At 44.7% G+C, this 230,686-nt stretch carries 197 protein-coding genes, 1 tRNA gene and 1 pseudogene (2 of these 199 running past the window's edge); 135 read left to right on the top strand and 64 right to left on the bottom strand.

Going from position 1 to position 230,686, the window contains the following annotated elements; genetic code table 11:
- From aroA to QH73_RS03565, 3 genes are all read right to left on the bottom strand, one after another.
- Positions 1-256: the start of a 3-phosphoshikimate 1-carboxyvinyltransferase gene (aroA, locus tag QH73_RS03555; protein WP_039715256.1), read on the bottom strand. It extends 1,091 nt beyond the left edge of the window; only the first 256 of its 1,347 coding nucleotides appear in the window; its start codon is at positions 254-256; the stop codon falls past the left edge of the window.
- Positions 257-381: 125 nt separating this feature from the next.
- Positions 382-4,620 carry a non-ribosomal peptide synthetase gene (locus tag QH73_RS03560; protein WP_039715257.1) on the bottom strand — a complete coding sequence of 1,413 codons (4,239 nt, stop codon included), beginning with the start codon at positions 4,618-4,620 and terminating at the stop codon, positions 382-384.
- A gap of 101 nt (positions 4,621-4,721) precedes the next feature.
- Positions 4,722-9,377: a MupA/Atu3671 family FMN-dependent luciferase-like monooxygenase gene (locus QH73_RS03565; protein WP_052289985.1), complete on the bottom strand. Its 4,656-nt coding sequence runs from the start codon at positions 9,375-9,377 to the stop codon at positions 4,722-4,724.
- 626 nt (positions 9,378-10,003) lie between these two features.
- Between QH73_RS03565 and QH73_RS03570 the strand changes: the two genes are divergently transcribed.
- From QH73_RS03570 to QH73_RS03610, 9 genes are all read left to right on the top strand, one after another.
- Complete coding sequence (locus QH73_RS03570) at positions 10,004-12,769, top strand: condensation domain-containing protein (RefSeq protein WP_039715258.1); 2,766 nt, start codon at positions 10,004-10,006, stop codon at positions 12,767-12,769.
- A 272-nt stretch (positions 12,770-13,041) separates the two neighbouring features.
- Positions 13,042-13,794: a cobalt transporter CbiM gene (gene cbiM, locus QH73_RS03575; protein ID WP_236146878.1), complete on the top strand. Its 753-nt coding sequence runs from the start codon at positions 13,042-13,044 to the stop codon at positions 13,792-13,794.
- A 173-nt stretch (positions 13,795-13,967) separates the two neighbouring features.
- Positions 13,968-14,318 carry a PDGLE domain-containing protein gene (locus QH73_RS03580; protein ID WP_039715260.1) on the top strand — a complete coding sequence of 117 codons (351 nt, stop codon included), beginning with the start codon at positions 13,968-13,970 and terminating at the stop codon, positions 14,316-14,318.
- A 127-nt stretch (positions 14,319-14,445) separates the two neighbouring features.
- Positions 14,446-15,228 (top strand): cobalt ECF transporter T component CbiQ, encoded by a 783-nt coding sequence (gene cbiQ, locus QH73_RS03585; protein ID WP_052289986.1) that lies wholly within the window; start codon positions 14,446-14,448, stop codon positions 15,226-15,228.
- 133 nt (positions 15,229-15,361) lie between these two features.
- A complete protein-coding gene (locus QH73_RS03590; protein ID WP_309476440.1) occupies positions 15,362-16,135 on the top strand; it encodes an energy-coupling factor ABC transporter ATP-binding protein in 774 nt (257 codons plus the stop codon).
- 218 nt (positions 16,136-16,353) lie between these two features.
- Positions 16,354-17,358, top strand: coding sequence for a multicopper oxidase domain-containing protein (locus tag QH73_RS03595; RefSeq protein ID WP_039715262.1), 1,005 nt, complete (start codon positions 16,354-16,356; stop codon positions 17,356-17,358).
- Between the two features lie 179 nt (positions 17,359-17,537).
- The gene (locus QH73_RS03600) at positions 17,538-18,536 is read left to right on the top strand and encodes a 4-helix bundle domain-containing protein (protein WP_039717370.1); all 999 of its coding nucleotides are present in this window, start codon (positions 17,538-17,540) and stop codon (positions 18,534-18,536) included.
- Positions 18,537-18,653: 117 nt separating this feature from the next.
- Positions 18,654-19,100, top strand: a complete 447-nt coding sequence (locus tag QH73_RS03605; RefSeq protein WP_039715263.1) for a ferritin-like domain-containing protein — start codon at positions 18,654-18,656, stop codon at positions 19,098-19,100.
- Between the two features lie 98 nt (positions 19,101-19,198).
- On the top strand, positions 19,199-20,137 hold the full coding sequence (locus QH73_RS03610; protein WP_039715264.1) for an FTR1 family iron permease: 939 nt from the start codon (positions 19,199-19,201) through the stop codon (positions 20,135-20,137).
- 43 nt (positions 20,138-20,180) lie between these two features.
- Here QH73_RS03610 and QH73_RS03615 read toward each other — a convergent pair whose 3' ends face one another.
- Positions 20,181-21,413 carry a glycosyltransferase gene (locus QH73_RS03615; RefSeq protein WP_309476441.1) on the bottom strand — a complete coding sequence of 411 codons (1,233 nt, stop codon included), beginning with the start codon at positions 21,411-21,413 and terminating at the stop codon, positions 20,181-20,183.
- A 469-nt stretch (positions 21,414-21,882) separates the two neighbouring features.
- On the opposite strand from QH73_RS03615, the gene QH73_RS03620 reads away from it, so the two are divergent.
- The gene (locus QH73_RS03620) at positions 21,883-22,797 is read left to right on the top strand and encodes an IS982 family transposase (RefSeq protein WP_039711688.1); all 915 of its coding nucleotides are present in this window, start codon (positions 21,883-21,885) and stop codon (positions 22,795-22,797) included.
- Between the two features lie 17 nt (positions 22,798-22,814).
- Here QH73_RS03620 and QH73_RS03625 read toward each other — a convergent pair whose 3' ends face one another.
- Positions 22,815-24,071: a glycoside hydrolase family 10-like protein gene (locus tag QH73_RS03625; protein WP_039715265.1), complete on the bottom strand. Its 1,257-nt coding sequence runs from the start codon at positions 24,069-24,071 to the stop codon at positions 22,815-22,817.
- Between the two features lie 93 nt (positions 24,072-24,164).
- Here QH73_RS03625 and QH73_RS03630 point away from each other — a divergent pair, with 93 nt between their 5' ends.
- The 3 genes from QH73_RS03630 (at position 24,165) to QH73_RS03640 (ending at position 26,227) form a co-directional block, all read left to right on the top strand.
- On the top strand, positions 24,165-25,109 hold the full coding sequence (locus QH73_RS03630; RefSeq protein ID WP_039715266.1) for a tetratricopeptide repeat protein: 945 nt from the start codon (positions 24,165-24,167) through the stop codon (positions 25,107-25,109).
- Between the two features lie 193 nt (positions 25,110-25,302).
- On the top strand, positions 25,303-25,689 hold the full coding sequence (gloA2, locus tag QH73_RS03635; protein ID WP_039715267.1) for an SMU1112c/YaeR family gloxylase I-like metalloprotein: 387 nt from the start codon (positions 25,303-25,305) through the stop codon (positions 25,687-25,689).
- Between the two features lie 103 nt (positions 25,690-25,792).
- Complete coding sequence (locus QH73_RS03640; RefSeq protein WP_039717372.1) at positions 25,793-26,227, top strand: DUF8738 domain-containing protein; 435 nt, start codon at positions 25,793-25,795, stop codon at positions 26,225-26,227.
- Positions 26,228-26,307: 80 nt separating this feature from the next.
- Here the strand turns inward: QH73_RS03640 and QH73_RS29090 are convergent, their stop codons facing one another.
- Positions 26,308-26,571 (bottom strand): helix-turn-helix domain-containing protein, encoded by a 264-nt coding sequence (locus QH73_RS29090; RefSeq protein ID WP_309476442.1) that lies wholly within the window; start codon positions 26,569-26,571, stop codon positions 26,308-26,310.
- Positions 26,572-26,612: 41 nt separating this feature from the next.
- Positions 26,613-26,954, bottom strand: coding sequence for a response regulator transcription factor (locus tag QH73_RS29095; protein WP_309476443.1), 342 nt, complete (start codon positions 26,952-26,954; stop codon positions 26,613-26,615).
- A 1,020-nt stretch (positions 26,955-27,974) separates the two neighbouring features.
- Between QH73_RS29095 and QH73_RS03650 the strand changes: the two genes are divergently transcribed.
- Together QH73_RS03650 and QH73_RS03655 are read left to right on the top strand one after the other, a co-directional pair.
- Positions 27,975-28,169 carry a hypothetical protein gene (locus QH73_RS03650; protein WP_052289991.1) on the top strand — a complete coding sequence of 65 codons (195 nt, stop codon included), beginning with the start codon at positions 27,975-27,977 and terminating at the stop codon, positions 28,167-28,169.
- A 73-nt stretch (positions 28,170-28,242) separates the two neighbouring features.
- Positions 28,243-28,695: a DUF4383 domain-containing protein gene (locus tag QH73_RS03655; protein WP_039715268.1), complete on the top strand. Its 453-nt coding sequence runs from the start codon at positions 28,243-28,245 to the stop codon at positions 28,693-28,695.
- On the opposite strand, the gene QH73_RS28005 is transcribed toward QH73_RS03655, so the two are convergent.
- On the bottom strand, positions 28,663-28,869 hold the full coding sequence (locus tag QH73_RS28005) for a hypothetical protein (protein WP_236146879.1): 207 nt from the start codon (positions 28,867-28,869) through the stop codon (positions 28,663-28,665). The two genes, QH73_RS03655 and QH73_RS28005, sit on opposite strands and share 33 nt — an antisense overlap.
- A gap of 135 nt (positions 28,870-29,004) precedes the next feature.
- Here QH73_RS28005 and QH73_RS03660 point away from each other — a divergent pair, with 135 nt between their 5' ends.
- From QH73_RS03660 to phaC, 3 genes are read left to right on the top strand one after another with little or no spacing between them, the layout of a single operon-like run.
- On the top strand, positions 29,005-30,018 hold the full coding sequence (locus tag QH73_RS03660; RefSeq protein WP_039715270.1) for an SDR family oxidoreductase: 1,014 nt from the start codon (positions 29,005-29,007) through the stop codon (positions 30,016-30,018).
- 1 nt (position 30,019) lies between these two features.
- On the top strand, positions 30,020-30,676 hold the full coding sequence (phaE, locus tag QH73_RS03665; RefSeq protein WP_052289992.1) for a class III poly(R)-hydroxyalkanoic acid synthase subunit PhaE: 657 nt from the start codon (positions 30,020-30,022) through the stop codon (positions 30,674-30,676).
- Positions 30,673-31,749: a class III poly(R)-hydroxyalkanoic acid synthase subunit PhaC gene (phaC, locus tag QH73_RS03670; RefSeq protein ID WP_039715271.1), complete on the top strand. Its 1,077-nt coding sequence runs from the start codon at positions 30,673-30,675 to the stop codon at positions 31,747-31,749. The genes phaE and phaC overlap by 4 nt, the downstream gene beginning before the upstream one ends.
- Before the next feature lie 189 nt (positions 31,750-31,938).
- Here the strand turns inward: phaC and QH73_RS03675 are convergent, their stop codons facing one another.
- Positions 31,939-32,223 carry a hypothetical protein gene (locus tag QH73_RS03675; protein WP_039715272.1) on the bottom strand — a complete coding sequence of 95 codons (285 nt, stop codon included), beginning with the start codon at positions 32,221-32,223 and terminating at the stop codon, positions 31,939-31,941.
- Between the two features lie 250 nt (positions 32,224-32,473).
- Here QH73_RS03675 and phaA point away from each other — a divergent pair, with 250 nt between their 5' ends.
- Complete coding sequence (gene phaA / locus QH73_RS03680) at positions 32,474-33,667, top strand: acetyl-CoA acetyltransferase PhaA (protein WP_039715273.1); 1,194 nt, start codon at positions 32,474-32,476, stop codon at positions 33,665-33,667.
- Entirely contained in the window at positions 33,664-34,428 is a 765-nt protein-coding gene (gene phaB / locus QH73_RS03685) for an acetoacetyl-CoA reductase PhaB (protein WP_052289993.1), read from the top strand. The genes phaA and phaB overlap by 4 nt, the downstream gene beginning before the upstream one ends.
- Before the next feature lie 7 nt (positions 34,429-34,435).
- Here phaB and QH73_RS03690 read toward each other — a convergent pair whose 3' ends face one another.
- The 8 genes from QH73_RS03690 to QH73_RS03735 all read right to left on the bottom strand — a co-directional run bounded on the left by QH73_RS03690 (position 34,436) and on the right by QH73_RS03735 (position 49,056).
- The gene (locus QH73_RS03690; RefSeq protein WP_039715274.1) at positions 34,436-35,290 is read right to left on the bottom strand and encodes an alpha/beta fold hydrolase; all 855 of its coding nucleotides are present in this window, start codon (positions 35,288-35,290) and stop codon (positions 34,436-34,438) included.
- Between the two features lie 370 nt (positions 35,291-35,660).
- Entirely contained in the window at positions 35,661-36,896 is a 1,236-nt protein-coding gene (locus tag QH73_RS03695; RefSeq protein ID WP_039715275.1) for a CheR family methyltransferase, read from the bottom strand.
- Between the two features lie 47 nt (positions 36,897-36,943).
- A complete protein-coding gene (locus QH73_RS03700) occupies positions 36,944-40,021 on the bottom strand; it encodes a hybrid sensor histidine kinase/response regulator (RefSeq protein WP_039715276.1) in 3,078 nt (1,025 codons plus the stop codon).
- Positions 40,022-40,376: 355 nt separating this feature from the next.
- Positions 40,377-45,854 (bottom strand): ATP-binding protein, encoded by a 5,478-nt coding sequence (locus QH73_RS27680; protein WP_052289994.1) that lies wholly within the window; start codon positions 45,852-45,854, stop codon positions 40,377-40,379.
- Positions 45,855-46,010: 156 nt separating this feature from the next.
- Positions 46,011-47,072 carry a response regulator gene (locus QH73_RS03720; RefSeq protein WP_039715277.1) on the bottom strand — a complete coding sequence of 354 codons (1,062 nt, stop codon included), beginning with the start codon at positions 47,070-47,072 and terminating at the stop codon, positions 46,011-46,013.
- A gap of 124 nt (positions 47,073-47,196) precedes the next feature.
- Positions 47,197-47,655, bottom strand: a complete 459-nt coding sequence (locus tag QH73_RS03725; RefSeq protein WP_052289995.1) for a chemotaxis protein CheB — start codon at positions 47,653-47,655, stop codon at positions 47,197-47,199.
- Between the two features lie 997 nt (positions 47,656-48,652).
- Complete coding sequence (locus QH73_RS03730) at positions 48,653-49,006, bottom strand: phage integrase SAM-like domain-containing protein (RefSeq protein ID WP_286194061.1); 354 nt, start codon at positions 49,004-49,006, stop codon at positions 48,653-48,655.
- A tRNA-Val gene (locus QH73_RS03735) sits at positions 48,983-49,056 on the bottom strand. Before QH73_RS03735 ends, QH73_RS03730 begins: the two co-directional genes overlap by 24 nt.
- A gap of 129 nt (positions 49,057-49,185) precedes the next feature.
- Between QH73_RS03735 and QH73_RS03740 the strand changes: the two genes are divergently transcribed.
- From QH73_RS03740 to QH73_RS03765, 6 genes are all read left to right on the top strand, one after another.
- Positions 49,186-50,247 (top strand): tyrosine-type recombinase/integrase, encoded by a 1,062-nt coding sequence (locus QH73_RS03740; protein ID WP_052289996.1) that lies wholly within the window; start codon positions 49,186-49,188, stop codon positions 50,245-50,247.
- Positions 50,248-50,362: 115 nt separating this feature from the next.
- On the top strand, positions 50,363-50,515 hold the full coding sequence (locus QH73_RS03745; protein ID WP_158631795.1) for a hypothetical protein: 153 nt from the start codon (positions 50,363-50,365) through the stop codon (positions 50,513-50,515).
- Between the two features lie 73 nt (positions 50,516-50,588).
- Complete coding sequence (locus QH73_RS03750) at positions 50,589-50,729, top strand: hypothetical protein (protein WP_165587614.1); 141 nt, start codon at positions 50,589-50,591, stop codon at positions 50,727-50,729.
- A gap of 86 nt (positions 50,730-50,815) precedes the next feature.
- A complete protein-coding gene (locus QH73_RS03755) occupies positions 50,816-53,401 on the top strand; it encodes an AAA family ATPase (RefSeq protein WP_039715280.1) in 2,586 nt (861 codons plus the stop codon).
- A gap of 7 nt (positions 53,402-53,408) precedes the next feature.
- Entirely contained in the window at positions 53,409-53,855 is a 447-nt protein-coding gene (locus QH73_RS03760; RefSeq protein ID WP_039715281.1) for a hypothetical protein, read from the top strand.
- A 155-nt stretch (positions 53,856-54,010) separates the two neighbouring features.
- Positions 54,011-54,196 (top strand): hypothetical protein, encoded by a 186-nt coding sequence (locus QH73_RS03765; protein WP_039715282.1) that lies wholly within the window; start codon positions 54,011-54,013, stop codon positions 54,194-54,196.
- Positions 54,197-54,448: 252 nt separating this feature from the next.
- Here the strand turns inward: QH73_RS03765 and QH73_RS03770 are convergent, their stop codons facing one another.
- The 3 genes from QH73_RS03770 to QH73_RS03780 form a co-directional block, all read right to left on the bottom strand.
- Positions 54,449-54,649 (bottom strand): hypothetical protein, encoded by a 201-nt coding sequence (locus tag QH73_RS03770; protein ID WP_039715283.1) that lies wholly within the window; start codon positions 54,647-54,649, stop codon positions 54,449-54,451.
- 601 nt (positions 54,650-55,250) lie between these two features.
- Positions 55,251-55,505 carry a hypothetical protein gene (locus QH73_RS03775; RefSeq protein WP_039715285.1) on the bottom strand — a complete coding sequence of 85 codons (255 nt, stop codon included), beginning with the start codon at positions 55,503-55,505 and terminating at the stop codon, positions 55,251-55,253.
- 224 nt (positions 55,506-55,729) lie between these two features.
- A complete protein-coding gene (locus QH73_RS03780) occupies positions 55,730-56,119 on the bottom strand; it encodes a response regulator (protein WP_309476444.1) in 390 nt (129 codons plus the stop codon).
- 682 nt (positions 56,120-56,801) lie between these two features.
- Here QH73_RS03780 and QH73_RS03785 point away from each other — a divergent pair.
- The 8 genes from QH73_RS03785 (at position 56,802) to QH73_RS03820 (ending at position 60,748) form a co-directional block, all read left to right on the top strand.
- Positions 56,802-57,077, top strand: a complete 276-nt coding sequence (locus tag QH73_RS03785) for a hypothetical protein (RefSeq protein ID WP_132866569.1) — start codon at positions 56,802-56,804, stop codon at positions 57,075-57,077.
- Between the two features lie 4 nt (positions 57,078-57,081).
- Complete coding sequence (locus QH73_RS03790) at positions 57,082-57,651, top strand: hypothetical protein (RefSeq protein ID WP_132866572.1); 570 nt, start codon at positions 57,082-57,084, stop codon at positions 57,649-57,651.
- Entirely contained in the window at positions 57,644-57,943 is a 300-nt protein-coding gene (locus tag QH73_RS03795) for a hypothetical protein (RefSeq protein ID WP_132866575.1), read from the top strand. Before QH73_RS03790 ends, QH73_RS03795 begins: the two co-directional genes overlap by 8 nt.
- A 29-nt stretch (positions 57,944-57,972) precedes the next feature.
- On the top strand, positions 57,973-58,674 hold the full coding sequence (locus QH73_RS03800; protein ID WP_039715290.1) for a hypothetical protein: 702 nt from the start codon (positions 57,973-57,975) through the stop codon (positions 58,672-58,674).
- Positions 58,671-59,792, top strand: a complete 1,122-nt coding sequence (locus QH73_RS03805) for a hypothetical protein (protein WP_039715291.1) — start codon at positions 58,671-58,673, stop codon at positions 59,790-59,792. Before QH73_RS03800 ends, QH73_RS03805 begins: the two co-directional genes overlap by 4 nt.
- 157 nt (positions 59,793-59,949) lie before the next feature.
- Complete coding sequence (locus QH73_RS03810; protein WP_039715292.1) at positions 59,950-60,207, top strand: hypothetical protein; 258 nt, start codon at positions 59,950-59,952, stop codon at positions 60,205-60,207.
- Positions 60,208-60,270: 63 nt separating this feature from the next.
- A complete protein-coding gene (locus tag QH73_RS03815) occupies positions 60,271-60,522 on the top strand; it encodes a hypothetical protein (protein ID WP_039715293.1) in 252 nt (83 codons plus the stop codon).
- Positions 60,523-60,559: 37 nt separating this feature from the next.
- The gene (locus tag QH73_RS03820; protein ID WP_039715294.1) at positions 60,560-60,748 is read left to right on the top strand and encodes a hypothetical protein; all 189 of its coding nucleotides are present in this window, start codon (positions 60,560-60,562) and stop codon (positions 60,746-60,748) included.
- On the opposite strand, the gene QH73_RS03825 is transcribed toward QH73_RS03820, so the two are convergent.
- The 3 genes from QH73_RS03825 to QH73_RS03835 form a co-directional block, all read right to left on the bottom strand.
- Complete coding sequence (locus QH73_RS03825) at positions 60,742-60,924, bottom strand: hypothetical protein (RefSeq protein WP_039715295.1); 183 nt, start codon at positions 60,922-60,924, stop codon at positions 60,742-60,744. The genes QH73_RS03820 and QH73_RS03825 overlap by 7 nt on opposite strands.
- 378 nt (positions 60,925-61,302) lie before the next feature.
- Positions 61,303-61,704 (bottom strand): GIY-YIG nuclease family protein, encoded by a 402-nt coding sequence (locus tag QH73_RS03830; RefSeq protein WP_039715296.1) that lies wholly within the window; start codon positions 61,702-61,704, stop codon positions 61,303-61,305.
- A complete protein-coding gene (locus QH73_RS03835) occupies positions 61,694-61,912 on the bottom strand; it encodes a helix-turn-helix domain-containing protein (protein WP_132866578.1) in 219 nt (72 codons plus the stop codon). The genes QH73_RS03830 and QH73_RS03835 overlap by 11 nt, the downstream gene beginning before the upstream one ends.
- 577 nt (positions 61,913-62,489) lie before the next feature.
- Between QH73_RS03835 and QH73_RS03840 the strand changes: the two genes are divergently transcribed.
- The 11 genes from QH73_RS03840 to QH73_RS03890 all read left to right on the top strand — a co-directional run bounded on the left by QH73_RS03840 (position 62,490) and on the right by QH73_RS03890 (position 73,535).
- Complete coding sequence (locus QH73_RS03840; protein ID WP_052289997.1) at positions 62,490-63,686, top strand: hypothetical protein; 1,197 nt, start codon at positions 62,490-62,492, stop codon at positions 63,684-63,686.
- Positions 63,664-64,509 carry a hypothetical protein gene (locus QH73_RS03845; RefSeq protein WP_039715297.1) on the top strand — a complete coding sequence of 282 codons (846 nt, stop codon included), beginning with the start codon at positions 63,664-63,666 and terminating at the stop codon, positions 64,507-64,509. Before QH73_RS03840 ends, QH73_RS03845 begins: the two co-directional genes overlap by 23 nt.
- Positions 64,510-64,631: 122 nt before the next feature.
- Positions 64,632-65,126, top strand: a complete 495-nt coding sequence (locus QH73_RS03850; RefSeq protein ID WP_132866580.1) for an HNH endonuclease — start codon at positions 64,632-64,634, stop codon at positions 65,124-65,126.
- 264 nt (positions 65,127-65,390) lie between these two features.
- Positions 65,391-65,537 (top strand): hypothetical protein, encoded by a 147-nt coding sequence (locus QH73_RS03855; RefSeq protein WP_165587585.1) that lies wholly within the window; start codon positions 65,391-65,393, stop codon positions 65,535-65,537.
- A 630-nt stretch (positions 65,538-66,167) separates the two neighbouring features.
- Positions 66,168-66,989, top strand: a complete 822-nt coding sequence (locus QH73_RS03860) for a phytanoyl-CoA dioxygenase family protein (protein ID WP_132866583.1) — start codon at positions 66,168-66,170, stop codon at positions 66,987-66,989.
- Between the two features lie 330 nt (positions 66,990-67,319).
- Positions 67,320-67,817: a DUF2231 domain-containing protein gene (locus QH73_RS03865; RefSeq protein ID WP_039715298.1), complete on the top strand. Its 498-nt coding sequence runs from the start codon at positions 67,320-67,322 to the stop codon at positions 67,815-67,817.
- Positions 67,814-68,410 carry a DUF2231 domain-containing protein gene (locus tag QH73_RS03870; protein ID WP_039715299.1) on the top strand — a complete coding sequence of 199 codons (597 nt, stop codon included), beginning with the start codon at positions 67,814-67,816 and terminating at the stop codon, positions 68,408-68,410. Before QH73_RS03865 ends, QH73_RS03870 begins: the two co-directional genes overlap by 4 nt.
- A 209-nt stretch (positions 68,411-68,619) precedes the next feature.
- The gene (locus tag QH73_RS03875; protein WP_201278007.1) at positions 68,620-69,603 is read left to right on the top strand and encodes a cytochrome c oxidase subunit II; all 984 of its coding nucleotides are present in this window, start codon (positions 68,620-68,622) and stop codon (positions 69,601-69,603) included.
- 105 nt (positions 69,604-69,708) lie between these two features.
- On the top strand, positions 69,709-71,418 hold the full coding sequence (gene ctaD, locus QH73_RS03880; RefSeq protein WP_039715301.1) for a cytochrome c oxidase subunit I: 1,710 nt from the start codon (positions 69,709-69,711) through the stop codon (positions 71,416-71,418).
- The gene (locus QH73_RS03885; protein ID WP_039715302.1) at positions 71,415-72,023 is read left to right on the top strand and encodes a cytochrome c oxidase subunit 3; all 609 of its coding nucleotides are present in this window, start codon (positions 71,415-71,417) and stop codon (positions 72,021-72,023) included. The genes ctaD and QH73_RS03885 overlap by 4 nt, the downstream gene beginning before the upstream one ends.
- Before the next feature lie 9 nt (positions 72,024-72,032).
- The gene (locus QH73_RS03890) at positions 72,033-73,535 is read left to right on the top strand and encodes a GMC oxidoreductase (protein ID WP_039715303.1); all 1,503 of its coding nucleotides are present in this window, start codon (positions 72,033-72,035) and stop codon (positions 73,533-73,535) included.
- 99 nt (positions 73,536-73,634) lie between these two features.
- On the opposite strand, the gene QH73_RS03895 is transcribed toward QH73_RS03890, so the two are convergent.
- Together QH73_RS03895 and QH73_RS03900 are read right to left on the bottom strand one after the other, a co-directional pair.
- Entirely contained in the window at positions 73,635-74,066 is a 432-nt protein-coding gene (locus tag QH73_RS03895; protein WP_039715304.1) for a universal stress protein, read from the bottom strand.
- 110 nt (positions 74,067-74,176) lie between these two features.
- Positions 74,177-75,691 carry an alanine/glycine:cation symporter family protein gene (locus tag QH73_RS03900; protein WP_039715305.1) on the bottom strand — a complete coding sequence of 505 codons (1,515 nt, stop codon included), beginning with the start codon at positions 75,689-75,691 and terminating at the stop codon, positions 74,177-74,179.
- Between the two features lie 428 nt (positions 75,692-76,119).
- Between QH73_RS03900 and QH73_RS03905 the strand changes: the two genes are divergently transcribed.
- Positions 76,120-76,899, top strand: a complete 780-nt coding sequence (locus QH73_RS03905) for an SDR family NAD(P)-dependent oxidoreductase (protein ID WP_039715306.1) — start codon at positions 76,120-76,122, stop codon at positions 76,897-76,899.
- A 60-nt stretch (positions 76,900-76,959) separates the two neighbouring features.
- Here the strand turns inward: QH73_RS03905 and QH73_RS03910 are convergent, their stop codons facing one another.
- Complete coding sequence (locus tag QH73_RS03910) at positions 76,960-77,739, bottom strand: photosystem II electron transport protein, Sll1252 family (protein ID WP_039715307.1); 780 nt, start codon at positions 77,737-77,739, stop codon at positions 76,960-76,962.
- Between the two features lie 616 nt (positions 77,740-78,355).
- Between QH73_RS03910 and QH73_RS03915 the strand changes: the two genes are divergently transcribed.
- On the top strand, positions 78,356-79,513 hold the full coding sequence (locus tag QH73_RS03915) for a glycosyltransferase family 4 protein (protein ID WP_039715308.1): 1,158 nt from the start codon (positions 78,356-78,358) through the stop codon (positions 79,511-79,513).
- A 272-nt stretch (positions 79,514-79,785) separates the two neighbouring features.
- Here the strand turns inward: QH73_RS03915 and QH73_RS03920 are convergent, their stop codons facing one another.
- Positions 79,786-80,298, bottom strand: a complete 513-nt coding sequence (locus QH73_RS03920) for a hypothetical protein (RefSeq protein WP_039715309.1) — start codon at positions 80,296-80,298, stop codon at positions 79,786-79,788.
- Positions 80,299-80,728: 430 nt separating this feature from the next.
- Between QH73_RS03920 and serA the strand changes: the two genes are divergently transcribed.
- Positions 80,729-82,309, top strand: coding sequence for a phosphoglycerate dehydrogenase (gene serA, locus QH73_RS03925; protein WP_039715310.1), 1,581 nt, complete (start codon positions 80,729-80,731; stop codon positions 82,307-82,309).
- 51 nt (positions 82,310-82,360) lie between these two features.
- Positions 82,361-83,272 (top strand): 50S ribosomal protein L11 methyltransferase, encoded by a 912-nt coding sequence (prmA, locus tag QH73_RS03930; protein WP_039715311.1) that lies wholly within the window; start codon positions 82,361-82,363, stop codon positions 83,270-83,272.
- On the opposite strand, the gene QH73_RS03935 is transcribed toward prmA, so the two are convergent.
- The 3 genes from QH73_RS03935 to QH73_RS03945 are packed head-to-tail and all read right to left on the bottom strand — an operon-like array spanning position 83,253 to position 86,352.
- Entirely contained in the window at positions 83,253-83,954 is a 702-nt protein-coding gene (locus QH73_RS03935) for a DevA family ABC transporter ATP-binding protein (RefSeq protein ID WP_039715312.1), read from the bottom strand. The two genes, prmA and QH73_RS03935, sit on opposite strands and share 20 nt — an antisense overlap.
- Positions 83,955-83,971: 17 nt before the next feature.
- Complete coding sequence (devC, locus tag QH73_RS03940) at positions 83,972-85,165, bottom strand: ABC transporter permease DevC (RefSeq protein ID WP_039715313.1); 1,194 nt, start codon at positions 85,163-85,165, stop codon at positions 83,972-83,974.
- The gene (locus QH73_RS03945) at positions 85,162-86,352 is read right to left on the bottom strand and encodes an ABC exporter membrane fusion protein (protein ID WP_039715314.1); all 1,191 of its coding nucleotides are present in this window, start codon (positions 86,350-86,352) and stop codon (positions 85,162-85,164) included. The genes devC and QH73_RS03945 overlap by 4 nt, the downstream gene beginning before the upstream one ends.
- Positions 86,353-86,568: 216 nt before the next feature.
- Between QH73_RS03945 and QH73_RS03950 the strand changes: the two genes are divergently transcribed.
- Complete coding sequence (locus QH73_RS03950; protein WP_039715315.1) at positions 86,569-87,204, top strand: TetR/AcrR family transcriptional regulator; 636 nt, start codon at positions 86,569-86,571, stop codon at positions 87,202-87,204.
- Positions 87,205-87,322: 118 nt separating this feature from the next.
- Positions 87,323-89,581, top strand: a complete 2,259-nt coding sequence (locus QH73_RS03955) for a fused MFS/spermidine synthase (RefSeq protein WP_052289999.1) — start codon at positions 87,323-87,325, stop codon at positions 89,579-89,581.
- A 98-nt stretch (positions 89,582-89,679) separates the two neighbouring features.
- Here the strand turns inward: QH73_RS03955 and QH73_RS03960 are convergent, their stop codons facing one another.
- Together QH73_RS03960 and QH73_RS03965 are read right to left on the bottom strand one after the other, a co-directional pair.
- A complete protein-coding gene (locus QH73_RS03960) occupies positions 89,680-90,219 on the bottom strand; it encodes a nuclear transport factor 2 family protein (protein WP_236146880.1) in 540 nt (179 codons plus the stop codon).
- Between the two features lie 51 nt (positions 90,220-90,270).
- The gene (locus QH73_RS03965) at positions 90,271-91,062 is read right to left on the bottom strand and encodes a winged helix-turn-helix transcriptional regulator (RefSeq protein WP_063777332.1); all 792 of its coding nucleotides are present in this window, start codon (positions 91,060-91,062) and stop codon (positions 90,271-90,273) included.
- A gap of 80 nt (positions 91,063-91,142) precedes the next feature.
- Here QH73_RS03965 and QH73_RS03970 point away from each other — a divergent pair, with 80 nt between their 5' ends.
- The 3 genes from QH73_RS03970 (at position 91,143) to ileS (ending at position 96,655) form a co-directional block, all read left to right on the top strand.
- A complete protein-coding gene (locus tag QH73_RS03970) occupies positions 91,143-92,294 on the top strand; it encodes an acyl-CoA dehydrogenase family protein (RefSeq protein ID WP_052290000.1) in 1,152 nt (383 codons plus the stop codon).
- 359 nt (positions 92,295-92,653) lie between these two features.
- Complete coding sequence (locus QH73_RS03975) at positions 92,654-93,493, top strand: Ycf66 family protein (protein ID WP_052290001.1); 840 nt, start codon at positions 92,654-92,656, stop codon at positions 93,491-93,493.
- A 243-nt stretch (positions 93,494-93,736) separates the two neighbouring features.
- Entirely contained in the window at positions 93,737-96,655 is a 2,919-nt protein-coding gene (ileS, locus tag QH73_RS03980) for an isoleucine--tRNA ligase (RefSeq protein ID WP_052290252.1), read from the top strand.
- 85 nt (positions 96,656-96,740) lie between these two features.
- Here ileS and QH73_RS03985 read toward each other — a convergent pair whose 3' ends face one another.
- The 3 genes from QH73_RS03985 to QH73_RS03995 form a co-directional block, all read right to left on the bottom strand.
- Positions 96,741-97,616 (bottom strand): WecB/TagA/CpsF family glycosyltransferase, encoded by an 876-nt coding sequence (locus QH73_RS03985; protein ID WP_039715317.1) that lies wholly within the window; start codon positions 97,614-97,616, stop codon positions 96,741-96,743.
- Between the two features lie 438 nt (positions 97,617-98,054).
- Positions 98,055-100,328 (bottom strand): GumC family protein, encoded by a 2,274-nt coding sequence (locus QH73_RS03990; protein ID WP_039715318.1) that lies wholly within the window; start codon positions 100,326-100,328, stop codon positions 98,055-98,057.
- Positions 100,329-101,271: 943 nt separating this feature from the next.
- The gene (locus QH73_RS03995; protein ID WP_132866586.1) at positions 101,272-101,451 is read right to left on the bottom strand and encodes a hypothetical protein; all 180 of its coding nucleotides are present in this window, start codon (positions 101,449-101,451) and stop codon (positions 101,272-101,274) included.
- 116 nt (positions 101,452-101,567) lie between these two features.
- On the opposite strand from QH73_RS03995, the gene QH73_RS04000 reads away from it, so the two are divergent.
- The 23 genes from QH73_RS04000 (at position 101,568) to QH73_RS04110 (ending at position 130,165) form a co-directional block, all read left to right on the top strand.
- Positions 101,568-102,104, top strand: a complete 537-nt coding sequence (locus QH73_RS04000) for an acyltransferase (RefSeq protein WP_039717385.1) — start codon at positions 101,568-101,570, stop codon at positions 102,102-102,104.
- 174 nt (positions 102,105-102,278) lie between these two features.
- Positions 102,279-103,406: a Gfo/Idh/MocA family protein gene (locus tag QH73_RS04005; RefSeq protein ID WP_201277940.1), complete on the top strand. Its 1,128-nt coding sequence runs from the start codon at positions 102,279-102,281 to the stop codon at positions 103,404-103,406.
- The gene (locus tag QH73_RS04010) at positions 103,403-104,524 is read left to right on the top strand and encodes a DegT/DnrJ/EryC1/StrS family aminotransferase (protein ID WP_039715319.1); all 1,122 of its coding nucleotides are present in this window, start codon (positions 103,403-103,405) and stop codon (positions 104,522-104,524) included. The genes QH73_RS04005 and QH73_RS04010 overlap by 4 nt, the downstream gene beginning before the upstream one ends.
- Positions 104,497-105,192: an acyltransferase gene (locus QH73_RS04015; protein ID WP_039715320.1), complete on the top strand. Its 696-nt coding sequence runs from the start codon at positions 104,497-104,499 to the stop codon at positions 105,190-105,192. The genes QH73_RS04010 and QH73_RS04015 overlap by 28 nt, the downstream gene beginning before the upstream one ends.
- Before the next feature lie 5 nt (positions 105,193-105,197).
- Positions 105,198-106,172: an SDR family NAD(P)-dependent oxidoreductase gene (locus QH73_RS04020; protein ID WP_132866589.1), complete on the top strand. Its 975-nt coding sequence runs from the start codon at positions 105,198-105,200 to the stop codon at positions 106,170-106,172.
- Positions 106,165-107,370: a DegT/DnrJ/EryC1/StrS family aminotransferase gene (locus QH73_RS04025; RefSeq protein WP_132866591.1), complete on the top strand. Its 1,206-nt coding sequence runs from the start codon at positions 106,165-106,167 to the stop codon at positions 107,368-107,370. The genes QH73_RS04020 and QH73_RS04025 overlap by 8 nt, the downstream gene beginning before the upstream one ends.
- Complete coding sequence (locus tag QH73_RS04030; RefSeq protein WP_052290002.1) at positions 107,367-109,397, top strand: N,N-dimethylformamidase beta subunit family domain-containing protein; 2,031 nt, start codon at positions 107,367-107,369, stop codon at positions 109,395-109,397. Before QH73_RS04025 ends, QH73_RS04030 begins: the two co-directional genes overlap by 4 nt.
- Positions 109,398-109,455: 58 nt before the next feature.
- Positions 109,456-110,235: an FkbM family methyltransferase gene (locus QH73_RS04035; protein WP_039715322.1), complete on the top strand. Its 780-nt coding sequence runs from the start codon at positions 109,456-109,458 to the stop codon at positions 110,233-110,235.
- A gap of 234 nt (positions 110,236-110,469) precedes the next feature.
- Complete coding sequence (locus tag QH73_RS04040; RefSeq protein WP_052290003.1) at positions 110,470-111,333, top strand: glycosyltransferase family 2 protein; 864 nt, start codon at positions 110,470-110,472, stop codon at positions 111,331-111,333.
- Between the two features lie 41 nt (positions 111,334-111,374).
- Positions 111,375-112,328, top strand: coding sequence for a class I SAM-dependent methyltransferase (locus QH73_RS04045; protein ID WP_132866594.1), 954 nt, complete (start codon positions 111,375-111,377; stop codon positions 112,326-112,328).
- A gap of 55 nt (positions 112,329-112,383) precedes the next feature.
- Positions 112,384-113,535 (top strand): acyltransferase family protein, encoded by a 1,152-nt coding sequence (locus QH73_RS04050; RefSeq protein ID WP_039715324.1) that lies wholly within the window; start codon positions 112,384-112,386, stop codon positions 113,533-113,535.
- 214 nt (positions 113,536-113,749) lie between these two features.
- On the top strand, positions 113,750-116,143 hold the full coding sequence (locus QH73_RS04055) for a glycosyltransferase (protein ID WP_052290004.1): 2,394 nt from the start codon (positions 113,750-113,752) through the stop codon (positions 116,141-116,143).
- 148 nt (positions 116,144-116,291) lie between these two features.
- The gene (locus QH73_RS04060; RefSeq protein WP_309476445.1) at positions 116,292-117,983 is read left to right on the top strand and encodes an ABC transporter ATP-binding protein; all 1,692 of its coding nucleotides are present in this window, start codon (positions 116,292-116,294) and stop codon (positions 117,981-117,983) included.
- 322 nt (positions 117,984-118,305) lie between these two features.
- On the top strand, positions 118,306-119,829 hold the full coding sequence (locus QH73_RS04065) for a lipopolysaccharide biosynthesis protein (RefSeq protein ID WP_039715326.1): 1,524 nt from the start codon (positions 118,306-118,308) through the stop codon (positions 119,827-119,829).
- A gap of 103 nt (positions 119,830-119,932) precedes the next feature.
- A complete protein-coding gene (locus QH73_RS04070; protein WP_039715327.1) occupies positions 119,933-121,096 on the top strand; it encodes a glycosyltransferase family 4 protein in 1,164 nt (387 codons plus the stop codon).
- Between the two features lie 48 nt (positions 121,097-121,144).
- Positions 121,145-122,224, top strand: a complete 1,080-nt coding sequence (locus QH73_RS04075) for a glycosyltransferase (protein WP_039715328.1) — start codon at positions 121,145-121,147, stop codon at positions 122,222-122,224.
- A 19-nt stretch (positions 122,225-122,243) separates the two neighbouring features.
- Positions 122,244-123,488, top strand: a complete 1,245-nt coding sequence (locus QH73_RS04080; protein WP_052290005.1) for a glycosyltransferase — start codon at positions 122,244-122,246, stop codon at positions 123,486-123,488.
- Positions 123,489-123,563: 75 nt separating this feature from the next.
- Complete coding sequence (locus tag QH73_RS04085) at positions 123,564-124,679, top strand: glycosyltransferase family 4 protein (RefSeq protein WP_039715329.1); 1,116 nt, start codon at positions 123,564-123,566, stop codon at positions 124,677-124,679.
- A gap of 2 nt (positions 124,680-124,681) precedes the next feature.
- Complete coding sequence (locus QH73_RS04090; protein WP_039715330.1) at positions 124,682-125,323, top strand: class I SAM-dependent methyltransferase; 642 nt, start codon at positions 124,682-124,684, stop codon at positions 125,321-125,323.
- 56 nt (positions 125,324-125,379) lie between these two features.
- On the top strand, positions 125,380-126,138 hold the full coding sequence (locus tag QH73_RS04095) for an FkbM family methyltransferase (protein WP_052290006.1): 759 nt from the start codon (positions 125,380-125,382) through the stop codon (positions 126,136-126,138).
- A gap of 40 nt (positions 126,139-126,178) precedes the next feature.
- Entirely contained in the window at positions 126,179-127,411 is a 1,233-nt protein-coding gene (locus QH73_RS04100; RefSeq protein ID WP_039715331.1) for a glycosyltransferase family 4 protein, read from the top strand.
- Positions 127,412-127,479: 68 nt separating this feature from the next.
- Positions 127,480-128,706 (top strand): glycosyltransferase family 4 protein, encoded by a 1,227-nt coding sequence (locus QH73_RS04105; RefSeq protein WP_039715332.1) that lies wholly within the window; start codon positions 127,480-127,482, stop codon positions 128,704-128,706.
- Positions 128,707-128,740: 34 nt separating this feature from the next.
- The gene (locus tag QH73_RS04110; protein ID WP_132866597.1) at positions 128,741-130,165 is read left to right on the top strand and encodes a hypothetical protein; all 1,425 of its coding nucleotides are present in this window, start codon (positions 128,741-128,743) and stop codon (positions 130,163-130,165) included.
- Positions 130,166-130,171: 6 nt separating this feature from the next.
- On the opposite strand, the gene QH73_RS04115 is transcribed toward QH73_RS04110, so the two are convergent.
- Together QH73_RS04115 and QH73_RS04120 are read right to left on the bottom strand one after the other, a co-directional pair.
- On the bottom strand, positions 130,172-132,244 hold the full coding sequence (locus QH73_RS04115) for a right-handed parallel beta-helix repeat-containing protein (RefSeq protein ID WP_132866600.1): 2,073 nt from the start codon (positions 132,242-132,244) through the stop codon (positions 130,172-130,174).
- Positions 132,245-132,271: 27 nt separating this feature from the next.
- A complete protein-coding gene (locus QH73_RS04120) occupies positions 132,272-133,048 on the bottom strand; it encodes a tectonin domain-containing protein (RefSeq protein WP_132866603.1) in 777 nt (258 codons plus the stop codon).
- Positions 133,049-133,386: 338 nt separating this feature from the next.
- Here QH73_RS04120 and QH73_RS04125 point away from each other — a divergent pair, with 338 nt between their 5' ends.
- The 4 genes from QH73_RS04125 to QH73_RS04140 all read left to right on the top strand — a co-directional run bounded on the left by QH73_RS04125 (position 133,387) and on the right by QH73_RS04140 (position 136,781).
- Complete coding sequence (locus QH73_RS04125; RefSeq protein WP_374189013.1) at positions 133,387-134,121, top strand: ABC transporter permease; 735 nt, start codon at positions 133,387-133,389, stop codon at positions 134,119-134,121.
- Between the two features lie 138 nt (positions 134,122-134,259).
- The gene (gene bcp, locus QH73_RS04130) at positions 134,260-134,736 is read left to right on the top strand and encodes a thioredoxin-dependent thiol peroxidase (RefSeq protein ID WP_039715335.1); all 477 of its coding nucleotides are present in this window, start codon (positions 134,260-134,262) and stop codon (positions 134,734-134,736) included.
- A gap of 72 nt (positions 134,737-134,808) precedes the next feature.
- Positions 134,809-135,459, top strand: a complete 651-nt coding sequence (locus QH73_RS04135) for an HAD family hydrolase (RefSeq protein WP_039717395.1) — start codon at positions 134,809-134,811, stop codon at positions 135,457-135,459.
- A gap of 278 nt (positions 135,460-135,737) precedes the next feature.
- The gene (locus QH73_RS04140) at positions 135,738-136,781 is read left to right on the top strand and encodes an ABC transporter substrate-binding protein (protein WP_039715336.1); all 1,044 of its coding nucleotides are present in this window, start codon (positions 135,738-135,740) and stop codon (positions 136,779-136,781) included.
- Here QH73_RS04140 and QH73_RS04145 read toward each other — a convergent pair.
- The 7 genes from QH73_RS04145 to QH73_RS04175 all read right to left on the bottom strand — a co-directional run bounded on the left by QH73_RS04145 (position 136,778) and on the right by QH73_RS04175 (position 144,814).
- Positions 136,778-138,484, bottom strand: a complete 1,707-nt coding sequence (locus tag QH73_RS04145; protein WP_132866606.1) for an OmpA family protein — start codon at positions 138,482-138,484, stop codon at positions 136,778-136,780. The two genes, QH73_RS04140 and QH73_RS04145, sit on opposite strands and share 4 nt — an antisense overlap.
- A gap of 236 nt (positions 138,485-138,720) precedes the next feature.
- The gene (locus tag QH73_RS04150) at positions 138,721-139,836 is read right to left on the bottom strand and encodes a S66 peptidase family protein (protein WP_039715338.1); all 1,116 of its coding nucleotides are present in this window, start codon (positions 139,834-139,836) and stop codon (positions 138,721-138,723) included.
- 5 nt (positions 139,837-139,841) lie between these two features.
- Positions 139,842-140,318 (bottom strand): acyl-CoA thioesterase, encoded by a 477-nt coding sequence (locus QH73_RS04155; RefSeq protein WP_039715339.1) that lies wholly within the window; start codon positions 140,316-140,318, stop codon positions 139,842-139,844.
- Between the two features lie 105 nt (positions 140,319-140,423).
- Positions 140,424-141,152 carry a DUF3891 family protein gene (locus QH73_RS04160; protein WP_039715340.1) on the bottom strand — a complete coding sequence of 243 codons (729 nt, stop codon included), beginning with the start codon at positions 141,150-141,152 and terminating at the stop codon, positions 140,424-140,426.
- Positions 141,153-141,273: 121 nt separating this feature from the next.
- Complete coding sequence (locus QH73_RS04165; RefSeq protein ID WP_052290008.1) at positions 141,274-142,692, bottom strand: ATP-grasp domain-containing protein; 1,419 nt, start codon at positions 142,690-142,692, stop codon at positions 141,274-141,276.
- Positions 142,693-142,745: 53 nt separating this feature from the next.
- Positions 142,746-143,582, bottom strand: a complete 837-nt coding sequence (locus QH73_RS04170; RefSeq protein ID WP_039715342.1) for an O-methyltransferase — start codon at positions 143,580-143,582, stop codon at positions 142,746-142,748.
- Between the two features lie 2 nt (positions 143,583-143,584).
- A complete protein-coding gene (locus QH73_RS04175) occupies positions 143,585-144,814 on the bottom strand; it encodes a sedoheptulose 7-phosphate cyclase (RefSeq protein ID WP_039715343.1) in 1,230 nt (409 codons plus the stop codon).
- 1,512 nt (positions 144,815-146,326) lie between these two features.
- Between QH73_RS04175 and psaC the strand changes: the two genes are divergently transcribed.
- A complete protein-coding gene (gene psaC / locus QH73_RS04180) occupies positions 146,327-146,572 on the top strand; it encodes a photosystem I iron-sulfur center protein PsaC (RefSeq protein WP_012411495.1) in 246 nt (81 codons plus the stop codon).
- A 455-nt stretch (positions 146,573-147,027) separates the two neighbouring features.
- Positions 147,028-148,929 carry a glutamine--fructose-6-phosphate transaminase (isomerizing) gene (glmS, locus tag QH73_RS04185; RefSeq protein WP_039715344.1) on the top strand — a complete coding sequence of 634 codons (1,902 nt, stop codon included), beginning with the start codon at positions 147,028-147,030 and terminating at the stop codon, positions 148,927-148,929.
- Between the two features lie 163 nt (positions 148,930-149,092).
- On the opposite strand, the gene QH73_RS04190 is transcribed toward glmS, so the two are convergent.
- Positions 149,093-149,443, bottom strand: coding sequence for a winged helix-turn-helix domain-containing protein (locus tag QH73_RS04190; RefSeq protein ID WP_039715345.1), 351 nt, complete (start codon positions 149,441-149,443; stop codon positions 149,093-149,095).
- Positions 149,444-149,959: 516 nt separating this feature from the next.
- On the opposite strand from QH73_RS04190, the gene QH73_RS04195 reads away from it, so the two are divergent.
- Complete coding sequence (locus QH73_RS04195) at positions 149,960-150,658, top strand: response regulator (protein WP_039715346.1); 699 nt, start codon at positions 149,960-149,962, stop codon at positions 150,656-150,658.
- A gap of 60 nt (positions 150,659-150,718) precedes the next feature.
- Here the strand turns inward: QH73_RS04195 and QH73_RS04200 are convergent, their stop codons facing one another.
- The 3 genes from QH73_RS04200 to QH73_RS04210 all read right to left on the bottom strand — a co-directional run bounded on the left by QH73_RS04200 (position 150,719) and on the right by QH73_RS04210 (position 153,395).
- Positions 150,719-151,231, bottom strand: coding sequence for a GNAT family N-acetyltransferase (locus QH73_RS04200; protein ID WP_039715347.1), 513 nt, complete (start codon positions 151,229-151,231; stop codon positions 150,719-150,721).
- A gap of 107 nt (positions 151,232-151,338) precedes the next feature.
- Entirely contained in the window at positions 151,339-153,246 is a 1,908-nt protein-coding gene (gene recN, locus QH73_RS04205) for a DNA repair protein RecN (RefSeq protein ID WP_132866608.1), read from the bottom strand.
- Complete coding sequence (locus QH73_RS04210; protein WP_165587615.1) at positions 153,240-153,395, bottom strand: hypothetical protein; 156 nt, start codon at positions 153,393-153,395, stop codon at positions 153,240-153,242. Before QH73_RS04210 ends, recN begins: the two co-directional genes overlap by 7 nt.
- A 162-nt stretch (positions 153,396-153,557) precedes the next feature.
- Here QH73_RS04210 and QH73_RS04215 point away from each other — a divergent pair, with 162 nt between their 5' ends.
- On the top strand, positions 153,558-155,120 hold the full coding sequence (locus QH73_RS04215) for a cation:proton antiporter (RefSeq protein ID WP_039715349.1): 1,563 nt from the start codon (positions 153,558-153,560) through the stop codon (positions 155,118-155,120).
- 78 nt (positions 155,121-155,198) lie between these two features.
- Here the strand turns inward: QH73_RS04215 and QH73_RS04220 are convergent, their stop codons facing one another.
- The 9 genes from QH73_RS04220 to QH73_RS04260 form a co-directional block, all read right to left on the bottom strand.
- Positions 155,199-155,729 (bottom strand): DUF3124 domain-containing protein, encoded by a 531-nt coding sequence (locus QH73_RS04220; protein ID WP_039715350.1) that lies wholly within the window; start codon positions 155,727-155,729, stop codon positions 155,199-155,201.
- A 9-nt stretch (positions 155,730-155,738) separates the two neighbouring features.
- On the bottom strand, positions 155,739-156,416 hold the full coding sequence (locus QH73_RS04225) for a potassium channel family protein (RefSeq protein ID WP_039715351.1): 678 nt from the start codon (positions 156,414-156,416) through the stop codon (positions 155,739-155,741).
- Between the two features lie 90 nt (positions 156,417-156,506).
- Positions 156,507-157,370, bottom strand: a complete 864-nt coding sequence (locus QH73_RS04230; RefSeq protein ID WP_201277942.1) for an ABC transporter ATP-binding protein — start codon at positions 157,368-157,370, stop codon at positions 156,507-156,509.
- Positions 157,319-157,933, bottom strand: coding sequence for an ABC transporter permease (locus tag QH73_RS27685; RefSeq protein WP_039715353.1), 615 nt, complete (start codon positions 157,931-157,933; stop codon positions 157,319-157,321). The genes QH73_RS04230 and QH73_RS27685 overlap by 52 nt, the downstream gene beginning before the upstream one ends.
- Positions 157,933-159,264 carry a proline-rich domain-containing protein gene (locus QH73_RS27690; protein WP_132866611.1) on the bottom strand — a complete coding sequence of 444 codons (1,332 nt, stop codon included), beginning with the start codon at positions 159,262-159,264 and terminating at the stop codon, positions 157,933-157,935. The genes QH73_RS27685 and QH73_RS27690 overlap by 1 nt, the downstream gene beginning before the upstream one ends.
- Before the next feature lie 3 nt (positions 159,265-159,267).
- Positions 159,268-160,770: an APC family permease gene (locus tag QH73_RS04245; protein ID WP_039715356.1), complete on the bottom strand. Its 1,503-nt coding sequence runs from the start codon at positions 160,768-160,770 to the stop codon at positions 159,268-159,270.
- Between the two features lie 106 nt (positions 160,771-160,876).
- Positions 160,877-162,226 (bottom strand): glutamine synthetase family protein, encoded by a 1,350-nt coding sequence (locus tag QH73_RS04250; RefSeq protein ID WP_039715357.1) that lies wholly within the window; start codon positions 162,224-162,226, stop codon positions 160,877-160,879.
- Positions 162,227-162,323: 97 nt separating this feature from the next.
- Positions 162,324-163,235 carry a phytanoyl-CoA dioxygenase family protein gene (locus tag QH73_RS04255; RefSeq protein ID WP_039715358.1) on the bottom strand — a complete coding sequence of 304 codons (912 nt, stop codon included), beginning with the start codon at positions 163,233-163,235 and terminating at the stop codon, positions 162,324-162,326.
- Between the two features lie 126 nt (positions 163,236-163,361).
- Positions 163,362-164,291 carry a phytanoyl-CoA dioxygenase family protein gene (locus QH73_RS04260; RefSeq protein ID WP_052290010.1) on the bottom strand — a complete coding sequence of 310 codons (930 nt, stop codon included), beginning with the start codon at positions 164,289-164,291 and terminating at the stop codon, positions 163,362-163,364.
- 327 nt (positions 164,292-164,618) lie between these two features.
- Between QH73_RS04260 and QH73_RS04265 the strand changes: the two genes are divergently transcribed.
- Both QH73_RS04265 and QH73_RS04270 read left to right on the top strand, forming a co-directional pair.
- On the top strand, positions 164,619-165,341 hold the full coding sequence (locus QH73_RS04265; RefSeq protein WP_052290011.1) for a type 1 glutamine amidotransferase: 723 nt from the start codon (positions 164,619-164,621) through the stop codon (positions 165,339-165,341).
- Between the two features lie 320 nt (positions 165,342-165,661).
- Positions 165,662-167,719 carry an ABC1 kinase family protein gene (locus QH73_RS04270; protein WP_039715359.1) on the top strand — a complete coding sequence of 686 codons (2,058 nt, stop codon included), beginning with the start codon at positions 165,662-165,664 and terminating at the stop codon, positions 167,717-167,719.
- 56 nt (positions 167,720-167,775) lie between these two features.
- Here QH73_RS04270 and QH73_RS04275 read toward each other — a convergent pair whose 3' ends face one another.
- The gene (locus QH73_RS04275) at positions 167,776-168,228 is read right to left on the bottom strand and encodes an HmpF-related protein (protein ID WP_039715360.1); all 453 of its coding nucleotides are present in this window, start codon (positions 168,226-168,228) and stop codon (positions 167,776-167,778) included.
- A gap of 86 nt (positions 168,229-168,314) precedes the next feature.
- On the bottom strand, positions 168,315-171,155 hold the full coding sequence (locus QH73_RS04280; RefSeq protein ID WP_039715361.1) for a valine--tRNA ligase: 2,841 nt from the start codon (positions 171,153-171,155) through the stop codon (positions 168,315-168,317).
- A 117-nt stretch (positions 171,156-171,272) separates the two neighbouring features.
- Between QH73_RS04280 and QH73_RS04285 the strand changes: the two genes are divergently transcribed.
- Positions 171,273-171,458 carry a hypothetical protein gene (locus QH73_RS04285; RefSeq protein ID WP_039715362.1) on the top strand — a complete coding sequence of 62 codons (186 nt, stop codon included), beginning with the start codon at positions 171,273-171,275 and terminating at the stop codon, positions 171,456-171,458.
- Positions 171,455-171,712 carry a hypothetical protein gene (locus QH73_RS04290; protein WP_052290012.1) on the top strand — a complete coding sequence of 86 codons (258 nt, stop codon included), beginning with the start codon at positions 171,455-171,457 and terminating at the stop codon, positions 171,710-171,712. Before QH73_RS04285 ends, QH73_RS04290 begins: the two co-directional genes overlap by 4 nt.
- Positions 171,713-171,800: 88 nt before the next feature.
- Here the strand turns inward: QH73_RS04290 and QH73_RS04295 are convergent, their stop codons facing one another.
- Positions 171,801-172,631 (bottom strand): hypothetical protein, encoded by an 831-nt coding sequence (locus tag QH73_RS04295; RefSeq protein ID WP_132866613.1) that lies wholly within the window; start codon positions 172,629-172,631, stop codon positions 171,801-171,803.
- Between the two features lie 96 nt (positions 172,632-172,727).
- On the opposite strand from QH73_RS04295, the pseudogene QH73_RS04300 reads away from it, so the two are divergent.
- The 9 genes and pseudogenes from QH73_RS04300 to QH73_RS04340 form a co-directional block, all read left to right on the top strand.
- Positions 172,728-173,000 (top strand): annotated as a pseudogene (locus QH73_RS04300) (FAD-dependent monooxygenase); the annotation flags it as partial.
- A 381-nt stretch (positions 173,001-173,381) separates the two neighbouring features.
- Positions 173,382-175,727 carry a ribonucleoside-triphosphate reductase, adenosylcobalamin-dependent gene (nrdJ, locus tag QH73_RS04305; protein ID WP_039715365.1) on the top strand — a complete coding sequence of 782 codons (2,346 nt, stop codon included), beginning with the start codon at positions 173,382-173,384 and terminating at the stop codon, positions 175,725-175,727.
- A gap of 202 nt (positions 175,728-175,929) precedes the next feature.
- Positions 175,930-176,148: a ssl0294 family protein gene (locus QH73_RS04310; protein ID WP_039715366.1), complete on the top strand. Its 219-nt coding sequence runs from the start codon at positions 175,930-175,932 to the stop codon at positions 176,146-176,148.
- A 339-nt stretch (positions 176,149-176,487) separates the two neighbouring features.
- The gene (rbp, locus tag QH73_RS04315; RefSeq protein WP_039715367.1) at positions 176,488-176,802 is read left to right on the top strand and encodes an RNA-binding regulator; all 315 of its coding nucleotides are present in this window, start codon (positions 176,488-176,490) and stop codon (positions 176,800-176,802) included.
- A gap of 446 nt (positions 176,803-177,248) precedes the next feature.
- Positions 177,249-178,331, top strand: a complete 1,083-nt coding sequence (gene fbp, locus QH73_RS04320) for a class 1 fructose-bisphosphatase (RefSeq protein ID WP_039715368.1) — start codon at positions 177,249-177,251, stop codon at positions 178,329-178,331.
- Positions 178,332-178,511: 180 nt separating this feature from the next.
- Positions 178,512-179,657 carry a transaldolase gene (gene tal, locus QH73_RS04325; RefSeq protein WP_039715369.1) on the top strand — a complete coding sequence of 382 codons (1,146 nt, stop codon included), beginning with the start codon at positions 178,512-178,514 and terminating at the stop codon, positions 179,655-179,657.
- A gap of 66 nt (positions 179,658-179,723) precedes the next feature.
- Positions 179,724-181,253 carry a glucose-6-phosphate dehydrogenase gene (gene zwf / locus QH73_RS04330; protein ID WP_039715370.1) on the top strand — a complete coding sequence of 510 codons (1,530 nt, stop codon included), beginning with the start codon at positions 179,724-179,726 and terminating at the stop codon, positions 181,251-181,253.
- 143 nt (positions 181,254-181,396) lie between these two features.
- Positions 181,397-182,761, top strand: a complete 1,365-nt coding sequence (gene opcA / locus QH73_RS04335) for a glucose-6-phosphate dehydrogenase assembly protein OpcA (RefSeq protein WP_039715371.1) — start codon at positions 181,397-181,399, stop codon at positions 182,759-182,761.
- A 51-nt stretch (positions 182,762-182,812) separates the two neighbouring features.
- Positions 182,813-184,408, top strand: coding sequence for a cobyrinic acid a,c-diamide synthase CobB (locus tag QH73_RS04340; protein WP_039715372.1), 1,596 nt, complete (start codon positions 182,813-182,815; stop codon positions 184,406-184,408).
- Positions 184,409-184,443: 35 nt separating this feature from the next.
- Here the strand turns inward: QH73_RS04340 and QH73_RS04345 are convergent, their stop codons facing one another.
- Both QH73_RS04345 and QH73_RS04350 read right to left on the bottom strand, forming a co-directional pair.
- Positions 184,444-185,139 (bottom strand): ATP-dependent Zn protease, encoded by a 696-nt coding sequence (locus QH73_RS04345; RefSeq protein WP_039715373.1) that lies wholly within the window; start codon positions 185,137-185,139, stop codon positions 184,444-184,446.
- 128 nt (positions 185,140-185,267) lie between these two features.
- Positions 185,268-186,053, bottom strand: a complete 786-nt coding sequence (locus QH73_RS04350) for a class I SAM-dependent methyltransferase (RefSeq protein ID WP_132866615.1) — start codon at positions 186,051-186,053, stop codon at positions 185,268-185,270.
- Between the two features lie 1,644 nt (positions 186,054-187,697).
- Here QH73_RS04350 and QH73_RS04355 point away from each other — a divergent pair.
- Together QH73_RS04355 and QH73_RS04360 are read left to right on the top strand one after the other, a co-directional pair.
- Positions 187,698-188,081, top strand: a complete 384-nt coding sequence (locus QH73_RS04355; RefSeq protein ID WP_132866618.1) for a response regulator — start codon at positions 187,698-187,700, stop codon at positions 188,079-188,081.
- Between the two features lie 172 nt (positions 188,082-188,253).
- Positions 188,254-188,667: a hypothetical protein gene (locus QH73_RS04360; RefSeq protein ID WP_132866620.1), complete on the top strand. Its 414-nt coding sequence runs from the start codon at positions 188,254-188,256 to the stop codon at positions 188,665-188,667.
- Between the two features lie 14 nt (positions 188,668-188,681).
- On the opposite strand, the gene QH73_RS04365 is transcribed toward QH73_RS04360, so the two are convergent.
- The gene (locus tag QH73_RS04365; RefSeq protein ID WP_039715377.1) at positions 188,682-189,605 is read right to left on the bottom strand and encodes a hypothetical protein; all 924 of its coding nucleotides are present in this window, start codon (positions 189,603-189,605) and stop codon (positions 188,682-188,684) included.
- 607 nt (positions 189,606-190,212) lie between these two features.
- Here QH73_RS04365 and QH73_RS04370 point away from each other — a divergent pair.
- The 9 genes from QH73_RS04370 (at position 190,213) to QH73_RS04410 (ending at position 199,403) form a co-directional block, all read left to right on the top strand.
- Positions 190,213-190,527 carry a hypothetical protein gene (locus QH73_RS04370; protein ID WP_201277943.1) on the top strand — a complete coding sequence of 105 codons (315 nt, stop codon included), beginning with the start codon at positions 190,213-190,215 and terminating at the stop codon, positions 190,525-190,527.
- Positions 190,528-190,684: 157 nt separating this feature from the next.
- Positions 190,685-190,891, top strand: coding sequence for a CopG family transcriptional regulator (locus tag QH73_RS04375; protein WP_132866623.1), 207 nt, complete (start codon positions 190,685-190,687; stop codon positions 190,889-190,891).
- Positions 190,892-191,332: 441 nt separating this feature from the next.
- Positions 191,333-193,402, top strand: a complete 2,070-nt coding sequence (locus tag QH73_RS04380) for a GumC family protein (protein ID WP_039715379.1) — start codon at positions 191,333-191,335, stop codon at positions 193,400-193,402.
- A 14-nt stretch (positions 193,403-193,416) separates the two neighbouring features.
- Positions 193,417-194,775, top strand: coding sequence for an O-antigen ligase family protein (locus QH73_RS04385; RefSeq protein ID WP_039715380.1), 1,359 nt, complete (start codon positions 193,417-193,419; stop codon positions 194,773-194,775).
- Positions 194,760-195,968: a glycosyltransferase family 4 protein gene (locus QH73_RS04390; RefSeq protein ID WP_039715381.1), complete on the top strand. Its 1,209-nt coding sequence runs from the start codon at positions 194,760-194,762 to the stop codon at positions 195,966-195,968. The genes QH73_RS04385 and QH73_RS04390 overlap by 16 nt, the downstream gene beginning before the upstream one ends.
- On the top strand, positions 195,965-196,999 hold the full coding sequence (locus tag QH73_RS04395; RefSeq protein ID WP_039715382.1) for a glycosyltransferase family 2 protein: 1,035 nt from the start codon (positions 195,965-195,967) through the stop codon (positions 196,997-196,999). The genes QH73_RS04390 and QH73_RS04395 overlap by 4 nt, the downstream gene beginning before the upstream one ends.
- Positions 197,000-197,010: 11 nt before the next feature.
- Positions 197,011-198,234 carry a glycosyltransferase family 4 protein gene (locus QH73_RS04400; RefSeq protein WP_039715383.1) on the top strand — a complete coding sequence of 408 codons (1,224 nt, stop codon included), beginning with the start codon at positions 197,011-197,013 and terminating at the stop codon, positions 198,232-198,234.
- Between the two features lie 197 nt (positions 198,235-198,431).
- Complete coding sequence (gene pssD / locus QH73_RS04405; RefSeq protein ID WP_039715384.1) at positions 198,432-198,881, top strand: PssD/Cps14F family polysaccharide biosynthesis glycosyltransferase; 450 nt, start codon at positions 198,432-198,434, stop codon at positions 198,879-198,881.
- A gap of 30 nt (positions 198,882-198,911) precedes the next feature.
- Entirely contained in the window at positions 198,912-199,403 is a 492-nt protein-coding gene (locus QH73_RS04410; RefSeq protein ID WP_039715385.1) for a glycosyltransferase, read from the top strand.
- Between the two features lie 13 nt (positions 199,404-199,416).
- Here the strand turns inward: QH73_RS04410 and QH73_RS04415 are convergent, their stop codons facing one another.
- The gene (locus QH73_RS04415) at positions 199,417-200,226 is read right to left on the bottom strand and encodes a polysaccharide lyase family 20 protein (RefSeq protein ID WP_039715386.1); all 810 of its coding nucleotides are present in this window, start codon (positions 200,224-200,226) and stop codon (positions 199,417-199,419) included.
- Between the two features lie 950 nt (positions 200,227-201,176).
- On the opposite strand from QH73_RS04415, the gene rfbF reads away from it, so the two are divergent.
- The 26 genes from rfbF to QH73_RS04540 all read left to right on the top strand — a co-directional run.
- Positions 201,177-201,950 carry a glucose-1-phosphate cytidylyltransferase gene (gene rfbF / locus QH73_RS04420; protein ID WP_039715387.1) on the top strand — a complete coding sequence of 258 codons (774 nt, stop codon included), beginning with the start codon at positions 201,177-201,179 and terminating at the stop codon, positions 201,948-201,950.
- Between the two features lie 121 nt (positions 201,951-202,071).
- A complete protein-coding gene (locus QH73_RS04425) occupies positions 202,072-202,782 on the top strand; it encodes a heparin lyase I family protein (RefSeq protein ID WP_309476446.1) in 711 nt (236 codons plus the stop codon).
- A 145-nt stretch (positions 202,783-202,927) separates the two neighbouring features.
- The gene (locus QH73_RS04430) at positions 202,928-204,166 is read left to right on the top strand and encodes a glycosyltransferase family 61 protein (RefSeq protein ID WP_039715388.1); all 1,239 of its coding nucleotides are present in this window, start codon (positions 202,928-202,930) and stop codon (positions 204,164-204,166) included.
- Between the two features lie 262 nt (positions 204,167-204,428).
- Positions 204,429-205,700, top strand: coding sequence for a glycosyltransferase family 61 protein (locus QH73_RS04435; protein WP_039715389.1), 1,272 nt, complete (start codon positions 204,429-204,431; stop codon positions 205,698-205,700).
- Positions 205,701-205,907: 207 nt separating this feature from the next.
- Positions 205,908-207,191, top strand: coding sequence for a glycosyltransferase family 61 protein (locus QH73_RS04440; protein WP_039715390.1), 1,284 nt, complete (start codon positions 205,908-205,910; stop codon positions 207,189-207,191).
- A 153-nt stretch (positions 207,192-207,344) separates the two neighbouring features.
- Positions 207,345-208,622 (top strand): glycosyltransferase family 61 protein, encoded by a 1,278-nt coding sequence (locus QH73_RS29100; protein ID WP_039715391.1) that lies wholly within the window; start codon positions 207,345-207,347, stop codon positions 208,620-208,622.
- A gap of 54 nt (positions 208,623-208,676) precedes the next feature.
- Positions 208,677-209,711, top strand: a complete 1,035-nt coding sequence (locus QH73_RS04450; protein WP_039715392.1) for an NAD-dependent epimerase/dehydratase family protein — start codon at positions 208,677-208,679, stop codon at positions 209,709-209,711.
- A gap of 166 nt (positions 209,712-209,877) precedes the next feature.
- Positions 209,878-211,536 (top strand): FAD-dependent oxidoreductase, encoded by a 1,659-nt coding sequence (locus QH73_RS04455; protein WP_039715393.1) that lies wholly within the window; start codon positions 209,878-209,880, stop codon positions 211,534-211,536.
- Between the two features lie 136 nt (positions 211,537-211,672).
- On the top strand, positions 211,673-212,653 hold the full coding sequence (locus QH73_RS04460; protein WP_039715394.1) for a glycosyltransferase family 2 protein: 981 nt from the start codon (positions 211,673-211,675) through the stop codon (positions 212,651-212,653).
- 132 nt (positions 212,654-212,785) lie between these two features.
- Complete coding sequence (locus tag QH73_RS04465) at positions 212,786-213,916, top strand: glycosyltransferase family 61 protein (RefSeq protein ID WP_039715395.1); 1,131 nt, start codon at positions 212,786-212,788, stop codon at positions 213,914-213,916.
- A 191-nt stretch (positions 213,917-214,107) separates the two neighbouring features.
- A complete protein-coding gene (locus QH73_RS04470) occupies positions 214,108-214,974 on the top strand; it encodes a 2OG-Fe(II) oxygenase family protein (RefSeq protein WP_039715396.1) in 867 nt (288 codons plus the stop codon).
- A 31-nt stretch (positions 214,975-215,005) separates the two neighbouring features.
- Positions 215,006-216,271, top strand: coding sequence for a glycosyltransferase family 4 protein (locus QH73_RS04475; RefSeq protein WP_039715397.1), 1,266 nt, complete (start codon positions 215,006-215,008; stop codon positions 216,269-216,271).
- 23 nt (positions 216,272-216,294) lie between these two features.
- Entirely contained in the window at positions 216,295-216,423 is a 129-nt protein-coding gene (locus QH73_RS28605) for a hypothetical protein (RefSeq protein ID WP_286194037.1), read from the top strand.
- 49 nt (positions 216,424-216,472) lie between these two features.
- Entirely contained in the window at positions 216,473-217,468 is a 996-nt protein-coding gene (locus tag QH73_RS04480; protein WP_039715398.1) for a KpsF/GutQ family sugar-phosphate isomerase, read from the top strand.
- 125 nt (positions 217,469-217,593) lie between these two features.
- Positions 217,594-218,361, top strand: coding sequence for a 3-deoxy-manno-octulosonate cytidylyltransferase (gene kdsB / locus QH73_RS04485; RefSeq protein ID WP_039715399.1), 768 nt, complete (start codon positions 217,594-217,596; stop codon positions 218,359-218,361).
- A gap of 80 nt (positions 218,362-218,441) precedes the next feature.
- Positions 218,442-219,842: a nucleotide sugar dehydrogenase gene (locus QH73_RS04490; RefSeq protein ID WP_039715400.1), complete on the top strand. Its 1,401-nt coding sequence runs from the start codon at positions 218,442-218,444 to the stop codon at positions 219,840-219,842.
- Positions 219,843-220,173: 331 nt separating this feature from the next.
- Positions 220,174-221,010, top strand: a complete 837-nt coding sequence (gene kdsA, locus QH73_RS04495) for a 3-deoxy-8-phosphooctulonate synthase (RefSeq protein ID WP_039715401.1) — start codon at positions 220,174-220,176, stop codon at positions 221,008-221,010.
- Between the two features lies 1 nt (position 221,011).
- Positions 221,012-221,578, top strand: a complete 567-nt coding sequence (locus tag QH73_RS04500) for a KdsC family phosphatase (RefSeq protein ID WP_132866626.1) — start codon at positions 221,012-221,014, stop codon at positions 221,576-221,578.
- Between the two features lie 23 nt (positions 221,579-221,601).
- Entirely contained in the window at positions 221,602-222,837 is a 1,236-nt protein-coding gene (locus QH73_RS04505) for a polysialyltransferase family glycosyltransferase (protein ID WP_039715402.1), read from the top strand.
- Positions 222,838-222,956: 119 nt separating this feature from the next.
- Entirely contained in the window at positions 222,957-223,799 is an 843-nt protein-coding gene (locus tag QH73_RS04510) for a polysaccharide lyase family 20 protein (protein ID WP_039715403.1), read from the top strand.
- A 466-nt stretch (positions 223,800-224,265) separates the two neighbouring features.
- The gene (locus tag QH73_RS04515) at positions 224,266-225,015 is read left to right on the top strand and encodes an alpha/beta hydrolase (protein ID WP_201277944.1); all 750 of its coding nucleotides are present in this window, start codon (positions 224,266-224,268) and stop codon (positions 225,013-225,015) included.
- A 99-nt stretch (positions 225,016-225,114) separates the two neighbouring features.
- Positions 225,115-225,315, top strand: a complete 201-nt coding sequence (locus tag QH73_RS04520; RefSeq protein WP_039715405.1) for a hypothetical protein — start codon at positions 225,115-225,117, stop codon at positions 225,313-225,315.
- A 512-nt stretch (positions 225,316-225,827) separates the two neighbouring features.
- Entirely contained in the window at positions 225,828-227,519 is a 1,692-nt protein-coding gene (locus QH73_RS04525; protein WP_039715406.1) for an HAL/PAL/TAL family ammonia-lyase, read from the top strand.
- Positions 227,520-227,649: 130 nt separating this feature from the next.
- Entirely contained in the window at positions 227,650-229,290 is a 1,641-nt protein-coding gene (locus QH73_RS04530) for a class I adenylate-forming enzyme family protein (protein WP_015152808.1), read from the top strand.
- A 93-nt stretch (positions 229,291-229,383) separates the two neighbouring features.
- Positions 229,384-230,550, top strand: coding sequence for a thioesterase domain-containing protein (locus QH73_RS04535; RefSeq protein WP_039715407.1), 1,167 nt, complete (start codon positions 229,384-229,386; stop codon positions 230,548-230,550).
- Positions 230,540-230,686, top strand: partial view of an FAD-dependent oxidoreductase gene (locus tag QH73_RS04540; protein WP_039715408.1) — the start only. It continues 1,548 nt past the right edge of the window; only the first 147 of its 1,695 coding nucleotides appear in the window; the start codon lies at positions 230,540-230,542; its stop codon lies beyond the right edge, outside the window. Before QH73_RS04535 ends, QH73_RS04540 begins: the two co-directional genes overlap by 11 nt.

Consider the following 230,686-nt stretch of genomic DNA (forward strand, 5'->3'; position numbering starts at 1 on the left):
CTGTATTGAGTTCTGAGATTTCCGCCCCCATTGCCCGGAAACAGCTAGCCGTACTCCTGGGATCTTCCCCCAATAACAGCCCTTGAATTTGGGTTTCCCCATTTGCCAGCGCCCCCAGCATCAAAGCCCGATGAGAAATTGATTTATCGCCAGGAACCCGAATGCGACCGCGCAAGCAAAACCCTGTCTGGGGTCTAGTGACAATCAGATTTTGCTGGCGATCGATAGTTTCAACTGCGAACGGAGAAGCCAACATGGGGATAAACTAACAGATTGAGTGCGCTTGTTAGTTTATCTTGTTTGCCGACTCTGCGATCGCCTAAGTGCAAATATAGAAAGAAAAATCATTCACCACTTGTAAGTATGGGAATTCCCTGCTCCCTACTCCCTGCTCCCTTCTAACTGTTGATAAGCCTCCAACAATCCCTTAACTTCACTGGGAGAAAGATGCTCGATCCGTTCCAACAATTCAACTGCCATTTTCTCCGGTGTTTGTCCCGAAGTATTGCTCAGATCGGGTCGGCTAGAGCGGCTGGAATCAACATAGCCTCCTAGCGTGGAGTGAATCAGGATATGGGTGTCCTTGAGCTTAAACCAGGAACGAATCCGTTCAAAAGCAATACTACCGACTTGACACATCCCAATTCCGTAACTTGGAGCCGAAACCTCTAGCTGATGTGCCATAATTCCCGATTCCAAGGTAACAAAGTGAATTCCTCGATCGCCATAGCCAGGTCCAATCGCATCTAAATCGGCAATGAAGAAGATGGAGAAGGCACATTCATCAAACATTGGTGCATTAATGGATGGAATATGGACTCCTCTGTCAATATCGACATTAGGTGTCAAAACAACGAGTTGATGTTCTTCTGGATGATAGTAGTAAACACCAGCTGGCACATTTTCAATGCGTCCGGGTTTGATATGCAAGTAAACTTGAGTTGGATTCAAACCGCCAGGGGAAGCGTAGAGAAACTTAGATTGACCGTCTAGGATAATTTGAGACAAACAGCTCAAAAACAAACTGAATTTCTCAAATGGGATCGATTTTAATAAAAACTTACGATAACTGCTGCGATCGCTATACTTTTTCCGTAAGCTCTCATCAATAACAGGTTGCTGTAATTGAATTGCAACCATTTCGCTCAGATCTCGCCGGATTCCTGGGCGCGATTTCTTAAATTTCTCCCGCTCTTCAGGATCGAGAATAATTTTATAGGAAGACAGCAGCGATTTATTTCCTAATAAACTGTCATCTGTATTGCTAGAAACAGATCGATCTTCTTGCCGCTCGTAATAATCAACTAGAGCTTGAATTGACTGCAAGCGGAACAATTCATCAATACGGGGACGGTTTTTGAATTCCTTCTCCAGTTGATTGCCAATTCTCACCATATCGAGAGAATTCGCACCTACACTCAGTAAGTTCGCATCCAAATCGACATTTTCCAGCTGCAATACTTCACGCACAATTCGACTGACTTTCGCCTGAATCCCTGAAGACTGCTTTTGAGATTTATTTTTGGTAGGAGTCGCGTCCGTTGCAAAAGGTGCAGGTAATGCCCGACGATCGACTTTACCATTACGAGTCAAAGGAAACTGCTTCAGCATTACGAAAGCAGCAGGAACCATGTGTTCTGGCAACTTAGAGCGTAAAAACAAGCGCAGTTCGTCAGTATTTAACTCTGGCTCTTTCGCCGGAATGACGTATGCTACTAAAAGTTTTTTGCCTTTCTGGTCGTAAGTCGTCGCGATCGCCGAGCTAACACCTGCGTGTTGTTGTAAAGTTGACTCAATTTCCCCCAGCTCGATCCGCTGACCGTTAATTTTAACTTGGAAATCGACTCGCCCCATAAACTCAATCGTCCCGTCGGGGCGGAAACGCCCCATATCCCCAGTTCGATAAATTCGTTCGCCAGTGCGGGGATGTTGAATAAATTTGGCGTTGGTTTTCTCGGTGTCATGCCAATAGCCTTTAGCAACTCCCACGCCAGCAACGCACATTTCCCCCGATACCCAGGCGGGACACTCGACTAAAGCCTCGTTGAGAATGTAGTAGCGAGTGTTAGGAATCGGTCGTCCGTAGGGTATGCTTTTCCAGTTCAGATCGAATGCCTCCACGGGATACCAAATATTCCACAGCGTTGTTTCCGTGGGACCACCAACACTAACTACCTTAGCTCCCTCTACCAGAGCCTCAAGACGCTTCGGAATCGTCAGCGGAATCCAATCCCCACCCAGGAACGCCAGCCGCAATGTCGATGGAATGACATCCGTGCGTTCGCCTGCATATTCCAAAAACATATCCATCATTGCCGGAACCGAATTCCAGAGCGTAATCTGATGCTTCATGCACAGATCCGACCAATGGGAGGGGTCGCGTCGTCCGCTTGCGTCAGGAATAATTAGACTTCCTCCAGCACCTAACACGCCAAATAGGTCGAAGATAGACATATCGTGATGCAGGGCTGTCAACCCTAAAACGCGATCGCCAGAATTAATCTCAAATTGCTTTTGAGTGCAGACAACTGCATTCACCAATCCGCGATGGCGAATCATTACGCCTTTCGGCAAGCCAGTAGAACCCGAGGTGTAGAGGACAAAGGCGAGATCGTCAGGTGTTTGAATCGGTTCTAAGGGGCGATCGTCAATATTTTCCAAGTTTTCGCGATCGACGCAGAGGCGCTGCACGCGATCGAACCACTCCAGGCGATCGTCTAACCAAGATTGAGTCAGGACAACTTCAACTCTGCCATTCTCCAGCAGGTAGTCAAGCCGTTCTTTCCCAACTGTGGCATCAATCGGGAGGTAAGCAGCACCAGCGTGTAATACGCCCAGAGCAGCTATCACTTGCTCCCAACCCTTTTCCATCACGATTGCGATCGGTTGGTTTGGTTGCGCTCCTAAATTCCGCAAATGCCGTCCCCAACGGTTTGCGAGGGAATACAATTCTTGATAGGTTAAGGTTTTTTGAGTTGTAATAACCGCAGGTTGGTCTGGGCGTTGAGGTACTTGAGCCGCAATCAGATCGTGAAGCAAGATTTCCGGCATTGGCTGCTCGTCTCCGGCAGCTACCAACTGCTGACCTGTCGCCACTATCACCCGCCGCATGACTTCCGACCAACTCTGCTGCCAGAGATTCTCATCAGTACCTAACAGATGGAGCAAATGGATAAAAGCATTTAAGAGATTTTGGGATAGCCCTTCAGGAAAAAGTTCTTCCACGGTATCCCAGTGGCAATAAAGCGCACCATTATGTTCAAAAACATGGTTATTCAGCCATACTTGGGAAGTTTGGTTAATGGCAAAGACAACCTCCCCCAGAGCTTCTGCTTGCTTCGTAGCGTAGGTACTTTGTCCGGTTTCATCTGCTGGAATTGCGGTAAATACAACTGGCATCAGCGAACCAGAAAGCCGATTTTGAGCAACAGCAAGTTCCCGCAGGACTTCGACCCCGTTAAAGAAACGATGCTCTATATCGCTCCAAAGTTGCGCCTGTAAACGTTGCGATCGCTCGGCAAAGGAAGCATCTCCCCTATTGTCAATTTCCAGCACCGTGAATGAGGCATATTCCCCAATCAAACGGTTCACCTGTGAATGCAGTGGTAGGCGATTGAAACTTGGTATGTTAATGCAGAAATGCCGCTCTTTATTCCACAACGTCAGAACTTCAGCGTAGGCTGCTGCCAAAATGCCTGGTGCAGTAATCCCCAATTGAGTCGCCTGCGATTTAAGGCGCTGCCAAATAGGAGCTTCTACCACCCTTTCTCGGCGCACAAACCTGCCACTGGTGAGAGCTGACGGCTGCTTAGCAAGGGGTAAATCTGGTCTTAAGGGTAAAGAATCGATTCGTTTGCGCCAGTAATCCTGCGATCGCCTGTACTCCTCGGAATTAGCCAACGATCGCTCTGCCAAGACATAATCGCGAAAGGTAATTTCTAAAGGCTCCAGTTGAGTTTCAGGATTGTGGTAAAGCGCCGCCCATTCCCTATAGGTAATTGCAATACTCCAACCATCAAAGATTAACTTATCTAAACTCACATGAATCCGCGTGCGTCCATCGTCCAGTAAAGTTGCTTGAATATCAAATAGGGGATACCGATCGCTAGGGAGGATTTGATGCGACATGCGATCGCGCACGTCTTTTAGCTGAGCTTTGACTGTTTCTACATCCCGTCCCCGCAAATCTAGCATCCGAAACTGATAGGGAGGCACATTTTCCAATACCTGTTGAGTTCCATCCGGCAGTACGACCGCTCGCATCATGTCATGACGATCTATTAATCGTTGCCAAGCTTGAGTCAAGCGTTCCAGATCGAAGTTGCCTTCCAATTCCACATAGCTGTGACTGGCAACCTGTCCCATTTCCACTTCACCACTGCGCCCAACCCAGTAAGCTTGTTGCAATCCAGTCAATGGAAAGGGGTGAAATCGTTCGTCAGGGGCAGCAGTAATCGTTGGTAGGTTAAATACTGCTCGCTGCGGTTGCCGCTCTTGTTTGACACCTACTTTTTTCTCGCGAATTAACTGAGCTAGCAAAGCTTTTCGTTCGGGTGAAAGAGATTGGAGCTTGTCAACGTGCGCTTGGGAATTTAACTTTTGGCTTATAATTTCAGTCATTGGCTTGATTTACACCAACAGAATAGATTTAGAAAAATTTATGCAGGGGTTTTAAGTGGCTAGTTGGCGATCTCCCTCTCAAAGAGCGATCGCCAGCATTGTTACTTCAGCAGCGCCATCACTTCTTCATCAGACAATTGCGCCAAATACTCGATCGTGTCTTCCATGTCATCTAGATTGACTTGCATAGCTTGAGCTTGTTCGATCTGTCGAGCCATACCCCCGACAGTCGGGAATTGAAATAAATGAATCAACGGTAAGTCAATACTAAATGTCGAGCGGATCGTTCCCATCAATGACACGGCGATCAAAGAGTTGCCTCCCAAACTAAAGAAGTTATCTCCCGTACCAATTTCAGACACCTGAAGTAAGTTTTGCCAAATCGCCATTAGGGTTTGCTCAACCTGATTTTGAGGTGCTGTCTGCTCGATCGCCCTATTCAACTGCACCGTCGTCGGCGCAGGCAGTGCCTTGCGATCGACCTTATTGTTTGGCGTGAGTGGAAAAGCCTCTAGCACGACAAAGTTGGAGGGAACCATGTACTCTGGTAATTGAGCGAGTAAGTATTCTCGCAACTGTGAGTTAGCAGGCTGCTGTCCTGGCTGTAGTAGTAAGTAGGCAACCAGGCGCTTATCACCCGGTACATCTTCGCGAACTACGATCGCTGCTTCTCGAACTGCCTCGTGGCGACTTAAAATTGTCTCAATTTCGCCTAGTTCGATGCGATATCCCCGCACCTTGACTTGAAAGTCGATGCGACCGAGGAATTCTACGTTCCCATCCCTGCGGTAACGTACCAAATCTCCCGTGCGGTAGAGACGGTCGGTCGGATTTTGACTCAAAGGATGGGGAATAAACCGCTCTTGAGTTAACTCCGGTCGGTTCAGATAACCGCGAGTCACACCTGCTCCCCCGATCAGGAGTTCGCCTGCGACTCCGATGGGAACGGGCTGCCCGTTCCGATCTAAGATATAAAGTTCGGTATTGGCGATTGGACGACCGATGGGAACAACTCCATCTACTTGGGTTAGTGTATGAGTCGCCGACCAGATGGCGGTTTCTGTAGGACCGTACATATTATGAACTTGTCCCGCCACAATTTGCTGGAGTTGAAGCGCCAAGGCTTCGGTCAAAGCTTCGCCGCCAACCATCATCTGACGTAACTGTTTCATGGCGGCGCGAGTAGCGGGATCGGCAATTAACAAACTCGCCATTGAGGGAGTGCATTGCAGGTGTGTCACTTGATGGCGCTCGATCAGTCCCGCCACAGAATGGTTCTGTGTTGCGGCTTCAGTCATAGGCAGATTGGACTGTTCCTTCACGCGATCGAGTAGCGGTAGTTGGGACAAGACCAGATCGGTGTCGATGCCATAGTCAATCAAACAGGCAATTTCATCCACGTCAATGCCTTTGATGCGATCGACTATCTGCAAACAAGTTTCTACAGTCCCGAACAAACCACTGGTTTCAAAGTATCGTTCAAAGGAGAAATCCAGCACCTCATCCAGATCTCGCTCGGATAAGTGAGATATCGCAAATTGTCCTTTGTCGTTCGTGGTTTTCTGCTTGAAAGTGGGAAAAGCCCATGCAGCTTGCTTGATTAAATCGAGAGAAGTGGCGAGATATTGCCGCATCGGTTGACGCACAATTTCGCGGACGGCATCATCGCTCTGACCTACAAAGGTATGGAGCATCAAGGTTACAGTCCCCTGACCGGAATGTCCGTTTTCTGCCCATGCTTGTCGGTAAAGGGCAATTTTTTCTGCTAATTCTTCTAGGCTCTGCCCCAATAAGTGAGTCAGAATATGAAAACCTTTAGCACCTGCCATGCGAAATGTTTCTGGATTGCCTGCGGCAGTAATCCAGACTGGAAGTTCGGGTTGAATCGGACGTGGCAGTGTTTGAACGGCTACAGCTTCACCTTTTCCATTCGGATAAGTTACAGATTCCCCGCGCCAGAGCGATCGCACCTCCTCAATCTGCTGGAACATAATGTCCTTACGATTCTCGAAGGTTTCCGGGCGCAGGACAAAATCATTTGGTTGCCAGCCAGGGGCGAAGGAAATCCCCACCCGACCACCTGACAAATTATCCACAATAGACCAATCTTCGGCAATTCGTACCGAGCTATGCAGTGGAGAAACACAGCTACCCGCCCGAATCTGGATCTGTTTGGTCGTTGCCGCGATCGCCGCACTGGTAACGGCAGGGTTGGGAAATAGCCCCCCGAAGGCATGGAAGTGCCGTTCTGGAGTCCAGACGGCTTTAAATCCGTTCGTATCGCCAAACTTAGCGCCTTCAGTCAATAGACGATATTTAGCGGCAGCATCTCCACCATTCTCATCACTAGAGAAATAGAACAAACTGAAATCGATCGCCTTGTTAGCATTCTGGAGCGATAACGGCTTAGCAGCGGTACGCTCTTTCTTGGCATTGTAGATGACGACCTTAAACCCCCGTGCTAGCGTCCAAAACAGCTCTAACACGGAAATATCAAAGGACAAACTCGTGACCGCTAACCAGACTCCAGGGGGGTTATGCTCGATAACCCCATCCATTCCCGTAAAGAAGTTGACTGCATTACGGTGTTCTACCATTACACCCTTCGGCTTGCCCGTAGAACCAGAGGTATAGATGACGTAGCTGAGATTTTCTGGCTTGACTCCACTATCGGGATTGGCGATCGCCTCTCGCTCGATCTCATCCCACATCGTATCGATGGGAATAAGATTAACACCAGGCTCGACCACTAAATTGCTAATTAACTTCTGCTGGGTGACGATAACCGCAGCTTGAGAGTCTTTCAGCATGAAGCCAATTCGGTCTGGGGGAAAATCTGGATCGAGAGGAACGTAAGCACCCCCTGCTTTGTGAATTCCTAACAACGCTACCATCATCTCCAGCGATCGCTCTACGTGCAACCCTACGAGAACATCGGGACCTACGCCTTGTCTTTGTAAATAACGAGCTAGTTGATTGGCTTTGGCATTCAACTCTCCGTAGGTTAACTGTTGCTGCTCAAAAGCAACGGCGATCGCATCGGGGTTAAGGGTGACTTGCTGCTCGAACAACTGATGGATGCAGCGATCGCTAGAGTATGGTTTGACTGTTTGGTTCCACTCCACCAAAATTTGGTGTAGTTCTGTAGCCGAGAGTAACGGGAGTTGGTGCAGTAATTGTTCGGGATGTTCGACGCAGGCGCTAATTAAATTCTGAAGTCGTTGAGCGATCGCTGCACTATTTACTTCATCAATCGAGCCAGCATGAACCAATTCCGGCAAACTACCATCTTCATAGGCAACAAGGGCAATCGTTGCACCCAAATGAGTCCAGTCTAGTTGCTCGGGGCTAGCTGCCAGGACAATCGCTACTTGAAAAGAATTCTGGGAAAGCTTTTGTAATTCTGGATGACGGGCAAAGATATCTAAAGTATAACTACCTAAACGAGACGCACGATCTAATCCTGCTGCCAAGCGTTTCTGAAAATCGGTAAAGGAATCCTCAGCAACAGACTGAACGCGAATCGGAACTTGTTGAGCAAAAATTTCTGGAGCAATACTGCGCTGTGCTGCGGTTTGCAGCCCCAAGTCAAACTCTGGCTCTGTTGCCAATCGCGTGCAATAAGCTGCGAACATGGTTAGTAGCGATCGCGGTTCTACCGGTTTGGGTGGCAGCAAGATGGGGTATCGGTGCAAACGCTCGGACGACGCATTCAGCGCTCCAACCTGTAAATAGGGATGTTGAAACGGAGTCAGTTGTGCCAGTTGCTTGACCCACGACCGTTCGTGGCGAGCGATCGCCGCATTACGCTGACCGATCGCATCTCTCAGTTCGGCATCCAGTTCGGGTAAAATAACGCCAATACGCACGCCGTAAGATTGCTGCAAGTTTTCTAACGTGAGGGGTTTTCCCTCAAGCGATGTCAGACGGCTGAGCCGTACCGCACCATCCTGAGTGGCAATGCAAATTCCATCTGCATCAAGTTCCAACACCTGCCTCGCGCTCCCGTATGAGGTTACTACTGCATCAGCAGCTCCCACAGCAACGACTCCACCTGGTAAACAGAGTTTTGGTAAGCCTAGTGGATTGCGGATTGGACCAAAATCTAATGCTCGCACTAAATTACAAAGCTCTTTACTGCTCGTGTCAAACGACAAAACGCAAGCTGCTGCTGGGCGATCGCTGGAACCAAAATAACTCTGTTGCGAGCGATCCTGTGCTAATGGTTCTAGCCGATCGGTTGCCAGTTCCTCGATTAATTCGTCAAAGGTAGCGATCGCCACATCCAAGCAGCGAGCATTTAGATCGAATGCTGTATCAGTGGGTTCAATAGGTACTATTTGCTGTTTGAGAATGCGTCCAGCGTCAATGTCAGAGACAACTTCATGCCAGGTGATGCCGTGTTGCCGTTCGCCATGCAGCAGCGCCCAAGATGTTGCATATAACCCCGCATACTTTGGTAAAAGTGAATCGTGAAAGTTAATTGTTGCTTTTCGTGCCTGGGCAATGACTTTTGGTGGTACGATCCACCAGACGTTGTTAATACTAAAAAGGTAGTCGTACTCAGTACTAAGTAGCCGATCTTGAAAAGCAGATAGAGAAGGAGCATGAGGAATATTACGTTCCTCTGCAAACTTAACTAGTGAGTTCTCTGCTGAAAAAACTCCAAGGACTTTGTGTTCTGCTGTTAATAAAATCTCTAAGCACTTTACGGCAAGGACACCATCACCTACAACAAAACAAGAGAAACTAGACATAATTATTTCCTATTGCACATGGTCAACTGAATCATCTAATTCACCGTACTAACAGGGGTATTACTCATAAGCACTGCAAAGCTGTATACCCTGTTTTAGTAAGAATATTGGGTAGTAATTGATAAGTAACTACATATTTTTTTGAAACGATATTTATATTTAGAATATAATTAAATTTAGTTTTGGCATTCATTCATACTTTACACTTTGAGAACGTAAATTGACTCAGTAAAACTTCTGTCAGCACATTCACTTAGAAATAAGTTTGAGAGATAATAAGAGATAAAGAATGAGGCTTGGTTGCAATAAAGTTGGTGGCTTGACCAAGAGCGATTGCTAAAGCTAATTCAATGTTTAGTTCTAACTTAACTTTCTATCAACCGAGACAAAATTTTTAAACTGTAAATCACAATCAATAAATAACCTATAAAAAGCTAATCTTTTATGAAGATAAAACAAAGGTTTAGAAGATGCGCGTTAAGATTTAGTGAAACTCTTTTGTCTTTATACTAGATTGAGCTATTTGCTAAGTATCATTTGCTTGCAAGAGGCTGAGTATTTAATAGGCGATCGCAGTTTGAATCGTTTGTTGATTCAGTATTTCTACTTCAAAGATATCTAGAGCAATGGCAACACTTACTACAGATCCCAATCTTTTTCAAAGTTTAGTTAGATTATCAACAGAACAACGTCAGTTATTTGAACTACTACTCAAAAAGCAAGGTGAGGATTTAGCTCAATTTGGTATTCCGAAGCGAACGATATCCGAGCTGATGCCGCTGTCATATTCTCAGGAAAAAATTTGGACGATTGCACAGTTAACTCCAGATTCATTCGTTGATAACGTACCTGTGGCTTTTCATGTTTCTGGAGAGCTGAATTTACCAGTCTTTGAAAAAAGTGTAAATCTTCTGATCGAGCGGAATGAAATTTTACGGACTACATGTAAAGTTCGCGATCGCCAGCCAATTCAAACTTTAATGCCTACCTTTAAACCTTGGGTAAAGACAATCGATCTCAGTAGTTTTACTCGGGAAGAAAGATTAGAACGTGCTGCAAATAGAGCGAAAGAAATTGCACAGATGCCATTCGATCTATCACAAGATGTGCTTTTTCGAGCTACAGTATTTTGCCTTGGGGAACAAGAGTTTCTCATGCTCCTGGTGACGCATCAGTTTGCCATTGATGGATTGTCTGTCAGATTTTTACTGCAAGAATTAGCAATTTTGTACAAAGCAATTTTAGTTGGCGATCGCCCATCTCTTCCAGAGCCAAATATCCAATATGCTGACTTCGCAGTTTGGCAGCGACAATGGTTTTCTGATGCAATCTTTGAACCGCAAATTACTTACTGGAAAAAACAGCTCAGCAGCGTGCCGTCACAGTTACAATTACCCATTTATCAAAGTCGTCAATTTGCCACGCTTGAAGCAGGATGTGAAAAATTTGAGTTTTCCCTAACTTTATCTGATAAATTAAGAGCGTTATGTCGCCAGCAAGGTGTCACATCCTTCATGGCATTTGTAGCTTTGTTTCAAATCATCCTACATCGCTGTACGTTAGAAAATGACATAAGTATCGGTACGATTATTTCAAATCGTAACCGTAGCGAAATCGAGAAAGTTGTAGGAAACTTCGCTAACAACCTTCTCCTCCGTACAACCTTTTCTAACGATTTGAACTTTGGTGATGTTTTAGCAAAAGTTCGAGAGACAATCCTTGATGCTTATACTTATCAAGATGTACCTTTTCAATGCTTAGCTGAATCTTTAAAAAGCCTGCCTCAATTTCAAGCCTTGCTGTTGGTAAGAGATAGTACCACGGCTCAAAATTTGGCTCTACCCGATCTTCAAGTGCAAGACTTTCCAGTCAATCTGGGTGTTACTCGAATGGAATTGAACTTGGACATCACCGATAGTGGCAAAGGTTCTATTTTTGGAAAGCTAGAGTACAAATCAGCATTATTTGAAGCGTCAACCATCAAACAAATTTTGAAGAATTTGCAAGCTCTGTTAGAAAGCGTGACTGAAAATCAAGATCGGAAAATCGCCGATATCGTACTGCCTGAAGCGATCGATTGTTCCCTATACAATGAGAATTTACAAGACAAATCAACTACGGCACAAATCTCTAGCAAACAAGTTGTAGCTCCTACAACAGAGATGGAAAAAGAACTTGTCGCAATATGGTCGGAAATTCTGGGTCATCCGCAAGTTGGCATCCACAATAACTTTTTTGAGTTAGGTGGTCATTCTCTATTAGCTGTGAAACTATTTGCTGAGATGGAGAAGCGGTTTGGGAAAAACTTACCGCTATCTACTCTATTTCAAGCACCAACTATTAACCAGCTAGCCGATATTGTCCAACGTACTGAAGAGACAGTTTCTTGGTCTCCTCTAGTGACTATTCAAGCTGGTGACTCCAAGAAACTCCCACTTTTCTGCGTACACGGTGCTGGATTTAACGTACTGATCTATCGTGATGTAGCACTCAATTTAGGCTCAGACCAACCTGTATATGGATTGCAAGCGAGGGGTTTAGATGGCAATAGACCCGTACACCTAGACTTTGAGAGTATTGCAGCTGACTACATTCGTGAAGTTCAGTCTGTTCAACCTGAAGGACCCTATATGATAGGAGGGTTATCAAATGGCGGTTGTATTGCATTTGAAATGGCGCAACAACTTCACGCTCAGGGACAAGAAGTGATTTTGCTAGCTTTGTTCGATACTTATACTCCAGATGCTATTGCGCTACTTCCTCCTTTGCCACGATTTCTATCCTCTGTTAATTATCTTCGGCAGCACATGCTTCCTCCTTACCTGCTAAAAGTGCGATCGCAGCCTCAGATTTTACTGAGCGAGTTGCAAGTAGCTTTGGGAGCAATTGGGAAAGTTTTGCGACAATCTAAAGCTGGAACACAGGCATTAGAGCGAGAAAAGAAGCGTGCCTTGTTCTCAAAAGTTCATACGCAAAAGTCAAGTTCTATGTTTGCAGATCCAGAGGATATTTCAGCCTCTAGTTTTTTGGAACAGAGATTAGCTCAAATCAGCCAATATATTCTCCAACGTTCTTCATGGTCATTTCTCACGCCGTCAACTCAGCTTGATGAAATGGATGATGTCATATCCACAAATCTGAAGAATTTAGAGGAGATTTATAGCAAAGGTCAAGAGACTTACAACCCTCAGCCATATTCAGGAAAAGTGACTGTCTTTAAAGCTGGAGAAACTCCTCCAGGTCATCAGGTAGATGCTAAATTGGGATGGAGTCGTATTGCTCAAGCTGGAGTCGAAGTGTATGAGATTCCTGGTAATCATACGTCTATCATGGCATCTCCACTTTTAGCGGAAAAATTGAGATTGTGTATTGAAAAGGCTGTCGGCAGCTGAATTTAAATTTTTATTCCTTGTCAACATCATAGAGATTTAATTGAGGCGATCGCATTTTTAATGTAATGCGATCGCTTCTCTATCTTTAGGTATAGAAATAGAGGATGCACACAATTAGCATTTAGCTGCTTAAATTTAGACATTTTTTCCATCTCATAAAAATAATCTAAAGCTTGATTTGTATGCCCCCCTATAGGATTGAAATTTTTATACAAAATCGTTTTGATTAAAAGGCTGATTAAGATTATGTTTGCTGAATAAAGCATAAAGCTATGCCAATCGTTCCATTGATGCAAGCTCTTTCTTCTGGTTGGTTGTATCATCCTATACAGCCATATTTAGCATTGCATATCCCAGATGGCTTTTTAAACCTACCCGTAATTGCTGTTACCTGGATACTAGCGATCGCCCTGATCGCTATATCTCTAAATCGCGTGCAGGCAGACTACCAGGAAAAGGCAGTGCCTCTAATGGGCGTTTGCGCTGCATTTATCTTCGCCGCACAGATGATCAACTTTCCCATTCCAGGTGGTACATCCGGTCATTTGCTGGGAGGTACTCTAGCAGGAGCGCTTTTAGGTCCTTGGGCGGGAACGCTAGTGATGACAGTCGTATTCATCGTGCAAGCAGTGGTGTTTCAAGATGGAGGCTTGACGGTATTAGGAGCCAACATCTTCAATATGGGTCTGATCGGCACGTTTGCCGGTTACTACCTTTACAAAGCAATTCGCTTTGCCATTGGTAGAAATAAATTATCAGGGATGGCTGTAGGAGCAGCAGTCGCGGCTTGGGCGAGTGTCATGATTGCCGCGATTATTTGTGCGATTCAACTTGCTGTCTCTGGAACCGTTCCTTTGGCAGTTGCAATCGGAGCAATGGCAACATGGCACGTCCTGATTGGGATTGGTGAAGCCGCAATTACAGTTGTAGCGCTTGTCTTCATCTGGCGGACTCGCCCCGATATGTTTTACGATCCACCCCGTCGGGCTGTATCGCCAAGAAACAGAATAGGAGTTGGGAGCTAGAGAAAAAGTCAAAAGTCATGCATTGGTAGGGGTGGGTTTTGACCCAAAATTTCCAGTTGTGGCTGTCCATCGATTTGCGCGCACCCGCCCGTACAAAAGTCAAAAGCAGACATTTATCTCGTGTCCCTCTCGATTTTGAAAAGCCTTGGAACTGATTTTAGCGAGACTACCGTATGAGTAATAATTTGACGCGATCGCGTAACCGTGCTTTTGCGATCGCTGGATTGGGAATTGCCCTAATCGTTGCCGTTTTCCTCTCTCCCTTTGCTAGCCAAGATCCCGATGGCTTAGACAGAGTTTCCCAAGACCTTAAATTTGAAGACAAAGCCGCAGAGGATGCCCCAGCTAGCAAGTTACCTTTTTACTCCATTTTCGATGAATATGCCCTTCGAGGAGTTCCTGAAGGGATAGCAACCCCCATAGCTGGGTTAGTCGGTACGCTGGCTACTTTCGGCTTAGCTTGGGGAATAGGGAAATTAGTTGTCCGTGGTGAGTCTAGCCCCTCCGACGAAAGCGATCGGTAAGCAGTTATCAGTTGTCAGTTAACAGTTATCAGTTGTCAGTGGTGCGTGGTGCGTGGTGCGTGAAATGACCAATGACCAATGACCAATGACCAATGACCAATGACCAATGACCAATGACCAATGACCAATGACACTATTACATATTGGGGCATTTCATCTAGATATTGATAGCCACAAAAATACTGTTTGGCACGCCCTTGCACCACGCACTCGCATTTTGTGTGTTTTACTGATGGTTTTTGCCATTGTCTTGACTCCCAACGGACGCTGGTGGACGTGGGGAATCTACGCCGTAGCCGTTATTAGCTTATTATTCCTCACTCGCATTACTTTACCCGTACTGCTCAAACGCATAGCCGTGGAATTGTCCTTTGTAGGTGTAGTTTTACTCGGGACTTTGTTTCGGGATGGAGGCGAGGTTATTTGGGCATGGGGATTTTTACGCATCACCACCACAGGATTAACCGTATTGGGTAGCGTCACGCTGAAGGCGTTGCTATCGCTCATGATGTTAAATTTACTGACTTTAACGACATCAGTGCCAGCTTTGTTAAATGGTTTATTAGAATTACGTATTCCACCTTTACTCGTTGCAACTATTGCTTCTATGTATCGCTATTTGGGTGTATTGATAGGTGAATTCAACGCGATGCGACGGGCAGCAGCCTGTCGTAATTTAATGACTAATAGGTACTGGCAGCGATTAGTTATTGGAAATACGATTGGTTCTCTATTCATTCGGACTTACGATCGCGGCGAACGAATTCATCATGCTATGTTATCGCGAGGTTATCGGGGAGCATTTCCAGTTGAAAAAATCCCCTCAGCAGGAAGACGCGACATTGTAGCTTTAGCGCTAACTTTAATTGCGATGCTAGCAGGACAAAGCGTTTATTTATTTATAAAGTGACAGTTATCAGTTGTCAGTTATCAGTTATCAGTTATCAGTTGTCAGTTAATTCCGACTTACGACTTACGACTTGGTAACTGCGTTGCGGCTCTCTCTTCTAGTCCTAGTTAAAATGCATCACAACCCGATCCTTGTGGAAAATCTCAGTTATGCCTACCCTGATGGTACGCAGGCACTTAGGAAAGTGAATTTGGCGATCGCTGCTGGCGAACGAGTTGCCTTAATTGGGGCGAATGGTTCGGGAAAATCGACATTACAGCTACACTTAAACGGAATTATTCTGCCTCAAGAAGGTAGGGTAATGGTAGGAAAGTGGACTGTGCAACCAGACAATTTACAATTAATTCGGAATTTTGTCGGGCTGGTATTTCAAAATCCTGACAATCAAATATTTATGCCCACAGTCTGGGAAGATATAGCTTTTGGTCCGATGAATTTGGGTTTGCGGGGAGAAGAATTGCATAAACGAGTTTTGCAAGCGATGGCACATGTAAACATCGATCCAGAATGGTACGGACATCGCAGCACGGAGAACCTCTCAGGAGGAGAGAAAAAAAGAATTGCGATCGCGGGTGTTTTGGCTATGCAACCCCAGATCTTAGTGCTTGACGAACCCTCAGCGCAACTCGATCCTCGTTCCCGCCGCCAATCGATTGAATTGCTCAAATCTCTTCCGATTACTCAACTCGTTGCCACCCACGACTTAGACTTAGCTTTAGATTTGTGCGATCGCACCGTGGTTTTGAGTCAGGGTCAAGTGGTTTACGACGGTACAACCGAACGAGTCATGGGTGATGCCAAATTCTTACTAGAACACGCCCTCGAACCACCACTTAGCTACAGTCGTCCCTACTGTAATTTGGCAGATGCACCTTGGAAGGGAGAAGTCGTAAGTCGTAAGTCGTAAGTCACAATTAAACCCTACTCCCTGCTCCCTGCTCCCTGCTCTCTTTCTTCACTAATGACTGACTTTTGTTACTCTACAAAAAGTCGGTACACCTCTATCTTAAGTATCAAAAATTATCACTGATTTATTGACAGTCATTTTCTCTAAAACTATACTGAAGGATCTAAAAATTATTTGGGAATATTTCTCAAAAAAATCCGCCAATAGACTGGCATATCATGCCGAACAAATTTTTTCTGAGCAAATCCAAAATTTGGAACCGCCGCCAATTGTTGCAATGGGGGTTAGCGGGTGTGGGAACTGCTGGTGCTGCTGCTGTAGGGCTACACTTTGCATCCCGAAGTCATTCCGCCGTGCGCGTGCCACCCATACCACCTAGCGATCCCTCAGACGATCGTGGTTTGCAACCCATGACCGTTCTCAGAAATTTCGATTACGGCACGCTGAAACGAGAAAACGGACGGAATATTCGCGAATTTCGGATTACAGCTCAAAATACGACGATTCAACTCAATCGCGCTGTTGTTTTTAATACCTGGAATTTTAACAATCGCATTCCAGGACCAACTTTACGCGCCAAACAAGGCGATTTCGTCCGCGTTGTCTTTCTCAATCAAGGCGGACATTCTCATTCAATGCACTTTCACGGCATTCATCCTACAGAAGAAGATGGCGTGCGTCCGATTCGGCACGGTGCGGCAACAGTTTACGAATTTGAGGCAAAGCCATATGGCATTCATCTCTACCACTGTCACGCCGAGCCTGTGACCCGTCACATCGGTAAGGGATTGTACGGTATGTTCATCATCGATCCGCCTCAAGGACGACCGCCAGCGGATGAAATGATTTTAGTTATGGGTGGCTTTGATGTGGATGAAGATAAGCACAACGAGCTGTATGCCTTTAATGGTTTGCCGGATTACTACCACATGCACCCAATACCTGTTTACCAAAATCAACTCATTCGGCTTTATTTGCTGAACATGATCGAGTTAGATCCGGCGGTGACATTTCACATTCACGCTAACTTCTTCAAGGTTTATCCCACGGGGATGACTCTCAACCCCAGCCACGAATCAGATGTCATCACAATGGGGACAGCCGAACGTCATATTTTAGAATTTGCCTACCCTTATACGGGCAAGTATATGTTTCATCCCCATCAAGACGCGATCGCCGAAGCAGGATGCATGGGCTATTTTGACGTGATTGGTCAAGCATAAATACTAGTTTTTGTCAAATCAGTTGACAATAATTTTCACCGAAACTCACTTTTCAATAAGGAAGGCTGAAAATGTTGCGGAAATTACCAAACGGGCGGAGAGTGGCACAAGACAAAGATTCCTGGTTTCTAAACTTCGATCGCAGACTGAGAGCGATCGCGCGGTTCTTGTTACTCAGTATGAGCGCTGCAATGTTGGCGATCGTTGTTAGTTGCACTCAACAAACACCAGATACCAGTAACAATCCCTCTCCAGCCCCTGCAACGAATACAAGCGCCTCTGCACCCAACCATCAACAACACGGTGGAAAAGAGCAAATTAACATCAACACTGCCATCCTTTCAGAATTAGATAAATTTGAAGCCATGTTGGGCGTACCTGCCTTGTCTAATAAAATTCAAGCCAGCCGCCCCTACGCTAACCCCGAAGAACTCGTCTCTAAAAATGTCGTCACCCAAGAGCAATTCGACAAAATTAAGGACATGGTAACGGTAGAAGATGTGGTGCTGACTGGGGAAGCTAAAGATGTAGACTACATGTCCAAACTCGGCTTGATGAAAGGACACTTAATCGTAGCAAAAGAGTTACTCGACAAGCAGCTACCGAAGCAAGCAGAACCCCACATCGGACACCCAGTAGAAGAAATCTACGTAGATGTGGAAGATCAGCTTAACGAACGCAACGTCAAAGAATTTAAGACAACTTTGATTGGCTTGCAAGATTTAATTAAAGCTCAACCCAAGTCCGATAAAGTGCAAGCCGACTTTTCAGCTTCTATGCAAGCAGTAGACGGCGCGATCGCGGCATTACCAGAAAAGGAGCGTTCCTCTGCCGCATTTAACCTGCAAGTCATCAACGAATTACTCGATGCTGCTAACTCCGAATATGGTGCGGCGATCGCTAATGGTAAAATTTCAGCTGCGATTGAGTACCAAGACTCCCGTGGTTTTGTCATCTATGCCAACAACCTTTATCAAAAGATCGCCGACCAAATGGCAAAGGAAAACCCCGAAGCACACAAGACAATAGAGACTAGTCTAAAAGACCTTGCCAAAGCTTGGCCCTCTCCCGTTCCACCAGCCAAACCTGTCAACACTCCCGAGGAAGTAACCCAGTTAGTCAAGGCGATCGAGCAAAACTCGCAGCAAGTTATTAGCAAATCTAATCCCTCTGCCTAAACCCAGATTTGTTAAAGTTAGAAATTGTCTATCGTCAGTAGGTAGTACATTATTATTATCTACTGACAACTGACAACTGATAACTGATAACTGATAACTGATAACTGATAACTGACAATGCGCGAACTCGACCAAAAACAGACAATCGAACTGCTAAACTCCATCATGGAGTTTGAACTGGCGGGGGTAGTACGCTACACCCATTACTCTTTGATGGTGACTGGTCCCAACCGGATTCCAATTGTCGAGTTTTTCAAACTGCAAGCTACCGAGTCTCTCACCCATGCCCAACAAGTAGGAGAAATTTTAACTGGTTTGGACGGACATCCCAGCCTGAGAATTGCTCCGATGGAGGAAACCTACAAGCATACGGTACGGGATATTTTGGAAGAAAGTCTTTCTCACGAACGGAAAGCGCTAGATTTATATAAAAAACTGCTCGATACTGTAGAAGATGCCAGCGTTTATCTAGAAGAATTTGCCCGTACCATGATTGGCACGGAAGAACTGCACAACATCGAAATTAAAAAGATGCTGCGCGACTTTAGTGGTAGTGCTGTGTAATGTCAAGAGTTGACAGTTGACAGTTGACAGTTGACAGTTTTCACGCAGTGTAGTGCCAGCGTCTACAGTTGACAGTCAACTAACATCATGAGAGAAAAATGAATTTTAGTGCCGCTCTACCTACTTTTGTCATTACTCTGCGGGAGGGAGTAGAAGCAGCCCTCGTCGTGGGGATCGTTTTGGCTCTGCTCAAGAAAGCCAAACAGAGCAAACTCAACTCCTGGGTTTATGCTGGTGTTGGAGTTGGAATTGCCGCGAGTGCGTTGGTGGGGTTGTTATTCAGTGCCATTATTCAAGCTCTAGGTTCAATAAATCCTGAATATACTCCAGTGGTAGAGCCACTGATGGAAGGAGCCTTCAGTGTTGTGGCGATCGCTATGCTTAGCTGGATGCTGATTTGGATGACTCGTCAAGCGCGGTTTTTGAAGGCGGAAGTGGAAGGGACGGTAACGGCGGCGCTCAAACAAGACAATGGTGCGGGTTGGGGCGTTTTTAGCTTAATTTTCATTGCCGTACTGCGAGAAGGCTTTGAAACCGTCTTATTCATTGCTGCCAATTTTCAACAAGGTTTTTTTCCAGCGATTGGGGCAATTGGTGGTTTAGTGACGGCGATCGCGATCGGAGTTTTGTTATTTAAGTGGGGCGTAAAAATCAATATTCGCCTCTTTTTCCAAATCATGGGCGTTCTGTTATTGCTGATTGTGGCAGGGTTAGTTGTTTCTGCACTAGCACATTTTGACACTGCTGTTGCTACTCTTGCCAAATTAGATCGACAGTCAGAAAGTCTGTGTTTTTATTACGAACGCTTCACCCGCAATCCTTCTTGTATTCTGGGACCAAGAGTATGGAACACCTCGAAAATTTTACCAGACGAGCAATTTCCTGGCGTAATTTTAAAAGCCTTATTTGGCTATCGAGACGACCTATTTTTAGTCCAAGTGATATCTTACATAGGGTTTTTAGTGACTGTAGGCGGGATTTATTTCCGCAGTTTAGGTATGGGTGCAAGTAAGCCAAAATCAGAGGCAGCGACTTAATTAGTAGGGTGCGTTAAATAATGCACCCAACAATTATGAAATGTTATACATGCTGAAAAATTACCTTGGCGTATTCCTCGGCAGTATTTTGCTCGGCAAACTGTTTCATGCTAATGCGATCGCCTAAAGTTGCAGCGTCAGTCAAAAATTGAGTTAATCCTTGAGCAATTTCACTTGGGATAGTCGAATCTACACCTAGTCCTAACTGATAGCGTTTTACCATCTCTCCCATTAAACCGTAGTTGGAACTGAGAACTGGTTTTTGAGCTGCGGCAGCCAATAGTAAAATACCACTCATACCAATATGACGCTGATATGGAGCTAAGATAACATCAGCAAGTTGAAAATATGCTTGTACGGTATCTTCAGAAATATATTCAAACTGCGTCAGAATTTGTACGGGTTGCGACTGTTGAACCCGCTTGATTTGAGATTGGATGGCTGCTTGCTCTGGCGGATATGCATTGCCGACAATTAAGAGACAGATTTGTCCGCTAAGATTTGATGGCAACTGCGATATCGCTTCCAGCGTTTGATACACTCCTTTACGTTCAGCTTCAAACGAACCAAACAGAAGAAATATTTGCCGATTAGCATCAATACTTAATTTTGTTTTGAGAAGTTCTGGCTGTATGATTTCAGAAACATGGCGATCGACTTGGACTGGATCTGGTAAATGTACGGCTGCTACATGAGAATTTAATCGAGCCAAATGTTTGATGACAAAGGGATCGAGACAGAAGAGAGTCTTCAATTGTGGATGTTTTAGCATCCGTGCTATGACAGTTTTCTCCCGATATTGTTGCAGAAAACTTTTTCTAGAAGGTACGTAGCTACTAAAGTCGCTATAGTGAAAAGTTGGCTTGAAGTATATTCCAGATACTTTGCAAGGTGACTTGAATCCTAGAGCTAGGGGAATTTGACAAGTATCTAAATACATAATCAGACACTCACTAGCATTTAAAAATTTAGCATATCGACAAAGTAGCTGCCATTCTTGAAAGTTGCGCCAAGTACGCTTCAACTTGGAATTTCGAGATTTGAGCGCAGCGTCTTCTGCAGCGGCGATCGCTACTACTTGAATATTATTTTGATTATATTCGTTAACGAGTTCGACAACATCAGCATGTTTTTCAAGAAACATTGGTGATACAACTACGTCGAGTCTATCTGCTAACTGGCGATCGCCCCAATATTGTATGAGGTATTTAATGTATGCTGCATGATGACCTAAAATAGAGAGGTCAAATAGCATCAAATTGCGTTTTTTTATCACAGTTTTGTGTACTTTCTTATAATTCATTACTATTTAAGTTTGCCCATTTTTAGTTTCCAGGTGAACTTGATAGAGGAATCCGGTTTGATGAGTAAAAAGTTGCGGGGCGCTCAAATTCCTATCCCCGCCGCAAGCGGACGGGGCATTACGGAATTTGCCCTTCGGGACGCACTCCCGCTGTGTTCATGAACGTGACAAGCCACGGGGAATCTACCCTTGATGAGATTGAAAAAATCTCAGCATGGGTAGGATGCGTTACGCCAAAGGCTAACGCATCCTACATAAATTTCGAAAATTAAAATTGCTCTATCTCTATAGCAAACATTTCACTCACTTGTCATTAGTGAAACTACTGAGCGATATAAAAACCAAGAGAAAATACTTTATGAAACGTGAGTTCGACGGTGGGAGATGAGCCAAAAAGAAAAAAGAGACCTATGCTCAAAATACACAGCGCTCGGCCTCAGTTATGAATAGCACCATTGTATCTCGCCTAGATGTGACGCAAATTTTTTGTGAGGTAGACGACTTCTATCAAACCTTTGAACGACATTGGCAGCAACAGATGCTATTGACGGCAAGTTGTGGAGAACGCTTGTGTCGCTCTCGTTTAAGTCTGAGTGAGGTGATGACGATAGTAATTGCTTTTCATGGCTCGGGATATCGTACTTTTAAAGAATTCTACACGCTACAAGTCCTACCAGGCTGGCGTCAAGCTTTTCCTCATCTAGTCAGCTATACTCGTTTTGTCGAATTGATGCCTTGGTCGTTGATGCTGTTATGCTGCTTTGTACAGACCCGTAAGGGAGAAGTCACTGGCATTTCATTCATTGATTCAACTCCGATTGAGGTGTGTCATCCAAAACGTTCTAGAAGCCATCGTGTGTTTGAAGGCATGGTGGGTTGGAGCAAAAATTCGGTCGGGTGGCACTATGGGTTTAAGCTGCACCTAATTATCAATGACCGAGGCGAGTTGCTAGCTTTTAAGCTGACCCCTGGCAATGTAGATGACCGCAAGCCTGTGCCGGACTTAACCCAAGACCTAATTGGTAAGCTATTTGGCGATCGTGGTTATATATCTCAGGAATTGTTTGAGCAACTCTATCAGCAAGGCTTGGAGTTAATTACACGGCGTAAGAAGAAGATGAAGCAACAGTTGGTCAAGTTGATCGACAAAATTCTCTTACGTAAGCGAGCCTTAATTGAAACAGTTTATGACCAACTGAAGAACATTTCTCAAATCGAGCATTCCCGACATAGAAGCATCTGGAATTTCCTGGTCAACTTGTTAGCTGGATTAACAGCTTATACTTATTTGCCCCGAAAACCTTCTCTCGATTTAGAACCCAAAGGCTTACCTGCTCTTCCTCCTGCTGTCTTTTAACCCCGTCGAACTCACGTTTATGAAGCGTTTCTAGAGAGATGATCTGGTTGCCAACCCAATAAAGTATTTGGTCGATTTACAGGAAGAGAAAATATTTTCTGAAATCCTAATTGGCGTTTTTGCGGGGATTCTTTGGCTAAATTCCATAAAGTTTCATAGAAAAAGAAAGAAACTCCTGCAAAGCTGTACCTGCGAGTTACTTGAACTTGATTTTGAATTTGTCCCCACGGAACGTATTTACCTTTTAACCCTGATAAAATTCCAATTCCTACTGGAATATGTTTTCGTGCTGCTTGCACTTCTGGGTATTGTAATTCGCTTAGAAATACTTTGAGGTCGTTGCGATAGACTTGCAAAACTAATTCTTCAATCAATCCTTGTTTGTCCCATTCTGCCCAATCTGCGAGAAAAAGATCGTAGGAAACTCTTTGAGGATTGGGAGCAATTGAAATTATGCAATTAGGTTTTTGTTGTTTGACGGTTTGAAATACCTGTTTCAAAAAAGCCGTAATTTTATCAGCACGCCAGCGCAGCCATTCGGAATCTTGGGGATCGCTAGGTGGCTTTTTTCCTTGATGTTCTTGCTGATATAAATTCACTGTAAATGGATCGTAACCAAATTCTGAAGGTAAACCGAAGTGATCGTCAAATTGAATTCCGTCTATATCGTATTTCGTAACAACTTCTAGAATTAAACTTTGAATAAACTGCTGTACTTCAGGATGAAAAGGATTGAGCCAGACTCGTTTGTGTTTACCTTCTAACCAAATTTCTTTGTTATTATATCTACGAGTTAGCCACTGAGGGTGACGTTTTGCTAATTCGGAATCAGCAGGAGCCATAAACCCAAATTCAAACCAGGGAATGACTCCCATGCGTTGTCGATCGCCCTGCAAAGTCATTTGTGGATGTCCTTGCTGGATAATTTCTTGTAAGATATCTCGTCCTTGTAATCCAGGCGTGGGATCGAGCGATCGCCCGATGGTTTGTGCGGCAATCGAGCTAGGATACAACGTGTATCCCCAGTTCCAAATCGTCGGATAGATAGTATTAAAATTCAGTTGATGTAGGGTTTGAATTGCTTGACTGAGGCGATCGCGTTTAAATAATACATCACTATCAATATTCGTCAGCCATACTCCCCTAATTTCGGCAGAGTTTGAATTGGGTTTGGGAGGAGTTGGCGCGGCTATGAGAGTTACAGAAGAAAAGCAGAGGATAACCGCTAGGCTGAACAGGGCGATCGCGAGGGGAGTAAAAAATTTCCGGCGCATCTTGATTAAGTGAACCTACTGACGGCAAATTCTACAGTATGGGGAAAGCTATCTGTCAGAACTCTTAAAAGAATTTTGCCAATCGATAAGTTTATGCAAGTTATAGTTCTGCTAGCCTTACTCCTGGGGATACTTGTAGCAACATTCGTATTTGGCATTGTGACGAAAAATTTTCTGCTATCCCTCGTTGCATTGCCATCGATCTATTTCTATGTAGCGGCTGTACTAAAAGAATGGCGATATATTCCTTTACGAGAGCGCAGCTTTTATCTATGTAAATTAAAACGCTATCAAGAAGCGATCGCGGCTTGCGATCGTTTTCTCGGACGTTTGCCGGGATACGGTTTTACTTGGTTTAACCGAGGTTTATTATTATTTGAGTTAAAACGCGATCGAGAGGCGATCTCGAGCTACGATAAAGCTTTAGATTGTGCTAAAGATTACTACAAAGGATTTCCCTATCGAGTCTGGTATCATCGAGGTTTGGCATTACATCGCTTAGGGCGTTATAAACAGGCGATCGCCAATTACGACGAATCACTCAAATATACAAAAACATATCATCGCAATTTACGCTATCAGGTTTGGTATCATCGAGGTCTGGCGTTGCAAGAATTGGGACTGTACAGAGAAGCAATTTCTAGCTACGACCGAGCAATGCAGTATATGCACCGATACAAACAGGGTTGGCAGCAAAAAGGAGAAAATGAGGTAGAGATTGCCGAGCCGCAAGACTTCTGGTATGCTCTGGATAATTTGTGGTGTGACTGTTTGGATAAGTTACAGTCCGTCCGCTTGCGCTACGAAAAGGCGATCGCCAGCCATAATCCAGACTCTAAGCACAAACCAGATTTTGGCGATGCTTTCTACAATCGCGCTTGCTGTTTTGCAGCCGCAGGAGATACGGATTTGGCTTTGGCAAATTTGCAACAAGCAATCTATCTCAATCCAAGCGAGTATAGGGAAAAAGCCAAGGCTGATGCGGGATGGGATGAATATCGGCGCGATCGACAGTTTCAACGGTTGGTTGTTGGTTGATCTCAACTCTTGCACAGGGGCGACTGTAAGTCGCAACTACACAGAAGCGGGCGATTGGGCAACGGGTTGCTCAACATTAGCCGCGTACAAAACCCGCCTGCGCGGGTTAAGAATAAGGTTGATAGTTGTTATTTGGTAACTTAGTATATGGGCGCATGGCTGTGCGCCTTGACAGTTATCTCCTTGGCGATCTATGCACGTTACAGGTGTCCATCACGTTGCAATTATTTGTTCTGACTACGAGCGATCGAAGAAATTTTATACAGAAGTTTTGGGATTTTCCATTATTGAAGAAACATTTAGGGCGGCGAGAAATTCCTATAAATTAGATTTAAGAGTCAGCGATACGGTTCAAATTGAATTATTTTCTTTTCCTACGCCGCCGTCAAGACCGAGTAAGCCTGAAGCTTGTGGATTGAGACATTTAGCTTTTGCTGTTGACGATCTCGATCGCGCTGTCACCGAGCTAAATTCTCAAGGAGTGCAAGTAGAAGATATTAGAATAGACGAAATTACAGGTAAACGTTTTACTTTTTTTCAAGACCCAGATAATTTACCACTGGAACTTTATGAAAATTAATATGTTTGTTCTTTTTAAAGAAGGTTTCACGAATATGGGGCAAATTAAATTCGCAGCGATACCAACAAAGTCCGCCTGCGCGGACTATAGAACAATTGGTTTTTTGAAATTTCGTCTAGCAACTCGCCTACCAACAAGGAGTTTTTTAACTCTGGTTTTGATTTGTAGTTTATTTTTGTGTTTTAGCGTTAATTTTATTTCTAGTGCTGTAGCTGCACCAAGTCAGATTGCTGAAAATGTAGACGCGAACAGTCAAACTGATCGCTTGCCTCCTAAAGTAGTTAAAGCTGTCATTGCCGATCTGACTAAGCAGCAAAACCTTCCTCCAGAAAAACTAGAAGTGACTCAATACAGTCGCGAAAGTTGGTCTGATGGTTGCTTGGGACTACCTCAACCGGAAGAAATTTGCTCGCAAGCGATCGTTGAGGGTTGGCGAGTTGTGGTGTCCGATGGTAGCCAAAAATGGGTTTATCGTACTGATAATAGTGGGAGAAACGTGCGATTAGAATCACCAAGGATTTCTAAAGTCAAAATTTAAAAGTCAAAAGTCAAACTTTAGTCAAAATCTTGAAGTTACGTCAGGATGTTGTACTGGCGTTTCAGCCATTATGCTTAGCTCTAGCTCGCAGCAACGCAGCAAAGATGTTCGTTTCTCCAAGCTTGAGGACTCGTACCGTAGAACTGGCGAAAATAGCGGCTGAAGTGGCAAATATCTTGATAACCAATGCTTTCAGCAATTTGTCCGATTGTTTGTTCGGTTTTTTGCAGCAAGTAAATTGCTTGTGCTATGTCACATAGGGTAATTGGTTGTCGGTAATTCTCTTCAATGAAGCGGAATACAGCCGCCATTTGAGAAGAGGTAGGAAAGATTGAGTGTACCATTTCTCAAGGGTATCTCTTTTTTCTAATTGGACGTGAATTGCTCAGAGCAATTCTTTCACAGTACAGGGTTTAGTCAGATAATCATCTGCCCCTAACTCCATGCCTTTACGGATGTCATCTCGACTTATTCTACTAGTGACAAATATAAAGGGAATCACTGCTGTGGTAGGATTTCTACGAACTGCACTCAGAACCCCAAAACCGTCGAATTCCCCGACTCTAGTAACGCCGCAAACGATTAGATCGGGTAGCTGTTTTTGTAGTTGTTGTATACCAACTGTACCATTTTCAGTGGCGATCGCGTGAAAACCTTTAGCTGTCAAACACTCTGAAAACAAGCTGCGAGTTTGTGCGTTCTCTTCAATGACCAAAATCTTTTTCACCACATCCTCCACGACTAATTATCGTTCACATGGGAAGGAGCGATCTGGATAAAACAGATTTTTCAAAAGCATTTTGTAATACTCTTGTCCTTCCAATGAATGCAAGAGTCGCTAAATCCTACAAGCAATAGTCTATTCGATTGAAGTCTCATAGCAGAGTCATTCAGGTACTACAGCACGTCCAATTCAATCAGCGAACGCTTACTGTATGGAATCTCACCTTAGAAAACACATGTTAAGTTGGTTGCTTAACACGGTAGGAATTGAGACAGCCTAACAAGTCACTCATTGGGAGCTTAACAGATATCTTGTCTGCTTGCGAAAGCTACTATGTATAGTTTATGTCTAACTTATGTCTAACTTACTTTTTTTGATGAGCCAGCAAATATTAATAAATAATTGTAATCAAACTGGTAATTCTGGTTTTTAAACGAACACTTGTTATGCAGCGATCGCAGATCGAGTTAACGCCTACACAATATTTTCTATAAATTTGAAATATTGTATTCGAGCGCACCAGTTGTATTTAATCTAAGCTGATGCTTTTGATAGACGCGCTGACAAGAATAGAGGAACTATTCTATTGCTTGTCGTTAATTCCCGTGCAATCCGATCTACAAGTTTTCAGCAGAGCTAGGTTAGCAGAAAATTGTTTCCAAAATCGCCTATTGCGTTTACTGTATCAAAATTCACTCAAATTCAGCCTAACAAAATCAAACTTTTACCTGTTGGTGTCACTACGAAAACCAAATTATATATCTTAGTTCAAAATCATTTTTAAGGGGACTTTGCATTGCTGTCAATTAGTCGCGGAGTGTCTGCAACAGCGACGATCTCGATCGCTTCACAAAGTAGGATTCCGATCGGACGGCGGTTGTATATATCCTCACAATTTGATGAAATACTAGCTCATCTCTTTTGGTGGAAGGGGAAGTTGAGCGCCTGGTGCTAGAACAAACGTATGTTGGGTGAAGCGATCGCCCATCCCATTTTGTTTATAGCTTCAGGGAGAAATGAGAAATGAATGATGCATCTGCGCCCGATCGAGCAACCAAGCCAGAGCCAGAAGTTGACGCAGCTGGGCAGGCTCAACTTCACGCACCTCCTGATGCAGGTGGAAGTGCTGTTCTAGATGCAAACATCGCCTTCGGAGCTAGCACAGATCCAGAGGGAGAAGCGATCGCCAATCCCATTGCTACCAATTTCTCAGCGTAGCAACCTTATTACTTGGGGCATCCCGTTTCTGGATTTACTAAATCAAATGTTTTAAATCGTAGGGAGTTCAATTATGAAAGCAGGACAATACTTTGCCTTAATTACTGGCATCATCTTTCTTCTTGTTGGTGTGATGGGATTTATACCAGGCTTTGTGCAAGCGCCTACGGGTACAGCTGATGCAGTTGGACTTGCGTTCACGTCTGGATACGGTGATTTGCTGGGATTATTCCCGATCAACGTCTTACACAATATCGTTCACCTGCTTGTAGGAATTCTGGGAATTGTTGCCTCTGTCTCGTTGGGTAGTAGCCGCCTCTATAGTGGAGGACTGGCAATCTTCTACGGACTGTTAACTATCATGGGGCTGATTCCCGCTACTCAAGCGACTTTGGGCTTGATTCCAATTTTCGGGAATAATGTCTGGCTTCATGCAGTTACTGCGGCGATCGCCACTTACTTTGGCTTTATCGCTACACCAGATTTATTAGAGCTACGCACAGGGAAGAGGGCATTCAACAAGTAGCAATGTTTCTATTGCGTGACGTAAGCAGCGACTGCGGCAAGAATCGGGATAGAGGCGATCGCACAAGAAAGTTCTAATTGGCGCTGGCAGTGGAGCCAAGATATTTATGATTCTCACTGGTCTGGTAGCTTCGATCGCCACTGAGAAGTGCGGCACAGCCGGCAGGATTGTCAACCTAGCGAGTGATGTATGCGAGCTGGCTCTGACGTATTTATTAACTATTAGAAGTGAATCTCGTGAGTTCAACCAAGTTGGCTGCGGATTCAAGCTGGATAAATTCGTCCTTCAGACTTTAAGGAGTAACATTAGATGCAACTGAAGCCAATAAATCAGCAGGTCGTTGCAGTAGTTGGGGCTTCTAGCGGCATCGGGCGCGAGGCAGCACTTCAGTTTGCAAAAAAAGGGGCGAAGGTAGTTGTCTCTGCTCGCAGTGAGTCGGGTTTGGCATCCCTGGTAAACGAGATTCAAAGCTTCGGTGGTGAGGCAACCGCTATAACCGCCGACGTAACGGTATTTGAGCAGGTTCAGGCGATCGCAGATAAAGCCGTCGAGGTGTACGGGCGACTCGATACATGGGTACATTGCCCTGCTAACAATGTCTTTGCCACTGTCGAAAACATAAAGCCAGAAGAGTTTCAGCGCGTGATTGATGTCAGTCTGATGGGGCAGGTATACGGTGCTATGGCAGCACTACCCCATCTCAAGCGTGAGGGACGAGGGGCGCTGATTCACATCTCTTCCATGTTAGGTAGGCGTAGTCTCCCGCTCCAAAGCGCCTACTGCACGGCAAAGCACGGCATCGAAGGTTTTCTCGAATCCCTGCGCGTCGAGCTACAACATGAGAAAATACCGATCGGCGTCACGAGCATCATGCCTGCCGCAGTCAATACACCCTTCTATAACAATGCTCTGACAAAGTTGGGAGTGAAGCCATCAGCACCACCGCCCTACTACCAACCCAGCTTGGTAGCTGACGCAATCCTCTACGTTGCCGAACACCCGACTCGCGATTTTCCTGTAGGGGATGCGGCTAGAGTCATAGATCTGCTACAGCGTCTCTCGCCATCATTGTTAGATTACTTATTTGCACGTGTTGCTTTCCCACTCCAGCATACTGACGAGCCGAAGTCTGAAGATGCGCCCAACAATCTTTATGAAGCCGTACCAGCCCATGACAAAGTTAAGGGAGACTTTGACAACCTGGCGATCCCAAGCGTTACTGACTGGCTGGATAAGAATCCACCGCTCAAGTGGGGTGCGATCGCTACCATAGGAATATTAGCCTTGCTGTCGGCACAAGCATTCAAAGGGGGACGAGTTTAGGATGGACTCGGCAACGCCCAAAAATCCGATAGAGTTATGGCAAGTCTACATACAGGGGCTGCAAAAGTTGGCTCAGCTATGGGCAGAGCTACTACAGCAGTCACTAGAGAGCGCCCGCAGGACGGCAAGCGGCGATTTCTTTATATCATTCGAGCCGATAAACTTCTACTGGAACATCTACGAACAAACCTTGGGTAGCTTTCTGCAAACCCCAAGTTTGGGTTACACCCGCGAGTTCAACCATAAACTACTTGCGGGCTTCGATAGTTGGATAAACTTTTATAAGGCGAGTTTTGACTATCAACTAGTGCTGCTCGGTGTCTGGGCAAGGGCTTTTGACGAGTTGATGCGCGAATTGGCAACTTCCGAGGAAAAGGACAAAGCGATTCAGAACTGGCGACAGTTTCTCCAAGTTTGGAGTAGTTTATTCGATCGAGTATTTGCCCAAACGTTTCATTCAGAGGATACCCTGAAGATCCGAGGCAAATTCTTGAGTGCAGCAATGACCTACAGGCTACAACAGCAACAGCTAATGGAAGTCTTTCTGAAGATGAATGACTTACCAACTCGGAGCGAAGTAGACGAAGTTCATCGCAGCATCTACGAGATGCGTAAGGAAATCAAAAGCCTGAAAAAAGCTGTGGCAGAAACACAATGAACAGAGCAGGGGAAGCAGGGGGAGAATGGGAGTTAAGCCAAAAGCTGTTTAAAGGTGTCGAGAGCTTCAGCCATCTGCGCGAGGAGGATATTCAAATTGGGGTCACTCCTAAAGAAGAGGTCTACCGCGAGGACAAGGTGGTACTTTACCACTTTAAGCCCAAGGTAGAGCATTCGCTGAATATTCCCATCCTCATCGTTTATGCCCTAGTCAATCGTCCTTATATAGTCGATTTACAGGAAAATCGGTCATTTGTTGCCAATTTACTCAATCTTGGTATCGATGTCTACCTGATCGACTGGGGTTATCCCAGCCGAGCCGATCGCTGGCTTACCCTTGACGACTATATTAATGGCTATATTAATAACTGCGTAGACGTGGTGCGCGATCGCCACAATCTCGATCGGATTAATCTGTTAGGAATTTGCCAGGGTGGAACCTTTAGCCTTTGCTACAGTTCCCTTTACCCTGAGAAGGTGAAAAACCTAATTGTTATGGTTACACCTGTTGATTTTCACATCAAGGAGGGACTTCTCAACGTTTGGGGTGGATGCACTCTGCGATCGCAAGCTCAGGATATAGATCTCATGGTCGATGCTTTAGGTAACATCCCTGGTGACTTCCTGAATTTAGAGTTTTTGATGCTAAAGCCCTTTCAACTGGGAGTGGAAAAGTATATCAATCTGCTCGATAGCATTGACCGAGAGGACAAGCTGATTGACTTTGTGCGGATGGAAAAATGGATTTTCGACAGTCCTGACCAAGCCGGAGAAGCCTACCGACAGTTTATGAAAGACTTTTACCAGGGAAACAAATTGATCGAAGGTATGCTCGAAATTGGCAACAAACGGGTGGATCTAGGGAATATCCGCATCCCAGTTTTAAACATTTACGCCGAGCAGGATCATCTGGTTCCGCCAGCATCCTCCTTGGCGCTTGAGAAATACATTGCTAGCGTTGACTATACAGTGCATTCCTTCCCAGTTGGGCATATTGGCATGTACGTCAGCGGCAAGGTGCAACAAAACCTGCCTCCAACTATTGTTGAATGGCTGAAGCTAAAAGCTGATTGAACTTGTATAGATGAACACAAAATTATTGAACTTCGATCCTTTCTCTGTGCAGAGGACAAGTCAGATAACAAAGATTATTTTTATAATGAAATATGACAAATGGCGAAAACAAACTAAGCCTCTAGTTATTTAATTTTGTTCTGTACTAGCGGCTTATATTATGATGCAAAATAAACGTAGTTCTATGAATCAATCAACTTTTTTTTCTGGCGTTTTCTTCAGCAGATTGAAATAACCCTCCCAAAATTGCTTCTGAGTTTCGATAGACATACGGGCTAACAGAGCTTGGAATTCTAAAGAACTCGTTACTACCTCTTCCTGAAATCTCAGAGTCTTATTGAAAGTTTCAGTAAAATTCAGTGGGTTATAACTGGATGTAGTAAATGGTACAGCAGCAGTCATGTTATTGATAAATTCTCGCTGCCAGTCACTGAACTGGTGCAAGAACCGTTCAAAATTGTTGTTCCAATCCATTGCTATTGCTCCTTTTACTTTATTTTGAAATAGCAATTGTCTTGCTTATCACTCTATCAAAAAATGATTGTTATTTGTCAATTATAACTTCACAATTCACAATTAAACACTACTCACAAATGACCAAAGACTAATGACAGCCGTAACGCCAATTCTTATAGATTGCTTAGGTTGCTATGTAAGCATCTGCCTTTAGTTAGTAGCACTTAAAAACATAACGGTTTAAAAGAAAAGAAATTAGTGAAGATGTATGCAAGAAGCCTATATTGTCTCGGCAGTACGCACGCCGCTTGGTAAGTTTGGAGGTGTCCTAGCATCCTTTTCGCCAGTAGATTTAGGCGCGATCGCCATGCAAGCAGCGTTGGAACGAGCCGGAGTATCGGGAGAAGCTTTAGACTTGTATATCTTTGGCAACGTACTCAAGGCAGGTCATGGGCAATCCTTGCCGCGTCAGGCAGCTTTCAAGGCTGGAATTCCAGAGACGGTGAACGGGTATGCAGTGGATATGGTCTGTTCTTCGGGCATGATGAGCGTGATGAATGCTGCTACTGCTATCCGCTCTGGTGAAGCTGAAATTGTACTTGCTGGTGGAATGGAATCCATGTCGCAGACGGGGTTTTTCCTCTCGCACCGAGCCAGGTGGGGGTATAAGTTCCTGCTAGGTGCGCCAGAGCAACTGACCGATATTCTGCTCTACGACGGTCTTACCGATCCGACTACTGCTGAAGCGATGGGAGCGCAAGCCGAGCGCCTGGCAGCAACTTATAATATTGGACGGACTGACTTGGATGAAATCGCTCTTTACTCACAGCAACGGGCAGCGATCGCCACCGAACAAGGCTGGTTTAAGCATGAGATTGTTCCGATTAAAATTGAGGGAAAGAAAGGTTTGCTCCTGGCGGACAAAGATGAAGGAATCCGCCCCGAAACCACATTAGAGAGCCTGACAAAACTCAAGCCTGCTTTTGGCGAAGATGGAGTATTTACAGCTGGCAACAGCAGCCAGATATCGGATGGAGCAGCAGCTTTGGTCTTGGCAAGCCGAGAGGCAGTGGAACGATACGAACTCAAGCCCCTAGCGCGGGTAATTGGAGGAGCTTGGGCAGGTGGAGAAGCTTGGCGCTTCCCCGAAGTGCCGATTTTGGCAGTGAAGAAGCTTTTAGACAAGCTGAAAATGAGAATTTACGATTTTGACTTGTTTGAGAACAACGAGGCTTTTGCTCTGAGCAACGTGCTGTTTCACCGGATGCTGGGGATTCCTTACGAGAAGCTCAATATCTATGGGGGCGCGATCGCCTTGGGGCATCCCATCGGAGCTTCGGGGGCAAGAATCGTAGTCACGCTGCTGAATGCCTTGCAAAAGCGAAATGGACAGCTAGGGCTAGCAGCTATTTGTCACGGTACTGGCGGTAGTACGGCGATCGCAGTGGAGCGACTAAGATGAAGGAATTGCTCAATATAGATGGGCTAGGAGAGCAGATTGGGATCTCTTTGGGGCTGGAAGATAAAGTTATTTTGGTAACAGGCGGTAATAGAGGCATTGGAGCGGCGATCGTCAGATTGCTAGAAAAGTTGGGAAGTAAGGTAGCTTACACCCACCGGAGCGATCGCAATACTCAGCATCAAGCTCTGGCAATTCAAGCCGACGTGACCGACAAAGCAGCGATGGAGGCAGTGGCAGAACAGATCGAACAAAAACTCGGCTCGATCTATGGGGTTGTCGCTAATGCTGGGATTACCCGTGACAACTTTTTTCCCAAACTGACCTCCGAAGACTGGGATGCCGCGATCGACACCAACTTAAAAGGAGTCTACAACACGTTGATGCCCGCGATCCCCAAGATGTACGATCGCAAAGAAGGCTCTGTGGTCTGCATCAGCTCAATTTCGGGCGAACGGGGAAATCTCGGTCAGACCAACTATGCAGCATCCAAAGCGGCGATCGTTGGTCTGACCAAATCCTTAGCCAGAGAAGCGGCGCGGTACGGGGTGCGAGTTAACGCTGTAGCACCAGGATTCATTGAGACTGACATGGTTAAGTCGATCCCCGACAAAGTGCAAGAACGCATTTTGTCCGAGATCCCTTTGAATCGCTTTGGCAAGCCGGAGGAAGTTGCCTGGGCAGTAGCGTTTTTGCTCTCCCCAATCGCCAGCAGCTACATCACGGGCGCAGTTCTCCGCGTCAATGGGGCGCAGCACACTTGAGAACTGTCTAAGAAGCAACTTTTGTCAGAAACTCGTTTAATGCATTCGTAAAAAGTTCGGGGCGCTCGACATGGGGTAGATGACCGCAATCTGGGATCAAGGCGAGGTGTCCTTGCTGTAGACGACTAACAGCAGCTTGAGCCTGCTCTTTTGGAAAAATCTTGTCGTCAGTTCCCCACACCACAAGAGTTGGCATATTTAACTGTGGTAGAGAGTCGAGCAACACTTCCCGCTGTCCGGTTACATTCAGTGAAGCCCGTAGCGAGGACAGGGTAGCCTCAAGATAGCCAGGAAGAAGCGCCATTCGCTCCTGATCCGTCAGCCACGCAGTAGGAGCTTTCATGGGTTGGGCGAAAAACAGCGCCGCCCGCGCCCACGAACGCTGCTTCGCGCCAAGCGGTGTTCTACACCAGGTAGTGGCAAGTTCTCCATATATGGGCAATGTCAGTTGAGACAGCAGCGGGGTGACTGAGGAACCAAGCCCAGCGCTGTCTACTAACACTAGACCTGGCACTTGTTCGGGATGTGACAGGGCAACACGCAGGGCAATTAGACCACCGAGCGAGTTGCCGACTAACACAGCTCGCTCGATCCCAAGCGCGTTGAGAAAATCGAGCGCAAACTGCGTCAAAAATTCTAGAGAATAGATAACGTTGGGTTTAGCACTATCGCCAAAACCTGGAAAGTCTGGGGCGTAGACGCGATGCGTAGCTGCCAGCGCGGGCAGTACCCATGACCAATCAAGCGCACTATCACTATCTCCATGTAGCAATACTAACGGTAGACCATCATTACCCGCTGTTAAGTAACGAGTGGTTAGACCGTTTATATTTATTCGCCGTTCTTTAACCGTCGTTTTCACAATTTACTCCATGACAATTACACTTTAACGGTAATTTGCAGAGCTACTACGCAGGTATTTTCTAAATTTTTTGCAACACAATTACTTTTTGGAATCTAGATGCAATATCTAACCAAGGTTAGGTGTACTATAACTGGATTGTTCTCAGATTGAGGAAGATATTTAAGTTTTTTCTGCTCGATCTAACTGAATCTAACTTTCCTTGTGTTATTTCTTATACTTAGTTAGAGCTAATTCATATAAAACAATCTCTATCAAAAGGTAATTGCGTTTGAAAAGATCGAGCTAGAGACAAGTGGAAAATTCATCAGTTTGCGCTTGCATCGGGTCAAAGGCAAAATTTCTATTTTTCCAGCTCTTAGGCTAGTTATTAACGATCGCTCACATCAATGAATGTCAAATTGACTCCCAGCAAATGTTGTTTTTGACTGAAAACAGGAACGATGGAAATATCAAAGTAACTTGTACCTTTTAAAGTGTTCCACTCAATATTTTTCAAAGTGATTCGACGACGATTGCGATAAAACGCTTTCATCGAAGTATGGGAACCCAATAGCTTTCCAGGTTCGAGTTCTTCAAAAGGACGGTGATAATTGTTTAGGGTTAATCCGAATAAGATATTTGCCTGCTCGTTGGTAGCGACTAAACGACCATTAACGTCTACTGCTAGTTGAGCCTCATGACTCGTTTCGTAAGCAGTTTGCCAGATGCGAACTTGGTACGTCATGGCATCAAGCGCTTGCTTTTTACTAGATTTGGGGTTGATTAATAGGTGATTGTCCAGTTCTAGATTTAGCCCTTTTGCATAAACGTGATGCTTTAAATTAATCGGCGTAAAAATTTGTCTGTGGTTGACTAATGTTTCTGACTTACCTAAGAAGAGAAAACCAGTGTTTTTCAGCGCAAAGTGGAAGCGAACAAAGATCGATGCTTGTGTCTCCCCGTTGAAATAAATCAGCACATTCCGACACGATAATAGATCGATTTTGGACATCGGCGCATTTTTAGCCAGGTTGTGACGACCGAAGACGATCTGGCGGCGCAGTTGTCGGTGAAACACATAACCATTAGGAGTTGGCTCAAAGTATTTCTCCAGCAGTTGGGGAGGAATTGATGTAACTTCTTTGGAGTTATAAGTGGCAAGACGCGCTTGTCCAATCGCGGCTTCATCCACATCTGTGGCATAAAATTGAACTCGCTGCAAACAAGCTTCGATCCCTAAAGCTTCGGCAAACAACATCAGTAGGGTATACACTTCATGTCCAGCAGCACAACCCGCACTCCAGACTCGAATTGATTCATCAGGTTGCTTGCTGGCAACGATTTTGGGAACGATCTCATGTGCTAGATAATCCCAAGCATCGCGATCGCGAAAGAAACTAGTAACATTAATCAGAACAGTATCTAAAAGTGCCATCCACTCCTGGTCATGGCTTTGCAAATACTGTAAGTAGTCCTGATAGCTACCAATGTTGATACTCTGCATTCGCACTCGTAATCGCCGCACCAAGCTAGAGCGTTTATACTCAGTCAAGTCACAACCCCGATTGTGCTTGAGATAATCTAATAACGCTTCAAATTCTGGCTCGGCTTGGGACAGATTCATGGAAGGGTTTGAGATTTATTCTCTAACTCCAGCTTATAATGAAGAATTCACCACTCTGGTAAAATTGGTAGCTTAACGGTAAAGGTTGCACCTTGCCCAACTCCTAAACTGGCGGCGTGGATCGTGCCGTTGTGGAGTTCGACTAGGTGACGGGCGATCGCTAATCCCAGTCCCAATCCCTTAGCCGAATTTGAACCTTCGGCTTGACTCAAGCGATCGAAAACATGGGGAAGAAATTCAGCAGCAATACCAATACCCGTATCCATAACACGAATTTGGGCGTAAGAGGCATGAGGATAATTGCCGTCCTCGTCGATCGCTGACAGTTCAACAGTGACGCTGCCTGAATCTGGGGTAAATTTAATTGCGTTGGTCAGGAGATTACAGATAACTTGCCCAAGTCGGTCGCCATCGCCCAAAACAATAATATGCGGCTCTCGAACGCTTGGTTTCCATTGTAAATGAATATCTTTAGCGATCGCCGCAGTCAAGACTGCGGCGATCGCATTCTCAATTACTAATTTTAGTTCGACAGGTTGAAGACTCAAACGCAGTTTACCTGCACTAATGCGGGACATATCCAGCAAGTCCTGAATTAGCTTGGCTTGCAGTGTGGCGTTACGCTCGATTGTGTCTAGCGACTTCATCAACATGGAGTGATTTGTCGGTGAGCTGCGTAGTAACCGCGTCCAACCGAGGATGGCAACTAAAGGAGTATTCAGTTCGTGGGAAACGGTTGACAGTAACTCATCCTTCCTGCGACCGATCTCTCTTTCCTGACTCAGTGCAATCCTTCGCAGTTGTGCCATCTGGAGATGAGCGTTGACGCGAGACACAAGTTCAGCAGCAGAGAAGGGCTTGATCAGGTAGTCATCCGCCCCTGCTTCTAGCCCCGACACTACCGACTCTTCGCCTGCACGGGCAGAAAGCAGGATGATGGGAATCTCTCTAGTTTGTGGGTCGGCACGTAATGCTTGGAGCAACCCAAAGCCGTCTAAGTGGGGCATCATCACATCACTCAGCACCAGGTCTGGGACTTGCGCCCTTGCCGCCACCAGCGCCGCTGCTCCATCCGCAACCGCTTCAACTTCAAGGTTTTGTTCGCTGAATATTCGCTTGAGATAATCGCGCATATCGGCATTATCATCGACCAGAAGAATGCGAGAAGGAGTGGGAGAGTAGGGCTGTGGGAGAGTGGGGGAGCAACCGTTCATTCCCCCCTCTCTCCCTCCCCCGATCTCCCCCTCTTCTTGGGGCAACCATCGCTCTGCCTCCTGAACATACGGGGCTGCACCGAGTGCTGTTGATGCTATGGTGCGTGTGGCTTGAATACGATCGCTTGGCAAGTGTGCTGTGCCTAATGGAATTGTGACAGTAAAACAGCTTCCTACTCTTGGAGTGCTGCTTACCTCTACAGTGCCACCATGCAGTTTAATTAATTCCTGTACCAAAGCTAGTCCGATTCCAGATCCTTCATGAGTCCTAGCTTTTGCTCCCCGCACTTGATAAAATCGCTCGAACAGATGGGGCAGTTCCTCCGGCTCAATCCCGATGCCTGTATCTTGTATCTGTAGCATCACGCGATGCCGAAGGCGGTTCGCTTCGCGACCATCGTCATCGATTTTGAGCAGCCTAACGGCGATTTCTCCTTCTAATGTAAACTTAAAGGCGTTTGAGAGCAAGTTAAGCACAATTTTCTCCCACATTTGGCGATCTACGTATACAGGATCGCCGATCGGCGTACAATCGACCACTAGCCGCAACCCAGAGCGTTCAATGGTGGAACGAAATACACTTGCTAACTCAGCTGTGAACATTGACAAGTCGGTTGGTTCATAAACTGCTTCCATCCGTCCGGCTTCGATGCGGGAGAAGTCGAGCAGGGTATTAACCAGTTTCATCAGACGCAAGCTATTGCGGTGAGCGAGTTCCAGGCGGACTCGATGAACAGGGTCGAGGGGGTAGGTGCGATCGCTTAAGGCATCTTGCAGGGGAGCAAGTAATAGCGTTAGTGGGGTGCGAAATTCATGGCTGACGTTGCTGAAAAAAGTGGTTTTGGCTCGGTCTAATTCTGCCAACGCTTCAACCCGTTTGCGTTCTTCTTCATAGGCACGGGCATTGGTGAGCGTCGTTATCACTGATTTACCTAGCAACGTATAAAACGTTTGGTAAGCCTCATCCAACGCTCGCCGAGGACTAACCCCTACAGCAAACACACCCCACGGATGCTCTAACCCTGGCAGGGCGATTGGCACGACAATGGCAGACTTGGGAGTTTCTGGGTAAGGGCTACACTTGAATGCGCCAAACCGTTGTTCCAATTCATCGATCTGTCGAGTTTGACCGGATGCTCCCTGAACAGTTGGAGACAATTGCGCCACTTCTGCAAGTGCCCAAAGTTCTGGCGATGCCTCTAAATCTACGGTCTTTGGGCAAAGCGCACTTTCTAGCTCCAGTCCAGTCACGCTCATTAAATCCGCCTGTTTGCCGTTCGCATTCAGCTGATAGAACAGCGTGAAGGGCAGATCGAGTTCATGAGCCGCAAGGGCTTGAGCGATCGAGCGACAAGCTTCTTCGATTGTCTTCGCATCGGCAGTATAATCTGTTACATCACGCAGCACCCTAAGCCGCCGTTCTGCTAGGATTTGCTGAGTCATCTCTGTGACTGGGTGAAACAGTCCACCTACACCGCCTGTTTCATCGCGAATGGGGCTAAGGGAGAACGTGAAGAAGGTTTCTTCCAAATAGCCGTTGCGATCTAGGAACATCCGTCGATTTTCCAGAAAGGCAGTTTCTCCGGCAGTAGCACGCTCATAAGGTTCCCCAATCGCATCCCAGGCAGAGAGCCAGCATTCTTTGTAGTCCTGTCCCATCGAGTGGGGGTGCTTGTCGCCACAGATGAGCCAATAGCCATCGTTATAAATCTGAACCCGCCCAGGTCCCCAAATGATGTTAATCGGGAAATTTGAGGCAAGACAGAGGCTGACCGTCGTTCGCAAACTTTGCGACCAAGATGCAATTGGACCCAAGGGCGTTTTTGACCAGTCCTTAGAACGAATGAGTTTCCCCATTTCACCACTGCTATTCAGCCAGTCTGTGGCTTGGGATTTTTCGTTCCCGTTCATACAATTTCTCGTGCCTTCAACTGAAAACCGACTCCAGGCAAAATTACAAGCCTACCAGATACATCATCCACTAGGTCTGGTGCTCGTATTACTGATACCCATTTTGTCTATTGCTGGCAAACACATCCAGAGCAAGAGCGGCTTTCTTGCCTTCGGTTAAGCTGTCTATGTTTCCCAAGGATGGACATTTATTAATGTTTCTCATTTTGCCATTAAGAAAATTCTAAACTATTGCTAAATTGATATACAATGTTGGCTTGTAAAAAACTGAGATTTTTTTCCCCTGCTCACTGATCAGATCGCCCAGCAAGAATAGCCACCATTGCAATTAACTCCTTGCATGGCACTTATCACTCTACCCTTGCACCGTATTGTTTAATACGTAGGTAGTCATCAACGGCAATTTGACTCTAAACGTTGCTCCGAGTCCAACTCCGTCACTGGTTGCTTCAATTATACCTTTATGCAGTTCGACCAGGAGACGAGAGATTGCCAGTCCAATCCCCACTCCTCCAGGTGAATGACGGCTGGGAACTTCAGCTTGAGTGAAGCGATCGAAGACATAGGGGAGAAAGTCAGGATTGATGCCGATGCCAGTGTCTTCGATTTGAATTTGGGCATAAGAAGAGTGGTGAGTGGTGAATCCTCCCCTGCTCCCTGCTCCCTGCTCCCTGCTCCCTGCTCTTGTGAGCGAAATCTCTACCCGCCCTCCTTCGGGAGTAAATTTAATCGCATTGGACAGCAAGTTAGTCATAATTTGTTTGAGGCGATCGCTTTGTCCTAAAACGAATATCCCCGCGTTAGGGGAAGGCAATGTCTCGATCAATTGAATTGTCTTTGCCTCTGCCGTTGGACGTAGCTTTGCCACAACTTCTTTTGTCAGAGGAATGAGATCGACTTGTTGAATCTGTAATTGCAACTTTCCAGACAGAAGACTAGAAACATCCAACAAATCTTTCACTAGTTTTGCTTCAACCGTGGCATTGCGTTCGATCGCCGCTAGCGCGTGAGCTGTTTTAGCTCGATCTAAGGTTTGTGTTTGCAATAAGCGCGCCCAACCTAGAATCACAGCCAGCGGGGCTTGCAGTTCGTGAGTCACGGTCATGAGAAACTCATCCTTAAAGCGATTGGCGGATTGCTCTTGGCGCAGCCGTGCTAGTTGTAGATGCGTTTCAACTCGTGCCATCAGTTCGCGAGCAGAAAAGGGTTTGATTAAGTAATCATCCGCTCCCGCTGCCAAGCCTTCGATCGTTGCCTCTTCTCCCGCTCGTGCTGATAGTAAAATTATCGGAATACTTTTGGTTTGAGGGTCAGCCCGGAGCGCTTGCAGCAATTGCAACCCATCCATTTCTGGCATTATCACATCGGTCAGCACCAAGTCTGGAGGCTGTTGCTGGATTTGGGCGAGAGAGATCGCCCCATTCGCGGCTGTCTCCACCTGCCATCGTTGACTCAATAGCCGCTTCAGGTAGCCACGCATATCCGCGTTATCATCCACTAGCAGAATACGAGCAGGTGTGCGGGTGTGTGGCTGTGCGGGCGTTGACTCGATCTTCTCACCTGCCCATCTGTCCATTTGCCCACCTGCTTCTTCGGGTAGCCATCCCAGTGCTTCTTCTACATAGGCAGTTACACCTGTTGTCGTTGAGTCCAAGGTTTGAGGTGAGCCAATCTGTCCAGGGGGAAGATGGACAAACCCAGTTGGAAGCAACAGCTTAAAGCAACTGCCTTCTCCTTCAACACTGCTGACAGTAATCGTACCGCCATGCAGTTTGACTAACTCCTGCACCAGAGACAAGCCAATCCCCGATCCTTCAAAGCTACGCCCGTTTGCCCTTTTCACCTGGTAGAACCGTTCAAACAAGCGCGGCAGTTCTGCGGCTGGAATACCAATGCCTGTGTCTTGTACGGTTAACTCAACCCAGTTACTAGCCGCTGTCAAGCGAACTGTAATCTCTCCTGCGAAGGTAAACTTAAACGCATTTGAGAGCAGATTGAGGACGATCTTTTCCCACATTGAGCGATCGATATACACTGGCTCCGGTAGAGGTGGGCAATCGATCGCCAGTTGCAAGCCTGCCTGCTCAATGGCTGACTCAAATGAACTCGCCAGTTCTGTCGTTAAGGTTGCGAGATCGGTCGGCTCATACACTGCTTGAATGCGACCCGCTTCGATGCGGGAAACGTCCAGCAGCGTATTGATGAGTTTGAGCAGCCTCATCGCGTTGCGCTGCGCCAGTTCTAGTTGCGATCGCTGTGCGGGACTGGGGGGATGTGTCAGATCGCTCAATGTCTCTTGAATCGAACTCAGCAACAGGGTCAGAGGAGTGCGAAACTCATGACTCACATTACTGAAAAATGCCTGCATCGCTTCTTGGGCGCGGTTGCGATCGTTTTCGGCTCGCTTCCGTTCCGTGATGTCGGTGAACAGCACCGCGACGCGGCGGCTTCCCAGATCGCCCAGCCGAAAGATGTTGAGGTCGAAGACCCGGTTTAGGGTTTCTTCTACCTCCTCGACGCGCACCGACTCGCCCGTCTCGGCTACCTGACCGTAGATCGCCGCCCATCGCGCGTTTGGCGTGCCGAGGATCTGGGTCGCCGTTCGATCGACTGGGTACTCCATCCCAGTGTGCTGCATGAAGGCAGGGTTCACCTCTAGGAAGAGAAAGTCGCTCCACCCACCCGCCTCGTCGGGGATGACTTCGACAACCGCGTAAGCCTCGTCCATCGAGTTGAACAGCGATCGGTATTTTTCTTCCGAGACGCGCAGGGCTGCTTCGGCACGGGCGCGTTCCAGGCGTATCCAGATGCGTGCCGTCAGTTCCCGCAGCAACTCGATTTCGTCGGCGCGCCAGTCACGCGGTTTGGAATCGAGCAGACTGAAATAGAAACGCCACTTGTCCTGACGGATGAGCGGCACGCCGACGAACGCGCCTACGCCCAGCGCGGCATAACGCTCTGCGTCAACCTGCTCGTCTTTCGCGGTATCGCGGACGACGGCGATTTCTCCGGCACGGTGGAGAAGTTCAAATTCCGGCGAGAAATAGTCTTTTGTCGCGTAAGAGCCTTTCAGGTCCGGCAAATCCGGCTGATACCATTCGTGGCTGACGCGACCCGTCTGTTGGTCTTCGCTGATTTCGGCGAAAATGACGCGGGCGACGTTGAAATGCCCGCCGATTTTCGCGCCGATCGCATCCATCGTTGCGTCAATGTTCGTCAGCCGCGCAAGATCTTGACTGACTTCGGCTAAAAAGGCGAGATTCGTTTCCGTGCGTTTGCGATCCGCTTCGCGGTGCTTTGCATCGGTGATGTCTTTGAAGACGACGGCGACGCGGCGGCTCTCCTGCCCGCCGACTTTGAAAGCATAAAAATCAAACCATCGATCGTGCGGTTTGGCATATCGTTCAGCACGCACGGACTCGCCAGTGAGCGCGACGTGCCCGTAGATTTCATACCAGTATTCTTCGTAATTTGGGTCAATCTCGCGCATTCGTTGCTCAGAGAAGTCCCGCCCAGCGAGACGCACTGCTGCCGAATTCGCTTCGAGGTAAAGAATGTCAATCGGTTCGCCATTCTCGTCGAAAATCACCTCGGACAAGAGGTAGCCTTCGTCCATCATTTCAAACAGCACTCGATATTTCGCTTCGGATTCGCGCAGGGCTGCTTCTGTGCGTTTTCGATCGGTGATGTCGATCGTAGAGAGTAAAAAACCGTCTTCTACTTGAGCGATGGTCTGCCAAAACCAGCCGTCGAATTGTTCGTAAGCGTAGTGGTGTTCGTGCGTGATGGGAACGCCGGACTCCGTAACCTGCTTGAACATATCAAACAACCCCGTTTCAACGACGGCGGGATTTTCCCTCAGCAAACGCTTGCCCGCCATCTCGCCCCATTGGTCGTTCCACTGCTTGTTGGTCAGCAGCCACTCGAAATCAGCGATGTCGCCGCGTTCGTCTCGCACGGCTTTGAACAGTTGGATGACTTGGAGCGAGTTGTCGAACGTCGCCTGCAAGAGTTGGTTTGTCTTGGTTAATTCCTGTTCTGATTGCTTGCGCTCGGTGATGTCGTTGAACAAAATGCCGACTTGCGCAAGAGCGGGTTCGCCAACGCGAAAGGCGTAAACGTCATACCAACGGTTAAGCTGTTCGGCACGATTCTCAAAGCGGATGGATTCACCCGTCGTTGCCACCTGCCCGTAAATTTCAAACCAATGCTCTTCGTGCTGCGGCGCAATTTCACGGATTCGTTTGCTGACGGCGTTCTCGATGCCCGTTTGTTTCTCGAACGACGGGTTGACATCCAAAAAGCGATAATCAACCGCTCTTTTAGTTTCGTCAAACAAAACTTCGATCGTGCAAAAGCCATCGTCGATCGATTCAAACAGCGATCGATATTTTGCTTCACTCTGGCGCAATTGGTCGATCGCGGCTTGTTCGGCTTCTGTGGCGCGGCGCATGTCTTCGACATCGGCGATCGTGCCAACCCAACCGCGCAAGGTTCCGTCAGCGTCCAATAAAGGTTCACCGCGCACGGCGACGCGCCGATAATCGCCAGCCACCGCGCGCAGCCGATATTCGGCGATCGCAGTCGTACGATTTTCAATCGCCGTTTGCCAGAGAAGCCTGGTTTGTTCCACGTCGTCAGGATGTAGGACAGCCAGCCAGCCAAAATTTTTGTATTCGTCAAAGGTTTGCCCAGTGAAACTTTCCCAACCTGGGACTTCGGCAATAATGTTGCCGTTTGGGTCTGCCGTCCAAACCATTTTTGCAGTGGCGGAAACTAACGTGCGATATTTTTCTTCCGATCTCTGCAAGGCTGCTTCTACCCGCTTGCGATCTGTGATGTCATACGAAACGGCAAGTGCTGCATAGATTTCGCCATTTGGATAACGCAACGGCGTTCCGCGTGAGATATAAGTGCGATCGTGTGCGTTGTGTTCGTACTCGAATGACTCGCCAGCCAACGCCTGACGGTACAGTGTCTCATAATTTGCCGCTAGAGCAGGTGGCAGCACGTCGAAAATCGTTCGTCCGACCAGATCTTCGCTTTTGAATCCAGCTGCGGACAAAGCTTCTCCTTCGGCAAGTAGGTAGCACAGATCGCGATCGACAACAAACGCGGCTCCCCCTGGTAGATGCTCGATCGTTTGGCGCGAACGTTCTTCCAATGCGCGTAAACTGACTTGTGTTCGCTGATGCTCGGCAATCTCCGCTTCTAAGGCAGCGTTAGCAGCTAGCAGCGCCTTGGCTTGTCGCTGCTCTCGGAGGAAGGCAGCAGTAAAATCTGCCAAGAGCGTCATCACGCGCACGTCTTCACAGTCAAAGTGTCGCTGCTCGTCGTGCGATATGACCCAGATCGTGCCGAGTGCATGGCTATCCGCAATCAAAGGCAACACCAAGGCTTCAACGATCGGCGTGTCGAACTCCTGCAAGTAGGTGAAATATCGTTCGGGATGGGAAAACAAGACGGGAGTGCCGCGTTCGGCTCCGCCGTGTCGTAGGCAATCGAGGCAAACTCCGGGGCGATCGCGCTTTGTCGTGCCACCGACATACTGTGACAATGTTCCGGCTAATACATTCCAGCAAAAGATTTCTTCTCCATCGCTCGTTGTCGAAAGCTCGCTCACCCCAACGGTTCCCGCACTGCATAGATCGAGTGCTATGTCAACTAGACTTTGGAGCATCTTTTGAGGCTGAGTCACCATCTGCTGTGCTAGGGTATGCAATGCTTGATTTTCTGAGAGCAGATCTGGGCGACGTGGCGAACGCCGAGATAAATCCTGGGTAATGGCAACGTCATCTAGCGTCACTGTCTGGGATCGTTGAGGTCGCTGCATTGTCTTTACTGCTCTCTCTGTTAGGCATTATCATTCAACTCGGCAGAAGCTAACAGCAGCAGTATGGTAAAAGTTTCGCTGCCTCTCGATCTTTCGCTAGCCTCAATTGTACTGTGGGGCAAATTGACTAGGTGACGGGCGGGGCGATCGCGCTAGCTATGTAGGTGCGCGTCTAGACAACTGAGTTACCATTTCAATTATCTGGGTGGGTTGAGCCAATTTGTGCAGATGCGACTCAAATCCGGCTGCTATTGCTTTTTCCCGATCCTCTGCTAAATAAGCAGTGAGTGCGGCTGCCGGAATAGACCATCCTTGCTGTGCCTCCAATTCTCGCACCTGGCGAATCAAGCTATAGCCGTCCCGATACGGCATCCGAATATCGCTAATCAAAACATCAGGATGGAATTGTTCCAGCGCCTCTAACGCTGCTGCTGCGGTGGCAACTGCCGTGACGTGAATTCCCTGCGACTCCAAAACAGCGGTAATAAATTCGCGGGCATCGGCTTCGTCATCAACCACGAGAACCTGTAAGCCGTCAAGAGCTTGTGGCAGTTGAGTCAGGGGAGTAGTTACTTGAGCTGGGATATCTTCAGGGTTAAGTGCAAGGGCAGGTTGAGTCACCACCTGCTTGTACTCATTAATGTCATGCACGCCAATTCGCAACGCCTGGATGAAACCAGAGTTATCGCGGGCAACAGCAACTTTCAAAAGAGCGGCAAACGGCTCGCTTTGTCTTGGGCATAAATTCATTTCCCAATTTTGCACGTCACTGACAACAGGAAGCTGGTTGATCAGAGTGCGAAAGCGGGTGCGATCCCTCTGTGTAATATAATTAGCGAGTGGTTTACCAGGCAGGTAACTTTGTGGCACATTTAGTAGTGTAGCGATCGCCCGATTAGCTTCCAAGATTAATCCATTGGCATCGGTTAATAAGTAAGCGTCTGGGCTGAATTGAAATAAATCGTAATAATACTGACGCTCTTGCATCGCTTGCTGATTGTGTTGGAAAAGCTCCTCCTCGACAACTGCGCATGCTTCTAAATTCGTCTGCATCTCCTCAGAGATTAGTTGGAGATTGCCCAAGGCAGCAGCAGTCTCCTCCAAAACCTCGCTCACCTGTTTTTGTAGCGCCGGAGATAGCTGAAGCATGTAACTGTGCAGAATCGCCATCTGCCGATTGATGATTTGAATTTGTTGCCTAAACAGCTCGTCACTCATGGATTGGATCTATGCTCCTGCCTCAGCGCTGACTTCCATGACTAAAATAGTTTCTAAATACTCTTATTCCAGGGTAGCAGTACAAAAGAACTTCAGCAGAGCGATAAAAATTTTTCCTGCCAGTCTATTGAGCGCACGTACTACCACTACCCCTAGCAGAGAGAACTACGGCGATCGCCCGCTGTTTAAAACTAGCTGCTACTGACTGCAATGGCAAGTCGGCAGAGGGGCGCGTCCAGTCTACAAATACAGCATTAGATAGGCAGAGAGTACCGTTTGGAGTCACGAACAGGTGCGAAGTCGCAGGAGCGATGTAAGCTCTACCCGATCGCAATTGCTCCCTTGCGTGTGCTGGCAATAATGGCAAGCTTGACGGGTGGTTGAGGAGATCTAGCATCAAGCTAGGCTGAGATCGAGTGTCGAGATACTGCACTACGATTATGGCTGCTGGAAAATCTATTGGTAAGGCAGCCAGGATGTGGCTCAAGGCATTCCGCCCACCATCTGATGCTGCCAGCACTACGACAATTATGTCGTGTCCGAGCATTTGTTTTTCCCGATCCAAGGGTGCGAAGTTATCCATCTAGTTGTGGAAATTGGGTAAATATTCCCATCTAAGTCGCTAAAAAACTAGCTAAGTATTTCTCTAGCTGGATTCAGACAATTCGAGCAGGGACTTGCGATCGCAGCGCATCGTCGTCCGAGCTAGATCGGACAAGTCTTGCTACTTTACTACTACTAACTGGCACTATTTCATCCATCTTCTAGCTAGAGAATGGACTTGGTGTTAAATCTCTGAGTGATTTTGACTACCAAAACTAAAAAATATCAATAATTGTTTTCAGAGGGTACATCGGTCAAATCATCGATTGCAGACACGAAATACTTGATTTTGTTGGTACAACGATGTTGAAAATCTTGGTATGCACTGTAAAAATATAAGTATATTAGTATACTCAAAAACTATAAGTTGAGAGGATGAGATGTATTTGAAGTAACAAGTTTGTGTTAAAAAAAGCTATCTCTGTAGGGATATATAAAATTACTTTCAGTATCTCAAAATTGAGATAGTAGTGAGACATACTTTTACTATTTTTCACTTTAAAGCTTTCTCCCTTTTTTGATAAACCTTCTCCTTTGTCCGCTCAAGAAACTTAAGAAAGTGTCAGAAAAATAATCGGATTTAGAGAAACTAGAAAATCATTATTTAGTAAAAAGGTGGTACGCGACTGTGTCTAATATCTCTCAAGAAGAGGAGCCTCGGAAAAAACTCGATCTGTCTGCTGTGCGCTTTCAAACCAAGGTAATGCGGCTTCGAGCTTGCAAAATGCGGATTGACGCTTTAATAATACGTATTAGAACAAGGGCACTCCGCGAACAAACTCAGAATTTAATCGCCATACATCGGGAGTGGTTTGTCAAGTAATCCCTTTGGAAGAGTTACCTATTTTATAAAGTCGATAACTTTATTTTGTTGCAAAGCACCTAGCTAGTAAAACAAACTCGGCGCTTTGCAGAAGTATTTGTCAGAATTTACAAGATGTTAGAAAATTCAAACGTTCTTAAGTACTTAATCAGAATTAATTACACAAACGATTGATTACATCTGCCCAAGGATTTTGACTGATAATTCCCTGTTTTTCTGCCCATTGCCACGCTGCTTTAAGTAGAGCTACACATTCCTTGAGAGTACGGCTGCTGATGTGCTGCTTCAAATATTCGATGAACTTATATGTATCCTCTATTAATATTGCCTCTGCTACTTTATTCCGAAAGTATTCGTCCACATGCTTGCTAGTAGCACTGTACTTCATTAGCGTTTTAGGATCGACCTGCTTTGACTTTGCCCTTAACTTTGTCCATCTGCCTTGTCTACCACTTGTAGCCGATGTAGAAAGGGTTTTGAGATATGGACGTAACTGGATTCGAACCAGTGACCTCTACGATGTCAACGTAGCGCTCTAACCAACTGAGCTATACGTCCGTGGATTAATCAAGATAGCACAGACAGAGGTAGAGATGCAATCACTCGACCGAAAGATACTGCCAATATCTGCTCTGCCGTACTCAAAAACATACTCAAATGGCAAGAGCAAAAAGAGGAACAGTATCAATGGAAATTATTCGTAATAGCATTAGGCTCAGATTTAGAGTCGATGGGAAGCAGAAAGCATACCACCTTGGTTTGCACGACAACGATGAAGGCAGAAAGAAAGCCAAGTTAATAGCCAAGCAAGTCGAGCTAGATTTACTAGCTGATAATTTCGACCAAACCTTTGAGCGGTATAGAGTTTACCCCGTCAATCGAGAACTCCCCAACAATAGGGCTGTGTCTCAGCTCTTTGCGGATTTCACAGCATGGAAGGAAGAATACGTTTACAAGCGCACCATTGAAAAATACAAAACACTCCCCAAATATTTAGAATCTAGCGGTATTGGAAACATAGCAGCTAAACGAATAAATGCTCAAGATGTCAGTCGCTTCGTAAATTATCTCAGAGGCAAGCTCGAACCTAAAACTTTGAAGGAAAGATTGCAGCTTTTGAGTGCGTGTTGGGACTGGGCGAAGTTGGAGAATAATCACTGGAAGACGGCTGTAAAAGCAATTAAAGTGCCACCCAAGCAACCGCCTAGACCATTCACTAAACAGGAGATTCAAGCGATTCTAGGCACATTTTCCGAGCTGTTTCCTGGCTATCTACCCTACGTGCAATTCCTCTTCAGTACTGGGGTAAGGACAAGTGAAGCAATTGGATTGCAGTGGAAGCACGTTGCTGATGACTGCTCGACGATTTGGGTCGGTGAATCGCTGGTTAAGGGAGTTAGAAAAGCTACCAAAACCAATAAGGCTAGAACCATTCCGCTCAACCCCAAAGTCAAGCAGATGTTGGTAGAGCTGGGAAGGGGAGATGCTGAGGATTTGGTATTTACCACGCCTGCTGGCTATCCGATAGACGATGATAATTTTGCTCGTAGGTATTGGCATTCCGCTCTCAAGAGAGCTGGAGTTGATTATCGCCGACCTTACAATACTCGTCACACTTTTGTTAGTCACGCGCTCCAATCTGGGTTGAGTCCAGTACAGGTTGCTAGCTTAACTGGGCATTCGGTAGAGATTCTCTTTACTCACTATGCCGGAGTAATCGAAAAGCCGAAATTACCAGATTTGTTCTGATGAAATTATTCTCTCGTGGTAGCAATCGAATAATTGCTGTCATTTGTTTACCCATAAAACGTGTTTTGTATATGGCATAATATATCGGTTCAAGCTGTTAGCAATGGTGATAAAAATGTCAGCTCGAAATGTTAGCTTGCCCGATGAACTCATTGCACTCGTCAATCAAAAAGCCATTAAACAAAAACGCTCTTTCTCTTCCGTAGTAGTTGAAGCATTGCAAAGACAATTCAAGCATCAACTAGCTAAATCAAAAACAGCAGCATAGCAAAAAGGGGCAAAGTTATCAGCTCTTGCCCCTGCATCGTAAAAAACTTCTTACTTAAGAGTTGATTCTAACAATGTTAAACGAAAATCGACCATCACTAGAAAAGCCTAAACCAGCTATCACTTGGGAACAAGCTTTTTGGGACGTAGTTCACGACAGAGATTTAAGGGCTGAGATAGAACAGCGTATTTACAAACGCTACGGCTTTACCTAAGCAGCTCCTAAAAATGGATAAACGCCCTGTGGCGCAAGGCGTTCGGAGATTCTAACAAAAATTTGTGACGGAAGTAGTTATTTATTATGATAGAACAGAATGATGTCTCAAACCCCGACTGCAAGGAAAGTTTACTAAAAGAACTTGAAGCTCTGCCCGACGACTGGAGATTTACGCCAGTCAACGGCAATAAACAACCATACTCGCTCAGGTGGAACAAGCGCCCAAAAAGACGAGAGCTTATTGAAAGACATATCAAAATTGGACGCTGCAAAGCTATCGGTGTACTGTGCGGTAGTAAATCTGAGGGACAGTTATTTGTAGATTTTGATGGAACAAGTTCGTGGGGATACTTCGAGCTGATGTTTGGCGTTAATCCTCATGACCTACCGATAACTCCGGCTGTAACTTCAGGCAAGAAAGGAAGGCAACAGCAAATATTTCACGTACCAGAAAAATACTGGAACGAAATCAAAACCACTAAGCTTGTGACTCTGTGCGGCATAGAAAAGCGAGAGGGCGTTGAATATTTAGAGTTAAGGTGGGACGGATGCCAATCTGTAGTAGCTGGAGTTCACCCAGAAACTGGTAGTTACAGATGGCTCCCTGGAAAATCCCATAGAGAGATTGCTGTGGCTGAAGCACCAATCTATCTAATCGAGGCGATGAAGCGTCCTGTAGCCCCTCCCAAATCCACCCACCTTTACACGCGCAATTACAACGGTGATGGTGATGTTGCACTAGCGAGAGAATGCTTGGCTGCTTTGAGTCCTTGGAGAGCAGGCAGTCACGATGAATGGATTCACGTTGGCATGGCACTGCATTCAGTTGGTGATGATTCATTGTTGGATGATTGGGACAGATGGAGTCAGCAGTCTGATAAATACGAATCGGGTGAATGTGAAAGGAGATGGCACAGCTTCAACCGCAGTGGATTAAATATCGGCTCTCTCTGCTATTGGGCGAAACAAGACGGATGGAAATCCAATAAAGAATTTGGCAAACAAGTTAACAAGGGTGTAAGGAAAAATATGTCCGAATCCGAAGCATTTAAAACTGCTCTCACAGAAATTTGTAAAGAAACAGACCCAGAGCTGGTAGCCCTAAAGAAAGCGACAGTTGCTACCACTTTCAAAGTAAGCGTACAGGAAATTAATAAATTACTGAAACAGAAAGAGCAGACAGAAGAGGCGCGGCACGTAGAAGATTATGTTTTCAACACCGATAGTCTTTTCAAGGAGGAGCTAGCAGAGGATTTCCTAGTTCCTGGTATGTTGCCTAGAGGCGGGAGCGTTATTCTTGCAGGTGATGCAAAAGCGGGAAAAACCTTACTAGCTTACGAGTTAGCGTATGCTGTAGCAACCGGAGGAGAATTCTTAGGGGAGCGAGTTCCACAGGGTAGGGTATTGTTATTTCAGATAGAGCGACCGAATAAAAACTTACGACGCTTAATTAAGCGGGGATTTTCGAGCGATTTGCTAAAGTCTTCCGTAAGAGTACTCACGAAGTACAGCCCAGAACTATTAGAGCAGGAGTTGGCAGCAGACAACTACACCCTCGTCATCATTGACTCGCTTACAGCAATCAACGTCGATTCTGGGGTGTCAGAGTGGAGCAAAGAGTATGCTGACCCAATCTATAAAATGCAGCCGCACATTGAAAAAGCTAACGCGACCTGCATCATCATCCACCATTTGAGTAAAAGTAATGAAGCGCAAGGAGTGCGGCAGCTAAGAGGTTCTTCCGCCATCCCTGGTGCTGTGTGGGGATGCTTGGTATTGAAGCACGTTCTAAAACAAGACCCCTATAACAAGAAGAAATTTGTCATCGACCCGAACGAGACGCATAGAACGTTGGAGCTGGTAGGGCTTCAAGATGCCGGAGGAGCGGCATTAGACATCGAACTTAATATTGAAAATAATTCCTGGGTCAACCACGGGGAGGTAGGAGTATCAAAGGAAGTTGTAGAAGCTCGGCGCACGATGAGGGAGCGAATATTAAACGTGATGCTGCATAACTACCCTCATCCATTGCCGGGGATGGAAATAAAGGAAATGCTGGAACTTACCACAAAGGAAGAACTCGACACCATGTGGAAGGCGTTAGGGCGAATGGCGGAACGTAAAGAAATAAACGCGAAACCTAACCCTAAGAAATTATCTTCCAGGTTGTATTACCTCCCCCATTCGTACTATTTAGAGTTGTCCAGTAATTTTAATCAAAGCTATACAGAGAAAGAAACACAGATTCTGGACAGTACAAATGATGTCCAGAAAGTGTCTAATGATACACAGAAAAACGCTGACATACTGTCCAGAAATGGAAACGTAGACCAGGTGAGCGTTTCAGTCAAATTACTGGACACTGTGGAGAATATGGAGGGGGGAGGTGTCCCTGTCCCGCAAAAAACTCCACTAGCGCCTCAAGGAACCAAGCCTAGATGTGGAGATTTAATTCAATACGTAGGGTCAGGCGACCTAGATGGTAAAGGAGAAGATTTACTCGTCAAAAGCTTTAGTGGCGTTAACGAAGGAGTAGATAACGATTACCGCAAACCACTCAAGTACATAATATGCCTAAGACCAAATGGAAACGAAGCCAAGTTCATCAGTGGCAATCCCTATATTCCAATCGAGGATACAATCATAGTCAAGCAGCAGGTAAGAACGTAAAAAACCTATGGAAGCATCCGCACCAGCCGTACCCTTAAAACACCTGAATGTAGTTGGACTAGCTAGAGTCTATGAGTTTCTGATGGCTCAAGGTAACTTTCACCTTATCTCTTTGCTTGGTGCTGCTACATACGCAGGGGGATTCCTGGTACGCGAGACAGAATCGGGAACGCATTTCATGATTCAGATGCCTAGCTCTAAATCAGCACAGGAAATGATAGGGCAAGCAGTAACGCTATTCTTCTGCCTGGAGGAAGCATTTCCTATCTCCCGATTGTTGATTAGCACGACTAAAGACCCATTCATGACAGTACCAGCAGACTACTGGATATCATTGGGCAGCTTCCAATTAAAGCCGAATCTGTATGTAGGTGTGGGTCAAGTCGAAGGACACCCAGACTGGTATGCAGTAGTCAAGCTGGACGAGGACGGCAAATTGGTCAGAGAAAAATAGAAGGTCTGTAGATTTCTCTTGAAGATTTATTTATATATGTGTTGAGAGATGCTGATACACGGTGTGAAGGCAAAAATAGTACAATAAGTAGTACGACACCTGACGCACTTAAACGCAGTCATAAATCATCCAGGTGCTAACTTCGGCATCACCTTATGAAGTCTTACATTGTCTGCGCTGAAGCTGACGGTATCGAACTCTATTGGACTGGCGGACGTAACGGTTACTGGACTAAGAGTTATGCCGATGCCTACCGTTACAAATTAATATCTAGTGCCTGGGAAGTTATGCAGCGGGAACACCCCAGTGGGATTACTGTCATGTGGATAGTGGAAATATAGTCGATGCCGGACAAGGACGGTCGCATTCAATCAATAAGCACCAAAAAAAATTCCTACCAACTAGCGCCGCAGTGGGAACGGGTGGTAGGAGAAGCTGATAGGGACAACACGGAAATCCTATGTTGTCTCAATCCGATTTTTCTATACGGAAACGCATTTTTCTTCTGCCAATAGGCTGAGTTATTTGTTACAAGCGTTTGTTGGTTAGAAAACATACTAATCCTTACCCAGATGTCAATCTAGGTGGCAATGCTAGAGATGCTTCCCGACTAGCTTGATTCTTTTTTGCATCATCTCAGCGAAAACGGTAATCGCTTGAATATATGCAGCTCTTGCTTCCAATTGTGTATGCGTAATCAGCATCATCAACTCTGGAGAATCATCTTTTTGTGCTTGCGCTACTTGGGTGTAAACAAGTGCTTCTTCTGCTTTTTGCTGAATAACTGACCGCATTCCTCAATCAGTTGACCGTGTGACAATGCTAGTTGGTCGCTACGTTCTTGCAATCTCTTACCCCATTGCTCCACTTTGAGTCCATGTTCTTGTAACCTCAAGGCGGGTTGTTCCAAAGTGTGGGTAGATGTTACAACTTCATGCATGGCGCGTCTTAGTTAGACATAAGTTGGACATAAGTTAGACATGTCCCAGTCTATCAAGTTTATCCTTCGTCCAATTCATCCAGAAGGATGATGTGTAATGCAGTATATTCATAACTGAAAAAGGATAGCAGGCTAATCCCGCTAGTTACTCCAGCTTTTCTGTTCTAGGGTCAGCATTCTGCGGGAACACAAACAAGTTTAACGACCCAGCTCTACGGGCAAGAAGAACAGCATTCCCCAAGTGGTAGTGAGTAATCAAAAGCCATCTGTCGTACAAGCTACCGCAGTACAAGTAAACATCAACCGGAAATTTCTCCGTGTCTTCATTCAGAAGCGGCACTTGCCAGCGTGATTCCCCACCCACATGAGATGCACCTTGTTAGCTACACTCCTATTCATTTCTCAAGACTACGAGTGATTCAACTACCCAAGGGCGGAAAAGGTCAATCAGTGACTCATGGTTTCTTAGAAATTTGATGTATCAATTCCTTTTGTTGCTGGACAGCTTCAGACATCTCGCGAGAGTTTCTTCTAATCGCTTTTATGGTGTAAAAGAAGGCGATGATGGCTTCATCGTTGACGCTACCATACATAGCCCTTACAGCCGCTGCAACAAGCTGCTCGGGAGATTTTCCGGTTTCTTTTGCCGCATTAGCTAGCAACTCTAGGTCTTCCGGTTCTAGCTCCAAGACTAAAGTTTTTTTGTGCATTGGCTATTAAAAGTTTGATTTTGTAATGGTTGAGCATGAGAAGCAGTCGGCTACCAAGTATAATTACTTACTCACGATAGGGCTGTTAAAATTGTTACAAGTCCCTAGCATCGCCTCTAAGCCTGATTGTGTAACAACCTTGGCTTGCCTTCAAAAATACCACCAACCCCCCTCTTACCCATCAACATGAAGGAGTTACGTAGCACTGATTTTAGTTGTGGTGCTTAGGAAAGATAACGTTTAATCACTGTTACCAGAAGGTCTAAATCGTAAGGTTTTGCAACGAAGTCAATGCATCCCGCTGATAAGTACTGTCCTTTTTCTTCTTCTGTGACCATACCAGTCACGGCAATAATGGGTATGTTTGCTGTCTGAGAATCTTGCTTGAGACGCTCAGCCACTTCTAAACCACTGATGTCAGGTAGCAACATATCTAACAGAATCAAGTCCGGTTGGTGTTGCTGTGCCATAGCTATAGCAGTCCGACCGTCAGTAGCGGCGATGAATGGAAAGCCTATTATCTCCAAAACTTCGATAATCAGTTCTAAGTTGTCCGCACTATCTTCAACTGCTAGAACTAATTCTCGTTTGAAATTGTCAACCTGACTCTCCACGCCGAACGACACCGACACCTCCTAACATTTGTAGCATCAAGCGTAAACATATCCAATCGCCTTTATTTTAAGCAATACTTCGTTAGGTATAAATACTGTTAATACTGCACTTATTTCTTAGCTCCAATGCAATACAGGAGTCCCAGATTCTCCATCCCCCCGTAGCCAGCCTGAATAATGTGAACGGGGTGCATGGCATGACAATCGCTAGCAATAGCCATACTGTATCTCCTGATACGTAATTCTTGAAATACCGATGATTGCGTGAGTGCTACTTCTAATAAGTGACACTCACTATTGCTATGACTGGGTATTGCTGACAGGCGTACTCAGTGCGTACTCGCAGGTCAAAGCTGGTTATCACTGGCGATTCCGCCAGTTAGATTATGCTTTGCACTTGTGGAGCATGGCGATAATCTCTCGCTACTAGTCAAATACTCAAGAATTTCAATAATCCATTCACCATCATCGTGCTAGATAGTTACCTGCCTAATCATGCAGCATTGTGAGTATCGCAGCAGATAATCCATAGATTGCTACTCAGCTAGATGTCCTACCGATAATGCGTTATACGTGTTATACAATGCAGGTATACCACTGATTGGATATTGGGTTAGATGTGACCAGACCATTCAAGAAGCAAGCCAGCAAGTATATGTACACATGGAATATTGACCCAACCATGAGGGCATTCCTGTTTCACTTGGCTGGAAATGTCGAGCATTGCTCGGTTGCGTCGTTGTTATATCGAGCAGTTACGCATTACTCTCTACGAGAACACAAAATCAGCTATCACGAGTTTGCTAAGGATTTGAAGGTGGAGAGTCCTGATGAGTTGAGAATGCAGCTCACGTTATCTGATGCCAAGAGGCGAAACCTTCAGCAAGATTTGTATGAAGCGAGATATGAGCTGCGGCAGGCACGAGAAAGGCTTAAATCATTAGGAGTTGAGGGGTAATAAAGTGGGTTATTCCAGAGAGCATATAGCAGCGATGGCAAAAGCTGGCTGGCAGTTGGATTCAGCAGGTCATTTCTATCGAGATTTACCAGCTACCACTGTTGACAAGAGTGGAAATGAGATAGAGGCAGCACCAGTAGCGGAAGCATATAAGCCAGCATTCCACGACAATCAGCAGATACGGCAGGAGCCTCGCCACGAACCAGTGGCTAGCCATCCTCGAAACATCTATTTGGAGTTGATGCAGCAGGAGCGGGATAAGCAGGCGGAGATTGCACGGCGAGAAGCAGCCAAGAATGAGATGAAATTCATGGGCAAGCAGGAGGCACGGCAATACGTCAACGATGAAGGACTCAACTCTCAGCTCACGTTAGAAGAACAGCATCAGCTTCGCAGGCAGATGCGGCTACATCACCAGAAGCGGGAAGAGGCACGGCAACAGCGACAGGCTGCTATCAGGACTTTTGGTGGTGCTAGGGCTACTCTGCTGAAAACCATTCATGAAATGTCTCCGGCTGAGAAAGCAGAACTCAAGTCTTTGTTGGGATTGGATGGAGGGGCTAGTGATGTCTAAGGCTAAGCAAGGTAGTGCTGAGGGTAATGTAGGCTGGGGCTACAGCCGTATCAAGCCAATGGGCAGGTCTGACACGTTGCAGTGGGAAGACATCAGACCGGAAGACCAGCACCTATACGTCCAGATTGGCAAGAGACTCTACCATAAAGGCGGACTCAGCCCCGAACAGTTGCGTAAGTTTGACACCCAATACGTTACTGCTGAAGGTTATGAGGCTTGTGTAATCCAGCGCCAGACCTTTGGTGGAAACGTCAAAATTCTCAGCGATAGAGTCCCCGCCTCAGAACCCTAGCATTAATTTTTTGGAGGATTTAAGTATATATGCCTAAAATCGTGCCACTCGACCAAAGAGCCATGATGCAACCCAAGCCGGAGCCACCACCTAAACCTATACCTTTTTCAAGGTTAGAAGATTTTGACTGGAATCAGACGATGTACCAGACTTACGTTTTACCCAAGCCTTTGTTTGAAAAGCTGGAGCAGATACCAGACAAGGAAAGATTCATCTGTCAGTGTCTCTTAGATTTGATTAACGACAGCCGTGGAGTAGAGCGACAAGAACCAACTAAGCCTAGAGAGGCGTGGTACAGCTACACCAAGAAGATTCCTACGCAGCGGCTATTCAAGTTTGAACACCACGATGATAAAGTTCGCCCTTACTATGAGGTGACAGCGGAGCATACTCGAAAGCGAATCCCAAATCTGCCTGGTGACGAGCAGGTGGTATTCTTCGAGCCTACTCAGCACGACCAGAGACAAGCCAGCAATTTTCAAGTGCCTCTTAGGTTGTGGAACGAGGCATATCGCATATCCGAATTCTTCCAAATGACTGTCTACGATATGTTCTTGCAAGCTGTGGAGCGTGGCTTGTTCAAGCACGAACAACAGAAACCGCAGCCCGTCAATCCCAATGCTGCCAGGTACAAACGTTTTTCAGACAGGGAACAGCAACGCGAGAATCGTCTAATCGAGACAGTCGCTAAGCGCATGGCAAAAAATAATCCATCGGGTGGTGAGGCATGACAGACATTCCGTATTCCCAAATCCAAGCAGTTCCAGTGCAGCAGCAAGTTAACCAATCCCTAAACTATGCAGCAACTAGAGCAAATCAACTCGGAATAGAACTCGGACCAGAACTAAGAGCGGAGTTGGCAGCTCCTACCACGTATTATCCAGGGGAGGAGCAGAATGCTAATCCTGGTTTCTACGAAAATACTACATGGGCAAATATTCAGCCACAGCAACGGCAAGCCAAGCCAGTAGACACACGCCCTCAGCCAGAAATTGCTTACGAGAACTATCTAGCCGAGAAGCACCAAGCCGAGCAGCCACAGGAGCAAGCCAAGCAAGTACAGGGGCAGAACGCCAAGCTAGTCGCCGCTAGTCTCGAATATGGCTGGGAGACACCATCTTTTCAGGCGTATCTCGATAGCGATGACGATGCATATTTGAGTATGCGATTATCTCCCCAGCAGATTCAGTTAGCTAATGAGGTGTGGGGCTTGGACGAAGACACGGCTAAGGCTTACATCTACCACCACAAGCTAACCGCCGAAGACCTCGCCCTAATCGAGACATCTTTCACGGGCAAAACATCATCACTTTCTGTGGCAGCACCTCCACCACCGAGACTGGAGCCGAAGAGTAAAACTGTTGATGACGATGACGGTTCAGATGATGACGATTCTAGCTACGCTCCTGATTCAAATACTGCTGGCAATACTGCTGGTGTTGGCGATTATGATTCTGTTGCAGCTCTCGACGATGTAAACCACATGCGGCGCACTTATTTCTCACAAGCCAATGACGCTGAGTGGTCGGCTATCCTGAACGATTGCATCGATGAATTCGAGTCTCTACCACAGCAGGAGAGAGAAGCATACGACAATCCAGCGGGAATCTGGGCATTGCATCAGCGTGTATCCTATCGGCGACAGCAGCAAGCCCAAGCTCAGCAGAAAAGACAACAGGGAGCGCTGAAGAAGCAGACACAATCTTTTAACAATACCGCTCTGACGAGAGATGGTCGCTTACGCCAAAGTTGGATTGATAGACTGTCACCGCAGCAGTACGAACAGCAGGCAGACCGTATCTACCAGTGGTATAGAGCTGGCAAGGTGGACAGGAATGCTTACTACTAGGAGCGGGGTATGGTGAACATCGATTGATTTCTCGAAATGCCCTTCAGAAGCTGACTCAAAAGAAATAATATTTAGACAAAAGTGTTCACCATACCCCGCTCTCATTAGTAACATTCATGACCCTGGGTATAGTCGCTGCACAAAATAGGGAGCCGCAATGAAACGAGGCATTAATTCACAAGGACTGCCGCACCACAAGCGGGTAGAGCGGCACGAGAGCTTTAACAAACCGTCTGATGAGGTACTGGTAGCAGCAGACAAGGCAATCCTAATCCAGAAGCTTAAGAACGCTCTCAAGAATGGCTCCAAGGTTCCAATGAGCCTGATTAATCGGCTGGGGAATGTGGACTATGCGGAGTATTCCCATCTAATCGACGGCTTGATGAGCAAGCAACTTATAGATTTCAACAAATAATGGAGGTGGGTTATCACTAGTAACGCTTTTAAGACAAACGAATCTTTCCGTGTAGTGGGAGCGATGACCAGGGTGGCGGTCAATACGGCTCAAACGATTACACTATCATCAACCGCTACTGGCATATTGATTAGCTTCGAGGGACAACCCGTGAGACTTACCCTTGACGGTAGCACCCCATCAGGCACTAACGGATTTCTGTTGCCAGTTAACACCCTCTTCAGGTTCGATATGCACCAAGGTGGTGTGGTGAGAGTGCTGGAGAGTGCTGCTTCTGCCTTCGCAAATTATCAGGTCATTGTGACGTTGGGTTGAGAGAAAATAGAGATATCAACATATAGGAGAAAAAACAATGTCTAGAGGTTCTAGCAACGGCGACACGCCAAAAAGATTTGAGGCACAGATTCCAGATTTCAAGCGCGACCAAAAAACGAATTGGAGTTGGGCTAACAGTAACGGTACTTCTAACCTTAACCTCAAATTTGAGAGCGATACAGGCAACTCTAAACCACAGGAAGGTAAGCCGAAGATAGATTATTGAATCTCTTCCAAGTCTTCCATTCGAGCGCCAGGGGGTAGCTGATTCACAATGAAGCCAGTCCCCTTAATTCTGTATCTCTTGACTGTCATTACTGGTGGTGTAGTGGGGTCTACAAACACATCTCCTTTTTCTGGAAATTGCTGGAGTTGGTGCGCTCTAATTTGAATTTCTGACATGATATTTACCAAGTCTGTAGATAAATTTATTATAATAGAGGTAAGCCTGAAAGCCCGTCCTAGCCTATATTTAGCTACTATATCTAACTTTATCTAAGAAGCGTTTACCTCCTCATTACTAGTTCTGGTTTTACCTTATAACACTGCCCCTTCACTTGCATAGAGGGGCATTTTCATAGCCTATTTCTAGTGGTCGCGGTCTAACATTATGGAAATATTTTATCGCGACCGCTCTAATAAGAAATACAGGTATATGTAGACTCTAAAACTAAATAGCTGAATAATTTTTCGGCTGTTGTTAAACTTGAAATGCTAAAGCAGTGAGATGCATAAAGCAGGCAAGCACCCCAGGTCTAATCGAGGGGTGCTTTGCTGTGTCTAGGTTAATCTCTTGCTCGGTCTTTTTCTGTCTGCCCATAGGAATTTCTTACCAGGATGCCATTCAATATTTAGAGCTGGAGAGTATAGCTGTATTAATACTGCCTCTAGGATTTTCTCATCGTCCATTTCGTCAAAACGCCTGCCCTGCTTCAGGCTTATCCAGCTAACCCTAGTGGCTCCTCTTTTACACAATTGTTCCAGCTTCATTGGTCTGGGATTGTTCCAACGAAAGTGCATATTTCCGGTCAAGCCGACGTATAAAACCACATCCTCTTTAGTCCACAGGTAGCAAGCAGAGGAGCGCGGCAACTCCTTCAGCTCGTCGATAGATACGCTCGGCAAGACATCAGGGAGTAGCGTTAGCAGGTCTTTTAGCAGGGCTGGGGTGTTAACTAGCATCGGTATCTCGGACGTGCTTAATTAAATCGTCAATAGAAGCATCTGGATACAGGTTTAGGATTTTGTCTATCAACTCCAAGCTGGGTAATTGTTCCGTATGCTTACCTAAGCGATAGAGATTGCTTGGCGATACTCCGATAGCAGTAGCCAGTTTAAATAAGGTTGTCCCTCTCTTCTCACAAAAGTCTCGTAACGTGTTACTCATCATGTTGTCAAGACATAACACCAGTAATACTTATATTGTAGTGTGACCTGTACACTAGTCTAAAATGTAAACTAGTATTAAAATATTTTACACTAGTATTTGTATTACACTAGTATATAAATAAGAGGACGGGGAAGAGATAAACACCTCACCTCCAAGGAACAAGAAATCGAAACCAACCGAATAGCCCTCAAGTGGGCGTGCGTAAAGGAAATAAGCAGCTTTTGAGGCTTATCTATACCCAGCTCAACCAGAGGCACGCAATCAAACGATATCGGCTGAGTGTAGTACGTAGAGATATGCTCTACAACTAGCGCAGATTTCCTAATTTTTCAATCTTTACCACTATATGTAAATCGCAGATATTCTATATCTATTCACCCAATTTAGGGGGTTCAATGAGACAGACAAATAGAATGATTCAAAAGACAGTTGGTATTCCTATCCACGTCTTGATTGAACTTGAGGAATATTCAGAGGTTAGCTCTATATCTGTGGCTGATGGTATCAGGATGGCGCTAATAGAGTTTCTAGCAAAACACACTCCAAGCAAGACAATTAACAACACTGAGAACTAGCAATGATTACTGAGGAATTGACAAAACCTAATGATAGTGAAGTTCAGAGCGGGACTAGAACACTATCTGGAACAAGAAGTTCACAATCAAGACGCAGAAAAGCACCAACACAGGAACAACTTACTAGTGAAGTAAAATCAGCCATAATCCAAGAAGCTGAAACACCTATTGAGCTTGACATCAACCTAATCAAAGTTAATGGCGGAACACAGGTAAGAAAGCAGATTAACGCTTCTAGGGTTGATTTACTAGCAGAAATAGTTGGTTCTGGTGATATCTCTAAGAGATTCAACGATGACCCTATAGTTTTCTATGACGGCGCTAACTACTGGTTGGCTGATGGGTTTCACAGACTAGCTGCTTACCAGAAGGTTGGGAGAAAAATCATTCATGTAATCTCCAGGCAGGGTACTCAAAGAGATGCACAACTCTATAGCTGTACTGTAGCTAATCGTGAACATGAAGGACTACCACTAACCAAAGAGGACATGAAACAAGCGGCTATCATGCTTCTTCAGGATAAAGAGTGGAATGAATGGTCTAGTAGAAAGATTGCTGAAGTAGTAGGACTTCATCATGAAACAGTTGAAGCTTTGAGAAAGAAGCTAACTGGCGATTCCGCCAGTGAGAAAACCAAAACTAGAACCTACACCAACAAGCATGGTAAGAAGGGTTCTATGGACACCTCTAAGATTGGTGGTAAGGGTGGTAAGAAACAATCAAAGCCTGAAATACAGCCTAAAGAAAGTGTAGAACTTCCTGAACTTGATACACCACCAGTGAAGATATCTGAGAAAAAACCTTTATCTCACGTGATAGGTAATGCGCCAATAGAGGATAACAATCTGGTTGCGAAGTTAGAAGAAGAGAATAGTAGATTAAAAGACGAGATACGCCTTTTCAGTCAATACAAATCACTCAATCTTTATAAAGATTGTCCAAAGCTTTTAAAGAGAGTACAGGAAAGATACTTTACTGACAAAGAGATTCGAGAGTATCAACTAAGCGAATATCTCAGCTATATGGAAAGAGAAATCATCAGGTTTGAGACTCTGAGAGAAAAGACAAACACAATGCTTGATTGGTTCTTGTCGGAAACCATGAAGGAAAAGGGTTTCACTACCTTCAAACAAGCTGAAGAGTATGTTTGTCGAGCTATAAAAAATCAGGAGGAACATGAAAGCACTCAAGCAGGTTGACATTGAATTATTAGCATCAGAATACGATTGGACTGACCCAGACTGCTTCACTAATCACTTTCAGAGACATGACAAGCCTGGTGAGGTGTGCCTATCTGTAGGTGAATTAAAGACAGCATATGAAAACTCCCAGTATGTATGCGACCAGTATGAAACTAAGTCATCTAAGGTTGCAGAGTTATCAGTAGGGATTTTCAAAGAAGATAGATGGCTAAAGACAGATTTAATTGTTGGCAAAAGCAAACAAGGTGACTACTTTCTTCTTGATGGCAGGCATAGGCTACTAGCAATCATTCAGGTCTTAGGACTAGTTGGTGATGGGTTAGGCATAGGGACTCAAATATTAGACCAGTTAGTAAGAATAGAGTTGTTTGAGGGTGTAGAAATAGAGGAAGTTCCAGAGTTAGTGATAGCCTACAACGAATCTAGAAATATCACTAAAGCAGAAGCCATACATATCAGACTTAGTAAGTTACAGGTTGGCGGTGACTCGAAAGATTTGGTTAGAAAAGTGCTGACAGGTGGCTACACAAACAAAGACATGATGGAATCTGTGGCTAACTATTTTGTACGTAAGCCTCAACAAGTAATAAAAAGTAACACCGTTCAGAAGATTGGAGAAGGTTTAGCCAAGTACATCCTGTTTGGTAAGAAAAAGCGAGTCAAAGATGGTGCGATATCTCAAATCACTGTTGATGAATTCTGTGCTATGGCTGATAAATTATGGGGCTATGTTGAGGAGTATGCAGCCCAAGAAGTAGAAAAAGCACGTCACTACAGCGATTTCATTAAGTATGCTATCTCACGTTTTGAAGCTAAATAAATGCAAATAGGAATCATTCATCCATCTTTCTACCAGCTAAGGGAAGTAGAAGTTGACTGGGCTTGCCAGGTTATGACCCCTGAAAAATCAATTGAGTGAGTTACAGAGTTAATGCATAAGAAATGAAAACTGTTGAATTGACGCAGGGGCAGATGGCTATTGTTGACGATGAGGTTTTTGAAGTAGTCAATCGCTGGAAGTGGCACTATAACAAAGGCTATGCCGTGAGCGATATAAGCTATGTGGACTACGGTGGTAAAAGAGGGATTCACAAAATCTGTATGCACCGCTGGGTATTAGAGAGTTTCTACAATATCCGCATTGGAGGCTTGCAGGTTGACCACATCAACGGTGTTAAAACTGATAACCGATTAGTCAATCTTAGAGTTGTTACCAGTCAGCAAAACCGCTTCAACACGAATCAGCCAAGGAATAATACCAGCGGATTTAAAGGAGTAAGTTTCGATAAGGCTGTGGGGAAGTACGGAGCCTGGATTAAGCACGATGGTAGAAAGCACTTTTTAGGTTACTACCGTGTTATCGAAGAAGCAGCGCTAGCGTATAATCGAGCAGCTTTGAAGTATCACGGCGAATACGCCAGGTTGAATGAAGTTTAATGACAAATTCTTGAGTAGATGCATACTTAAAACGCATACTCAAAGCTCAGCAGGTATTGGCAATTAACTCTTGAAAGTCTTGTGCTGCTTATGACAGTCAGCATGTCAACGTAGCGCTCTAACCAACTGAGCTATACGTCCGTGGATTAATCAAGATAGCACAGACAGAGGTAGAGATGCAATCACTCGACCGAAAGATACTGCCAATATCTGCTCTGACGATGCTTTCCCTCGATCGCGCTGGGTTACTACGAACCGCGAGAGGTGCTTTCATCTGATGATTACGGCTCCTTTGTACCGCAGTTCTGTGTCACGTTTGGGTTATTGTTAGGACTTGCCAGTATTGGCGTAGTGATTTATTTCATCTTTCGACATAACTCAGAACGACAGTTAACTCCTACACTTTCCTGAACTTTTTGGGATTGACAAAGCGTGAGATTACTTCTGAATTGACAAGTTTTTAGTATGAGTCGAGAATAAGCCGAAAGTAAAGGTGTAGAAGTCATACTCGCTCGCCTATATCTCTAATAGTAGTGATAGGAGTGCAAGTAGTTTAGCTATTATGGTTTGAGTTCTTTCTAGACTAGCCGCCTACGCAGATGAAGATAATTACCAAGACTTTTCCTCCCACTCATCGACCCGAATCGAGTTACCCTTACAGAAAATCCGAGAATATCTAAAGAATTTATGTAAATTTTATCCAGCTCTGTCAAGACGATCGGAGTAGTAAATTGCTGCTATGCTCAACTAGATTTTTCCATTATAATCGTTTGGCAATACTTTAATATGTGAATTGTAAAGAAAGAAACTAATGTTAGCTGATATTTGTGATATTTTGCGTTTGATTGCCTGAGTTTGACTTTCTGCCAAATACTAATTTTAGGTGTGAGCAAATTGCTGATGCGCGAGCAAAGTCTGCTACTAATAACTCGACTAAAAAGCTGTAGCTATTACTATATTGGCGTACTCAAAAAGTACTTTTCTAGAACCCCTCAATGGTTATTTATGTATGTATTTGGTCGCTTTAGATCGATCCAAATCATGATGCTAAATTACTATCAGCGCCAACGAATCGCTAAAATCTACGAGGAAAAGGACTCGGTGTTTAGTCACCTCAATACTGATGAAGTCGTTGAATCTTTAGTCGCTGACGGATTGTACTTGGGGATTCATCTACCAGATAGTTGGGTGAGAGAAATCCGCGAATTTGCAGAGCGTAATAATTGCTATGGAGACGGAGATTTACGCTTGAGTTTTGCTTATAAAGAAAGGCTAGCAGCACAGAGTGCATATGGTCAATCTTTTCGACTAGGGAAATATTACAATGCCAGCTTGCTATGTCCAGCAATTGAGAAACTGGCTCGCGACCCAAAGCTATTAAATATTGCTGCGAAATATTTAAAAGTAGAATCGGTTCATGCTGGTAGTTGGCTGTGGTGGAGTTTTCCCCCAACAGTAGCAATTTATGAATCTACTGCTGCGATTGGGCAAGTCTTTCATCACGACCTTGAGGATTACCGTTGTCTTAGATTTTACTTCTATTTAAGTGACACTAACTTAGCTAATGGACCGCATGTATGTATTCGTGGCAGTCATCGTCAGAAGAAACTTGCCTATCTTCTCAGCTTATGGCGGTTGCGTTCCGAGCAAGATGTGATTGATTACTACGGTACTTCTAGGATTGTGACAATTTGTGGTTCGGCGGGGTTTGGCTTTGTGGAAGATCCATTTTGCGTTCACAAAGGATTGCCACCAACGGAGGGAGATCGACTGATTTTAGCGATACATTTCTCTATCAACGACTACGGGGTGTTAGGCGATCGGGATGACTCTTTGTTGTTAAACTCTAGCCAGCTGACTTAAAAATAGTCTCTACTTTTATGCGGGTTATGTTGTTTCTGTTGACATTCTGCGATCGCTGCATTTCAGTAGACAAGTTAGTACGTCTAGGGACAAGGGGACTTTTTCCGGCTGCTCAATTATTTATCCGACTATCTAGATTAGAAAGGGATAAGTGACTGGAGTTGCAAAAGGAGATACTTTAGAAGTAAGTCAAAACTATTGCTCAAATTTTTGGAGTTACTGCCGACTCTGCTTCTACACAGTAGTTATTCTGTCTTCGATAATTTTTAGCGATACAATCTTTTCATTTCACTATAACTGCTCGCTGTCACTGTATTACTCTGAAAATCTGTGTTTAAGTATCTTCCTCCTCTCAACGAGCATAACCTTCCTTATCCCGATACCATTCACCCAATCGTGGTGCATTTCGTAATTGCGATGGTGCTGTTTGCAGTATTTTGCGATCTCCTGGGGTATTTCACAAAAAATCCCAAATTGTATGAAGTCAGTTGGTGGAATCTAGCCTTTGCAACGGTTTCGATCTTCATTGCAATTATTTTTGGACAAATTGAAGCAGGTCTGGCAGAACCTTATGCTGCATCTGTTTCAACGCTGAATGTCCATACAATTTTAGGCTGGTCGCTCTCAGGAATTCTGGCGCTCGTCACCGCATGGCGCTACGTGATTCGGTTACAGGAAAGACCGCAGTTACCGATTCCTTACCTCGCAGCGAGCGTGCTGCTAGCTGGGCTAGTTTGTATTCAATCATACCTGGGCAGCTTACTCGTGTGGGTCTATGGCTTACATACGATTCCTGTCGTCGATGCAATCAGAGGAGGTCTGTCATGAACCCAGACCTGCTGGAACAGTGGCGTAGTTTGGGAGTGAATGGGTTGCCATACCAAATTCCCATTCATCCCAATCTGGTGCATTTAACGCTAGGGTTGTTTATCGTGGCGATCGCCTTTGACATTGTAGGGGTGCTGTTTCCCGTCGAGAAAGCAGTTTTTAAGTTTCTGGCAATTCCCGTTACCCGCTCGGCACTGTTTGATGTCGGTTGGTATAACCTGTTAGCATCGGCGATTGTTACCTTTTTTACAGTCATGGCGGGTGTGTTTGAAGTTGCTTTAGCTGTACCACTGGCAGATGTCACTAGCGCCTGGGGGCTTCATGCTTTAGAAACGATGATTCTACACGGCGTAGGGGGTGTACTCATTTTGACATTAATTGTGGGAATGACCGTTTGGCGCGGCTTTCAACGCTATCAGTGGCGCAAAGACATGGCAAGACAGGTGCAGTGGAGTTATCTGGCGGCTGGTTTATTTGTTTTTGCTTTAATGTTCGTGCAGGGGACGCTAGGCGCACATCTGGGTGCTGAATTTGGCATTCACGTCACAGCGGATCAAATGCTGCGCTTAGGCGAAAATCCCAATCAACTCTAGGGAAGGCAAAAGGCAAAAGGCAAAAATCAAAACAGGAGTCAGGAATCAGAAGCTATAATTTGTCTCCCTTGTCTCCCTTGTCTCCCTTGTTCCCCCTGTCCTTTCAGCTCCCTCAGCTCCCTCAGCTCCCTCAGCTCCCCCTTGTCCTCCCTACTCCCTGCCTTCTCCTCTCAGTTCGCTGTTCTAACTATGGTGCGATCGCTGTCATGATGAAACTCCGTGCAATTCTAATAATGACGGTCTATGCCATCCTGGTCGCTATGACAAGCTTGTGGATGGCGAAGCAATCCTATTCTTGGTTTCCGCCAGAAGCAGCAGCAGAAGCGAAGTTGCTGGACGATCTATTCAGTCTCTTCACTGGGTTAGGCACATTCATTTACTTAGGTGTAATCGGACCCTTCCTCTACTCGTTGGTCTTTCATCGCGCCAGCAAGTATGACATGAGCGATGGTCCCCCGATTGAAGGCAACACCTGGCTGGAAATCGTCTGGACGGCAGTGCCATTAGTTTTGGTGTTAACGCTTTCCTTTGTGAGCTATCGGACTTACGAAAAAATGGCGGTGCGGGGTCCGATGGAACTGGTACATTTGCATATGCCTCAGATGATGCAGCCTGCTTACGCCGAACCCTTTGACAGCAAGCCTCAGCAGGAAATTCAGAATGCAGTAGAAACCGCTCCCATCGAGCAAATCGACGTGACCGCTAAGCAATGGGCATGGATTTTCCATTATCCAGAACGGGATATCACCAGCACTGAGTTACATTTACCAGTCGATCGCCGCGTGCGATTTACCTTGCGATCGCAGGATGTGTTGCACGGCTTTTACATTCCGGCATTTCGCCTGAAGCAAGATGTTGTTCCCAACCACGAAATCGATTTTGAACTGACTCCTGTGAAAACTGGAACCTATCGCCTGCGCGATTCCATGTTTAGTGGCACTTACTTTGCCGCAAATCAAGCAGATGTCGTCGTTCAGCCATTCAACGAGTATCAACAATGGCTTGCCGATGCTGCGGCTGGGTTGCCCACTCCTGCCTTTAATCAGGCTGCTTTTGAGTACAGCCGCGCCAACGAACGCGAAGGTGCAACGAAAGACAAAGTAGCCATTCGCGGCTGGGACACTATCCCACCAGCATCGCCACCTGTAGTAAATTATGCCCCGAAGCACGAACCAGATAGTCCGCCTGCCTGACGTGACCAAATAATTCGTAATTCGTAATTCGTAATTCGCGATCGTGAGTTTCGCAATTTTGACTTTTGACTTTTGACTTTTAACTTTTGACTTGCCTAGTAACTTATGACAAACATTTCGATCGAGGCTCCAGAAGCCGTGCGCGGACAGCCATACCCAGGCGCGCCTGACAACTGGAAGCGATTCTTCACCTTCAGCACCGATCACAAAGTCATTGGCATTCAATACATCGTCACATCTTTCTTCTTTTTCCTGATTGGTGGCACGTTATCGATGGTTATGCGGGGCGAACTGATTACCCCTGATGCCGATTTAGTCGATCGCACTGTTTATAACGCGCTGTTCACGATGCATGGCTCGATCATGCTGTTTATGTGGACGTTCCCTGTTTTAGTGGGATTGGGAAATTATCTCGTGCCGCTGATGATTGGAGCGCGAGATATGGCATTTCCCCGACTGAATGCGGTTTCTTTCTGGATGGTTCCTGTCGTAGGCATTCTGATGCTAGCCAGTTTCCTAGTACCGGGAGGTCCATCGCAGTCGGGATGGTGGGCATATCCGCCCGTAAGTTTGCAAAACCCAACGGGAAATCTGCTGAACGGACAGGTGTTATGGATTTTGGCAGTGGCAATTTCGGGCGTATCTTCTATCATGGGTGGGGTGAATTTTGTCACTACCATCTTCAAAATGCGATCGCCAGGAATGACCTGGTTTAGAACACCTGCCTTTGTTTGGTCGGTGCTGGCGGCACAGTTAATTCAACTGTATGGGCTGCCTGCCCTAACTGGGGGAGCAATCATGTTGTTGCTCGATCTCACGATTGGTACGAGCTTCTTTACACCAGAGCGGGGTGGCAATCCCATCTTATACCAACACTTTTTCTGGTTTTACTCCCATCCGGCAGTCTATGTGATGATTCTGCCAGCATTTGGGATGTTTTCCGAAATTCTGCCCGTTCATGCCCGCAAACCCCTATTTGGCTATCGGGTGATTGCCGCATCATCTATTTTGATTACGGTTGTCAGTGGTTTGGTGTGGGTGCATCACATGTTTGCCAGTGCCACCCCCAGTTGGATGCGGATACTTTTCATGGTGACATCGATGCTGGTTGCCATTCCTTCTGGCATTAAAGTCTTTGGCTGGGTGGCAACGATTTGGGGTGGCAAGATTCGCTTCACCACGCCGATGCTATTTGCGCTCGGCGGTATTAGTAATTGGTTGTTTGCTGGAATTACTGGAATTTTTCTGGCTTCTGTGCCAATCGATATTCACGTCAACAACACTTACTTTGTGGTCGGACATTTCCATTACGTGCTGTATGGCGCGATCGTCATGGGCATTTATGCCGGAATCTATCACTGGTTTCCTAAAATGACCGGACGCATGTATTACGAAGGATTGGGCAAACTGCACTTTGCCTTGACCTACCTGGGAACGGCGTTGACCTTCCTGCCCATGCACCCCCTTGGATTGATGGGAATGCCCCGCCGTGTTGCATCCTACGACCTGGAATTTGCCTACTGGAATGTCATAGCAAGTATTGGCGGTTTTCTGTTAGGGCTGTCTACGCTACCATTTATTCTCAACATGGTAAGTTCTTGGATTCGGGGCGAGAAAGTAGGCAACAATCCGTGGCGGGCATATGGCTTAGAATGGCTCACCTCTTCACCACCGACTGTGGAAAACTTTGAAGAAACACCGCTCGTAGTTTCGGGTCCCTACGGCTACGGTAGGAACCAACCATTGGTAGGGAACATTCCCAATCCAGGCTTGACTGAATTTCCTGAATCTCTAACGCAGCAGCAAACATCATGACAGCAGAAAGAGCCATCGCGCAAGACGTTGAAACTAACGTTCGACAGCACCAAGAGCATGACGCAGCAGGCAATAGTAAGTTTGGCTTTATCGTGTTTCTGCTGTCGGAAAGTGTCATTTTCCTGAGCTTCTTTACGGGTTACATTGTCTACAAAACCACTACCCTAGACTGGTATCCGCCAGGTGTGACTGGCTTGGAAACCAGAGAGCCATTCATTAATACAATCGTGCTGGTATCCAGCAGTTTTGTCATCTACGTGGCTGAGCGTTATTTACACGATAAAAAACTGTGGGGCTTTCGCCTATTTCTGTTAATTACTATGGCAATGGGTAGCTATTTCCTCTTTGGGCAAGCAGTGGAATGGCGCAGTTTACCATTTAGCTATCAGTCGGGTTTGTTCGGTGGCACGTTCTTTTTATTAACTGGATTTCATGGCTTGCACGTTCTCACCGGAATTCTACTGCAAACATTAATGCTGGGGCGATCGTTTATCCCTGGTAACTACGACAACGGTTATTTTGGTGTTGAAGCAACGTCTTTGTTCTGGCATTTTGTCGATGTCATTTGGATCGTGTTGTACACGCTCATTTACGTTTGGCAGTAGGAGAGTCCTATGATAATTGACGACCAATACTATGACGTAATTATGGTTGGTACGGGTGCAGGCGGCGGGACGTTGGCGCGAAAGCTGGCATCAACTGGTAAAAAGATCTTGCTGCTCGATCGCGGAGAACTGATCCATCGTGAAAGTTCGGAGTTGGTCGATACAGAAGTTTTTAAGAAAGAGCAATTTCACGCGCCAGAACCCTGGTACGACAACGCAGGAGAACCGTTTTATCCGCAAACGTATTATGCCGTTGGTGGCAATACAAAAATCTGGAGTGGCGTTTTGCAGCGAATGCGCGAACGCGACTTCGAGCAAGTACAGCATCAAAGCGGGATTTCTCCGGCATGGGCGCTGAAATATCAGGACTTTGAGCCTTATTACACCGAAGCCGAGCAGTTGTATCAGGTACACGGTAAAGTTGAAGATGACCCCACCGAGCCGCCCCATAGCGAAGCCTATCCTTTTGGGGAAGTTGCCCACGAGCCGATAGTGCAAGGCATTGGTGACACGCTTGCTCAGCAGGGATTGCATCCCGTTCATTTACCGCTAGGGTTGGGCGATCGCGGTAGAACCGATGCTGAAGACACCGGAGTTAGCCCCCTCCTCAATAGCGAAAACGTGACGCTTAAAACCTCTGCTCAGGTTGTTTGCCTGCATACCAATCCATCAGGATCGGAGATCAAAGCAGTTCAAGCAAAAATTGGGGAACAGTCCTATTTGTTTTTAGGCAATATTGTAGTGCTTGCCTGTGGTGCCGTAAACTCGGCAGCATTGCTGTTGCGGTCTGCCAACGAAAAACACCCCAACGGTATTGCGAATGGCTCCGGTCAGGTGGGGCGAAATTTGATGAAACAACTGCTATCGGTTGTGGTGCAGTTAACCTCTACCGCTAATTCTGGGTCATTTTCCCGCACGCTAGGGCTAAATGATTTTTATTGGGGAGACAAGAATTTTCCGTATCCGATGGGTCACGTCCAAAACTCTGGTGGGATTTTTCAAGATGTCATTTTTGCCGAAGCACCACCAATTTTATCGGCATTGTCTAGGCTGATGCCAGATTTTGGCTTGCGGCAGTTGGCAACCCATTCCATCGGTTGGTGGCTGAAAACGGAAGACTTGCCCGATCCCAACAATCGCGTTCGCTATGTGGGAGACAAACTGCGAATTGATTACACGGCGAATAATGTAGAAGCGCACGATCGCCTGGTATATCGTTGGGTCGATGTATTAAAAAGCGTCGAGCAGTCTCAGCCCAATATATTTAACCGCACAACCCATCCTCGCAGCGATATGCCCGTACAAGTCGTTGCTCATCAGTGCGGCACTTGTCGGTTTGGAGAAGATCCGGCAACATCGGTGTTGGATCTGAACTGTCGTACCCACGAAGTGCAAAATCTCTATGTCGTAGACAGCAGTTTTTTCCCATCTCATGCCAGTGTTAGTCCTGGCTTGACTGTCATTGCAAATGCTTTGCGAGTGGGCGATCGCTTAATCGAGCAGTTGAAGTAAGGCGTTATTGAATGAAAAATAGAGAAGTATAGGCTAATCTCTTAGTAAAGTATTAGCCTAAATTGATTAACGTCGCGATGAATTTGATAAACCACTAACCTAATTTTTTTTCAACACCACCACAGGACAATGAGCATAGCGAATCACTCGTTCTGCTACCGAACCGAGAAAAAACCGACTCAAGCCAGTTTTGCCATGCGATGGAATCACAATTAAATCGGCATTAATCTCCTTAGCATAGTCGAGAATCTCCGAACTAGGGTCGCCAACAGCAACGCCAATCTGAACTCCTTCAAACTCCGAAGCTTGAAATCGTTTGTTCAAAGCCTCTTTTACGTGCTGCTGGCGCGAGCGATCGTCTAAAGTATTCCACATCGCCCCGGGTTCAGCTGGATGCAGGTGAGACAGAACGTGCAGGACGTACAAATGACTCGCATCCTTCACAAATTCTCGTGCTGGAGATAGTGCAGCAAAAGACTCTTCTGAAAAATCGATCGGAACTAAAACTCGGTCTTTCTGTAACCAACTCATGATTTTTGATTGGTAACTAGTGGTTGGTAGTTGGTAGTTGGTAGTTGGTAGTAAACGCTACGCTACACTGCGTGAAGACGGTTGACGGTTGACTGATAACTGATAACTGGTCACTTAAACACGGGCATCTTTCCAGTTTGAAGGCGCTGCATGTAATCTTGTAAATCGGCGGCAACTTTGTTCGACAGCAGAAAACAACCCAAGATATTTGGGAAAGCCATTGACAAAATCATCATATCGCTGAATTCTAGGACTGCACCGAGGTTGACGACAGCACCGACAAACACGAAGAAAACAAACAGTGCCTTGTAAACTAAAGTGGTGCGATCGCCAAACAAGTATTCCCAACTGCGTTCGCCGTAGTAACTCCAAGAAATCATCGTGGAGAAAGCAAACAGAAAGATAGCGATCGCTAGTACGACCGGAAACCAGCTAATCGCGGAAGCAAAAGCAGCATTTGTGAGTTGCGCCCCGTCTGCCTTTGTGTCGGTGTAAACACCTGTAATCACCACTACCAAGGCTGTCATGTTACAAATCACGACAGTATCGATGAAAGGTTCGAGTAATGCCACAATCCCCTCGCGGATCGGTTCTTCGGTACGGGCGGCGGAATGGGCGATCGCTGCCGAACCGACTCCTGCTTCATTCGAGAAAGAGGCACGGCGAAATCCTTGCACTAATACCCCAATAAATCCTCCGGCGATCGCTTGTGGGAAAAAGGCTTCTCGGAGAATTGTGCCAACTGCACTGGGAATCTGAGGTATGTTCGTCAAAATAATGAATAAAGAGGCGAGGATGTAGATCAAGCACATTGCTGGAACCAGTTTCTCAGCCACCGAACCAATCCGCTTGATGCCACCAATAATCACTAAAGCAACTAACACAGCCATGACTAGACCGTAGAGCCAACTCCGTCCCTGCAACAAGGGTATAACTCCCGATACCGCAGCAAAGGACTGGTTTGCCTGGAACATATTGCCACCACCGAAAGACCCACCAATGCAAAATACGGCAAATAGTGGTGCTAGCACTTTACCCAAAGGACGCAGCCCCAGTTCGCCCAAGCCACGCGATAGGTAGTACATCGCCCCGCCGGAAACGCTACCATCCGGCTTGACAATACGATACTTTTGTCCCAAAGTACACTCAACGAACTTACTGGACATCCCTAACAACCCTGCGACAGTCATCCAAAACATTGCCCCAGGACCGCCTAATTGAATGGCGATCGCTACCCCAGCAATATTTCCTAAGCCCACTGTTGCCGATAGTGCTGCTGATAGCGCTTGGAAATGAGTGACTTCTCCTGCTTCTGCTGGATTATCGTAATGTCCTTGCACGACAGAAATCGCGTGACCGAAAGCACGGAAGTTAATGAAACTCATGCGGATCGTAAAAAATACCGCACCGATAATCAACCACAGGACGATAAACGGCATCCCGCCAATGCTAAAAAACAGAATTTGGGACAGCGCTGCCACTAGATAGGAAAAGATAGCATCAATTGCCCCTAAGATTCCTGTGGGCTTACCGTCAGCAGCGTAAGCCGTGCTAGGTATGGCTAGTAACGCTAAACAAAGCCAAGGATATTTTCTCAGCCAATTTAAAAGCTTATGGTGATTCATCAGCGTTTCTTAATTGTGAGTGTTAGCAAAAAATCCTTAATTTTAAGAAAATATAACTTTAGGTCGCAATTAAACTGTTCTTAAGACACAATTTTCTAGCATTTATCAAAAATAAGCTGTAGTACATACTTCCAAAGATAGATATATTGCAATGTTTGGGAATCAGTCACTGGTAGTTGGTAACTGGTAGTCAAGCGTTAGAATTACTTAAGAACTTGACTGATAGATCGCTCTCGCAATTTACTTATAGGGGCGGGTTTCACCGCAGAATTTCCAGTCCTAGACTCGGTCTTCTCAACACCAAACCCGCCCCTACAACTCACGACTGCATAATTCACTCGTACGGGCGGGTTTCACCGCAGAATTTCCAGTCCTAGACTCGGTATTCTCAACAAACCCGCCCCTACAACTCACGACTCACTTCTGATATGCAAACAGCTTTAATTACTGGTGCTTCTGCGGGAATTGGTGCTACTTTTGCCCATGAGTTAGCTTCTCGACAAACGGATTTAGTTTTAGTAGCTCGTTCCGCTGACAAATTGCAACAGCTGGCAGCTCAGTTACAAGCACAACATCAAATTCAAGTCTACGTCCTCGTCCACGACCTAACTGTACCAGAAACAGCTACAGCTATCTACAATACGGTAACGGAAAAGGGATTAGAGATCGATCTATTAATCAATAACGCTGGTTTTGGAGATTATGGCGATTTTGCCGAACGAGATGGCGATCGCCAAGTCAAAATGGTACAGTTGAATGTCTTAGCGTTGGTAGACTTGACTCACAAATTTTTACCAGGAATGCGCCAGCGTCGCTCTGGAGGCGTTATCAATCTTGCTTCTACTGCTGCATTTCAACCGATTCCCTACTTTTCTGTTTATGCAGCTAGTAAAGCTTTTGTCCTCAGTTTTAGTGAGGCATTGTGGGCAGAAAATCGCAAGTATGGGGTACGAATTTTAGCTGTTTGTCCTGGTCCCACTGAAACGAAATTTTTCCGAGAGGCTGATTTTCCCTCCACTTTTTCAGAGACAGTATCGAAAAACTACACATCTCCTCAGCAAGTCGTCAAAGAATCACTTCAAGCTTTAGAAAAAAATCGTTCTTCGATTATCCCAGGATTTATTAACAAACTTAGTGCCAATGCATCTCGATTTTTACCGCGCCAAGCTTTAGTCAGTTTAGTTGGGAAAGTATTTAAACAAGGCTAATGGTATAGTGATTTCGATCGGACATATCATACGTTCGTAGAGGCGCGCAGCCGTGCGCCTCTACATATATCGGGTTAATTGGACGCGATATCGCTCTTTTTTCGTGACGGCGACTTCTCCAACTTCTAATCGTCCTTTGCCACGAATCGCGATTAAATCTCCAGTTTTGACTTGAGTGCTGGATTGGCTAATTTCTTTCCAATTAACGCGCACGTCTCCACCTTCAATCAAATCTACCATTTTGCTGCGAGACATCCCAAACCCAGCAGAGGCGATCGCATCTAATCGTAAAGAGGCTTCTACTGTCGTTAATTCCTTTTTTTTCGGTTCTTTAATTTTTAATTCGCTCAGCTCGATTTGCTGAATTTTGACAGGTACGGAACGCACTTGCTTTAAATTCATTGCTAAGAATTCTACTAATTCTGGCACAACAATTGCTTGCGCTCCCCGTTCTCCCAATACAATAACGTCGCCAGTTTTCTCCCGCACAATTCCTGTTCCTAGCATCGCCCCTAAAAAGTCACGATGGGTAGCAGTGTCAAATAGAAAGTTACCTGCAATATCTACCGCTGCTACTGCCACTTGTGATGAATCGAGAGGAACTTCCGCACGCGCGATCGCTAATCGTTGCCGTTCTGCTTGAGGATAACCGCCCCAAGCTATTAATTGCACATCAGTCAAACGACTAAAAATTTGCTGGCTTTCAGCTAACTCTGGGGGTGACAAAAAATCAGTGAGTACCACTTCCCAAGTTTTGATTGCTTGCTCTGCTAAATCGATAACACGAACGATAGTTTCTCGATTTTCTACGCCTTTTAATAAGTCTTCTCTCGGCAACATCTTAATTTTCTAACTTTTAATTGGCTATATATGTTCTATGTTTTTTGACACTTATTGTTATCCGCATAAAATCCAACTGCTGTTATTTCTTGTATTTTTGGTACATGTATTACCAGCATAGACGTTGCGAGAGGCTAAAACCGATCGTGTTTCGATCTCCAGCCGGTTTTCCTATGCAGATATCCTAACACTAGTCATCTGTTACCAACATTACAGTTACTCCTCACCTTCTCGAACGGCACAGTAACCCTCTTTTCCCTCAAACTATTTCATGTTATAATTTACACAAATATTTCTTCAGTAGAGAATAGATGCAAATGGCAAAAATTATAATTTGAATCTGTATTCGGAAATACTTTTTTCGCAAGATAAAGAATGTGAGAATTGGAATACTTGCAGTATAAAATACATCTTAAGTCTTTCTAAGATTAAGTAATTATGGCGTTGCTGTGCTTCAGCGATCGCCATCTTGGTGCAGCTCATCGCGTCTAATAGATGCAGACCTTGAAGCGGCGAGCATCATTTGACATGGACTGATTATCGATCTTCTGCGTACAGCACCCAGAAGAGAGTTGAGCTTGTCTTGATTTTCTGATAATTCTGCTGACTCAAAAATATGAAAAGAATACTATTTTACGATGATGGCTCTGGTTTTGGCGGTCATAGTATTTCTGCTGTGGATGCAGTTAAATACTTACTAGAAAATACCAATCTTAAGGTTGGATTCATATTTTATCAAGGAAATCAAAGGCTTTGCGATCGCTTAACTTTACTAGTACAAGAATTTAAGCATCTCGAACTGTATCCGATGAAGTTTAAAGCAGCAAGATTTAGAAACTTAGGAGCGTTGTTATCATTTCCCGTAGTTGCTAAAATTGCTCAAACTATTTCTATTATTAAACCCGATATAGTCATTGTCGTTCAAGGCACGATCGAACTCAGTTCTCTCGGATTGCTAGCAACGAAAAAAGCCAAGCTTAAAGTGATTAGCTTTATTCCGCTAACACAATCTTTATCATTAATGCAAGGCAAACTCTCTAGATTCAGAGATTTCATTAATTTGCATTTTTATAACTTACCAGATGCATTTATTACGACTAGCGCTCGGGCTAAATATAACTTAGTTCAGCATGGAGTGAAATCGAAGATTTCTGTAGTATATTACGGTCCTGACTTAAGAATATGGCAGCGACAGGAGCGAAACATATCTCGACAAAAATATGGTATAGATAACAGCGATTATGTAGTGGCTCTGATTGCTAGAATCGAATTTAAACACAAAGGACATGACTTTCTCATTACTTCAATGGCAAAATACGCCAGCAAGCTAGCAAATATCAAATTATTAATTGTAGGCGATGGCTCAGACGAAGAGAAGTTACAAAAACTCATTCAAACCTCTGGTTTAAGCGAGAGAGTCAAAATTATTCCTTGGGGAAATGACTTATCATATGTGTACTCTGCCATAGATATGCTCGTCATTCCCTCTCGATTAGAAGGATTACCATTAGTCATGTTAGAGGCAATGTACTATAGCTTACCAATAGTTGCTTCTAGTCTAGATGGAATGTTAGAAATTCTACCTCAAGAATGGCTATTTCAATCTGGTGATAGCGAAGCTGCTATTGAGACTTTATTGCGAGTAAAAAATAGCGACAATACAGAATATTTATTAAATCATAAACAACGAATTATGACAGAATTCAATCTCGATGAATTTGGCAAAAACTTCTACAAAACTCTTTGCAAAGCACACATAGAGACCAAAAATTAAGAAACTACAGCTAATATAGCGTGTCTATTTGCGTTGTAAACTACTCGCTCTTGATTGTCATTTGTCATTTGTGAAAGCACAGTTAGCATGTCACAGACAGATGGACGGGATTTTTACAATTGATTTAGACACGCTACAGTTCATAGCTACTAGCTACTGAAGACTAACAACTCGCAACTGATAACCGATCTCTTTGTAGAGACGTTACATGTAACATCTCTACACTGACAACTGATAACTGACAACTGATAACTGACAACTGACAACTGACATCAGCCAGTCGTTTCAGCATAGCCTTGGATATTTTCTGGTTCAAATCGACGTAGTACGCTCGTTGCTTGTCGAAGTATGCCGTCCGTACCTTTAACAACAATTAAATACTTACCTGCATTGAGACGGTTGCGATACGGCAAAGCATCGCCACTACCAAACACCAAACCAGCACCACCACCAGCAAATAGGCTCCCCATACCACCAGCTACAGCACCTAGTAAACCACCAATGACATGATTGCCGATTTCACCCGCCCAAGCAAAGGTATCTAGACCAGATAGCACGCTGAAAGCAACTCCAGAGGCAAAACCAAACGGTACGAGCCAGAAAGCCATCAGTTTTGCTTGCTTAGCAGCTTGCTCGTTGGGATCGATTAAGCCAAACTCATCTGCACTTTTATATCCTCTACCAAGAATAGTAATGCGATCGGTAGGTATACCTTCTTTTTCTAAGGCTACAGAAGCTGCTTCTGCTTGAATGCGATCGGGTAACACGGCGATAAGGTAGTTCATAAGAGTTGGGGACAAGGAGGACAAGGGGGAGAAGAGAGCTGAGGGAGCTGAGGGAGCTGAAAGGACAAGGGGGACAAGGAGGACAAGGGAAGTTTACAATTATCTTCTTTCCCTACTCCCTACTCCCTACTCCCTGTTAAAGGGGGACAAGGCGAATTTAGAATTATTTTCTTCCCTACTCCCTACTCCCTACTCCCTACTCCCTTTTAACTGTTAAAATATCGTACTGCGGCAGCGAATTACCGAAAGCACAACTTAACCTAACTAAAGGCAACCCTTGAGCTGAGAGTAACGCGCTACTGGAATCATCCCTGGTCTTGTGTATCGCTGCTGTCGCTCAAAGCGAGTAGACAAACAAATTACTCACACGAGCAGACAGTTCACTTATCATTAATAGTGCCTTTTTCCCACTGGATTCCTATCGTTAATCATGGCTAAAGTTCTCGTATCTGACCCAATCGACCAGGCAGGAATTGATATCCTTTCCCAAGTTGCCACTGTTGACGTAAAAATCGGTCTAACACCAGAGCAGTTTGTACAGGCGATCCCAGAGTATGATGCATTGATGATTCGTTCTGGTAGCCGCATTACTAGAGAAATTATCGAAGCTGGGCATCAACTGAAAATTATCGGTCGTGCTGGTGTGGGCGTAGATAATGTAGACGTACCTGCTGCTACCCGCCAAGGAATTGTTGTTGTCAATTCTCCTGAAGGAAATACGATCGCCGCTGCCGAACACGCGATCGCGATGATGCTGGCATTGTCGCGTTACATTCCCGATGCAAATGCGTCCGTCAAACGCGGTGAGTGGGATCGTAAAACCTTTGTGGGAGCAGAAGTCTACAAAAAAACCTTGGGCGTGGTGGGTTTAGGAAAGATTGGTTCCCACGTTGCTACGGCGGCTAAAGCGATGGGGATGAAGTTACTCGCCTACGACCCATTTATTTCTACCGAACGAGCCGAACAGTTAGGTTGCCGCTTAGTCGAGGTAGACATCCTACTACAAGAAGCCGATTACATTACGCTGCACATTCCCAAAACTCCAGAAACAACACATTTAATTAACGCCGAGGCACTAGCTAAAATGAAACCCAATGCCAGGATTATCAACTGTGCTAGGGGTGGCATTATCGATGAAGCGGCGCTAGCAGAAGCACTTAAGGCGGGTAAAATCGCAGGGGCGGCTTTGGATGTCTTCGAGGAAGAACCCCTGAAGGAATCGCCGCTAAGAGCATTAGGAAAGGAAATTATCCTCACCCCTCACCTCGGCGCTTCAACCACAGAAGCACAAGTCAACGTGGCGATCGACGTAGCAGAGCAAATCCGCGATGTCTTGCTAGGCTTACCAGCCCGTTCTGCCGTCAATATCCCTGGACTCAGCCCCGATATTTTGGAAGAACTCAGACCGTACATGCAACTTGCCGAGACTCTGGGTAATTTAGTCGGTCAGCTAGCTGGGGGACGAGTCGATTTACTCAATGTCAAACTGCAAGGGGAACTTGCTACTAATAAGAGCCAACCATTGGTTGTTGCTGCCCTGAAAGGATTACTTTCTCAAGCATTGCGAGAAAGAGTCAATTACGTCAATGCCAGCGTCGAAGCCAAAGAACGGGGCATTCGGATTATTGAAACGCGGGATGCTGCCATCCGGGATTATGCAGGTTCCTTGCACTTATCAGCTAAGGGTTCGATGGGCGAACATTCGGTGACGGGGGCGCTATTGGGCGATGGCGAAATTCGCATTACCAACATTGACGAATTCCCAATTAACATTCCCCCCAGTTCGCATATGCTATTCACGCTACACCGAGATATGCCAGGAATCATTGGTAAACTCGGTTCTTTGCTAGGTAGCTTTAACGTCAACATCGCCAGTATGCAAGTCGGACGCAAAATCGTGCGCGGTGATGCGGTGATGGTACTGAGCTTAGATGACCCCCTGCCCGATGGGATTTTGACCGAAATCACCAAGGTTGCAGGCATTCGCGATGCGTATACAGTAACTTTATAGCAATTAGCGATTAGCAACTAGTTGCTAATCGCTAATTGCTAACCGTTAAATATGGCAAATCACTGGTGGGAAATTCAAATTTTGTGCGATCTAGACCTGGAAGAGACGATCTTCTGGCGACTAGAAGATTTTGGCTGTCGTGGGATGGCAAGCGAACGACAGAAGAATGATGGTAATGTTTGTTTGGTAAAAGCATATTTGCCGCAAGAACAAGTAAAGTTACTCGACTTAGCTGCCCTTTCGCTGTGGCTGCGACAGGATGCCTTGCTGGTAGGGTTAGAACCGCCTAAGATGCAGTGGCATTTAATTGATGAAGAAGACTGGGCAAGTAGCTGGAAACAGTACTGGCAACCGCAGGAAGTGGGCGATCGCATTTTAATCTACCCTGCTTGGCTACCAGTGCCAGAAAAATCAGAGCGACTTTTGCTAAGGCTAGATCCTGGAACTGCTTTTGGTACGGGCAACCATGCCACAACGCAGTTATGTTTAGAAGCCTTAGAAATGCGCTTGGACGATCTTCCCAATTCCAATCGAGAAGATATAGTTATTGCAGATATTGGCTGTGGCTCAGGTATCCTCTCAATTGCAGCAATTTTGCTTGGGGCTAGCCAAGTCTATGCTGTAGATACCGATATTATGGCAGTCAACGCTACCCACAGCAATCGACAACTGAATCAAATTTCTGCCGATCGCATAATTGTAGGACAGGGTAGCGTGTTGACGCTACCTCAAATGACTCAAGTATCTTTCGATGGCATTGCGTGCAATATTCTAGCAGATGTCATTATTCAATTAATTCCCCAAATTACTTCTGTTTCTAAACCCTCAACTTGGGGCATTCTCAGCGGCATTTTAATCGACCAAGCCCAATCGGTAGCCGATACTTTAGAACATTACGGTTGGACTGTAGCCACTCTTTGGCGGCGTAAAGAATGGTGTTGTTTTAATGTGAGACGGTCATAGCTGTAGAGTTGCGTTTGAGTTTTCCATCTTCCATATGAACGATGCGGTCGGCAACGTCTAAAATTCGATTGTCGTGCGTCACTAGCAAAATCGTACAGCCCTGCTCCTGTGCCAAAGATTGCATCAGATTGACTACGTCTCGACCGGATTTGCTATCCAAAGCCGCCGTTGGTTCATCTGCTAACACTAGTTTGGGATGGCTGACGAGAGCGCGGGCGATCGCTACCCTTTGTTTCTGTCCCCCAGATAGACCGTCGGGATAGTAATCGATGCGATCGCCTAATCCAACTTGTTCCAACATCGCGATCGATCGCGCTTTCATTTGGGCGGCAGACAACTCTCGATGCAGTTCCAACCCCATTTTGACATTTTGCAGTGCGGTCAAACTTCCATGCAAATTGTGTGCCTGAAAAATGTATCCATAGTGCTTTCGGGCTTGGGTAAGTTGTTGAGCTGTCGCACCGCATAATTCTTGTCCTAAGACTCGCAAGCTGCCTGATTGGGCAGATCGCAATCCTCCAACTAATGTGAGCAATGTTGTTTTTCCAGAACCGGAAGGACCTGTCATAATGACAATTTCGCCCGTGTCGATTTCGAGATTGATATCGAACAAGACTTGTTTGCGAAGTTGACCTTGACCAAAATAGTAATCGAGATTTTGCACCGAAATAGCGATTGCCATACTGTCTTCCTAAATTCCTAAAACATATCTGCTGGATCGGCGGACTGAAGCTTACGAGTTGAAATCGCACCCGAAAGCCCACACATTACAATCGTTAGCCCCAAGACTAGTACCGCCCTTGAAAAAGTCATATAAATCGGTAAAGCTGTAGCTTGGGCAGCCAATGCATATAGTCCAAACGGCAAAATGACACCTGGAATAAATCCTAGTAATGACAAAATAATTGCTTCTTCAAACACGATGCCCAACAAATAGGAATTACCATACCCCGTTGCTTTGAAGGTGGCATACTCCTTGAGGTGCGTGTTTACGTCAGTCGATAGCACTTGATATACGATGACAACGCCAACTACAAATGCCATTGCGGTTCCTAACCCAAACACAAATCCAATTGGGCTGGCGGTTCTCCAGTAGTTTTCCTCAAACTGCACGTACTCCTGAGCCGTCATGACGCGCACATCCTCGGGTAAATGAGATTCTAAGGCAGTGGCAACTTGCTGGGGATCGTAGCCTGGTTTCAACCGAATCAGTCCGAGGCTAATACTGGCAACATCGCGGCGGGGAAACAGTCGCAGAAAGGTTTGATCGCTCGCTATTACAGTCGCATCTGCACCAAACGAAGCACCAATAGTAAATAGTCCGGCGATCGCGATCGTGCGTCGTTCGACTTCGGTTGTAACCAGCTTGCCTTGTTCCACTTGGGCGATCGCTTGGGCATATTTGCCTCTCGCACCGCGATCGAACAGAACAGTATCTGGTAGCTTGATTTTGTCTAATTGCCGATTGACTTCCGGTAAAGCGAAAGCAGGGCGATCGGGTTTGAATCCCAACACCTGTACGGTTGCGGTGAGGCGAGTTTGGGGATTCCTCCAGTTAATCGTATTCACGTACAGCGCGTCTGCTGTCTGGACTCCTGGAACATCCATTGCTTGAAATAGCCGCCGTCGTGAAAAGGTAGAGAGATTTTGCAGGTTAAGTGCTTTCGGGCTGACTAGAATAATATCGGCTAAGATGGCGCGATTGATGCGAGTATTACTGTCATAAAGTGCTGCTTGAAAGCCAAGCTGCATGAACATTAACACATCTGCAAACGCAATTCCTGCTAGTGCAACCAGCAAGCGTCCTTTTTCGTGACTCAGTTGCAGCCATCCGAGAGGGGTACGGCGTTGAAGTTGTTGGAGTGGCTGAAGCTTTTGCAAAAATCCAATCATTGCTCGATTACCACATTGACTTGTAGATTCGTAAACTTAGAAGCTTTTTGGCTAGAGGCTGTATTCAAGCCGACATGCACCTCAACCACTCTGTCATCAATATTGGCACTGGGGTCGGTGTTGACAACTGTTTGTCGGCGTACTTGAGAACCCACTCGCTCGACCGTTCCCACTAATTCACCTGGAATCGAATCGCTGGTCACTCGAACGCGCTGTCCGACACGCACTTTTCTGACATCGCTTTGATAAACTTCGGCGATCGCTTGCATCTGCCTTGTTTGTCCAATTTCCACAATGCCATCACTCGAAATGACTTCGCCGGATCGCGTGTGGATGTATAGCACTTCGCCGTCTATGGGCGATCGCACCGAAGCTTGGTCTAAACTTGCTTGCTCTCGATCGCGAGCTGCGATCGCGCGATTCACTTCTGCTTGTGCCGATCGCACATCGACCGGACGTACTTCTGCAATTTGAGCTAGCGTTGCTCTTGCCTTATTCAGTTCTCGCGAACTCGTGGAGTAAGTGCGATCGAGGGTAGCTTGGGCTTCTTGTAAAGATTTTTTAGCCGTGTCGAGGGTTAATTGCTTGGTGTCGCGTTCGGAGGCTGAGATTGCTCCTTCCCGATACAACGATTGATAGCGGTTAAACTCGGTCTGAGCATTTTGTAGTTCCGATCGCAATCGAGCCACTGTTGCAGCTTGAACTTGAATATCGCCCTGACGTTCTGCCTCTAATCGAGTAATTTCAGCTCGTTGAGCTTCAATCTCACCTTGCTTGGCTCCGGCTTGGGTGACAGCCAGTTGTGCTTGAGCCACGCTTACCTGTTCTTGCGCTTCAGCTAGGGCTGCTTTGAGTCGCTCGTGCGAGTCCAGAACTGCAATGACTTGACCCGCTTTGACGCGATCGCCTTCTTGCACTAGCAATCGGTCGATCCGATTTTCCTGGCTGGAGGTTGGAGCCGAGAGCTTAATGACTTCGCCGCGTGGCTCCAGTCGTCCAAGTGCTGTCACCGTCTCGATTTTAGGAGCTGTTACAGGCGTAGGAGTCTCGCGCTTAACAGATGTCATTTGCATCCATCCATACGTCGCTGCACCACCAATGCCTAACAGTATGATTCCAGCGATCGGTACTCCTCGTTGGGCGATCGATTTGACGAACTGATTTGAGTTCTGAACCTTATCCTGCATAAGTGACGGACTCCTGAAAGTGCCAAAAATTGAGACATTACATGAAAAATTCTAATCGCCTCATAACCCGATGAGTCGTGGCATTTTGCATCGTTTGCTGCCTCCTCTGCCAATAGAGTAGACTAAACCGGCTAGTTCACTTTCTGTCACTAAACTAATCAGTTCAGCTTAAAATGTCAAGAGAAGATCGATATCAAGCCTTAAGGACGACTCGGCATGAGACAGGGAAAATCTGGATGTAGTGACAGACAGCTCTCTCCAGAGAAAACTGAAGCCATTTTAGAAGGTGGCATGAAAGAGTTTTTGGCTCGCGGTTATGCTGCAACTAGTATGGATCGAGTTGCGATCGCCGCCAAAGTTTCAAAAGCCACGGTTTACAGTCATTTTCAAGACAAGGAAAGCTTGTTTATCGCGCTAATTCAACGTCTGGTCGAGCAAAAATTTCAATCCATCTTTGGCGCAGCGGACGAGCAGATTTTGCAAATGACCCCCCAGGTTGTTCTAAGAAATTTTGCCAATAGAGCATTAGATGGTGGGATAAATGAGCCACAGTTCCTCAACTTTATGCGGCTGATTCTGGGAGAGTCGGGACGATTTCCGCAGTTAGCCCGTGCCTTCGTTCGCAATATCGAGCAAACTGCGTTTAGAAGCCTCTGTCACTATTTTGCAAATTGTCCGCATCTCAAGCTAGCAGACCCAGAAGCAACAGCGCGAATTTTTATCGGGGCGATCGTACATTATATGATCGTGCAGGAAATGTTGCATGGTAGAGATATTTTGCCAATGGAGCGCGATCGCCTAATTGACACATTGATTAATTTAATTATCACCGAGCGAGCCGAATACCCTTAAAGTAGTCTTTTATTTCTCGAACTGAGAGATTTTTAATTCAGATTTAAGACGCTTGTATATACTAAGTTCCGCCATTTTAGCCTTTGACTTTTAACTTTTGCCTTGCATATCAGTTTTTATGTATCAAAAATCTCTTATTCCCAAAAAAGTTGAATTTGTGGGGGCGATCCCTGCCCTATTTATTATTTATTTTCTCTCAGGGTTTACAGCGCTGCTTTATCAGGTGGTATGGCAGCGAATGCTGGGGTTGTTTTCTGGATCTGACGTGCGATCGGTAACGATTGTAGTTGCCTCTTATTTGTTAGGACTGGGTGTAGGTGGCTGGCTGGGTGGCTGGATTAGCGATCGCCTCAGTAATCGTCAGGCAGTACAAATCTATGGTTGCTGCAATTTTGGCATTGCTATTTTTGCTGTTTGCAGCCGCTTTTTATTTTACGACTTGCTGTTTTTGCAAGGAAAATCTTTGGCACAATCTCCAGCAATGATGTTGGCGATCGTGTTTGTCAGTTTATTAATTCCTACTACTTTAATGGGCGTGTCTCTGCCTCTAGTAACGAAAGCAACTAGCCGTCATGCAGAGGGCGCAGCAGTTCGGATTGGTCTGCTCTACGGTTTAAATACACTCGGTTCGGGGCTGGGAACGCTCGTTTCTGGTTGGTATATTATCGGGACTTTTGGATACGAAAAAACAGTTTATTTCGGTGCAATTCTAAGTGCTGTGGTGGGAATTGTTGCCTGGTCTATTTCTCGTCAATTTCAGCCAAATCGTCCTGTATTAGTTGCATCAAATACGGCAAATGGATCGCTGCGATCGCGTTCTCTATGGCAGTGGTGCTTTTTGGTTTTTCTTTCCGGTTTTGCCGCAATTTCTTTAGAGATTATTTGGTTTCGAGTTTTAGATACAGTACTGCAATCGATCGCCTATACTTACGCCCATCTCCTAGCATTTATTCTCGTTGGTAATGCCTTAGGTAGCATCGCAGGAGCAGCAACAATTCGATTTATTCGTCAACCTCGAAAAGTCTTTTTTGCGATTCAAGCTGGTATAGCTGCCTATGCGCTAATTTCTATTTGGCTGATTAGCATTTACTACCAATCTCATCCGACAGATTTACGCACGGATATTGGCTACATTGACTTAAATAACATTACTTCTATTGTCATTTTCAGATATGTAGTTATACCCTCGGTCATGCTCGTATTGCCTAATTTCTGGCTTGGTTTTTATTTTCCGTTAGTACAGAAAGCCGTACAAACAGAAGATAGCCAAATTGGACAGCGAGTCGGTTTCATTCAAGTTGCAAATATCTTGGGTAATACTACAGGTAGCCTGCTGACGGGATTAGTGCTGTTGGATAAGTTCGGTACGGCAGGTTCCTTGCGATTCATTGCATGGTTAGGACTGGGATTTGCCCTGCTATGTTTCAATCTCAGGAAAGACAAGCTGACGAGTACGCTGGCGATCGCCCTGGCTGTCATAATTGCTGTATTTCCCAATAATACCCGTCTTTGGGCTGCTCTACATGGCATTCCACCCGCACAATATTTCCTAGCTGCCGAAGATTCGACAGGTGTAGCCGCCGTGACTGAGGTAAACGGACAAGGGACTTTACTCGCTAGCGGACAAGCACAAGCCAGTTTCCCTTACATGCAAGTCCACGCACTGCTAGGTAGTTTACCCGCACTGATTCATCCCCACCCCGCCCAAGTCATAATTATTGGTCTGGGTTCGGGGGGGACAGCTCATACAGCAGGAGTCAACCCTGCAACTCGGCAGATCAAAGTGGTAGAGTTACTGGGAGCTGAGTTGACAATTTTGCGTCAATATGCTCAAACTCCTAACGGTCAACCGCTCAAATATCTATTTGAAGACCCGCGTTATCAATTTATTGTCGGTGACGGACGGCAAGAGCTGGAACTATCCCAACACCAATTTGACATCATTGAAGCCGATGCGATCTATCCCTGGCGATCGCGAGCTGGTATGCTCTACTCGCAAGAATTTTTTCAAGCCGTGCGATCGCACCTCGCCCCTGGTGGTATGTTTGTGGAGTGGAACGTAGGCTTAGGCACAGCACAGACATTCCGCAGCGTATTCCCTTACGTGATGCAGTTAAGCATGAGCGGCGATTTACACGTTTTAATTGGTAGCGATCGCCCCCTTGACTTCAATCGACAACAGCTATTAACTAAACTAGAGGATACGGCTGTATTGAATTTTTTAGCAAAAGCAAGCGTTAATGTTGCAGCAATTCGTCAAGATGTCAAGGCTGCTCAGGTAAATTTCTACTCCCACGCCAAAGACGGTCAACCTCAACCCATAAATACAGATTTATTCCCGCGATCGGAATATTATTTGAATCAGGGTAAGTTGTAAGTCGTAAGTCGTAATTAAATAGACTCCCTGCTTCCCGATGACTGATAACAGACGTTACATGTAACGTCTCTACATTGATAACTGACAACTGATAACTGTCAACTATTTTCTGGCGTTTTACTGTCGATATATTCGCGCCAGCGCTTAATTTTGCCTGCGACAAAATCGGCAATAATGGCATCGTCTGCTCGGTTGCGACGACCTGAAGCTTTTTCTGTATCTTCCCAATACCACTCTACGGCAGCGCGATCGCCTTCAATAATTATTTGACGAATGTCAATTTTGACGTTGGATGCATAAGTCGTAAAGTCTGCGGCTGCTTTGCGAATGGCATCTTTACCTACCCATTTTTGTCCTGGGACAATCAACTCGCCATCAGGAGTAAACAAAGCAGCGAAAGCATCTGCATCTCCATTGACCCAACTATCTCTCGCTTGACGCACAATTATGCGGATCTGTTCTGGAGGGGTTGCTTTTCCCCCTGCTGGGCTGGAATGACTGACATTCATCTGTGTGGGTATATGTGTGGGTATGCCTGCAAATACTTCGATGCTAATTAAAACAATAGCAATTCCAACCAGAATCGCGAATGCCACCCCGTACAATCTTGCTTTAGCATGACGTAAATCGAGCTTCATTTTTTTTCTACTGTCCGATCGCTGCATTCAGTGGATGCAAATAAGCTTAAACTACGCACCGACAGTTTCATTACATTCCATTGCAACGCACTTGTTAGCCTGCATCAACTGTGCGGCGGAGCGATCGATGCCCATACCATAACGCCATTCTCCATTGAGATATAGCCAGGTTGGGATCTGACGCACGAGATCGCGATCGCCCTCAAAACAAATTGTCCCTTGCTTCAGGGCAAGATTCAGGTGAGTATAGCCCATCCAGACATGGGTGAAAGCACTCAGATCGGCTGATATTAAGACATCCACTTCAAAGCCTGGATCTTTTTGACACATATCCACCTCTCCATCCTCGAATATCATCCACCAACTGCGATGAGTTTTGCGCCCTTTGGTTAACCCACGAAAGTCAAACTGGAGCACTATTTTTTGAGAGGGTATCGCCTCAAGATTGATTCGTCGTCTCATACCCCATATCAATAGGGCATCATCCAAGTCTTCTGGGGCAATTTGTTCGCTCCCCCATTGTTGCGCCCAAACCCCCATTGCCTCAATGATGGGTCGCAGGGCTTCTCCGGCAGGTGTGAGAACGTACTCATATCCTTGACCAGTCTCTTTTTCATGGCTAACGACAATCCCCAATTTCTCAAGTTCTTTGAGTCGTTGAACTAGGAGCGCACGCGACATCAATGGCACGCCGCGACTGATGTCGTTGAAGTAGCGATTGCCATACAGCATCTCTCGCAGTACCAGTAGGTTCCAGCGATCGCCAATTACTTCAGCTGCCTTTGCTACCGGACAGAATTGCCCATATCCCTTTCTCATAGCACATCTAGGAAGATCCCACATTAGGTTCAGATATTGAACTTGTAACACTTGATACAGCAAATCAGAATAAAAGTATCACAAGACTTAAAGGAGACTGACCAATGTTAGAACAACAGACCGCACCGATCGTCCAACAAGAGGGGATAGATTGGCTATCCTTGGCGGAATCATTGGGAAACCAATTTGCTGCCAGAGAAGTCGAAGCCGATGAGAGCGACTTGTTTGTCGCGGATAACATTGCCAGGTTGAAAGCGTCTGGATTGGTGGCAGCAGGTGTCCCGACCGAACTAGGTGGTGGCGGAGCCAGCTATACCGATCTTTGCGCTGTGCTACGGATTTTAGGACGCTATTCCAGTTCAACGGCGCTGGCTTTTTCAATGCATACCCATCAGGTGATGGTACCAACCTGGCGATGGCATCATCAAAATGCTCCAGTCGATGGATTGCTGAAACGGGTGGCGACCGAGCAACTCGTGCTTCTCAGCAGTGGTGGCTCGGATTGGTTACAGAGTAATGGCACGGCGATAAAAGTAGAGGGTGGATTTCTGATTACGGCTCGCAAAATCTTTGCTAGTGGTGCGCCTGCTGCGAATTTATTGATGACCAGTGCCGTTTATGAAGATCCAGAAATAGGTTCTACAGTATTACATTTCGCGGTTCCCATGAATTCCCAAGGCGTTTCAATTGAACCTACCTGGCAAGCGATGGGAATGCGGGGAACGGGTTCCCATGACGTTGTGTTATCTAATGTTTTTGTACCAGATGCGGCAATTGTTTTACGACGAGCACAAGGGAAGTGGCATTTTATCTTTCACCTGATCTCGATGGTGGCGATTCCGTTGATTTATTCTGTTTATGTTGGGGTTGCAGAAGCAGTCCGCGATCGCGCAATTCAACTGGCAATGAAACGCCACACTGACGAACACCTCTGCTACATGGTGGGAGGTTTAGACAATGAATTGACAGCTACAAAGTTAGCACTTGAGCACATGATTTCTACTGCCGTGGTGAGTCAACCTGGCTTTGAGACCACAAATCAAATTATGACAGGACGGACACTGGTTGCCAAAGCGGTACTCAACGTCGCTGATTTGGCGATGGAAATTGCGGGGGGAAGCGCGTTCTATCGCAAGCTGGGTCTGGAAAAATTATTCCGTGACATCCAGGGAGTCCGCTATCATCCTTTGCGGGAGGAAGCGCAGCGCAAGTTGTCGGGTCAACTGGCATTTGGGTGGGATACGTCTTGTTTATAGAGAAATCTTTCTCGTCCAGAGCGATCGCCCAGTCTTGATTTCAGCAAAGATAAGAGCGATCGTTCTCTCACTACCAGCTTTTTCAGCTACTCATAACTAACAAGCTACGGACTAACATCAATTTAATCGGGAAGCCTCCATTGTGCGAGCGCCACGGCATTACCCGTACCACAGTATCGCCCATACAGCAGAGAACAACATTAGGGTAAAAATGTCAACCTGGTAAGTAGATACAGAGAATTAATTTTTGTTTTGTATCTAAGTCAACAATCTCCCGCAAAATGGTAGAGGTAGCTAGTTGAAAAAACACCCCCAGCAGACATCCCCAGAAAACACTCTAAGTTAGGAGTAGATGAGAAATGCTTGCATACATCCTTGCGTTAGCTGTTGCTATTGGTAGTCTTGGCATCTACTTAGCCGCCTTTTTCTTCCCAGAAATCGGTCGCAAAAACGATATCTATTGGAGCGGCGTAGGGTTGTTCTATGCTTTAGTCTTATGGGTATGTGCCAAGCAAATTACAGGAGGACTCCTATTAGGTCAAGTTGCTGGAGTCGTATTACTGGGTTGGTATGCGTTCCAAACTCTACAGTTACGCCGCCAATTAACCCCTCAACAGCAACAAACAGCAGTCCCTAGCGCAGCACAGGTAAAAAGCAGCGTTCAAGAGCAAGTCACCAAAATCTCACCCCTACAAAAGCTGTCACAGTTTGGCAAGAAAGCAACGAGTAAAGCTACCGCAGCTAAAGAACAGCTAAAACCCAAGAGTGATATTAAGGAAGTTCCGACACCGCTAGTGGAATCTACTCCTACTGTCGAAATTGTCGATAATCGAACCCCTACAGCCGTAGAAACAACGGAGTCAGCGTCTACCTTTGAAGAAAAAATCGCCTCAGAAGTGGAAGTAATTCCTCCAACCGAAAACGCTTTAGAAGTAGAAGTGTCTCCTCCAACCGAAAACGCTATTGTCGATCGCCAAGCTCAACCAAACCCAGAAATTGTAGCGGCTACCCCAGTCGAAACCACCCAACTAGAAGAATCGACTACCACTGAAACTGAAACTGAATCATCTTCAGAGGATGAGATCTCTCAATTACACCGTCCCGATCCCCCCAGTCCCGAATTAGTAGAAGCTGCAATTGAAGATGCAGAAGAAAAGCATCAACCAGCTTCACCACCAGAAACCGACGAGAAGTCGTAAAACGAAAAAAATGAAGTTATATTGATGGCTGGATCTACAAATACAATGCGATCGCCTGCATTAAACTGTAATGGGACTTATCCTTCCGTAGAAATACTTCTAAAATAGTTGAATAACCTTGCCTCTATTTTAGAAATCAAAGCTGTGACAGAACCAGGAAGTTACGAAACTAATACCGGCGAGGCAACCTTGCCGCCCGTTTCTTACAAAGATACCGTAAACTTGCCCAAGACAAAATTTGACATGCGGGCAAACGCCACCAAGCGCGAGCCGGAGATCCAAAAGTTTTGGGCAGATCGTCAAATTTACGATCGCCTGTCACAGCAAAATTCTGGCGAGATTTTCACTTTACACGACGGACCGCCCTACGCCAACGGCTCGTTACACATCGGTCACGCCCTGAATAAAATCCTCAAAGACATCATCAACCGCTATCAACTCCAACAAGGGCGTAAAGTTCGCTGCATTCATGGTTGGGACTGTCACGGATTGCCCATCGAACTCAAAGTCATCCAAAGCATGAAGCCGCAGGAACGCGCCTCGCTTACACCTTTGGAACTGCGCCACAAAGCACGGGACTTTGCCCTCAAAGCCATGCAAGAACAATGCGCTAGCCTCAAACGCTGGGGTGTAGTCGGCGATTGGGAAAACTCCTATTTGACTCTCAAACCAAAATACGAAGCTGCCCAAATCGGCGTATTCGGGCAAATGGTCTTGAAAGGCTACATCTATCGCGGCTTCAAACCCGTTTACTGGAGTCCCAGCTCGAAAACCGCCCTAGCCGAAGCAGAATTAGAGTATCCCGAAGGACACACTTCTCGCAGTCTCTATGCGGCTTTCCCGATAACTCACATCGAGCCATCAGCTTTCCCCAAACTCAAATCCTTCCTCCCCCATCTCTGGGTAGCCATCTGGACGACAACCCCGTGGACAATTCCAGCCAACTTAGCAGTTGCAGTCAATCCCGACTTGACCTATGCAGTTGTAGAAGTCGGGAGTCGGGAGTCGGGAGTCGGAAGTCGGGAGTCGGGAGTCGAAAACCAACCGTCAACTGTCTTCACGCAGTGTAGCGCCAGCGTTTACCGTCAACCGTCAACCAAATATCTCATCGTTGCGGCGGATTTAGTTGAAAGACTATCTACTACACTTGGCGCTCCACTAACTATCAAAGCGACATTCAAAGGCTACGAACTGGAACACTGCAAGTATCGCCATCCATTGTGCGATCGCGAAAGTCCGATTGTCATTGGCGGCGACTACGTGACGACAGAATCCGGTACGGGACTCGTCCACACTGCACCAGGACACGGACAAGAAGACTATCAAGTGGGGATGCGCTATAATCTGCCGATCCTCTCCCCCGTCGATGCTGATGGTAACTTTACCGCAGAAGCCGGACACTTTGCCGGACTAAATGTATTGGGAGAAGGTAACGCCGCAGTCGTTCAAGCTTTAGAACAAGCTGGTTCGTTGCTGAAGGAAGAACCGTACGTCCACAAGTATCCCTACGATTGGCGGACGAAAAAACCCGTAATTTTGCGGGCAACCGAGCAATGGTTTGCGTCGGTAGAAGGATTCCGAGACGCAGCCCTGCAAGAAATTGCCCATGTCCGATGGATTCCCGCTCAAGGAGAAAACCGCATCACGGCAATGGTAACCGAGCGTTCTGACTGGTGTATCTCCCGCCAGCGCAGTTGGGGCGTACCAATTCCGGTATTCTACGACGAAGAAACTGGGGAACCGCTACTGAATGAAGAAACGATCGCTCGCGTCCAAAATATCTTTGCTGAAAAAGGCTCGGATGCTTGGTGGGAAATGTCGGTAGAAGAGTTGCTCCCAGAAAAGTATCGCGATAACGGGCGAAAATACCGTAAAGGTATGGATACGATGGATGTTTGGTTTGATTCTGGTTCCTCTTGGGCGGCTGTCCTTCAACAGCGGCAAGAATTAGCTTATCCAGCCGATCTTTACCTGGAAGGATCGGATCAGCATCGCGGTTGGTTCCAGTCTAGTTTACTCACGAGCGTTGCGACTAACGGTCACGCACCTTATAAAACTGTTTTGACTCACGGCTACACCGTAGACGAACAGGGGCGGAAGATGAGTAAGTCTTTGGGGAATGGAGTCGATCCAACGGTAGTCATTGACGGGGGTAAGAATCAAAAAGAGGAACCACCCTACGGCGCAGATGTGTTGCGGTTGTGGGTATCGTCGGTAGATTATTCCGCCGACGTGCCTATCAGTAAAAATATCTTAAAGCAGCTAGCAGATGCGAGAAATAAAATTCGTAACACGGCTCGTTTCTTACTAGGAAATCTGCACGATTTCGATCCCAGTCGGGATGCAGTACCGTACGAGCAGTTACCAGAGCTGGATCGTTACATGCTGCACCGGATGACGGAAGTATTTACTGAGGTAACTCAGGCTTTTGATAAATACCAATTCTTCCGTTTTTTCCAAACCGTGCAGAATTTCTGTGTCGTCGATTTATCCAGTTTCTATTTGGATATTGCCAAGGATCGCCTGTATATCAGTGCCGCTAATTCGTTCCGCCGTCGCAGCTGTCAAACAGTGTTGCAGATTGCTCTAGAAAACTTAGCCAAAGCAATCGCCCCTGTCTTGTGTCATATGGCAGAGGATATCTGGCAATATCTTCCCTACCCCACGTCGCATGAATCTGTCTTTGAATCTGGCTGGGTGAAGTTAGAGGACAAATGGCAAAATCCAGAGTTGGCAGAATCTTGGGTTCAGTTGCGTCAACTCCGCACTGAAGTGAATAAGGTATTAGAACAAGCACGTACCGAAAAGGCGATCGGTTCTTCTCTCGAAGCAAAGGTGTTGTTATATGTTGCCGATACTAATTTGCAACAACGACTGCAATCTTTAAATCCCAGTACGGACGTACAGCCATCCACTCATTCCAACGGTGTTGATGAGTTACGCTATTTATTCATCACTTCTGGGGTAGAATTGCTCGATACTCCTGCAACCCTAACAGAATTGAAATATAATTTTCAATCTGATGCTTTGGGAATTGGAGTCGCTAAGGCTGACGGAAAAAAATGCGATCGCTGTTGGAATTATTCCGTGCATGTAGGTGCATCTCAAGCACATCCGCTCTTGTGCGAACGATGTATTCCCGCTCTCGCAGGAGAATTTTAATTTTCGATTGTTAGCTATCGTTAGTTATTTGCTTAGTTATTTGCAAACTACCAGTGACTAGCGATCGCTACACAATCAAATCCTATCAACCTTGAGATTTTGATAAGTAACATAGCAGTATTTGCTTTAAAGCTAGCAAGGTAAATACTGGAATAGTTTGACCATATCGACGTGATAATCTCAGTGGTTCTTGCAGCAACCGATACAACCACTCACCACCACCAAAACGCAACCAATGGGGCGCTCTTTTTTGCTCTCCTGCATAGACAGGAAATGCTCCCCCCAAACCGATCGTTACTGCTCGGATTTTATCTTGATGATGCTGCATCCAATATTCCTGTTTCGGACAGCCTAAAGCTACCAAAACGATCCCGGCTCCACTGTGATGAATTCTTTCAATCAAGGCTTCATCTTCTGCGCGCGTGAGTGGACGAAACGGCAAAGGCTCCATCCCAGCAATTTTTAAGTCTGGAAAGTCTCGCGTCAAGCGCTCTCTCATTTTCTCTAAAATTGGTGATTCAGAACCTAAGAAAAATATGCTCACATCCTTCAAAGGAGCGAGTTTACATAAAGATAAAAGAATATCTATTCCTGCAACGCGATTTTGGGTACGCGCTCCCAACAACCTCAACATCCAGACTAAAGGCATTCCATCAGGAGTCACAAGGTCTGCATTCTTCAAAACTGTGGCAAACTCTGGATGCCAGTAAGCTTCTACTAGCATATGAGTGTTAGCCACGCAAACGAATTTACTAACTTTACTCGTTGCCCACTCTAAGATTAAGTTAATTTGGGATTCAAACGGTAAAGCACTAACAGGTGAATCGATCACGTCAAGCTTTTTATAAACTTTTAATACTCTAAATTCTAAATCTAGAGTCTCAAAGGATTGATTTTGAATTTGATGTTGTTCGCTAAATAAATCTCTATTATTTAGCGTGAATTGTCGTGTATTTTTCATTCTTTCTCTATTGCCAGCAATGTGGAACCTCAGTTAACAATCCTGGCTGTGCGTAATGTATAAAGCCATCTCCGCACGCACAAAAAATAGTCGAAATCGGCTGTTAATCTCTGACATAGTTGGCAGAAGCAGGTTGAATGCCTCTGGCAAACTGATAGTAGCTTACCGATTCATTTAAAACTTGCTCGATCTATTACTTAGCCGAAACCTTAGCAGCAATGCTTTAATTTAAATACTCAAAGTCTTTTACAACTTATACTTATTAAAGTATCACTAAAACTCTCTATTTTTACTCATTCATAGCTTAATTTAAGCGTGTCTTAAGAAAATTAAATTAGATGCAAGCTTGCCATTTATTATGATTATTTTGCAAGCGTAACTTATGGCGCTTACAAAGAAAAGATTGGTGAGTCCAATCTAGATACAATTATTTAAGATTCAGGTGCGATCGAGCGCGAACAAGCGAACGCCATACTGACGCTTTGATAGAAAACTTAGTTTATTCGGCTGTCTTTGAATACCGCTAGCAACTGCACCTAAAACTGGTGTGGCAGAGAAGTTTAACTGCTCTAATGCCTTCGCTAGAGCAGAACAGTTTGTTTTGCCCATGTTTACAGTCAAAATACTAGCATCCACATGCCTAGCTAAAAGATTTGCATCAGCAAAGCCAATTAAGTGAGATGTATCGTATATCACTAAATCGAAAGCTTGTTCTAGTTGCTCTGCCAAGCTTTGCATTTGCGGTGATGACAGCAGGATCGATGGATTGGGGGGGATTGAACCAGCAGTTAAGATAAACAAATTATCCTTAGATATTTCTCTGCCCTGTGCGGTAGCCTCTTGAAAAGCTTCGCGATCCTCAGCTTCCTCAGAGTCATTACGCACCTGTTGGATCGCATACTGAAAGTTTAAACCTTCGGCGATCGCATTGCTCAGTCCTTGCGAGTTGGATAAGTTTAACATTTTATGAATGGCAGGAGTACGCAAATTTGCGTCTACCAATAAAACTCTTTTACCCATTGCTGCTGCTGTCTGGGCTAAATACAATGCAATTGTCGATTTACCATCTTCGGGAGCGGCTGAGACGATTGCTAGAGAACGAATCGTCCCATTAATATCGAGAAAAGAAACGTTCGTGTAAAGAGATCGGAAAGCCTCCCAGAACTCAGATAACTCAGTTTTTTGCCCCAGATTGCCATTTCGCTCGAACTTTACGCTAGGAATTTCACCTAAAATTAATAATTTAGTTTTATCTTTAATTTCTTCTGAGTTATAAAAAACGTTATTGAGTTTATCTACAAGCAGAGCAACTCCAAAACTGACTAATAAACCTAAAGCTGTGCCTAGAACTAAATTACGCTGAACGGTAGGTGCGGTATTTTGAGGTTCGTTAGGAGGAGTGAGTATTTGCCAAGGCACTTGTTTTTGAGCGGCATCAATTCGTAGTGCTTCGCGCTTGGTTAAAAAGTGGTTTAAGTTATCGGAAGCAATTCTTAACTGCCGCTCTAAGTCATCTTTCTGGCGAATAATTATTGGAAATTGTTTAGCTTGTTGTCTTAATAAGTTCTCGGACTTGCTGAGCGTGTAGTCTTGCGCTTTTAAAGACTGAATTTGTTTAGCAGCATTAGTCAATTTCTGAATTTCTCTTAAACGAGCCGAACCGGGAGAGGCTGTATCTATTAAGTCTGCCGTTCCATTTGGCAATCGATCTCCCACGATGCGCCGTTCCTCTTTTCTAACAGCTTGCAGCAACTGCTGCTGTTGAGCTAACAGAGATTGAAATTCAGGACTATCTTCTTTGTAGCGTGACGATTTCGCCGCAATTTTAGTTTCTACATCTTGGAGTAAGTTGAACAGCTTCAGATAGTGAGACGATTCGCTCAGTTCGGTAATTGCTGCCGCTGTATCCGGTTGCAATCGCAGTTTCTCGTACAGATTATTGTAAAAAGTTGTGCTGCTAGATAACTGAGTCTGGATCTCCAGTCGCTTCTGTTCAATTCGATCGAGCTGATAAGAGAGCTGTTGACCTTGAGTGTCGGAATTAACAATACCATGTCGTTGCCGAAAACCCTGAAGGCGCTGTTGTAAAATTTCCACTTGCCTCTGCAACTGTGGCAGTTGAGATTCGACAAACTGAATTCCTAAATTAACGTCTGTCTGACGTTCCTCTAGGCTGTATTTTAAGTAAGCCTCAGCTACTGTGTCCAAGACAAATTGAACTTTTTCAAAATTAGGATCTTTATAGCTAACTTCTAAAATATTTGTGTTGGGCAACAGCTTGATGTTCAATTGAGGTGTGCTGCTGCCAGGGTAATATAATTGTAGTTTTTGAGTAATGGGAGACATCAACTTCGGACTTTGTAAAACCTTCAAAGTTGTCTCATCTAACCCCGGAGAATCCTTTTCTTCTTTCTCTTCCTCTTTAGAAGATACAACTTTATCTTCAGCGGTTACGGGTTCAGTTAACAGCTCGAACTTAGCAACATAAGTTGGAGTTCCGATCGCAGCTAGTAATACAGATACACTGGCAACTGCGGTTGTGCCAATAATAATTGTTAGTATTCTGCGCCGAATTGCTCCTAGCAACCAACTGACATTCAATCCACCTTCATTGGTGTCATCAGGTTGAGTTGTGTAGAGCTGAGGTTGAGGCTGAAGTTGCTGGCTGTAGATCTGAGCGGGCGACTGATGAGAGGAGCTAACATTTCTCATAATAGACTCTGTTTATTTTTTAATAACGGGTCTTAGAAACTTACTCAAGTTTGAAATCAGCCTGATACTCAACTGAATACACAGTTCGCTTGCTACTTCTTTCCCTCTTTAGGGAGTTGAGTGCGTATACGGCTAAAAACAAGTCCTTGCTACTCTCGATTGGGAGGGCATGTACAAATCTACCACTTAGTCCATAAAATTATCAATCTGTTTTAAACAAGATTTCGGTTTTTGGGTCCCTTGTAAAGTACTTCACAGGAAATTTACATTATCTTTATTATTTCTTTATTGTATATCTATCACTAGAGTGATTGAATGAACTTATACACAAATCTCTGCAATCCTTGCTACGAGATTTTGATGCAACCTACCAAAATGTCTACTCTATCTATTAGTTTTTGTGACTATTGCAATATCTAGTTGGGGGAAACTGTTATCTGCTGACGTAGCGGTAGCTTCTGCTGGTATCAAATCTAAATCGATGCGATACCAAACTAGGTAATGGGATCTGAGTCGACCGATTCTTTGCGATCCAGTCAGACAAGGCTCTTGCAGTTCGTTAAAAATCGTGGGTGAGAGAGCTACTTAAAAAACATGTACGTAACAACTCGAAATTTATTTATAGAATTTGATCGTCCGATCGGTCAGTTCTGGCAGAACTTACGGTGCTATCGGAGCCGGATGTCCCCTAGATGGCAACTGCAATCTTTGCTTGCATTACCAGTACGTACAAGCAAATGTTCGGGGATAGGTTCAACTTTACTGGTTAGACGATAGAAACAGCATTTAAATTTAGAATAGCCGCTTGGCGATCGCAAACCGTTTTGGCATGTTATGGCAGTTGCCTGGCGATCGTAAACTGTCTTTACACGACCTTTTCAATTGCAGCTCGACTGCCTCATTTGCAGAATTAAGCCGTACAGTTATTGTTGTATTAGCTACATCAGTGCCGTAGGATTAACCAATCTGTAAAGGTGGCAAACGTGCAAATGGTATAGCGCATGTCTGCAACCATCTGACTCAAGGTGAGGGAATTGGCATGGCGACTTTCTACATAAGCTGAGCTGGGATCGACGTGCTGGCAGACAGTGAATGGTCGTTCGCCAAATCCAACTTCATCCATATAAAGTCAAACAGAAATATATAAGCAGTGCCACTGGAAAAAATTTTTATTTTCAGAAAAATTTAATAAATCGATTGGCATTTTTCAGGTTTAATTATAATTACGAGCTAGAAAAAATGGCAATAAATCATGATGTAGAACTAGGCGATCGCGTGAGTATTTTTCATCCACAGTTAGTCAATCTTTACGGTTGCAAAATTGGGGATGAAACCAAAATCGGAACTTTTGTAGAAATTCAAAAAAATGCTGTTATTGGTACTAGATGTAAAGTATCGTCGCATACTTTTATCTGCGAGGGTGTGGTTATAGAAGACGAAGTATTTATCGGTCATGGAGTCATGTTCACCAACGACCTTTACCCTCGCGCCACCAACGAAGATAGCAGCCTGCAAACCGAAGCTGACTGGTCTGTCATTAAAACTAGAGTCAAGCGCCGTGCTTCTATTGGCAGCAATGCCACCATCCTGCCAGGAGTCACAATTGGAGAAAGTGCCATAGTTGGTGCTGGAGCAGTTGTGACTTGCGATGTTCCCGATCGCGCAACTGTAGTTGGAGTTCCCGCTCGGGTGGTCGGCAGTGCTACGAATGGACGCAAATTAATCGATAACGGCTCAAAAACAAATATTCGATTACGATCGAACAATTCAATTTAGATGAATTTCTTATAACTCAAGCTCAGCCCGAGTAGACATTATTTACAACACAAACACGCAATATTCAAAATCTTAGAGATACAGTTTTTCAGAAAACTTGCAGTTAGCAAGACTACTTGTAGTAAGGTCTAGAAACTGGAAGTTGTGTAAATTTACTTCTGCCGATCTAATCCTATGACAAATACTCGCGATCGCTTGACACAAAATGTCGATTTAAGTACTTACCCCGAGCGGGGAAATATTTGTTCGGATGAGCAAAATTCTGCAATTCATACAATTAATATTGGTGTCATAGGCTATGGCTATTGGGGTCCCAATTTAGTTCGTACCTTTGCCGATCTCCCAGGAGCAAAGGTCGTAGCCGTGAGCGATTTTAAAATAGAAAGGCTGGCTAAAGTACAATCGCGTTATCCAGCCGTGAAAGTGACGACAGATAGCCAAGACTTATTGGCAGATCCAAAAATCGATGCGATCGCGATCGCGACCCCAGTTTCGACTCATTACGATTTAGCTTTGGCAGCTTTGCAGGCTGGCAAACACGTACTCGTCGAAAAACCAATGACTGTTAGCTCCGAACAAGCCATCAGACTAATTGAGGAAGCTCAACGGCGAAATTTGGTACTGATGGTAGATCACACCTTTGTTTACACGGGTGCAGTCCGTAAGATGCAGGAACTCGTTGCCAGTAAAGCAATAGGCGACGTTTATTACTACGATTCTGTCCGGGTCAACTTGGGGCTATTCCAGCACGATGTAAATGTGATTTGGGATTTGGCAGTCCACGACCTCTCGATTATGGACTACGTGTTGCAAGCTAAGCCAACCGCTGTCTCGGCGACAGGAATGAGTCACATTCCTGGCGAACCAGAAAACATTGCCTACCTAACATTATTTTTCGATAACAGCGCGATCGCCCACATCCACGTAAATTGGCTAGCGCCAGTTAAAGTTCGTCGTACCCTGCTTGGGGGTAGTCAAAAAATGATCTGTTATGACGACCTGGAACCAAGTGAAAAGATTAAGGTGTACGACAAAGGAATTACAGTCAATGGCAGTCCTGAGAACGTTTACCAAATGTTAGTTGGCTATCGCACCGGAGATATGTGGTCGCCAAAGTTAGATATGACTGAAGCGTTGCAAACCGAGGCATTACACTTTGTTGATTGCATCCAGCAAGGCAAACGTCCAATTACCGATGGGGAAGCAGGACTGCGGGTTGTCAGAATTCTAGAGGCTGCTACCCAGTCCATCAAGCAGCAAGGTCAATTAGTTGAACTAAGCGGAGCGGAGGTAGCAGTATGATCCCATTCGTAGACCTAAAAGCGCAGTATTTGAGTATCAAAGACGAAATTGATTCTGCCGTTTTCAAAGCTTTAGAAAGTACGCAATTTGTGCTAGGCAGCGAAGTTGTTGCTTTAGAAGAAGAGTTCGCTCATTACTGTAATGCCGATTATGGCATTGCTGTCAATACAGGAACTAGCGCTCTCCACTTAGCATTATTAGCCGTTGGAATTGGTGCGGGTGACGAAGTGATTACCGTTCCTTTCACTTTTGTTGCCACCACAGCCGCAATTTGTTACACCGGAGCCACTCCGGTTTTTGTCGATATCGATCCAGTGTCATATACGATTGACGTGACGCAGATTGAGGCAGCAATTACCGAGCGGACAAAAGCAATCCTGCCAGTGCATCTGTACGGTCAAGCAGCCGACATGGAACCGATTCTCGACATCGCTCGCCGTCACGGTCTCGTGGTGATTGAAGATGCGGCACAGGCACACAGAGCCGAGTACAAAGGACGGCGAGTTGGTAGTCTTGGCGACATTGGTTGTTTCAGCTTTTATCCCGGCAAGAACTTAGGGGCGTGTGGTGAAGGTGGTATGGTCGTCACCAATAATCCCGAGTACGAGCGCAAAATGCGGATGCTGCGCGATTGGGGACAAGAACAGAAATACCATCACCTGCTCAAAGGCTATAACTACCGGATGGATGGCATCCAAGGAGCAATCTTACGGGTGAAGTTACGCCATTTAGACCAATGGACTGAGGCAAGAAGAACACATGCCACACAGTATGACAAGTTACTGACAAGTTCGGAGGTGACAACTCCTACTGTTATGCCCTACAGCTATCATGTTTACCATGTCTACGCCGTGCGATCGCCCCGACGAGATTGGTTGCAACAGATACTACACAGGCAGGGGATTCAAACAGGCATTCACTACCCCATTCCCGTACACCTGCAACCAGCTTACGCCGAATTAGGATATCAGTCGGGAGATTTTCCCCACGCCGAACGAGCAGCAAGGGAAGTCCTTTCTTTACCTATGTATGCCGAACTTTCTCTCAACCAATTAGAAGTTGTAAGTGCTGTAGTACGCGAGAATCTTCCATGTATGAATTGGCAAAAAGTAGGGTAGTCACAGCTACACACGGCTCCCAAGAGCTGAAACCAGACCCAGAGTTTGAAGTGGGGATGGCAAAACATTTGCGCCATCAGTACAGCAATGACCAATTACTTGAATTGTACAATCGCTTCACGATTGGCGAGGGTGATTTTGACTTGTTAATGCGGCGAATTATTTGGCGTACAATGGCACGTCGATTCGGTCATGGCGTTCGGATTGGTAGTGGTGTTGGCTTCAAACATTTAGAAACATTTGAGATTGGCGATCGCGTTTTCATTGGTTCGCAGAGCTACATTCAAGGACGCTTTGATGGCAGGTGCGCGATCGGTAACTACGTTTGGATCGGTCCGCAGAGTTACTTCGATGCGCGTGATTTGATCGTTGAGGATTATGTGGGATGGGGACCAGGAGCAAAAGTACTTGGTTCAACACATACCGCATTTCCAGTAGATGTTCCGATTATTCAAACCGACCTGGAAATTAAATCGGTAAAAGTAGAATCAGGAGCTGATATAGGGATGAATGCCGTCATTCTTCCTGGGGTAACGATTGGTAAAGGTAGTATTGTTGGTGCTGGAGCCGTTGTCACCAAAGATGTACCACCATTTGCCGTCGTTGCTGGCGTTCCTGCTCGGTTTTTACGCTGGCGAGAAGGATATGAGCCATCACAGAGCAATTAAAGCATATGCAAAATAAACGTGTATTAATTACGGGTGGTGCTGGGTTAGTTGGCTCCCACATTGCCGATTTGTTAGTTAAAGAAGAAGTTGCTGAAATTATAGTTTTGGATGACTTTACCCGTGGACAGCGCCAAAACTTAGCTCTAGCACAAGAACGCGGACATTTAGTCATTGTCGAAGGTGACATCCGCGATCGCCAACTCCTCGCCGATATCATGCAAGGTGTGGATATCGTCTTCCACCAAGCAGCGATCCGCATCACTCAATGCGCTCAAGAACCCCGCCTAGCAATGGAAGTTCTAGCTAATGGGACTTTCAACGTCTTAGAGGCGGCGGTGAATGCTGGGGTGAAAAAGGTAGTCGCCGCCTCCTCCGCCTCAATCTACGGCATGGCAGAGGAGTTCCCTACCACAGAATCGCACCATCCCTACAACAACCGCACGATTTACGGTGCAGCTAAGACATTTAACGAAGGACTGTTACGCAGCTTCTATGACATGTACGGGTTGGACTACGTAGCCTTACGCTACTTCAACGTTTACGGTCCGCGCATGGATATTTATGGCGTTTACACCGAAGTCCTGATCCGCTGGATGGATCGCATAGCCGCAGGTCAACCGCCACTGATTTTCGGTGATGGCAAGCAAACAATGGATTTCGTCTATATCGAAGATATCGCCAGGGCAAACATTCTCGCCGCTCAAGCCGACGTGACGGACGAAGTGTTTAACATTGCTAGTGGTGTAGAAAGCAGTTTGAACGACCTAGCCTACAGTTTGGCTAGGGTGATGGGGTCAGATTTGCAGCCAGAGTATGGTGCAGAACGCAAAGTTAACCCCGTGCAGCGGCGACTAGCAGATCCGAGCAAAGCCAGAGAATTGCTGGGTTTTGAGGCACAGGTTTCACTAGAAGAGGGGTTGTGTCAGCTTGTCAAATGGTGGCGCGAACAAAAGCTGGCAAAGGAAACAAGCAATGTCTGAACAGAGGCACATCCCGATCTCCAAACCTTGGATGGGTGAAGCCGAGGCAGATGCCGCTAAGCGAGCAATCATGTCCGGCTGGGTAACGCAAGGACCCGAAGTCACCGCCTTCGAGCAGGAGTTTGCCGCTTACGTAGGAGCAAACTATGCTTGTGCAGTGTCTAATTGCACCACGGCGTTGCATTTAGCTTTATTAGCTGTTGGCGTAAAACCTGGGGATGAGGTAATTACCGTCAGTCACTCCTATATTGCCACTGCCAATAGTATTCGCTATTGCGGTGCGATCCCCGTATTTGTGGATATCGAACCGCACACTTACAATATCAATCCCACTTTGATTGAAGCCGCGATCGGCAATCGCACCCGCGCGATTCTCGTCGTCCACCAAATGGGAATGCCTTGCGACCTCAAAGCGATTTTGGACGTTGCCCGTCGCTACAATTTGCCAGTCATCGAAGATGCGGCTTGTGCAATTGGCAGTGAAATTCTCTGGGATGGGGAGTGGGAAAAGATCGGCAAACCCCACGGCGATATTGCCTGCTTTTCCTTCCATCCCCGTAAGGTAATTACGACTGGTGATGGTGGAATGCTAACCACCAGCAATCCTGAATGGGATCGGCAGTTTCGTCTGTGGCGACAACACGGGATGAGCGTCCCCGATACTGTACGCCACGGTGCGAAACAAGTGATTTTCGAGTCCTACCCGATGTTGGGCTACAACTACCGAATGACTGATATCCAAGCGGCAGTGGGACGGGAACAACTCAAACGCCTACTAGAAATTGTGGCACGTCGCCGTTTATTAGCAGAGCGATACCAAGACCAGCTCTCAGACGTGCCTGGATTAAAATTGCCCACCGAGCCAAATTGGGCAAAAAGTAACTGGCAGAGCTATTGCGTCCGCTTACCGGAGCAGTGCGACCAGGTGCAGGTCATGCAGGCGATGTTGGATGCGGGTATTTCCACGCGACGCGGGATCATGTGCGCCCATCGCGAAGAGGCATATCAAATTGAGGCTTGGTCATGTGGAATTGCTCTGGCAGAGTGTCAGCATGAACTCGGAAGGTGCGATCGATTGCCTGAGAGCGAACTAGCACAAGAACGGTCTATTTTATTACCCCTCTTTCACCAAATCACTGAAAAAGAACAAGATTACGTCAGCAAGATTTTTGCAGCCAATGTGAAATTAATCGCATGACAAGTCAAGTGTTCGATATGCGTAAAGATTATGGCAAGAATGTCCGACAATTTACTCAGCCGCTTGCACAAGAAGATACTTATCTGATTTTTCTTAGAGGTAGTGCTACAGTCGGTCATACCTTAGTTGCAAGTATTTTTAACAATGCTAGTTTGAGTGTAGCAGGAGTGACTATTAACTACCAATGGCAACAGTTACTAGACGGTCATTGGATTGATATTGTTGGCGAAACAGGGCGATCGCTAACATTACATAATTTTTTACTGGAACAGCAGGTGCGGATGTTGGCAAGCTGGGTTGATTCATGGGGTTGCAGTAAATCCATTGCTAGTTCAGCGGTGGCTGTTGCGGCTCAAAATGCGATCGTCTTGGAAAATCGAAAGGTTGGAACAACCGCCTGGAAAATTATCAATCTGGCTATGAACGATGAGATTGCTGGCTATGGGGATGCGACCAGTATCAACAAAGGGCAAGCGTTAAATCTGAAAATCTCTCTGGCTCAAGCCGGAGAATACAGACTGGATGTCTACCGCTTGGGATATTACGGTGGTAAGGGTGGTAGACTGATCGCCAGCGTGACGGGTCTCAATGGGGTGACTCAAGCGGCTCCGATCGTGACGAACGCCAGTACCAAACTGGTCGAGTATAAATGGAATACCTCTTATACTCTTCAAACAGGCATAGACTGGACTACAGGTCTCTACCTGGCAAAATTGACCGATGGTAAAACGGGTAAACAAACATATGTTCCGTTTGTGGTACGGGATGATAATCGCCCATCCGATCTAGGTTTCCAGGATGCCGTGACCACAGCTCAAGCTTACAACAATTATGGCGGTTACAGCGTATATGACGCTAATAGTACTGGGGGTCAACCAGCTTATCAAGTATCCTTCGATCGCCCGTATGCAGCAACTAATTTAGGGCTGACAAACACCGATGGGTACAATTGCAATAATATGCTGGCATGGGAGTACAACATGACTCGCTGGCTAGAATCCCAGGGTTATGATGTTTCCTACTATACAAATATAGATGTGAGTACTAATCCTTGGCAATTATATTCTCAGAAGATCTTCCTCTCGGTTGGTCACGATGAGTATTGGTCGATGGATGAGCGCAATAACGTTCAAAAAGCTAGGGACAATGGCATCAACCTAGCCTTCTTCTCAGCAAACACTGCCTACTGGCAAGTTCGGTTCGATCCTTCTAGTTGTGGACAAGCGAATCGCGTGATGACCGTCTACAAAGATACTTCTAAAATCGGTGTTGGTAAGTCAATTGACCCTATTGCTAAAACAAACCCCATAGCCGCAACTACGCTTTTTCGCAGCTCTGAGGTCAATCGACCGGAGAATACTCTGTTGGGAATTGGGTACGTATCAGATCGCGGTGATGTCTATCGCGGGCATGATTTTATAATCAGTAATGCTTCCGATCCTTACTATGCCAATACCAATCTCAAGAATGGGGACAGACTCAAGGGTTTGGTGGGTTATGAGTGGGATGCACTTTTAAATAATGGCTTGGCTCCACCTGGACTGGTTGTTCTGTCCCACTCACCCGTCCAAGCTAACAGCATACTGCCACCACTTCCACCTGGAACGAATCCCAACATTTCTAACGCCGTGCGTTACACGGCAGCGAGTGGTGCCAAAGTCTTTTCAACCGGCTCTATCCAGTGGGTATGGGGTTTAGATAGTGCCTGGGTTACAACGCCTCGTGTTGAAGGTAGTTGGCTTAGAAGAATGAAAACTTGGCTTAGAAGAATGAAACAATTTTGGAGTAATGGCATAGATAGCCCCAGAGTTACGACTCCTCGTGTTGATTTTCGAGCGCAGCAAATCGCAGTCAATGTGTTTGCTGATATGGGAGCTAAACCTCAAACCCCGTCTGCTGGTATTGTTGTGCAGGAATTTCTAGCGTGCTACCAAAGGAACTCTGTAGAATTTGCAAGGCGAAGGCATATTTTGAATGTAGTAAAATCAACGGGATTGAGGAATATATTCACAATAAATAGAGGTTAATTAAGCAGTCAAGATATTGTTAAATACGTAATTACGAGCAGTAAACGGAGAGAAAAACATGAATTTAAAAAGTATAACAAAGCAGTTAGTAGAGCAAATAATCAGTACCCAAATATACCATACATATCTCCATCGTTCTTCATTACCTCATGGGGTCGATCCTTTTCAAGACATTGCCACCTCGTTGCCAAGGTATCGCGCTGACATTGTTTTTGACATAGGTGCAAATATAGGACAGTCTTCAAAAGTCTATTTGGACAAGTTCCCAAATTCTCACATTTATTGCTTTGAGCCAGTGAGCGATACATTTCGTCAGCTGCAAAATAATTTAAAAGATAATAAGCAAGTTGATTGTTACCAACTAGCTTTTGGTTCTGCAAAGGGCAGGGGCAAGATGGTTCTCCAAGGCGATTACTCTGATATGTTTTTTCTATTAAATCAGTCGAAGGAACCATCCATAGATAGTACTGTGCTGACTGAATCAGTAGATGTCGTTACGCTAGATGAATTCTGTCAAACGGAAGGAATTGACCGCGTTAGTTACCTCAAAATCGATACAGAGGGAGGAGATCTTGAAGTTTTGAAAGGTGCTGTGAATATGTTAACGGAACAGAGAATAGACTGCTTACAAGTGGAAGCTAGTATGAACCCTAGCAATCAACGACACGTACCACTTGAACTTATAAAAGAATTTCTTGAGTCTCATAAATATTTTCTCTTTGGAATTTACGAACAGGTGAGCGAAGAATGGCTGAATGGAAAACCCAATTTGCGTTGGGCAAATCTCTTGTTCATTTCTCATCATATAATACAGATGAATAAAGTAGAGGTTAATTAGGCTATCAACATAGCCTAACGCATAATACAGATTCCGAAAAATTAGACTCTGAAAAACTTTCATCAATAGTATTATCTTGTAGAAAAGCTGCTCTTAAACTCTCATTCTAATTCTAGTTTAAGAATTGCCTATCTTTTTCGACCGCCCTGGCTTCACATTCAGATTCCAGGTTCGCCATACTAAACTATTCACTCTTGTAATGTTCCGAGATAAATTATCAAAATAAATTATTTTATGTCTCTTGTCTCTGTTGTAATTCCTACTTACAAGCGCGATCGCGTAATCGGGAAAGTGATACGAAGTGTTCTGAAGCAAACCCATCAGAATTTTGAAATTTTGGTTGTTGACGACGGTTCTAAAGATAACACGGAAACAGTTGTTGCTTCTCTGATTGAAGAAGACCCCAGGATTCGCTACTTCTGTCATGACACCAATCGAGGTGCTCAAGCCGCTCGAAATACAGGTGCTAGGAAAGCCCGAGGAGAATGGATTGCCTTCTTAGATTCTGATGACTATTTCACTCCAAAGAGTCTCGAAGCACGACTGATAGTTGCTCAAAGTGAAAGCGTAAAAGTTGTACATTCCAAATGCTTAATTCTGAAAGAAGATGAAAGCATGACTGCTTATGGAATTCCAGAATTAGATGGCTACATTTATCACGAGTTATTGACTCATTACGGACCACTATTTTCAGGACTCTTAGTTGCAAAGGAAGCACTTGAGAGCGTTGGTTATTTGGATGAACAAATCATTTCTTATCAAGATTGGGATACCGTTATCCGGCTAGCAAAACATTATCCTTTTGGTTTCGTGGCAGAGCCTACGTTTATTTATGATTGTCGTGGCAATGACACTATTTCTCAAGATTTGGTACGTGAAGCCGAAGGTTATAGGCAAGTGTTTAACAAACACTTTTTTGAAATTGTCAAGCATTTAGGTCCACGTATTGTTGCTCACCATTACAGACACATTGCTAACCGTTATCGATCGGCTGGAAATCAGAACGCTGCCCGATACTATCACATCTTATCTTTTCTATGGTGGCCTTTTCGTCTCAAAACTATTTATCGTAATGTTCAAAACCTCGTCCAAGCATAGCTGAGTCGGTAACGATCGCTTACAACATAGGAGATATACACATGAACGTAATTACAAGCTGTTCGACACGACGTACTCGTCAAGAGCTTATGGATATTTGGCGACGCTGTCTTACCGGCGATCGCTTTACCGATCCGTACGAAGGAGTCATCGACGAACTCAGTAGGTACTTTGAAATTCCTCCTGAAAAGGTTTGCTGGATCTGCGAGCACTCCGCAGAAATGGTTGCGGAGGAGTGGCACAAGACAGGGAAATCGACGATACCTGATGAGATTCACCGCTTCTATCAAGCTCAACCACTCTGGCTGTTTGGCACGCTGCGGTATCACACAAACCAGACTCAGCCTCATGGTGTCGTGATCGCGGATGCCCTCCAGCATGTACCCCCTGGGCATCACCTGGATTTCGGCTGCGGTGCTGCAACTGCCAGCCTCTTTTTCAATGCGCTTGGCTGGCAGACCTCTTTAGGTGATGTCTCAGAATCAGCTGTAAACTTTGCGCGTTGGCGGTTCGAGCAGCGGGGAATACAGGGTACATTTTACAATCTTGAAACCGACGAACTTCCGCTAAACACATACGATCTGATCACTGCATTCGATGTTATGACCTGTGTGGTCGATGTTCCTAAGGCTCTGCGTCGATTACATCAGAGTCTCAAACCTGGTGGATATCTATTGTTCAACGTCGATAGTCGAAAGCCAACCCCCATGACGATATGGCACCTCTATGATGCTCACTATCCAGTGATACGTCATGTCCGACGGATCGGTTTCCGCAGTCTGCCAAAGCTCCCCCCCTATCCTCTATACTGCTATCAAAAAACCGATCGTTCACCGCTTAACGCAGCTGCTGTAGGGTTGCTCGATCGGATGCAACACAATCGATTTGAAACTACAGTTCGCGAGCAAGCACATTCCATTGCTTTCCACGTCAAAAGACTGCTACGCCCGTACAAAGAAGACATCAACAAATTTCGCACATGGCTTTCACGGTAGGCTTCTGCGAGTGAGTCATCACGTTGGTACAATCTAGTACTCTGTGCAAAAAAACATGAGTGTATTCAAAAAGCTTTCTCAAACTAGCAGCCCAGGTTATATGATTCAGCTAGACTCTCTAAGAGCACTGGCTGTGTTTGGTGTAGTGCTTGAGCATTATATACCAGGTAGTGTTTATGGTTCTCTTCTAGCTGCTTGGGAACCAGCATTTCCTTTGGAATGGGGATCGGGAGTTACGCTCTTTTACGTACTTAGTGGGTTTTTGATCGCTGGTATACTCTTACGATGTCGAGATATCATTAGCTCAAATAAGCAAAGTATCGGATTTACACTTCAAAGATTTTACATACGTCGTTTTCTAAGAATTTTTCCGATTTACTACATGACTCTTGCCGTCGCTGCAATTCTATTTAAGAAGGTTAGAAGCGACTTTCTTTGGCACTTAACATACACGACCAATATCATGGTTTTTGCTCAAAATTCGTGGGATATTTATGCATCCCACTTTTGGTCGTTAGCGATGGAGGAGCAATTTTATCTAATTTGGCCACTTGTGATACTTTTATTACCCCAAAAACAATTGTTAAGAGCCATCTTAATAACGATTGCTCTAGCACCTATATTTAGATTTATAGGCTACTACGGTTTAGGTTTAAGTTCAATTCAAATCAGTGTCTTTCCTCTTGGATCTTTAGATGCATTTGGACTGGGTTCATTGTTAGCATTCTATACACATAACCGTAATCAATTTAAGGATATCAAGCAAAATTTATGTAATTGTGGTCTATGGATTTGCCTACCATTACTAGTTTTTTTTACAATCGTTTCTTTCGGTTTTGGCGGAACAGTGCTACTTAATGCCTTGATTCGACCCACCGTTTTAGCCGTTTTCTTTGTATGGTTAATCAACGGTGCGGCAAAAGGTTTTGGTGGTATTTTAGGAAAATTTTTAGAACTGAAACCTCTCGTGTTTATTGGCAAAATAAGTTATGGAATCTATGTCTATCATTATTTTATGAATCCTATCTTTGACCATATATTTTGGTACTTTAATTTAGCTAATTCAATTCCACTATTGTTTGTATTTGTTTTGAAGGTTATAGCTACACTCGCTATTGCCATCCCTTCCTGGTTCTTGGTCGAAAAGCCGATTAATAATTTCAAAAAACATTTTGGCTATGAAAAAGCATTACTGAAGCCAAGCTAATAATTGAGTGACGAGGAAAAGTCAAGCTCGATCGCAAAAAGGTATTACAAAAATGTAAAAGATAGTAAGCTAGACAAATACGCTCATTTATTTTTTTATAGTTTTATGCCAACTATAGCAAGGTTTTAAACCTCTTCAAGAGTGATTGACTTATTAGCTAACTGCTACGCCAATCATAGCAGCTCTATAAAATACCGTTATTTTTCAAAAAAACATGGAAAATATTACTAAACCTAAGCTAGTATTCTTTCAGCCCAAGCACGACCAAAATTTACCTAATTTTACTCTGTTACATAGGCAGCAACACATCAAATGTTTGTCAGAGTTCTTTGAAGTCATTTTAATCCATGAGGATTGCGATTACCAGCAAATCTGCGATAAATATCAGCCCGACTTGACTCTTTTTGAAAATGCTGGCAATATTTTAGATTGCCATAGGCTAACAATAAAAAATACTCATACTCATCCGCAAGTACCCAAACTAGGTTTACTGAATGCGGATGCATGGTGCAACAGCCGTGCAGTTTTCTTATCTGACATGGAACGTTGGGGGATAGGAACCTTCTTTTCTATTAGCATTACTGCGGCTGAACACACACCAGAAATTGCTGAAAACTTATTTGTTTGGCCGAATTTTATAGATGCTGAAATATATAGAGATTATGGCGAGTCAAAAATTGTACCAGTACTTTTTACTGGAGCTAACTATGCTCTCTATCCTTGGCGACAAAAGATATTTAAATGTGTTTCACAATATTATCCTTCCCTTGTGTGTCCACATCTAGGCTATGGTGGCAAGCAAGCGACTGCTCGCATGATCTATGGCGAACGATATGCTCGCACTATTAACGCTTCTTGGTTTGTTCCAGCGTGTGGCACTGTAGCAAAGGAAATGGTGCGGAAACATCTTGAGATTCCAGCTTCCAGAGCTTGTTTGATTACGGAACAATCTTCAGCTCTGGAAGCTGCGGGCTTCGTTGATATGCAGAATTGTGTTTTTGCTGACGAACATAATGTATTAGATAAGTTAGATTATTTATTTCAGAATCAAGAGGAGCTTGAAAGTATTATTAATGCTGGTTATCAGCTAGCTCACTCTCGTCACACATTGAAACAGCGAGACCAAATTTTTCAGTGGTTTAATTTACATAAGAATCTCAAGCCTCATCAAAAAGTGATTCAAACCAGTCCTTTTGAGCCACTTATTGTTGTAGAAAAAGCATCTAGAGCGATCAACTCTCATATTAAATGTGATGGGTTGAACTCAATGCTGATTCACCAAGGTGACAAAGAACTAGAGGCACATCAATACGATAAAGCCGAAGCTTTATACTTTAGATGCCTTTATCATGTCGGGATAATGCATGAGCCTAAATTAAGATTAGCAATTTGCAGTCTTTACAAAGGCAATGCCGAAAAAGCACTCGAATGGATTATTCCATCGATCAAATGTATTCTCGAAGTATACAAAGCTTTCGATCCCGATCCTGTTGAATGGGCTTACTTTATTGTTGCTCTGCTTTGCTTAGGGAAGTTAGAGGAAGCGAAGAAACGATGTGACGAATTTCCTAACTTAAGTCATACTGAACTCGATCGCGTGCGGTGGATTGTTAACTTACTAACAAAGACAAACAAACAACATGTTGCATCATCTGATTGGCGGGTATATCGAGCTAGCGTTCATCATTTGCCAGACCGAAATTTGAGTGAATGGACTAAGAATATTTGTCTAATGCTTAGAGCGTGTAGTCAATTAAGCCTTGCTAGTAACTTGGAAGTTATCTCATTAGATAATCAGTTATTAAAGTTAAGCGATCGAAACTCGAACAGTTCTGCCAGAGAGGTTCTGAAATCATCCGAGATTCAAATTATTTCATCAGAAGTAATGCCTAAGAATGCTAAACTAAGAAATAACAGAGTTTTCATTCGTTCGGAACTTAGAAAAAAATTTTTGAAGAAAATTCAGCAAACAAGTCATAAACTGATATCACCTCTAAATCTTTTAGAAGCTAAATATGGATATTTTTTGCCTTTTCCTATCTCAGAAATAAGAAATGACGAATTATTGAGTACCATTAAAAGGTTAATAAAGGAAGAAAATGCTAAAAATCTTTTACTAATTGGAGTGTCCTTAGACAAAGGAATGGCTGAGTTGCTTCTCAATACCTGTCAAGAAATAGCTCAAGGTATTACAGTATTTTGTATAAATCAATCATCTCCTCAATTTACTAAATTGCAAAGGCGTTACAAAAATCATTCCACTGCTAAATTCTATCAGTTACCAATAAACTGTACTAATAGTTTTACCATCGATATTGAAAACTGTATTGGTCAGATTAAGTTAGAAAATGAAATAGATTGTTTCGATATGGTACTAATGGGTACTTCCGATGTGGTTTCCAATATAGAATTAAGCGATCGCAACTTTTATATGTCAAAGTTCTTCATCTTAGAAGGTATAAACACTTTACAAGGCTATAAAGAATATCAGTATCTATCTTCGACCTCTACCTATATTTTGGAATCTCAAAATCCTTGCCTACGCAACGGGTATGCGATTTTTAAGAGGATTGATAGATGTAGCTATTTTTTAACTAAGAATTTATAACGAGAATAGAAGTCGTTTAGCTAATATTTTCATCTCGATCGCAATATTTATGCCACAATTCATATCTAAGCTTCTATACCTCACCAAGGGACATCATAAATCACTTCTAGTAATAGCATTTCTCCTCCTCATCATCTCAGGTTTAGAAGTGGTTGGAACTGCCATGATTGGTCCATTTATTACTGTCGCTACTAATCCAAATATAATTAAGACTAATTACTGGCTGGGCTTAATCCACAACCAATTAAATTTTGTCTCCGAACAGTATTTTTTGATTGTTTTAGGTGCAGTGGTTCTGATTGCTTTTTACATAAAAGCATTTTTGAGTTTTGAAGCTCAAAAAGCAGTATTTCAATTTAGTCATACCTTACGAGGGGATCTATGCCATAGGCTTTTAAAGACCTACCTTGAAGCTCCCTACAGCTTCCACTTACGAATGAACTCTGCAACAATAATTCAGAATGTTATTACGACTACTGAAATCGTTTGTATCAATGTAGTGATGTCTCTTTTAACAGCTGTCTCTAATGGCTTTATCATTGTAGCCTTAACTTTACTTCTAATTAAAACTAGTGCCTTGGCAATGCTTCAGATTGCCCTATTATTACCTGTCCTCGTCGGACTAGTTAAGTTACTAAAAAGTCGCTTAGCTTTCTGGGCGCAAGAAGGATGGTCGGCATCTAAAGAGATTATCCGTATCCTAAATCATGGCTTAGGAGGGTTGAAAGAAAGCCGCGTGATTGGGTGCGAATCTTATTTCGTGCAACAGATGGAGCAACAGACAAACAGGCTCGCTAAAAATTTTTCATTGAATGCTAGTTATGGTAATCTTCCACGCTTTGTCATTGAAGCATTTATGATTACATTTCTAGTCAGTTTTACACTTTTATATGTTAATTTAAATCAAGGACAAGGACAAAATTTAACAGCTGTTTTGGGAATTTTCGGTCTTGCCTCAATCCGCCTTCTGCCAGCGATAAGTAATTTAATTGGTAATATCAATACTTTTAGACCGAATGCCTTTGCCATTGATAAATTATTTTTTGATTTTCAGGAGATAGAAAAATCAAAAAGTCTATCTACTGGCGTTAGTTACCGCGTCAATAATTTGTTATCAAGTTCCGAGCCATTACCCTTTTCAGCGTGGAAGCAGATAGTTTTGGACAAGATCTCTTTTCAGTATCCTGATACTGAAAGGAAAGTATTAGACGAAATTTCCTTGACCATTCAAAAAGGTCAATCTATTGGTCTAATTGGTAAGTCCGGTTCTGGGAAAACTACTTTAGTCGACGTTGTTTTGGGTCTTTTTCTTCCTCAATCTGGTGATATTAAAGTGGACGGAGTTTCGGTTTATGAAGATTTGCGCGCTTGGCAAAATCTGCTTGGCTATGTTCCCCAGTCCATATTTTTAATTGATGATACCGTGGAGCGAAATATTGCCTTCGGTGTTCCTGATTGTTTAATCGACCTCGATCGATTAAGAAGGGCAATTGAGATCGCTCAACTCAGCGAAGTAGTCGAGCAACTTCCAGACGGTATCAAAACTGTTGTTGGCGAGCGGGGAGTTCTCTTATCTGGAGGGCAACGCCAGAGAATAGGTATTGCACGTGCGCTTTATCATGGAAGAGACATTTTGGTATTTGATGAGGCAACTGCTGCTCTAGATACTGAAACCGAGCAGCTTGTAACAGAAGTAACTAAAGGCTTGAGTGGCAACAAGACAATCGTCATCATTGCCCATCGTCTCAAGACGATCGAACATTGCGATCGTATTTATCAGCTCGATCGGGGCAGAATTCTCAAATCAGGCACTTATCAGGAAGTTGTTTTAGGTCAATGACAAGATAGCACTCGATCGCTTTTATAAATTTGAAGCAGAGGACTTATGAAATTGATTTTGTTTACTTGTGAATATTGTTATCTAAAAACTAGAATTCTATTAGTTAAAAAAGGTAATTAATGAAATACTATTCTCTACTTATTAACGCTAATAACGATAATGGCAAGTTGTTTTTACTAAAGATATTTAATAGTAGTTTAAGACATTCTTCTCTTTTGCTTCTTCTAAAATGCTATTTTTTAAATTCGCATACAGTCAACATCGTAGAAACATTTTTGCATAGTAAAAATGATTTAATGATTTTCCCATTGGAGGTAGTATCTTGCCAAAGTTTTTAAAAGAAGATCCTCCAACTAAAGATCCTGACAAATTCTTGCAAGTTGAACATTTACAAACCGATCTGAAAAAACGTTCTATTCGTGGCGGCGCAGTTGTTGTTTTGACCGAAGCATTCAAATTTTGCCTTCAGATGGGATCGATAGTCGTACTGGCAAGATTGCTCTCGCCTGAAGACTACGGTCTAGTTGGTATGGTAAATGTAGTTATGGTATTTCTGGGCTTATTTAAAGATTTCGGTCTTTCTGCCGCAACAATCCAGAAAACTGATATTAACCACAAACAAGTCAGCACTTTATTTTGGATCAACGTGGCGATGGGGTGCATTCTTGCCCTCATAGTCGCTGCATTAGCGCCTGTCGTCGCTTTATTCTATAAGGAACCGCGTTTAACTTGGATTACGGTTGCCTTGGCGAGTGGTTTTATCTTTAGCGGTTTAACTGCTCAGTGCGAGGCTCTGCTATGGAGACAGATGCGCTTTTCTAGCCTTGCTCAAATCCAAATTATTTCGCTAACAGCTGGCTTAGTTACTGCTATCATCTCTGCCTTGTATGGTGCGGGTTATTGGGCATTGGTCTTCATGCAATTAATCACTATATTTGTCAATGCCATTGGAGTATGGGTTATTAGTGACTGGCGACCGGGCTTGCCAATCAGAAATTCTGGCGTTCGCTCAATGTTAGCCTTTGGTGGTAACCTCACTGGTTTCTATTTTGTTGAATATTTCTCGCGTAACTTAGACAATATTTTGATTGGTTACTTTTGGGGTCCACAACAGTTAGGACTTTACTCTAAAGCTTATCAATTGTTATATTTACCAATTCGACAGATTACGACTCCGGTAGGGCACGTAGCTCTCCCAACTCTCAGTCGTTTGCAAAACGAACCCGAGAAGTACAATGCCTACTTGTATAAAACTCTGTTGGCTATGGCTGCGCTTGGAATGCCGATTGTTGCATTTACATTTGCTGCTGCTGATAAGATAGTTCTGGCATTTTTAGGACCGCAATGGTTAGATTCTGTACCGATCTTTCGGTTATTGGCACCAGCTGCTTTAGTCGGGATTCTGTGGACTGGATGGATTTATCAATCATTAGGTAGAACCGCTCGAATGTTCCGCTGGGGAGCGATCGCAGCTATTGTGGATGTAAGTGCCTTTCTCATCGGTATTCACTGGAATGCTATTGGAGTAGCAGCAGCTTTTAGTTTATCTCAAGTGATTCTCCTAGTTCCTGCGTTTGCTTATTGTATTCGAGGGACATCGTTGAAATTAACTGAGTTAGCAATTACTCTTTCTCGACCAGTATTGATTTCAACAGTTGCTGCTGTTGCAATTATTGGCATAGATCGGCTATTGCCAAAGAGTATGAATATAGGACTTAGTTTATTTATCAGTTCTATCTTGTACTGCATACTTTATATAGCAATGTGGATGTTTACTCCTGCTGGTAGAAATACTTTGGTTGAAATGCTGTCCGCAATTAAAGAACTTAAATTTCCCTCTCAATAAACTCGAACGAGCCAGTTTTAGTCCTAGCTTATGACATAGTTTCAGCCTTCAAAATATCAAGAATCATGAGTGCCGAAAAATTTTGATACAGAAAACCAACACCATGAAATTAGCTTACACAACTACGTATAATGCCCAGGACTTAGGCGCAGTTAGTATCAATGAATGGTCAGGTACGGGCTATTACATTGCTCAATCGCTTAAACAACAATCTGTATCTATCGAGTATTTTGGTCCTTTAAAAAATAGTTTCTCGTTGCAAGTTTTACAAAAGAGCAAGCGCCATTACTACGACGCTTTCCAAAAAAGATACATAAAAAATATAGAACCTTTGACAATTCGTAGTTTTGCCAATCAGATTTCTAAAAAACTGTCTGAAACTAGAGTAGATGCTGTGTTTAGTGCGACGATTAATCCAATTGCATATCTTGAGTGCCAGCAGCCAATTGTTTTCTGGGCAGATGCTACATTTGCTAATATCATAGATTTTTACCCCCAATATAGTAATCTCTGCCATGAGTCAGTCGAAAACGGACATCTAATGGAGAGAGCAGCTATTCATAATTCTAAGCTGGCAATTTATTCATCTGAATGGGCAGCTCAAAAGGCTATTGAATTTTACCAAGCCGATCCAGCAAAAGTGAAGGTTGTACCTTTTGGTGCAAACATTGAAAATAGCAAAACCCTTTACGAAATTAAAGATTTAATTGATTCTAGACCCTTAACTCGATGCAAGTTGTTATTTATTGGAGTTGATTGGTTTCGTAAGGGAGGAGACGTTGCACTGAAGGTAGCTTATCAGTTAAATAATCTAGGTTTGAATACAGAACTAACTGTGATTGGTTCTCAACCTGTGGCGGAAGGTTCTTTACCTAGTTTTGTTAAGCCTTTAGGTTTTATTAGTAAATCGACTCGCGAAGGAAAAGAGAGAATTCAGCAACTCATTGGCGAGTCTCACTTTCTAATTTTGCCCTCACTAGCTGATTGTTCGCCAATTGTTTTGTGCGAAGCTAATTCACTAGGTGTACCTTGCTTGTCTACTAAAGTAGGTGGAATTCCGACAATTATTAAAACAGGATTAAATGGTGAGTTGTTTGACAAAGAAGCTGAGGTTTTAGAGTACTGTAAATATATAGTTCATCTATTTACTAACTATAAAGAGTATAAAGCTTTGGCGCTCTCTGCTTTTAACGAATATCAGACACGACTTAATTGGGAGGTGGCTGGGCAGACAGTCAAGCAATTACTGAGAGAGAAAATATTTTAAAATTTGATATTTGAGAAATGAAGATATTTTCTATTAAGTATTATGTTTATGAAAACTGAAATACTAGTTAGCATTATCATTAACAACTATAATTACGATCGCTTTTTAACCGAAGCAGTTGATAGTGCCTTGAGCCAATCTTATCCTCATACAGAAGTTATTGTGGTCGATGATGGTTCGACAGATAATTCCCGTAATATTATTGCTAGTTACGGTAACAAAATTATTCCCATACTGCAAGAAAATGGTAAACAAGCAGCAGCTTTCAATAGTGGGTTTGCCATCAGCAAAGGCGAGATTATTATCTTTCTCGACTCTGACGATTATCTTTTCCCTCACGCCGTCGAACGTATAGCTGCAATCTGGAAACCACAATTAGCTAAAGTCCATTACCGCTTAAATGTAGTCGATACCTTCAGCCAACCTCTCGGATATTCCTGTCCGCAAGGTACATCACTATCTAGTGGCGACGTATGGCGTAATTTACTAGAAGTTGGTGGTTATGCTAGCACGCCTACTAGTGGCAATGCACTCAATCGCAAAGCACTAGAACAAGTCTTTCCAATTCCTGATGAATATAAACTAACAGCTGACGATTACTTATCGATCTCAATTCCTTTTTATGGAGAAGTGGCAGCAATTGAAGAACCTTTGGGTGTTTACCGAATTCATAATAGCAATCAGTGGGCTTTAACTACGGTAACAGGCGATCGCTTTCAGAGATTTGTTCGGCACGATTTACAAAACTATTCTCTTCTATCAGAAAAAGCAAATGGACTGGGATATAAATTACCAAAAGATTTAGAACAAAGAGCTATAGGACGGTTGTGGTCGCGCATTATTTCCTTACGGTTAGATCCTCAAAATCATCCGATTCCCTCAGATCGTTCCCTCTCACTTGTTTATAAGGGAATTCGTTCGCTCTGGAAATATTCTCACTTTAATTGGCAAAAACAAACTATCTATAGTTTCTGGTTTGTCTGGGTGGGATTCATGCCTGTAGCCTTAGCAAAACCGGCTATTACTTGGCTATACGCACCGCATTTTCGCCCTAAAGCGATCGCTTGGATAATTACAAAAATTCAGTCGCGGGTAAGTCCAGCAACAGTTTTCGGTAGCAAACTATAATTTTTAAACATATAAATCGATGAAAATACTAGATGATTTTATTAACAGCAAAAAACAAGAAGGTAAAAATCACTCTCGCCTGCGCGTTCTTTTTGTCAGCCATGCCTATGTCGTAGGCGTAAATCAGGGAAAACTTCAAGCGATCGCGGAAATTGAAGGAATTGATGTTGGCTTACTAGCTCCTACTAATTGGAGAGCATTGGAATGGAATCGACGACTGCAATTAGAGCGACCGTACTCCAAAATTCAGATTTATGGCGCACCCGTATTGTTTGCAGGTCGTGGCGGTGCTTACTTCTACACACCTTGGCGAGTTTGGCAAGTCCTCAATGATTTTCAACCCGATATCGTACAAGTCGAAGCAGAAGTCTTCTCCCTTTGTGCGCTTGAGCTAGCAATTTGGGCGCGACTGACAGGCAAGAAATTGATTATATTCGGTTGGGAAAATATGGATCGCCACCTACCAAAATTACGGCGTTGGGTGCGACAGTTTGTGATGAATACAGCTAGCGCAATCATAGCTGGCAACCATGAAGGAGCCAATTTATTACATCAGTGGGGGTACAATGGAGCGATCGCAATTATGCCCCAAATGGGAGTAGATACTCAATTATTTGCGCCTCAACCAACCGAACGCAATAATCGCACCAATCAAGAGTTCCAGATTGGTTTTCTGGGGCGACTGGTAGCAGGAAAAGGAATAGACATTTTGTTTGCCGCAGTCCGCCAACTGCGGCAACGTGGTTTCAATTGCCGCCTCATTCTCTGCGGCTCTGGTTCTAGTGAAGCAGATCTCCGTCAGGAAGCAGAGAAGCAGCAGATTGCCGATTTCGTGACTTGGAGAGGAGCAGTACGCCATGAAGCAGCACCAATGGCGATCGCTCAATTTGACGTACTTGTACTTCCCTCACGCACGACTCCCACCTGGAAAGAACAGTTCGGTCACGTCTTAATTGAAGCAATGGCAATGGGGGTTCCTGTTATCGGCTCTACCTCTGGCGAAATTCCGCACGCGATCGGGCGATCTGATTTGGTATTTCCAGAAGAAGACGCACATGGACTAGCAGCAATTTTAGAGCGCTTAATTTGCGAACCAAGTTGGCGACAAGAAGTAGAAAGTTACTGTTTGAATAGAGTTCAGCAACACTACTCGCACGAACAAATTGCACGAAGATCGTTTCAACTTTGGCAGACAATTCTGAAGCAGCAAGTAGAGAGTGGAGAAAATTCAATTTGCAAGTCGCAAGTCGCAAGTCGTAATTAAATGAACTCACGACTCACTCGCCACTAACAATTAATACCTGATACCTGATACCTGATAACTGATAGAGGTTGAACAATGCGTGTAGCGATCGCGCGAACAATGGCTGAATTTAGCATTGATGTTTATACAAACGGTCTAATTTCAGGACTTAGAGCTGTCCGTCCAGATTGGGAAATTATTGAATTAGCACCGCGTTCTTTCGATCGCAGTAGTTCGTCTTTTTCGCTCAGGGTGCGGAAGTACTACGAACGTTTCTGGTGCTATCCTCGTAAAGTTAAACAACAAACAGCAGATATTTTTCATATTATCGAACCTTGCGACGCTCATCTTGTCTATTGGTTAAAGCAAACTGGTCAACCCGCGATCGTCACTTGTCACGATCTGATTAACTTTTTCCACCGGGATAATCTTCAAGGTTCCGTACAATTACCGCTCATTAGTAGAAGTGCTTGGCTCTATGCTGTCAAAGGCATGAAATATGCCGATCGCGTGATTGCTGTTTCTCATGCAACTGCTAAAGATACAACCCGAATATTAGATATTGAGCCAGCCCGGATTAGTGTTATTCCTAATGCGGTTGAAGCGATATTCAGACCTTTACCCAAAGTGGAAGTTGAGTCGTTTCGCGATCGACAGGAAATTCGAGCTGAGACATTTTGTCTGTTAAATGTTGGCGTAAATCATCCCCGAAAAAATATTTCTACTATTTTACAAGCAGTAGCTATTTTAGTTCAAAAAGGTTTGCCAATACAATTTTGGAAAGTAGGAGCAGATTTTACCAACGAGCAAAAAGATTTTATTCAAACTCATAACTTAAGTCAATGGATTAAATATTTTGGCAAACCAAAAAAATCTACCCTAATACAGTTATATAATGCTGCTGATGTCCTAGTTGCACCTTCACTACATGAAGGGTTCGGTATCACTATCTTAGAGGCAATGGCTTGCGGTACTCCAGTCATTACTTCAAACATCTCTGCTATGCCTGAAGTCGTTGGTGATGCAGGGATTTTAGTTAATCCGAATAGTGCTACGGAAATTGCAGATGCAGTGATGCATTTGCACAAAGATTCTATTTACTACAAAGAATTGATTGACAAAAGTTTGAATCGAGTCAAATTATTTACCTGGAAAAAAACAGCAGAGCAAGTTGCTCAAGTTTACGAACAATTATTGACAAGGAGAAAATAGCTATGATTGATTCAAATACCAAAAGCTACGAGGAACTTAATCAGGAGCAGGAGTTTCATGAAACTGATACTTTTACCATAGATCGATACAAGCAGTTTTTTCGTCACCTATCTATTCATACTAAAACTGTATTAGATGTTGGCTGCAACACAGGAAGAGGTGGAAAAGTTCTAAAAGAATTAAATAGCGAATTACAGCTCTTCGGCTTAGACTGCCTAAAAAGTAGTTTGAAAAAAATACCTTCTGGAATATACAAACAAAAGATTTGTTCGTACTCGACTGATATAAAAATGGAAAGCTCATCTGTTGATGGAATAGTTGCTGGTGAGTTTATCGAACACTTATATGATGAAGATATAGAGCGAACTCTTCAGGAGTTTTACCGTTTGCTGAAACCAAAAGGTAAATTATTACTCACAACACCAAACCCAAATTATCTACTGTTAAAATTGTCCGGCGGTAGCGTGATAGGAGGTGCTCATGTCTCAGAACATTATTCATTTGAGCTGAAACAGAAATTAAAGCAAATTGGTTTTTTAAAAGTGCAAGTTTTTGGCAGCGGCAAGGTATCTCGTTTACTAAGTGAAAATTTTCCGATTCTGGCACTGTATGGGAGTTACTTAATAACGGCAGAGAAATCATAAATGCAAGCTTAGATGTATAAACGTACGGAATTGTAAGAGTTGGAGAGAGTAGCTAAATGATTGCAATGTCTACAAAAGACTTAGTTAGAAAAGCATTGCCTCCCTCGGCTGTCATTCACTTAATGGCGGCGATGCACTATCGTAAAGGTGAGCCTGAGTTAAAATTTCTGAAATCGCTGGTCGATCGCCAGAAAAATAGTATCGATATTGGGGCAAATAAAGGTATTTACACTTATTTTCTAGCTCGGCTCTCACGTCATGTTTTTGCCTACGAACCCAATCCAGAATTAGCAGAATTTATTACTAAATCGGCTCGCTCAAATACAAGTGTTTACGCGATCGCTCTTTCCGATCGAGAAGGACAAGCAAATCTATCCATACCACTTGTCGATAACTTTTTATACGACCAACTTGGAAGCCTGGAAGCAAAAGCTACTCCTCAAGGGAGTAAAACATATCAAGTTCCATTAAAAAGACTTGACGAACAAGGTCATACAAACGTTGGTTTTATCAAAATTGACGTAGAGGGACATGAAGCAGCCACAATTGACGGAGCTAAAAATTTACTGTTAACTCAACGCCCAAATCTTCTGATTGAAATCGAGCAGAAACATCATCCCGATCGCGATATTTTCGAGATATTCGCTCAAGTTTTGAATTTAGGCTATCAAGGTTTCTTCCTGCTAGATGGTAAGCTGAAGAGTTTGGATGAGTTCTCTCCTAAAGAACACCAAAACATCGAAAATTATGCGGGTTTAGCTTCTTTAGGAAAAACATATATCTGCAATTTTATTTTTCAGCCTTCTCATTGCTAACGTGCAAAAACTTTAACTCCTTTATTTTCAATTCCCGACCATGAAAATTTTAATATCTGCATACTCCTGCGAACCAGGTATGGGTTCCGAACCTGGTGTTGGTTGGAATATTGTTCGAGAGGCTGCCAAGTATCATGAAGTCTGGGTACTCACACGACCGGATGAGAGCCGGGACGCGATCGAGGCAGAACTAGCACGCAACCCTATCCCCAATCTTCACTTCATTTATTTCACCCTCCCCTTTTGGCACGATAGTCGTCGATGGGGACAATCTGGGGGAATACAACTGCATTATTATCTGTGGCAAATTCAAGCCTATTTTGTTGCTCGTCGCCTGCATCAGGAAATTGAGTTTGACCTGAGCCACCACGTTACTTTTGTAAAATACTCCAATCCTTGCTTTCTGTCCCTACTACCAATTCCTCTCGTATGGGGACCAGTGGGGGGTGGAGAGTCTGCACCAATCACTTTCTGGCAAGATTTTAGCTTCAAAGCCAAAATTTATGAAATTATCCGTAGCTTAGTGCGCAAGTTGGGAGAAATAGATCCATTTGTACATCTTACTGTTAAGAACACTACTGTCGTCCGAGCAACAACTCAAGATACAGCCGCGCGACTTTACAAACTGGGTGCAAGACAAGTGCAGATTCTACCTGAATCAGGATTATCTGAGGAAGACATAGCACATCTCGGTCAATATGAAATGTCTGACGAACCAACAGTCAAGTTTATCAGTATCGGTAGACTCCTACACTGGAAAGGCTTTCATTTGGGACTGCGTGCCTTCGCTCAGGCAAATCTACCCAATACAGAGTACTGGATTGTTGGAGAAGGACCGGAATGCGATCGCCTGCAAATTTTGGCACAAGATTTAGGCATCGATCGTAAAGTCAAATTTTGGGGCAAATTACCGCGAGAAAAAGCTTTAGACCTCTTAGGAGATTGCCACGTACTAGTTCATCCCAGTCTACACGATTCTGGAGGATGGGTATGCATGGAAGCAATGGCAGCAGGTCGTCCCGTTCTCTGTCTGGATTTAGGAGGACCAGCAATTCAAGTTACAGATGAAACTGGTTTTAAAGTTCCAGCTCTCGAACCATACCAAGCAGTACGGGACTTAGCAGCAAGCATGATTCACTTAGCTCAAGATCCGGAATTGAGAATGAGTATGGGTTTTGCCGGACGAAATCGAGTCAGTAAAAACTATAGCTGGAATATTGTCGGCAAAGATTTGAATCAGTTATATAGGAATGTTTTGTCGCAGACAAACTGATTAATGGTCGATCTGCAACAAACCGATCGATCTTATTCTCAATACACATTTCATAGGGACATCTCGATATGCACATTCTCATTGCTGCCTTACACAGACCTGCAAAACCAACTGGTGTTTGCAGACACGCCGCAAATCTAGCTCAATGCCTAGCGGATACAAAAGAAGTAACTCAAGTGAGTTTGATTGTAGGAACATGGCAAAAGCATTATTTTGAAACATTTTTTAGCTCAAAAAAAATTGATTTAATTGACGTAGATCTTGACAATACTGCATTGGCGAGAAACATGTGGTTTTTGTTTGGTTTACCGAAACTAGCTAATCGTCTCTCGCCTGACTTAGTTTACATGTCATTTCCTTTGCCCTTTCTGCGATCGCTGTTTTCATCTCCTGTAGTTTCTACAATTCACGATCTATATCCTTACGAAAATCCTGAAGTTTTTGGGTATCCAAATGCAATTTTTAACCGTTTGTTTCTGAAACAATGCATCACAAATAGCGACGGTCTTGCTTGCGTATCTAAATCTACTTTGAACAGTTTAAAATCGTATTTCCCAAATCTGCACTCTCGCCAGCTTGTCACTGTGATTTATAACTACGTAAGCTTAGGGCGAGCGCCCGAGCGTTTGTCAAACCAATTACCGATCGACGAGCGCGATTCTTTTTTACTGTGTGTTGCTCAGCATCGCAAAAATAAAAATATCGACATAGCAATTCAAGCATTTTCATTTTTAATTAATAACAAAGATTTAAACAATACAACCAAATTAGTTATTGTTGGTAACAATGGTCCTGAAACCGAAAAACTTCATCAGTTAATCGATCGGCTATCCCTGCAAGAGAGAGTCTTACTACTTGACTCTATTAGAGATAGTGAATTATGTTGGTTATATCAACACTGTAAAATGTTTGTTGCTCCTTCGTCGCAGGAGGGTTTTTGTTTACCTCTAGCAGAAGCTCTCCATTTTTCCTGTAGGATAGTTTGTTCGGATATACCGATATTTAGAGAAATTGGTTCTTCTCGTTGTATTTACTTCGAGCTGCAAGGCGATCCAGCGATCAATCTCTCTCAAGCCATAATTCATGCTTTAGAAAAACCGCTGAACAAAGCATCGAAAGACATTCGTTTTTCTAAATCAGATGTAGCTGCTCGTTATCTAGATTTTTACTCGGCGATCGCGCAAAATAGTCAATCGCAGGTAGGTATCTTACCACAAGTACAATCTAGTTTTGAGAAATTAGGAGACAAACGCCAAGAACGCTCTACATCTAAAGTGAAAAGCTTCAATCGATAACTCTAGATATTTAGCGATGCAGGGAGATGAATAGATGCCACCTTTGCCTCAAAACATGGATTTAGCAATCGGCACTACAACCGTAACAAAAAAGAAGCGAATTATTAAGAGTTCGTTTCTCATATTTTTTGCCTTTGCTACTGCTTTTTACTCTCGAATTTTCTGTACCTTAACTCGCGCTCCTTCAGTTCTTAATTTTTTGCACTTTGCCACAGTTGGATTTGCTGTTGTCGTGGCATTAGTGTCTAGCCGCAGTCGCGATCGCAAGCAAATCGCGATCGTCAGAGCGCTTTTAATCGGCATTCTCACTCTATTCGGATCTATGCTCGTCAGCGCTCTCGTTAATAATGCAGGGTTAGTCAATGTCATTTTTAATTTTTTAATTCTTGGCGAACCTTTCATATTTTTGTTGGCAATGGTTGCCATACCTGTATCATCAGCAACCCTGCAACAATGGAAAAAATGGTTTGTCATCTCTGCCTGCATTAATCTAGTTTTAGCCATTGCTCAGAAGTTTCTCTTAAGTGCGGGGCTTCTAGCTGCGGTTGCTGACTCCTCTTTACGCAGTGTCGATCGAGGACAACAAGATGCTACAGATGGGGTTCAAGGAGTCTTTTTTATGACAGGGGCTGGTGCTTACGTGTCAGCCGCAGTGTCAGTTAGCTTTGCTTTATATATTTTTTTCTATGTCAAATCTTTACCATTGTGGCTGAGATTGTTAGGGTTGGTTGGCGCAGTTTATCAGATATTACTTTCTGACACAAAACAGGTAGTGTTAACTTCAGTATTAGCATGGATGCTGTTAGGTCTAAGTCAAACTCAGAATGTGAAAAAGTTTTTGATGTATGCGACCTGTATCATTCTGGCGCTCGCTACTTTTGTCTGGGCTGCATATAATCTAGAAGCTTTTGAAGTGTATAAATATTGGTTTTCCCGCTCGGATGTATATGAGACTTCTGATACTGGCGGACTTGCCGTTAAAATGCAAGGAATTCATATGGTACTCGCCCACTGGCGATCGCCCTTAAATTGGTTATTTGGTCTGGGACCAGGGCATACACTCGGTAGATTAGGCGGGTGGTCAATTAAAGAATATTGGAGCCTATTAAGCCCATTAGGAGCGACAGATCCTCCTTTTTATGACGAGATTTGGAAGTTTATCCGTGGCAATTGGATTGCTATGACCACAACTTTGTACGTTCCTTTATTCAGTTGGGCGGGTATTTGGGGAGATTTAGGTTGGTTTGGACTAGGAACTTATTTGTATCTTGGCTTCATTGTGTGGCGCAACCTTTGTTTAGACGATTTAAGTAGATTTCTCGTACTGACTGTAGCGGTTTATGGTTTTTTTCTAACTCAAATGGAGGAACCAGGTTTTATGCTATCCATCGCTGCTTTAATCGGTTTGCGATGGCATGAGAAAAGGCAACTATCACAGATGACAAGAAAAATTATCTAGCCATTTTTACCGTTGCACTCTAGAGCCAGCTTTCCAAACTTTTGCGTCCCGTTCGTATGCCCCGATATCGGGGGCGCTACCCACGAACCCATCTGTCACCCCAGTAATTGCCATGCCTGCATCGATCGCAGGCGAACCAGATTGCAAAGTGAAATCTGGGAGAGATTTTGAATCTGTTGTTGTAGTTTTGGTGAACTTTGGATCGGTTGACTGGAATAAATTGTGAGACTGTTGGCTGGCAGTTATACTCGTCGAACTCCGAAAAATATTGTTGCGAGCTTCAACAGTGTTATCTGTATATATTGAACCGAGAAACGTATTGTTGAAAATCCGATTGTATCCGCGCGGACTACCTGCGACTAGATAAAAGCTATCTTTGCCCCCTGTAATGTTCCATACAACATTATGGTGAATTGTACTGTTGTAGCTTTCAATATCTAAATAGATGCCTCGCGTTCCCCAAAACGGACTGAATGCTTGAGTATCTCGAATCCAATTGTGATGAATCGCTCCACCTGCAAGATTAACGTAGCAACAGATATAGATTGCTCCCAAGTCGGTACTCAACATGCCAAAGCGAGAGATATCGTTGTAAGCAATATCGATTTTGTTACCATCAAAACCTGCAGTATGCCAATCAAAACTGATGGCATCGCGTCCAGCTGCTTCGATTGTATTGTAAGTAATCCGGTGACCAGTACCATTAATGCGGATTGGGGCGGCGTAAGATGCCATGTAATTGCTGTTAGCAATAATATTATTCGTCACTCTGTGTCCCGTGCCTTCTAACAATACGCCATTGCCAGAACTCCATTCCACGATTGAGTTTTTCAGCGTATGCTTGCTACCCCGCAATTGAATCCCAGTGTCGTGTGCGTGAGATGCAACGATTAAACCATCATCAGAGTTAGGCGCTTGTTCGGACTTCGGTAATGGTGGTAGGGTCATGTGGTGCGATACGTACTTGGCGCGGATGCCGTCCATCACGATACCTTGGCTTGCATCACTGGTAGTCACTGTACTGGCAAAAAGCTTCAAATTACGCAGTACGATATAAGAGCGATCGCCCAGATCGAAAGCAAAATTACGCTGCTTGACCTCTACTGAGTTAGGGTTTGTACCACCTAAAGTCCAAAGATAGAGGGTGCGATCGCTACCATCATAAAACCATTCGCCTTCGCTATCGAGCAGCCCCAGCTTGCCAACTAGATAGAACCAATATCCACCTCGATCCCAAGGGGCAGTCATTTGTGCCGTCAGCTTTCCTGCCGTACCACCTGTTATCGTCCCCGTGCGGGTAACATACCAATCATTCGTCCATACCGTAGCACCAGCCCAACCTTCTGCTAAATTGGGAATTTCAGCGTTTTCTACGATCGCCGCATTACCACCCTGGCTTTTCACGCCACCACCCGCCAGTTTCGGACGCAACGGATCTCTTCCCGTGTTGGGCCACCGCGCTTCCGGCATCATCTCCCCATTGACAAACACTTGATTGGCAAAAAAGCCCGTATCGTTATATCTATTTGTGGGTAAAGACGCATTCGCACGGAAAATAGAACCGCGAAACACCTGCCATCCCTCAACCGGATTCGCACCGGAGATCGTTACGTCCTCTTTGTTGTACGCTGCAAATGTTATCGGTGTCGTCGATGATGTCCCTGAATTTGCGGGGCGAACTGTTTCGCGATAAATTCCAGCTCTTAATAAGCAGGAGTCACCAGGCTGAGCGACATTAGCACACTTTTGCACTGTTTGAAATGGCTGCTCCAGCGTACCGGGATTATTATCTGAACCTGTTGGGGCGACGAAATACTCAAGAGTAATATTCGCAGCATCGAGTGGCGAACTACTGAGTAAATATCCATGCGGATTATGAGAGCGATCCGAGGCAGATATACTGAAGCTGATCAGAATACCAGTGGCAAACAATAAAATTCTAAACTTATTCATGCGATCGCCCGTGAAGCCATAGCTCGGAGTACATTTATGTTGAAATGGCTGAAAGTTAGTGCCATCGTATTCACGGAATACTTGAGTGCTGGATAAATTTTTGATTGTTTTAACTAGGTGGTGCAAATACAAGTACGGGTAAAGAGTGAGGAATTATAAACGAAAAACTTTTCCCTCGATGCTGATTACCCAAGGAGTACCATTCGGTTCGACTGCGATGCCAGTAGCAGCACCAGGGAGTGTCGTCCACTTAGAACCTTGGCGCGAAAGTATTTCAAAACCACCAGCGCCAGCTGGCTTACAGCCTAGTATCCAAGCTGAGCCATTTTCTCCGACTCCGATATCCTTTGCACAACCAGAAATTTGTTGCCAACTGTTGCCACTGCGTTTGTAAATCTGTCCGCTGGAATTGACAATCCAAGGAGTACCATTCGGTTCGACTGCTATGCGTGCAGCAGCGCCTTCAACTTGATTCCATTGTGAGTTTTGCCAAGAAAAAATTTCAAAATCCTTAGCTCCAACTTGCTTGCAACCCAGTACCCAAACAGAGTCATTTCCTACTGCAATATCCCTCGCACAACCTGCAACTTGTTCCCATTGATTATTACCTTTACCTCTATAGATTTGTCCGCTGGAGTTAGTTATCCAAGGAGTACCATTTGGTTCGACTGCTATGTCGCTACCAAAACCTGTCATCATATCCCACTTAGAACCGTTCCAGGTAAACAAGTAAAAATCACCAGCATCATTTGCTTTACCGCAACCTACCATCCACGCAGAAGTATTATTGCCAACTCCAAGATCTTTTGCGCACACCCCAGGAAACTGCTTCTGTACCGATGTTGCTCGATCTGCGCATTGGGTAGTTACGGATGCTAAACATGACAAAACAATGATTTTAAAAATCGTTCGTCCCAGTTGAAAACGCATAGATGGTTAATTGAATTATATGATTTGTATGGTGGAAAAATTTGCTATTTCGATCGCATCTTTATATATCTATCATCAGATACTTGTCCTTGCAGAAGAAAAAAAATAAGAGATATTTTATAATCGATTCCTAGTCGAGTGTTGCGATCGCCATAGCTACGATCGCAGTTGTTACAGATAAGATCGAGAGAGAAAAGCGCGATCGCACTCAACTGAGACTCAAAATGGCAAATCTGCGGCAATCAAACTCTAAAATTAATCAATTTCAGGCGATCGGCAAAAAAATAACGCGCGTCTTGCGGATTAGCGCCACCTTACTCACCTCATATTACGCTTATATGTTGGAATATCGGGCAGAGCTATTTTTATGGGCTTTGTCTGGTAGCCTACCGCTGATCTTAATGGGGGTATGGACGCAAGCAGCTCAAAGCGGACAATTCGGCTTATCGCCTATAGACTTTGCGCGTTATTTCCTCACGGTATTTCTGATCCGACAGTTTACTGTGGTGTGGGTCATTTGGGAATTTGAGAAAGAAGTCGTCGAAGGACGGCTATCTCCTCGCTTGCTTCAACCTTTAGATCCAGTATGGCATCATGTATTTTCTCATATTTCTGAAAGATTTGCTCGCTTACCATTTGCGATCGCCCTTGTCGGTTTGTTTTTCTTCCTCTATCCGCAAGCCTTTTGGATACCGAGTTTGGGTAGTTCGATCTTATTTATAATTGCCGTTCTGCTGGCTTTTACTCTGCGGTTTCTGATCCAATATACTTTTGCTTTGTTTGCTTTTTGGACGGAAAGAGCAAATGCAATTGAAAATTTCTGGTTTCTGTTTTACTTGTTTTTCTCGGGTCTAATTGCACCTTTGGAGACGTTTCCGTCAATTGTGCGCGATATCGTTCTATGGACTCCTTTTCCCTATCTGATTCATTTTCCTACGTCTTTAATCGTGGGTTTACCAGAAAATGTAGGGCGGGGTTTTTTAATTACAGTAGGTTGGTGCGCGCTATTTTTCGGCTTAAATCGTTGGCTGTGGCGACGGGGATTAAAGCAGTATTCTGGGATGGGGGCTTAAGAGATGATGTCTCGCAAAGATGCGAAGGCGCAAAGCAATCTTGGCAACTTTGCGTCTTTGCATGAGATGAATTAAAAGACTTGCTTTTCATGCGGAACTACTCGAAGATGTAGGACGGCGATCGCATTTATCCAATTTATGACCGATATCCCTCAACCAGGGCAAATATCACCAAATTTTACTGCTATCAACCAAGATGGTAACTTGGTCAGCTTAGTTGATTTTGCCGGACAATGGCTGGTACTTTACTTTTACCCTAAAGATGATACGCCTGGATGTACGACGGAAGCAAAGGACTTTAGCGATTATACGCAGGAGTTTAGCAACCTGGGGGCGAAGGTTGTCGGCGTGAGTGTCGATTCTCAACAGTCTCACTGTAAGTTCATTGCCAAACATAATTTGTCAATTATACTTCTGAGCGACCCCGAACATCAGGTTGCTGAAGCCTATGGAGCGTGGCGATTGAAAAAGTTTATGGGTAGGGAGTATATGGGTGTCGAACGTTCTACTTTTGCGATCGCACCTGATGGAACTATCGCTCATACTTGGGCAAAAGTCAAAGCCAAAGGTCACGCGATCGCCGTTCTCAATCGTTTGCGAGAATTAACGATGTAAGAGAACGCACACTCATTCCAATTAAGATATGTTAAGCTTGGCTCGAACCCTCAGCCTTCCCGGACGATGACCATGCTAGCAGCGATTCTTTACGATCTCGATGGCACAATTGTCAATACCGATCCGCTACACTTCCGTGTATGGCAAGCACTTTTGCAAGAGCATGGTATAGAGATCGATGAAGAGTTCTATAAAAATCGCATGAGTGGCAGGCTGAATCCATTTATCGTGCAAGAATTGTTTCCAGAATTCTCTTCAGAAGAGGTGATAAAATTTAGCGATCGCAAAGAAGCAGAGTTTCGGGAACTAGCGGCAGAATTGAAACCAATACCAGGACTACTAGAAGTGATTGCTTGGGCTGATGAAAGGGGAATCAAACAAGCCGTAGTCACAAATGCTCCTTCAGAAAACGCTAAGCACATGTTGAGCGTTTTGAACTTAGAACACAGATTCGAGCGAGTGTTTGTCTCGCAAGAAATCGGCATGGCAAAACCCGATCCTGGTCCTTATCTCTACGCACTGGCTTATTTTGGCTTCAATGCTCAACAAGCGCTTGTATTTGAAGATTCTCCCTCGGGAATTCGTGCAGCTGTGGGTGCAGGAATACCCACAGTAGGCATCACCTCTTCCCAAACAGCAGACGAGCTTGACGATCTAGGCGCAATGCTAGCTATTCCTGATTTTACCGACTCCCAACTTTGGGGACTATTAGGCAGCAGATAATACAAATAACTATCTTTGTGTAATAAGTTGTTTCACATGTAATTTGCCTGCAAATAGCAGCCAAAAGCCTGAATAGAAATACATTTTCCCCTTTCTACTTTTAACTTTTAACTTTTGACTTGCTTGACAGGGACTTGCTCGAATCGGCTTGCTGGTAGTAATATGCTTGACTGTATTTCTACATCCGAACAACTCAAGCATCTTTACATTTGTCTTTCAGAACGACCAAACGACCGTAGCAATCGATCGCAGCTTGTTGTTAGTTACAATCTACAACTATGTCAAAGATGAATCAGTATTGGTCTCGCCGTCATGCACTGTGGATGATGGCAGGGACGGCGGGAAGTTTCGTTTTACATGAGGGTTTATCTGGGAGTGACACGGTGGCTCAAACATCCTCTCCAAAAACCGTCTCAGCCACGATTGGCATTCTGAACTGGATTGGATTAACACCACTACATATCGCACTCGAAAAAGGTTTTTTTAAACAAGCAGGTCTTGACTTGCAGCCAAAAATCTTCGGCTCTAACCCCGATTCTAACGCTGCTTTTATCGCTGGACGGCTTGATGCTCTCGCTCCCGTAACTTCAGAAGCAATTTTGATTGCGAGTAAAGGCAAAGACTTTCGAGTGGTTTTAGTTGAAGATATTTCGGTAGGTGGGGATGGAATTTTGGCGCGAAACAGCGTCACAGACATCAAGGCATTTAAAGGTAAAAAAGTGGCAGTGGAAAGAGCCTCTGTCAGCCATTTCTTCCTCTTGCAAGTCCTAGCTGAAGCAGGTTTGAGCGAGAAGGATATTACAATTGTCAGCACAACGCCAGATGCAGCAGCGGCAGCTTATCAAACTGGACAGATTGAGATTGCTGTATCTTACGCACCTTTTTTACAAACAGCAAATCAAGCGCAGAAAGACGGACGAATTATTTACGATTCTGCAAAGATGCCAACTGCAATTAGCGATCTATACGTGTTTGACGCGAAGTTTATTCAAGCTAATCCTCAAGCAGTACAGGCATTTGTTAACGGTATACTTCAGGGGTTAGACTTCCTCAATAAAAACCCAAAAGAAGGGTTAGCGATCGCAGCTAAGCGTTTGGAGACAACACCTGATAGTCTTGCCGCCGATTTGAAAGGAATTAAACTTCCCGATGCTGCTATGAATATCGAAATGTTTACTAACTCGCAAAGCGAGTTTTACATATTAAACTCAATGAAGTCTATGGCTAAATTTTTATCCAGCCAGAACCAGATTGAAAAAGTTCCTGATATGTCAAAGTTTATCGAACCAAAGTTTGTCAAGACAGCACAGAATCCGAATTAAGTCCCAACGCGCACGAGGCGAATTTCTGTCCTTTGATTGCGCGGATCTTGGGGTGAAATTCCAGATAGGGGTTGGCGAAAGCCTTTACCCTCAGCAACGATCTGAAGCTTCAAGCGCGATTTGAGATAATTGGCGACGACTTGCGATCGCTGTTGGCTGAGTTTTTGGTTGAGTGCGGCTAAGCCAGTTCTGGATGTATGACCGATGACGCGCACGGCGACGGTGCGATCGTTGAAATCAGACATTTCTGCTGCTAGGCGATCTAATGTTTGCTTGCCTTCAGGTGTGAGTGTTGCCGAATCGTAGGCGAATTTCACGTTCCCGTTCACCTGCAAGTTGCCAATGTTAGGCGCGGTTGTCAATGAATTTCGATCGAATTTACGAGGGGTAAGTGCTATTTCTTGACCTGCCAGTTTACTAGCTAGTGTTGGGTTATCTGCGCGGATCAAATCGATCAGTGTTTGGGTGTTATTTGCGGCTTGAGTGACGAACTGGGGAGTAAATAGGTTTTTAGGATTGGTAGGAACTTGCTCCATTTTGCCTGCTAGTGTCAAGATTGCAGCTGTAGAGTTGATGCGTTTTTCAAAAGTGCCATCAGTCAGCCAGGATTGAGCTTCAGTTGCGGTAAAAAACTTAATTCCCTGGATGACGGCGATCGCATCTTCTGCTGATAGTTGTCCATCTTGAGCTATTTGTTGTTTCAACCGGGAAGCATCGCGCATGTCAGCATCAACACGGCGATAGTATGCAGCTAAGAAGTCGGAAAGTTTGTCGGGTTGAGATTGGATCAGGCGATTGGAAGCTATAATTACGTCTACGATCGCCCCTTGAGCGTCGCCACTCGATAAAACTACTGTATATCCCTGATTTTGCGCTTGAGTAACGTATGGTTCCCAGACAACAGCTACCGCTACATTTTGTCGCGGATCTTGGATGAGTTTCCACGCATCGGCAGCATCTTCTACTCGCCGGATTTGGAAATCGCTTAACTGAAATTCTTCAAATTTGGCACTCAGTAATAAGGCGAGATACTCGCTCGGACTGTTGCCAGTAAAAGCAATATCTAACAGTTTACCTTGCGATCGCTGCTGTTGAACGAGTTGGGTTAAATCTTGTAGCGATCGCAATTTTGGATATTTTTTGGTATTGAGAATAACTGCATCTCCCCCCATCGTGCGATCGATCAATCCAACGACTTTACCATTAACTTTTTGCAGCAGAAATTCATCGAGCGTCGAAAATGCCAAGTCAGTTTTTCCCTGATTTAACTGCTCGATTTGTTTGGAGAAATGCATTTCATCCATACCGAGTTGATAGCGCCAGTCAATGCCCAATTTTTTCAGTGCTTGTCGCAGTTCTGGACTCCGAAAAGTGCTGTAACCGCTGAAGGAGTTGCCGCTAGCTAGCAATGGCGTATATTCTTGTTTCAAAGTATTTTCCGAGCCAGTGGAAATAGAATTAGTGTTGGTAGCTTTTTGTACAGGCAAGCTACGAGTTTTCCAGACCAAATAGAGTATTCCCGCCAGCGCTAATATTCCAATTAATGGTACAACCGACCAATTCATCGTAAACGATCGAGTAGGAGTTTTTTTATTGCGATTGAGAGGAGCGTGACAATTTTGACAGTGAGTTAAGGCGATCGAATTAATATGACCGCAGTTCTGACAGTTGATAGAATGATATTGTTTTGGAGTAGATTTCATTTTTCATAACAGGAAAATATAGCAATAAAGAATTAAAGCTTAAGGATGAAATTTATGCAATCAATCCTCTAACAATCTTTATTTTTTCCTTTTGATACATATGTTACAAATAATATTTTAAATGTAGCGTTTCCCATGCAGGTGTAATACATGGGTAGGGGCGCACAGCGCCCCTACAGACATACGTAGCTCATTCAACTGAGAATGGCTATAAATGATTTTTGGTAATGTAAAGCTTATACAACCGCAGGTTCCAGCATCCGAATTATTCCTTTTGCGGCATCAATTTCAACTTCTAGACCGATTGGTAGTGTCACAATAGTGTCGATGTGTCCGATCGCCGCACCGTACCAAGCGGGAATTTTTAATGGTTGAATGTGGTTCCAAATCACTTCCTCTAAAGTTAAAGAACCGTAATCGGCATCTGGAGTACAATTAGGACATTGCCCAAATATAAAACCTGCTAGTCTATCGAAGATTCCAGCTAATTTTAATTGTGTCATCATGCGATCGAGCCGATAAATATTTTCGCCAATATCTTCTAAAAATAAAATCGCTCCATCGAGATTTGGCAAGTATGGCGAACCGACAATTGCCGATAGCACAGATAGATTTCCTCCCAACAACCTCCCTCTAGCACGACCGGAATTAATCGTTTGAATTCGATATTTGACTTGCATCAAACGATCTGTATCGCTGCCATCTTTTAAGTTTTGAAACTCTAAAGATTCGCCTGCAAATAATATGCGGCGGAAATAATCTGTTTGCTCTGCATTCCAAGAAGAGAAGCCATTTGGTCCATGAAAAGTGACTAAATTAGTTCGAGCTGTAATCCCTAAAATTAGAGCAGTAATATCGCTAAATCCAACAATAATTTTGGGATTTTTCCGAATTAATTCGTAATCTAAATATGGTAAAATTCTGCTAGAACCCCACCCACCTGTAATCGGCAAAAGAGCAGCAACTTTAGGGTCGGCAAAAAACTGATTTACATCAGCAGCGCGATCGCGGTCTTGTCCAGCTAAGTAACCGTAGCGATCCAAGACATGAGGTGCAAGTTTCGGTTCTAACCCCAATCCTCTCACAGCATCGCGGACAATATCTAAATTTTCCCGCACAAATGTCGCCCCAGCAGGGCTAATAATTCCGACTACGGAGCCGGGTTTGAGTCTGGCTGGCTTGATGGGAGAATTCGGAATTCGGAATTCGGAATTTTTGACTTTTGACTTTTGACTTTTGACTTTTGAATTGTTCCCTTGTCCGAATACAGGTGAACCAACTATAGTACCAATACCAGCAGTAGCGATCGCAGTTTTGAGAACTTGACTGAAAAATTGACGGCGTGGGAACATTGAGCTTAGCGATTTGGCGTACCAGCTAGCCGAGTGAAAGCATTCTCGACATCTGGGGGTAATTGACGCATAATTTTACCCTTTTCGCGATCGACTGCTACTAATATGACTCTTGCCGTTACATACAATTCTTGGCTGTCGGGAGATTGGATTTGATAGTCCCAATTGATCCGCACGCCTTCCATATCCGCCATACGGGTTCTGACTATGGCATCCATTCCCATTTTGATCGGACGATGGTAGCGTACTGCGAGTTCTACCACGGGTAGGTCGCAACCCAAAGCGACTAAGTCAGCAAAATTAATCCCAATCGATCGCAAGCATTCTACCCGCGCTTCTTCCATCCAGGCTATGTACGAACCATGCCAAACAACACCAGCATAATCTGTATGATGGGGTTGGACTCGGACTGGATATTCAAACCAATCTGTAAAGGCTACATTAGGTAGGTTGGTTGGGGACTGTTCTCGTGCTTGACTCACTGTGCAGTAATGGGTAATAGGTAATAGGTAATGGGTAATGTGCGTAGTTAGCAGTTGATGGCAGCTACCAACTACCAACTACCGACGACCAATTACCATATGCAATCATACTTTAACAAATGTCCACTCCAAACTTTTCATCGGCGCAGTTTGTAATTGCTCTGTCAGTTCGGCATTACTACCAAATTGTAGTTGGGAAAGGTATGAGGCTTCTACGTTGACAGTAAACTCCTTCTCTTCAAAGCACCAAGGGGTAACAGTAACTTTGCCATCCTTCAACTGAATAATATCGTAGCGATCGCCATCTGGTCCTTTACCAATTTCTAAGGCGCGTTCGTCTACTGGTAATTGACGATTACAGAGAATCAACGAGAGGCGATCGCACCACTGAAAAAATGCATAAGCTTCTTCAGCATCTTTCTGGCTAATTTTAAGTTCTTTCCTATATTGCTTTTGTAGCTCTAATTGTTCGTCGAGAAACTCATCCAGCTCCGATGACTCTCCCCGTTTTCCTTCATTCAAAAAGCTAGTATGCATAGAAGTTAGCATTGTCACCCACCGTCCCCGATAGCGTGCGTTGGAGATATGCTGTTTCAGCTTGGGTAGATGGGTACTAGTGTCGAGAGTAAAGTCTAACGGCGCACCAGCTGGTGTGAGGCTATTTTCTTCCCATTCCTTTTCTAAATCGTCGTGGTGGGAAATTGCCGCTATAGTTTCGTAGATCCGTGGCGGAAAATCTTTACGTCGCCAGTGTCCGGCGATTTGTGCTGCCAGTAGCGCATGAGCGCGATGGTAAATAACTTCCCAACCTGTTTCAGTTTGATTAGCAATCATATATCAGTTATCAGTTATCAGTAAAGAAAGGGTGTAGTGAGTGGTGCGTGAAGAAAGGGTGTGGAGTGCAGGTGTAGTAGATTGGTCACTAGCCACTAGCCACTAGCCACTATTCACTGGTTTAATCTCCACCTAATTCGACAATCTTGCCAATATTGAAATCTATCCTGATCCAGCCTTTGAGTCGGCGGAGATTGTCTAAAAGCAAGAGGGGAATTTGCCAGTGGTGTACCATTAAAAATGGCAAAGGATCGTCCATCGCAAAAATTGCATCCTGCCCACGCCAGATGTTTTGAAACCAGGTCTGTAATTGTTGAAAAGAGCGAATTCCAGTTAGCCGCCAGAGTTCGTGATAAGTCCAATATGTAGGCTTGCTGGTTGGTAGGGGTTGCAACGGATATATTGTAGAGGCGGGTTTACCCGAAATATTGTCGATCGACGAAGAATTCAATAAACCCGCCCTAGACGTAGAGGTATTACATGTAGCGTCTTCAGATAAAAAAGCATCGGCTACGCCTGGATGATTATAAAACATTGTAATTGCTGAGTGGGTGCGGGGGTTGCACTCGATCGCGTAAATGTTTCCATCCTCAGCTTGAATAAAGTCAAAAGAAGCTTGTCCGGTAATTCCTAATTCTTTGACAAAATGACGCACCCATGCAAGTATCTCTGGCTTGTCAACGTTTTCGTAATTGACTTGAAAAGCCGAAGACTCGCAACAGCAGTGCATTCTTAATTCCCCATTGCGGACGGTGCTGTGAGTGCAATATTCCTGTCCTGGGATAAATTCCTGCATAATCCAGGGCTTTTCAGGACTAATCGGCAGGCTGTTGACAAAAGCTGCTGTTTGTGATGGTGTAGCGCAGGGTAGCTTAGTTAAGTTTAAACGACGTACCGAGTCGTAGGGAATGCTTTTGAGGATATACGGACGTTCTGCATCGGAAAAGTCGAAATTAACAACTTGTTCTGGATTGGTAATCTTGAAAGATTTGGGGACGGATAGACCGAGCGATCGCGCTTTCTCGGCAAAATCATACTTATCGTCTAACATCTGCGTCACCTCTGCATCGAAGTGAAACACCTCGCAGCAGCCAGATAGGACTGATTTAGCCAAAGAGTCATAGTAGCTAGCGACGGGACTACAGACGGGAACGTAGACATCGATATTTTCTTGTTTGGCGATCGCCAGCAATGCTTGTGAATAGCCTTCCGGGTCTTTTTCCGGTGCGGGAACGGTATAAAAGCGATCGACGGCGTTAGAAAACCGATGTCCGGTTAACCAATATTTATGCGTTTCTACCAATACCACCCGATGCCCGACCAGATGAAACGAACGGGCGAGTTGCAGGGCTTTGGTCATCTTCCCCCCCGTCAGCATAATGTTTTTGGGTTGCGATACAGGCAAGATGCCCCTGTCACGAAACGGCTGGCTGACGAGATTCCACAATAACGCTGTCAAGACAACGATACAGTTGAAAGGAAAGGCGATCGCGAGTAGAAGTAACGTTCCCAGATTTTGGAATACTGCAAATATCTGCATGGTAGGGGTAATAGATTGTGGTAGAAGCAAGGCAACGCCTTGCTTTTACCGATTTATATACGCCGGATAACGGTCAAACCATCGCGTAGCGGTAGCAAAACCTGTTCCACGCGGGGGTCAGCAGCTACGATGCGGTTAAATTGGGCGATCGCTTCTCCGTTCGGGGTGCGCTGGTCGGGTGGTAGGTATGGTTGTCCTTGCAACAAGGTATTATCAACGCAGATAAATCCTCCAGAAGGTACTAAATCTGCATCTAGCAAGAGGTGGAAATAATCTACGTACTCCTTCTTATCGGCATCGATAAATACCAAGTCAAAAGACTCTTTGGCTGCTGCCAATTTCTGCAATGTTTCCAAAGCTGGGGCAACTTCCACAAAAATTTTACTTCCGTGGGGAGATGCATGAAAGCAGTCAATTGCAAAATCTGCCACGTATCGATCCACTTCGCAAGCCACTAAGCGTCCCTCTTCTGGTAAAGCCTCTGCCATTGCTAAGGCAGAGTAACCCGTGAACATCCCAACTTCCAAAACATTTTTGGCTTTGGTCATGTGGACGAACATTTTTAATGTTTGTCCTTCCAAATGTCCAGACAGCATCTCTTGTTCTAACTGGCGGACTGTTTCCTGGTCAGAAAATCGTTTTTCCCAAGGTTCAGCACAGGTCTTTTTTGCTAGTGCGGCGAGGGCAGCAGACTCTTCGGTGGAAACGGCTTCGATATACGGGTCGATGCCTGCGGCGAGTTGCCATACTTGCTGAATTTTGGCAGCTACCTCTAAAGAAATGTTTTGTTCTTGCGCCACTAACTCTAGGATTTGTTGCAATTGCTGCACCAGAATCCCCAAGGGCGTAACTGGTCTTGCCGTGTTTTCTTTCTGAGGTGCGATCGTCATGGTTATACGCTCCCTACAAGTTCGGGTTCTTGTACCATGTAAGCATCAACACCGTCACCACCGCGAGGATAGGTCGCGCACAGTTGCTTGTGTTCGGCTAAAGCGGCGTTCAGTTCTTCCCGCGTCAGGTCGTTGACGAAGAAGCAAGTACCGATAGGTTTGGGCATTGCGGCGCGTAGTTTGCTGTCTCTGGTTTGCATAATCGACTCAGTTGCCTGCCAGAGTAAATCGCCTTCTAGTAAAGGATGGTCGAGGGCTAAGCCGATCCGACTCATTAAGCCAAGGATGCGATCGCGGTCTTGGGTAGAGATGTAGCCGCGTCTTGCTGCGAGAGTGGCTGAGAATGCCATGTCAATATTCACAGCGTGACCGTGGAAGATCGGTACGTTGGGGGCGAGTTCTAAAGTCGGACTCCAGGTATGACCGTAGGCAATGACGCGATCGAGGTCAATTTCATGCAAGTTGGGAGTTTCCAACTCGATCATCGTCTTAATCGATTCGTAATTGACTTTGTAGGCAATTTCCTGAAGTTCGGGAGTTGCATCTACATAACCGAAGTGAGTTTGCAGAAGTTGTTCGCCATACTTCTCCAGTAAATTGAAGACTTCAGCGTTGGCAACTACGGCAATTTTTACGAGTTCTGCCATACCGTTACGCACTTGGGCTGTAGGTAGGGTGCGCAAGAAAGAAAAATCAAGGATGACCTGTTTGGGTGCGTGGTAAGCGCCTAAGCGATTTTTCAGTTTCTTATGGTTCACTGCAACCTTAATTGCAACCCCAGCATCGATCAGACCGATCAAGGTCGTCGGGACGCGGATGAAGTTAGAGTTACGACGATAAGCAGCACAGGCAAAACCAGCTACGTCTGTGACTAATCCCCCACCAACCACTAAGACTGGTTCTTTGCGGACTAAGCCGAACTCGGCAAATGCATCGATAATTGTTTCGAAGGTCGCGATCGTCTTATTTGGTTCGGTGATGGTGATAGGAAATACGGTCAGATCGATGTTGTAATGCTGAAAGTAAGCTTCAATTTGTTCGCCATACAATCGATATACATTGGCATCGATAACGGTCAAACAGCGTCCGTATTTTTGATATTGGTCGGCAATTTCACGGTTGCTAATGTCAAAAGCACCATTAATACAGAGGAGGCTGAATTCAATCTTTTCGTAACCCTCAACGTGAAAAGCTGTTTCAGTCGCCGTGAACTTTGCTTGTACTTCGCTCATGAATTTTACCTGTGTGAATTAGTCCAACAAAAATTAGCGACTTGCATGTAGCGCCGCAAGACCAAGTAGATGCAAAAGAAATTCAGCAAAAGTACATCGGATACAGTAGTAAATACTTACCCAATTTTTGACTTCACTTTTTTCTGTTGCCTCTAGCCACTCGCCACCGTGTTTGGGGATGCGATGACAGAAAGCCTAATAAGTTCGCGTCAATGATGATGGCGATAACTCCATTAAGTTAAACGCTACGCTACACTACTCCTTCGGAGAAGCAAGCTACGTGAACGCTAACGCAATTTCTGTTCGCCCCTTTACTCTCAGCTACACTTTCATAGCTGGTACTACTCTTATTAGGTCAAAAAATACATTACTAAAGCCAGGTTAACTATCCCCTATTATGTTTCCCACTCTGAATACAGAGGGCAGAAAAGGAGGAGAAAGACTAACATCGGCAGATTTTTATTGCGCTTTGAGAGTCAAATGACTCTGACAATACATTAGCAGCAAGTAAAGATTATTTGCAATCCTTGACAAAAACAAATCTTTATAGAAGACAAAAAATTTGCTGCAATGTGGCGATTAAACATTGCTTAAACTGCCGATTGGAATTGCTTATTTTACTGCTGTTACCCTATTTTTTGCCGAATCTGCGATCGCGGTTGACAATCTGTACAAAATACTGAAATCCCCGAGCTTTGGCAAGCCTAAATGCTTGGTTTTGAAGTAGTTTTACTAATAAGAATAGCGGCTATGGCTATCAAACCACCTCTTCGATCTCCAGGTTTCCATTTGAGATTGCAACCGTAATTAACTCCCTGCTCTGGATTTAGAGGAGATCGATTCAGTTCAACATTGGGCTTGTATTGCAAGTTTTGCTCCCTTATGGACTTTGCCACACTTAACGCGATCGCAGCTATGCCAAGGCACTCGCGCGCGTGAGTCTATTCACGTTACATCACAAAAATAAACTGAAGCCGAAATTTCTGTCCTCAGTCCAAAGTAGGAGTTGTATTTACTGTCAGAAAATTGACGATAATTACCATAATTATCTATACAACCCTATTCATAAATTCTATCAAACTCAGCAGTTATTTACAAGAGTTTACATAAAATTGAGGAGCGATCGCCAAATATTTTCCCAAAATTTTATTGACTAGTTTCAACACACAATTTATTACTTTTATAACTATAGATAGATGTAATCAGTTGTCAGTAGAGAGTGGCTAGTGGCTGGTGGCTAGTGGCTAGTAGTAAATAGGATGTGTGGGGGGTGTAGGGTGACAGTGACCAGTGACCAGTTAGTTATTTTATCTCCCCCATCCTCCTCAGCTCAAGAGCAGCTCTCTTCTCCCCCTTGTCTCCCTACTCCCTGCTCCCTGCTCCCTGCTCCCTACTATTACAGAATTTAAAGTTATGTAGCCTTTTACTGAAGTGGATTCAGACTCTACGGTAAACTAAGCCTTGATTATGAGTCTATGCCAACATAAAACGCTCGTTGGAGTCTTAATTTCCATGTCTCATACCGTTAAAATCTACGATACCTGTATCGGCTGCACCCAGTGCGTGCGGGCTTGCCCGACAGACGTGTTGGAGATGGTTCCTTGGGATGGCTGCAAAGCCGCTCAAATTGCTTCCTCTCCCCGCACGGAAGACTGTGTAGGCTGCAAGCGCTGTGAAACAGCTTGTCCCACCGACTTTTTAAGCATTCGCGTCTATCTCGGTGCGGAAACCACTCGCAGCATGGGTCTAGCTTACTAGAGTTTGAATTAAATCCTCTAGAAGCTAGAAATAAAAAAACAACATTTTGATAGCCAGTAGCATTAGACGATTGCCTTTTTTAGCTGCGTGTAACAATCCAGCTGCATACAGAGGGGGGAGAACACAAGCCACCCTCTTTTTTTGATGAGGGAGTAGGGAGCAGGGAGTAGGGGGACAAGGGGGAGAAGAGAGCTGAGGGAGCTGAGGGAGCTGAGGGAGCTGAGGGAGCTGAGGGAGCAACTCAAAATTCACGCATTCACGCATTCACGCATTCAAAATTCCCCCACACCCCACACCCTTTCTTCACCGATAACTGATAACTGTCAACCAGTTGTTACTGCTTAATTCGTACAGAAGCGACATTCATATGGCATAAATATAGAGAAATTATTTGTGAATTTTAAATAAACCCGATTGATTAACTCATAAACTTTAAAGAATATAAGGAGTCATATATGTGCGGAATTGTAGGCTATATCGGCACTCAAGCAGCAACCGGAATTTTGCTGGCGGGTTTAGAAAAACTAGAGTATCGGGGCTACGATTCTGCTGGAATCGCTACGGTGTGGGAAGGCGAGGTTCACCGCGTCCGTGCTAAAGGGAAGTTACGCAACCTCCAATCGAAACTTAACGGACAAGAAATTCCTGGTTTAGTCGGAATCGGACATACACGCTGGGCAACCCACGGAAAACCGGAGGAACACAACGCTCACCCACACCTAGATGCTTCAAAACGGGTAGCTGTAGTGCAAAACGGTATTATCGAAAATTATCGAGAGTTACGAGAAGAATTAAAACAGCTGAACTATGAGTTTGTAACTGAAACCGATACTGAAGTTATTCCCAATTTGGTAGCGGAATGTCTGAACCAAATGCGGCAGAGTGGCGAGACTGAAAAATTCTACTCCCCTTTGACCGAAGCAGTGCGGCGAGTCGTGAATCGGTTGGAAGGAGCCTTTGCGATCGTGCTTTTGTGTGCCGATTATCCCGATGAAATTGTGGTGGCGCGACAACAAGCTCCGTTGGTGCTTGGTTTTGGACAAGGGGAGTTTTTCTGTGCTTCAGATATCCCGGCGATCTTGCCTTACACTCACGCGATCGTCCCGTTGGAAAACGGAGAAATGGCGACTCTTACACCCCTGGGAATTGAAATTTACAATTTTGCGGGCGATCGCCTGAAAAAACATCCCCATTTGCTCAGCGGTACTGCCGTCACGATGGAGAAACAAGGCTTCCGTCACTTCATGCTCAAAGAAATTTACGAGCAGTCGAGTGTCGTGCGGATGGCTTTAGAAACATACATTAGCAATGATTGGACTGCTGCATCTACCACCAGTCCGATTAATCTGAGCTTACCAGCAGAGTTCTACACCGACTTGGAGCAAGTTCAGATTGTAGCGTGCGGCACGAGTTGGCACGCTAGCTTAGTGGGTAAGTATTTGCTGGAGCAGTTAGCACAAATTCCCACACAGGTACACTATGCCTCAGAGTTTCGTTACGCGCCGCCACCTCTGATGCCGAATACATTGATTGTGGGCGTGACGCAATCTGGTGAAACGGCTGATACACTATCGGCGATCGCGATGGATAAGCAGCGCCGTGCCGAAAAAACGCCACAATTTCGTCCTCGCCTGCTGGGAATTACCAACCGAATGCAAAGTTCGTTGGCTCGACTAGTAGACTACACAATTGACATTCAGGCTGGAATTGAAATTGGCGTAGCTGCCACAAAAACCTTTATTGCCCAACTGGTTGCTTTTTACTGTCTGACTCTCGATCTGGCGTATCGCCGACAAACTCTATCGGCGACTCAACTAGAGCAAATTATCGGGCAACTGCGGCAACTCCCAGCCCAGATCGAGTCAATTTTAGAACAGCAAGAGCAACAAATCGAAGAACTCGCCCATGAGTTTACTGAGACGCAAGATTTTATTTTCATCGGACGGGGAATTAATTATCCGATCGCGCTGGAAGGGGCGCTGAAATTGAAGGAAATTAGTTATATTCATGCAGAAGGCTATCCTGCGGGAGAGATGAAACACGGACCGATCGCTTTGTTGGATGCCAAAGTCCCTGTTGTGGCGATCGCTATGCCTGGTAGCGTTTATGAAAAAGTTCTTTCTAACGTACAGGAAGCGAAAGCCCGCGACTCTCGCTTAATTGGTGTTGCTCCCATGCACGACGAACACGCCAAGGAAATATTTGACGATACGCTCCCCGTCCCAGTTGTGGATGAAATTCTGTCCCCCATTCTGTCCGTGATTCCGTTACAGCTACTTGCCTATCACATCGCTGCAAGACGCGGCTTGGATGTGGATCAGCCCCGTAATTTAGCTAAATCGGTCACGGTAGAATAGAATTTCGCCTGCTAGCCGTTCTCAACTGCACAAAATCTCAGACAGGGGCGTACATCTGTGCGCCCTGAAGAATTTCTGACTGGAACGCGATCGCTGACAAATGACTAATGACAAATGACTAATGACAATCTCTATCAGCATTTGTCACCCAAGTTTGAAATACTTAAGAAATTAATTCTCGTTCCAAAGTTTGCTCGATCGCTTGTAAAGATTGCTGATTGACCTGTAAACACTTCCACCCTCTATTTGCACTGATAGTAAATGTTAAACCTCCCTCTCTCAAAGCACTGAGGACTTGCCGCGCTGTATTTTTGTTAATGGCAACTTTCTGAGCGATAGTTTCTACCGTCATCGGTTCTTCACCGCTACAACAGTCAAGTATTTCTAAAGCTAATTGATAAGGTTGAGCTAAATATGGTCGCACAACCTGTTGAAATGGTTGAGGTAAACAGTGGCGAAACCACAGAATAAATTTTGTTGCTGTTTGAATTTTTTCTACACTTTTTTGATTCACTTGCTCTAGTTATCAGTTATCAGTTATCAGTTATCAGTTATCAGTGTAGAGACATTACATGTAGTGTCTGTACAAAGTTGTCAATTATCAGCGAGCGCTAGTGAGAAGTCTAGAATCCTCTCACCTCTTGCCTCTCATCAGTTATCAGTTATCAGTTATCAGTTAGTATTTACAACTAGACCATCTCCAAGCAGCAATGCTTTTGTTGCCCAGAAACCGTTTCAATAGCTAGCCACTGGTCACTGGTCACTGGTCACTGGTCACTGGTCACTGAATTGCTCCCTTTTAGGGACAACTTCATCCCTTAGAGGGATAGAAGAATTGTATGACTGATGCGAATATCAGTGTATCTACCGAAGGGCGGGTAATTGACTCATTGCGTCTCACCCGATTTCAGTAAATGTTCAATAGACTTTCTGATTGAAATTGAATTGACTGCAACAATAAAAACTGTTTTTCAGGTAATTGTCTAAACTATTGTCTAAACTGTTGAGAGCGAATTGATTGAGGTTGAATATGAGTCTAATTCAAGTTGCATTGGTTGAAGACCACACTCTTACCCGCTTAGGAATGCGGACTGCTCTAGAACAGACTCAGAAAGTGAAAGTGGTTGGCGATGCTGCTAATGCCCATGATGGTTTGCAATTGCTACAAATGACTAAGCCAGACGTGGCGATCGTCGATGTAGGTTTACCAGATATGGATGGGATTGAATTAACTCGCAGATTCCGCGAGTTTCAAACCCAAACACCAGACTGCAAGACTAGAGTTTTGATTCTGACTTTAAACGATCGCGAAGATACTGTTTTAGCTGCTTTTACGGCTGGAGCAGACTCTTACTGTATGAAAGATACCAGTATAGATCAATTAGTCGAAGCAATAGAAGCGACCTACGCAGGTGAAAACTGGATTGATTCGTCAATTGCCCGGATTGTGTTGAAAGAAGTTCGTCCGGTTGGTGCTAAGCCAACGGTGGCGATCGATGCCATAGAGCCAGAATACACTCAAATGCTGGCAGCGACTCCCCTAACCGATCGCGAACTTGATGTATTAGCGCTAATTGTGGCAGGGCATAGTAATTATGACATTGCCGATAAACTCTACATTACAGTTGGCACTGTCAAAACTCACGTCCGTAATATTCTCAATAAGTTATGCGTCAACGATCGGACGCAGGCGGCTGTACGCGCCCTCAGAGCTGGTCTGGTAGCATAGTTTTTATACAAATGTCTACGTGTAGAGACGTTACATGTAACGTCTCTACACGTATTGTCTCTAAATATAATAAGTTTCTTGCTTAAAAGGTCTAAAGCCGCGATTGAGGTAGTTGGGTATGGCGGCTGGATGGTCTAAAGTGCAGGTATGCAACCAAATATAATTTTCGGTTAAATCCCAAGCTCGTTCGATCGCTACCGTGAGTAGGTGTTTGCCGAATCCCCGCCCTAAAAATTCGTCGAGAATACCAAAATAAGCAATTTCTACCGATTTATCTTCGTGTTGTTTTAATTCAAAAAATCCGGCTGGCGCACCAATTGAGTAGAGAACCCACACAGAAACATTGGCTCGATTGAGGTGAGTCCGAATTTCTTCATCTGTCCATGTGAGGCGATCGCCCCAATGGTATTTACGTCCAACTTCCGTGTAGAGATAGCGATAAAAAGAAGCCGGACATTCAACGACCTGATGAATTTGCAGGCGATCGCTTTCCATTTTGGCAGGGTTTAGCTCATCTGCCGTTGTCATTTTTAAATAGGTGCGGGTGACTTCAATTTTTGTGTTATTGGTCATTGGTCATTAGTCATTGGTAATGGGTGGTTGACAGTAAACGCTACGCTACACTCCGTGAAGGCAGTTGACTGATAACTGATAACTGATAACTGATAACTGATAACCGATTATCGTTTTTTTGCCGATTTAACCGATCGCGATTTTGTTGCTGCACCGTTTTGTGGAGTTTGGCGCTGATTGGCGGCTTGGGTGAGGAGAGATTCAGCAAAGGCGATCGCATCTTGGGCAGATTTACCACCAGCAAGATTTGCTAATTCCTCCCGCCGCGTATCAAAATTATCTAGGGCTGTGACTCTGACGACTGTTCTGATTTCTCTCTCGGCTCCCGGTACGGGCGGGTTTGTCGGGATTGTTGGTTGATTTCCAGACGTGTCTGATAAACCCGCCCCTACGACTCCCGATTGGGGTACGGGCGGGTTTGTTGGGATTGTTTGTGCGTCTCCGGGTGTGTCTGATAAACCCGCCCCTACGATAACTTGCTTATCTACCCGAAAATGACGATCTGCCATAGCTGCAACTAAGGGTTGGTGGGTGACGCACAAAACTTGGTGGCGATGGCTCAGGTGGTGGAGTTTATCGGCGATCGCTTGGGCGACTCTTCCCGATACGCCAACATCAATTTCATCAAATATCAGCGTTCCAGATGCTTCGGCTTGGGAAAAACAAGCTTTCAGGGCGAGTAGAAATCGACTCATTTCACCCCCAGAGGCGATCGCAATTAAGGGTTGTAATGGTTCGCCAGGATTGGGACTAAACAGAAAAGAAATTTGGTCGTTTCCGGTGGCTGTAGGAACTGTAGAGGCTATTTCTACTTGAAATTGGACTTTTTCCATCGCCAAGGGTTTGAGTTCTGCGAGAATCTGTGCTTCGAGTTTGGCGGCGGCTTGTTGGCGGAGTTGGGTGAGTCGATCGCATTCCTGCAATAGTCGGTCTAGATATTTTCGTTCCTGCTGTTCCAAGGCTTCAATCGATTGTTCGCTGTCGTTGAGTTCGGCGAGTTCTGCCTGGATTTTTTGGTAGTAGGCGATCGCTTCTGGGAGAGTACCGTATTTGCGACACACCAGTTTCAATTCGCGAATGCGGGATTCAACGATTTCTAGCCGTTGCGGATCGGATTCTAAACTTTCTCCATAAGCGCCGATCTGCCGTCCTGCTTCCGTAACTGCTGCTAGTGCTTCACCAACTAAATCGAGGATTGGTTGTAGCTGGGTATCATATTGCACCATATCTGTGAGCGTCACTTCTGCTTCTGCTAGCAAGTCGGCGCTGGCTTGCCCGTCATTCTCATTTTGATAGAGGACTTGGTAGACTTTATAACTCGACTGTTGCAGTTCTACGACATGGCTGAGGCGTTGACGTTCCTGTTCTAGCTGTTCTAGTTCGTCTGGTTCGGTTAAATTGGCTGTTTCTAGTTCTTTGACTTGATAAGTTAATAAGTCAATTTGTTGTAACCGTTGGCGATCGGACTGTCGCCGTTTTTCTAAATTATTTTTGATCTGTTGATATTCAGTGTAAGCAGTTGCGACAACTTCTCGCTGTTGAAAATGACTTGTACCGCCATAGAGATCTAACCATTCTCGTACTTGGGCTGCTTGTCCTACCTGTACGGCTTGCCCTTGGGCAGTAATTTCTACTAAGCGATCGCGTAGTTGTGCCATTTGCTGGCGATTGACGAGTACTCCATTGACTCGCGATCGGCTGCGGAGGCTATTTTGAGCTAAAGTTAATTCGCGACTGCATATTAAGGAATTATCGTCAAGTAGTTCGATTTCTTCTGTAATTAGCCAGTCAGCCACATCTTTATCCAATCGAAACGTCGCTTCAATCAAGGCGCGATTTGTTCCCGTGCGAATGGCGCGACTATTGGCTTTACCACCCAAAGCTGCATCGATCGCATCTAAAATAATCGATTTACCAGCACCAGTTTCGCCTGTGAGGACATTCAGACCTGAGCCGAATTCTAACTCCAGCTGGTCAATTAAAGCAAAATTTTCAATCTGGAGAGAGATTAACATGAAGGGCTATATCGTGAGGGCGATCGCATACTTGCCACCTCATGAATTTTAGCCAACATTGGTAGGGGATTAATAGTCTCGCTGGTAATTGGTAGTTGGTAGTTGGTAGTTGAAAGTTGGTTGCTGACTTCTGTTACGATAGGTCGCAAGTTGGACTTTCAGCTCAGGAGTCTAGGATGCCACCTAGAGATCGCCTTGTACAAGCCAATGATAAATATGGCTGTAGGCGTAAGCCAACGCAAACGAGTAAGTGGATAAATAGCAGGTTTACCCTTTTGACTTTTCACTTTTAACTTTTGACTTTAATTTCAATGGAAGTCGCTCAGTTAGTTACTGTCTTAATTATTCTATTACTCGTAGCAACTGGCGTAGCTTTACTGTCCCGTTGGTTGCGAATGCCTTATGTTGCAGGTTTAGTCTTAGCTGGTTTAGCCATTACCGAACTTCTACCTCAACGTATTGGTTTGGATGACTCTCTGATTTTGAATTTGTTTTTGCCAATTCTCCTATTTGAAGCAGCTATCAATACTGATACTAGTCGCCTGCGTAGCACTATTAAACCAATTACCTTGCTAGCGGGACCAGGAGTTGTTATCGCCTCTGGGGTGATAACGGTAGTACTGAAATTTGGGCTGGGTTTAAGTTGGATACCAGCGTTGCTAGTTGGGGTGATTTTAGCAAATACAGATACCGTTTCCGTGATTGCTGTTTTTAAAGAAGTGCTTGTGCCTTCGCGATTATCCACGATTGTCGAGGGAGAAACGTTATTCAATGATATTTTCACTCTAGTTTTATTTAATCTAGTTTTAAATGTCAGCGTGACTGGTTCGTTCTCAATTTTGGGTGGGTTACAACAACTTTTTATAGCGATCGCAGGCAGTATTTTAGTAGGGCTAGCCTTGGGCTATTTGAGTACGGGTAGCACGGGTTTATTGGCTCGAATGGACGATCCGCTCAGTAGTATCTTGCTAACAGTAGCAGTAGCACTAGGAACTTTTCAAATCGGACAGGCTTTGGGAGTTTCTGGTGGGGTAGCGGTGGTTGTTGCCGGGCTAATTTTTGGTACGATTGGGCTTGTTAGACAGATATCAGCTTCTAGTAAGTTGACTTTGTTGAGTTTTTGGGAATGTGCCAGTTTTGGTGTTAATAGTTTTATTTTTCTGCTTATTGGTATAGAAATTAACCTCATAACTCTCTGGCAAACCCTGCCTGCAGTACTATTAACATTTTTGGCTTGTCAGGTGGCACGAGTTGTCTCTGTTTACGGGCTATTAGTTTTAGTACGTTGGTTCGACCGTCCGATTCCGTGGCGTTGGCAGCACGTTTTATTTATTGGTAACATCAAAGGCTCGTTATCTATGGCACTGGCGCTGAGTATTCCAACCTCAGTGGCAGGGCGAGAGCAGCTAATTGCGATAGTGTTTGGTACAGTGTTGCTATCCTTAGTTGGGCAAGGATTGAGCTTACCTTGGTTTATTAAACGTTTGCATCTGTCTGAATTTTCCCAATTTCGGCAACAGATTGAAGAATTACAAGCACAATTAATGACTGCCAAGGCAGCACAAGATGAATTAGATAGTTTGTTAAGGTCGGGAGTATTACCAAAAGCCGTCTACGAAGAAATGAGATCGGCGTATCAGGTAAGAGTAGCAGGGGCAGAAAAAGCACTGCGGGAAATCTACAATCGCCGCCCAAATGATTTAGATGTTAGTATAGGCGATCGTACAAAACTCGATGCTATCCGTCGTCGCTTATTATTAGCAGAAAAAGGAGCGCTGAATGAGGCAATTCGCAAGCAAATTCTTTCAGAAGAAATTGTGCGATCGCGTTTGCAAAAGCTTGACGAGCAGCTCTTAAAATTAGAAGATGATTGACAGTTATCAGTTATCAGTTATCAGTTATCAGGGAGCGCACGAGCAGTTAGTTCCGACTTACGACTTACGACTTACGACTTACGACTTATTTTTAATGACTTTACCTGGACTAATAAAAGAAATGCCTTGATGGTAGCCGCTACCAATCATAACTGCTTCAATAATAGGTTCGGAAACTTCTGTTTGAGCTATCCATTCCACCAGAAATTTAGCTCCCGATCCTCCACTAGTATCGGTTGTATCAATGACAAAATCTGTAGAAACTAGAGCATCAATTTGAATTGGCTGCTCTAAATATTGCCTGACTAACTTTCCATTTGTATCATAGTAGCGAACAAAGGTAATGATAATAGGATTTGCTAAATCGGTATTACGAATACTGAGGGTAGCTGCTAAATTAAAAGTTTTTTTTCCATCATCGTGATAGATATGCGAGTAGACAGGAACGTAGATAGTTTGACCTGCTACTCTTTTAAAGTTTTTATCTACTACGACTTGTTGAGATGGAGTTTCCTGCGGAGAATTGGCTTGTCGCGATGGACTTGGTGACGTACAGGAAGTCAGAAAAACAACAGATACAAGCAAGCAAAATAATGGATATATTCTCATGAAAATTAGTTACCGACAACCTTCGATAAAATCGATGACTTGATGCAGCGAGCCTGGTTTCGTCACGATTAATACAGTTGAATCTGGTTCTAGTATTGTACTACCATTAGGTATGACTAAATCTTCATGAGGATGGGCTTGATAACCAATAATTAAAGAGCCAGTAGGAAATCTTTTATCTTGAGCAATTTCGGCAACGCTACGACCGACAACGTAGCAATTATTAGGAAGAGCGAGTTTCAATACTTCAATTTGTCCCTGCTCGAAATGCATCATCGATTCTACTTGGGGATACTCGATCGCATTTACCATTGTAGAGACTGCCAGCTCTACAGTACTAATAATATGATTAGCTCCGGCAAGACGTAGCGGTTCGGCAAAATCACGATGTCGCATCCGCGCCAAAATGTGAGAGACTCCGTAGTGCTTGGCAAGAGTTACCATTGCTAAATTTAAAGCATCCTGACGGAGGACAGCAGCCACAGAGTCAGCTTTGCGAATCCCTGCTTCTAATAAGACTTCTGTACTGACTGCACTCCCTTCAAACGCCATCACCCCCACTTGTTCGCGGGCATAACGACAGGCATGAGGATCGCAATCGATAATTGCAACAGTATGACCTAACTCTACAAGCTTTTGTGCCAAATTTAGCCCAACTAAGCCCGCACCGCCAATGAGTATGTACATTGCTTCTCAGTTCAATGTTTCAATTTCTAGGCTAGCAGAAATCTCGGCTATAGCTTAATTTGTCATTTTTTGACTTTTAACTTTTGACTTTTAACTTTTGACTTCTTGAACGATTTGCCCGTCAGATAAATGAATAATTCTGTTGGCATACTTTGCTACATTAGGATCGTGGGTAGAAACTAAAATTGTTACACCAAAATTGGTATTTAATTCTCGTAAGAGTTCCAGAATTTCTTGTCCCGTTTGTCGATCTAAATTTGCGGTTGGTTCATCTGCAACAACAAGGCTAGGATTGCTAACGAGCGATCGCGCAATACTAACTCGCTGCTGTTGTCCTCCCGATAATTGGGCTGGTTTGTGATGCAGGCGATCGCCTAATCCTACTCTTTCGAGTAGTTGCATTGCCCGCTGTCTCAATTTTTTGGAATTGACGGCTGAAAACATCAAGGGTAATTCTACATTTTCTACCGCACTCAACGCGGGAATTAAATTATAAGACTGAAAAATAAACCCGATTTTTTCATGTCTTAGTGCCGACAAATGCGCTTCTGGCAATTGACGCAAGGAAACTCCATCAATTAAGATATCTCCTTTTGTCATCCGATCCAATCCCGCACTTAAATGTAACAATGTTGATTTACCCGAACCCGATGGACCCATTAAACAAATAAATTCTCCTGGCTGGATTGTCAAATTCACCCCTTTAAGAGCGCGAACAATTTCGCCACCTAATTTATAAATCTTCCAGCAGTCTTGTACTTGTACGACTGGAATATTAGCGATCTGTTGTTTTTGGCTGTGTAATTGTGTATCTAGCATGGTTGTTGTTGGTTGACTGATAACTGATAACTGATAACTGATAACTGATAACTGATAACTGATAACTGATAACTGATAACTGATTAAAATCTGTAATAGAGGGCTTGAATTGCCGATAATCTGACGATGCGCCAAATTGGTATCCAGGCGGTGATGACTGATACTAATACTGCTAAGCCTGCGGCAATGACTAAGTTTAACCATGCGGGTTGAATTGCTAATGCGATCGCCCTCCCATCAGTTACCAACACGATCGCGGCTACCAACCAGCCTAAAAATGCTCCTACAATGCCTCCTGCAAAGCCGTAGAGGATGGCTTCGACCACAAATAGACCAAAAACAACCTCATCTTTGACTCCCGTGGCTTTTAGCACGCCAATTTCTTGCACCCGCGAGAGGACGCTGCGTGTCATGATAACAGCGGTTTCTAGCGCCCCTACTGCTAAGGCAATGACGGCTATTAATACGGTTGCCCGCGATAAGGCGGCGGCGGTTTCTGGGCTGAGAGTACCGCTCATTGCTGCCATCTGTGCTTGGACAATTTCTGTTAACGTAAGGACGACGTACATTAATAACGTGCCAGTGGCGATCGTGGCAATTGGTAACAGCGATCGATTGCGGTTGGCTTGGATGTGACGGTTGGTGTATTGTACGAGACGGGGAATTAGAGACAGGGGCGATCGCATGGTTGCTGTCATCAAGCACTCCTAATCAGTTCGAGGGGAGATTTTTGTAATAATTTTTGGGCGGGGACAAGAGAACCAAAAATTACCATCGGTGGTAGGTAACAGATAACTAATGCTGCTGATTTGAGTACAGTTCCCCAATTAAATAGAGTTGGTACAAGCCAGCCTAATAACCCCGTGCCTAAAATTAGACCGATCGCGGTTGCACTGAAAAAGAGTAGCAAAGACTCTAGTAAAAATAGATAAAATACATCGCTACTGACTCCTACAGCCGCAAAAATGCCAAATTCTCGTTTGCGTTCTTCGATACTGAGTAAAGCGGCTGTCAGCATGAGTACGAATCCCAAGCCGAGGGTAATTTTAGCCAGCCAGCCTAAAAGGGAAGCACCTGCTTGGTTGAAGTAAATTGCAGCTAATTTGACGTTGAAACCTACCATATCGGCGCGACTGAAGCGTTCTTCCAAAAAGTAGGCAGTGGCGTTTTTGTCGGTGGCGGTGACGGTAGGATCGGTTGTGACTTGAATATTCCTTTGGGTAAGAAATTGGCGGAGGGTAAAGGCATCTTTGGTTGGTAACATGACCCAACTGATTCTTCCTGGTTGTTCTAAAATCTGTTGGGCTGCGCTGAGGGGCATTTGCACGATCCCTACCGCACCTAAATCGGGTATGGTTCCGACTGCATCGACTGGTAAGGAGATTTGTTTGACTTTTAAAGTGTCTCCTGGTTTGAGTTGTAGGGTTTGGGCGGCTTTGCGGCTCAAAATGACTGTTCTACAGGTGGAACAGCCGTAGAGGGCGGGCGATCCCCCTAATTTCGGTTGTGAAGGAGGGCTTTGAGATCCCCCCAACCCCCCTTGAAAAGGGGGGCTTTCTGATTTCTTCCCCCCTTGTGAAGGAGGGCTTTGAGATCCCCCCAACCCCCCTTGAAAAGGGGGGCTTTCTGATTTCTTCCCCCCTTGTGAAGGGGGGCTAGGGGGGATCTTCTGCGACGTAGTCGTGACGGATGGAAACTTTGCCGTGAGTACCTTCAAACCTCGATCGCCATTTTGTTGCAATATCGGTGCGATCGCGCTTTCGGGTAATGTCTCTTTAGTTGTAAAAAACCCCGTCTGCTTGTCGAGTTGAAATCCTGTAGGTGGAGTAATCCAGACGTTAGCTATACCTTGGGGAGTTTGGCGAATGAAGTCGTAGACGTTGGTAGTTCCCGATTCAAAACTCAAAGCCACGGCATTGACAAATAATACTGCTGCGATCGCCAGTGCTAAACCAGCCGCCGTCAGTCCGGTTCGCATGGCGTAGCGTCCCAAATTTGCCAGCGCCATTCTGAAAAACTTGCCTACCACAATTTATTTCTCCCCATCGGATTCTAAAAAGGCATATTGCGCTAGTTCGTCTTCGGTGTTGACGTGCGCGGAACGCTTGAGGCTGATAAAATAAATTGCCACACCTAGCGCGATCGCCACTCCTGAGACAATCGCTACTTTAGGTGCCCACTCACCTACACTCAGTTCCGATACCCACGGGGAAGCAAAACAATAGTAGATCGCGATTGTATTGCCTATGGTGGCGACAATCAGCGTCAGCCAAGTGCCAACCGTCCCGCCTGGAATTTGCCAACTGACGCGCCCTGGTTCGCTGTAAAGGTGGGGATATTTACGACGGGCGATCGCGACTGGAAAGATAAAGAAATAATTAGAAATGCACCAAACTACGGTGATCGATGCTAGCAAAACTTGCGTTGCTACTGTCAGATTGGCGTTGGAATACATGATTAACACGATCGCAGTGATAATCGCCCCTTGCAACAATATTGCGGCTACGGGGGTGCGAGTGCGAGGATCGACATAGGCAAAAATTTTCGGTAGGTGCTTTTCTATGCCCGAAATAAATAGCAGACGGGAGTATGCATACTGATAGCAAGCGTGTTGGGCGATTGTCGTAAAGCCATATAAAAAGCCGCTTACCACTACTAGAGAACCCCAACCCACTTGACCGTAAATCAAAGATTGAGATACATAAGGATCGGCTTTACCCAAGGGTGTTGTAATTAAAACGCTGGCTGTCGTAATTAAATAAAACAACCCCAAAATCAACGATCCACCAAACACCATCCAGGGAGCAGCTTTGTTGACAGATTTAAACTCGACTCCCATATTGAAAGGCGTTTCCACTCCTAACAACAGCAAGACTGCCAAAGCAAAAATTGCCCCATTTTCTTGCAAGTTGGGCATCAATTCCCCAAACGAAGGAATCGGAGTAGCGAAATTCCCGTTGTTGATAACATAAGCGATCGCGGCGACAATACTTAAGATTGATAAACCAGCATAGACATAAAACAGTCGATTAACGATCTTTTGTGCCTGTCGCAAGCTAAATAAAGAAATAAACACCGCTGCCCAGACGATCGCAATTTGCACTCCTACCTGCTGCCACAGTTGCAGTTTCCAACCGAAAGCAGTAGATAGATAAGAAGTGGCGATCGCCGTCCAAGGGGTAATTGCGCCAAATACGGGCATCCACGACAGCCAACCGCCCATAAAACCCCAAAACTTACCCATTGTCTTGCTTGCCCAGACGTAAACACCGCCTTCCTCTGGAAACAGATGTCCCAGTTCCAAAGAACACATTCCCGCAGGCAAAAGAAAAATCAGGTACGCCAACAGCCAAATACTAATTGCCTGCCAGCCCGCACCCGCCATCTGTCCAGAACCATAGCTGGCATAGATAATCGAAATATAAACGACAATTAAATCCCACCGCCCCAAAACGCGGGGTAGAATGCGCGGTGGAATCAACTCCGCCAACGACAGGCGATCGCTATTACTGTTAGAAATCCGTTCTGTAGTCATGAAGAGGGGTAAGGGATAAGGGGTAGGGGGTAAGGGGAAGAATGAGGGGAAAAGGGAGAAAAAACAACTGTCAACCGTCAACCGTCAACCAACAACCAACAACCAATCAATAAATTTCCATATACTCGTTCTTTTCCCAGTCTGTAACGTGGGCTTTGCAGCGGTTGAGTTCGGCTTGTTTGACGGCGGTAAAGACGCGCACGAATTCTTCTCCAAGTAATTCTGTAAGTTCTGTATTGGTTCCCATTGCGGTTAAGGCTGCATCTAGGGTTTGGGGTAATTGAGGTAAATTGCGATCGCCATACAGTCCTTTGCCTTCGATTGGTGGCTGTAACTCCATGTCATGTTGAATGCCCAACAATCCCGCCGCTACGGTAGCCGCAGCACTGAGGTAGGGATTGCTGATACTGGAAGCTGCCCGCATTTCAATATGAGTATTTTCGTCATGGGAGGCTTTCACCCGTACCATCCCCGTGCGGTCTTGAATGCCCCAACCGCGATAAATTGAAACGAATGTAGGGGGAAGATAGCGACGATAGCAATTTGGTGTGGGGGCAATTAGCGGCATAATGCTATCTCCGTAGTGCAAAATTCCCTGAATAAAAGATTTTGCAGTAGCAGAGAGTCCGTTGGTATCGTCTAAATCTAAAAATATATTGCGATCGCTATCTTTATCTAGCAAACAAACATGAACGTGACTGCCACACCCTGTCTGGTCGCTGAACGGTCGAGACATAAACGTTGCCAAATATCCCGCCCGCTGACAAACTTCTTTGACAATCTGTTTGAACATGAAGGCTTTATCAGCAGCTTTCATACCCACGGCAGGACCATAATTAATTTCCATTTGTCCTGGTCCGTACTCGCAACCGTGATCGATCAAGTCGATGCCACACTCAAGTAAATGATTTAATAACTCGTCAATAATTGGTACATATTGATTTCGCAGCGTGTTGAAGCAATGGACTCCGCTAAATACGGGTTGGCGAGTTTTCCCATCTAATAGATAAAATTCCAACTCTATCCCCATCATCACGTCAAAGCCCATCTCGGCGGCTTTTTGCAGCACTCGCTTGTAGACGTAGCGCGGGTAGGATGCCATCACGTCCCCTTGCTTCCACTCGTAATCGCAGATAACTCTGGCGTGACCGTCCAACCAGGGAATCGGCATCAGAGTATCGAAATCAGGTATCAGTACCCCGTCCCGATAGTTCATCTCTTCATGCAACTTGGTTTCGGCAACGATCTGAGAACCAGTATCCAGTCCCATCATGCCACCATAGAAGTTCAATCCCTGACGGGAAAAGCCTTCGACTGCATCAATGGGAACTAATTTCGATCGCGATACTCCATGTAAGTCAGAGAATTCAAACCGAACTTGCTTGATACCTTGTGCCTTCAAAGTGGCTACAACTTCAGAGATGCGATCTTCAACGCGATTCAGGGCGATTGTCATAAGAGAGGGGCTAGGGGCTAGGGGCTAGGGGCTAGGGGCTAGGGGCTAGGGGTGAGCAATTAATTAATTGCGAATTACGAATTACGAATTGTTTTGGTCACTGATAACTGTTAACTGTTAACTGATAACTGACCAAGGCATCTTCGCGGTATTCTTTGACGAAGGGGGTTTGGTAGCCGTCTTGCGTCCAGAGGATGGGGAAGAAACTTTCGTCCATTTGAGTTTCGCCGATGCTGCGGTAGCGGCTGTAGATGTAACCGTAACCAATGCCAGGAGGCTGAAATTTTGTCTCGGCTGGAAAGGTGCTGATGGCGAAACTACGGCGAGTTTTATCGCTGGTGGTATTTCTGCCCGAACCATGCCACAAGTTGCCGTGGAGAAAGATACAGCCACCAGGGGGAATTTCAGCTAAGACAATTTCTGGGGATGCGATTCCTACTTCTGTGGCTGCATCCCATAAAGGTTGGCGATAGTCTTCTTTGGGGGCGTGGAGAAACCGTACTTTGTCAGGACATTCCCATTTGTGGGAACCAGGGACGAATTCTAAAGTTCCTGCTTCTGGTGTCGCATCGCTTAAAGCAATCCAACAGGTAATGACTGTAGAGGGGTCGATGCAACTGACGTAAGTATTGTTGCGATGGAAATAGACTTCTGGCGCACCAGGGGGCTTGATCCAACAGCTATCGGTTGCTAATCTGCCCCCAGACCAAGCAGCTAAAGTAGCGTTGAGACGGGCAATTTCCGCCGAGAGAGAAAAACTCGCTACGGTGCGATCGCATCTCCACATTCCCCCCATCTGTCTTGTGGCGTTTGACTGACTCAATCCTGGTCTGCCAAACCACTCATCGGGATAAATCCCTGTTTCAAACTGTGTGGCAAATAGAGGATCGAAGCGTTCGATGAGGCGATTGACTAATTCTAGATCGAGAAACTTTTCTATTATCAAATAACCCCGATCTTGAAATTGGTCGATTTGCGCTGCTGTCAATTCTACTGGTTTGTATATCATTACCAGATCTCTTTTGAGAATAAAGCAGAAGGCAGAGGGCAGAAGAAATGAACTTGTTTTTGTACGATTTGCGACTTAACTCATCAGCATTTCAACTTTTGACTTTTGACTTTTGTACGGGCGGGTTTACGTACAGCTCGTCTGTTTAACCGTAAATATATCTGACAAACCCGCCCCTACGCTTACCAAAGGATCTTCGCAGTATTCAGCTAAAAACTGCGATCGCTTGCCGTCTTGTTGCCAAACAATCGGGAAAAAGCTTTCGTCCATCGTGTCATCGCCATATCGCTTGTAGCGTCCCGCAATATAACCGCCTGGGACGTATGCCCCTGCTGGCATAAACTTCGACTCGGCAGGTATGTAAGCAATGACTAAACTTTGCCGCACTAAGTCAGGCATGAGATTTTTGCCCGAACCGTGCCACATATGCCCGTGATGGAAGGCGCAATCTCCTGGTTCTAGTTCTAATTGCACGACATCGGGTTCGTCTATGCCTACCCGTTTCGCGGCTTGTTCCATTTCCCAGCGATAGCTTTTTTTTGGTCCGTGAAACTCTGGTACGGTATCTGACAGCGCCCAGCAGTGCGACCCGCGCACGTATTCAATCGTACTGCCCCCTGGCATAGCATGGCTGAGGGCAATCCAGCAGACAACTTCTTTTTGGGCTGGGGTGTAGTAGAACGAATACATCGAATCTTGATGTAGGGTTGTTTCTGTTGCCCCAAAGGGTTTTGTCCACAAGCTATCACCCAAGATCCGCGTACCATTCCAGTTACCCAGATCGGCAGCAATTTCGCCAATTTTGGCAGAAAGAATCACCGATGCCATAACGCGATCGCTTTTCCACACGCTAGTCATTTGTCCCGATGCACCTGGTAATCCTAAATATGGGTTCCAATGCCATTCATCGGGATAAACTCCCGTTTCAAATTCTCCAGCAAATAAAGGATCGATTCTTTTGACCAAGCGATTGACTAATTCTTCATCCAACAGATTTTTGACAATTAAAAATCCATCTTCATGAAATGATTTAATTTGTTTGTCAGTTAATACCATGATGAATTCAGAAGTCGGTAGTTGTATGAGGCGGTTTTTTTAAAGCAAGCTGTGAAACTAGCCGATTTTTAGTTGGTATAACAAGTTTGAGATAGTAAATTAATATCTAATGCATACTGAAATCTAGCTGTATACTCAACGACATTTTTATTAACTATCGTTGAAAATTGGTGACATAGCTAATATCTGTTACTTAAAATACAGATTTTCTGCGATCGCATCTCCGATATCTAAAATTGGTCATTTGTCATTTGTCAGTCGTCATTTGTTAGTACTTCTGAGTTCTGGCTTCTCTTTCTTTAGATTTACCACTCAAATAACAAGAAAATGGTAGTACAACCACACATTTTAGTAATTAGACATGAAGAGTGTTCGAGTTTGGGAATGCTGAAAACTGCCGTTAAACAAGCAGAAATCCCCTTTCGCTATTTAGATACATACGCCGGAGAAACTCTTGACGAACCCATTGAAAATTATTCTCATATTGTGGTTTTAGGTGGAGCAGTAAGTGCTTATGAAGACGAAGAATATCCTTTTCTGCGTTATGAATTTCAATTAATCGAAAAGGCGATCGCGCAAGAAATTCCTATTCTCGGTATCTGTCTCGGTTCGCAAATTTTAGCAAAGATACTAGGAGCTAAAGTCTATCGAGGAAAATCGGGTAGGGAAGCAGGATGGTGCGAACTACAATTAACATGTGATGGGACAAACGATCCTTTGTTACATGACTTCCCAAATCGATTTCGCGTCTTTCAATCTCATCAAGATACATTCGATATTCCTGCCGATTGCATCCATTTAGCTAAAAGTGATATATACCCCAATCAAGCCTTTCGCTACCGCGATTTTGTTTGGGCAATTCAGTTTCACCCTGAAATAGATGAAAACGTGCTACTGGACTGCGCCGATGTTATCGAACAGGAATTAATCGATAGTAAAATCTCCGATACAACTGTAGAGCAAATGATTGAATTAGCAAAATTGCACTCTCCCGCTGTAGCACCTTTGGCAGATAGCTTAATGGGGAATTTTATTCAAGTTCATAGGTAATTGGTTGACAGTTATCAGTTATCAGTTATCAAGTGACTAGTAGCTAGTGGCTAGTGTCTAAAAATGCTCCCTCTGCCCCTCTGCCCCTCTGCTTCCTTGTCTCCCTTGTCCCCTTGTCTCCCTAATCCCGACTCCCTCATTTAGCAGGATTGCTTTACCGGGCTAAAAAGCGATAATGATGACGTTGGTGCAGTGCGATCGCGCTTTGGATTAGCAGATTTCTGTCTTAAGTCCAGCGGCGTTTGGGTATTGCGACAACTTTTTTAGGTAACAAATTGTTACAATAGTTAGCAAACTCACGCCCAAGCGTCACCAAATTCATGAATGTGAAGCAGGTTCCCCCCAATCCTCAGCAGTTAGATACTGATCTACAAGGCAGTTACGTGGAAGTAACGGCAGATAGCCCTAATAGCACGGCTATTGTGCCAAGACACGCTACGGAAATCGGACACAGCTCGATCGAGCCGGAATTGGCGTTGAGATACGAACCGGAAGCGATCGCTGCATATTACAGTCGTCGTCCTTTTCAGGTTGTTGGTAGAATTTTTGCGGTTCTGCTGCCTTGTTTTTCCTTTGCTTTTGGTTTGTGGTGGGATAAGCAATGGGGACGCAGCTTAAAAATGCAGCAGCGCAGGGCAGTTCAACTGAGGGAATTGTTAACGCAACTGGGTCCAGCTTATATCAAAATCGGTCAGGCTCTTTCTACTCGCCCCGATTTAGTTCCACCTGGATATTTAGAGGAACTAACACAACTGCAAGATCAGCTACCACCTTTTGATAATGCGATCGCCTACCGTTTCATTCAAGAGGAATTGGGGCAAACTCCAGAGGAAATTTACGCCGAATTGTCTCCCAATCCGATTGCTGCTGCTTCTTTAGGGCAGGTGTATAAGGGTAGGCTGAAGACTGGGGAAGAAGTGGCGGTGAAAGTGCAGCGTCCCGACCTGCGCGATCGCATTACTATCGACTTATACATCATTCGTCGTTTGGCAGCTTGGGCAAACAAAACTTTTATGCGCATCCGCAGTAACTTAGTCGATATTCTCGATGAGTTTGGATATCGCATTTTTGAAGAAATGGACTACGTTCAGGAGGGCGAAAACGCCGAACGTTTTACCGAATACTACGGCTATTTACCAGATATTTACGTCCCCAAAATCTACTGGCAATATACCCAGCGCCGAGTCTTGACGATGGAGTGGATTACGGGAACGAAGCTGACACAGGTAGAAGCGATTCGCGCCCAAGGAATAGATGCCCAGCACATTATTGAAGTTGGGGTACAGTGTTCGCTACGTCAGCTATTGGAAAATGGATTTTTCCACGCCGATCCTCACCCAGGGAATTTACTTGCCACGCCCGATGGCAAGTTGGCATATTTAGACTTTGGCATGATGAGCGAGATCAAGCCAGCCCAAAGGTACGGATTGATTGAAGCGATCGTCCACTTGGTAAATCGTGATTTTGACTCTTTAGCACAGGACTATGTGAAATTGGAGTTTTTGACTCCAGATACAGATTTAACACCCATCGTCCCTGCTTTTGCGAAGGTGTTTAATGCTGCTTTGGGTGCTAGCGTATCGGAATTAAATATTAAAAGCATTACTGACGAACTGTCGAATTTAATGTATGAATATCCTTTCCGCGTCCCAGCATACTACGCTTTGATTATTCGCTCTCTGGTGACGTTAGAAGGAATTGCCATTCGGATCGAACCTGATTTTAAAGTTCTCAGCGCCGCTTATCCTTACGTTGCAAAGCGATTATTGATCGATCCAGCGCCAGAATTGCGGGCATCATTAAAAGATTTGCTGTTTAAAGAAGGGACATTTCGCTGGAATCGTTTAGAAAACTTGTTACGCAATGCCCGTGGAAATCAGGACTACGACTTTAACATCGTCCTGAATCAAATGATTGATTTTCTCTCATCCGAACGCGGGGCTTTTATTCGCGATCGCCTAGTGGATGAAATTGCTAAAAGTGTAGATGCTGTGAGTCGAAATACCTTACACGCCGTCACATCTAGACTGCGAGACACATTCGATCGCGTTCCCTTGGGAAATCGCCTCGCAATGGCAATTCACGAAACTCCTGGGGCTTCTACCGAGCAACAGCAAACCTTGGAGCATATTAAGCGGATTTGGGGAATTTTACAAGAAACCCGTGGTTTCGACCCTGCACAATTAATTCCGCAATTGGCACAGGTGTTAACAAAACCAGAGACTCAAAAGATCGGGCAGCAACTCGCCAGTCAGCTAACTCAAAAAGCGATCGCCCGTCTGTTGCGGGAATTATTAATTACACCAGAAGATAATTACAGCAACGGTTATAAACCAGATGCACGCGATCGGCTAGTCTTACCACCCGCAAGAGTCTAAAAACAGTAGTAGGGTAGCATTGCCCACCCTACTACCAACTACCAACTACCCATTACCTAACTCGTTTCATCTTCCTCTTGTTCTCGTCTCACATTTGTTTCCAAAGCCTGAATTTGTTCTCGTCTAGCCTCCACTTCTAGCGCCCGTCGAGATAACTCTTGCGTTTGTAAAGTGAGGGTTTGTCGCCACTTCTCGGCGCGTTCCATTTCCTGCTGCAAAAATAATGGAGTAATGCCACTAGTGAGATAGGTTTGAACTAATTCCATCACCCAATCCGCAGCATTATGAAGGCTGTAAACCTGACAGCAATCTGGTGAGAGTTCTGCTAGTACCAACAAACCCTCAGCAAGAGTAAAAGGACAGCGATCGCCGATCGTAGTTTCCACATCGAGAATAGCACTGCGATCGCTTACCAATATCCAAGTATGCTCTGCTTCCTGACTGGCAAGCAATTTTAAGCCTAACTTACCAGAAATCCCGTACTTGATAATTTGAGCGAGGTAGAACATTTATCAGTTATCAGTTATCAGTTATCAGTTGTCAGTTATCAGTGCCAAGTGCGTTCAGTTTTGACTTTTGACTTTTGACTTTTAGTTTAATTGAGCAGTCGCAATCGGGCTTGGAGAATTTCAATTTGTTTTTCGGCTTCGGCTAAAGCATCCTTAGCGCCTTGGACGACATCAGCAGGGGCTTTATCAACAAAGGTAGGGTTAGATAGTCGCGCCGAAAGAGATTTGGCTTCAGCTTGGGCTTTACTAAGGCTTTTTTCTAGCTTAGCTTTGAGTACGGCAATATCAACGACTCCCGCTAAGGGAATTAAGACTTGTACCGTACCGACAACATCGGCGATCGCGGGTTCTAATGCCGTATCTAAAGCTGAAGTTATCGTGAGTGACTCGACTTTGGCAAGATCTTGAATGTAAGCTTCACTATTAGTCAAAATTTGGCGTTCGCGATCGCTTTCACTTTGCATTACCGCTTTTACCTTGACTCCTGGCTTAATTCCTGCTTCCGCCCGTAGGTTGCGCAGGGTACGAATTGCCTCAATTAACAACTCAAATTGCTGTTCCAATTCTGGATCGATTAGAGTCGCATCCGATTCTGGATAAGCCTGTACGGATATGCTTTGCCCCTCTTCTGCTTGCGTCAGCGTGTGCCAAATTTCCTCAGTAATATGAGGCATGAAGGGATGCAGGAGTTTGAGAATACCTTCTAAAACGTAGGCTAGAGTTTGCTGTGCTACCAGCCGTGACGCTGCGCCTTCAGCATCTTTCTGAAATAGCCGAGATTTGACTAATTCGATATACCAGTCGCAGAAATCGCCCCAGATGAAGTCATACAAACCTTTTGCCGCTTCTCCTAATCCGTAGTTATCGATGTAATCTGTTGATTGTTTGACAACCTGATGATAACGAGAGAGAATCCAGCGATCCGATAATTGTAGGAGCGGGTTTAGCGAAAGATCGTCAGTTAAGCCAATAGATTCTCGTTCAAAACCCGCCCGTACGGGAGTCGCAAGAGAATCTGTTTCTTCCCCCCTTATCAAGGGGGGATTGAGGGGGGATCTCAATTGTTGCGGAGTTTTGCCATCCAAATTCATCATCACGAAACGGGCGGCGTTCCACAATTTATTCGCGAAGTTGCGGGATGCTTCCACAGAAGCCGATTCATCTTTTTCGCGATTGTAATCCAGTCGAATATCTTGTCCCGCGCCGACAACTTCTTTCACTAGGGTATAGCGCAAGGCATCTGTTCCATATTTATCCATGAGTAACAGCGGATCGATACCATTTCCCGCTGACTTGGACATCTTCTTGCCGTTTTCATCCAATACCAACCCGTGAATGTAGACATCCTTGAACGGCATCTGTCCGGTAAAATGTCCCCCTAACATCGTCATTCTTGCTACCCAGAAGAAGATGATGTCAAATCCCGTGACTAAGGTAGCGGTAGGATAGTAAAATTCTAAATCTTCGGTGCGATCGGGCCAGCCTAAAGTGGAAAAGGGCCACAGTCCTGAAGAAAACCACGTATCTAATACGTCTGGATCTTGTTCTAGCTTGACATCTGTGCCAAATTGTGAAGCAGCTTTTTCCCGCGCTTCTGCCTCACTTCGCGCCACAACAAACGGCGTGTTATCGCAGATTTCTCCGCCTGTCTCGCTGACAGCATACCAAGCCGGAATTTGGTGTCCCCACCACAGTTGACGCGAAATACACCAATCTCTGAGTTTAACTAGCCAGTCGCGATAAACTTTTGTCCAGCGTTGAGGGACGAACTGAGGTGAATTTTTTTCGTCCAAAAATGATAGAGTGCGATCGGCTAAAGGACGAATTTTGACGAACCACTGAGTTGAAAGTAGTGGCTCAATTGGAACCTTTCCGCGATCGCTATACGGTACGGCGTGTTTGTATTCTTCTACTTTGACGAGAAATCCTTCAGTTTCTAAACGTTGGACGACATTTTTACGGGCAACAAATCGATCTTGTCCTTGAAAATCTCCTGCATTTTCATTCAGCGTGCCGTCTTTATTCATAATATTAATAAACGGCAGATCGTGACGCTGACCCATCTCAAAATCGTTCGGGTCGTGGGCAGGAGTCACTTTAACGCAACCCGTCCCAAATTCAGGATCGACAAATTCATCGCCAATCACGGGAATTTCTCGCTGCATAATTGGCAAAGTTAGGGTTTGACCAATTAAATGTTTGTAGCGATCGTCATTTGGATTTACCGCGACAGCCGTATCACCTAACATTGTCTCTGGTCGTGTTGTTGCTACTTCTACAGACCCAGATCCATCAGTTAATGGATAGCGGAAGTGCCATAAATGCCCGTTGACTTCTTTATTTTCTACTTCTAAATCGGATACTGCTGACTGAGTTGCGGGACACCAATTCACTAAATATTTGCTGCGATAAATCAGTCCTTCTTCGTGAAATCGGACAAACTCTTCGACAACGGCTTTGTTTAAGCCTTCATCCATCGTGAAGCGTTCCCGCGACCAATCTACGGAAACTCCCAAGCGGCGCAGTTGACCGACAATTGTACCCTTAGATGATTCTTTCCACTGCCAAGCGCGTTCGAGAAATTTCTCTCGTCCCAGTTCGTAGCGGGTCTTGCCTTCTGCTTGCAGTTGCTTTTCTAATATTGTGTGGACTGCAATACTGGCGTGGTCGGTTCCAGGGAGATATAGGGCGTTATATCCCTTCATGCGATGGTAGCGGATTAGGGAATCTATCAGCGTGTTATCAAAGGCGTGACCCATATGAAGGCTACCAGTCACGTTTGGAGGAGGAATGACGATACAGTAGGGTTCCCCGCCGCGCTGGGGGTCTGCTTTATACACTTGGTTGTCTTCCCAGAATTTTTGCCACTTGGCTTCAGTGGTGAAGGGGTCGTAGAGGCTGGGCAGGTTAGGAATGGTTGCTGTCATGTCGGGAAGACGAAAGATGCAGTGAATTATTTAATATTTTGCCATAGGGCAGGGTGGAGGTAGAACGGTTTCTGATTCCTGTAGAATTGCCAAAGTCAACGTACAAGACAAATCTGAATGGAACCTACAGAGGAACAATATTTAATTGTTAATGCCCTCGATACGCTAGATTTACTACAAAATGGCTTTTATGATGAAAGTACAGGCGACTGGTATATCCAAACTCCTAGCCCTGTTTTACCAATTTCTGTTATTCAGCATGACGGTGAAGTAGTTCCAACTAACTGGCGGTCAGATTTATGAGAGAACCATCTGAATTACAAAAACAGCAATATGAAAGATTTACAGAAATTTTGAATACTGGCAAGCAACGCTACATCGAAGCCAAGGGAACTCATAAGGGTTATCGCGCTGGTCTGAAAGGACAAGATTATTTAACTGATGAAGAAAGACAAGAAGCATTATCCTTAGTGCGACAGTTATTTCAAGTTCGAGAAAAGTCAGGTAATTTAACTGCAACGCCATTACTAAAAGAGGAAATCGAAGCTGATTCTTAGCCTTGTACTAAATTTTAATGTCTGCTGGGACGATCGCTCAACTTATCAATCTTATCAATCGCTGCCGAACCAATCAGACTGCTAGCTATTAACATCCCGTAGTTTTAAATTGACCTACTGGTTCTAATAATTTATTCTGATTGGTTGATGATAAAAACAGTGTGAGAAGAGAAACATGATAATGATTTGATATATCTATAAGCAGATCGAGTTTTCCATCTCGATCTAGATCGCCAGCCCAAAGTAATGTGGTAGAGCCATCGTCACAACAAGACGAAATTTCTTGGAATATACTATCTTTCCCAGAATAAACTAAAAGAGCGTGATATATAGTTTCAGGGTTTTGCCGTTCTTTAACCGATATTTGGTAGATATTTCCAGATTCAAGATTGAGAGCGACACTTAAGGGCGGGCTATTGGGAGAAAACTTTGCATTTCCTGAAAACACAGTTTTAACTATCCCAGGCTTCAGAGGAATTGAACCTTTAACTAAGAAAATAGGTGTGTTTTTTCCGTCCACAAGAATTTCTTTCCCGGTTTTCTTTGTCTCATCTATATCGAGTACGTAGTCACGAACAGTATTAACAGTAATTTTTGTTGGTAATAATTCAAAACCTTGTGCTGTAGAGAACAGTCCTAACCATTGTTCTCCCGATTGTGCTTGAACTTCGTTCCCATGAAAATAACTACCTGTTGTCAAAAGATCGAGCGGATACGATGGAGGATAGTCTGTGATAAATATCGGAGTCTGTGCTTTTTGCTCGGAAGATTGACTCATAGCCGATTCTTGCTGAGGCGGCTGACTAGAAATAGATGCGTCAGGTTCGCGATCGCCGCACGATACTAGAAGCAGCAAGCACAATATTGATATCGTCTTAATTGCGTGACAGCCAAACTTAATTTTTTGTATAACTAGCATAATTTTTAACATATTGTCTTGCTCAATTCCAATCTACTTAACTGTTAATTTGTGTGGCTGAAGCTCTGTAAATACTCATTTAAAGGAGTTTTTGGTATGACTAACAATACAACTCCCATATCGCCAACTGATGCTGTATCCCCGCAGCATGAAATTTTAGATAGGCAAACGACAGATTGCTGTGTCGTAGGCTATGGTTCCGCAGGGGCAGTATTGGCGCTGCTGGCGCGTCAAGGTATACCCGTGATGCTGCTAGAAGCGCACAAAGACTTGGATCGCGACTTTCGAGGTGATACCATTCACCCGTCTGTGATGGAGATTATGGCGGAATTGGGCTTAGCCGTCAATTCTGCGCGACTTGCTAGCGCGGTTCATTGTCTTTGGGTTAATGCCCGTGCATGTAAAAACTTAACTTTTGATAGCAATTTTTGATTGTATGCGTGACACAGGTAGGGGCGCACGGCTGTGCGCCCCTACGAACGTGTATTTTACCCAATTGAAAACCGCTATAAAAGTGAGTAGTGAAGCAAGAAAGGTGTAGCGTGTAGGAGGAATTCGGAATTCGGAATTAATCGACGCTGATAACTGGTCACTGGTCACCGATCGCTGGTCACTGTCTCTACGACTAGCGCATATTTCCTAATTTTTCAATCTTTACCACTATATGTAAATCGCGTATAGTCTTAATCTATTGCCTTTAACTGCTAAGGCTTTTTTTCCAGTCAAACCTTTTTCCTAAATATCTTACCTATGGTGCGAGAGCTACAGCGCTTAAACCCAACCAGCCAGTTTCCCGAAACTGCCCCAGCTGCAAATCCAGTCTTCTTCAGGACGTATAGTCGGCGGATAGGAGGTGGGCGCGAAACTTGGGAACAAGTATGCGATCGCACCCTGCGCGGGCTAGTAGAATTGGGTAAACTCACCCCAGCAGAAGCCGCGATTCTCGAAAAAATGCAAAAGGAGATGAAATCTCTCCCTAGCGGGCGCTGGCTGTGGGTAGGAGGTACGGAATGGATTTCTCGCCAAGAAAACTTTTCCGGCGCTTATAACTGTACTTCTACCAACGTAGTAGACTGGCGGGCTTTTGGCTTGATGATGGACTTGGCAATGATGGGCTGCGGTACGGGTGCAATTCTCGAACCCCAGTACATTAACCAACTTCCCGTGATTCGCAACCGCCTCCACGTCACCGTAGAAGGAGAAATCGGCACAACGCCCGCTTCAGAACGGCAGGACGAGACAGAAGTACAAATCGAAGGTAATATCGTTAGTATTCTCGTGGGCGATAGCCGTCGAGGTTGGGTCAAGTCTTATCAAACTCTGTTGGAGCTATCAACCAACGAGAGTTTTTCGGATATCGTACATGTCAGCGTCAATCTTGGCAATATCCGTCCGGCAGGAGAAATATTAAAAGGTTTTGGCGGCGTTGCTAACCCGATTAAATTGCCAGAATTGTATCAACGCTGCGCGGCAATTTTAAATAAAGCCGTAGGCAGAAAACTGAATTCGGTTGAGTGTTGTTTATTAATAGATGAAGCTGCCGTTGTTGTAGTTGCCGGAAATGTTAGAAGAAGCGCAGGGATGCGTCAAGGAACTAGCAATGATGAATTATTTGCTAATGCTAAAAATAACCTTTGGCAACAAGATGAAAATGGGAATTGGCGGATCGATCCCGAACGCGATGCGTTGAGAATGGCGAATCATACTCGCGTATTTCATCAAAAGCCAACTTTAGAAGAATGTATCAATGCCGTTCGCAGTCAATATTATTCTGGTGAAGGAGCAATCCAGTATGCGCCAGAAGCGATCGCCCGTAGCAATGCAGATTTTTTAAGTAGTCAAGCACTAAAGCAAGAGTTTGTTAAAACATACGTAACTTCAAAAGAAAAAGCTCACATCTGGCTGAAAGAGCGCCATCTAGAAATAACAGATTCCGAACTAGAACATAGGCTTTCAAGATATGGTTTGAACCCATGTGGCGAAATTTTGGGTGGTAATTTCCACTGCAACTTATCGGAGGTTCATCTAAATCAAATCGATCCCAAAAATGACAAAGAACAAGAAGAAGCTTTCACCGCAGGCGCATTATCTGTTGCTTCTTTGTTGAATCATAAATTCCTTGAACCTCGCTATCAATTCAGTCGCGAATTAGACCCAATTGTAGGTGTTTCTTTCACGGGATTATTCGATTTCTTCGTCCGTGCTTTTGGTGTCGATTGGTTGCGCTGGTGGGAACAAGGAAGACCGGCAGAATTCAAAATTCAAAATTCGGAATTCGGAAATGAGAATTTGGCGGAGTATTTTAGAAATGAAGAAAGGGAGTATCTCAGTCGTTGGCGCGATCTCGTGTTTCGCGTTGTGTGGGAATATTGCGATCGCCATAACATTAAACGCCCGAATCGCTGTACTACCGTCCAACCTAGCGGTACTAAATCTCTACTGACTGGCGCGTCTCCTGGCTGGCATCCTCCCAAAGCCCAACGTTTTATTCGTCGGATTACTTTCCGCAAAAACGATCCAGTGGCACTAGCTTGCATTGACTACGGTTATGGTGTCGTTCCCTCCCAATCGGATAAAGACGAAAATGGCAATTTGTTGAACGACCCCTTCGATCCTCGTTGTATGGAATGGTTGGTAGAAATTCCTGTCGCCGTGCCTTGGGCAGATTTACCTGGTGCTGATGAAATTGAAATTAGTAAATTTAGCGCTCTAGCCCAAATGGATTTCTACATGCAAGTGCAGAAATACTATGTAACTCACAACACTTCCGCAACAATTGAGTTGCGAGAAAACGAGGTAGAAGCATTAGGGACGCGAATTTATGAAACCATTCAAAACGATGAAGGCTATATTAGTGCTGCCTTATTAGCCAGATTTGACGACTTACAAACTTTCCCCCGCTTGCCATTTGAACCGATAACCAAAGCTAAGTACGAAGAATTAATGCAACAAGTGCATTCCCGACGGCAAGTGCATGATTTTTATACTGCCCTCAGCCGCTATGATGCGCAAGAGTTAGATGAAGCAGGTCCAGCAGGGTGCGACTCAGATAAATGCCTCTTTCCTCACCAGGAAGGGGCGAGGAGTGAGGGGTGAGGGGTGAGGGGATAAGGGAGACAAGGGAGTGGGGACAAGGGGGACAAGGGAGCAATTCTAGGCACTAGTCACCTGCCACTAGCCACGCATCACTCTCTTTCCCTCGCTCCTCGCTCCTCGCTCCTCGCTCCTCACACCTCTCAACTAAAAAGCTAGAATTTCAAACAGTACAGATGCAGCCACGCATAGAGGAAATTCAAATATGTTTGTAGACGAACTAGCACCTATTTTTAAGGAATTGGTACAGCACCCAGTTTCTTTTTTAGGAGGATTTGTCTCTGGGGTACTGCACCTCAGCCTAGCTGACGATCCAGTCAAAAGTTGGCTCGATCGCCAGTTTGATTCTTCCAGCTACAATTCTTCCACATCTGGCGATCGCAACGGCAAAACTAGCGGTCCCCAAAGCATTTCTATCGAGTAGAGGTAGAGAGTTACGTAGAGACGCGATCTTTCGCGCCTCTACAGTGATGATTGTCAACTGTTAACAGTTAACAGATTAAATGATAACTATTGGAAATTTTTTAGGCAGTATTTGTAATACAGAAGACCTTTGATAAACAAACCATACGATATGATATGCGTAAGTGTAAGTTCAGTCCTGTAACTGGTTAAATTTGAGAAGCTGCTACCGACTGGGGTTGTCTATCTTGAAAGCTAGATTACTGATAAATTTGAAATCTGGTGTTTGCCAAAACTGCAAATTTTTAGGTTCGATTTCTCGACTGAACTTGACTCTCTGTTCAGACTTACGCGACCGATTATGACTATCTACGTTGGAAACCTTTCTTACCGCGCTACGGAAGAAGACCTGAGAACTGTATTCGCAGAATATGGCACGATCAAGCGCATTGTCCTACCGATGGATCGGGAAACTGGCAGAATGCGCGGATTTGCTTTCGTTGACATGGGTGAAGATGCCCAAGAAGAATCAGCGATCGCTGAATTAGATGGTGCAGAATGGATGGGAAGACAGCTGCGAGTCAATAAAGCTAAACCCCGCGAAGAAAATGGTGGTGGCGGCGGTGGATATCGGCGTAACGGAGCCGGAGTGAGGGCAAGATTTGGTCAGGAGTAGTTACAACCACCCCGCTCTGTAGGAAACTACTCGGAACAAGATTAATACTTGAAATCTGATGAATTTGGGTCAAGCCTTTCACTGACCAGTTAAGCATCTGACACTGATAATTGCTGGTCGGTGTTTTGTCGATCGCGCTCAAAATCGATCTAATGCTTGCCATCAGTTCAATGCATGTTGTCAATCGCTCTTGGCAAGAACTAGACTGATGGCTTGACGGCATTGCTTGGAAAAATAAGACTCTGAAGCTCGATCCGCGATCGCCGGATTTCGCAATCGTTTGGTAACACGATTGTGGCGATCGCGCGTGGCAAGGTGCAGTGATTTCTATAGTTTATCTAAAGTCAGATTCCACTATTAGATTCAGTTCCTAAGATAGTAGTGCAGGGTGCTGCCTTATTGGTAAATCTTGCAACATGCCCTCATCTACAGAGAGAGCGATCGTTATGGCTGAAGCTGTCCAACACTCAATAGATTACGAATCTGCACTAGGTCGGGATTGTACAACACTGTCTCGACACGTCCTACAACAGTTGCAAAGTTTTTCTGCTGATGCCCAAGATCTGAGTGCCTTAATGAGTCGCATTGCCCTCGCTGGCAAGTTAATCTCGCGTCACCTCAGTCGTGCGGGATTGATGGAAGGCGTACTGGGATTTACCGGAGATGTGAACGTACAAGGGGAATCAGTCAAAAAGTTGGACGTTTATGCCAACGATGTCTTTATCTCGGTTTTCAAGCAGAGCGGTTTAGTCTGTCGCTTGGCTTCCGAAGAAATGGAGCAGCCATATTACATTCCTGAAAACTGTCCGATTGGTCGTTATACCTTGCTTTACGACCCAATCGATGGTTCATCCAATACAGATATTAATATGAGTCTGGGATCGATCTTCGCCATCCGACAGCAGGAAGGCAACGATCTAGATGGAGAGGCAAAAGACTTACTGCAATTGGGAAGCAAACAAATTGCGGCAGGATATATCCTCTACGGTCCTAGCACCATCTTGGTGTATTCCATCGGCAAGGGCGTACATTCTTTTACTCTCGATCCCAGCCTTGGAGAATTCATACTTTCGGAAGAAAATATTCAACTGCCGCAACACGGTTCGGTTTATAGTGTCAACGAAGGCAACTTCTGGCAATGGGATGAATCGATCCGAGAATACATTCGTTACGTCCACCGCACAGAAGGCTATACCGCACGCTACAGTGGAGCTATGGTAGGTGACATTCATCGGATTTTAGTGCAAGGTGGCGTGTTCCTTTACCCTGGCACGGTGAAAAAACCAGAAGGTAAAATTCGCCTACTGTATGAATCTGCTCCCTTAGCATTTTTGGTCGAGCAGGCAGGAGGCAGAGCAAGTACGGGAACCCAAGACATCATGGATGTCGTGCCTGAAAAACTGCATCAACGCACTCCGTTGATTATTGGTAGTAAAGATGACGTGGCATTAGTTGAGTCCTTTATTCAGCGACACGCCCAAGCCCAAGAAGAGAAGAACATTCGGGCGCAAGCACGCATACCTCAATGAGAGGGGTTAGGGGTTAGGGGAAGAAGAGAGCGCAAGGTTGCTGAGGAAGCTGAGGGAGCGGAGGGAGCGTCGAAAGAATTTAATTATGAATTGCGAATTCAATTAATTCTTTATCCCCTCACTCCTCGCTCCTCACTCCCCAATTAGTAAACCAATGAAGAGTTGAGAAATACAAATATCATGGCAACAAATCATTTACTAGAGATCAAAGAATACGGTCAAAGCATTTGGATGGATAATTTGACCCGTGACTTAGTTCAGTCTGGAGAGCTGAAGAATTTAGTTGAGAATCAAGGGATTTGCGGGATCACTTCTAACCCAGCAATTTTTGAAAAAGCGATCGCGGGTAATGCGATCTACGATGCTGATATCGAAGCAGGGATTCGGGCGGGATTGCCGACTTATAAAATTTACGAATCCTTAGTATTTAAAGATATCCGCGATGCCTGCGATATCTTGCGTCCCGTATATGACGCTTCCGAAGGACTCGATGGATATGTCAGCATTGAAGTTCCTCCCACGATCGCCCATGATACACAGGCGACAATTAACGAAGCCCGTCGTTACTATCAAGAAATTGGGCGGGATAACGTGATGATTAAGATCCCCGGCACTAATGCAGGTTTACCAGCGGTTGAGCAAGTTATCTCAGAAGGGATCAACGTTAACGTAACGCTGTTGTTCTCAGTTCAAAGTTACATCGAAACAGCTTGGGCATACATTCGCGGTTTAGAAAAACGTGCGGCAGAAGGAAAGGATATTAGCAAGATTTCTTCTGTGGCTAGCTTCTTCCTGTCGCGGATCGATTCTAATATTGACGGTAAAATTGATGCTGCCCTCAAAGCAGGCGTAGACCGGATTGAGAAAGAAGCAAAATTAAGAGCCGTCAGAGGGAAAGTGGCGATCGCCAACGCTAAGATTGCTTATCAAGAATACAAGAAAATTATTCAAAGCGATCGCTGGCAAGCATTAGCCGCCAAAGGCGCAAACGTTCAGAGATTGCTGTGGGCTAGCACCAGCACTAAAGACCCTAACTACAACGATGTCATGTACGTTAACGAATTGATCGGTCCAGAAACAGTCAATACATTACCACCCAATACGATTGATGCGTGTGCCGACCACTGCGATGTAGCAAATCGCGTCGAGTCAAATGTCGAGGAAGCATACAAGTTAATTGAAAACTTAAAAGATCCAGATGTGGCGATCGATATCGACCAAGTGATGGACGAATTACTCGTGGAAGGGATCGACAAATTCATTAAACCCTTTGAATCGCTGATGCAGTCCCTGGAAGAGAAGGTTGCTAAGCTGTCACCCGTGTAATTAATTAACGTACGAGCAAGGCCCTTGCTCGTACCCTTAGCCACTCACTACTGATTACTCACTACTATGGTCACGTTGCTAGAAAATCCCTTACGAGTGGGGCTGCAACAACAGAGAGTTCCCGAACCGCAAATCTTAGTCATTTTTGGTGCGTCGGGAGATCTGACTCAGCGCAAACTCGTTCCAGCACTCTACAAACTCAGACGGGAACGCCGCCTGCCACCCGAATTTACAATTGTAGGCGTAGCACGCAGAGAATGGAGTCACGATTACTTCCGCGAACAAATGCGGGAGGGGATCGAGCAGTTTTCTGACGGTATTGGTTCGGAAGACCTATGGCAAGAGTTTTCTCAGGGCATATTTTATTGTCCTGGAGATATTGACAATCCCGAAAGCTATCAAAAGCTAAAAAACTTTTTGGCAGAGTTGGACGAAAAGCGGGGAACTAGAGGCAACCGCGTATTTTACCTGTCTGTCTCACCCAAGTTTTTTGCTGAAGCCATCCAGCAGTTGGGCAAAGCAGAAATGCTCAAAGATCCGCTCAAAACCCGCTTGATGATTGAAAAGCCCTTCGGTCGGGATTTGGGAACGGCGCGATCGCTCAACCGCGTCGTGCAGCAAGTTTGTAAAGAAGAACAAGTTTATCGCATCGACCACTATTTGGGCAAAGAAACAGTCCAAAATTTGCTGGTATTTCGCTTTGGGAATGCCATCTTTGAACCATTGTGGAACCGCCAGTTTGTCGATCACGTCCAAATTACCGTTGCCGAGACAGTCGGGGTAGAAGACAGAGCGGGATATTATGAAAGCTCTGGGGCATTGCGAGATATGTTGCAAAACCACTTGATGCAACTATTTGCCTTCACAGCAATGGAAGCACCTAATTCCCTAGATGCCGATTCAATCCGCACGGAGAAAATGAAGGCGATTCAAGCGACTCGCCTAGCAGATATTCAAAATTTGGAACGTGCGGCAGTACGAGGACAATATAGTGCGGGATGGATGAAAGGCAAGCGCGTCCCTGGTTATCGAGAAGAACCAGGCGTGAATCCCCAGTCTACAACTCCCACGTTTGTCGCGATGAAGTTTTTGATCGACAACTGGCGTTGGAAAGGCGTGCCTTTTTATCTGCGGACGGGTAAGCGCTTGCCCAAAAAAGTTTCGGAGATTTCAATTCATTTCCGTGAAGTACCGAATTTGTTGTTTCAGTCGGCAGCACAGCAGATGAATGCTAATATCTTGGCGCTGCGAATTCAACCCAACGAGGGGATTTCGCTGCGTTTTGAGGTAAAAATGCCAGGAGGAACTCTACGGACTCGTTCTGTAGATATGGACTTTACCTATGGTTCCTTTGGCTTGCAAGCAACTTCCGACGCATACGATCGCCTCTTACTCGATTGCATGATGGGCGATCAAACTCTATTTACGAGAGCCGACGAAGTAGAAGCTGCTTGGCAATTGGTGACTCCAGCCCTTTCAGTTTGGGATTTGCCCACCGATCCCGCGACTATCCCGCAATACGAAGCAGGGACGTGGGAACCAACCGAGGCGGAATTACTGATCGATCAAGATGGTCGTCGCTGGCGTAGGTTGTAAATAGCAATGAACCGATCGGCACTCAATCTGTATACAGACTATCTGTTACAAATACCAATTTACGGGAATGATGGTAAAGGTGGCGATCGCTCTATTGCTAATAGCTAGTTTCATCCTTCATCCTTCATCTTTCATCCTGTCCTATGGTGACTCAATCTGCTCCAATTTTCTCACTTCAGGCTCCCAAGGATATCTCAGTTAGCGAGATTGAAGCCGAACTCAATCAGATTTGGCAAAGTTATGGCGTGGCTGGTGAGGATGGGGAACTGCCCGCCGCCACTCGCGCCAAAACCTTTACTTTGATCGTTTACGAACCAGAAGAAACTCAACAATTGCTGGCAGCTTTGGGATATTACAGCGGTCCAATCGACGGCATCCCAGGACCACGCACCGCTTCCGCAATTCGCGAAGCCCAAAAAGTATTTGGACTGGAAAAAACAGGGAAATCTAGCCCAGAGTTACTGATAAAACTTAGAGAAGAACAAAGCAAACGCCGTGGTGTAGCAGATAGCAACACAGCAGCGACAGCTTACGCAATGGATACCCGCAGCCCTGCTGTAGCTGATGCGATCGCCAGTCGTAATCCTTGTCGAATTATTGCTTTATGTCCAGTTACCGGAGAAGACGAGGGCGTAAAAGCACAAGTTTCTGCATACTGTCCGATCCAGAAGCAGTCCGCCACAACTTTGATCTGTTGTGAATACATCACCCTGACGGGAACCGTGGAAGCACTGGAAAGAATAGTAGGCATGGTTCCAGATTTATTAATTGGTGGCTTGCCTAAATTTCTCTGGTGGAAAGCTACTCCAGAACCCGATCACCCGATCTTCAAGCGTTTGGCAGCCTCTTGCAACTCTGTCATCTTCGACTCCAACAGTTTTACACAAGTCGAAACCAATCTCATCCGGCTGCAAGAATTGATCGATGCAGGCATGACAATTTTCGATGTCAACTGGAGTCGGCTAGCTGCTTGGCAAGAGTTGACGGCAGAAGCCTTCGATCCACCCCAGCGCCGTGCTGCATTAGGGGAAGTCGATCGCGTCACCATAGACTATGAAAAAGGCAATTCTGCCCAAGCCTTGATGTTTTTAGGCTGGTTGGCAAGTCGATTGAACTGGCGACCGACCAAACTTACTACAGAAACGGGAGACTACGACATCAAACGCTTTTACTTCATCGCAGAAGGCGATCGCGAAGTCGAAGCAGAAATTGCTGGCGTTCCGACTGCTAGCGACGGTGATGTAGCTGGAGATTTGATTGCTTTACGCCTCACATCTACGAATCCAGCTGCCAACTGTTCTACGGTTTTGTGTTCCGAAACCTCCGGCTGTATGCGGATGGAGGCACACGGCGGCGCTCAAGCTGGGATCGTCAACCAAGTGACATCCCTTGCCGATCAAAGTGCTGAAGAGTTGCTCTCGCAGCAACTACAACGCTGGGGACGAGACGTACTATTTGAAGAAAGTCTGGCAGTGACAGTACAGATGCTTAAATTAAGTAATAGTTGACAGTTGACGGTTGACTGTCAACCGTTAACTGTCAACTGTCAACCCTAAACTATGACTTTAATTATTGCTGGAGAACGCAGTGGGGTAGGCAAAACAACCGTGACGCTTGCCCTACTATCTTTTTTATGTCGGTGGCAAAAATTATCTGTCCAGTCTTTTAAGGTAGGACCAGATTATATCGACCCGATGTTTCATCTGTACGTGACCGGATCTCCCTGCCGCAACCTAGACCCCGTACTGACTTCCGAAACTTACGTCCAACAATGCTTTATCCATCATACCCAACAATCTGAGTATGCACTCGTAGAGGGAGTGATGGGACTCTTTGACGGAATAGGTAGTGGAGAAGTCAAAAGTCAAAAGTCAAAAGTCAAAAGTCAAAATTACCAACTACCAACTACCAACTACCAACCACCAACTACCAACTACCAACTACCAATTAATTTTGCCAGTACCGCTCACATCGCCCGCATACTCGATCTACCTGTAGTACTGGTTATAGATTGCAGTCGTCTGTCTGGTTCGGTAGCCGCGATCGCCCACGGTTATCGTTCCTTCGATCCCCGTGTCAAAATAGTCGGATTCGTGCTGAATCGAGTCGGAAGCGATCGCCACTTACAATTATTACAAGATGCCCTTGCACCTCTAGACTTACCAATTCTCGGTGTTTTACGCCGCCACGATAATATTACTATTCCCGATCGCCATCTCGGTCTAGTCCCCACCGCCGAACTTCCCCAACTGGATCTCGTTATCGAGCAATTAGCAACCTTAGCCCAAACCTGTTTTGATTGGGACAAATTAATGCCTTTGTTGAAAGCGGGAGTCGGGAGTCGGGAGTCGGGAGTCGGGGGGAAGAGAGCTGAGGGAACTGGGGGAGCTGAGGGAGCTGAGGGAGCTGAGAGAGCAAAAAACAACCGTCAACCGTCAACCGTCAACTGTCAACTACCAACTACCAACTACCAACTACCAAACCACCAATTCCGAATTCCGAATTCCGAATTCCGAATTCGACTTGCCGTTGCGCGCGATCGCGCTTTTAATTTCTATTACCAAGATAACTTAGACTTATTGCAACAATTAGGGGCGGAGTTAGTATTTTGGAGTCCCTTAACTGATTCTGAATTACCAGAAAATATCCACGGCTTGTATTTTGGTGGTGGCTTTCCCGAAGTTTTCGCCCAACAATTAGCCGCAAATACAGGAGCGATCGCCTCAGTAAAAACAGCCATTTTAGCTGGAATGCCCACATATGCAGAGTGTGGGGGATTAATGTATTTATGCGATAAAATTATCGATTTTGAGCAGAATTCTTGGTCAATGGTAGGAGTCATCCCCACTGCTAGCGTCATGGGTTCTCGCCTTACCTTGGGATATCGTCACTGCATTGCTCTCCAAGATAGTCCCATATTACAAACTGGGGACACAGTGTGGGGGCATGAATTTCATCGTTCTTCTTTATCAGAATTGCCAACCCCACCCCTATTTCAAACCCAAGGACTCAGCACTCCCCCAGTTAGCGAAGGCTGGCGACTCCCTCACCTACACGCTTCTTACGTCCACCTCCATTTTGGTACGCGCCCCGACATTCCCGCCCGGTTTTTACAACACTGTGGTTCTTGGAGAGCTTCAAGGGGATTGAGTTAATTCCGAATTCCGTCAGCCGAAGGCGAAGCGAAGCGTTATTCCGAATTCCGAATTCCGCTATTCTCCTCGATCGCCCGACAACACTCATCAACCCCAGCCCGTTGCTGCATCATACCAACCAAAGCCTCATAAGCAGACCAATTTGCCTCTAACAAAGTCTTGGCTTGCAAAACCGCCCAGCGTTGCTTTTGCTCCACAGCTCTAGCGGTATATCCTAAAGGAGTCAAAATCATTCCGAACTTTTGGCGATCGTCTGCTCCCCCCTCGGTGTTACTGTAAACTAAATCTTCTGCGGCTAAACCTGCCATCCAAACAGTACAATAGCGGTCTAGCATTTGAGCTGTCAGCGTACCCCGATCTAACTGCGCTGCTAACTCCCGATCTTCAAAACTGACACCACCTAAACCTGGTTGTTTCTGCTTCAAAGCTTCCCAAGCGCTAAGAGTATAACCAGTAATCGGGATGTTTAATAAATGCGCTACCAGAAAATGCCCCGCTTCGTGGCGGACAATGCGATCGCGGTGTTGGGGTGAAAAACTTGCCAGCCAGTCTAAAATCAAGTTACCACCTTTACCCTGAAAGCTGAAACTATCTAACGTAGCCACTGCTAAAACGCTGAAGGTAGCAAGCGCTGGAATCACTGGCGAAAAATGCAATAAAGGACTTAGCAGTGTCGAAAGCGTCATCACGAAGATAGAAATAGCAACTAAGTTTAGGGCAATCTGATTCATACTTTAAGAGCGGTACAATTACAGCTATTTCCTTATTATCCGCCGATCGCAGTCGCATTCTTGGTTCAATCGTTCAAATGCGATCGCCGAACATGTCTGCAATCATCTACCTAATGACAGATGGCAAATTATCTAGTCTGCGTTAGAAATACGCTTGTCGTATAAACTAAAGTCACGAAACCATCATCGTTACGATTGTTAGCATACAACTGCCGTAAATCCGCAATCAATCGCTCGTAAGCCGCACCAGCGCGAGGGATATACGATGTACTCATGGCTCGACCGACAACCCCATCAAAATCGAGTGGCTGTTGATAGGTAAATCTATACTGTTGGAGATCGGCAAACAAGCTACTCCTCAGTAAAGGTTCGATCGCCATCCGGCGCTGTTCGGCGGGATGATAGCCAGAAGCAACTTTAATTAGATGAGTATACTCTGCTGTAAACTCGTCATGGCGATCGCGTTCGTTCCACACTACAGCCAATCTTCCGTTTTCTGATAAAATCCGGCGAAACTCCAGCAGCGTCGGTTCTGGATCGAACCAATGAAAAGACTGAAAGCACGTTACCAAATTTACAGCAGCATCAGCCAAACCTGTTGTTTCAGCTGTCCCATCTCGAAACTCTACTAAAGCATGGGGTGCAGCGGCTTGTCTCATGGGTGCATTGGGTTCGATTGCTATGACTCGTACCCCCTTTTCTGCTAGCAATCGCGCTGCAATTCCGGTTCCCGCACCTATATCGGCGGCGATCGTTTGTGATGGCGATAATCCCTCTAAGACTCGCTCGATCGCAGCTTGAGGATAACTCGGACGATATTTTACATAATCCCCCACGCGATCGGAAAATCGATCGACTGGATTCATCGCGTACAAAGGCGTTGTATCTAGATAAGATGTATTTTGCTCAGACATAAGATAGGAATCGTAAGGGGCAAGCAACTATTGATGCCTAGCTACTTCATTACCTGTAATGCCAATTGTAGAACGCAGGCGCAGTGAAATTCACGCTAAGATGACTCAAAATATTTCAGTCACAATATTTCTATTTACAAATTCATCTATAGTTTTGTTGTTGCAATATGACTGATTTTCTGGAAAAGTTAAAAAACCTTGCTGTAAGGCAACTAATTTTAATCTTCAGTCTGTAAAACTGAGAAAATACTAACTTTTTCTTCATGCGATCGATTGCTATCAGCAAATGAACAATTCTGCTTACCTAGTCAATCGTAGGGATTAGTCTATACTTGAAGTAAGCAGTGGTGCAACTCCGATTCTCAATTAGAAATTCAGAGCCTCTCGGTCACGAGCATAGAGATTCTACAGGCAATTCCCTCAATCGCATCAGCTCTTCTATATGTTGGGTAATAATATAGACTTGTGAATGACGAGATCGGTATTTCAACGTGAATTCGCTTTGGGCTGGTGTTACTTAATACATTTTTGAATGTCAAGATAATTTGCTTTAGCTTGTATTACTTAACACATTCTTGAATTCCCCTGTGACGCGCTTCCAGCTTGTGTTGTTCCATACATCTTTAAATGCCAATATTGGACAGTTGTTTCACCCTTTGTACTGATGTCTGCATCATTTTCTTACATTAAGCTGAGAATTCGTAAGTAAAAATTGGTAGATAACACTATTGAGAGATGATGGAAGCCAAAAGCATCGAAACAGCTCCCGTTTATTACCTGGCAAATGACTGCTGGGTAAGCGATCGCAGACGATCGCTGGCTATTTGAAAACATTTGTAAATATGTATATGAGGGAACATTTTAAATTTTCTCAGTATAGTTATGCTAATAAAGTGCAGAAATAATTACTAAAATATCAATATATTTTCTCTGCAAGCTGAAAAGCCGAAATCGAAGAAGTAGAATCTATCCGCAAAGTGAGAGTGCCGTGATTTTCTAAACCAGACACTTATAGATTGCATATTAGTAGTCGAACCGGGAGAGGGTATGCATCTTTACTAAAAGCTAATAGCACTCAAACGTAGCGATCGCTCCGAACAACTGAAGAGGAATCAAGAGCGCGATCGTAATAGTGCGATTGAATTCATCTTAAAAATACAAAACCTGAAAAAAACTGCAAAAAGCATTTGACAAATACCAATAAATTCTGTTATTTTTTTAGTATTGAAAAGCCAGCAAATATTTAATGAGTTTCCCGAGTATTTGTGGCTTGAACTTCCAATAGAAATTAATTAGGAATATGCAAGAGGTATTCAGCGCATGTGGCGCTGTAGGTTGTAAGAGAAGACACCGAGGAGTGCACTTTTACAACTTCCATAAAAAGAGTATGCGTACTCTTTAGGTGGATGAATAATTATCGATATTATCGGTAATTTGCCAGTCTGCCAGAGGCTTAATTATTTTTGAATGAGAATAAACTTAAGGCTGTTAGAAGTGAAAGTTAATCAACTCTAACAGCTTTTTTTATGGGTAGAACGCGCTGATAAATAAGCGCGTTCCCCACTCATTCCATTTTTCGTAAATTTGTTGTTCTTAATTGGTAAGAAAACCAAAAAAAGAGTTAAAAAGGAAGTAGTAAATTTTATGAGTCAACCTGTAGTGATGGCGATCGATCCACAACCCGAACTTATAAGGGAGATTAAGAAAGATTTGCAGCGTTCCCATCAAAATCTGAGAATATTATATGCGAATTCTCCATTAGAAACATTAAAAAAATTAAAAGATTTGCAGTCGTCAAACGACACGCTAACGCTTTTAATCGTAGAACAAAAAACCTTTCAAATAGTTGCTGCCGACCTTCTACAATTAGTCAGAGAAATGTTTCCAAAGGTGCAACGCTTGACGCTCAAAGTTCACGATAGCGACGAGATACCCAGTTGCATTCCTATTCCCACAGCTTTTGTAGTGAGTACCAATGAGGTAGAGACTGCGCTGCCAGATTTACAGCTTGTGGCGCACACAAGTTGATTTGGTAACTTACCTGCGATCGCCATGAGATGTCACGATTGAAATTCGGCAAATTTTAGATTGATTTCAGCAAAGTTAGATGGGAGCAAGATTCTAGTTAAGCATGAGTTTTGAGTGACAGAAAAGATGTTCTGGCGGATGGTATTTTTGTAGTGATTCAAAGGGATTTCCAATGCCTGGAAAACGTAGCAGCCGCAAACAAATACAGCATTTTTGCTGTCCTTACTGCGATCGCCGTTTATGGCGAGCAGGTAGCACAAAACACTTTTTGTTCTATACAGAAGCAGCTCAAATCCGACAATATGTAAATGTGTCTCACAAAAGTGCCGCTTTGCTTGCTAGTCAAGGTGCTTATGTCGATCGCAACTCCTGGATTGAAGAATTTTTTTGCGGCGAACATGGTAAGCTGTGGCTGAAACTCAACCGTAATTCAGCAGGTCAATTAACTTCGCAAATAGCTACAAGTAAAGATTGGCAGCAATCAACTCAAACGATTAATCCAGAAGTGCCAAACCCTTCAGTGAGTGAATATAGTTATCGTATGAGTCGAGCGCCAAGTAGTAGACTCTCCTATTGCAGGAGATAAATCGCTGCTATCTATCAATGCCTGCCTCCGTTCTGGTTCGACTTTAGGGATGCATCGCGATCGCTACTATAGGCTTGATAGGCGTGGTAAAACCATTCAAAAAATTCATTTAACTCTTGCTGTTGAATTTTAACCTGACCCGCATCTGAGGTCTGCATGAATTCTTCTAGCAAAGCTTTGGTTGCGTGCAAGCAAAGGTGGCTGGCATCCCGTAACTGACGAAAATCAATCTTCTGCGAGTCCGACGCTGGCAAGCCATGCGGAGCAGAATTGAGATAATTCAGTTGCACGTCCAATAAACTAGCCGGCGTAATTTTTTGTGCTATGCGCTGTGCTGGATTGCTGAGAAAATTCAATCCTAATAATCTAGCGCGCTTAGCAGTTGTATTGGCTGTCTCCATACCCCACGTCTCTGCCGCTAAGTTTGTCAGCGTTCGATCGGCTGCTGGCTGTTTTTGTTCGGAAATAAAAGCTTTCAGGCGATCGCGCAACACGAGCAGATCTAAATTCTGGGGGAGGTGCAGTAATTGCGTTTCAACTTCTTGCAGCAGCAGGCGAGCCTGGTAGACAGAGGCAGCAATATAATCGGTAAAAGTTTCTCGCTCGGCAGTTTCTAATAAATAAGTCAGCGTCACTGCCGTATCCCATAACTCTTCTACCAGAAATTGGCTGCCAGTGTCATCGTCATGAATTTCTAGTAAAACGTAAGAGTTGTAACTGCGAATCAGCTTAGAAAACAAACCGACTACAGCTAAAGTGTAAGGTTCGTCTGAATTGACAACTAATGCAATTGCAGACTGAATTTCTTGCAGGTAGCTATGTAAAGTGCGAGCGGCATGGAGAAAAGCATGACTGAAGGCAGGCTCGGTCTTATCGAGTAAGTGGACGAGTGGTAACGTAATTCTCCGATCTAGCTTATGGGGTAAGTTTTGCTGCATCTATCCTCTGTCCGCAAAATAGCTCTTTACCTTCTAGCGATACGCACTTTCCTATTGATAAATTGACAATTCAAGTCCGTAAATCCTAAACTAAGCGCTGCGTATCTGTCAATCAAAACTTTGAGACTGGCATGGAATTCACTCATTCAAGGAAGAGTTTTCACCTCACCTTCGGTTGAGAGGCTGTCCTCCCAGTGCATCGCTCGATACTAGATCGAGAATATTTTCTAACCTCATCCCTATAAATCTGAAAGAGTGCTAGCCTCTGATGATAACACGCTCAGTGCTAGCTTATATCCTGCCACTCCTTGGAAAATTTAATTCAATTCGTGCATTAGCGACAATTTTTGCCAAAAAGTCTATTCTCAAAAATACTGCTTTATTCAGTATTCTTGAACGAATCCCAAACAGAAATTGCAGTTCATTCAATCTTGCTCTCGATCGCGTTACAAGATAGCACTTATATATAAATCTTTCTTCAGTGATAAGCATTTAGTTATAAGTACTATTATGGGTTTACTTCAATATGGCTATATTTTGTTGGTATGACAAATCGCGATCGCTAATCGCAGGCGATCGCATGACAGCGAGTAGTTGATGATTCAACTTGACATTTAAATGTTTGGATGCAGACTGGCAAGAGTACGACGAACTTTCACAGGGTAAATCTACAATTTTTATCCACCACCTTTTACCCATATGGCAGCTTGTGTCTACAAAAAAGAAACAATGGATTACCTTTAAAGTTTCGGAGTTAGAAATGCAAGCCCTCGAAGCTTATTGTCAACAAACTCAACGCACAAAAACGGATGTTTTAAGAGATTTGATTCGAGGTTTACCAACCTATACTAACTCGCGTTCCGCAACCAGAGGCTTTAATCTCAACCAACCTCCCCACCCTGAAGAAGAACCCAATTTCTAAAATTGAATATTAGGAAAACTATCATCAAGATTTTGCTCGCTTGCCAGGGCAAAATTTTTGTTTTTAGGGGTTTTTTGTGGTTAACCCTCGTAGTGTCCAGGGGTATTATTGAGTTCAGCAAAGGAATTGAAGCTACCACTTAACTTTACCGTGACAAATGAAACCCATTTCTATCGAACAGCTCATATTGACTCAAAATCGACAATATACTCGCCAGAAACAATGGATTACCCTCAAAGTTTCTGAACTAGAAATGCAAGCCCTTGAGACTTATTGCCAGCAGGCTCAAAGAAGTAAAACAAACGTACTGCGAGAAACAATTAGGCAATTACCAACCTACAGCAGTTTTTCGCCAAATTCATAGCTAATCGCTATTAGTTCTAGTTCAAATTTTAGTCAAGGGTGTGTTGAGACATATGGTTGAGACATATTTGTAACTTGAAAAATATCTGCTGACATTAAAACAGAAGATATCAGAGTGCAGGTAGGCTTGGGACAAGAGTGTAATTAATCTCACCCGACAAATTTGCTCTTCAACTTTATTAGTCGATCTATTTACCAAACAGGGAGTAGGGAGCAGGGGCGTACAAAAAACTTTAGTTGTGGGTTTAAAGCCCACTTAAACACGAATAATTATGCCCTTGATTGCTTGCAAAGAAACATAATCAGTCCTGATTTCAATCCTATGCATTCATGCATAGGTTCCCTACTCCCTGCTCCCTACTCCCTACTCCCTACTCCCTGTGTTTAGTCAAGCATTGATACTTTTGTTACTTCCACTACCAAACTAGAACGAGATTCAAGTATGAAACAGATATTCAGTATTGCCCGCAAGCACTGGTTGCCACTGCTGGGATTTAACAGTGCCGTGCTTGCTGCCACAATTTATGCAGCTTTCTATGCCAGCACGAGCATTCCCCCAGTCTGGACAGCTAATGCCAAGTTAAATCTTCCCCAAACAGGCGGTTTAAGTGCGAATCTCGGTCCTTTAGGTAGCACTCAAACCACGGCGCTCAACTTTAAAGATGTCAGCCCTCTGGACGTGCAGTTAGCGATTTTAACTAGCGATGCCGTGATGAAGCGCGTGCAGGCAGTCGATCCCGAAAAAAGCTTGTACTCGAAGGTGAGTAGCTTCAGCCAGTTATTTGTCGTCACCCCACAGCCAGCAACAACGCTGATAGAAGTGGAAGCTCAGGGTAGTCGCCCCGATATAGCTTACAAGCGATTGTTTACCTTTCTTGAGGTTTATCAGCAACGCCTGAACGAACTGCGTCGCAAAGATGCAGAAGTCCGCGTGCAGTATACCCAAGAAGAGCTGGAACAAGCTCGCCTCAATCTCAACCAAGCACAAGCGAATTTATCGAATTTTCAGCGCTCCACCGGACTAGTCAACAGTCCCGAACAATCCGGGGGGTTGATTTCAGCAATTAACAATCTCAAAACGACGCAGGCAACGCTGATCGCACAGGGACAAGCCAATGCCACGCAAGCTCAAGCTGCGGCAGTCAGTCTCGGGATTACGCCCCAACAAGCAATGAATTCTCTGCGTTTGGGCGAGAACAAAGAGTATCAAGCCACCCGCACTCAACTCTCGCAATTAGAGTCAACTATGGCAGTCACCCGCAGTAAGTATAGAGATGATAGCCCGCAGGTGCAATCTTTATTACAGCAGCGCCAACAGTTACTCCGCCAACTCAATCAGCAAATTGCTGTGGCAATTCCTGGTGCTAACGCCGCGCAAATAGATACAACTCTAGGTAATGGACCTAACGATAGCCGCCTAGAACTGATGGTAGAGTTAATCCGAAATCAGACCCTAGCTCAGGGAACGCAGCAACAAGCGAAGCAAATCCAAAAGCAAATCGACAAACTCAATACCGAACTCAACTTCATCACGAAAAATCAAGCACAGTTGTTAGACCTCCAGCGCAAGTACGAGATTGCCGAAGGCGTATACAAAGGCATTATTGCTCAAAGCGAGCAGTCAAAGACCAATCCTTTTAACGCCTATCCAAACGTGCAAACGCTAAACGAACCCACCATTGACCCCAGACCATCCATACCTAACTTAAAGCTGATTACCACTGGCGGTATGCTCGCTGCTATTTTCGGCAGCATGGCTCTAATTTTCTTCCTAGAAAATCGCAACCCATTGCTCAAACCAAAAGACTTACAGCAAGTGGAACTCCCGGTTTTGGGTAGCATTCCCCATCTCAAACAACCCAGCATGGAACGAAATTTAGCAGCCGAAATCGATATCGAGTTTCAGCGCTTGGCTTCATCTATCTTGATGCTGGAACACCCATGTTTGATGGTGACTAGCGCCACTGCTGGAGAAGGTAAGACCACGGTGACTCTAGGGCTAGCCCTAGCCTTACTCAACTTTGGCTTTCGAGTGCTGGTAATCGATGGCGATCTGCGCAAGGCAGAAATGAGTCGGCGCTTAGGGAAACATCGGATCGCCATAGCAGCAAATGCTAATCCTCCAACGCCAGTCTCCATCCATCCTGGTCTTGACTTACTACCAGCGATGTCTATCCCCAAACAGAAAATTCCTGAATTCTTTGCCCGTGGCAGCTTTGAGCGCAATATCAAAGCCATGCGCGATTCCGGTGGCTACGATTACGTATTAATAGACAGCCCTCCTGTCGGGCTAGCCAGCGAGACGAATTTAATGAGTGCAGTAGTCTGTAACGTCTTGTTTGTCTTGCGTTCTGGCACGAGCGATCGCTATCCCGTCATGAATAGCTTGGAACAACTGACGCGGTATAACGCGCGGATTATGGGTCTGGTAGTCAACGGATCGGACTCCCAAACCGCAGTTTACCGCTACGGGTACGGACGACAACGAGAATTACTAGAAAACGAGGCTTAGGCGTTGCGGAGATCATGACTCAGCTGTACAGACCTAAATCTACAGTCACAACAACGGCATCAGCATCAGACCGCCAGCTGTTTTTCTGGGGTTGGATGCGGTGGGGAGCTTTAACAGCAGGAGAACGTTTTGTCTGTGCCTTTATCATTCTCATACCGGTTCTATGGGTGATGGGCATCTACAAGTACATGACATCTCTCCTGCTCGTATGCATTGCTGTTTATGAATGGTGGAAGCATGGAGAAATACGTCTCAAGCCCCCGATTACGGCAGTCGTTGCCGTGTTTATCTTCTGCATCTATCGAATAGCCCAAATGCTGATCAATTATGATGCTCCCAACAAAGGCAGCATATCCGGTCTCCTGATGACATGGTTTAGCTACGCATTGTTGCTCTGGTACATTCAAAGCAATAACGTGAGATTGCGCTTAGAAGCGATCGCCTGGGCTTGTACGGTCAGCATAGTGCAAATGCTCGGGTTTTGGTTGTTGCTCCAATACGTCTTGCCGATCGGGCTTTTCCAGCCTCCTAGCATACCTAACTTGTTTGGGTTGGTCACGGGTAAAGCAGCAGGAGAAAACCTCTTAGCTCCCTACCAGGGCGATATATCGGGGTACTATCGTCCGAGCTTATTTTTTGTCTCCGCCCAACTTTTTGCTTTGATTGTAGGATGTATTGGCTTAATTGCCTTGGAAATCAAAAATCGGATTTGGTCGCTACTGGTACTTTTAGGCAGCGTTTTCCTCATCGTTATCAGTCTGAGTCGGGGTATATGGATAGCTTTTCCAATCGCTGTTTGGTTTCGCTACCTCTTTAGCGCCTACAGTCAACCACGGAATCGTCTCATCTTGTTTGCGGTGATGGCTGTAGCCAGTTTCACCGTATTGTCAATTGCGCCATTCACCCACTTTTTAGTCAGTAGCTATACAGACATCACCGCCCACGTTTCTCAGTTTCGGGCATCATCCACTGAATGGCGTGCCGAGATTTACAGACAGACTTGGGAGGCATTTCTAGAACAGCCGATCTGGGGTCAAATCGGCAAGGGGCAGCCCGTCAGTATGGCTGGCGGCGAGGCAAACGTCGTCGGCTCCCACAGCGTCATTTTAGGCAACCTGTTGTATGGCAACGGCATAGTCGGTACGGGAATTTTTGCAGTTTTCTGGATATCTTTATTTGCGTGGTTGTACAAGACCCGCTCGGGAAGACCCCTCACAGTTTTTTGCGTGATGATCATGTTTACCCTTGCCGCTGCTACGTTAGGAGCAATGTGGTTTTCACCTTTTCCAGCGTTGGCTCTGTTGCTATGCATTGCCATTCGGCAACCTAAACTCAAACCTGCTGGAGAGGTGAGATCGTGGCTAAGCTCTTAGTTCTACCAGGATGTCAAAATACCTTAGGGGGTACGACAGTTTCCCTGTCTTTAATGCTCGAGGGGTTTGAACAATGTGGCATCTCCGAGCAGTTATGCGTCCTAGTCAAATCTAACTCTTTGATGGAGCGATATTTGCGGCAAGTCGGTCAAGCATCTTATCTACAAATCATTCAAGAACGGGAGTTTATGAAGCACGCGCTTCATTGGGTGAGCCAGCAGCCCAAAGATTATCCCCTGTTACTGGAAAACTGTGTCGTGCGTAAGATTTTGCCGAGCTTGATCCTGGCTGCACCTGCATTGCGTTTGAGCGGTCGTCCGGTTTACCATGTCTTCCGCGACCAAACCCGATCGCCTAATCTGCTGGGTAATTTGGCTAGAAAGATCGCTTTTGCCTGCCTCTCCCCCCGCGCCATCTGTAATTCACGCTTCACGGCTGCGCACGTGAAGAATTTAGTGTCCGAGATTCAAGACATTCTTTATCCGCCAATCGATCCACAGCGGTTTAACGACAGCCCCGCGACTGGCTCGCCGCCAGCAAATTTACAGCCCATCCTCAATTCGGGAGCGCGGCTGATGCTGACACCTTCGCGGATTACCGCACCCGAACAGGTGAATGACAAAAATCTGCGATCGCTGCCGCTGGTCTTGGCTCAGCTCAAAACTCTCGGTCACAACTACCACGGAGTTGTCATTGGCGAGGATGCTTCCCCAGGTCAGTCGTTCACCCGCGCTCTGCTCGATCGCGCCGAAAGCTTAGGAGTGGCAGACCGCTTCACGATTTTACCAGCCACATTTGCGATCGAGGACTACTACAAGTATGCCGATGTCGTCGTTACGCTGGCACCGCGAGAGCCTTTTGGTCGCACGGTGGTAGAGGCGATCGCCTGTGGCGTACCAGTCGTCGGTAGCAATACTGGTGGCATTGGTGAAATTTTACAGAACTTCGCGCCTCAATGGGCTGTCGATCCCAACGATCCCGTCGCTGCGGCTGAGGCGATCGTGCGCCTGACTGCCGACCTCAATACTCCAACTACGCTCGTTCAGGGCAAACGTTGGGTGGAAACTTACTGTAGTGCCGTGGGATACGCCCGCGCGATCGCCAGAATTACGGGATTAGTCCCCTTAGATGCAAGCGATCGCTCGCGCTCCGGCGATGAAAATTGTTTTTTAGCCCCAACATCTGGGATATGATCACCGATCTGCAACGGCAAGAGCGTTCTAGCCAGCTGGAAATATCTCCACTCGTCAGCGTCATCATTAATAACTACAACTACGGACGTTTTGTTGCTAAAGCAATTGACAGCGTTTTAGAGCAAACATACAAAAATGTGGAATTAATCGTCGTTGATGATGGTTCTACGGATCATTCGCGGCAAGTTATTGAGTCCTATGGCGATCGCCTCACAGCGATTTTTCAGGAAAATTCCGGGCAAGGAACGGCATTGAATGCCGGAATTGCCCGAGCTAAAGGCGAAATTATTTGTTTTTTGGATGCCGATGACTTCTTTCACCCCGAAAAGATAGCCAGAGTCGTCGCCACGTTTGCAGAGCATCCTGAATGGGTGCAGCTCGGTCACTGCTGGACTTCTGTAGATGCAGAGGGAGTCCCGATTGGGAGCAGCACTTCTAGTATTCTCAACCAAGGAGATGTCCGCAATTTGTTATTGCAATGGGGAAGATACGCCACAGCAATTACTTCCGCACTGGCATATCGCCGTACAGTTCTCCAGCAAGTCCTACCGATTCCGACACAACGAACTGAAGCAGCAGATACTTATTTGACGGCAACCGTTCCCTTTTATGGCGCAGTGGGTAGTATTAACGAACCACTCATGTTCTATCGCATCCACGGTAAAAATCGACAAGCCCACAGCGGTAACTGGTCGCGGATGCTGCATCAGCGCGAGTTAACTGCTGCCTACGTCGATCGCGCAGCTGCCACAGTCGGACTCGTCGAGCGCTCTAATCTCCAGCAGGATGTAGACTATCGCAGTTTCAAAGCCATCGAGCGGGGTAAAGGCAGTTGGATTGAAGCTTTACAAGTTGCGTGGTTGTCCTGGCAAGAAAGTCAGGCAATCGGGCGGAGTATGAAGGATACCCTCGTCAGGTTGGTGTTTCGTAGTACCTGCGCTCTCTTGCCGCAGCAGGGTATCTTGCTGCTGCGATATGGATTGCGCGGTTACGTGCGTTGGAAATTCTTGGGTCAAGCACCAAAATCATAAAGCAAACCCCAATGACTACACAAAGTCTTGCTCTAGATGCTGCGTCAGCCAGTCAAGCACCAGATATTTTGATTGTCTCTCGCGTTTTTCCCCCCGATCCAGGCGGAATTCAAGATTACACCTACAATCGTTGTTTGCAAGACCCCGATCGCGCGATCGTTTTAACCGCCGCTCACCCAGGAGACAAGGAATTCGATCGCCTGCAACCATTTCCAGTCCATCGTTGGCTAGTCCCTGGATTTCTCCACACTTTTTTCGATCGCACTGGTTGGTTGGGTGGTGTCCTCAAGCAACTACTCTACGCGATCGAGTCGTTTATTGTTGCCCTCTTACTCTATCGTCGCTATCGCTATCGATATATTGAATGGTTTCACGGCTTCGATTTTCCCGTATTGTTACTGCTGAGTTATTTGCTCCCGATCCGGTTTTTTATCTATTTACATGGAAACGATCTGCTCTGTCCTTTGAGCAATTCCATTTTTCAGGCTTTATTCCAGCACACGCTCCAGCGAGCGCAGGGTATTGTTTGCAATAGTCGTTTTACCCAAGACTTCTTAAAAGAACGCTGTCAGTTTAATACGCCTACATATATTATCAATCCCGCGATCGGAGTTGAGAAGTTTGGCAATCTCGACCGCATTCCCAACCTCCGCACGGAGCTACGCGCTCAGCACGGCATTCCTGAGACAGCGGTCGTCCTTCTCTCAGTAGGACGGCTGGTTCGTCGTAAGGGATTCGATCGCGCGATCGAGAATTTGCCTGCACTGGTGGCTGAAGGCATCGATGTCTATTATTTCATCTGCGGTCGAGGTCCGATGGAGTCCGAGCTGAAATCCCTCGCGACCCGATTGGGTGTGGATCGCCGCGTGTTCTTCACTGGATACGTTCCTGACGATCGATTGGCTAGTTACTATGCAGCCTGCGATTTATTTATCATGCCAACCTTTTTTGATGCCGCAGCCAAGAGTATCGAAGGTTTTGGGATTGTTTACCTCGAAGCTGGGTACTTTGCCAAACCCGTCATCGCGGCGCGGCTGGGTGGAGTAACAGATGCAGTGCGCCACGAAGAAAATGGTTTGCTAGTAGACCCCAATTTTCCCACAGAACTCGCCAATGCTCTACTGCGTTTGTGTCAAGACCGACAGTTACGCGAACGGCTTGGTAGCAGGGGCAAGGAATTAGCAGAACGCAAACCTCTGCACCGATCGGTTTACCTACAGGAGATCCGCACCTGAAGCTAGAGATCTCGATCCCCCCTAGCCCCCAGCAAAGGGGGAACAAAGCCCCCTTAATAAGGGGGTTGGGGGGATTTCTTCTGCCTAACTTCTAACATCAACCAATCGACTGACAATCAAAATTTTTCACTCACCACCAGCCACTCACCACCAGTCACCAGCCACCAGCCTCTCCTCACACACCGGAGTTCAACGCCATGAAATTATTATTGGTCTGCAACCCAGGAGGTCATTTCTCGACCATGATGGGTTTGAAAAGCTTTTGGTCTACCTACGAAAGAGAGTGGGTAACTTATCGGCATTATGACACGCAAAAATTAAGCGAAAAAGAACGGGTTTATTGGGTAGCAATGCAGGAAGCGCGGATGTTAGTTAAGGCATCGATCAACTTCTTTAAAGCTTTAGTTATTCTGCGCCAAAGCAAACCCGATTTAGTCCTGTCCACGGGAGCTAGCATAGCCGTACCATTTATCGTAGCGAGCAAATTGTATGGCATTAAAACAGTTTTTATTGAAAGTATCTCGCGCTCGGGAAATTTGAGCCTCACAGGAAGAATTGTTTATAACCTAGTAGACGAGTTTTACGTCCAATGGCCCGAGTGTGTAGAACGCTATCCCAAGGCTCAATACAAAGGTGTAGTTGTGTAATTTTCTCCAAGCTTACGAAGGTTGATTTCAATGATTGTTTACACGCTTGGAACTATCTTTTTTCCTTTCGATCGCGCTGTTGATTGGTTGCAAATACTACTCGAACAAGAAATCATTGTCGAACCAGTATTACTTCAGCATGGTGCGACATCGGCTCGGTTGAACCATCCCCTGTTGACTAGCGTGCCTTCACTCAGTCGCCATGAAATGTATGCAGCGGCACAGCAGGCTTCATTAGTCATTTCACATGCAGGGCAAGGTTCTACACGAATGCTAGCAGAAATGGGTGCTTGTTTTGTCCTACTCCCCAGACTAAAACGCTATGGAGAACACGTAGACGACCATCAACTTTTATTCGCTCGCGCTGTAGAGAAACATGGCATACAACACTGTATCGAACTTCAGCAGTTACTTGAATATGTAAAGGAGCGTCCTTCTCCTTTCCAAGGAAAATTATTTAACGCTCCTTCACTAGTGATGCATTTAATTGAACGATATAGAAGTTTGGAACTTCAGAAATAAGCGATCGCGCTGCTTATGGTGCAACTTGTCCAAAGCCGGAATTAGCATCCCCCAGGCGATATTCGTCAGTGTAGACAACTCTAGGAGCGGGACCCTGAAAGTTAGGATTGCCTTTATATAATCCCATCTTGAAATACGGTCCCGTGCCTTCATCGTTCCAGAAAGTCGCTCCCTGATAGTTCATTTTCTGAACGTAATTGCCGTTGCCTGTTTTTAGCCAAAGTTTGAGGAATCCATCGTTATTTCCCGTCCATTTCACATGCATGACAAAATCAGTCCATTGCCCTCGTAATTCAGCAACCTTAGCTATGGTATGACGAGTACATAGGGCATCAACAGAACCACCACTGCGTTGAAGATCGAATATGACGGAATCGCCTCTGCGAGAAATCTTGGAGCCAATGCCACCACAGGGATGTTTTCTACCTTTTTTGGTAGGATAAGCCCCAAATTGATTCAAAATATCCCATCCTGCATCATTATCTTTCCAGTCTGTGGGGATGAATATAGACCACCCATACCAATAAGTTTCACCAATTTTAGTTTTATTCTTTTCGATTTCAGAACGTTCGCCGCAACGGTTTACCCAATGTTTAAAAGCTGTTTGTCCAGCTCTTTTAATATTGTAGGAAGGCTCCATTCCCGAGCAACCTTTGTTTCTAGATTGCGTAATTTCAGTCGATGACTCAATGATTCCGGCATGAGCTTGCTGTATTCCTACTGAAGCAAACAAAGCCGTACCCAAGAATATTGTGCCTAAAGCCGAGCGTAGCGATCGCTGTTTCCAAACTTTGGCAGACTTATTGCAATTCTCAACGATCATATTTAAGTTCTCCGTAGATGCAGAATTTTTAACGCTAATTTGAGTAATTCCTATTGAGTCAAAGCATCTAAAAAGTCTTAAATGAATGACTCAAACTGAATCAATTAGCAGAATTTAACTGCACGTTGTCTTTCCACAAATCAGCGGTGAACTCAAGTTAATGCTTGCTTCCATCTATTTCTAGGAGAAAAACTACTGATTTTTCTGAAAACCGTAATTCTACCGATCTTTTTGCGTAACTAGAACTTCTGTAAAAATACGCTGGTGAATATGACTAATGCTGCAAATGAAGGGACTAACCAATGCGTTATTACTTTAAAAAATTAGTTCGAGATTTGAGAGATAAACTGTCCCTCAATCGATAACTTTCTCTGAAGCTATAGCTGATAAGCGATCGCAGAATGCAGATTAACAATGTTGTGAATTCCGACTAATCGCTGCTCAAAAACTCAATTCTTGTCCGTTATATCGGTAAAAGCAGGAATACTAGTAATTTAGTGCGATCGTTGTTAAATAATTCCACTGAAAATCAGTACGCGACCGGTAGAAAAACGGAGACTTGAGTTGACTCAAACTACGAAATTCATCTCTTATGACTAAGACTCAAACATCCTCAAATCGACGATTTAGCTATGACTCAGTAAAAACACTGGTACTAGCTAATTCTTGCAGGAGTTACGCGAAAGATCCCCCCTAACCCCCTTAAAAAGGGGGGAACTTGACTTAAAGCCCCCTTCTGAAGGGTGTTGGGGGATCGAAATCCCCAACTTCAAATGCAGATCTAAAGCTCCCTTTTGAAGGGGGTTGGGGGATCGAAATCTCCAACTTCAAATGCAGCTCTAAAGCCCCCTTCTGAAGGGTGTTGGGGGATCGAAATCTCCAACTTCAAATGCGTATCTTCTGTCTCAAACAAATTTTCCTAAACTACTACAAAACTAAGAGGTAAAGCTATGAAAGCTATTCTACTCGCTGGCGGACTTGGCACTCGTTTAAGTGAAGAAACAACCATTAAGCCAAAGCCAATGGTTGAAATTGGTGGTAGACCAATTCTTTGGCACATTATGAAGACTTATTCTACCTATGGCATTAATGATTTTATTATTTGCTGCGGCTACAAAGGCTATGTAATTAAAGAGTACTTTGCTAACTACTTCTTACACATGTCCGATGTCACATTTGATATGCGCTTTAATCAAATGAACGTTCATTGCGGTTATGCCGAACCTTGGCGAGTCACGCTAGTTGATACGGGAGAATCAACCATGACTGGCGGACGGCTGAAGCGAGTCAAAGAGCATATTGGTAGTGAAACTTTCTGTTTTACTTATGGTGATGGTGTAAGTAGCGTCAATATTAAACAGCTAATTGAATTTCACAAACAACAAAAAACTTTAGCTACTTTAACAGCAACTCAGCCACCAGGAAGATTTGGTGCAATTTGCCTCGAACAGGAACAAACTAAAATTACTTCTTTCCAAGAAAAGCCTACAGGAGATGGCGCTTGGATTAATGGTGGTTACTTTGTTTTGGAGCCAGAAGTTATTGACTACATAGCAGATGACTCCACCGTTTGGGAAAGCGAACCATTAGAAAAGTTAGCTTATAACGAGCAGTTATCTGCCTACAAACATGATGGTTTTTGGCAACCAATGGATACTTTAAGAGATAAAAACTATCTCGAAGATCTTTGGAAGAGCGGTAAAGCTCCTTGGAAAGTATGGTAGGACACTGAATATGAATACTAAAGGGTGTAATCATTTCTTTATAGGTGTATTAGCGTTATGTACGACCTTCTTGTGCTTACCCGAAGGAGTGCATAAATCTGATGCAAAAATCATTGATTCAGTGACTACAACTGTTAAGCGCCCAGAAATTGGTAAAGGGGGTTCTGCTTGCCAAAAGCTAGCAACTATTTCCCCTGCTAAAGGGAACGGACAGAAGGTTTTCAAACATTGGGTAGATCGTTGCGGCGAACGGTCTGAGATGGCAACGAAAAAAACTAAGATTGGTGAAACCTACTGGTATGGATGGTCTATGTTCGTTCCCTCTACTTGGAAAAATACCGATGCAGGATTTGATATCGTAAACCAATTTGGAGCTTTTCCCTCCAAAAAAGGAAGAAGATACAAGTGTGGTGGTATCGGATCTAAAATTTCTCGCCAAGGTAGTAACTTTATCTTCGATTTCCAACGGCAAGGTAATTCTGTTGATGTCGAATGTACTAAATTCACCTTAGCTAAAGTTTCCCAATTGCAAGGGCAATGGACTGATTTTGTCATGCATGTGAAATGGACGGGAAATCGAGATGGATTCCTTAAACTGTGGATGAAAACAGGCAACGGTAAATATATTCAAAAAATTAATCATCGGGGAGCGACTTTCTGGAACGATGAAGGCACGGGACCATACTTCAAGATGGGATTGTATAAGGGCAATCCTAACTTTAAGGGTCCTGCTCCTCGATCGCTCTATACTGCTGAATATCGCCTGGGTGATGCTAATTCCAGCTTCAAGCAAGTTGCACCGCGTCTTTCTAAGCAAAAAATAGCTGATTAATTCCTCAAGTTCAGCTTAAAAATTAATTGCTACGGCAATTCTAAATTATTCACGAACAACAGTTGATTTTATCGTAAGGTGGGCAATGCCCACCCTACACTTAAATTTTTGTAGCGAATGGTAGTTGTTCAAGGAGATATTTTTTATGTCATTTGTTATAAACGTACTTAAGAAAAAAATTATGACTGGTCGCCTGAGATCGGCGGTTGGAATGATTCGTTTTCCACTCCGTCAATGGGTGTTTTCCATTGCTACAAAAAAGCTGGGCTTAAATATAGTAACTAGGGAAGAAATTTTAAAAAACAAAGAGCAATATTCCTTAATTCAATTTGGCACAGAGGAAACAATCTTAGTTGACGAGCCTTACAACAAGAATCCTAATGAAATTCCCAGCATAATTTCTAGCAGAATTGGTAAACCGAATACCTTAAACCAACCTGGCATATTTGAAGTTGCAAATGCTCGGCTGGTAGGTTCTACAGCCGTAGGATTTGATGCAGATGGGAACTTACTTGCAGAAACACTCAATCCGCTAAATTTAAGTAGAGCTATACCTACACGTACCCATATTCTTAAATATTTGCCTACTTGGGAAGATCGAGTAGATACAGCCTGTTCGATAGTAATGGGTAACGGTAATTATTTTCACTGGATTGCAGATTATTTAACTCGGCTTCAAGGACTTGAATTCTATCAAGAACAAACTGGAAGAAAACCGACTTTAATTATAGATAAAAATCCTGCTAAGTGGCAGATAGAATCTCTTAGACTCTTAGGATACGAGCCAGAGAATTGTCTACCCTGGAATGGAACGAGTTTAAAAGTTGACCGATTAGTCATCCCTTCCTGGCGACGCGAACGGCGCATCATACCACCTTCTGTCTGTCGGTGGATGCGGCAGCGTATGCTCAGCAATCTAGATAAAGTAAAAAGTCAAAGTGAAAGTTTTAGTTCTAGAATCTATATCTCTAGAACCAAAACAACTGGTCGTCAAGTGACAAATGAAGAGGAAGTTTTAGCAGCTTTGGCTCCATTAGGATTTGTATCTTACACAATGGAGAAAATGAGCTTTGCCGATCAAGTTAGATTATTTTCTCAAGCAGAAATCGTTGTTTCGCCTCATGGTGCTGCGCTTACAAATACCCTCTTTGCGCAGAACTTAAACGTCATCGAACTTTTTGGTTCGTATGGTAGTCCATCTTTCTTCCTTTTAGCAAAAGCATTAGGTTTTCGATATGCTTGCCTTGCAACAGGATACAGTGGCAAAAATGAGTTTAGTCAGAAGTATAACGGCGTAACGGTGGATGTAGCGAGATTGCAGATTCTCGTTGAAGAAATGTTATCTCTATCTAGCGATCGCTCCTTGTTAAGTATGAACTCATAAGTCTTTTTAGATTGCGTTCGATAAGCAAACAATAGTTTTTTCAAGAAAGATATTTGCGATCTTTTCAACAAATCCGATCGAGAAAAAATTCTGGTTGCTGCTCGTAAAGCATTAAGTGGTTCTCTGTTAGTGTCGATCGCCAACTGACAATTACTACCTACTGATATCCATAGAGCTAGAGCTAGCAAAGTGACAACCGAGTCAATAAAAATAATCAAGTTTACAACAAAAGCAAGTTGTAATTATTCAGGGGAAAAATCTCATGGTGTCATCTATACTGAAGTCGTTCAAGAAAAAAATTCTAGTTGGTCGTCGTAGACAAACCATTTTGTTAATAAAAAGACCCTTGCGCCAGTGGATATTCTCTCAGGCGATCGAAAAGCTCGGCTTAAATCTAGTTACAAGGAAAGAATTACTCGCTCAACGCAAAAAATACCATGTTCAAAACTTTAGCTCTGGGGAATCAGTTATAATTGACAAGCCCCGTCAAGGTTCAGATGAAATGCCTAAACTAACTGAAAGTATGGGCAGTTTTACTTTGGAAGAGCCTATAGTATTTGAAGTGGAAAACGCTAAACTTGTTGGACCTGCTGCTGTTGGTTTCGATCGAGATGGAAGCATAATTTCAGAAATAATCACTGGAAATCTAAAGAGTTTAAACAGATTGCCTGCACGAACCTTATTTTTAAAGCAATTGCCTGATTTTACCACTCCTCAAATGAACGTAGCTTGTTCGCTGGTGAATCCAACTAGCATGGGCTATTTTACCTGGATGGGAAATTTAACTCGATTTGAAGGAATAGAATATTATCAAGCACAAACTGGAATCAAACCAAAATTAATTATTAATTCTCATCCTACTAAGTGGCAAAGAGAATCTCTTAGACTCTTAGGATATGAGCCGCAAGATTGTATACAATGGAACGGCTCAAGAATAAAAGTTAGTCGATTAGTAGTTCCATCTTATCGTCGCGTACAACAGCTAATTTCACCTTCAGGCTGTCGTTGGCTTCGTCAACGTCTAGTTAGTAATTTACCTGGCAAAGAAAGCGAAAAAGGCGATTTTTCATCCAGAGTATACATTGTTCGTACTAAAAAAACAGGTCGGACAATTATTAATGAAGAGGAAGTCCTATCTGTTTTAACTCAATTGGGATTTGTGGGTTACACGCTAGAAGAATTGAGTTTTGCAGACCAGGTTAGACTATTTTCTCAAGCAGAAATGGTTGTTGCTGCTCATGGTGCTGGGTTAGCAAATATTATGTTTGCAGAAAACTTGAAGGTAATCGAACTTTTTGGTTCATATGGTACTGCGGCTTATTTTGTTTTATCTAAAATGCTGAATTTTGACTATGCTTGCTTAGTATCAGATCCTCAAGGAAAAAACCAAGTGAGTGAGAGATACACCGATATGACAGTAGACATCGCCAAACTAAAAACGCTTCTTACAGAAATGTTGTCTAGCGATCGCCAACCTTTAGTTAAACCTATTGATGTGCAACAAATTGATGAGCAAAAATTAGTTGATTCTTAAATTGCTTGGCGATCGCAATTTCTTCAGCAGGGTGTCCAATGGCTTAAGTAAAACCGCAAGTATTATCTAATAAATAGGAGTGACCCTGGCGGACTGCGTGTTGAGCGCTATTCCTATCTGAGGAAAGCTTAACCTTCTAACCTTAATTCGATAGGATGTTTGGATGACGACCGGCAAACAAGTCATAGCTTTTTAAGGAAAGATTTTATGGCATCTGTAAGGAATTTGCTAAAGAAAAAGATTCTAGTTGGTCATCGTATAGTCATTTATAAGAGAATTAAAAAATCACTGCGTAAGTGGATATTTTCTCTTTTTAAAGAGAAGAAAGGTTTTGATATTCTGACAAGAGAAAAACTATTTAAAAATAACGATAAATACCAAATTCTCCCCTTCGGAGCTGAAGAGAACATTATAATTAGTGAGCCGTTTAATGGAGTAGATGAACTACCAAATTTAATTAAGACTACAAGTTTACTTACAAGCGCAATTGGCAAATTTACTTTAAAAAAGCCTTTTGTAGCTGAAGTAATAAATGCCGAGCTTGTTGGTTCGGCAGCAGTTGGATTCGATCGGGAGGGAAGCTTAATTACAGAAACTGTAATGCAAGATCTAGTAAATATAGAAAGATATTTACCTAATGGCATTCCTGCACAAACTTTAATCTTAAAGAATTTACCTAGCTTTGGCTCTCCTCAACTGGATACAGCTTGTTCGTTACTTAATTGGTGGTCTAAGAATTATTCTCATTGGATAGTAGATTGTTTATTGCGACTCGAAGGACTTGAATATTATCAAGAGAAAACTGGAAGAAAACTAACTTTAATTATTGAACCAAATCCTCCTGGCTGGAAAATAGAGTCTCTCAAACTTTTAGGATATGAACTAGATGATTGTGTAGCTTGGAAAGGTTCAAAAATAAAAGTCAACCGATTAATAGTTCCATCTTTTCGACGCGAGCAAGCCTTCCCTGTATCACCAGCCGCCTGTCAGTGGCTTCGTCAACGCCTGTTGAGTAATCTTCCTAATGTAGAGAGCAAACAGCACTCTTTTTCACCAAGAATCTATATTTCTCGCGCCAAAACAACAGGTCGTAAAGTAATTAATGAAGACGCTGTTTTAAAAGCTCTATCTCCTTTTGGATTTGTGGCATACGCACCAGAAAATATGAGCTTTGCAGATGAGGTTAGACTATTTTCACAAGCAGAAATAGTTGTTGCTCCTCATGGTTCTGGTCTCGTAAATATAATATTTGCTCAGAACCTGAGCGTCATCGAACTTTTTGGTTCAACTGGTGTTCCATGCTTTTTAGTTTTAGCAAAATCACTAGGTTTTCAGTATGGATGTCTTACAGCAGACTACAATTCGAGAAATAATCACTCCTTTGAGCAGAACAATAACATAATGGTGGACATTCCTAAATTGCAGGTTCTCGTTGAGGAGATGTTAACCATGAGATATAGCGATCGCCACCCTGTAATTACTACTTATTGACAAGCAACAACTAGCTGGCTACTAGATTGCTTGGCGATCGCAGTTTTATTCAGATAAATGCAGCAATACCTTAAGTGCAACAGTACTTACTGTTTTACTTAGTTTGGTTGAACTCCAACTAACAAAAATCCTATTCTTTGCAGGAAAAATGCTGTGGTAAATTTTTTGGTCGCGCCTTTGAGGAATTTGCTCAAGCAAAAGATTTCGGCTGCTCATCGTAGAACAATCGGTGGAGCAATCCGACGCTCAATTCAGCAACAGACATTTCATTTTGTTAGAAAGATCGGCTTGAAAGTCATCACGAGAAAGGAAGTTCTTGAAAGCAATATCGAACACCGAGTTTTTCAGTTTAATGCCGAAGAAGCAATTGACATTAATCACCCCTGTAACGGTTCCGACCAGATTCGAGAAATTTTAAATACAACTGGTCAACATAGGTTGGCACAACCATTTGTCATAGAGGTAGAAAATGCTAAGTTAGTTGGAGCTATAGCTATTGGGTTTGATGCGACTGGTAACATAATTTCAGAAACGATCTCGGGAAATCCAGACTGCATTAAATATATTCCAGCTCAAACTTTACTTTTGGAAAAGTTGTCTAACTGGGCAGCACCTCAGATAGAAGCAGCTTGTTCGTTAACTAACTGGAATAGTGGTTATTTTCACTGGTTGATAGATTGTCTAACTCGACTTGAAGGAATTGAGTACTATCAAGCACAAACTGGAATTAAGCCAACTCTAATTATTCATGCCAATCCGCAAGAATGGCAAAAAGAGTCTCTCAGACTGTTAGGATACAATCCAGATGATTATATTGAATGGAACGACTCCAGCATTAAAGTTAAAAAGTTGATCGTTCCCTCTTTTCGACGAGAACACAATATTATATCGCCTACAGCCTGTCAGTGGTTGCGCCAGCGCTTATTGAGCAATCTGCCAGATAATACCAGCATCTCCTTATCGCCTAGAATATATATTTCTCGACCCAAATCAGCCGGACGCAATATCATTAACGAGGATGATGTCATGGCGGTTTTGGCTCCTTTGGGATTCGTCGCTTACACGATGGAAGAACTTAGTTTTGTAGATGAAATTAGACTATTTTCCCAAGCAGAAATAGTTATTGCTCCTCACGGTGCTGGTCTCACAAATATCATTTTTGCATCCCAAAAATTGATTGTTATCGATCTATTTGGTTCGTTTGGCACGCCGTGTTTCTTTGCCTTGGCACAAGCATTAGGCTTTTACTATGGATGCCTGGGAGAGGGCTTCGATCCCAAGAATAAAACCGGAAAGTACAAAGGCATTACGGTAGATATTGCCAAATTGCAAGTTTTACTTCAAGAAATTCTCAACGTTAGAGATCGCGATCGCCAAGTTGCCAGTGTAGAAGAGGCATTATTGCCCACTGGTGACAATAGTACGAATTAAGAAAACGACTGAAAAGGGCGATCGCCCCATACACACAAATTCAAGCTTACAAACATGAAAATTCTTGTCACTGGTACGGAAGGCTATCTCGGTTCGTTATTAGCTCCAATTTTGATGCAGCGCGGGCATGATGTTATTGGCGTAGATACAGGATTCTATAAAGTTGGTTGGTTGTATAATGGCACTCCACTGACTGCGAAAACTCTTAACAAAGATCTGCGGCAGATTTCAATTGAAGATCTAGAAGGGGTGGAAGCGATCGTCCATATGGCAGAGCTTTCCAACGATCCAGCCGGACAACTCTATCCCAACATTACCTACGACATTAATCATAAAGGTTCCGTCCGCCTCGCCACGCTAGCGAAAACAGCTGGAGTGCGGCGCTTTGTCTATATGTCTTCCTGTAGCGTCTACGGCGTTGCTACCGCAGGAGATGTGACTGAAGAATCACCTGTCAACCCGCAAACCGCTTATGCCGAGTGTAAGACACTTGTAGAGCGAGATGTCACGACAGTGGCTGATGATAGTTTTTCGCCTACATTTATGCGAAATGCGACAGCTTTTGGTGCTTCCCCCAGAATGCGCTTTGATATCGTCTTAAATAACCTAGCAGGCTTGGCTTGGACGACCAAAGAAATTAAAATGACAAGCGACGGTACGCCCTGGCGACCCTTAGTCCACGCCCTCGATATTGCTAAGGCGATCGCCTGCACGCTGGAAGCTCCGCGCGATATTATTCACAATCAAATCTTTAACGTGGGTGACACGGCACAAAATTATCGTGTCAAACAAGTTGCCGAAATCATTGCTGAAACTTTTAAAGGATGCAAGCTGAGTTTTGGCGAAAATGGGGCAGATAACCGCAGCTATCGCGTCAGTTTCGAGAAGATTAATACGGTACTGCCAGGATTTAAATGCGAGTGGGATGCACGGCGCGGCGCTCAACAATTATTCGATCTGTTTACTCAAATTGACATGACTGCGGACACGTTTTTATTCAGAGGATTTACTCGGTTGAAGCAGTTGGAATATTTGATTCGGACTCAGCAGATCGATCGCGATTTCTTTTGGAAGTCGCTTGGCGATTAGACATTGCACTTAGACAAACCACTACATTTCGATTCGTGATGTAAAGATCTTGAAGATCCCCCAACCCCCTTAAAAAGGGGGCTTTTCTGGAAAAAGCAAGCGTTGTTTCCCCCCTTAAAAAGGGGGGTTAGGGGGGATCTTGCCTCAATCGGTTAGAGGAGTAATCATGTTAGTTGATGCCTTGAAATTACCAGCCGAGACGCTGGTAGAAACAGACATTTGTATTATCGGTGCTGGTGCGGCAGGAATCACCCTCGCACGCGAATTGCGCGATCGCCAAGAACAAGTTTGTTTGCTTGAAAGTGGCGGATTCGACTATGAGGAACAGATTCAATCGCTGTATGCGGGAGAGAATATTGGTTTGCCTTATTTTCCCTTGAAAGAAGCGCGGGGGCGCTATTTCGGCGGTTCGACTAACCTCTGGGGCGGTTGGAGTCGCCCGATGGATGAGATTGACTTCGAGCATCGTGCTTGGATGCCCTATAGCGGTTGGTGTTTTCCCAAAGCGGAGCTAGACCCCTACTACGAACGGGCGCAAACTGCTTGTCATTTGGGTTCGTTTGAATACGATCTAGACTATTGGCAAGAGGCGTTAGCGCAACAATGTCAAGTTCCTACAACTACAGACGAGCTGGCTACTTATCTGTGGCAAATTATTCCATGTACGCACTTACGTTTTGGCGAAGCTTATCGCGCCGAGATCGAGCAGGCAAGTAATATTACTACCTATCTCCACGCTAACGTACTGGAGATTGAAACCAACGACAGCGCTCAAGCCGTGACGCGGCTGCGGGTAGCAAGCTCCGATGGAAAACAGTTCTCGGTAGCAGCAAAAGTCTTTGTACTAGCAGCGGGTGGAATTGAAAATCCCCGCTTGTTGTTGGCTTCCAACCGGGTGCAAAGTGGTGGAGTCGGCAACCAATACGATGTGGTGGGCAGATTCTTCATGGAGCATCCCTATTTAATTTCTGGCACAGCCGAGTTGTCAAACTCAGCTGAGTTATACACGCGAATTAAGTTTCCCGTGGGTGAAGAAACATTTCTGGCAACAGGCTTAGGCTTGTCCAAAGAAGTGCAAGAACGCGAACAGATTCTTAATTTTGGATTGAGACTATTAGCCATTGATGAATGGTTAGAAGCATACAAGCGATTGCGATCGCGAACTCAGCAAACAGTCCGACATAAAGCTTTTCCTTCCATTGCAGAAGGGCGGAAGAACGTAGGTAAGTCTTCTACAATTGCAGATTTCGTCAAAGTCGCTAGCCGTCCCGATCGCTTTGCTGACAGAATGACGAAAAAACTGTTTCAACAATCCATTGCGGCGCGACAATTCAATAGTTGCGATACCCATTTAATTGGGGAGCAAGCACCAAATCCCGATAGTCGGGTTACTCTCAGCCGCGATCGCGATAAATTAGGGATGAATCGCGTGCAGTTAGACTGGCGTTTGAGTCCGATTGATAAGTATACAATTGCGCGATCGCAGCAATTAATTGCGGCTGAATTCGAGCGGTCTGGACTGGGCAAAATTCACATCGAACTCACTGACGATGAAGCGACTTGGCGATCGGTAGCTGGCTCGTATCATCATATCGGGACAACCCGCATGAGCAACAACCCTAGAGAAGGCGTTGTCAACGAGCATTGTCAAGTGCATGGAATTCACAACTTATATATCGCTGGTAGCTCGGTTTTCCCCACCAGCGGACTCTCCAATCCTACACTCACAATTGTCGCTTTAGCGCTCCGACTTGCCGATCGCCTGAAAGATCGCCTGGATAACTCTGCTGAAGCCAGTCCAGCAGTTGCAGTTCAGGCTATTTAGTTTAATCGTGAATTTTGCAGAAGAGATCCCCCAACCCCCTTTTGAAGGGGGCTTCTGATTCCCCCCTTTTCAAGGGGGGTTAGGGGGGATCGAGATCTAAGACTTCCAATGCGTAACCCCTAAACAATTCTGACAGATGAATCACCAGCAACCGCGCCTCAGCATTGGTATGCCCGTGTATAACGCCGAGCAGTTTATCACAGAAGCCATAGACGCAATTTTGGCTCAAACCTATACAGATTTTGAGCTAATTATTTCAGATAACGCCTCTAGCGATCGCACTCAGGAAATCTGTCAAGCATACGCGGCAAAAGATCGGCGCGTCAAATACTATCGAAACGATCGCAATATTGGCGTTCATCGAAATTACAGACGCGCCTTTCAATTAGCGACAGGCGAGTATTTTAGATGGGCTACCCATGATGATATTTGCGCTCCACAAGGGATTGAAAAATGCGTTGAAGTTTTAGATCGAAATCCAGATGTCGTACTGTGCTACACCAAAACCAAATTAATTAACGAGCATGGCACAATTTTGGAGCAAAACTATGATGAAAACCCCTTACTAACTGATTCACCACACGCTCATATTCGATTTCGGAATTTGATAATTGACTCTTTTTCTCGACGCTATCGCGGTCAGCAACTTTTTGGAGTCATGCGTCATAGTATTGCTGCAACAACTCCTCTTTTAGGCGATTACTCTGGTGGGGATAAGCCTTTTTTGGCTCGCATGACTTTATTAGGTAAATATTATGAAGTTCCTGAATATTTGTTCTTTAACAGAGAACATTCTCAGCGTTCTTCTAGTAAGGAAATGAATAGCCCCTACATACGTATGCGGTTGTTCAACCCTGATACCAAAAGAGAAAAACCTGTCTTTCCTAGATGGAGCGTCTTTTTAGATTATTTGAAGGCAATTCAAGAAGTTCCTCTCAGTTTATCCGAACGGATTCATTGCTATTTAGTTCTCGTAACTTGGTTAGGAAAAAATAAGAACTGGGAGCAATTAGTTAAAGAATTAATTAAAGCATCTGTCTGGTCTATTTATTTTTCTAGACATCGCCAGATGTTAGTACAACAACACCAAACTGAAATTCCATCAAGTTCATCATAAGTGTCGTTAGCGATTGGTCATCTATTAAATTGTTGCGTCTTGCTTAAGTTTCAGGCGTGCAACCCTCACGGCAAGGGTCTTAAATCACTTTCGTGAAGTTAGACATACTCAAAACGGGATGGGCTACAAAAAATGAGAATTCTAGAAAAAATTTCTCACAAATCTAATTTAACAGCAAGAAAATATCTGACCAATTTATTGGTGCATGAAGTCAAACTTGAGGAGCATTATCAGAATTCTCAACGAGTAAATTTACCATGTTCTGGTCAAACTATTTCTATACCAGAAACTCAACAGATGAATTTTTTTCGCGAGATTAAACATTTGCAAGCAGCAAATTATTCTCTTCCAAATATGTACACAACTACGTTACATGACGTAACTTACTGTGCAAAATTTGATATTTTGCTGACAAAAACTCGCAAAGTTATCTCGGATTCCATAAATACTACTATCGAGCAGAATAAATACGATGTTGCAGAGAATACTTATTGCAACAAAGTAGAAAAAATCGCAGGTGTTTGCGCTGTCTTTCGTTCGTTCGCTAATGGTTATTATCATCAGTTAATCGATAACATTCCGCGAATTTTCTTGCTCGATCAACCCCAATATAAAAACATAGAAGAAATTAAGTTAGTAGCTTCAACCAAAATTACGGCATCGGAGCAATTTTTACTCTCAAAAATACTGCCGAATAACGTAAAACTTACCCTGGTAAGTCCAGATAAAAATTATGCGATCGAAAATCTAATTTTTCCATCTTTTCTAACTCGTCGCCATGCAGGATACTTACCCTCTGATTATTTAAGATTTTTCACAGAGAAAGTAACGCCGCAACGACCGCGAAAGAAAATCAATCGTATTTTCATCTCTAGAAGAGCTTCAAAAAAGGGACGACATATTTTGAATGAAGATGAACTTTTTGATATGTTGAGTAAGTACGGATTCAAGAAATACCTACTTGAACAGATATCAATTGAAGATCAAATCGATCTTTTTAGTGATAGCGAATACGTTATAGGTTCACATGGCGCTGGACTTTCCAATATTATTTTTGCCGAAGGAATCAAGGTCTTAGAAATATTTCCTACACAGGAGATTTTGCCGCATTTTTACTTTTTAGCAAAATCTCTTGGTCATAATTATCAATACTGGTGCGGTCAGGCAACATCTAAAAACAGCAATTTTGTAGTTAATGTATCGGAAATTGCAAAAATTATCGCCAGTCGAGAACTTTCTTCAACTCAGTCTTTCGAGCAGTAGATATTGGATAGGAGTTACGCACTTGAGTTCCAGATCTCGAAGATCCCTCCTAGCCTCCCTTAAAAAGGGAGGAATAAAGCCCCCTTGTTAAGGGGGTTGGGGGATCGACTGCGTAACTCCTGAATGGAAACAAAGCAATCTATTTGTAGCTCTAAATTGTTGTAGTCGCAAGTTTTAAGAGGAGTCAAGCAATGAAATCGCTTTTATCTAAAATCAAACCCACTGATATCTTTTCAGAACCATTTCCTCATGTTGTCATTAAAGATGCTTTGGATGAAGAAGTCTACTCAAAGTTAAAATCCGAATGGGCTGATATTGAAATTTTAAGGCAAGGAGAAGATAACAAAGGAACAGATTTATCCAGCAATAAAAGATTGCATTATTTAGCGAATGAAAGTTTAAATGACGAGCGAATTACTCCTTTCTGGAAAGAGTTTATTGCTTTACATACATCCGATACATTTTTTCAAGAATTTCTCACTATCTTTAAAGATCATATTCTCCAGATGTATCCTGAGTTCGAGCAAAAATATGGCTCGTTTGAAACGCTAAAATCTGGATTGCGAAAAGTTGACACGTTTGAAAGTGTAGATGTGTTACTCGACGCACTGATTTGTATAAATACACCCGTTGTTACTAAACCAAATGCAGTCAGAGGCGCGCACATAGATTTACCAGATAAATTATTTGCCGGATTATTTTATCTGCGCGATCCGCAAGATACATCGACAGGAGGCAATCTAGAAATTTATAAATTTAAGAACGGCAAGCCTTATGGATTTAGAAGCAGTGCAATTGATGATTCCTACATCAAGCATGTCAAAACAATTGAGTACGATCGCAACGTTCTCATATTATTCCTCAACTCGGTTTATTCGTTACATGGTGTCAGCGTGCGATCGCTAACAGATTCTCCCCGATATTTTGTGAATTTGGTTGGCGAAGTCAAACAGCCTTTATTCGATCCTAAGCAATATCAAGAATTACCTTCATTCAAAACGAAATACATCAAAAAACTAGAAAAGGCTATCAAAAAAGTAGCTCTGGTAGCCAAATGATCGACTCATATAAAGAGGTTTTATTCAGCACATGATCTATAGTGAAACCGAAAAGCTTGCCCCTGACATCACAAATACTATTACCACACCTGCGACAAATACTATTTTAGTCATTTGTCCTCTCCCATATCCCCCAACCAACGGGACTAGAGTTCATATTTGGGGGCTGATTCTGTTCTTCAAACAAACTGGCTGGCGAGTCGTTGTTGCTGCATACAATTGGCCCGGACAAAGAATTTTTAAAGCCGATGGCGAACCGGGAATTGACTTACCAATAGATATAGAATTTCACCTGTTTGAACGCAGTTTTCGTTATTCTGTAGCGAAAGATCCGCATACAGCGCAAAATCTGCACAAGTTACAAACGCTGATTGACGATTGCAAACCCCAGGTTGTTTGGTGTAATTACTCCGATCTCGTACCGCTAGTCTCTCAACTCGACTTACAAGGAGCGCACCTCTGGTTTCGACCGCACGATTTTGAACTAGCGCACAACATAGAAACAGCGATCGCCTCTCGACCTTGGAAAACTGGGTGGAACAATAACACTTTCAAACAAACTGTTAAGTGGAGCAAAAAACTCTTACAACAAACAACCCAAGCCTTTGCTTCCGAGCGCCAGATGCATCGAATTTCCGACCGGATCTTCTTCAATGCATACAGCGACATGCAGTTTATGTCGCGGCTCTACGGTGGAACTGTCCGCAAAGATTGGGTCGTCCCTTTTTTAGAACGGGAACGCATTCCGGTAAAAGATAACAAATCACCGCTCGATGTCGTCTACATTAGCAGCAATTACGTCAGTCCAACCCATCTATCGGGAGTGCGACAGCTGCTACAGCGAGTCATTCCGGCAGTCGAGCAAGCCATGCCCGGTCAATTCCGCTTTCACTTTGTCGGTAAGGGGTGTGCCGAACATTTAAGCCAGTATGCCTCAAACGCGATCGTCATTCACGATTTTGTTGACGATTTGTCAGCTTTCATGCGTGACAACATTGATATTGCTTGTTTGCCAGTGGAAATTGGCTGGGGATGCAAGATCAAAGTGTTAGAAGCAATGGCTTCTGGATTGCCTGTGATTGGTTTGCCTCAGACTTTTCGCGGCGTACCACCAACACCAGGAGCTTACTATGCCTGTCACAGCACGCAGGAATTTGTCTCAGCCTTTAGAGCTTTACAAGATACAAATACACGCCGACAAGCAGCAAGTGCAGGATTAGCCACCTATACAGCATGGCGGAATGAAGGACGGCAAATTCTGAGCGAAGCGTTAAATCAGTTAACAGTTAACAGTTAACAGTTAACAGTTATCAGTGACCAGTGACTAGTAATTTCTCCTCTACCCCTCAGCTCCCGATCGCTCCCTCAGCTCTCTTTCCCCCACACCCTACACCCTACATCCTACACCCCACACCCCACACCCCACACCCTACACCCTTTCTTCACTAGCCACTAGCCACCAGCCACTAGCCACTCATCCGATTGAGGTATTGAAAATATGCGATGCATAGAGCCAGAGCCTAAAACTTATGTTTTACAAGTTGTCGAACTGCTCAAACAAGAAGCAGATGCAATTATCAAAACAGCAAATCAGTTACAGCCAGAGGGTATAGAACGAGCAGTTGAGCTGTTGGCTGATTGTCACGGTAAGGTTGTCTTGGTGGGTGTTGGTAAGTCAGGAATTATCGCCCAAAAAATTGCTGCAACTCTAACCAGTACGGGGACATCAGCGGTTTTTCTGCACCCATCTGATGCCTTGCATGGTGATATTGGGATTGTAGCTGGAGGTGATGTTGCTGTCATCTTGAGTAACAGTGGCGAAACCGATGAATTGGTTGCCATGTTGCCCTATCTTAAATGTCGGCAGATCCCAATTATTGCGATCGTCGGCAGGCTGCGTTCCACGCTTGCTTACAATGCTGATGTCAGTCTCAATGCAGCCGTCGATCGCGAGGCTTGTCCGTTTAATTTAGTCCCCACAAGTAGTACAACTGTCGCCTTAGCAATTGGAGACGCGCTGGCGATCGCCCTGATGCACGTCAAAGGTTTAACCCCAGAAGCGTTTGCATTTAACCATCCAGCAGGACGATTGGGCAAACGCTTGACTCTTAGGGTAAGAGATTTAATGCACGCTGGCGCGCATAATCCCGTTGTTTCGCCTGAAGCTGCCTGGATTGAAGTCTTGAGTGCAATCAGCGAAGGTGGTTTGGGTGCTGTCAATGTCGTAGACGATCTGGGTTGTTTAGTTGGAATTATTACAGATGGCGATCTGCGACGATTGCTACAAAAAGTCAAACATCAAGAGTTGGAAACGCTGACAGCAGGGACGATCGCCACAGCAAATCCAATTGCGATCGCCCCCGATATACTTGCCTACCATGCCTTGGAATTAATGGAAAATCGCCCTTCCCAAATTTCGATCTTGCCCGTAGTTGAGGAACAACGTTGCATTGGTTTAATTCGGGTACACGATATAGTCCGCAGCGGTATTTAAATCGGGAGTGGTAATTCGTAGTTGTTGGTTGTTGGTTGACGGTTGTTTTTTCTCCCTCAGCTCAAGAGCAGCTCTCTTCCCTGCTCAGAAGCTCCCTATCCCCTATTCCCTAATAACTGAAAATTATGAATATTTTGGCTGTGATTCCAGCTCGCTATAACTCGCAACGCTTTCCTGGCAAACCATTAGTCAGAATTGACGATCGCCCAATGGTGCAATGGGTTTATGAAGCGGCTAAACGCTGTCCGGCTTTCAGTCAAGTCATTGTGGCGACAGATAGCACGGCGATCGCTGACTGCGTGCGTCGGTTTGGTGGGGTGGTGGAAATGACTCGCAGCGATCATCAAACAGGTACGGATCGAGTCGCAGAAGTCGCAGAACGATATCCTGAAATGACGGCGATCGCCAACGTCCAAGGCGATCAACCCTTCGTCACCGCAGATATGCTGACTCAGCTCGTCAGTCCCTACTTGCAGGGAGAGTCACCCGATATGACGACTCTAGCCTGTCCGCTACATGAAGAGAGCTACAACGATCCTAACGCTGTCAAAGTCCTGTGCGATCGCCGCGATCGGGCGCTCTATTTCTCCCGTTCCCCCATCCCTTACTATCGCAACGCAGGTTCTGCGCCAGTATTTCACCACCTCGGACTCTACGCTTTTAGTCGCAATTTTCTCGCCCAATACGCTCAGTTGACACCGACACCATTAGAACACTGCGAAGGTTTAGAACAGTTGCGCGTACTCGAACACGGTTATGCGATCGTCGTTTGCCAAACTCAAAAAGCCGTGCTGGAAATCAACACCCCGAGCGATCTGCTACAAGCGCAAGCCTTAATTGCTCAAAGCACCATGAAAGAAGTCAAAAGTCAAAAGTTAAAAGTCAAAAGTTAAAAGTCAAAACACACTCCTCACTCCTCACTCCTCACTCCTCCCTGCTCCCTGCTCCCTACTCACTTAATAGGAAAATAACAATGCGCGTTATCGTTTGGGGTTTAGGTTACGTCGGTACAGTTGTTGCTGCTTGCTTGGCGCAAGCCGGACATGATGTCATAGGTGTAGAACTCAACCCAGAAAAGGTAAAAGTCTTTAACAGCGGGCGCAGTCCGTTAAAAGAACCCGATCTCGATGAATTAATTCAGCAAGGAATCGCTCAAGGACGATTGCGTGCTGTAACGGATGGCGAACAATACGTCGCTGAAGCTGATGCTTCTCTGATCTGCGTTGGTACGCCTAGCATGGCTGATGGTAGTCCAATGCTCAACTATATAAAAGGAGTTGCCCAACAGATCGGTAGCGGGTTGAAGCATTCGCAACGCTATCACGTTGTCGTTCTCCGCAGTACGGTTTTTCCTGGTGTAACCCGCGATTTTCTCCTACCATTGCTGGAACAGCATTCTCTCCGCTCTGCTGGCGAGGACTTTGGTTTAGTCGTAAATCCAGAATTTCTGCGCGAGACTGAAGCAGTCAAAGATTTTCACGCGCCTCCTTATACTGTAATTGGTGAATTAGACAAACGATCGGGTGATGCGATCGCTCAACTCTATAGCAATATCCAGGCTCCTTTACATCGCGTGGCATTAGAGGAAGCGGAATTGTTGAAGGTAGTTAACAATACATTTCACGCCCTCAAGATCGGGTTTAGTAATGAAATTGGTCGAATTTGCGATCGCCTGGGGATAGATAGTCACGTCCTGATGCAGCTCGTTTGTGCCGATACTAAGCTCAACATCTCCCCTGCCTATCTCAAGCCTGGATTTGCTTTTGGTGGCTCTTGTTTGCCAAAAGACTTGCGCTCTCTCATATTCAACGCTCGGCAGTTGGGGGTTGAAATCCCGATTCTAGACTCAGTACTACCCAGCAACACGTTGCAAATTGAAGCAGCTCGGATCAAAATTCACGAAACTGGTGCTAAGCACGTCGGTATCCTGGGTTTGAGTTTTAAAGCAGGTACGGACGATCTGCGTGAAAGTCCCGTTATCAGCCTCATCCGGCAGTTATGGCAAGATGGTCTAGAAATATCGGTTTACGATCCAGACGTAAATTTAGAGGTGCTATTGGGCAGTAACTTAGAATACCTGCAACGCCAGCTACCGCAAATCGATCGCATTTTGCGCACAGATATCGATAGCGTGTTAGATGAATGCCAAACTCTAGTAATTACCCAAAAACGACCGGAATTCAGCAACATACAAAGACTCAAGAGTAACGTTGCCGTTCTCGACTTAGTGCGGTTGAGCGGCGAGTCTGCCGTTACAGACTTGGCTAACTATGAAGGGATTTCTTGGCAGAAGAAACAGCCTGCTAAGAAAATCTTGCCATTTGCGGGCAGCGATCGCGCTAACAACAAAGACGTTGCTCCCATCGCTAGGTAGTACGTCAGAAGTTACGCAGTCGATCCCCCAACCCCCTTAAAAAGGGGGCATGAGTTTCCTGGTTTTCCGGTTTCTACATGCTACTTGAATTCTTAAAAAGAGCATGAGTTCCCTGGTTTTGAGGTGGCTACATGCTACTTGAATTCTTAAAAAGGGCATGAGTTCCCCCCTTTTTAAGGGGAGGACACTTACGTGGGCGGGTTTCCCGACTTGAGGAGCGAGTGCGTTGCGGGGGTATCCCCCGTTGTAGCAACTCGCGTTAAAGTGTCCGTGGGCTAGGGGGGATCGGAAAGTATTGGCGCTTAGAGAAACCATATATTCAGTAACCACAATGATTCAAACTCAAATTTCCAAAACTCTCTCTATTGGCGATGGCTGTCCCCTCACCTTAATTGGTGGTCCCTGCGTGATTGAGTCGGGAGACTTTACACTGAAAATGGCAGAAGAAATTGCGAAAGTGTGCGATCGCTTGGGTGTTTCTTTTATCTTCAAGTCTTCCTTTGATAAAGCCAACCGCACTTCAGTTAATTCTTTTCGCGGACAACCGATAGAATCGGGACTCAAAATTCTCCAACGGGTAAAAGAGGAAGTCGGAGTCCCAGTACTCACCGATATCCATGAAAGCCACCAAGCAGCGACTGTTGCAGAAGTGGTTGATGTTCTACAAATTCCTGCTTTCTTGTGTCGGCAAACCGATCTGCTTTTGGCAGCAGCAGCAACAGGCAAAGTTGTCAATGTCAAAAAGGGTCAGTTTCTCGCACCTTGGGATATGAGGCAAGTCGTGCGCAAGTTAGAAGCAGGTGGAACCAACCGCATTCTGTTAACCGAGCGCGGTACGAGTTTTGGCTACAACACTTTGGTAGTAGATTTTCGGTCTTTACCACAAATGCGATCGCTGGGTTATCCCGTAGTCTTTGATGCTACCCACAGCGTTCAAATGCCGGGGGGACAAGGTGATAAATCTGGCGGACAGCGCCAATTCGTACCTTACTTGGCAAAAGCCGCCGCCGCCATTGGAATTGATGCCTTATTTATGGAAATTCACGAAGATCCAGACAATGCACCAAGTGATGGTCCAAATATGATTCCTCTGGCTCAATTGGAAACCGTGTTGAGACAAATTATCAGCATCCGTAACTGTTTAGAAGTAACTCCCGCCCTTGTTTAACATGACAACCATTTTTGAATTTGAACCCGAACTGCGATCGCATAGCAGCTTTCAAGGAGATTCGCACAATATTTCTGAAAGAGATGCGCGCTTGTCGCAAGTCAAATTGTTAGTTCTTGATGTTGATGGTGTCCTCACAGATGGGGGTCTTTACTACTCCGAAAGCGGTGAGGTTCAACAGCGATTTAACATCAAGGATGGTCAAGGATTAAAACGATTAATGTACTCTGGCGTAGAAGTTGCCATTATTACAGCTAAGTCTTTTTCATCTACCCTTCATCGCGCCAAAGATTTAGGAATTAATCACGCTTATCTGGGAATTAAAGATAAATTACCGACTCTAATTCATCTGTGTCAAAACTTAGACATATCTTTGTCTCAAGTGGCATATGTTGGTGATGACATTAACGATCTAGAAGTCATGCACGTTGTTGGCTGTCCTTTAACGGTAGCTGATGCCATGCGTGCCAATCAAGACTGCGCTCTTTACATCACGAAATTACCTGGAGGACAAGGAGCAGTTCGCGAAATTTGCGATCTCATTGTTGCCCTCCAAGCCGTGAAATAAATTCACTTGCACAAGAATCAAGTATGTCAACATCAAAAACAATTAAGCGGCTGGTCGTTTGTTTTGGTAGCATTCAACTCGTCACGGTTTTGTCAGTCATGAATTATCGAGAAAAGACGCGACAAGATCGGAATTTGCAGTACGAAAACTACTTACTAATTACTCCTCTATTTGCTCCCCAAGGACAAAGTGAGGAATTCGCTGCTTTAATTGAGAAAATGGCTCGGTCGATTTGCACTTGGGAAAAAGTTGCTTATATGCCCTTGGAGCAAAAACAAGCAATTTCCAAACAAGTGAAGCAGTCTGGTTTATCTCAGGTGACTGACTTGGTTCATGGATTAACAGGTAGTCAGCATTTTGATGAAATCTTTTTGGCGCACGAATACGATTTTGAAGACCAGTTGGTGATGAATCTCTATCAAGATGCCGAAAAGATCTGCTACGGTAACGGCATTGGAGTTTATACGGCACAATCGGCTTTTCCTAAAGCTAATTTATTGAGAGATTCACGAAATTATCTAGATTTTATCTATAGAACTTCAAAGGATAAACTCAGAGAATTTCTACCTCGCAAGCGATCGCTGAGCGAACAAAAGCTAGATATAGGTTATTTCTCTCTCCCATTTGCTTTTGGACAAGAACCGGCAATTCCAGTAGTTATTCTTGACAGGGATGTTTACCGAGAGACTTTTCAAAAGTTAAGCGCAAAGCTATCCGATCTCATCGATATTAGCTACATCGAAAATCTACGCGATCGCATCCAAACTGCTCCCACGTCAATTTTACTCACGAGTAATTTTTCTGAATCGGGTAGAATATCGCCAGAAAATGAAATTGCTGCCTATCGAGAGTTTTTGGTAACTAGAGAAATTCACCATAACGAAGTTCTCTTAATCAAACCACATCCCAGAAATTCTAGAGAGAAGCTACTGCAATTAAAGTCTAATCTCAGCGATCTTTATGCAGATGTGATTCTACTAGCTGAAGACTTTTTGTTTTATCTTCCATTTGAATTAATTTTCATGGAAGTCTTCTTAAATCCAGAATCAGCTAATTTGCAAAATCCTAGAGTGTCTACATTTAGCTCTGCTTGTTTAACGCTGGAATTTGTTTTAGATACACGTTGTACTCTAGGTTTCGGTAGCGAAATCGTACAACAATTCTTTTATCCCGATCATGTGGAAAGTAGAATTCAACACGAAACCGATCTACTATCGACAATTCAGGGAATTAGAAACTTAAATCCCGTTCTTGTCTAACTATAGTTAAACGTACCATTACAACTCAGGGGAGGAATTATGTTAAATCACCTCAGCATTTCTACTAATCCATTGAAAAAGTGGAGTCAATTCACTTTGCATAATTTAGAGGTTAGAGAATGTTTAATAATCATCGCGATCGACATCAACAGTGGATAGATTTTGTATTTCTTAGATCGATAACGAAGTTACTTATAGTCTTGGTAACAATTTGGTTGATGCCTTTGAGTAGTAAAGTCAAAAGTGACACTCTCGTTTTTCTCAGTGATTTTGAATCGGGTTACTCTGAATGGGGAACAGAACTTTGCTGTAACTATTCAGCTGAGATTGTCAACTCTCCTGTCCGCGCAGGAAACCAAGCTATTAAGTTTACTCTGAAAAAAGAGGATGCTCGCCTATATGGTGTGAAGCGTGCCGAATTGAAACTTGGAGAAGTTCCGCCAGATTCAGAAATATGGTATGGATTTAGTGTTTTCTTACCTTCTGATTACCAACAAGATCCATCTAGTGAAATTATTGCTCAATGGCACGATTTACCAGATAAGAACTTAGGAGAAAAATGGAAATCTCCAGCTCTTTCTCTGAGTACAAAAGATGGTAAATTCATTTTAAACAGAAAATGGGACTCAAAACGAGTTACAGTAGTTCCAGAAGGTAAAGAGGTAGTAGATTTAGGTCTTTACCAAACCGGAAAGTGGACAGACTTCGTGTTTCATGTTAAGTGGTCTAGTAGTTCAAATGGTCTATTGGAGGTGTGGCAAGATGGCAAATTGGTTGTCAGAAGAAATGGACCGAATAACTATAATGATGCGAGGGGACCATACCTCAAAATTGGAATATATAAGGGTGATTGGAAAAACTACCCAGAAAAATCAACCGTTAGCGAAAGAGAACTTTATTTTGATGAAGTTAGGGTTGGAGATGCTAACGCTAGATACGAAGATATTGCTCCGCGTGATTGAATAGAAGATGGCTCAGTAGCCAATAAACACTATGATTGAGATGGCTCACTTTCACGGGCTGCATCTACTAATTCGATGAATTAATATTATTCAAACTAATATTGTTTGACTTGACAAAGTTGAAAATATATATTCAGTAAAATTTAAGCGTTAAATTTGAAGTATTAAAAATAATTGATGCCTACCCAAAAACATAGTAAACAAGGGTAACATGGCATTGTCCACCCTACTACTGATGAATTATCTAAAAGCTAAGTTAACAAGCAATTTCCGATTCCCGACTTCCGTAGGGGCGGGTTTATCCGCACAATTCTGGGTTGTTTCAGGGATATCCTGTAGAAACCCGCCCCTACGACTTCCCAAATTCAATCTTTTTCACTACAAATTCCAGAAAACTAAAATTCCTCATGACTTAATTTATCGGCGGGATATCTCATTTACTCGGGGTAGACAGCGCCCGCTAAAAATGAACATTCTCCACCCTAAAATCTTACCTGAAATGCCCATGCCTGGTCTAATATGGATACATGGTGGAGCGTGGATGGAAGGAAGTAAAGAGCAAGGAATCGAACTGTTACTGCCCTTTGCTCGCCAAGGATATTTGTGCGCTAGCATTGAATATCGCTTGAGTCATGAAGCAATTTTTCCAGCCCAAATTGAAGATTGTAAATGTGCAGTGCGTTTTTTGCGCGCTCATGCGAAAGAATTGCATCTAAATTGCGATCGCATTGGAGTCTGGGGTAGGTCGGCGGGCGGTCATTTAGCAGCGCTTTTGGGGACAACTGCTGGTGTTAAGGAATTGGAAGGTGAGGGGGGCTGGGAGAGTTTTTCTAGTCGCGTCCAAGCTGTGTGCGACTGGTTTGGTCCTACAGATTTCAGCCGCATAAATGACTTTCCTCGACAGATATCCCATAGCGCAGCTGATGCTCCCGAAGCATTGCTGATTGGCGGAATTGTTGAAGAAAATCAGGAAAAAGCAATGCAGGCAAACCCGATCGCTTATGTCAGTGAAGATGCTCCCCCTTTCGCGATTTTCCATGCAGATGATGATTTTATAGTGCCGCTCAATCAAAGTCAATTATTGTTTGAGGCGCTACAGCAGGCGGGGGTGGAGGTGTCATTAGAAATTGTGAAAGGCGGCGGACACGGGAAAAAATTTGATTCTCCCTTGCTACTGGCGCAGTTAGAAAACTTTTTTCATCGACATCTTTACTAATTCTTCACTAAGTTCGAGCGTCAAAAACAATACAGTGTTTAGAGTGACGATCTGTCTGCGTATATTCAGTTGCAGAATTTTTGCTGAAAGGGCGTAATAATGTTGTTGATTTTACTGCTAGTGGGATTTTTACTGATAATTACGATCTTTGCGATCGCTCTCGTGTGGGACTACACTCGCGGTATATTTTCCTTGCACAATACTACGAGTGCTACCGCGATCGATTCATCTGCGAACGATCCCGAACCATACCCAGAACAATATGTATTGTCACAGCAGATCGAGCATCCAACCGCATGAACGATCTTTACTGGTGAGTCTATTCATCCGAAAAGTGTTTGACAATCGCAGTATTTTTCGTTATAAGTAACGTATACAACTTACTAGTTTACTTATCCCAGTGCATGGCATTGTGGGTTGTTAGAAACGACACCGAGAGTGCAGTTTAACAGTCCTAGTGAGTTAGAAGTATTGTTACTTTTTGGAAATGAGTTGCTCGGTCAGATAGTCAGATAATAGTCCCATCCTCAACACGAGTCAAACAATATTTAGTATTTAGTTGTATGAAGGCGCGAAATATCGCGCCTTTTTTGCATATCTAAATTTCGCACAGGTTATGCAGTAAGCGGGGAACGGGTTGCCTGTTCCCTCGCGCCGCGCGGTCAGCGAATCAGCTTTTTACCAGCTTTTTAAACGGGCGAGTTGAACATTTGATTGCATTTGATTGTCGAAACAGCGCGATTGGGTAAATCAGTCAGAGCGCACTTGAATTTTATTGCGAATTGCTTTTGTCCTCTACAGAGAATTTCTACATGAACGTAGTTGATTTCCAAACAAACAAGTCACTGCCTTTAGTTAACGATCCGAATAAGACTGTCGTTGTCGGTGATAATAGCCTGACCATAGATGATGTCGTGAGCGTGGCACGGCATGGCGCAAAAGTGCGCTTGAGCGATCGCGAAGATGTTTTGCAAGGCGTTCAGGCATCGTGCGACTACATTGCTGAGGCTGTGGCATCGGGAGCGCCAATTTACGGCGTAACATCTGGTTTTGGTGGCATGGCGAATGTTGTAATTTCGCCTGAATCCGCTCAACTGTTGCAAAATAACTTGATTTGGTATCACAAAGCAGGCGCGGGACAAAAGTTGTCGAAACCAGACGTACGAGCGGCGATGCTCTTGCGGGCTAATTCTCACATGTATGGAGCGTCAGCGATTCGGCTCGAACTGATCCGGCGCGTAGAAACTTTCTTGAATGCCGATGTCACGCCACACGTTCATGAATTTGGCTCAATTGGGGCGAGTGGCGATCTCACGCCTTTGGCATACATTACAGGGGCAATTACCGGACTCGATACCTGTTATAAAGTTGACTTCAACGGGGAAGAAGTTGATGCTCCCACAGCTCTAAATCGACTGGGATTACAACCATTGCCACTCCTACCTAAAGAAGGGCTGGCGATGATGAACGGGACTTCGGTAATGACGGGGATTGCGGCAAATTGCGTTTACGACGCGAGAGTTCTCCTCGCACTCTCAATGGGAGCGCACGCCCTTGCGATTCAAGGTTTATACGGGACGAATCAATCATTCCACCCGTTTATCCACGATCGCAAACCGCATCCTGGGCAAAAGTGGGCAGCTAGTCAAATGCTCGATCTTTTGGTGGGTTCGCTGTTAATCCGCGATGAGTTAAATGGCTCGCATGACTATCGCGGTGGAGATCCGATCCAAGATCGTTATTCCCTGCGTTGCTTGCCCCAGTATATGGGACCCATCGTCGATGGTTTGGCAGAGATTACGACTCAAATCGAGCAAGAAATGAACTCGGTGACTGACAATCCCCTAATCGATGCCGAGCAACAAGCTAGCTACCACGGTGGCAACTTCCTCGGACAGTACGTAGGCATGGGAATGGATCGCCTGCGCTACCACATGGGGATGTTAGCCAAGCATCTCGATGTCCAAATTGCGCTTTTGGTCGCTCCCGAATTTAACCACGGGCTATCAGCGTCTTTAGTTGGTAACAGAGAGCGCAGCGTCAATATGGGCTTGAAGGCACTGCAAATTACTGGCAACTCGATCATGCCAATATTATCGTTCTATGGCAACTCGATCGCCGATCGCTACCCCACCCATGCCGAACAATTCAACCAAAATATCAACAGCCAGGGATTTGCTTCTGCCAATTTAGCACGGCGATCGATCGAGATCTTCCAGCAATATATGGCAGTGGCGCTGATGTTTGGAGTTCAAGCTGTTGACCTGCGGACGCACTTAATTGCAGACCATTACGACGCAAGCGAGTGCGTTTCACCTACAACCAGAGAGTTGTACCTAGCCGTGCGCGAGGTCGTTGGCGTTCCACCTTCAGCAGATCGTCCCTACATCCGCAACGATAACGAGCAACCGCTAGACGATCATATTGCTCGCATTGCCGCTGATGTTGCCTCTGGTGGTCGGATTGTGGCAGCAATGCAAAGTGTTTTGTCTAGTTTGAAGTAAGACCAATTGTCTTTTTGACTACGACAGAAGAGATCCCCCCTAGCCCCCCTTAAAAAGGGGGGAATGAATGCCCCCTTTTTAAGGGGGTTGGGGGACTCTTGTAGAAAAGCCCTATAAGTATGCCAATGCAATGAACATCACACAGCACATAGAGCGCGGTTGTCATTTATTTCCCGATAAACCTGCACTGATTTTTGAAGGCACGACTTTTACTTATGCTGAGTTAGATCGGCTAGCTAATCGCGTTGCCAACGGGTTGCGAGAATTGGGCGTTCACCGTAGCGATCGCATTGCCTTATTTTTGCCCAATATTCCCGAATTTATCATCTCCTATTTGGGAATTTTGAAACTGGGCGCGATCGCCGTCTCGCTCAATGCCATGCTCAAAAGCAGTGAAGTCAAGTTTATCCTCGACGATTGCGGTGCTAAGGCTGTGGTGACGACAGCAGATCTGGTGAAAAATATTCCCCAACAAGACTTACCGCAGCTCAAACACGTTCTGATTGCTGAAGGTACGGCTACTGAGGGAACTAGCCTCGCCGAACTGATGGCGAATGCTTCACCCAGCGCCCGTGGGATAGAAATGGATCGCTACGCTCCGGCGGCGATCGTCTATACTTCGGGAACGACGGGGTTTCCTAAAGGAGCTACCCTGTCTCATGGTAATTTAATTTCTAACAGCTACTCGCAACAGCATTGTTGTGGAATGCAGGCTGAGGATCGGATCTTACTCTATCTGCCCCTATTCCATTGTTTCGGGCAAAATGCCGTCTTGAATGCCGGACTTAATGCCTGTGCCACGCTGGTATTACACCGCAATTTCGATCTGACGAAAATCCTGAAGTCTGTCACTGACGAACAAATCACCATGTTTTTTGGCGTGCCGTCAGTCTTTCTTGTTTTGCTGAATATGGATTTGCCTAAAGACCAACTCAAGTCAGTGCGGTTTTTCTTTTCTGGTGCTGCACCCCTCCCAACAGAAGTGGCTCAGAAGTGGTACGACAAGTACGGGCTGGTGGTTCATCAAGGCTACGGTTTAACCGAAACATCCCCCTGCGCCAGCTACAACCACGACTATATCTATAAACCTGGGTCGGTTGGGACGGCGATCGAAAATGTGGAAATGAAAATTGTCAACAATGGCAAAGAAGTCGAGCCAGGGGAGATAGGCGAGATCGCGATTCGGGGTCCCAACGTCATGCTCGGTTACTGGAATCGTCCGTTTGAAACCGCCGAAGCGATTAAAAATGGTTGGTTTTACAGTGGCGATATCGGACGCATGGACGAAGACGGCTTCTTTTACATCGTCGATCGCTCTAAGGACATGATCAACGTGGCTGGGTTTAAGGTGTATCCCACGGAAGTTGAAAACGTCATCTACGAACATCCAGCCGTTGCTGAAGTTGCTGTCTATGGCGTACCCGATTTAGAAAAAAGCGAAATCGTCAAAGCCAACATCATTCTGAAGCCGGATTGCAACGTCACCGAAAAACAGATGATTGCTTTCTGCGCTGAAAGAATGGCAGCTTACAAGATGCCAAAAACGATTAAATTTGTCGATTCCATTCCCAAAAACCCCACAGGCAAAGTGTTGAAGCGAGTTTTGCGCGATGAAGCAGCCAACGAAGCCGCGCTGAAAAAAGGCAATGCTGCTGTAGGGGCGATCGCCAAACCAATTCCTTTAGTCGCTACAACATCAGTGCCTAGTAACGATACAAGCGGCGGCGGCGTACTCAAATCGTTGGGGAATATTTTCAAACGCCGAAATTGAGCGACTGAACCGCATTATTGCCATACATCTGTAGGGGCGCACAGCCGTGCGCCCCTACAAGTCGTGTATCTCATCCCATCGCCAACAGCTATTATGAGCCATTCTGCCCAAACAGTTAGATTAGACCAATCCAATTTAGAAGCAGACTATGTAGCACCCCAGAATTCTACCCAAACTCAACTGGTCGAGATCTGGGAACAGCTTTTAGAAATTACGCCCGTCAGCATCAGAGACAACTTTTTTGAGATTGGGGGAGATTCGCTCCTCGCCGTCCGTTTGTTTGCGCAAATCGAGCAAACATTTGGCAAAAGTCTTTCCCTATCTACCTTGCTCCAGTCTCCCACAGTGGAACAACTAGCAAGCGTTCTCGGTGAAACAACATCACCATCTTGGTCTTCGCTCGTACCAATTCAACCAAATGGCTCGAAACCACCGTTCTTTTGCGTTCATGGTAATGGCGCAAACGTGCTTGTGTTTAACGAATTAGCTAACCATTTGGGAACGGAACAGCCTTTTTATGGATTGCAAGCACGCGGGGTGGATGGCAAAGAAGCAGCCCTAGATCGAATTGAAGATATGGCGGCTTTCTACATTCAAGAAATGCGTACCGTCCAGCCAGAAGGACCTTATTTTTTAGGCGGCTTTTCTTCTGGAGGCTTGGTGGCGTATGAGATCGCCCAGCAGTTGCACGCAGAAGGCGAAGAAGTCGCTTTTTTAGGCTTGTTCGATACCTTTGTACCTGGTAGTTTCCCACCAGTATCAATTCCAGAAAGACTAGCACGTCACTGGCGCAACCTTTTCCGACTGGGAGCCAAATATCCTTTAAAAATGCTCAGAAGTGCATGGCTGAGAGTATACAACAAAAATGTTTGTCGGCTATATCAATTATTCAGAATTAACTGGCTGGACTGGCCCTACGAACGGAAAAGAAGATATATAGGAATTTGTATCAGGCGAGCAGTAAAAGCTTACGTACCGCAAGTTTACCCAGGTCAGGTGACTTTGTTTCGCGCTAGCGAACCGCCGATGGGTTGGTACTACATGGGACGAGATTTTCCCACACCCGATGATTGGTACGACCGAGATCCGCAATACGGCTGGGGGAACCTTGTCGGAGAATTGGAAAGCCACGACGTTTCCGGTCATCACGGCTCAATGCTCAAAGAACCTCATGTCGCAGGCTTGACCGAGAAATTAAGAGCTAGCTTAGATGCCGCATTAAATACAGCAGAATTGACTGGGAGTAATCATGTTAGTTGATGCTTTGAAATTACCAGCCGCGACGCTGGTAGAAACAGACATTTGTATTATCGGTGCTGGTGCGGCAGGAATCACCCTCGCACGCGAATTGCGCGATCGCCAAGAACAAGTTTGTTTGCTTGAAAGTGGCGGATTC

Source organism: Scytonema millei VB511283 (assembly GCF_000817735.3).
Taxonomy (GTDB): Bacteria; Cyanobacteriota; Cyanobacteriia; order Cyanobacteriales; family Chroococcidiopsidaceae; genus Chroococcidiopsis; species Chroococcidiopsis millei_B.

What these genes read in the sequence shown, in the direction of transcription:
- QH73_RS04265 (WP_052290011.1), top strand. Translation starts at nt 164,619, where the DNA reads ATGGTAGTACAACCACACATTTTAGTAATTAGACATGAAGAGTGTTCG.
- QH73_RS04285 (WP_039715362.1), top strand. Translation starts at nt 171,273, where the DNA reads ATGGAACCTACAGAGGAACAATATTTAATTGTTAATGCCCTCGATACG.
- QH73_RS03800 (WP_039715290.1), top strand. Translation starts at nt 57,973, where the DNA reads ATGCCTAAAATCGTGCCACTCGACCAAAGAGCCATGATGCAACCCAAG.
- QH73_RS03960 (WP_236146880.1), bottom strand. Translation starts at nt 90,219, where the DNA reads ATGAAGCTCGATTTACGTCATGCTAAAGCAAGATTGTACGGGGTGGCA.
- kdsB (WP_039715399.1), top strand. Translation starts at nt 217,594, where the DNA reads ATGAATATTTTGGCTGTGATTCCAGCTCGCTATAACTCGCAACGCTTT.
- QH73_RS04175 (WP_039715343.1), bottom strand. Translation starts at nt 144,814, where the DNA reads ATGAGCGAAGTACAAGCAAAGTTCACGGCGACTGAAACAGCTTTTCAC.
- QH73_RS04260 (WP_052290010.1), bottom strand. Translation starts at nt 164,291, where the DNA reads ATGGTATTAACTGACAAACAAATTAAATCATTTCATGAAGATGGATTT.
- QH73_RS03945 (WP_039715314.1), bottom strand. Translation starts at nt 86,352, where the DNA reads ATGCAGGATAAGGTTCAGAACTCAAATCAGTTCGTCAAATCGATCGCC.
- QH73_RS04435 (WP_039715389.1), top strand. Translation starts at nt 204,429, where the DNA reads ATGGTGTCATCTATACTGAAGTCGTTCAAGAAAAAAATTCTAGTTGGT.
- QH73_RS04385 (WP_039715380.1), top strand. Translation starts at nt 193,417, where the DNA reads ATGACTCAGCTGTACAGACCTAAATCTACAGTCACAACAACGGCATCA.
- QH73_RS04030 (WP_052290002.1), top strand. Translation starts at nt 107,367, where the DNA reads ATGACAAGTCAAGTGTTCGATATGCGTAAAGATTATGGCAAGAATGTC.
- QH73_RS03990 (WP_039715318.1), bottom strand. Translation starts at nt 100,328, where the DNA reads ATGAGAAATGTTAGCTCCTCTCATCAGTCGCCCGCTCAGATCTACAGC.
- kdsA (WP_039715401.1), top strand. Translation starts at nt 220,174, where the DNA reads ATGATTCAAACTCAAATTTCCAAAACTCTCTCTATTGGCGATGGCTGT.
- fbp (WP_039715368.1), top strand. Translation starts at nt 177,249, where the DNA reads ATGGCTGAAGCTGTCCAACACTCAATAGATTACGAATCTGCACTAGGT.
- QH73_RS03695 (WP_039715275.1), bottom strand. Translation starts at nt 36,896, where the DNA reads ATGAATCTGTCCCAAGCCGAGCCAGAATTTGAAGCGTTATTAGATTAT.
- QH73_RS03560 (WP_039715257.1), bottom strand. Translation starts at nt 4,620, where the DNA reads ATGACTGAAATTATAAGCCAAAAGTTAAATTCCCAAGCGCACGTTGAC.
- glmS (WP_039715344.1), top strand. Translation starts at nt 147,028, where the DNA reads ATGTGCGGAATTGTAGGCTATATCGGCACTCAAGCAGCAACCGGAATT.
- QH73_RS04075 (WP_039715328.1), top strand. Translation starts at nt 121,145, where the DNA reads ATGAAAACTGAAATACTAGTTAGCATTATCATTAACAACTATAATTAC.
- QH73_RS03720 (WP_039715277.1), bottom strand. Translation starts at nt 47,072, where the DNA reads ATGAGTGACGAGCTGTTTAGGCAACAAATTCAAATCATCAATCGGCAG.
- QH73_RS03605 (WP_039715263.1), top strand. Translation starts at nt 18,654, where the DNA reads ATGCGCGAACTCGACCAAAAACAGACAATCGAACTGCTAAACTCCATC.
- QH73_RS04345 (WP_039715373.1), bottom strand. Translation starts at nt 185,139, where the DNA reads ATGAATCAGATTGCCCTAAACTTAGTTGCTATTTCTATCTTCGTGATG.
- QH73_RS03795 (WP_132866575.1), top strand. Translation starts at nt 57,644, where the DNA reads ATGTCTAAGGCTAAGCAAGGTAGTGCTGAGGGTAATGTAGGCTGGGGC.
- QH73_RS03620 (WP_039711688.1), top strand. Translation starts at nt 21,883, where the DNA reads ATGAATAGCACCATTGTATCTCGCCTAGATGTGACGCAAATTTTTTGT.
- QH73_RS03760 (WP_039715281.1), top strand. Translation starts at nt 53,409, where the DNA reads ATGGAAGCATCCGCACCAGCCGTACCCTTAAAACACCTGAATGTAGTT.
- QH73_RS04110 (WP_132866597.1), top strand. Translation starts at nt 128,741, where the DNA reads ATGCCACCTTTGCCTCAAAACATGGATTTAGCAATCGGCACTACAACC.
- QH73_RS04275 (WP_039715360.1), bottom strand. Translation starts at nt 168,228, where the DNA reads ATGTTCTACCTCGCTCAAATTATCAAGTACGGGATTTCTGGTAAGTTA.
- QH73_RS03785 (WP_132866569.1), top strand. Translation starts at nt 56,802, where the DNA reads ATGAGGGCATTCCTGTTTCACTTGGCTGGAAATGTCGAGCATTGCTCG.
- QH73_RS03890 (WP_039715303.1), top strand. Translation starts at nt 72,033, where the DNA reads ATGATAATTGACGACCAATACTATGACGTAATTATGGTTGGTACGGGT.
- nrdJ (WP_039715365.1), top strand. Translation starts at nt 173,382, where the DNA reads ATGGTGCGAGAGCTACAGCGCTTAAACCCAACCAGCCAGTTTCCCGAA.
- QH73_RS04440 (WP_039715390.1), top strand. Translation starts at nt 205,908, where the DNA reads ATGGCATCTGTAAGGAATTTGCTAAAGAAAAAGATTCTAGTTGGTCAT.
- devC (WP_039715313.1), bottom strand. Translation starts at nt 85,165, where the DNA reads ATGATTGGATTTTTGCAAAAGCTTCAGCCACTCCAACAACTTCAACGC.
- QH73_RS04475 (WP_039715397.1), top strand. Translation starts at nt 215,006, where the DNA reads ATGATCTATAGTGAAACCGAAAAGCTTGCCCCTGACATCACAAATACT.
- QH73_RS04095 (WP_052290006.1), top strand. Translation starts at nt 125,380, where the DNA reads ATGATTGCAATGTCTACAAAAGACTTAGTTAGAAAAGCATTGCCTCCC.
- gloA2 (WP_039715267.1), top strand. Translation starts at nt 25,303, where the DNA reads ATGCACGTTACAGGTGTCCATCACGTTGCAATTATTTGTTCTGACTAC.
- QH73_RS03850 (WP_132866580.1), top strand. Translation starts at nt 64,632, where the DNA reads ATGAAAACTGTTGAATTGACGCAGGGGCAGATGGCTATTGTTGACGAT.
- QH73_RS03630 (WP_039715266.1), top strand. Translation starts at nt 24,165, where the DNA reads ATGCAAGTTATAGTTCTGCTAGCCTTACTCCTGGGGATACTTGTAGCA.
- QH73_RS04310 (WP_039715366.1), top strand. Translation starts at nt 175,930, where the DNA reads ATGTTTGTAGACGAACTAGCACCTATTTTTAAGGAATTGGTACAGCAC.
- QH73_RS03885 (WP_039715302.1), top strand. Translation starts at nt 71,415, where the DNA reads ATGACAGCAGAAAGAGCCATCGCGCAAGACGTTGAAACTAACGTTCGA.
- QH73_RS04270 (WP_039715359.1), top strand. Translation starts at nt 165,662, where the DNA reads ATGAATGTGAAGCAGGTTCCCCCCAATCCTCAGCAGTTAGATACTGAT.
- QH73_RS04050 (WP_039715324.1), top strand. Translation starts at nt 112,384, where the DNA reads ATGAGTGTATTCAAAAAGCTTTCTCAAACTAGCAGCCCAGGTTATATG.
- QH73_RS03570 (WP_039715258.1), top strand. Translation starts at nt 10,004, where the DNA reads ATGGCAACACTTACTACAGATCCCAATCTTTTTCAAAGTTTAGTTAGA.
- QH73_RS03595 (WP_039715262.1), top strand. Translation starts at nt 16,354, where the DNA reads ATGCCGAACAAATTTTTTCTGAGCAAATCCAAAATTTGGAACCGCCGC.
- QH73_RS04090 (WP_039715330.1), top strand. Translation starts at nt 124,682, where the DNA reads ATGATTGATTCAAATACCAAAAGCTACGAGGAACTTAATCAGGAGCAG.
- QH73_RS04530 (WP_015152808.1), top strand. Translation starts at nt 227,650, where the DNA reads ATGAACATCACACAGCACATAGAGCGCGGTTGTCATTTATTTCCCGAT.
- QH73_RS03655 (WP_039715268.1), top strand. Translation starts at nt 28,243, where the DNA reads ATGAAAGCAGGACAATACTTTGCCTTAATTACTGGCATCATCTTTCTT.
- QH73_RS04380 (WP_039715379.1), top strand. Translation starts at nt 191,333, where the DNA reads ATGAAACAGATATTCAGTATTGCCCGCAAGCACTGGTTGCCACTGCTG.
- QH73_RS03900 (WP_039715305.1), bottom strand. Translation starts at nt 75,691, where the DNA reads ATGAATCACCATAAGCTTTTAAATTGGCTGAGAAAATATCCTTGGCTT.
- QH73_RS03950 (WP_039715315.1), top strand. Translation starts at nt 86,569, where the DNA reads ATGAGACAGGGAAAATCTGGATGTAGTGACAGACAGCTCTCTCCAGAG.
- QH73_RS04455 (WP_039715393.1), top strand. Translation starts at nt 209,878, where the DNA reads ATGTTAGTTGATGCCTTGAAATTACCAGCCGAGACGCTGGTAGAAACA.
- QH73_RS03895 (WP_039715304.1), bottom strand. Translation starts at nt 74,066, where the DNA reads ATGAGTTGGTTACAGAAAGACCGAGTTTTAGTTCCGATCGATTTTTCA.
- QH73_RS03810 (WP_039715292.1), top strand. Translation starts at nt 59,950, where the DNA reads ATGAAACGAGGCATTAATTCACAAGGACTGCCGCACCACAAGCGGGTA.
- QH73_RS03755 (WP_039715280.1), top strand. Translation starts at nt 50,816, where the DNA reads ATGATAGAACAGAATGATGTCTCAAACCCCGACTGCAAGGAAAGTTTA.
- QH73_RS04450 (WP_039715392.1), top strand. Translation starts at nt 208,677, where the DNA reads ATGAAAATTCTTGTCACTGGTACGGAAGGCTATCTCGGTTCGTTATTA.
- QH73_RS04250 (WP_039715357.1), bottom strand. Translation starts at nt 162,226, where the DNA reads ATGACAATCGCCCTGAATCGCGTTGAAGATCGCATCTCTGAAGTTGTA.
- QH73_RS04290 (WP_052290012.1), top strand. Translation starts at nt 171,455, where the DNA reads ATGAGAGAACCATCTGAATTACAAAAACAGCAATATGAAAGATTTACA.
- QH73_RS04120 (WP_132866603.1), bottom strand. Translation starts at nt 133,048, where the DNA reads ATGCGTTTTCAACTGGGACGAACGATTTTTAAAATCATTGTTTTGTCA.
- QH73_RS04080 (WP_052290005.1), top strand. Translation starts at nt 122,244, where the DNA reads ATGAAAATACTAGATGATTTTATTAACAGCAAAAAACAAGAAGGTAAA.
- QH73_RS04100 (WP_039715331.1), top strand. Translation starts at nt 126,179, where the DNA reads ATGAAAATTTTAATATCTGCATACTCCTGCGAACCAGGTATGGGTTCC.
- rbp (WP_039715367.1), top strand. Translation starts at nt 176,488, where the DNA reads ATGACTATCTACGTTGGAAACCTTTCTTACCGCGCTACGGAAGAAGAC.
- QH73_RS03860 (WP_132866583.1), top strand. Translation starts at nt 66,168, where the DNA reads ATGATGCTAAATTACTATCAGCGCCAACGAATCGCTAAAATCTACGAG.
- QH73_RS04200 (WP_039715347.1), bottom strand. Translation starts at nt 151,231, where the DNA reads ATGACCAATAACACAAAAATTGAAGTCACCCGCACCTATTTAAAAATG.
- QH73_RS29090 (WP_309476442.1), bottom strand. Translation starts at nt 26,571, where the DNA reads ATGGTACACTCAATCTTTCCTACCTCTTCTCAAATGGCGGCTGTATTC.
- phaE (WP_052289992.1), top strand. Translation starts at nt 30,020, where the DNA reads ATGGACTCGGCAACGCCCAAAAATCCGATAGAGTTATGGCAAGTCTAC.
- bcp (WP_039715335.1), top strand. Translation starts at nt 134,260, where the DNA reads ATGACCGATATCCCTCAACCAGGGCAAATATCACCAAATTTTACTGCT.
- ctaD (WP_039715301.1), top strand. Translation starts at nt 69,709, where the DNA reads ATGACAAACATTTCGATCGAGGCTCCAGAAGCCGTGCGCGGACAGCCA.
- QH73_RS04465 (WP_039715395.1), top strand. Translation starts at nt 212,786, where the DNA reads ATGAGAATTCTAGAAAAAATTTCTCACAAATCTAATTTAACAGCAAGA.
- QH73_RS04085 (WP_039715329.1), top strand. Translation starts at nt 123,564, where the DNA reads ATGCGTGTAGCGATCGCGCGAACAATGGCTGAATTTAGCATTGATGTT.
- QH73_RS04225 (WP_039715351.1), bottom strand. Translation starts at nt 156,416, where the DNA reads ATGTACATACTCATTGGCGGTGCGGGCTTAGTTGGGCTAAATTTGGCA.
- QH73_RS03825 (WP_039715295.1), bottom strand. Translation starts at nt 60,924, where the DNA reads ATGTCAGAAATTCAAATTAGAGCGCACCAACTCCAGCAATTTCCAGAA.
- QH73_RS04000 (WP_039717385.1), top strand. Translation starts at nt 101,568, where the DNA reads ATGGCAATAAATCATGATGTAGAACTAGGCGATCGCGTGAGTATTTTT.
- QH73_RS04395 (WP_039715382.1), top strand. Translation starts at nt 195,965, where the DNA reads ATGATCACCGATCTGCAACGGCAAGAGCGTTCTAGCCAGCTGGAAATA.
- QH73_RS03625 (WP_039715265.1), bottom strand. Translation starts at nt 24,071, where the DNA reads ATGCGCCGGAAATTTTTTACTCCCCTCGCGATCGCCCTGTTCAGCCTA.
- pssD (WP_039715384.1), top strand. Translation starts at nt 198,432, where the DNA reads ATGAAATTATTATTGGTCTGCAACCCAGGAGGTCATTTCTCGACCATG.
- QH73_RS04400 (WP_039715383.1), top strand. Translation starts at nt 197,011, where the DNA reads ATGACTACACAAAGTCTTGCTCTAGATGCTGCGTCAGCCAGTCAAGCA.
- QH73_RS04045 (WP_132866594.1), top strand. Translation starts at nt 111,375, where the DNA reads ATGAACGTAATTACAAGCTGTTCGACACGACGTACTCGTCAAGAGCTT.
- QH73_RS03870 (WP_039715299.1), top strand. Translation starts at nt 67,814, where the DNA reads ATGAACCCAGACCTGCTGGAACAGTGGCGTAGTTTGGGAGTGAATGGG.
- QH73_RS04410 (WP_039715385.1), top strand. Translation starts at nt 198,912, where the DNA reads ATGATTGTTTACACGCTTGGAACTATCTTTTTTCCTTTCGATCGCGCT.
- QH73_RS04375 (WP_132866623.1), top strand. Translation starts at nt 190,685, where the DNA reads ATGAAACCCATTTCTATCGAACAGCTCATATTGACTCAAAATCGACAA.
- QH73_RS03600 (WP_039717370.1), top strand. Translation starts at nt 17,538, where the DNA reads ATGAGCGCTGCAATGTTGGCGATCGTTGTTAGTTGCACTCAACAAACA.
- serA (WP_039715310.1), top strand. Translation starts at nt 80,729, where the DNA reads ATGGCTAAAGTTCTCGTATCTGACCCAATCGACCAGGCAGGAATTGAT.
- QH73_RS04215 (WP_039715349.1), top strand. Translation starts at nt 153,558, where the DNA reads ATGGAAGTCGCTCAGTTAGTTACTGTCTTAATTATTCTATTACTCGTA.
- QH73_RS04430 (WP_039715388.1), top strand. Translation starts at nt 202,928, where the DNA reads ATGTCATTTGTTATAAACGTACTTAAGAAAAAAATTATGACTGGTCGC.
- QH73_RS03725 (WP_052289995.1), bottom strand. Translation starts at nt 47,655, where the DNA reads ATGGATAACTTCGCACCCTTGGATCGGGAAAAACAAATGCTCGGACAC.
- QH73_RS04520 (WP_039715405.1), top strand. Translation starts at nt 225,115, where the DNA reads ATGTTGTTGATTTTACTGCTAGTGGGATTTTTACTGATAATTACGATC.
- QH73_RS03955 (WP_052289999.1), top strand. Translation starts at nt 87,323, where the DNA reads ATGTATCAAAAATCTCTTATTCCCAAAAAAGTTGAATTTGTGGGGGCG.
- QH73_RS04525 (WP_039715406.1), top strand. Translation starts at nt 225,828, where the DNA reads ATGAACGTAGTTGATTTCCAAACAAACAAGTCACTGCCTTTAGTTAAC.
- QH73_RS03580 (WP_039715260.1), top strand. Translation starts at nt 13,968, where the DNA reads ATGAGTAATAATTTGACGCGATCGCGTAACCGTGCTTTTGCGATCGCT.
- QH73_RS04195 (WP_039715346.1), top strand. Translation starts at nt 149,960, where the DNA reads ATGAGTCTAATTCAAGTTGCATTGGTTGAAGACCACACTCTTACCCGC.
- QH73_RS04470 (WP_039715396.1), top strand. Translation starts at nt 214,108, where the DNA reads ATGAAATCGCTTTTATCTAAAATCAAACCCACTGATATCTTTTCAGAA.
- cbiQ (WP_052289986.1), top strand. Translation starts at nt 14,446, where the DNA reads ATGACACTATTACATATTGGGGCATTTCATCTAGATATTGATAGCCAC.
- QH73_RS04220 (WP_039715350.1), bottom strand. Translation starts at nt 155,729, where the DNA reads ATGAGAATATATCCATTATTTTGCTTGCTTGTATCTGTTGTTTTTCTG.
- QH73_RS04125 (WP_374189013.1), top strand. Translation starts at nt 133,387, where the DNA reads ATGTTGGAATATCGGGCAGAGCTATTTTTATGGGCTTTGTCTGGTAGC.
- QH73_RS03995 (WP_132866586.1), bottom strand. Translation starts at nt 101,451, where the DNA reads ATGGATGAAGTTGGATTTGGCGAACGACCATTCACTGTCTGCCAGCAC.
- QH73_RS04140 (WP_039715336.1), top strand. Translation starts at nt 135,738, where the DNA reads ATGTCAAAGATGAATCAGTATTGGTCTCGCCGTCATGCACTGTGGATG.
- QH73_RS04295 (WP_132866613.1), bottom strand. Translation starts at nt 172,631, where the DNA reads ATGCTAGTTATACAAAAAATTAAGTTTGGCTGTCACGCAATTAAGACG.
- QH73_RS04355 (WP_132866618.1), top strand. Translation starts at nt 187,698, where the DNA reads ATGAGTCAACCTGTAGTGATGGCGATCGATCCACAACCCGAACTTATA.
- QH73_RS04245 (WP_039715356.1), bottom strand. Translation starts at nt 160,770, where the DNA reads ATGACTACAGAACGGATTTCTAACAGTAATAGCGATCGCCTGTCGTTG.
- recN (WP_132866608.1), bottom strand. Translation starts at nt 153,246, where the DNA reads ATGTTAATCTCTCTCCAGATTGAAAATTTTGCTTTAATTGACCAGCTG.
- QH73_RS03840 (WP_052289997.1), top strand. Translation starts at nt 62,490, where the DNA reads ATGATTACTGAGGAATTGACAAAACCTAATGATAGTGAAGTTCAGAGC.
- QH73_RS04460 (WP_039715394.1), top strand. Translation starts at nt 211,673, where the DNA reads ATGAATCACCAGCAACCGCGCCTCAGCATTGGTATGCCCGTGTATAAC.
- QH73_RS04480 (WP_039715398.1), top strand. Translation starts at nt 216,473, where the DNA reads ATGCGATGCATAGAGCCAGAGCCTAAAACTTATGTTTTACAAGTTGTC.
- QH73_RS04365 (WP_039715377.1), bottom strand. Translation starts at nt 189,605, where the DNA reads ATGCAGCAAAACTTACCCCATAAGCTAGATCGGAGAATTACGTTACCA.
- QH73_RS03835 (WP_132866578.1), bottom strand. Translation starts at nt 61,912, where the DNA reads ATGATGAGTAACACGTTACGAGACTTTTGTGAGAAGAGAGGGACAACC.
- QH73_RS03970 (WP_052290000.1), top strand. Translation starts at nt 91,143, where the DNA reads ATGTTAGAACAACAGACCGCACCGATCGTCCAACAAGAGGGGATAGAT.
- QH73_RS03775 (WP_039715285.1), bottom strand. Translation starts at nt 55,505, where the DNA reads ATGCACAAAAAAACTTTAGTCTTGGAGCTAGAACCGGAAGACCTAGAG.
- psaC (WP_012411495.1), top strand. Translation starts at nt 146,327, where the DNA reads ATGTCTCATACCGTTAAAATCTACGATACCTGTATCGGCTGCACCCAG.
- QH73_RS03975 (WP_052290001.1), top strand. Translation starts at nt 92,654, where the DNA reads ATGCTTGCATACATCCTTGCGTTAGCTGTTGCTATTGGTAGTCTTGGC.
- QH73_RS03610 (WP_039715264.1), top strand. Translation starts at nt 19,199, where the DNA reads ATGAATTTTAGTGCCGCTCTACCTACTTTTGTCATTACTCTGCGGGAG.
- QH73_RS04415 (WP_039715386.1), bottom strand. Translation starts at nt 200,226, where the DNA reads ATGATCGTTGAGAATTGCAATAAGTCTGCCAAAGTTTGGAAACAGCGA.
- QH73_RS04340 (WP_039715372.1), top strand. Translation starts at nt 182,813, where the DNA reads ATGACTTTAATTATTGCTGGAGAACGCAGTGGGGTAGGCAAAACAACC.
- QH73_RS04160 (WP_039715340.1), bottom strand. Translation starts at nt 141,152, where the DNA reads ATGATTGCTAATCAAACTGAAACAGGTTGGGAAGTTATTTACCATCGC.
- prmA (WP_039715311.1), top strand. Translation starts at nt 82,361, where the DNA reads ATGGCAAATCACTGGTGGGAAATTCAAATTTTGTGCGATCTAGACCTG.
- phaB (WP_052289993.1), top strand. Translation starts at nt 33,664, where the DNA reads ATGAAGGAATTGCTCAATATAGATGGGCTAGGAGAGCAGATTGGGATC.
- QH73_RS04505 (WP_039715402.1), top strand. Translation starts at nt 221,602, where the DNA reads ATGTCAACATCAAAAACAATTAAGCGGCTGGTCGTTTGTTTTGGTAGC.
- QH73_RS04020 (WP_132866589.1), top strand. Translation starts at nt 105,198, where the DNA reads ATGCAAAATAAACGTGTATTAATTACGGGTGGTGCTGGGTTAGTTGGC.
- QH73_RS03770 (WP_039715283.1), bottom strand. Translation starts at nt 54,649, where the DNA reads ATGCGGTCAGTTATTCAGCAAAAAGCAGAAGAAGCACTTGTTTACACC.
- QH73_RS04490 (WP_039715400.1), top strand. Translation starts at nt 218,442, where the DNA reads ATGCGCGTTATCGTTTGGGGTTTAGGTTACGTCGGTACAGTTGTTGCT.
- QH73_RS03805 (WP_039715291.1), top strand. Translation starts at nt 58,671, where the DNA reads ATGACAGACATTCCGTATTCCCAAATCCAAGCAGTTCCAGTGCAGCAG.
- QH73_RS04010 (WP_039715319.1), top strand. Translation starts at nt 103,403, where the DNA reads ATGATCCCATTCGTAGACCTAAAAGCGCAGTATTTGAGTATCAAAGAC.
- QH73_RS04535 (WP_039715407.1), top strand. Translation starts at nt 229,384, where the DNA reads ATGAGCCATTCTGCCCAAACAGTTAGATTAGACCAATCCAATTTAGAA.
- QH73_RS04510 (WP_039715403.1), top strand. Translation starts at nt 222,957, where the DNA reads ATGTTTAATAATCATCGCGATCGACATCAACAGTGGATAGATTTTGTA.
- QH73_RS03830 (WP_039715296.1), bottom strand. Translation starts at nt 61,704, where the DNA reads ATGCTAGTTAACACCCCAGCCCTGCTAAAAGACCTGCTAACGCTACTC.
- opcA (WP_039715371.1), top strand. Translation starts at nt 181,397, where the DNA reads ATGGTGACTCAATCTGCTCCAATTTTCTCACTTCAGGCTCCCAAGGAT.
- QH73_RS04015 (WP_039715320.1), top strand. Translation starts at nt 104,497, where the DNA reads ATGTATGAATTGGCAAAAAGTAGGGTAGTCACAGCTACACACGGCTCC.
- QH73_RS04005 (WP_201277940.1), top strand. Translation starts at nt 102,279, where the DNA reads ATGACAAATACTCGCGATCGCTTGACACAAAATGTCGATTTAAGTACT.
- phaA (WP_039715273.1), top strand. Translation starts at nt 32,474, where the DNA reads ATGCAAGAAGCCTATATTGTCTCGGCAGTACGCACGCCGCTTGGTAAG.
- phaC (WP_039715271.1), top strand. Translation starts at nt 30,673, where the DNA reads ATGAACAGAGCAGGGGAAGCAGGGGGAGAATGGGAGTTAAGCCAAAAG.
- QH73_RS04515 (WP_201277944.1), top strand. Translation starts at nt 224,266, where the DNA reads ATGAACATTCTCCACCCTAAAATCTTACCTGAAATGCCCATGCCTGGT.
- QH73_RS03915 (WP_039715308.1), top strand. Translation starts at nt 78,356, where the DNA reads ATGAAAAGAATACTATTTTACGATGATGGCTCTGGTTTTGGCGGTCAT.
- QH73_RS03820 (WP_039715294.1), top strand. Translation starts at nt 60,560, where the DNA reads ATGTCTAGAGGTTCTAGCAACGGCGACACGCCAAAAAGATTTGAGGCA.
- QH73_RS03920 (WP_039715309.1), bottom strand. Translation starts at nt 80,298, where the DNA reads ATGAACTACCTTATCGCCGTGTTACCCGATCGCATTCAAGCAGAAGCA.
- QH73_RS03765 (WP_039715282.1), top strand. Translation starts at nt 54,011, where the DNA reads ATGAAGTCTTACATTGTCTGCGCTGAAGCTGACGGTATCGAACTCTAT.
- QH73_RS04025 (WP_132866591.1), top strand. Translation starts at nt 106,165, where the DNA reads ATGTCTGAACAGAGGCACATCCCGATCTCCAAACCTTGGATGGGTGAA.
- ileS (WP_052290252.1), top strand. Translation starts at nt 93,737, where the DNA reads ATGCGGGCAAACGCCACCAAGCGCGAGCCGGAGATCCAAAAGTTTTGG.
- QH73_RS27680 (WP_052289994.1), bottom strand. Translation starts at nt 45,854, where the DNA reads ATGCAGCGACCTCAACGATCCCAGACAGTGACGCTAGATGACGTTGCC.
- QH73_RS04255 (WP_039715358.1), bottom strand. Translation starts at nt 163,235, where the DNA reads ATGATATACAAACCAGTAGAATTGACAGCAGCGCAAATCGACCAATTT.
- QH73_RS03675 (WP_039715272.1), bottom strand. Translation starts at nt 32,223, where the DNA reads ATGGATTGGAACAACAATTTTGAACGGTTCTTGCACCAGTTCAGTGAC.
- QH73_RS04055 (WP_052290004.1), top strand. Translation starts at nt 113,750, where the DNA reads ATGGAAAATATTACTAAACCTAAGCTAGTATTCTTTCAGCCCAAGCAC.
- QH73_RS03650 (WP_052289991.1), top strand. Translation starts at nt 27,975, where the DNA reads ATGAATGATGCATCTGCGCCCGATCGAGCAACCAAGCCAGAGCCAGAA.
- QH73_RS03565 (WP_052289985.1), bottom strand. Translation starts at nt 9,377, where the DNA reads ATGTCTAGTTTCTCTTGTTTTGTTGTAGGTGATGGTGTCCTTGCCGTA.
- zwf (WP_039715370.1), top strand. Translation starts at nt 179,724, where the DNA reads ATGGTCACGTTGCTAGAAAATCCCTTACGAGTGGGGCTGCAACAACAG.
- QH73_RS04035 (WP_039715322.1), top strand. Translation starts at nt 109,456, where the DNA reads ATGAATTTAAAAAGTATAACAAAGCAGTTAGTAGAGCAAATAATCAGT.
- QH73_RS03660 (WP_039715270.1), top strand. Translation starts at nt 29,005, where the DNA reads ATGCAACTGAAGCCAATAAATCAGCAGGTCGTTGCAGTAGTTGGGGCT.
- QH73_RS04135 (WP_039717395.1), top strand. Translation starts at nt 134,809, where the DNA reads ATGCTAGCAGCGATTCTTTACGATCTCGATGGCACAATTGTCAATACC.
- QH73_RS04360 (WP_132866620.1), top strand. Translation starts at nt 188,254, where the DNA reads ATGCCTGGAAAACGTAGCAGCCGCAAACAAATACAGCATTTTTGCTGT.
- QH73_RS04145 (WP_132866606.1), bottom strand. Translation starts at nt 138,484, where the DNA reads ATGAAATCTACTCCAAAACAATATCATTCTATCAACTGTCAGAACTGC.
- QH73_RS04165 (WP_052290008.1), bottom strand. Translation starts at nt 142,692, where the DNA reads ATGCAGATATTTGCAGTATTCCAAAATCTGGGAACGTTACTTCTACTC.
- QH73_RS04150 (WP_039715338.1), bottom strand. Translation starts at nt 139,836, where the DNA reads ATGTTCCCACGCCGTCAATTTTTCAGTCAAGTTCTCAAAACTGCGATC.
- QH73_RS04070 (WP_039715327.1), top strand. Translation starts at nt 119,933, where the DNA reads ATGAAATTAGCTTACACAACTACGTATAATGCCCAGGACTTAGGCGCA.
- QH73_RS03965 (WP_063777332.1), bottom strand. Translation starts at nt 91,062, where the DNA reads ATGTGGGATCTTCCTAGATGTGCTATGAGAAAGGGATATGGGCAATTC.
- QH73_RS03700 (WP_039715276.1), bottom strand. Translation starts at nt 40,021, where the DNA reads ATGAACGGGAACGAAAAATCCCAAGCCACAGACTGGCTGAATAGCAGT.
- QH73_RS03905 (WP_039715306.1), top strand. Translation starts at nt 76,120, where the DNA reads ATGCAAACAGCTTTAATTACTGGTGCTTCTGCGGGAATTGGTGCTACT.
- QH73_RS03985 (WP_039715317.1), bottom strand. Translation starts at nt 97,616, where the DNA reads ATGAAAAATACACGACAATTCACGCTAAATAATAGAGATTTATTTAGC.
- QH73_RS04500 (WP_132866626.1), top strand. Translation starts at nt 221,012, where the DNA reads ATGACAACCATTTTTGAATTTGAACCCGAACTGCGATCGCATAGCAGC.
- QH73_RS03875 (WP_201278007.1), top strand. Translation starts at nt 68,620, where the DNA reads ATGAAACTCCGTGCAATTCTAATAATGACGGTCTATGCCATCCTGGTC.
- QH73_RS04280 (WP_039715361.1), bottom strand. Translation starts at nt 171,155, where the DNA reads ATGACAGCAACCATTCCTAACCTGCCCAGCCTCTACGACCCCTTCACC.
- cbiM (WP_236146878.1), top strand. Translation starts at nt 13,042, where the DNA reads ATGCCAATCGTTCCATTGATGCAAGCTCTTTCTTCTGGTTGGTTGTAT.
- QH73_RS03815 (WP_039715293.1), top strand. Translation starts at nt 60,271, where the DNA reads ATGACCAGGGTGGCGGTCAATACGGCTCAAACGATTACACTATCATCA.
- QH73_RS03745 (WP_158631795.1), top strand. Translation starts at nt 50,363, where the DNA reads ATGTCAGCTCGAAATGTTAGCTTGCCCGATGAACTCATTGCACTCGTC.
- QH73_RS03750 (WP_165587614.1), top strand. Translation starts at nt 50,589, where the DNA reads ATGTTAAACGAAAATCGACCATCACTAGAAAAGCCTAAACCAGCTATC.
- QH73_RS04350 (WP_132866615.1), bottom strand. Translation starts at nt 186,053, where the DNA reads ATGTCTGAGCAAAATACATCTTATCTAGATACAACGCCTTTGTACGCG.
- QH73_RS27685 (WP_039715353.1), bottom strand. Translation starts at nt 157,933, where the DNA reads ATGACAGCAACCATGCGATCGCCCCTGTCTCTAATTCCCCGTCTCGTA.
- QH73_RS03935 (WP_039715312.1), bottom strand. Translation starts at nt 83,954, where the DNA reads ATGGCAATCGCTATTTCGGTGCAAAATCTCGATTACTATTTTGGTCAA.
- QH73_RS03910 (WP_039715307.1), bottom strand. Translation starts at nt 77,739, where the DNA reads ATGTTGCCGAGAGAAGACTTATTAAAAGGCGTAGAAAATCGAGAAACT.
- QH73_RS04105 (WP_039715332.1), top strand. Translation starts at nt 127,480, where the DNA reads ATGCACATTCTCATTGCTGCCTTACACAGACCTGCAAAACCAACTGGT.
- QH73_RS03845 (WP_039715297.1), top strand. Translation starts at nt 63,664, where the DNA reads ATGAAAGCACTCAAGCAGGTTGACATTGAATTATTAGCATCAGAATAC.
- QH73_RS03740 (WP_052289996.1), top strand. Translation starts at nt 49,186, where the DNA reads ATGGAAATTATTCGTAATAGCATTAGGCTCAGATTTAGAGTCGATGGG.
- rfbF (WP_039715387.1), top strand. Translation starts at nt 201,177, where the DNA reads ATGAAAGCTATTCTACTCGCTGGCGGACTTGGCACTCGTTTAAGTGAA.
- QH73_RS04170 (WP_039715342.1), bottom strand. Translation starts at nt 143,582, where the DNA reads ATGACGATCGCACCTCAGAAAGAAAACACGGCAAGACCAGTTACGCCC.
- tal (WP_039715369.1), top strand. Translation starts at nt 178,512, where the DNA reads ATGGCAACAAATCATTTACTAGAGATCAAAGAATACGGTCAAAGCATT.
- QH73_RS04040 (WP_052290003.1), top strand. Translation starts at nt 110,470, where the DNA reads ATGTCTCTTGTCTCTGTTGTAATTCCTACTTACAAGCGCGATCGCGTA.